The 225,842-nt window shown below is 72.1% G+C and carries 204 protein-coding genes, 3 tRNA genes and 4 pseudogenes (2 of these 211 cut by a window edge); 120 read left to right on the top strand and 91 right to left on the bottom strand.

Going from position 1 to position 225,842, the window contains the following annotated elements:
• Positions 1–150 carry the 3' end of a Zn-dependent alcohol dehydrogenase gene (locus ACZ7DE_RS16325; RefSeq protein ID WP_470761619.1) on the top strand. The gene continues 900 nt to the left of window position 1, outside the view, so only the last 150 of its 1,050 coding nucleotides appear in the window; the start codon falls outside the window, past its left edge; its stop codon occupies positions 148–150.
• Positions 151–230: 80 nt separating this feature from the next.
• Here ACZ7DE_RS16325 and ACZ7DE_RS16320 read toward each other — a convergent pair whose 3' ends face one another.
• Positions 231–1,283 (bottom strand): GlxA family transcriptional regulator, encoded by a 1,053-nt coding sequence (locus ACZ7DE_RS16320; RefSeq protein WP_470761617.1) that lies wholly within the window; start codon positions 1,281–1,283, stop codon positions 231–233.
• A gap of 71 nt (positions 1,284–1,354) precedes the next feature.
• Between ACZ7DE_RS16320 and ACZ7DE_RS16315 the strand changes: the two genes are divergently transcribed.
• Together ACZ7DE_RS16315 and ACZ7DE_RS16310 are read left to right on the top strand one after the other, a co-directional pair.
• Complete coding sequence (locus tag ACZ7DE_RS16315) at positions 1,355–2,794, top strand: MFS transporter (RefSeq protein WP_470761616.1); 1,440 nt, start codon at positions 1,355–1,357, stop codon at positions 2,792–2,794.
• A gap of 118 nt (positions 2,795–2,912) precedes the next feature.
• Positions 2,913–4,442 carry a multicopper oxidase family protein gene (locus ACZ7DE_RS16310; protein ID WP_470761614.1) on the top strand — a complete coding sequence of 510 codons (1,530 nt, stop codon included), beginning with the start codon at positions 2,913–2,915 and terminating at the stop codon, positions 4,440–4,442.
• 21 nt (positions 4,443–4,463) lie between these two features.
• Here ACZ7DE_RS16310 and ACZ7DE_RS16305 read toward each other — a convergent pair whose 3' ends face one another.
• The 5 genes from ACZ7DE_RS16305 to ACZ7DE_RS16285 form a co-directional block, all read right to left on the bottom strand.
• Complete coding sequence (locus tag ACZ7DE_RS16305) at positions 4,464–5,045, bottom strand: flavin reductase family protein (protein WP_470762047.1); 582 nt, start codon at positions 5,043–5,045, stop codon at positions 4,464–4,466.
• 112 nt (positions 5,046–5,157) lie between these two features.
• Positions 5,158–5,949: an enoyl-CoA hydratase/isomerase family protein gene (locus ACZ7DE_RS16300; protein ID WP_470762045.1), complete on the bottom strand. Its 792-nt coding sequence runs from the start codon at positions 5,947–5,949 to the stop codon at positions 5,158–5,160.
• A gap of 293 nt (positions 5,950–6,242) precedes the next feature.
• Positions 6,243–8,468 carry an acetate--CoA ligase family protein gene (locus ACZ7DE_RS16295; protein ID WP_470761611.1) on the bottom strand — a complete coding sequence of 742 codons (2,226 nt, stop codon included), beginning with the start codon at positions 8,466–8,468 and terminating at the stop codon, positions 6,243–6,245.
• A gap of 128 nt (positions 8,469–8,596) precedes the next feature.
• Positions 8,597–10,069 carry a flavin monoamine oxidase family protein gene (locus tag ACZ7DE_RS16290; RefSeq protein WP_470762043.1) on the bottom strand — a complete coding sequence of 491 codons (1,473 nt, stop codon included), beginning with the start codon at positions 10,067–10,069 and terminating at the stop codon, positions 8,597–8,599.
• A 195-nt stretch (positions 10,070–10,264) separates the two neighbouring features.
• A complete protein-coding gene (locus tag ACZ7DE_RS16285) occupies positions 10,265–11,455 on the bottom strand; it encodes a flavin-containing monooxygenase (protein WP_470761609.1) in 1,191 nt (396 codons plus the stop codon).
• Between the two features lie 236 nt (positions 11,456–11,691).
• Here ACZ7DE_RS16285 and ACZ7DE_RS16280 point away from each other — a divergent pair, with 236 nt between their 5' ends.
• From ACZ7DE_RS16280 to ACZ7DE_RS16265, 4 genes are read left to right on the top strand one after another with little or no spacing between them, the layout of a single operon-like run.
• Complete coding sequence (locus tag ACZ7DE_RS16280) at positions 11,692–12,138, top strand: DoxX family membrane protein (protein WP_470761607.1); 447 nt, start codon at positions 11,692–11,694, stop codon at positions 12,136–12,138.
• Positions 12,138–12,566, top strand: a complete 429-nt coding sequence (locus tag ACZ7DE_RS16275; RefSeq protein ID WP_470761606.1) for a Zn-ribbon domain-containing OB-fold protein — start codon at positions 12,138–12,140, stop codon at positions 12,564–12,566. The genes ACZ7DE_RS16280 and ACZ7DE_RS16275 overlap by 1 nt, the downstream gene beginning before the upstream one ends.
• 4 nt (positions 12,567–12,570) lie before the next feature.
• Positions 12,571–13,221, top strand: a complete 651-nt coding sequence (locus ACZ7DE_RS16270; protein WP_470761604.1) for a GNAT family N-acetyltransferase — start codon at positions 12,571–12,573, stop codon at positions 13,219–13,221.
• A 51-nt stretch (positions 13,222–13,272) separates the two neighbouring features.
• Complete coding sequence (locus tag ACZ7DE_RS16265) at positions 13,273–14,157, top strand: GNAT family N-acetyltransferase (protein WP_470761602.1); 885 nt, start codon at positions 13,273–13,275, stop codon at positions 14,155–14,157.
• A 37-nt stretch (positions 14,158–14,194) separates the two neighbouring features.
• Here ACZ7DE_RS16265 and ACZ7DE_RS16260 read toward each other — a convergent pair whose 3' ends face one another.
• The 3 genes from ACZ7DE_RS16260 to ACZ7DE_RS16250 all read right to left on the bottom strand — a co-directional run bounded on the left by ACZ7DE_RS16260 (position 14,195) and on the right by ACZ7DE_RS16250 (position 17,152).
• Positions 14,195–14,860: a pyridoxine/pyridoxamine 5'-phosphate oxidase gene (locus tag ACZ7DE_RS16260; RefSeq protein ID WP_470761600.1), complete on the bottom strand. Its 666-nt coding sequence runs from the start codon at positions 14,858–14,860 to the stop codon at positions 14,195–14,197.
• Between the two features lie 15 nt (positions 14,861–14,875).
• Complete coding sequence (locus ACZ7DE_RS16255) at positions 14,876–15,850, bottom strand: expansin EXLX1 family cellulose-binding protein (RefSeq protein ID WP_470761598.1); 975 nt, start codon at positions 15,848–15,850, stop codon at positions 14,876–14,878.
• Positions 15,851–15,973: 123 nt separating this feature from the next.
• Complete coding sequence (locus ACZ7DE_RS16250; protein WP_470761596.1) at positions 15,974–17,152, bottom strand: thiolase C-terminal domain-containing protein; 1,179 nt, start codon at positions 17,150–17,152, stop codon at positions 15,974–15,976.
• A gap of 79 nt (positions 17,153–17,231) precedes the next feature.
• Here ACZ7DE_RS16250 and ACZ7DE_RS16245 point away from each other — a divergent pair, with 79 nt between their 5' ends.
• Positions 17,232–18,428 (top strand): acyl-CoA dehydrogenase family protein, encoded by a 1,197-nt coding sequence (locus tag ACZ7DE_RS16245; RefSeq protein WP_470761595.1) that lies wholly within the window; start codon positions 17,232–17,234, stop codon positions 18,426–18,428.
• Positions 18,425–18,910, top strand: coding sequence for a nitroreductase/quinone reductase family protein (locus tag ACZ7DE_RS16240; RefSeq protein ID WP_470761593.1), 486 nt, complete (start codon positions 18,425–18,427; stop codon positions 18,908–18,910). Before ACZ7DE_RS16245 ends, ACZ7DE_RS16240 begins: the two co-directional genes overlap by 4 nt.
• Positions 18,911–18,925: 15 nt before the next feature.
• On the opposite strand, the gene ACZ7DE_RS16235 is transcribed toward ACZ7DE_RS16240, so the two are convergent.
• On the bottom strand, positions 18,926–19,555 hold the full coding sequence (locus ACZ7DE_RS16235) for a LysE family translocator (protein ID WP_470761591.1): 630 nt from the start codon (positions 19,553–19,555) through the stop codon (positions 18,926–18,928).
• Between the two features lie 82 nt (positions 19,556–19,637).
• Here ACZ7DE_RS16235 and ACZ7DE_RS16230 point away from each other — a divergent pair, with 82 nt between their 5' ends.
• Complete coding sequence (locus tag ACZ7DE_RS16230; protein WP_057601080.1) at positions 19,638–20,090, top strand: Lrp/AsnC family transcriptional regulator; 453 nt, start codon at positions 19,638–19,640, stop codon at positions 20,088–20,090.
• A 97-nt stretch (positions 20,091–20,187) separates the two neighbouring features.
• On the opposite strand, the gene ACZ7DE_RS16225 is transcribed toward ACZ7DE_RS16230, so the two are convergent.
• Positions 20,188–20,823, bottom strand: a complete 636-nt coding sequence (locus tag ACZ7DE_RS16225) for a TetR family transcriptional regulator (RefSeq protein WP_329417080.1) — start codon at positions 20,821–20,823, stop codon at positions 20,188–20,190.
• Between the two features lie 134 nt (positions 20,824–20,957).
• On the opposite strand from ACZ7DE_RS16225, the gene kbpA reads away from it, so the two are divergent.
• The 4 genes from kbpA (at position 20,958) to ACZ7DE_RS16205 (ending at position 26,188) form a co-directional block, all read left to right on the top strand.
• Positions 20,958–21,689 carry an AfsK-binding protein KbpA gene (kbpA, locus tag ACZ7DE_RS16220; protein ID WP_470761589.1) on the top strand — a complete coding sequence of 244 codons (732 nt, stop codon included), beginning with the start codon at positions 20,958–20,960 and terminating at the stop codon, positions 21,687–21,689.
• A 209-nt stretch (positions 21,690–21,898) separates the two neighbouring features.
• Entirely contained in the window at positions 21,899–24,289 is a 2,391-nt protein-coding gene (gene afsK, locus ACZ7DE_RS16215; protein WP_470761588.1) for a protein serine/threonine kinase AfsK, read from the top strand.
• Positions 24,290–24,451: 162 nt separating this feature from the next.
• Complete coding sequence (locus ACZ7DE_RS16210) at positions 24,452–24,985, top strand: hypothetical protein (protein WP_470761586.1); 534 nt, start codon at positions 24,452–24,454, stop codon at positions 24,983–24,985.
• A 318-nt stretch (positions 24,986–25,303) separates the two neighbouring features.
• Complete coding sequence (locus ACZ7DE_RS16205) at positions 25,304–26,188, top strand: molybdopterin-binding protein (protein WP_470761584.1); 885 nt, start codon at positions 25,304–25,306, stop codon at positions 26,186–26,188.
• 68 nt (positions 26,189–26,256) lie between these two features.
• Here the strand turns inward: ACZ7DE_RS16205 and ACZ7DE_RS16200 are convergent, their stop codons facing one another.
• From ACZ7DE_RS16200 to ACZ7DE_RS16190, 3 genes are read right to left on the bottom strand one after another with little or no spacing between them, the layout of a single operon-like run.
• Positions 26,257–27,030 (bottom strand): enoyl-CoA hydratase/isomerase family protein, encoded by a 774-nt coding sequence (locus tag ACZ7DE_RS16200; RefSeq protein ID WP_470761582.1) that lies wholly within the window; start codon positions 27,028–27,030, stop codon positions 26,257–26,259.
• Complete coding sequence (locus tag ACZ7DE_RS16195) at positions 27,027–27,440, bottom strand: Zn-ribbon domain-containing OB-fold protein (protein WP_470761580.1); 414 nt, start codon at positions 27,438–27,440, stop codon at positions 27,027–27,029. The genes ACZ7DE_RS16200 and ACZ7DE_RS16195 overlap by 4 nt, the downstream gene beginning before the upstream one ends.
• Before the next feature lie 22 nt (positions 27,441–27,462).
• Complete coding sequence (locus tag ACZ7DE_RS16190; protein WP_470761579.1) at positions 27,463–28,608, bottom strand: lipid-transfer protein; 1,146 nt, start codon at positions 28,606–28,608, stop codon at positions 27,463–27,465.
• Between the two features lie 95 nt (positions 28,609–28,703).
• Between ACZ7DE_RS16190 and ACZ7DE_RS16185 the strand changes: the two genes are divergently transcribed.
• Positions 28,704–30,311 (top strand): FadD3 family acyl-CoA ligase, encoded by a 1,608-nt coding sequence (locus ACZ7DE_RS16185; RefSeq protein ID WP_470761577.1) that lies wholly within the window; start codon positions 28,704–28,706, stop codon positions 30,309–30,311.
• Between the two features lie 219 nt (positions 30,312–30,530).
• Here ACZ7DE_RS16185 and ACZ7DE_RS16180 read toward each other — a convergent pair whose 3' ends face one another.
• Positions 30,531–30,728, bottom strand: a complete 198-nt coding sequence (locus ACZ7DE_RS16180) for a hypothetical protein (protein ID WP_470761575.1) — start codon at positions 30,726–30,728, stop codon at positions 30,531–30,533.
• Between the two features lie 249 nt (positions 30,729–30,977).
• Positions 30,978–33,974, bottom strand: a complete 2,997-nt coding sequence (gene afsR, locus ACZ7DE_RS16175; RefSeq protein ID WP_470761573.1) for an SARP-family global regulator AfsR — start codon at positions 33,972–33,974, stop codon at positions 30,978–30,980.
• A gap of 207 nt (positions 33,975–34,181) precedes the next feature.
• Here afsR and ACZ7DE_RS16170 point away from each other — a divergent pair, with 207 nt between their 5' ends.
• The 3 genes from ACZ7DE_RS16170 (at position 34,182) to ACZ7DE_RS16160 (ending at position 37,103) form a co-directional block, all read left to right on the top strand.
• Positions 34,182–35,420 carry an amidohydrolase family protein gene (locus ACZ7DE_RS16170; protein ID WP_470761570.1) on the top strand — a complete coding sequence of 413 codons (1,239 nt, stop codon included), beginning with the start codon at positions 34,182–34,184 and terminating at the stop codon, positions 35,418–35,420.
• Positions 35,405–36,364 carry an LLM class F420-dependent oxidoreductase gene (locus ACZ7DE_RS16165; protein WP_470761568.1) on the top strand — a complete coding sequence of 320 codons (960 nt, stop codon included), beginning with the start codon at positions 35,405–35,407 and terminating at the stop codon, positions 36,362–36,364. The genes ACZ7DE_RS16170 and ACZ7DE_RS16165 overlap by 16 nt, the downstream gene beginning before the upstream one ends.
• Before the next feature lie 76 nt (positions 36,365–36,440).
• Complete coding sequence (locus tag ACZ7DE_RS16160) at positions 36,441–37,103, top strand: response regulator transcription factor (protein ID WP_470761566.1); 663 nt, start codon at positions 36,441–36,443, stop codon at positions 37,101–37,103.
• A 6-nt stretch (positions 37,104–37,109) separates the two neighbouring features.
• Here ACZ7DE_RS16160 and ACZ7DE_RS16155 read toward each other — a convergent pair whose 3' ends face one another.
• Positions 37,110–37,904 carry a hypothetical protein gene (locus tag ACZ7DE_RS16155; RefSeq protein ID WP_470761564.1) on the bottom strand — a complete coding sequence of 265 codons (795 nt, stop codon included), beginning with the start codon at positions 37,902–37,904 and terminating at the stop codon, positions 37,110–37,112.
• Positions 37,905–37,959: 55 nt separating this feature from the next.
• On the bottom strand, positions 37,960–38,694 hold the full coding sequence (locus ACZ7DE_RS16150) for a hypothetical protein (RefSeq protein WP_470761562.1): 735 nt from the start codon (positions 38,692–38,694) through the stop codon (positions 37,960–37,962).
• A 210-nt stretch (positions 38,695–38,904) separates the two neighbouring features.
• Between ACZ7DE_RS16150 and ACZ7DE_RS16145 the strand changes: the two genes are divergently transcribed.
• From ACZ7DE_RS16145 to ACZ7DE_RS16130, 4 genes are all read left to right on the top strand, one after another.
• Complete coding sequence (locus ACZ7DE_RS16145) at positions 38,905–39,675, top strand: SDR family NAD(P)-dependent oxidoreductase (protein WP_470761560.1); 771 nt, start codon at positions 38,905–38,907, stop codon at positions 39,673–39,675.
• 108 nt (positions 39,676–39,783) lie between these two features.
• Positions 39,784–40,902: an LLM class flavin-dependent oxidoreductase gene (locus ACZ7DE_RS16140; RefSeq protein ID WP_470761559.1), complete on the top strand. Its 1,119-nt coding sequence runs from the start codon at positions 39,784–39,786 to the stop codon at positions 40,900–40,902.
• Positions 40,903–41,040: 138 nt separating this feature from the next.
• On the top strand, positions 41,041–42,771 hold the full coding sequence (locus ACZ7DE_RS16135; RefSeq protein WP_470761557.1) for an N-acyl-D-amino-acid deacylase family protein: 1,731 nt from the start codon (positions 41,041–41,043) through the stop codon (positions 42,769–42,771).
• Entirely contained in the window at positions 42,768–44,219 is a 1,452-nt protein-coding gene (locus ACZ7DE_RS16130; RefSeq protein ID WP_470761555.1) for an aldehyde dehydrogenase family protein, read from the top strand. Before ACZ7DE_RS16135 ends, ACZ7DE_RS16130 begins: the two co-directional genes overlap by 4 nt.
• 34 nt (positions 44,220–44,253) lie before the next feature.
• Here the strand turns inward: ACZ7DE_RS16130 and ACZ7DE_RS16125 are convergent, their stop codons facing one another.
• Positions 44,254–44,664, bottom strand: coding sequence for a nitroreductase/quinone reductase family protein (locus ACZ7DE_RS16125; RefSeq protein ID WP_470761554.1), 411 nt, complete (start codon positions 44,662–44,664; stop codon positions 44,254–44,256).
• 224 nt (positions 44,665–44,888) lie between these two features.
• On the opposite strand from ACZ7DE_RS16125, the gene ACZ7DE_RS16120 reads away from it, so the two are divergent.
• Positions 44,889–45,353 (top strand): protease inhibitor I42 family protein, encoded by a 465-nt coding sequence (locus ACZ7DE_RS16120; protein WP_470761552.1) that lies wholly within the window; start codon positions 44,889–44,891, stop codon positions 45,351–45,353.
• Here the strand turns inward: ACZ7DE_RS16120 and sigJ are convergent.
• On the bottom strand, positions 45,340–46,266 hold the full coding sequence (gene sigJ, locus ACZ7DE_RS16115) for an RNA polymerase sigma factor SigJ (protein ID WP_470761551.1): 927 nt from the start codon (positions 46,264–46,266) through the stop codon (positions 45,340–45,342). The genes ACZ7DE_RS16120 and sigJ overlap by 14 nt on opposite strands.
• Positions 46,267–46,369: 103 nt before the next feature.
• Between sigJ and ACZ7DE_RS16110 the strand changes: the two genes are divergently transcribed.
• The gene (locus ACZ7DE_RS16110; protein WP_470761549.1) at positions 46,370–46,744 is read left to right on the top strand and encodes a hypothetical protein; all 375 of its coding nucleotides are present in this window, start codon (positions 46,370–46,372) and stop codon (positions 46,742–46,744) included.
• Here ACZ7DE_RS16110 and ACZ7DE_RS16105 read toward each other — a convergent pair.
• Positions 46,741–47,292, bottom strand: coding sequence for a hypothetical protein (locus tag ACZ7DE_RS16105; protein ID WP_470761547.1), 552 nt, complete (start codon positions 47,290–47,292; stop codon positions 46,741–46,743). The genes ACZ7DE_RS16110 and ACZ7DE_RS16105 overlap by 4 nt on opposite strands.
• 170 nt (positions 47,293–47,462) lie before the next feature.
• On the opposite strand from ACZ7DE_RS16105, the gene ACZ7DE_RS16100 reads away from it, so the two are divergent.
• The gene (locus ACZ7DE_RS16100; protein WP_470761546.1) at positions 47,463–48,308 is read left to right on the top strand and encodes an LLM class F420-dependent oxidoreductase; all 846 of its coding nucleotides are present in this window, start codon (positions 47,463–47,465) and stop codon (positions 48,306–48,308) included.
• A 21-nt stretch (positions 48,309–48,329) separates the two neighbouring features.
• Here ACZ7DE_RS16100 and ACZ7DE_RS16095 read toward each other — a convergent pair whose 3' ends face one another.
• Positions 48,330–48,569, bottom strand: a complete 240-nt coding sequence (locus ACZ7DE_RS16095; RefSeq protein WP_470761545.1) for an acyl-CoA carboxylase epsilon subunit — start codon at positions 48,567–48,569, stop codon at positions 48,330–48,332.
• Positions 48,566–50,188, bottom strand: a complete 1,623-nt coding sequence (locus ACZ7DE_RS16090) for an acyl-CoA carboxylase subunit beta (protein WP_470761544.1) — start codon at positions 50,186–50,188, stop codon at positions 48,566–48,568. The genes ACZ7DE_RS16095 and ACZ7DE_RS16090 overlap by 4 nt, the downstream gene beginning before the upstream one ends.
• A 138-nt stretch (positions 50,189–50,326) precedes the next feature.
• Here ACZ7DE_RS16090 and ACZ7DE_RS16085 point away from each other — a divergent pair, with 138 nt between their 5' ends.
• A complete protein-coding gene (locus ACZ7DE_RS16085) occupies positions 50,327–51,328 on the top strand; it encodes an acyltransferase domain-containing protein (protein ID WP_470761542.1) in 1,002 nt (333 codons plus the stop codon).
• Here the strand turns inward: ACZ7DE_RS16085 and ACZ7DE_RS16080 are convergent.
• Positions 51,289–54,015, bottom strand: coding sequence for a multicopper oxidase family protein (locus ACZ7DE_RS16080; protein ID WP_470761541.1), 2,727 nt, complete (start codon positions 54,013–54,015; stop codon positions 51,289–51,291). The two genes, ACZ7DE_RS16085 and ACZ7DE_RS16080, sit on opposite strands and share 40 nt — an antisense overlap.
• A 123-nt stretch (positions 54,016–54,138) precedes the next feature.
• Between ACZ7DE_RS16080 and fabG the strand changes: the two genes are divergently transcribed.
• From fabG to ACZ7DE_RS16030, 10 genes are all read left to right on the top strand, one after another.
• On the top strand, positions 54,139–54,879 hold the full coding sequence (fabG, locus tag ACZ7DE_RS16075) for a 3-oxoacyl-ACP reductase FabG (protein WP_470761539.1): 741 nt from the start codon (positions 54,139–54,141) through the stop codon (positions 54,877–54,879).
• Complete coding sequence (locus tag ACZ7DE_RS16070; protein WP_470761537.1) at positions 54,876–56,348, top strand: peptide MFS transporter; 1,473 nt, start codon at positions 54,876–54,878, stop codon at positions 56,346–56,348. Before fabG ends, ACZ7DE_RS16070 begins: the two co-directional genes overlap by 4 nt.
• A 276-nt stretch (positions 56,349–56,624) precedes the next feature.
• Positions 56,625–56,945 (top strand): TcmI family type II polyketide cyclase, encoded by a 321-nt coding sequence (locus tag ACZ7DE_RS16065; RefSeq protein WP_470761535.1) that lies wholly within the window; start codon positions 56,625–56,627, stop codon positions 56,943–56,945.
• Between the two features lie 70 nt (positions 56,946–57,015).
• Entirely contained in the window at positions 57,016–57,441 is a 426-nt protein-coding gene (locus ACZ7DE_RS16060) for a cupin domain-containing protein (RefSeq protein ID WP_470761533.1), read from the top strand.
• Positions 57,438–58,703 carry a beta-ketoacyl-[acyl-carrier-protein] synthase family protein gene (locus ACZ7DE_RS16055; protein ID WP_470761531.1) on the top strand — a complete coding sequence of 422 codons (1,266 nt, stop codon included), beginning with the start codon at positions 57,438–57,440 and terminating at the stop codon, positions 58,701–58,703. Before ACZ7DE_RS16060 ends, ACZ7DE_RS16055 begins: the two co-directional genes overlap by 4 nt.
• A complete protein-coding gene (locus tag ACZ7DE_RS16050) occupies positions 58,700–59,932 on the top strand; it encodes a ketosynthase chain-length factor (protein WP_470761529.1) in 1,233 nt (410 codons plus the stop codon). The genes ACZ7DE_RS16055 and ACZ7DE_RS16050 overlap by 4 nt, the downstream gene beginning before the upstream one ends.
• A gap of 128 nt (positions 59,933–60,060) precedes the next feature.
• Positions 60,061–60,315: an acyl carrier protein gene (locus ACZ7DE_RS16045; RefSeq protein WP_470761528.1), complete on the top strand. Its 255-nt coding sequence runs from the start codon at positions 60,061–60,063 to the stop codon at positions 60,313–60,315.
• Between the two features lies 1 nt (position 60,316).
• Positions 60,317–60,778, top strand: coding sequence for an SRPBCC family protein (locus ACZ7DE_RS16040; RefSeq protein WP_470761526.1), 462 nt, complete (start codon positions 60,317–60,319; stop codon positions 60,776–60,778).
• Positions 60,775–61,158 carry an antibiotic biosynthesis monooxygenase family protein gene (locus ACZ7DE_RS16035; RefSeq protein ID WP_470761524.1) on the top strand — a complete coding sequence of 128 codons (384 nt, stop codon included), beginning with the start codon at positions 60,775–60,777 and terminating at the stop codon, positions 61,156–61,158. Before ACZ7DE_RS16040 ends, ACZ7DE_RS16035 begins: the two co-directional genes overlap by 4 nt.
• Positions 61,159–61,177: 19 nt before the next feature.
• Entirely contained in the window at positions 61,178–61,612 is a 435-nt protein-coding gene (locus ACZ7DE_RS16030) for an SCP2 sterol-binding domain-containing protein (RefSeq protein WP_470761522.1), read from the top strand.
• 82 nt (positions 61,613–61,694) lie between these two features.
• On the opposite strand, the gene ACZ7DE_RS16025 is transcribed toward ACZ7DE_RS16030, so the two are convergent.
• Both ACZ7DE_RS16025 and ACZ7DE_RS16020 read right to left on the bottom strand, forming a co-directional pair.
• Positions 61,695–62,435 (bottom strand): SchA/CurD-like domain-containing protein, encoded by a 741-nt coding sequence (locus tag ACZ7DE_RS16025; RefSeq protein ID WP_470761520.1) that lies wholly within the window; start codon positions 62,433–62,435, stop codon positions 61,695–61,697.
• Between the two features lie 30 nt (positions 62,436–62,465).
• Positions 62,466–62,912 (bottom strand): anthrone oxygenase family protein, encoded by a 447-nt coding sequence (locus ACZ7DE_RS16020; RefSeq protein WP_470761519.1) that lies wholly within the window; start codon positions 62,910–62,912, stop codon positions 62,466–62,468.
• 282 nt (positions 62,913–63,194) lie between these two features.
• Between ACZ7DE_RS16020 and ACZ7DE_RS16015 the strand changes: the two genes are divergently transcribed.
• From ACZ7DE_RS16015 to ACZ7DE_RS15995, 5 genes are all read left to right on the top strand, one after another.
• Positions 63,195–63,638 (top strand): anthrone oxygenase family protein, encoded by a 444-nt coding sequence (locus tag ACZ7DE_RS16015; RefSeq protein WP_470761517.1) that lies wholly within the window; start codon positions 63,195–63,197, stop codon positions 63,636–63,638.
• Between the two features lie 69 nt (positions 63,639–63,707).
• Entirely contained in the window at positions 63,708–64,760 is a 1,053-nt protein-coding gene (locus tag ACZ7DE_RS16010; RefSeq protein ID WP_470762041.1) for a methyltransferase, read from the top strand.
• 52 nt (positions 64,761–64,812) lie between these two features.
• A complete protein-coding gene (locus ACZ7DE_RS16005; RefSeq protein WP_470761516.1) occupies positions 64,813–65,562 on the top strand; it encodes an SDR family NAD(P)-dependent oxidoreductase in 750 nt (249 codons plus the stop codon).
• 1 nt (position 65,563) lies between these two features.
• The gene (locus ACZ7DE_RS16000) at positions 65,564–65,875 is read left to right on the top strand and encodes an antibiotic biosynthesis monooxygenase family protein (RefSeq protein ID WP_470761514.1); all 312 of its coding nucleotides are present in this window, start codon (positions 65,564–65,566) and stop codon (positions 65,873–65,875) included.
• Entirely contained in the window at positions 65,872–66,189 is a 318-nt protein-coding gene (locus ACZ7DE_RS15995) for an antibiotic biosynthesis monooxygenase family protein (protein ID WP_470761512.1), read from the top strand. Before ACZ7DE_RS16000 ends, ACZ7DE_RS15995 begins: the two co-directional genes overlap by 4 nt.
• A 364-nt stretch (positions 66,190–66,553) precedes the next feature.
• On the opposite strand, the gene ACZ7DE_RS15990 is transcribed toward ACZ7DE_RS15995, so the two are convergent.
• From ACZ7DE_RS15990 to ACZ7DE_RS15980, 3 genes are all read right to left on the bottom strand, one after another.
• A complete protein-coding gene (locus ACZ7DE_RS15990; protein WP_470761510.1) occupies positions 66,554–67,555 on the bottom strand; it encodes a beta-ketoacyl-ACP synthase 3 in 1,002 nt (333 codons plus the stop codon).
• Positions 67,552–68,640 carry a hypothetical protein gene (locus ACZ7DE_RS15985; protein ID WP_470761508.1) on the bottom strand — a complete coding sequence of 363 codons (1,089 nt, stop codon included), beginning with the start codon at positions 68,638–68,640 and terminating at the stop codon, positions 67,552–67,554. Before ACZ7DE_RS15985 ends, ACZ7DE_RS15990 begins: the two co-directional genes overlap by 4 nt.
• Before the next feature lie 125 nt (positions 68,641–68,765).
• Positions 68,766–69,287, bottom strand: a complete 522-nt coding sequence (locus ACZ7DE_RS15980; RefSeq protein ID WP_470761506.1) for a MarR family winged helix-turn-helix transcriptional regulator — start codon at positions 69,285–69,287, stop codon at positions 68,766–68,768.
• 130 nt (positions 69,288–69,417) lie between these two features.
• On the opposite strand from ACZ7DE_RS15980, the gene ACZ7DE_RS15975 reads away from it, so the two are divergent.
• Both ACZ7DE_RS15975 and asnB read left to right on the top strand, forming a co-directional pair.
• Positions 69,418–69,855 carry a DUF6069 family protein gene (locus ACZ7DE_RS15975; RefSeq protein WP_470761504.1) on the top strand — a complete coding sequence of 146 codons (438 nt, stop codon included), beginning with the start codon at positions 69,418–69,420 and terminating at the stop codon, positions 69,853–69,855.
• A gap of 91 nt (positions 69,856–69,946) precedes the next feature.
• Complete coding sequence (gene asnB / locus ACZ7DE_RS15970) at positions 69,947–71,830, top strand: asparagine synthase (glutamine-hydrolyzing) (RefSeq protein WP_470761502.1); 1,884 nt, start codon at positions 69,947–69,949, stop codon at positions 71,828–71,830.
• Positions 71,831–71,910: 80 nt separating this feature from the next.
• On the opposite strand, the gene ACZ7DE_RS15965 is transcribed toward asnB, so the two are convergent.
• Positions 71,911–73,734 (bottom strand): AfsR/SARP family transcriptional regulator, encoded by a 1,824-nt coding sequence (locus ACZ7DE_RS15965; protein WP_470761500.1) that lies wholly within the window; start codon positions 73,732–73,734, stop codon positions 71,911–71,913.
• Between the two features lie 259 nt (positions 73,735–73,993).
• On the opposite strand from ACZ7DE_RS15965, the gene ACZ7DE_RS15960 reads away from it, so the two are divergent.
• On the top strand, positions 73,994–75,673 hold the full coding sequence (locus tag ACZ7DE_RS15960) for an MDR family MFS transporter (RefSeq protein WP_470761498.1): 1,680 nt from the start codon (positions 73,994–73,996) through the stop codon (positions 75,671–75,673).
• A 5-nt stretch (positions 75,674–75,678) separates the two neighbouring features.
• On the opposite strand, the gene ACZ7DE_RS15955 is transcribed toward ACZ7DE_RS15960, so the two are convergent.
• Positions 75,679–75,990, bottom strand: a complete 312-nt coding sequence (locus tag ACZ7DE_RS15955) for a hypothetical protein (RefSeq protein ID WP_470761496.1) — start codon at positions 75,988–75,990, stop codon at positions 75,679–75,681.
• A 361-nt stretch (positions 75,991–76,351) separates the two neighbouring features.
• Here ACZ7DE_RS15955 and ACZ7DE_RS15950 point away from each other — a divergent pair, with 361 nt between their 5' ends.
• Both ACZ7DE_RS15950 and ACZ7DE_RS15945 read left to right on the top strand, forming a co-directional pair.
• Complete coding sequence (locus ACZ7DE_RS15950; protein ID WP_470761494.1) at positions 76,352–78,964, top strand: bifunctional FO biosynthesis protein CofGH; 2,613 nt, start codon at positions 76,352–76,354, stop codon at positions 78,962–78,964.
• Between the two features lie 120 nt (positions 78,965–79,084).
• A complete protein-coding gene (locus ACZ7DE_RS15945) occupies positions 79,085–79,672 on the top strand; it encodes a hypothetical protein (RefSeq protein ID WP_470761492.1) in 588 nt (195 codons plus the stop codon).
• Positions 79,673–79,756: 84 nt separating this feature from the next.
• Here the strand turns inward: ACZ7DE_RS15945 and ACZ7DE_RS15940 are convergent, their stop codons facing one another.
• A complete protein-coding gene (locus ACZ7DE_RS15940; protein WP_470761490.1) occupies positions 79,757–80,278 on the bottom strand; it encodes a DUF2165 domain-containing protein in 522 nt (173 codons plus the stop codon).
• A gap of 129 nt (positions 80,279–80,407) precedes the next feature.
• Here ACZ7DE_RS15940 and ACZ7DE_RS15935 point away from each other — a divergent pair, with 129 nt between their 5' ends.
• On the top strand, positions 80,408–81,544 hold the full coding sequence (locus ACZ7DE_RS15935; RefSeq protein ID WP_470761488.1) for an ADP-ribosylglycohydrolase family protein: 1,137 nt from the start codon (positions 80,408–80,410) through the stop codon (positions 81,542–81,544).
• Positions 81,545–81,550: 6 nt separating this feature from the next.
• On the opposite strand, the gene ACZ7DE_RS15930 is transcribed toward ACZ7DE_RS15935, so the two are convergent.
• Positions 81,551–83,119: a sodium:solute symporter family protein gene (locus ACZ7DE_RS15930; RefSeq protein WP_470761487.1), complete on the bottom strand. Its 1,569-nt coding sequence runs from the start codon at positions 83,117–83,119 to the stop codon at positions 81,551–81,553.
• A gap of 126 nt (positions 83,120–83,245) precedes the next feature.
• Positions 83,246–84,031 (bottom strand): SDR family oxidoreductase, encoded by a 786-nt coding sequence (locus ACZ7DE_RS15925; RefSeq protein WP_470761485.1) that lies wholly within the window; start codon positions 84,029–84,031, stop codon positions 83,246–83,248.
• Between the two features lie 77 nt (positions 84,032–84,108).
• Between ACZ7DE_RS15925 and ACZ7DE_RS15920 the strand changes: the two genes are divergently transcribed.
• Positions 84,109–84,948 (top strand): hypothetical protein, encoded by an 840-nt coding sequence (locus ACZ7DE_RS15920; protein ID WP_470761483.1) that lies wholly within the window; start codon positions 84,109–84,111, stop codon positions 84,946–84,948.
• Here the strand turns inward: ACZ7DE_RS15920 and ACZ7DE_RS15915 are convergent, their stop codons facing one another.
• Both ACZ7DE_RS15915 and ACZ7DE_RS15910 read right to left on the bottom strand, forming a co-directional pair.
• The gene (locus ACZ7DE_RS15915; RefSeq protein WP_470761481.1) at positions 84,949–86,955 is read right to left on the bottom strand and encodes an MFS transporter; all 2,007 of its coding nucleotides are present in this window, start codon (positions 86,953–86,955) and stop codon (positions 84,949–84,951) included.
• Positions 86,956–87,125: 170 nt separating this feature from the next.
• The gene (locus ACZ7DE_RS15910) at positions 87,126–89,756 is read right to left on the bottom strand and encodes a D-alanyl-D-alanine carboxypeptidase (protein WP_470761479.1); all 2,631 of its coding nucleotides are present in this window, start codon (positions 89,754–89,756) and stop codon (positions 87,126–87,128) included.
• 236 nt (positions 89,757–89,992) lie between these two features.
• Here ACZ7DE_RS15910 and ACZ7DE_RS15905 point away from each other — a divergent pair, with 236 nt between their 5' ends.
• The 3 genes from ACZ7DE_RS15905 to ACZ7DE_RS15895 all read left to right on the top strand — a co-directional run bounded on the left by ACZ7DE_RS15905 (position 89,993) and on the right by ACZ7DE_RS15895 (position 92,331).
• Positions 89,993–90,748, top strand: coding sequence for a GOLPH3/VPS74 family protein (locus ACZ7DE_RS15905; RefSeq protein WP_470761477.1), 756 nt, complete (start codon positions 89,993–89,995; stop codon positions 90,746–90,748).
• Between the two features lie 290 nt (positions 90,749–91,038).
• Positions 91,039–91,896 carry a helix-turn-helix domain-containing protein gene (locus tag ACZ7DE_RS15900; RefSeq protein ID WP_470761475.1) on the top strand — a complete coding sequence of 286 codons (858 nt, stop codon included), beginning with the start codon at positions 91,039–91,041 and terminating at the stop codon, positions 91,894–91,896.
• Between the two features lie 243 nt (positions 91,897–92,139).
• Positions 92,140–92,331, top strand: a complete 192-nt coding sequence (locus ACZ7DE_RS15895; RefSeq protein ID WP_069769566.1) for a DUF397 domain-containing protein — start codon at positions 92,140–92,142, stop codon at positions 92,329–92,331.
• Between the two features lie 177 nt (positions 92,332–92,508).
• Here ACZ7DE_RS15895 and ACZ7DE_RS15890 read toward each other — a convergent pair whose 3' ends face one another.
• The 3 genes from ACZ7DE_RS15890 to ACZ7DE_RS15880 form a co-directional block, all read right to left on the bottom strand.
• The gene (locus tag ACZ7DE_RS15890) at positions 92,509–93,384 is read right to left on the bottom strand and encodes a MerR family transcriptional regulator (RefSeq protein ID WP_470762040.1); all 876 of its coding nucleotides are present in this window, start codon (positions 93,382–93,384) and stop codon (positions 92,509–92,511) included.
• Positions 93,385–93,526: 142 nt separating this feature from the next.
• On the bottom strand, positions 93,527–94,030 hold the full coding sequence (locus ACZ7DE_RS15885) for a glutathione peroxidase (RefSeq protein ID WP_470761472.1): 504 nt from the start codon (positions 94,028–94,030) through the stop codon (positions 93,527–93,529).
• A gap of 10 nt (positions 94,031–94,040) precedes the next feature.
• Entirely contained in the window at positions 94,041–95,111 is a 1,071-nt protein-coding gene (locus ACZ7DE_RS15880; RefSeq protein ID WP_470761470.1) for an ArsR/SmtB family transcription factor, read from the bottom strand.
• 259 nt (positions 95,112–95,370) lie between these two features.
• On the opposite strand from ACZ7DE_RS15880, the gene ACZ7DE_RS15875 reads away from it, so the two are divergent.
• On the top strand, positions 95,371–96,588 hold the full coding sequence (locus ACZ7DE_RS15875; RefSeq protein WP_470761468.1) for an MFS transporter: 1,218 nt from the start codon (positions 95,371–95,373) through the stop codon (positions 96,586–96,588).
• On the opposite strand, the gene ACZ7DE_RS15870 is transcribed toward ACZ7DE_RS15875, so the two are convergent.
• Positions 96,560–97,003 carry a MarR family winged helix-turn-helix transcriptional regulator gene (locus ACZ7DE_RS15870; RefSeq protein ID WP_470762037.1) on the bottom strand — a complete coding sequence of 148 codons (444 nt, stop codon included), beginning with the start codon at positions 97,001–97,003 and terminating at the stop codon, positions 96,560–96,562. The two genes, ACZ7DE_RS15875 and ACZ7DE_RS15870, sit on opposite strands and share 29 nt — an antisense overlap.
• Positions 97,004–97,149: 146 nt before the next feature.
• Entirely contained in the window at positions 97,150–97,632 is a 483-nt protein-coding gene (locus ACZ7DE_RS15865; RefSeq protein ID WP_470761466.1) for a DUF4396 domain-containing protein, read from the bottom strand.
• Positions 97,633–97,880: 248 nt separating this feature from the next.
• On the opposite strand from ACZ7DE_RS15865, the pseudogene ACZ7DE_RS15860 reads away from it, so the two are divergent.
• From ACZ7DE_RS15860 to ACZ7DE_RS15845, 4 genes and pseudogenes are all read left to right on the top strand, one after another.
• A pseudogene (locus ACZ7DE_RS15860) lies at positions 97,881–98,258 on the top strand (BlaI/MecI/CopY family transcriptional regulator); the annotation flags it as partial.
• A gap of 330 nt (positions 98,259–98,588) precedes the next feature.
• A complete protein-coding gene (locus tag ACZ7DE_RS15855) occupies positions 98,589–99,911 on the top strand; it encodes a hemolysin family protein (RefSeq protein WP_470761464.1) in 1,323 nt (440 codons plus the stop codon).
• Entirely contained in the window at positions 99,908–100,927 is a 1,020-nt protein-coding gene (locus ACZ7DE_RS15850) for a hemolysin family protein (RefSeq protein WP_470761462.1), read from the top strand. Before ACZ7DE_RS15855 ends, ACZ7DE_RS15850 begins: the two co-directional genes overlap by 4 nt.
• Before the next feature lie 142 nt (positions 100,928–101,069).
• A complete protein-coding gene (locus tag ACZ7DE_RS15845) occupies positions 101,070–102,149 on the top strand; it encodes an acyltransferase family protein (protein WP_470762034.1) in 1,080 nt (359 codons plus the stop codon).
• A 52-nt stretch (positions 102,150–102,201) separates the two neighbouring features.
• Here ACZ7DE_RS15845 and ACZ7DE_RS15840 read toward each other — a convergent pair whose 3' ends face one another.
• Together ACZ7DE_RS15840 and ACZ7DE_RS15835 are read right to left on the bottom strand one after the other, a co-directional pair.
• A complete protein-coding gene (locus ACZ7DE_RS15840; RefSeq protein ID WP_470761460.1) occupies positions 102,202–103,218 on the bottom strand; it encodes a polysaccharide deacetylase family protein in 1,017 nt (338 codons plus the stop codon).
• A 116-nt stretch (positions 103,219–103,334) separates the two neighbouring features.
• Positions 103,335–104,309, bottom strand: coding sequence for a glycoside hydrolase family 11 protein (locus ACZ7DE_RS15835; RefSeq protein WP_470761458.1), 975 nt, complete (start codon positions 104,307–104,309; stop codon positions 103,335–103,337).
• A gap of 1,268 nt (positions 104,310–105,577) precedes the next feature.
• Here ACZ7DE_RS15835 and chvE point away from each other — a divergent pair.
• Positions 105,578–106,675: a multiple monosaccharide ABC transporter substrate-binding protein gene (gene chvE / locus ACZ7DE_RS15830; RefSeq protein WP_470761456.1), complete on the top strand. Its 1,098-nt coding sequence runs from the start codon at positions 105,578–105,580 to the stop codon at positions 106,673–106,675.
• 122 nt (positions 106,676–106,797) lie between these two features.
• Here the strand turns inward: chvE and ACZ7DE_RS15825 are convergent, their stop codons facing one another.
• Positions 106,798–107,148, bottom strand: a complete 351-nt coding sequence (locus ACZ7DE_RS15825; protein WP_470761454.1) for a hypothetical protein — start codon at positions 107,146–107,148, stop codon at positions 106,798–106,800.
• A gap of 107 nt (positions 107,149–107,255) precedes the next feature.
• On the opposite strand from ACZ7DE_RS15825, the pseudogene ACZ7DE_RS15820 reads away from it, so the two are divergent.
• The 6 genes and pseudogenes from ACZ7DE_RS15820 to ACZ7DE_RS15795 all read left to right on the top strand — a co-directional run.
• A pseudogene (locus tag ACZ7DE_RS15820) lies at positions 107,256–107,387 on the top strand (potassium-transporting ATPase subunit C); the annotation flags it as partial.
• A 101-nt stretch (positions 107,388–107,488) separates the two neighbouring features.
• On the top strand, positions 107,489–108,355 hold the full coding sequence (locus tag ACZ7DE_RS15815; RefSeq protein WP_470762032.1) for an AraC family transcriptional regulator: 867 nt from the start codon (positions 107,489–107,491) through the stop codon (positions 108,353–108,355).
• A 307-nt stretch (positions 108,356–108,662) separates the two neighbouring features.
• Complete coding sequence (locus tag ACZ7DE_RS15810) at positions 108,663–110,693, top strand: sensor histidine kinase (RefSeq protein ID WP_470761452.1); 2,031 nt, start codon at positions 108,663–108,665, stop codon at positions 110,691–110,693.
• On the top strand, positions 110,690–111,109 hold the full coding sequence (locus ACZ7DE_RS15805; RefSeq protein WP_470761450.1) for a roadblock/LC7 domain-containing protein: 420 nt from the start codon (positions 110,690–110,692) through the stop codon (positions 111,107–111,109). The genes ACZ7DE_RS15810 and ACZ7DE_RS15805 overlap by 4 nt, the downstream gene beginning before the upstream one ends.
• Before the next feature lie 258 nt (positions 111,110–111,367).
• Positions 111,368–112,162 carry a hypothetical protein gene (locus ACZ7DE_RS15800; RefSeq protein WP_470761448.1) on the top strand — a complete coding sequence of 265 codons (795 nt, stop codon included), beginning with the start codon at positions 111,368–111,370 and terminating at the stop codon, positions 112,160–112,162.
• A 363-nt stretch (positions 112,163–112,525) separates the two neighbouring features.
• On the top strand, positions 112,526–112,966 hold the full coding sequence (locus tag ACZ7DE_RS15795; RefSeq protein ID WP_470761446.1) for a VOC family protein: 441 nt from the start codon (positions 112,526–112,528) through the stop codon (positions 112,964–112,966).
• A 299-nt stretch (positions 112,967–113,265) separates the two neighbouring features.
• Here ACZ7DE_RS15795 and ACZ7DE_RS15790 read toward each other — a convergent pair.
• Positions 113,266–113,391, bottom strand: a pseudogene (locus tag ACZ7DE_RS15790) (Uma2 family endonuclease); the annotation flags it as partial.
• A gap of 143 nt (positions 113,392–113,534) precedes the next feature.
• Between ACZ7DE_RS15790 and ACZ7DE_RS15785 the strand changes: the two are divergent.
• Positions 113,535–114,383, top strand: a complete 849-nt coding sequence (locus tag ACZ7DE_RS15785; protein ID WP_470761444.1) for a hypothetical protein — start codon at positions 113,535–113,537, stop codon at positions 114,381–114,383.
• A gap of 182 nt (positions 114,384–114,565) precedes the next feature.
• Here the strand turns inward: ACZ7DE_RS15785 and ACZ7DE_RS15780 are convergent.
• The 3 genes from ACZ7DE_RS15780 to ACZ7DE_RS15770 all read right to left on the bottom strand — a co-directional run bounded on the left by ACZ7DE_RS15780 (position 114,566) and on the right by ACZ7DE_RS15770 (position 118,109).
• A tRNA-Arg gene (locus ACZ7DE_RS15780) sits at positions 114,566–114,638 on the bottom strand.
• Between the two features lie 284 nt (positions 114,639–114,922).
• Positions 114,923–116,575 (bottom strand): IclR family transcriptional regulator domain-containing protein, encoded by a 1,653-nt coding sequence (locus tag ACZ7DE_RS15775; RefSeq protein ID WP_470761442.1) that lies wholly within the window; start codon positions 116,573–116,575, stop codon positions 114,923–114,925.
• Between the two features lie 220 nt (positions 116,576–116,795).
• Positions 116,796–118,109 (bottom strand): M6 family metalloprotease domain-containing protein, encoded by a 1,314-nt coding sequence (locus ACZ7DE_RS15770; protein ID WP_470761440.1) that lies wholly within the window; start codon positions 118,107–118,109, stop codon positions 116,796–116,798.
• Between the two features lie 356 nt (positions 118,110–118,465).
• Here ACZ7DE_RS15770 and ACZ7DE_RS15765 point away from each other — a divergent pair, with 356 nt between their 5' ends.
• Together ACZ7DE_RS15765 and ACZ7DE_RS15760 are read left to right on the top strand one after the other, a co-directional pair.
• Positions 118,466–119,116: a TetR/AcrR family transcriptional regulator gene (locus tag ACZ7DE_RS15765; RefSeq protein WP_470761438.1), complete on the top strand. Its 651-nt coding sequence runs from the start codon at positions 118,466–118,468 to the stop codon at positions 119,114–119,116.
• A gap of 149 nt (positions 119,117–119,265) precedes the next feature.
• The gene (locus ACZ7DE_RS15760) at positions 119,266–120,807 is read left to right on the top strand and encodes an MFS transporter (protein ID WP_470761436.1); all 1,542 of its coding nucleotides are present in this window, start codon (positions 119,266–119,268) and stop codon (positions 120,805–120,807) included.
• 54 nt (positions 120,808–120,861) lie between these two features.
• Here the strand turns inward: ACZ7DE_RS15760 and ACZ7DE_RS15755 are convergent, their stop codons facing one another.
• Positions 120,862–121,368: a MarR family winged helix-turn-helix transcriptional regulator gene (locus ACZ7DE_RS15755; RefSeq protein ID WP_470761434.1), complete on the bottom strand. Its 507-nt coding sequence runs from the start codon at positions 121,366–121,368 to the stop codon at positions 120,862–120,864.
• Between the two features lie 164 nt (positions 121,369–121,532).
• Here ACZ7DE_RS15755 and ACZ7DE_RS15750 point away from each other — a divergent pair, with 164 nt between their 5' ends.
• Complete coding sequence (locus tag ACZ7DE_RS15750; RefSeq protein ID WP_470761432.1) at positions 121,533–122,342, top strand: dioxygenase family protein; 810 nt, start codon at positions 121,533–121,535, stop codon at positions 122,340–122,342.
• 12 nt (positions 122,343–122,354) lie between these two features.
• Here ACZ7DE_RS15750 and ACZ7DE_RS15745 read toward each other — a convergent pair whose 3' ends face one another.
• On the bottom strand, positions 122,355–122,894 hold the full coding sequence (locus ACZ7DE_RS15745) for a GNAT family N-acetyltransferase (protein ID WP_470761430.1): 540 nt from the start codon (positions 122,892–122,894) through the stop codon (positions 122,355–122,357).
• Between the two features lie 187 nt (positions 122,895–123,081).
• Here ACZ7DE_RS15745 and ACZ7DE_RS15740 point away from each other — a divergent pair, with 187 nt between their 5' ends.
• Positions 123,082–124,080: a sigma-70 family RNA polymerase sigma factor gene (locus tag ACZ7DE_RS15740; RefSeq protein ID WP_470761429.1), complete on the top strand. Its 999-nt coding sequence runs from the start codon at positions 123,082–123,084 to the stop codon at positions 124,078–124,080.
• Between the two features lie 1,046 nt (positions 124,081–125,126).
• A complete protein-coding gene (locus ACZ7DE_RS15735) occupies positions 125,127–125,813 on the top strand; it encodes a TetR family transcriptional regulator (RefSeq protein WP_470762031.1) in 687 nt (228 codons plus the stop codon).
• Positions 125,814–125,854: 41 nt separating this feature from the next.
• Here ACZ7DE_RS15735 and ACZ7DE_RS15730 read toward each other — a convergent pair whose 3' ends face one another.
• Entirely contained in the window at positions 125,855–126,895 is a 1,041-nt protein-coding gene (locus ACZ7DE_RS15730; protein WP_470761427.1) for a helix-turn-helix transcriptional regulator, read from the bottom strand.
• Positions 126,896–126,957: 62 nt separating this feature from the next.
• Between ACZ7DE_RS15730 and ACZ7DE_RS15725 the strand changes: the two genes are divergently transcribed.
• The 5 genes from ACZ7DE_RS15725 (at position 126,958) to ACZ7DE_RS15705 (ending at position 133,562) form a co-directional block, all read left to right on the top strand.
• Positions 126,958–128,499, top strand: coding sequence for an MFS transporter (locus tag ACZ7DE_RS15725; RefSeq protein WP_470761425.1), 1,542 nt, complete (start codon positions 126,958–126,960; stop codon positions 128,497–128,499).
• A gap of 454 nt (positions 128,500–128,953) precedes the next feature.
• Positions 128,954–129,715: a DeoR/GlpR family DNA-binding transcription regulator gene (locus ACZ7DE_RS15720; RefSeq protein WP_470761423.1), complete on the top strand. Its 762-nt coding sequence runs from the start codon at positions 128,954–128,956 to the stop codon at positions 129,713–129,715.
• Positions 129,716–129,741: 26 nt separating this feature from the next.
• Complete coding sequence (gene pfkB / locus ACZ7DE_RS15715) at positions 129,742–130,689, top strand: 1-phosphofructokinase (protein ID WP_470762029.1); 948 nt, start codon at positions 129,742–129,744, stop codon at positions 130,687–130,689.
• 304 nt (positions 130,690–130,993) lie between these two features.
• Positions 130,994–133,171: a PTS fructose transporter subunit IIABC gene (locus tag ACZ7DE_RS15710; RefSeq protein ID WP_470761421.1), complete on the top strand. Its 2,178-nt coding sequence runs from the start codon at positions 130,994–130,996 to the stop codon at positions 133,169–133,171.
• 109 nt (positions 133,172–133,280) lie between these two features.
• Positions 133,281–133,562: a hypothetical protein gene (locus ACZ7DE_RS15705; protein ID WP_470761419.1), complete on the top strand. Its 282-nt coding sequence runs from the start codon at positions 133,281–133,283 to the stop codon at positions 133,560–133,562.
• Between the two features lie 126 nt (positions 133,563–133,688).
• Here ACZ7DE_RS15705 and ACZ7DE_RS15700 read toward each other — a convergent pair whose 3' ends face one another.
• The 4 genes from ACZ7DE_RS15700 to ACZ7DE_RS15685 form a co-directional block, all read right to left on the bottom strand.
• Complete coding sequence (locus tag ACZ7DE_RS15700; protein ID WP_470761417.1) at positions 133,689–134,435, bottom strand: DUF6227 family protein; 747 nt, start codon at positions 134,433–134,435, stop codon at positions 133,689–133,691.
• Positions 134,436–134,658: 223 nt separating this feature from the next.
• On the bottom strand, positions 134,659–135,894 hold the full coding sequence (locus ACZ7DE_RS15695) for a L,D-transpeptidase (protein WP_470761415.1): 1,236 nt from the start codon (positions 135,892–135,894) through the stop codon (positions 134,659–134,661).
• A 198-nt stretch (positions 135,895–136,092) separates the two neighbouring features.
• Positions 136,093–137,121: a P1 family peptidase gene (locus ACZ7DE_RS15690; RefSeq protein ID WP_470761413.1), complete on the bottom strand. Its 1,029-nt coding sequence runs from the start codon at positions 137,119–137,121 to the stop codon at positions 136,093–136,095.
• A gap of 53 nt (positions 137,122–137,174) precedes the next feature.
• Positions 137,175–138,455 (bottom strand): low temperature requirement protein A, encoded by a 1,281-nt coding sequence (locus ACZ7DE_RS15685; RefSeq protein ID WP_470761411.1) that lies wholly within the window; start codon positions 138,453–138,455, stop codon positions 137,175–137,177.
• Between the two features lie 277 nt (positions 138,456–138,732).
• On the opposite strand from ACZ7DE_RS15685, the gene ACZ7DE_RS15680 reads away from it, so the two are divergent.
• Positions 138,733–138,915 (top strand): hypothetical protein, encoded by a 183-nt coding sequence (locus ACZ7DE_RS15680; protein ID WP_319303178.1) that lies wholly within the window; start codon positions 138,733–138,735, stop codon positions 138,913–138,915.
• A gap of 127 nt (positions 138,916–139,042) precedes the next feature.
• Here ACZ7DE_RS15680 and mscL read toward each other — a convergent pair whose 3' ends face one another.
• The 6 genes from mscL to ACZ7DE_RS15650 all read right to left on the bottom strand — a co-directional run bounded on the left by mscL (position 139,043) and on the right by ACZ7DE_RS15650 (position 144,920).
• Positions 139,043–139,507 carry a large conductance mechanosensitive channel protein MscL gene (gene mscL, locus ACZ7DE_RS15675; RefSeq protein WP_470761409.1) on the bottom strand — a complete coding sequence of 155 codons (465 nt, stop codon included), beginning with the start codon at positions 139,505–139,507 and terminating at the stop codon, positions 139,043–139,045.
• 108 nt (positions 139,508–139,615) lie between these two features.
• A complete protein-coding gene (locus ACZ7DE_RS15670; protein WP_470761407.1) occupies positions 139,616–140,230 on the bottom strand; it encodes an RcpC/CpaB family pilus assembly protein in 615 nt (204 codons plus the stop codon).
• A gap of 283 nt (positions 140,231–140,513) precedes the next feature.
• Positions 140,514–141,359, bottom strand: coding sequence for an S-methyl-5'-thioadenosine phosphorylase (locus tag ACZ7DE_RS15665; RefSeq protein WP_470761405.1), 846 nt, complete (start codon positions 141,357–141,359; stop codon positions 140,514–140,516).
• Positions 141,360–141,476: 117 nt separating this feature from the next.
• Positions 141,477–141,791 carry an FmdB family zinc ribbon protein gene (locus ACZ7DE_RS15660; RefSeq protein ID WP_470761403.1) on the bottom strand — a complete coding sequence of 105 codons (315 nt, stop codon included), beginning with the start codon at positions 141,789–141,791 and terminating at the stop codon, positions 141,477–141,479.
• Positions 141,792–141,858: 67 nt separating this feature from the next.
• Positions 141,859–143,151: an MFS transporter gene (locus ACZ7DE_RS15655; RefSeq protein WP_470761401.1), complete on the bottom strand. Its 1,293-nt coding sequence runs from the start codon at positions 143,149–143,151 to the stop codon at positions 141,859–141,861.
• A 269-nt stretch (positions 143,152–143,420) separates the two neighbouring features.
• Positions 143,421–144,920, bottom strand: a complete 1,500-nt coding sequence (locus tag ACZ7DE_RS15650) for a potassium/proton antiporter (protein ID WP_470762027.1) — start codon at positions 144,918–144,920, stop codon at positions 143,421–143,423.
• A 279-nt stretch (positions 144,921–145,199) separates the two neighbouring features.
• On the opposite strand from ACZ7DE_RS15650, the gene ACZ7DE_RS15645 reads away from it, so the two are divergent.
• Positions 145,200–147,992, top strand: coding sequence for a penicillin acylase family protein (locus tag ACZ7DE_RS15645; RefSeq protein ID WP_470761399.1), 2,793 nt, complete (start codon positions 145,200–145,202; stop codon positions 147,990–147,992).
• A 114-nt stretch (positions 147,993–148,106) separates the two neighbouring features.
• Here ACZ7DE_RS15645 and ACZ7DE_RS15640 read toward each other — a convergent pair whose 3' ends face one another.
• On the bottom strand, positions 148,107–148,721 hold the full coding sequence (locus ACZ7DE_RS15640; protein WP_470761397.1) for a 5-formyltetrahydrofolate cyclo-ligase: 615 nt from the start codon (positions 148,719–148,721) through the stop codon (positions 148,107–148,109).
• A 117-nt stretch (positions 148,722–148,838) separates the two neighbouring features.
• Between ACZ7DE_RS15640 and galU the strand changes: the two genes are divergently transcribed.
• From galU to ACZ7DE_RS15605, 7 genes are all read left to right on the top strand, one after another.
• Positions 148,839–149,741, top strand: a complete 903-nt coding sequence (galU, locus tag ACZ7DE_RS15635) for a UTP--glucose-1-phosphate uridylyltransferase GalU (RefSeq protein ID WP_470761395.1) — start codon at positions 148,839–148,841, stop codon at positions 149,739–149,741.
• A gap of 5 nt (positions 149,742–149,746) precedes the next feature.
• Positions 149,747–151,072: a molybdotransferase-like divisome protein Glp gene (gene glp, locus ACZ7DE_RS15630; protein ID WP_470761393.1), complete on the top strand. Its 1,326-nt coding sequence runs from the start codon at positions 149,747–149,749 to the stop codon at positions 151,070–151,072.
• 82 nt (positions 151,073–151,154) lie between these two features.
• A complete protein-coding gene (gene moaC / locus ACZ7DE_RS15625; RefSeq protein WP_470761391.1) occupies positions 151,155–151,634 on the top strand; it encodes a cyclic pyranopterin monophosphate synthase MoaC in 480 nt (159 codons plus the stop codon).
• Positions 151,631–152,140: a MogA/MoaB family molybdenum cofactor biosynthesis protein gene (locus tag ACZ7DE_RS15620; protein WP_470761389.1), complete on the top strand. Its 510-nt coding sequence runs from the start codon at positions 151,631–151,633 to the stop codon at positions 152,138–152,140. The genes moaC and ACZ7DE_RS15620 overlap by 4 nt, the downstream gene beginning before the upstream one ends.
• Positions 152,137–152,841, top strand: a complete 705-nt coding sequence (locus tag ACZ7DE_RS15615) for a GNAT family N-acetyltransferase (RefSeq protein ID WP_470762024.1) — start codon at positions 152,137–152,139, stop codon at positions 152,839–152,841. The genes ACZ7DE_RS15620 and ACZ7DE_RS15615 overlap by 4 nt, the downstream gene beginning before the upstream one ends.
• Before the next feature lie 171 nt (positions 152,842–153,012).
• A complete protein-coding gene (sepX, locus tag ACZ7DE_RS15610; protein ID WP_470761388.1) occupies positions 153,013–154,437 on the top strand; it encodes a divisome protein SepX/GlpR in 1,425 nt (474 codons plus the stop codon).
• An 80-nt stretch (positions 154,438–154,517) separates the two neighbouring features.
• Positions 154,518–154,591, top strand: a tRNA-Ala gene (locus tag ACZ7DE_RS15605).
• 340 nt (positions 154,592–154,931) lie between these two features.
• On the opposite strand, the gene ACZ7DE_RS15600 is transcribed toward ACZ7DE_RS15605, so the two are convergent.
• Positions 154,932–155,414 carry a GNAT family N-acetyltransferase gene (locus ACZ7DE_RS15600; RefSeq protein ID WP_470761386.1) on the bottom strand — a complete coding sequence of 161 codons (483 nt, stop codon included), beginning with the start codon at positions 155,412–155,414 and terminating at the stop codon, positions 154,932–154,934.
• Positions 155,415–155,511: 97 nt separating this feature from the next.
• Here ACZ7DE_RS15600 and ACZ7DE_RS15595 point away from each other — a divergent pair, with 97 nt between their 5' ends.
• The gene (locus tag ACZ7DE_RS15595; protein ID WP_470761384.1) at positions 155,512–156,315 is read left to right on the top strand and encodes an exodeoxyribonuclease III; all 804 of its coding nucleotides are present in this window, start codon (positions 155,512–155,514) and stop codon (positions 156,313–156,315) included.
• Here the strand turns inward: ACZ7DE_RS15595 and ACZ7DE_RS15590 are convergent.
• On the bottom strand, positions 156,312–156,980 hold the full coding sequence (locus ACZ7DE_RS15590) for a MerR family transcriptional regulator (RefSeq protein ID WP_470761382.1): 669 nt from the start codon (positions 156,978–156,980) through the stop codon (positions 156,312–156,314). The two genes, ACZ7DE_RS15595 and ACZ7DE_RS15590, sit on opposite strands and share 4 nt — an antisense overlap.
• 137 nt (positions 156,981–157,117) lie before the next feature.
• Here ACZ7DE_RS15590 and ACZ7DE_RS15585 point away from each other — a divergent pair, with 137 nt between their 5' ends.
• The 4 genes from ACZ7DE_RS15585 (at position 157,118) to ACZ7DE_RS15570 (ending at position 160,728) form a co-directional block, all read left to right on the top strand.
• A complete protein-coding gene (locus tag ACZ7DE_RS15585; RefSeq protein WP_470761380.1) occupies positions 157,118–158,653 on the top strand; it encodes a flavin-containing monooxygenase in 1,536 nt (511 codons plus the stop codon).
• Positions 158,650–159,537 (top strand): alpha/beta fold hydrolase, encoded by an 888-nt coding sequence (locus tag ACZ7DE_RS15580; RefSeq protein ID WP_470761378.1) that lies wholly within the window; start codon positions 158,650–158,652, stop codon positions 159,535–159,537. The genes ACZ7DE_RS15585 and ACZ7DE_RS15580 overlap by 4 nt, the downstream gene beginning before the upstream one ends.
• Complete coding sequence (locus ACZ7DE_RS15575) at positions 159,534–160,418, top strand: SDR family oxidoreductase (RefSeq protein ID WP_470761376.1); 885 nt, start codon at positions 159,534–159,536, stop codon at positions 160,416–160,418. The genes ACZ7DE_RS15580 and ACZ7DE_RS15575 overlap by 4 nt, the downstream gene beginning before the upstream one ends.
• A gap of 91 nt (positions 160,419–160,509) precedes the next feature.
• A complete protein-coding gene (locus ACZ7DE_RS15570) occupies positions 160,510–160,728 on the top strand; it encodes a hypothetical protein (protein WP_470761374.1) in 219 nt (72 codons plus the stop codon).
• A gap of 140 nt (positions 160,729–160,868) precedes the next feature.
• Here the strand turns inward: ACZ7DE_RS15570 and ACZ7DE_RS15565 are convergent, their stop codons facing one another.
• The gene (locus ACZ7DE_RS15565; RefSeq protein ID WP_470761372.1) at positions 160,869–164,255 is read right to left on the bottom strand and encodes a S41 family peptidase; all 3,387 of its coding nucleotides are present in this window, start codon (positions 164,253–164,255) and stop codon (positions 160,869–160,871) included.
• 171 nt (positions 164,256–164,426) lie between these two features.
• On the opposite strand from ACZ7DE_RS15565, the gene ACZ7DE_RS15560 reads away from it, so the two are divergent.
• The 5 genes from ACZ7DE_RS15560 (at position 164,427) to ACZ7DE_RS15540 (ending at position 169,765) form a co-directional block, all read left to right on the top strand.
• Entirely contained in the window at positions 164,427–165,029 is a 603-nt protein-coding gene (locus ACZ7DE_RS15560; RefSeq protein ID WP_470761371.1) for a TetR/AcrR family transcriptional regulator, read from the top strand.
• A gap of 136 nt (positions 165,030–165,165) precedes the next feature.
• On the top strand, positions 165,166–167,412 hold the full coding sequence (locus tag ACZ7DE_RS15555) for an MMPL family transporter (protein ID WP_470761369.1): 2,247 nt from the start codon (positions 165,166–165,168) through the stop codon (positions 167,410–167,412).
• A gap of 296 nt (positions 167,413–167,708) precedes the next feature.
• A complete protein-coding gene (locus ACZ7DE_RS15550; RefSeq protein WP_470761367.1) occupies positions 167,709–168,293 on the top strand; it encodes a lamin tail domain-containing protein in 585 nt (194 codons plus the stop codon).
• Between the two features lie 147 nt (positions 168,294–168,440).
• Entirely contained in the window at positions 168,441–168,923 is a 483-nt protein-coding gene (locus tag ACZ7DE_RS15545) for a YbaK/EbsC family protein (RefSeq protein WP_470761365.1), read from the top strand.
• A complete protein-coding gene (locus ACZ7DE_RS15540; RefSeq protein ID WP_470761363.1) occupies positions 168,920–169,765 on the top strand; it encodes an EamA family transporter in 846 nt (281 codons plus the stop codon). Before ACZ7DE_RS15545 ends, ACZ7DE_RS15540 begins: the two co-directional genes overlap by 4 nt.
• Positions 169,766–169,767: 2 nt before the next feature.
• Here the strand turns inward: ACZ7DE_RS15540 and ACZ7DE_RS15535 are convergent, their stop codons facing one another.
• The gene (locus ACZ7DE_RS15535) at positions 169,768–170,157 is read right to left on the bottom strand and encodes a VOC family protein (protein ID WP_470761361.1); all 390 of its coding nucleotides are present in this window, start codon (positions 170,155–170,157) and stop codon (positions 169,768–169,770) included.
• A 285-nt stretch (positions 170,158–170,442) separates the two neighbouring features.
• Here ACZ7DE_RS15535 and ACZ7DE_RS15530 point away from each other — a divergent pair, with 285 nt between their 5' ends.
• The gene (locus ACZ7DE_RS15530) at positions 170,443–170,715 is read left to right on the top strand and encodes a DUF1876 domain-containing protein (RefSeq protein WP_470762021.1); all 273 of its coding nucleotides are present in this window, start codon (positions 170,443–170,445) and stop codon (positions 170,713–170,715) included.
• Between the two features lie 3 nt (positions 170,716–170,718).
• Here ACZ7DE_RS15530 and ACZ7DE_RS15525 read toward each other — a convergent pair whose 3' ends face one another.
• From ACZ7DE_RS15525 to ACZ7DE_RS15500, 6 genes are all read right to left on the bottom strand, one after another.
• The gene (locus ACZ7DE_RS15525; protein ID WP_470761359.1) at positions 170,719–171,882 is read right to left on the bottom strand and encodes a serine hydrolase domain-containing protein; all 1,164 of its coding nucleotides are present in this window, start codon (positions 171,880–171,882) and stop codon (positions 170,719–170,721) included.
• 88 nt (positions 171,883–171,970) lie between these two features.
• The gene (locus ACZ7DE_RS15520; protein ID WP_470761357.1) at positions 171,971–172,453 is read right to left on the bottom strand and encodes an organic hydroperoxide resistance protein; all 483 of its coding nucleotides are present in this window, start codon (positions 172,451–172,453) and stop codon (positions 171,971–171,973) included.
• A 161-nt stretch (positions 172,454–172,614) separates the two neighbouring features.
• Positions 172,615–173,082: a MarR family winged helix-turn-helix transcriptional regulator gene (locus ACZ7DE_RS15515; RefSeq protein ID WP_470761355.1), complete on the bottom strand. Its 468-nt coding sequence runs from the start codon at positions 173,080–173,082 to the stop codon at positions 172,615–172,617.
• Positions 173,079–173,840, bottom strand: coding sequence for an energy-coupling factor ABC transporter ATP-binding protein (locus tag ACZ7DE_RS15510; RefSeq protein WP_470761354.1), 762 nt, complete (start codon positions 173,838–173,840; stop codon positions 173,079–173,081). The genes ACZ7DE_RS15515 and ACZ7DE_RS15510 overlap by 4 nt, the downstream gene beginning before the upstream one ends.
• On the bottom strand, positions 173,828–174,589 hold the full coding sequence (gene cbiQ, locus ACZ7DE_RS15505) for a cobalt ECF transporter T component CbiQ (RefSeq protein ID WP_470761353.1): 762 nt from the start codon (positions 174,587–174,589) through the stop codon (positions 173,828–173,830). Before cbiQ ends, ACZ7DE_RS15510 begins: the two co-directional genes overlap by 13 nt.
• 4 nt (positions 174,590–174,593) lie before the next feature.
• A complete protein-coding gene (locus tag ACZ7DE_RS15500; protein ID WP_470761351.1) occupies positions 174,594–175,652 on the bottom strand; it encodes an energy-coupling factor ABC transporter permease in 1,059 nt (352 codons plus the stop codon).
• A 214-nt stretch (positions 175,653–175,866) separates the two neighbouring features.
• On the opposite strand from ACZ7DE_RS15500, the gene ACZ7DE_RS15495 reads away from it, so the two are divergent.
• Positions 175,867–176,223, top strand: coding sequence for an SsgA family sporulation/cell division regulator (locus tag ACZ7DE_RS15495; RefSeq protein ID WP_470761349.1), 357 nt, complete (start codon positions 175,867–175,869; stop codon positions 176,221–176,223).
• 24 nt (positions 176,224–176,247) lie between these two features.
• On the opposite strand, the gene ACZ7DE_RS15490 is transcribed toward ACZ7DE_RS15495, so the two are convergent.
• From ACZ7DE_RS15490 to ACZ7DE_RS15480, 3 genes are all read right to left on the bottom strand, one after another.
• Positions 176,248–177,930: a penicillin-binding transpeptidase domain-containing protein gene (locus ACZ7DE_RS15490; RefSeq protein WP_470761348.1), complete on the bottom strand. Its 1,683-nt coding sequence runs from the start codon at positions 177,928–177,930 to the stop codon at positions 176,248–176,250.
• Positions 177,931–178,239: 309 nt separating this feature from the next.
• Positions 178,240–179,871 carry a penicillin-binding transpeptidase domain-containing protein gene (locus ACZ7DE_RS15485; protein ID WP_470761346.1) on the bottom strand — a complete coding sequence of 544 codons (1,632 nt, stop codon included), beginning with the start codon at positions 179,869–179,871 and terminating at the stop codon, positions 178,240–178,242.
• 119 nt (positions 179,872–179,990) lie between these two features.
• Complete coding sequence (locus ACZ7DE_RS15480) at positions 179,991–181,739, bottom strand: dolichyl-phosphate-mannose--protein mannosyltransferase (RefSeq protein WP_470761344.1); 1,749 nt, start codon at positions 181,737–181,739, stop codon at positions 179,991–179,993.
• A gap of 62 nt (positions 181,740–181,801) precedes the next feature.
• Between ACZ7DE_RS15480 and rsmI the strand changes: the two genes are divergently transcribed.
• The 13 genes from rsmI to ACZ7DE_RS15415 all read left to right on the top strand — a co-directional run bounded on the left by rsmI (position 181,802) and on the right by ACZ7DE_RS15415 (position 197,782).
• The gene (gene rsmI, locus ACZ7DE_RS15475) at positions 181,802–182,674 is read left to right on the top strand and encodes a 16S rRNA (cytidine(1402)-2'-O)-methyltransferase (protein ID WP_470761342.1); all 873 of its coding nucleotides are present in this window, start codon (positions 181,802–181,804) and stop codon (positions 182,672–182,674) included.
• Positions 182,675–183,063: 389 nt separating this feature from the next.
• Positions 183,064–183,474: a hypothetical protein gene (locus ACZ7DE_RS15470; RefSeq protein ID WP_470761340.1), complete on the top strand. Its 411-nt coding sequence runs from the start codon at positions 183,064–183,066 to the stop codon at positions 183,472–183,474.
• A gap of 51 nt (positions 183,475–183,525) precedes the next feature.
• On the top strand, positions 183,526–184,416 hold the full coding sequence (locus ACZ7DE_RS15465; RefSeq protein ID WP_470761338.1) for a TatD family hydrolase: 891 nt from the start codon (positions 183,526–183,528) through the stop codon (positions 184,414–184,416).
• A gap of 116 nt (positions 184,417–184,532) precedes the next feature.
• Positions 184,533–186,038 (top strand): ubiquitin-like domain-containing protein, encoded by a 1,506-nt coding sequence (locus tag ACZ7DE_RS15460; protein ID WP_470761336.1) that lies wholly within the window; start codon positions 184,533–184,535, stop codon positions 186,036–186,038.
• Positions 186,039–186,087: 49 nt separating this feature from the next.
• Positions 186,088–186,978 carry a 16S rRNA (adenine(1518)-N(6)/adenine(1519)-N(6))-dimethyltransferase RsmA gene (gene rsmA, locus ACZ7DE_RS15455; RefSeq protein ID WP_470761334.1) on the top strand — a complete coding sequence of 297 codons (891 nt, stop codon included), beginning with the start codon at positions 186,088–186,090 and terminating at the stop codon, positions 186,976–186,978.
• Positions 186,975–187,886: a 4-(cytidine 5'-diphospho)-2-C-methyl-D-erythritol kinase gene (locus ACZ7DE_RS15450; protein WP_470761332.1), complete on the top strand. Its 912-nt coding sequence runs from the start codon at positions 186,975–186,977 to the stop codon at positions 187,884–187,886. Before rsmA ends, ACZ7DE_RS15450 begins: the two co-directional genes overlap by 4 nt.
• A gap of 276 nt (positions 187,887–188,162) precedes the next feature.
• On the top strand, positions 188,163–189,476 hold the full coding sequence (locus ACZ7DE_RS15445) for an ankyrin repeat domain-containing protein (RefSeq protein ID WP_470761331.1): 1,314 nt from the start codon (positions 188,163–188,165) through the stop codon (positions 189,474–189,476).
• A 410-nt stretch (positions 189,477–189,886) separates the two neighbouring features.
• Positions 189,887–191,692, top strand: a complete 1,806-nt coding sequence (locus ACZ7DE_RS15440) for an ABC-F family ATP-binding cassette domain-containing protein (protein ID WP_470761329.1) — start codon at positions 189,887–189,889, stop codon at positions 191,690–191,692.
• Positions 191,693–191,883: 191 nt separating this feature from the next.
• Positions 191,884–193,677, top strand: a complete 1,794-nt coding sequence (locus ACZ7DE_RS15435) for an outer membrane protein assembly factor BamB family protein (RefSeq protein WP_470761327.1) — start codon at positions 191,884–191,886, stop codon at positions 193,675–193,677.
• 91 nt (positions 193,678–193,768) lie between these two features.
• The gene (locus ACZ7DE_RS15430) at positions 193,769–195,850 is read left to right on the top strand and encodes an outer membrane protein assembly factor BamB family protein (protein WP_470761326.1); all 2,082 of its coding nucleotides are present in this window, start codon (positions 193,769–193,771) and stop codon (positions 195,848–195,850) included.
• Positions 195,851–196,091: 241 nt separating this feature from the next.
• Positions 196,092–196,796 carry a helix-turn-helix transcriptional regulator gene (locus ACZ7DE_RS15425; RefSeq protein ID WP_470761324.1) on the top strand — a complete coding sequence of 235 codons (705 nt, stop codon included), beginning with the start codon at positions 196,092–196,094 and terminating at the stop codon, positions 196,794–196,796.
• 5 nt (positions 196,797–196,801) lie between these two features.
• The gene (locus tag ACZ7DE_RS15420) at positions 196,802–197,254 is read left to right on the top strand and encodes a hypothetical protein (protein WP_470761322.1); all 453 of its coding nucleotides are present in this window, start codon (positions 196,802–196,804) and stop codon (positions 197,252–197,254) included.
• 192 nt (positions 197,255–197,446) lie between these two features.
• Positions 197,447–197,782, top strand: coding sequence for a hypothetical protein (locus tag ACZ7DE_RS15415; protein ID WP_470761320.1), 336 nt, complete (start codon positions 197,447–197,449; stop codon positions 197,780–197,782).
• Between the two features lie 70 nt (positions 197,783–197,852).
• Here the strand turns inward: ACZ7DE_RS15415 and ACZ7DE_RS15410 are convergent, their stop codons facing one another.
• Together ACZ7DE_RS15410 and ACZ7DE_RS15405 are read right to left on the bottom strand one after the other, a co-directional pair.
• Positions 197,853–198,233 carry a hypothetical protein gene (locus ACZ7DE_RS15410; protein ID WP_470761318.1) on the bottom strand — a complete coding sequence of 127 codons (381 nt, stop codon included), beginning with the start codon at positions 198,231–198,233 and terminating at the stop codon, positions 197,853–197,855.
• A gap of 34 nt (positions 198,234–198,267) precedes the next feature.
• Positions 198,268–199,959, bottom strand: coding sequence for a sodium:solute symporter family protein (locus ACZ7DE_RS15405; RefSeq protein ID WP_470761316.1), 1,692 nt, complete (start codon positions 199,957–199,959; stop codon positions 198,268–198,270).
• A gap of 147 nt (positions 199,960–200,106) precedes the next feature.
• Here ACZ7DE_RS15405 and galT point away from each other — a divergent pair, with 147 nt between their 5' ends.
• From galT to galK, 3 genes are read left to right on the top strand one after another with little or no spacing between them, the layout of a single operon-like run.
• Complete coding sequence (gene galT / locus ACZ7DE_RS15400) at positions 200,107–201,168, top strand: galactose-1-phosphate uridylyltransferase (protein WP_470761315.1); 1,062 nt, start codon at positions 200,107–200,109, stop codon at positions 201,166–201,168.
• The gene (galE, locus tag ACZ7DE_RS15395) at positions 201,165–202,160 is read left to right on the top strand and encodes a UDP-glucose 4-epimerase GalE (protein WP_470761313.1); all 996 of its coding nucleotides are present in this window, start codon (positions 201,165–201,167) and stop codon (positions 202,158–202,160) included. The genes galT and galE overlap by 4 nt, the downstream gene beginning before the upstream one ends.
• A complete protein-coding gene (gene galK, locus ACZ7DE_RS15390) occupies positions 202,160–203,314 on the top strand; it encodes a galactokinase (protein WP_470761311.1) in 1,155 nt (384 codons plus the stop codon). The genes galE and galK overlap by 1 nt, the downstream gene beginning before the upstream one ends.
• Before the next feature lie 37 nt (positions 203,315–203,351).
• On the opposite strand, the gene ACZ7DE_RS15385 is transcribed toward galK, so the two are convergent.
• The gene (locus ACZ7DE_RS15385; protein ID WP_470761310.1) at positions 203,352–203,819 is read right to left on the bottom strand and encodes a GNAT family N-acetyltransferase; all 468 of its coding nucleotides are present in this window, start codon (positions 203,817–203,819) and stop codon (positions 203,352–203,354) included.
• Between the two features lie 268 nt (positions 203,820–204,087).
• Between ACZ7DE_RS15385 and ACZ7DE_RS15380 the strand changes: the two genes are divergently transcribed.
• Positions 204,088–204,861, top strand: a complete 774-nt coding sequence (locus tag ACZ7DE_RS15380) for a LuxR C-terminal-related transcriptional regulator (protein ID WP_470761308.1) — start codon at positions 204,088–204,090, stop codon at positions 204,859–204,861.
• Here the strand turns inward: ACZ7DE_RS15380 and ACZ7DE_RS15375 are convergent.
• On the bottom strand, positions 204,820–205,317 hold the full coding sequence (locus tag ACZ7DE_RS15375) for a MarR family winged helix-turn-helix transcriptional regulator (RefSeq protein ID WP_069768607.1): 498 nt from the start codon (positions 205,315–205,317) through the stop codon (positions 204,820–204,822). The genes ACZ7DE_RS15380 and ACZ7DE_RS15375 overlap by 42 nt on opposite strands.
• Positions 205,318–205,405: 88 nt before the next feature.
• Between ACZ7DE_RS15375 and ACZ7DE_RS15370 the strand changes: the two genes are divergently transcribed.
• From ACZ7DE_RS15370 to ACZ7DE_RS15360, 3 genes are all read left to right on the top strand, one after another.
• The gene (locus ACZ7DE_RS15370; RefSeq protein ID WP_470761306.1) at positions 205,406–206,203 is read left to right on the top strand and encodes a trans-aconitate 2-methyltransferase; all 798 of its coding nucleotides are present in this window, start codon (positions 205,406–205,408) and stop codon (positions 206,201–206,203) included.
• Between the two features lies 1 nt (position 206,204).
• The gene (locus ACZ7DE_RS15365) at positions 206,205–206,573 is read left to right on the top strand and encodes a VOC family protein (RefSeq protein WP_470761304.1); all 369 of its coding nucleotides are present in this window, start codon (positions 206,205–206,207) and stop codon (positions 206,571–206,573) included.
• 65 nt (positions 206,574–206,638) lie between these two features.
• A complete protein-coding gene (locus tag ACZ7DE_RS15360; RefSeq protein ID WP_069768604.1) occupies positions 206,639–206,812 on the top strand; it encodes a CsbD family protein in 174 nt (57 codons plus the stop codon).
• A gap of 163 nt (positions 206,813–206,975) precedes the next feature.
• Here ACZ7DE_RS15360 and ACZ7DE_RS15355 read toward each other — a convergent pair whose 3' ends face one another.
• Together ACZ7DE_RS15355 and ACZ7DE_RS15350 are read right to left on the bottom strand one after the other, a co-directional pair.
• Positions 206,976–207,662 carry a TetR family transcriptional regulator gene (locus ACZ7DE_RS15355; RefSeq protein WP_470761302.1) on the bottom strand — a complete coding sequence of 229 codons (687 nt, stop codon included), beginning with the start codon at positions 207,660–207,662 and terminating at the stop codon, positions 206,976–206,978.
• Entirely contained in the window at positions 207,659–208,669 is a 1,011-nt protein-coding gene (locus ACZ7DE_RS15350) for an acyl-CoA desaturase (RefSeq protein ID WP_470761300.1), read from the bottom strand. Before ACZ7DE_RS15350 ends, ACZ7DE_RS15355 begins: the two co-directional genes overlap by 4 nt.
• A 291-nt stretch (positions 208,670–208,960) precedes the next feature.
• Here ACZ7DE_RS15350 and ppc point away from each other — a divergent pair, with 291 nt between their 5' ends.
• The gene (gene ppc / locus ACZ7DE_RS15345; RefSeq protein ID WP_470761298.1) at positions 208,961–211,702 is read left to right on the top strand and encodes a phosphoenolpyruvate carboxylase; all 2,742 of its coding nucleotides are present in this window, start codon (positions 208,961–208,963) and stop codon (positions 211,700–211,702) included.
• 71 nt (positions 211,703–211,773) lie between these two features.
• Here the strand turns inward: ppc and ACZ7DE_RS15340 are convergent, their stop codons facing one another.
• The 8 genes and pseudogenes from ACZ7DE_RS15340 to ACZ7DE_RS15305 all read right to left on the bottom strand — a co-directional run bounded on the left by ACZ7DE_RS15340 (position 211,774) and on the right by ACZ7DE_RS15305 (position 218,385).
• On the bottom strand, positions 211,774–212,466 hold the full coding sequence (locus ACZ7DE_RS15340) for an LPXTG cell wall anchor domain-containing protein (RefSeq protein ID WP_470761297.1): 693 nt from the start codon (positions 212,464–212,466) through the stop codon (positions 211,774–211,776).
• 135 nt (positions 212,467–212,601) lie between these two features.
• Entirely contained in the window at positions 212,602–213,144 is a 543-nt protein-coding gene (locus ACZ7DE_RS15335) for a hypothetical protein (protein ID WP_470761296.1), read from the bottom strand.
• Between the two features lie 42 nt (positions 213,145–213,186).
• The gene (gene pth, locus ACZ7DE_RS15330) at positions 213,187–213,789 is read right to left on the bottom strand and encodes an aminoacyl-tRNA hydrolase (protein WP_470761295.1); all 603 of its coding nucleotides are present in this window, start codon (positions 213,787–213,789) and stop codon (positions 213,187–213,189) included.
• A gap of 179 nt (positions 213,790–213,968) precedes the next feature.
• Positions 213,969–214,565 (bottom strand): 50S ribosomal protein L25/general stress protein Ctc, encoded by a 597-nt coding sequence (locus ACZ7DE_RS15325; RefSeq protein ID WP_470761293.1) that lies wholly within the window; start codon positions 214,563–214,565, stop codon positions 213,969–213,971.
• Positions 214,566–214,758: 193 nt separating this feature from the next.
• Positions 214,759–215,733: a ribose-phosphate diphosphokinase gene (locus tag ACZ7DE_RS15320; protein ID WP_470761291.1), complete on the bottom strand. Its 975-nt coding sequence runs from the start codon at positions 215,731–215,733 to the stop codon at positions 214,759–214,761.
• 134 nt (positions 215,734–215,867) lie between these two features.
• Positions 215,868–217,316 carry a bifunctional UDP-N-acetylglucosamine diphosphorylase/glucosamine-1-phosphate N-acetyltransferase GlmU gene (gene glmU, locus ACZ7DE_RS15315; RefSeq protein WP_470761289.1) on the bottom strand — a complete coding sequence of 483 codons (1,449 nt, stop codon included), beginning with the start codon at positions 217,314–217,316 and terminating at the stop codon, positions 215,868–215,870.
• Between the two features lie 111 nt (positions 217,317–217,427).
• A tRNA-Gln gene (locus ACZ7DE_RS15310) sits at positions 217,428–217,502 on the bottom strand.
• A gap of 23 nt (positions 217,503–217,525) precedes the next feature.
• Positions 217,526–218,385, bottom strand: a pseudogene (locus tag ACZ7DE_RS15305) (hypothetical protein).
• A gap of 166 nt (positions 218,386–218,551) precedes the next feature.
• Here ACZ7DE_RS15305 and ACZ7DE_RS15300 point away from each other — a divergent pair.
• A complete protein-coding gene (locus tag ACZ7DE_RS15300; RefSeq protein WP_470761287.1) occupies positions 218,552–219,832 on the top strand; it encodes a sensor histidine kinase in 1,281 nt (426 codons plus the stop codon).
• 40 nt (positions 219,833–219,872) lie between these two features.
• Here ACZ7DE_RS15300 and ACZ7DE_RS15295 read toward each other — a convergent pair whose 3' ends face one another.
• Complete coding sequence (locus ACZ7DE_RS15295) at positions 219,873–220,367, bottom strand: SUKH-3 domain-containing protein (RefSeq protein WP_470761285.1); 495 nt, start codon at positions 220,365–220,367, stop codon at positions 219,873–219,875.
• Positions 220,368–220,432: 65 nt separating this feature from the next.
• Positions 220,433–221,014, bottom strand: a complete 582-nt coding sequence (locus ACZ7DE_RS15290; protein ID WP_470761283.1) for a YwqJ-related putative deaminase — start codon at positions 221,012–221,014, stop codon at positions 220,433–220,435.
• Between the two features lie 305 nt (positions 221,015–221,319).
• Between ACZ7DE_RS15290 and ACZ7DE_RS15285 the strand changes: the two genes are divergently transcribed.
• The 3 genes from ACZ7DE_RS15285 to ACZ7DE_RS15275 form a co-directional block, all read left to right on the top strand.
• Positions 221,320–222,354, top strand: coding sequence for an SMI1/KNR4 family protein (locus ACZ7DE_RS15285; protein WP_470762019.1), 1,035 nt, complete (start codon positions 221,320–221,322; stop codon positions 222,352–222,354).
• An 8-nt stretch (positions 222,355–222,362) separates the two neighbouring features.
• Positions 222,363–225,230: an SUKH-4 family immunity protein gene (locus ACZ7DE_RS15280; protein ID WP_470761281.1), complete on the top strand. Its 2,868-nt coding sequence runs from the start codon at positions 222,363–222,365 to the stop codon at positions 225,228–225,230.
• Between the two features lie 190 nt (positions 225,231–225,420).
• Positions 225,421–225,842, top strand: partial view of a DivIVA domain-containing protein gene (locus ACZ7DE_RS15275; RefSeq protein WP_470761278.1) — the 5' end (the start) only. It continues 463 nt past the right edge of the window; 422 of the gene's 885 nt are visible here — the first part of the coding sequence; the start codon lies at positions 225,421–225,423; the stop codon falls past the right edge of the window.

The following is a 225,842-nucleotide window of genomic DNA, read 5'->3' as shown; positions in this document are numbered from 1 at the left end:
CGGGACATCGTCCTGTACGCGGAGCTGTACCGCGAGGGGCGGCTGCTGCTCGACGAACTCGTCACGCAGACCTACCCGGTGGAGGACTTCGAGAAGGCGGCGGCGGACGCGGAGGCGGGACGGGTGGCGCGCGGGGTGCTGACGTTCTAGGGGCGGTGAGGTCACCGGCCGCGGGCGGCGGTCGAGGTCCGGGGGGACGGGGGCGGCGGTCGAGGTCCGGGCGGACGGGGTCAGCGCGGGACGCCGGCCGGGGCGTGGCCGCCGGTCTCGCCGGCCCCCGTCCCGCTGTTCCCGTCGCCGGTCCGGAAGGTGCGGCGGTACGCGGTGGGGGTGACCCCGAGGGCCGCCTGCAGGTGCTGGCGCATCGACTGGGCGGTGCCGAATCCGGCGTTGCGGGCGACCTGGTCGACGGACAGGTCGCTGGACTCCAGCAGGTGCCGGGCCCGCTCGACGCGCTGCTGGGTCAGCCACTGGCCGGGGCTGATCCCCACCTCCTCGCGGAAGCGGCGGGTGAACGTCCGTACCGACATGGCCTCTTGCTCGGCCATGTCGCGCAACTGGATGGGCTCGTGCAGGCGGCCCAGCGCCCAGGCGCGGGCGGCGGTGGTCGTCGCCTGCTGGGGGTCGGGCACGGGGCGTTCGATGTACTGCGCCTGGCCGCCGTCGCGGTGCGGCGGTACGACCGTGCGGCGGGCGACGTCGTTGGCGACGGCGGTGCCGTGGTCACGGCGCACCATGTGCAGGCACAGGTCGATCCCGGCGGCGACGCCGGCCGAGGTGAGCACGTCGCCGTCGTCGATGAACAGCACGTCCGGGTCGACGTCGATCCGCGGGAAGAGCCGCTGGAGGCGCTCGGCGTCGGCCCAGTGCGTGGTGGCCGGCCGTCCGTCCAGGAAGCCGGCGGCGGCCAGGACGTACACGCCGGTGCAGATGGAGGCGAGGCGGGTGCCGGGCCGGACGAGGGCGAGGGCGGCGGCGAGCTCGTCGGTCAGGACGCCCTGTTCGAAGACCGGGCCGAGCTCGTAGGAGGCCGGGACGATCACCGTGTCGGCGGTGGCCAGGGCCTCGGGGCCGTGGGCCACGTCGATGGCGAAGTCGGCGTCCGTCTCGACCGGGCCAGGCGGCCGGACGGAGCAGGTGACGACCTCGTACAGATGCCGGCCCTCGGCGTCCTTGGGGCGGCCGAAGATGCGGTGCGGGATGCCCAGCTCAAAGGGGAGCAGACCGTCGAGGGCGAGGACGGCGATGCGATGGGGGCGGAAGGATCGCTCGCTGTGAGGCATGGCCCGATCCTAACGAATGCTGACGTTCGGGCCAGTCGTTCGACCGCTCCGCGTGCCCGAAGCTCGGTGACGTGAGCCAGACAACCGAAGCGCCCGCAGCCGACGGGCAGCAGAACCAGAACCAGAACCAGCAGAACCAGAACCAGCAGGACGAGAAGCAGCAGGACAAGAAGCAGCAGGACGAGAAGCAGCAGAACGAGAAGCAGCAGCAGGGCCGGAAGAAGCCGCAGAAGGCGTCCCGCGGCCGCGTCCACCGCGCTTGGTTCGTCGCCGCCGTCGCCTTCGTCACGATCACCGGCGCGGCGGCGTTCCGCTCGCTCCCCGGCCTGCTCATCGACCCGCTGCACGACGAGTACGGCTGGTCGCGCGGCACGATCGGCGCGGCCGTGTCGGTCAACCTGGCGCTGTACGGCCTCACCGCGCCGTTCGCCGCGGCGCTCATGGACCGCTTCGGCATCCGCCGGGTGGTCGCCGTGGCCCTGAGCGTGATCTCGCTCGGCTCCCTCCTGACGGTGTGGATGACGGCGGCCTGGCAGCTGATGCTGTACTGGGGCCTGCTGGTGGGGCTCGGCTCGGGCTCGATGGCGCTCGCGTTCGCCGCGACCGTCACCAACCGCTGGTTCACCGAGCGCCGCGGTCTGGTCAGCGGCATCCTCACCGCGGCTTCCGCCTCCGGCCAGCTGATCTTCCTGCCCCTGCTGTCCTGGACGGTCACGCGCTACGACTGGCGTCCGGCGGCCGTGACGGTCGCGCTGGCCGCGCTCGCGGTCGTTCCCTTCGTCTGGCTGCTGCTGCGGGACCACCCGGCGGACGTGGGTCAGAAGCCGTACGGCGCACGGGAGTTCGTGCCGAAACCCGCGCCGGTGCAGGGCGCCGCACGCCGCACCCTGCGAGTCCTGTCCTCGGCGGTGCGCACCGGCCCGTTCTGGCTGCTGGCCGGCACCTTCGCGATCTGCGGCGCCTCGACGAACGGCCTGGTCCAGACCCACTTCGTGCCGGCCGCCCACGACCACGGCATGCCGGTCACGGCGGCCGCCTCGCTGCTCGCGGTCATCGGCGTCTTCGACGTGGTCGGCACGATCGCCTCCGGCTGGTTCACGGACCGCTTCGAGCCGCGCCGGCTGCTGGCGGTGTACTACGCGCTGCGCGGCGTCTCGCTGCTGTTCCTGCCGATGCTGCTGGCCCCCTCCGTCCACCCCCCGATGCTCTTCTTCATCGTCTTCTACGGCCTCGACTGGGTCGCCACCGTCCCGCCCACCCTCGCCCTGTGCCGCGAGCGGTACGGTGAGGACAGCGCCATCGTGTTCGGCTGGGTCCTGGCCTCCCACCAGGTGGGCGCGGCCCTGGTCGCCTTCCTGGGCGGCGCGGCCCGCGACACGTTCGGCTCGTACGACGTGGTCTGGTACGCCTCGGGCGCCCTGTGCGCCGCCGCGGCGCTGATGGCGCTGGTGATCCGGCGCGGGCCCGCGCTCCCGGCACCGGCGCCGGACCCGGCACCGGCGGCGGTGTGAAGGCGGTGGCCGGGTCGGGCAACCCGCCGTCGTTACTCCACGTACTGGGTGACCGCTTTCCGTAATGTGAGGTTTCTGGCCTTTTGCCCTGCTTGTCTGCTGCCTGTGGAGGCGCTTCATGACAGCTCTGTCCCGTCGAGGCGTACTGAGAAGCCTGCCGATCGCTGCCGGGGCAGTCGTGACCGCGGGGGCGGCGAGCTCCCCCGCGGTGACACCGCGGACGGGCGAGGACTCCTTTCCGCAGCCGGAGACCCGCAGCGCGGCGCCCGGCACGGGGCGGCTGACGACCCAACTCACGGTCCGGCTCACCGAGCAGGAACTCCCCGGGGTCGGCCGCGTGCGCACGCGCACCTACGAGGGAACGATCCCGGGGCCGACGCTGCGGGTGCACCCCGGGGAGTCCATGGAGATCACACACGTCAACGCGCTCGCGGCGAACGCCGGGCCGATGCGCCGGGGCAGGAACGTCCCGCATCACTTCAACACCTTCAACCTGCACGCCCACGGCATGCACGTGAACCCCTCGGGCGAGGCGGACAACGTCTTCCGCACCTTCGAGCCGGCCGACACGCCGGGGGCCACGACCAGGTACCGCAGCGTCATCGACGTCCCGGCGGATCATCCGGCCGGCACGTTCTGGTACCACCCCCACCATCACGGTTCCACCGCGACCCAGTTGCTGAACGGCATGGCGGGCGTGCTCGTCGTCGAGGGGGACGTCGACGAGGTGCCCGAGATCGCCGCCGCCAGGGAGGTCGTCGTCTGCATCAGCGAACTCAGGCTGTCCGGCGGACGGGTGCCGGACCTGAACTCGCACGGCGCCTATGACGGCATCCCGTCGACCTTCCTGGTCAACGGGGTGAAGAACCCCGTTTTGACCATCGCCCCGGGGGAGGTGCAGCGCTGGCGGTTGGTCAACGCCGGCGCGCTCACCGCTCACTTCCTGCGCCTGGGCGGGCAGACGATGCACCAGATCGCCTGTGACGGCATCACCTTCATGAAACCCGTCGCCACCACCGGGCTCACACTGCCCATGGGCGGACGGGCGGACCTGCTGGTCCGCGGCGGCCGGCCCGGCACCTACACGCTGACCGGTGGAGGCCCTTCCCGGAGCCTGCTGACGCTCGTCGTCACCGGTGCCGCCCGCTCGATGTCCCTGCCGGCCGCTCTGCCCGGCAGGCCCGTCAACCTGCCCGCGCCCACCCGCACCCGGGCGCTGACCTTCCGCAGCTACGAGAACGTGTTCTCAGGCGCCTTCCCGAACGCCTACCGCATCCTGGGCGACGGAGAGACCCCGGCCGCCGACCCGAAGGCAGGCCCCCGCGACCTCGCCTGGGGCCGCCTGGCGGACGGGTACGTCAACCAGCGCATCCGGCTGGGCGAGGTCGAGGAGTGGACCGTCGTCAACGACTCCCGCACCCACAGCCATCACCCCTTTCACCTGCACACCAACCACTTCCTCGTCACCGCGGTCGACAACCGCAGGCTGGCCACCCCGGTCTGGCACGACACCGTCGCCGTCCCGCCGCACGGCTCCGTCACCTTCCGGCTGCGCGCCAAGGACTTCACCGGCCGCTCCATGCTGCACTGCCACCAGCTCCAGCACGGCGACGAGGGCATGATGCAGATCGTCGAGTACGTGAACTGAGCGGCTGGCTCCGGCGGTCGATCAGAGGAACCGGCCCCGGTGGAACAGCAGGGGCGGTTCGTCCGCGCCCCCGCCCGTCCCCAGGGCGTTCACCCGGCCCACGACGATGAGGTGGTCGCCCCCCGTGTGGACGGCGTGGATCGCGCAGTCGATCCAGGCGAGGGCGCCGGCGAGACGGGGAGCCCCCGAGACCGGGGCCGCGTCGTGCTCGACGCCCGCGAACTTGTCGGTGCCGCTGGCCGCGAAGGCACGGCACAGGGGCCCCTGGCCGGCACTGAGGACGTTGACGCAGAAGACGCCCGCGCGGGCGATGCGCGGCCAGGTCGTGGAGGTGCGGCCGACCATGAAGGCGACCAGGGGCGGGTCGAGGGACAGCGAGGAGAAGGACTGGCAGGCGAAGCCCGCGGGGCCCTGCGGAGTCGGCGCCGTCACGACGGTCACGCCAGACGCGAAGCTCGAGAGCACCCGCCGGAACTCGCCCTGGTCCACCGGCGCCCGTTCGTCCTCGCGGACGCAGCGCAGCTCAGGGCGCGGCAGCGCCTCGACCGGGCCTTCCGCCCTGAGATAACGGACGGCCGCGGCCGCCATTCCCGCGTGTCCCATCATGCCCCCATTGAAGCTGACGGTATGTCAGATGGGAAGGGGCACGAGGTGAGGTGAGCTGCGTCCGCATCGCATCGGACTGCGGATTCTCCGGCCGGCCGGCGTCTGATCCCTACCGTCCACGGAACTTCGGCGCGCGTCGCTCCACGAAGCTCGCCACGCCCTCCGCCGCGTCCGTCGTCGTCATGTTGATCTCCTGGGCGGTGGCCTCGGCGGCGAAGGCCGTGGCGCGGTCCGACTCCAGGGAGGCGTTGACGAGTTGCTTGGTGAGGGCCAGGGCGCGGGTCGGGCCGGCGGCGAGACGGGCCGCCCACTCGCCGGCCGTCTTGTCCAGCTCCCCGTCCGGGAGCACCCGGTTGACCAGGCCCAGGCGTTCGGCGTCCGCCGCGGTGAGCGCGTCGCCGAAGAACATCAGCTCCTTGGCGCGCTGGGGGCCGACCAGGCGGGGGAGGAGATAGGCGCCGCCGCCGTCGGGGACCAGGCCGCGCCGGACGAACACCTCGATGAAGCGGGCCGATTCGGCGGCCAGGACCACATCGCAGGCCAGCGCGAGGTGCGCGCCCAGGCCGGCGGCCGTGCCGTTCACCGCGGCGATCACCGGTTTCTCGCAGTCGAGGACGGCGGCGACCAGGCGCTGGGCGCCCAGCCGCAGGGTGCGGGCGACGTCCCCGGGGATCCGCTCGCCGGGCGGGGAGCCGCCGCGCAGATCCGCCCCCGCGCAGAAGCCGCGACCCGTGCCGGTCAGGATCACCGCCCGCACGTCCGGGTCGGCGGAGGCCTCGTCGAGGAGCGCGATCAGACGGTCGCGCTGGTCCGGGGTGAGGGCGTTGAGGGCCTCGGGACGGTCCAGGGTGAGACGGGTGACGTGGTGGTCGGTGCGGTGGCGTATCGACGGCTCGGGCATGCTCATGCTCCGTTCTCACACGGTCGGGCCGTACGCGGGCGGGCTCGCCCCCCGGCTCGGCGTCGGCTCGGCGTCAGGATCGGCGTCGGGATCGGCCCGCGCCGAGCCGGCCGGCGGATCGACGGTCTTCGGCAGCGGATCGACCTTCTTCGGCTACGGCAGCCGGCCCTCGGCCGCCGGCGGGGGCGGCGGCGTCCGCTCGGCGCGGTCGCCGGTCCGCTCGGGCGGACCCGCCGCCCCTGCGGCGACGAGCGCTCTCATGCCGTCGGCGTCGCCCGGCCGCGCGGCGGCCCTCACCGGCACACCGCCAGCGCGTCCAGGGCCACCGCGCCCTGCCCCCAGGGCAGCACCACCAGCGGGTTGATGTCGAGTTCGGCGAGGTCGTCGCCCAGTTCCAGCGCCATGCGCTGGACGCGCAGGATCACCTCGACGAGGGCGTCCACGTCGGCCGGGGGGCGGCCGCGCACGCCGTCCAGCAGCGCTCTGCCGCGCAGTTCCGTCAGCATGTCGCGGGCCTGGTCCTCGCCGAACGGCGGGACGCGCACGGCCGCGTCCCGCAGGACCTCCACCAGGACCCCGCCCAGACCGACGGTGACCGTGGGGCCGAACAGGTCGTCGTGGGTCACGCCCACCACCATCTCCACGCCCCGTTCGACCATCTGGCACACCAGGACGCCGTCCAGCGCGACGCCCTCGTAGCGTGCGATGTCGGTCAGCTCGCGGTAGGCGTCGCGGACCTGGCTCGCCGAGGTCAGGCCGATCTTCACCAGGCCCAGCTCGGTCTTGTGGGCGATCTGCGCGCCGGACGCCTTCATCACCACCGGGTAGCCGACCAGGCCCGCCGCCCGCACGGCCGCCGCCGCGCTGGTCACCAGCTGCTCGCGCGGCACCCGGATGCCGTACGCGCGCAGCAGCTGCTTCGCCGCGTGCTCGCTCAGCTGCTGTCCGGGCCGCATCAGCAGCTGGGCCTTGCGGAAGGACGGGGACGGGGTGCGCGGCGCCTGGTCGAAGGGGGAGCGGTAGCCGGTCACGAAACGGTGGTGGTCGAGGTGGGCGCGGACGGCAGAGACGCAGTTGCCGAGGGTGCGGAAGGTGGCCACCCGGGAGGAGCCCAGCAGCACCTCGCGGTAGGCCGCCTCCGTGCCCACCGGGGACCCCCACACCACGCACACCAGTTTGTCCGTGTGCTCCGCCGCGTCCACCAGGTCCTGGACCAGACGGTCGCTGAGGGGAGGGAAGGGCCCGGTGACGGGACAGATCAGGACGCCCACCTCCGGGTCGTCGAGGATCGCGTCGATGATCTTCCGGCCGCGCTCGTCGCCGACCGGGTGGCCGCCGTTGTCCACCGGGTTGGCCACGTTCAGGTACGTGGGGATCCACTGGTGCAGTTCGGCCTGTTTGGCCCTCGACAGGGTCGGCAGGTCCAGGCCCGCCGCCGTGGCCAGGTCGGCCGCGTGGGCGCCGGTGCCGCCCGAGATGGAGTAGATCACCACGCCCGAGGCCCGCGGCGGACGTGCCCGCGCCAACAGGGCCGCGGTGTCCTGGAGTTCGTCCAGGCCGTCGACGCGGATCACCCCGTACTGGCGCATCGCCGCGTCGACGACCTCGTCCGCGCCGGTCAGCTTGCCGGTGTGGGAGGCGGCCGTGCGCGCGCCGGTGTCGGTGCGGCCCACCTTGACCGCGACCACCGGCACCCCGCGCCGGGCGGCCCGGTCGGCGGCGAGGAGGAAGGACCGGCCGTCCTTGAGGCCCTCGATGTAGCAGGCGATCGCGCCGACCTCCGGGAGTTCGGCGAAGTAGGAGAGGAAGTCCGCGGTCTCCAGGTCGGCCTCGTTGCCGGTCGGCGCCCAGTGCGAGAGACGCACGCCGAGCTCCTGCAGGGCGAAGACCGGGCGGCCCTGATGACCGGACTGGGTGATCAGCGCGATCGCGGGCCCGGTGAGGTCGTCGCGGAACCGCTCGAAGGCGTTGAGGTTGGTGTTGGGGCCGAGCAGACGTAGACCGGAGCGCTCCACGGCCGTCGCGAGACGCTCCTGCGCGGCCGCGCCCTCCTCGCCGGTCTCCGCGAAACCGGAGGCGAAGACGACCGCGAACTTCACCTTGGCCTGCGCCAGTTGCTCGATCACCGGCAGTGGGTCGGCGACCAGCAGCACGGCCAGGTCGACCTGCTCGGGCAGGTCGGCCACGGACGCGGCGCAGGGCAGTCCGAACACGCTCTCGCGGGTGGGGTGCACGGGATGCAGCCGCGCCCCCACCCGCTCCGCCCAGCTCACCAGTTGCCGGGTGACACCGGTGTTCGGGCGTCCTTCGGCGTCCGAGGCGCCGACGACCGCGACGGACCCGGGCCGGAAGAACCGGTCCAGATCGGGGACGTCCGCATAGAGCGGACGGCCGCTGACGTCGAGGCCGTCCGCCTCGGCCGGCCGGCCGTGGACTGCGGGCCCGGGCTGTTCGCCGCACGCGATGACCCGGGTCCGGCGGGAGTCGGTGGTGAGGGTGCCGTGGGTTGATCCAAGCATCGGTCCGCCCGCTCCTGTGTGACTGCCATGAGTGACCGTCAAGTAACTGACGCTCTGTCAGGTTACATAGCTGACGGTCCGTCAGGAATGGTCGTGCACACAGAAAGGAGCGGACCCGCACCGGCGCCCTACAGCGCCGCCAGCACCTCCGTCGCCACGCGCTCGCCCGAGCGCACCGCTCCGTCCATGAAGCCCATCCAGTGGACGGACGTCTCCGTCCCGGCCCAGTGGATCCCGCCGACGGGCTCGCGCAGGGCCGGACCGTACTGGGTCAGGACGCCGGGCGCGGCGATGGAGACCGGACCGCCGCGGGTGTAGGCCTCGTTGTTCCAGCGTTGCAGGACGAACGACGTGGGGGAGGCCGCTTTCGCGCCGAAGTACGTCACGTAGTCCTTCAGTACGGCCGCCCTGACCTCCGCCTCGCTCGCCGCGTCGTAGGCCCGCGCCTCGTCGGCCTCGATGAAGCCCATCAACGCGCCGTAGGAGGCGTCCGGCGGGGAGTTGTCGAAGGTGGAGCTGACCACGCCGGTGTCGCTGACGACCTGGCCGTTGAGGCCGTCGGCCCGCCAGAAGGGGGTGTCGTAGATCGCGATCGCCTTGCCGACCGAGGCCATCGGCAGGCGCTGGGTGAGCTGGTCGCGGGCGGCGGGGAGCAGCGGGTCGTACGAGATGCGGGCCGCGAGCGGCGGCGGCACGGCGACGACGACCTTCCTGGCGGTGACGGTGACCCCGTCGGCCGTCACCACGTACCGGGCGCCGGACCGGGCGATCGTGCGCACCGGGGCGTTCAGCACCACCCGGTCGCCGAGCGTGGCGGCGAGCCTGATCGGCACCTGCTGGGAGCCGCCGACGAAGCGGAGCTCCTGGGCGCCGCCCGCGGTCTCGGTGAGGCGCTCCAGGGTGCCGGGGGTCGAGGCGTTGCCGGCGGCGGCGATGTAGAAGAGCACGAACAGCAGCGAGAGTTCGCGGGGCTCGGCCGAGAAGATCGAGGTGCAGGCCACGTCGAGCAGGAACTTCGCGGAGGGGATCACGGCGTTGGCGCGCAGCCAGGTCTCGAAGGTCTGCCGGTCCCACTCCTCGGCCTTGGCGGCGGTCCAGGGCGCGTCGACCGGGACCGTCTTGGCCATGTCGTCCAGCGATGCCTGCACGATCGCCGCGTTGGCGAGGCCGGCCGCGTCGATCGGCGGGACCGAGCCGAGCAGGCCGTCGGTGGCGTACGGGGTCTTCTTGCCGTCCTTGTAGAGGAGGTTCTTGCCGGTGTTGTAGGTGGCGAAGGTGGCCACGCCCAGGGAGTCGGCGAGCGCCTTGATGCGGTCCTGGGTGGGGCCGATGAACTCGCCGCCGCCCTCGGTGACCCCGCCGTTCGCCAGGGGGAGGTTGACGACCCGGCCGCCCACGCGGCCGCGGGCCTCCAGGACGGCGACCGTGCGGCCGGCGGCGACCAGGTCGCGCGCCGCGGTGAGGCCGGCCAGACCGGCGCCGACGATCGCGACGTCCACCTCCCGTGCGGCCGCGGCGGCCGGGCCGGCGGCGGTCGCGGTGAGGGCGGTGGCCCCGGCGGCCACCGCGGCCGTACGGCCGAGCAGGGACCGGCGGGACATCCCGGGGGGCTGCTGTCTTTCACTTGCCACGTGCGTCCTCCGTCGAGCTTCGGGAGCGAGAGGTGGGTGGAGCCGAAAAGGTGAACAGGGCTCACATTCTGGCTCCGAGCCCGGGCGCACGACAACGTTCTCGTCACATCCGACACAGGTGTAACGAGCAGCGAAATCAAGGAAGTTACCGGTAGTTACAGATGGTCAACGGCGGGTGCGGCGCACGGCCTTCGCGATCTTCCGGGAGTCGATCGCCAACTCGCGGAGCGTGCCGCTGATGGGGGTGGTGAAACCGGTGAAGTAGAGGCCGGGGGCCTCCTTCGGGGAGCGGGCGCCGTGGGCGACGGGTCTGCCCTCGTCGTCGAGCACGCCGAGGTGGCCGACCAGTCCCTCCAGTGCGCGGACGTACCCGGTGGCCGCGACGACGGCGTCCGGGGAGATCCGGGAACCGTCCGCGAGCACGACCTTGCCGCCGTCCTCGAAGCCCTCCACGGCGGCCACGATCTCCACCCGGCCCTTGCGCACGGCGTCGATGAGACCGACGTCCTGCACCGGGATCGCGCCCCGCCTGGCCCGGGTGTAGAGCCCGGTGTCGGGGCGGGGCAGCCCGTGCGCGGACAGGTCGGGGACGCTCGCCCTCGCCATCAGCCGGCAGATCCGGTCGACGAGTCGCACCGGGAGGCGGCGGACGAGGATTCCGCTGTACTGGGCGGCCCAGCCGGCGGTCGAGCGGCGCACGATGTGCGGGACCGTGCGCACCGCCAGCCGCACCCGCCCGGCCCCGCTCTCCACCAGGTCGACGGCGATCTCGGCGCCGGTGTTGCCCACGCCGACGACGAGGACGTCCCGGCCGGCGTAGGGCGTGCCGTCGCGGTAGGCGCTCGCGTGGGTCAGCTCGCCGGCGAAGTCCTCGCGGCCGGGCCAGTCCGGCAGATGGGGGGTGTGGTTGTAGCCGGTGGCGACGACGACCGCCGAGCCGGTGAGTTCGCGCCCGCCCGTGGCGTGCAGCAGCCAGCCGGCGCCGTCGGCGGTGCGCTCGACGCGGAAGACCTCGACGCCGGTGACGATCTCGAGCTCGTGGACCTCCGCGTACTTCTCCAGGTACCGCACCACGTCGTCGCGGGCCGCCCACCGCCCGAACCGGCGCGGCATCCTCAGCCCCGGCAGGGCGGACAGCCGGCGGGTGGTGTGCAGGTGCAGCCGGTCGTAGTGGCGCCGCCAGGACGCCCCGACCGCGTCGGCCTTCTCCACGACGACCGCGCGTATGCCCTGGGCACGCAGCGCGTACGCGGTGGCGAGCCCGCCGGGGCCGCCGCCGATGACGTAGACGGGACGGTCGGCCGGGTTCGCGGTGGTGATCGCCTGGGTGGCCGGGCGCGGTGCGGAGTCTTCCATGAGCGCGAGCGTAATCACGTGGACCGTTGATGGGTCTCGGTCAAGACCGGAATTGGTTGCGGATCGATCACGTGTGGGGGAGGAGGGTGCGGATCCGGTGACGCAGGCCACTTCGGCGTGCGCGAAAGGCGAAGACAGGGGGCACTGCGCGGCGGGTGCGCGGCGGGCGTGCGGTGGTCCCGCGCGGCGAACGCGCGGGGTTCCCGGACCCCGTTATCTGACGTACCGTCAGATGCATGGATGCGATCTGGCTGGACGGGGCCGAGTGGATGGCGGTGCTGCGGATCGGGCTCGGGCTGTGGTGGCTGGAGAGCTGGCGGCACAAGGAGAAGAAGAGCTGGTTCGAGGGCTCCGGCATCGCATGGGCGGCGGACGTCGCGGCGAAGCACCGCTGGAACGCGGTCCGCTCCGGCTTCGCCGTGGTGGTGCGGCCGCGCCCGCGCGTCATGGCGTACGTGGTGGTCTACGCGGAGCTGGCGCTCGGCCTCGGTCTGGTGTTCGGCTTCCTCACCCCGATCGCCCTGGCCGGCGGCCTGCTGCTCAACCTCGTCTACCTCGTTCTCATGATCCACGACTGGGCCGAGCAGGGGCAGAACTCGATGATGGCGCTGATCTCGGCGGTGGGGCTGGGCGGGATGGCGTGGCAGACGTGGTCGCTCGACAGCGCGCTGGGGTGGTTCTGATGGGGTCGGCCGCCCGGCACGACCTGCCCGAGGCCGACGCCTTCACCCGTACGTACTGGGAGGCGGCCGCCGAGGGCCGCCTCCTGATCCGGCGCTGCGAAGTCTGTGCGCGGGCCCACCACTATCCGCGCGAGTTCTGCCCGCACTGCTGGAGCGAGGACGTGACCTGGGAGGACGCGAGCGGCCGGGCGACCCTCCACACCTGGTCCGTCGTCCACCGCAACGACCTGCCGCCCTTCGGGGAGCGCACACCGTACGTCGCCGCGATGGTCGACCTCGCCGAAGGGCCGCGGATGCCGACGGAGCTGGTGGGGGCGGCCGAGCCGCGCGTGGGGATGGCGCTGACGGTCGCCTTCCGGGACGGGGCGCCCGTGTTCCGGCCGTCGGCCGAAGGGCCGCCCGCGCCGGGCCGGACAGGTGTTCAATGATCGGATGACCGATATCCGTGAGCCCTCCTCGACGCCCGCCGGGACGCCCGCCGCGCAGCCGCCCGCCACGCCGCCCGTGACGTCCGCTTCGCCCGTCCTCGACGGCCACGGACTGCGGCTGCGCGTGTGGGAGCCGGAGTCCGCCGCCGACGTGGACGCCTGGCGGCGCGGACTCGTCGACCCGGAGTTCCTGCGCTGGAACACGCCGCTGCGGACGGTCTCGGACACCGCGAGCGCGCGGGCGTCCCTGGAGAACAAGCAGGCGGACGCCGCCGCCGGACGCGCGATGACGTTCTGCGTCACGGACGCGGCCGACGGAACGATCCTCGGACAGGTCGGCGTCAGCGCGATCGAACTCGTGCCGAGCTTCGCCAGGGTCGGCTACTGGGTCCTGCCGGAGGCGCGGGGCCGGCACGTCGCCACCCGCTCCCTGCTGCTCGCGGCGCGGTGGGCGTTCACCGAACTCGGCCTGCACCGGCTGGAACTGGGCCACGCCCTCGGCCACGGCGCCTCCTGCCGGGTCGGCGAGCGCTGCGGGTTCCGGTACGAGGGGACCCTGCGCGGGGCGATGTGGGAGGAGGGCCGCAGGGACGCCTTCCGCGACGTCCACCTGCACGCCCGGCTGGCGACGGACCCGGAGCCGGAGTTCCCGTGAGCGCGCGGTAATGGGCAGGCGGCGGGCGGCGCCCACGCGCGACGATGGGGCATGCGCCCTCACGACTGGCACCTCACCCACGACCTCGACGCCTTCCTCGCCCGTGCCGGCGAGTTCCTGGCCTCCCGCCCAGCCCTGCACACGGTTCCGCTGACCGTCGCCGACAGCCTGCGGCGCAGGGGGCCGCACGTGTACGGCGACGAGGACCCCCTCTTCGGCGTGCTGAGCGCGGACGGCGGGGGCGGCGCGGACGGCGGGGGCGGCGGGGTACGCGGGGTGTTCTTCCGGACGCCCCCGCACCGGATCCACCTCACGCCCCTGACGGAGGCGGAGGCCGACGGCCTCGCCGCGACCCTGGCGGCCGTGGGCCACCCGCTGCCCGGCGTCTCCGCCGACCGCGCCACCGCGGCCGCGTTCGCCGACGCCTGGCAGCGGCGGACGGGCCGGGCGTCCCGCCTGACCGAATCGCAACGCCTGTACCGACTGGAGGAGTTGACGCCTGCGGCGCCGGTCCCGGCGGGCCGGGCGCGTGTCGCCGCCGCGGCCGACCGCGACCTGCTCGCGCGCTGGTACGGGGAGTTCTGCGACGAGGCCGGCGCGCACCCCGTGCAGGACGCCGGCGCCTGGGCCGACTCCCGCATCGCCCATGGCGGGATCACCCTCTGGGAGACGCCCGACGGCGCCCCCGTCTCCATGGCGGGCGCCACCCCGGAGGTGGCCGGTCAGATCAGGGTGGCCCCCGTCTACACTCCTGCCGGGCTGCGCGGCCACGGCTACGCGGGCGCGGCGACCACCGAGGTGAGCCGCGTGGCCCGGGACTCGGGTGCGGCGCAGGTGCTTCTCTTCACCGACCTGGCGAACCCGACGAGCAACGGCCTCTACCAGCGCATCGGCTACCGCCCGGTGGCCGACTTCGCGGTGTACGCGTTCGCGTAGGCGCGGGCGGCGTCCACACGATCGTCGCCCGGTCGGCTCAGGGCCACAGCTGGTCCGTGGTCCAGGCGTTGCCCGAGCGGTAGTAGCGCAGGCGGGCGTGACGGCGGGCGCCGTCGCCCTGGAAGAACTCCGCCTCGTCGGGGCGCAGTCGGTACAGCGTCCAGGTCGGGGACTTGGCCGTGGGGTTCTGGCGGGCGTGTTCCCAGGCGGCCTCCGACGCGGCCGTCAACTCCTGCGTCGAGGCCAGGACCTCGCTCTGCCGTCCGGTCAGCGCGGCGGCCAGCGCGCCGGTCGAGCGGGCGTGCAGGTCGGCCTGGGCCTCCTCGGAGGGGGCGGACGTGACCGGGCCGCGGACCCTGACCTGGCGGCCGAGCACCGGCCAGTAGAAGGTGAGGGCCGCGTACGGGCGGGCGGCGAGCTGACGGCCCTTGCGGCTGGTGGCGTGGGTGGCGAAGGACCAGCCGTCCGCGTCGGCGCCGTGCAGCATCACGATGCGGGCGTCCGGCAGGCCCTCCGCGTCCGACGTCGACAGCGTCATCGTGTGCGGCTCGGTCTGCCCGGCCGCGACCGCCTGCGCGAACCACTCCGTGAAGAGGGTCAGGGGGTCGCCGGGGGCCGACGCCGGGTCGAAGGGCGGCAGCCGCGTCACCTCCGGGTCCCACACCCGCAGCGTCCTGAGCAGTTCATGAAGATCCTTGGCCATGCACCGAGTATCCGGTCAGTGCCGGGCGAACTGGACCCCGGTTGGCTGCACCGTCTCCGGACGGACGGCGATCCCCTCCACCGTCAGCTGCTCCCCGTGGACGTCGGTGAGCCTGATCGCGCCCCCGCACCCCCGGCCGTTCTCGGAGAGGAAGTAGTTGTAGTCGGTGCGCGCCAGCCGGATCCAGCCGCCGTCGGCGCGGACCTCCAGCCGGGCCAGCGGGTTGCGGTGGCCGATCGCCTGGATGCCGCACCAGTACCGCGTGGAGCCGGTCTTGTAGCGGAGCGAGATCGTCTCGGTCGTGGCCGGGCTCAGCAGGCTCCATGTGATCGGGATCCGGCCCGCGGAGAGCGGGGCGAGCTCGGCGAAGGCCTGCCGGCTGAGGTCGATCTGACCGGGCCGGCAGGGCGCCGGGCACTCGTTGGTGATCCGGACCGTGACGGACGCCCCGCCCGCGGCACGGACGGACACGTACGCGCCGCACGCCTTGGACGTCTCGTAGTCGGCGGTGTTCATCGCCGCGGTCATGACGTCGGAGGTCGGACCGTAGGAGCAGGCGCCGTTGCCGTCGCCGATGTCGTAGGAGGTGGCGACGCCCGTGTAGACGGTCCCGGGGCTGATGCGTCCGGCCAGGGGCCCCGTGGCGGACGACGCCCTGCGAGCGGGGGCGGCCGAGGGGCGCGCGGACGCGACGCTCCGGGCGGGCGAGGGAGACGCGGACGCGCCGGCCGTCGCACCGGGGGACGACCCCGAGGGGCTCGGCGACGCGGAGGGCTTCGGTGACGCGGAGGCCGCCGCCGTCGCGGTCGGTGAACCGCTCGTGCGGGCGCCGGCGACCGGCGCCGCGTCCTTCACGTCGTCGGCGCCGCCGCTGCCCGGGCGGAACGCCACGACCAGGGACACCACCAGCGCGACGGCGGCCACGGCGACGGCGGAGACGAGCGCGGTGTGCCGCCGGGGGTGGGAGCGGCGGTGCGAAGGGGAGGTCACAGCTGAGTCCTTCGGTCGGACGGGGCTCCGGGGGTGAGAGCGTCCACCTCGTCAGTCGCCGCGGAACGCTCGAAGGTTGCCGTCACCGAATACGGCCGCGGACCCGCCCGGGTTCACCGGGCTTCACCGGCCCAGGACCACCGTCCCCGACGAGCAGAACCAGCCGCCCGTCCCGGACACCACCCCGAGGCGCGGCACGTCCCCGTGTCGCGGGTCCCGTGGGCGCACCTGCCGGGCACCCGCCTCCCCCCGCAGTTGCCGTACCGCCTCCACCAGCAGGAACAGGCCCCGCATGCCCGGGTGTTGGGCGGACAGGCCGCCTCCGTCCGTGTTCACGGGCAGCTCACCTCCCGCCACCCGCAGCCGGCCCTTCTCCACGAACGCCCCGCCCTCGCCCTTCGCGCAGAAGCCCAGGTCCTCGAGGGTCACCAGCGTCATGTACGTGAACGCGTCGTAGATCTCGGCGAAGTCCATCTCGTCGGGGCGCAGGCCCGCGCGCTCGAACGCCAGCCGGCCGCTCACCGCCGCCGGGGAGACCGTGAAGTCGTCCCACTCGGACAGCGCGGCGTGCGAGACGTGCTCCCCCGTTCCCAGGATCCACACCGGTTCCGTTCTGCAGTCGCGTACGTACTCCTCGGCGGCCAGCAGCACGGCCGCGCCGCCGTCGGAGCGCAGGCAGCAGTGGAGTTTGGTGAACGGGTCGGCGATCATCGGGCCGGACAGGACGTCGTCGACCGTGACCGGGTCGCGGAACATCGCCTCGGGATTCAGCGCCGCGTTCGCCCTCGCCTGGACCGCGACCTCCGCCAACTGCTCGAGGGTCGTGCCGTACTGGTGCATGTGGCGGCGGGCTGCCATCGCGTACTTGGCGATCAGGGTGTGGCCGTAGGGGGCCTCGAACTGGAGCGGGCCGCGTGCGCCGAAGGCGAAGGTGCCGGTGCGGCGGCCCGCCCTGATGTCCGCCCGGGGCGTCGAGCCGTACGCCAGCAGGACCGCGTTCGCGTGTCCGGCGGCGATCGCGTCGGCCGCGTGCGCCGCCATCACCTCCCAGGTCGCGCCGCCCACCGAGGTGGAGTCGACCCAGGTGGGGTGCAGACCCAGGTAGTCGGCCACCTCCACCGGGGCGAGGGCGCCGAGCCCCGCGGACGCGAAGCCGTCCACCCTCGACCGGTCGAGCCCGGCGTCCGCCAGTGCCCGGCGGGCCGCCTGGGCGTGCAGGGCGTACGCGGTCGTGTCGTCCACCCGGCCGCAGTCGGAGAGCGCCACGCCGACGACGGCCGCCTTTCGGGTCCCCGCTGTCATGAGGGGCCACCTTCCTCTGTGCATCTCGTTCCCGGACTCCTAATATGACGGACCGTCAGATCCGGAGGAAGGGGCAGCCATGGACCCCGGCTTCACCGCCGAGCAGGACGACATCCGCCGCACCCTGCGGGAGCTGCTCCACAAACGCTGCGGCCCCGAGGAGCTCCGCGCCGCCCTCGCCGCCCCCGCCGGACACGACCCCGCCCTGTGGGCCGCCCTCGCCGAACAGCTCGGCCTGCCCGGACTCGCCCTCCCGGAGGAGTACGGCGGCGTCGGCTGCTCCCTCACGGACCTCGCCCTCGCCGCCGAGGAGACCGGCCGGGCCCTCGCCCCCACCCCGCTGCTCGCGACCGCCGTCCTCGCCGCGCCCCTGATCCTCGCCCTCGGCGCCGAGGCCCAGCGCGCCCGTCTGCTCCCCCGCATCGCCGACGGCGCCCTGACCGCGGCGCTCGCCGTCCCCGCGACCGCCCTCGCCACCGCCCTCGCCCTGACCGGGCCGGGCGGCGGTGACTGGTCCGGCGGGGGACGCGCGGGGGGCGTGCAGGCCCGGCGGGCCGACGGCGGCTGGCGGCTGTACGGGGAGGCCGTGCAGGTGCTCGACGGGCACAGCGCCGGCCTGCTGCTCGTCGCCGCGCACACCGGGGGGTTCGTACGGTCCCGGACCCTGCTGTTCCTGGTGGCGGGCGACGCCGCCGGGGTCGTACGGACGCGGCAGACCGCTCTCGACGCGACCAGGCCGCAGGCGCGGGTCCAACTGCGGCACGTCGAAGCCGAGTTGCTGGGCGGCGAGGACGTGGACGTCTCCCGCGCCCTCGCCCGCGCCGGCGACTTCGCCGCCGCCTTCCTCGCCTGCGAGGCCGTCGGGGCCGCCGACCGGGCGCTGGAGCGGACCGTCGAGTACCTCAAGCAACGGGAACAGTTCGGGCGGGTGATCGGGTCCTTCCAGGCGGTGCAGCACCGGCTGGCCGATGTGTACGTGGGCGTGCAGGCCGCCCGGTCCGCCGCGTACTTCGCCGCGTGGGCGACCGCGGCGCCGGGCGGCGGGGAGGCACGCGTGGGCGGGCTCGCGCTGGCCCAGGCGCTGGAGGCGCTGCGCCTCGCCGCCGCGGAGGGCGTCCAGCTGCACGGCGGGATCGGATTCACCTGGGAGCACGAGGCCCACCTGTACTTCAAGCGGGCCGCGGGCGACGAACTGCTGTTCGGGCCCGTGCACCGGCTGCGCGCCCACGCCGCCGAGCGGGCCGCCCTGTTCGAGCGGGCGGAGGTGACGGTGTGATCGGGGTCCGGATGGTGCAGAAGGTGTCCTCGACGCGCGGCTTCGCGAAGGTCGCCCCGCATGTGATCCCCGCGCTCGACCGGGCCGTCCACCGCCTCACCCGGGGAAAGGTGCTGCTCAGCGCGCAGATGCTGCCGGGGGTGATCCTGACCGCCACCGGTGCGAGGACCGGCGCCGCCCGCCGGACGCCGCTGGCCTGCATGCCCGGGCCCGACGGCCGGAGCTGGCTCCTCGTCGGCTCCAACTTCGGCCGCACCGGGCACCCCGCCTGGACCGCCAACCTCCTCGCCCACCCGGACGCCGAGATCAGCTGGAAGGGCGCCGACGTCCCGGTGACCGCCCGGCTCCTGACGGGGGAGGAGCGGGCCGCGGCGTGGAAGGAGCTGCTGGCCTTCTGGCCGCCGTACGCGACGTACCAGGCACGGGTGGAGCGGGAGATCCGGGTGTTCCGTCTCACCCCCAGGGCCCCCGATCCGGCCTGATCAGAACGAAAGACCCTAGAAGGCCCGCTGGATCAGCAGGAACGCCCCGATGCCCAGCATCGCCGCGCCCGAGGTGCGGGTCACCGCGCGGGCCGCCGCCGGACGGGCGCCCAGCAGCCTGCGGGCCAGGACGCCCACCGTCAGGTACACGGCGGCGCAGCACGCCATGTGCAGCAGCCCGAGGACGGTCGTCTGCGCGGCGACCGGGAGGCGGCCGTCCCCGTCCCTCGTGGTGAGGAACTGCGGCAGGACCGACAGGTAGAGGAGCAGGCCCTTGGGGTTCAGCCCGCTGATCGCCGCGCCGCGCAGGAACACCCGCGTCCCGCCCGTCCCGTCGGTGTCGAGCGCCTCCCCGGCCTCCGGCGTCCCCGGCCGCCGCAGCACTCCCCAGCCCAGCCACACCAGGTAGGCCGCCCCGGCCGCCGTCAGCGCGGTGAGCAGGGCGGGCGAGCCCGCGACCAGGACCGCGAGGCCGGCCGCCGCCAGCGCCGTGTGCAGGGCGTACCCGCTCACCAGGCCGCCGACCGCCGTGCCCACCGAGCGGCCGCGCAGCCCGGCGGAGATCACATACGCCCAGTCGGCGCCCGGCACGCAGACCAGCAGCAGGTCGACGGCGAGGAAGGAAAGCAGCATGGCCAAGTCCATGATGGGGACATTAGGCGCGATGCGGCCGAAAGTGTTCCCGATGTTTTCACGGAACGCGGATGCTTGGGGGAAGATCTCCCTCATGGATGACGTTGACCGGAAGATTCTTGCCGAGCTGCAGCAGGACGGACGGCTGACCGTGACCGAGCTGGCCGCGCGGGTCCGGCTGAGCGTCTCGCCGTGCCACCGGCGGCTGCGGGAACTGGAGCGCTCCGGGGCGATCAGCGGATACCGGGCGGTGGTGGAGCCGGCCGCCGTCGGGCTGACCTTCGAGGCGCTGGTCTTCGTCTCCATGCGGCAGGAGGACCGGGACACGGTCGCCGAGTTCGAGCGGGCGGTGGGCGAGGTGGAGCACGTGCTGGAGGCGCAGCGGCTGTTCGGGGAGCCCGACTACCTGCTGCGGGTGGCCACCGCCGACCTCGCGGCCTTCCAGCGGCTCTACGACGAGCGGCTCGCCACGCTGCCGGGCGTGCAGCGGCTGACGTCGACGCTGGTGATGAAGCACGTGGTGAAGGACCGGGCGTTGCCCGCATAGCGCGGCGGGCGGCGGCCCGACCCGACCAAGGACCGGGTGAACCGCCGCCCGACAGACAGGACTTGGTCGTAAGAACGGTGAGCCGGAGGCTGCTTCGCTACTTCGTCGGCTTCTTGCCGGTGATGCCCAGGTGCACCAGCAGCGCGAGGTTCGGCTTGAGCTCGGCCTGCTTGACGCCCCAGGTCTGGAAGCCCTTCTGATGGGAGGCGACCGCCGCGAGCATCGCGACGAGCGCGCCGGCCACCGCGGCCGGGTTCACGTCCTTGTCGACCCGGCCCTTGGACTGCAACTCCGCGACCGCGTCCGACAGGGAGTTGTTCACCGAGTTGAGGATCTTCATGCGGAGTTTGTAGAAACGCTTGTCGCCCTCTGCCGCGCCCAGGTCGACGACCCGGAGGATCGCGTCGTTCTTCCGCCAGAACTCCAGGAAGCCGTCCACGAGTTCCTGCGCCGTCTGCCAGCCGGCCTTGCCGACCCAGGAGCGCCCCGCGACCAGTTCGGTCAACTCGGCTCCCTCGGCGGCCATTTGCTCGGCGATCTCCAGGACGGCGCCCTCGACGTCCGGGAAGTACTGGTAGAAGGTCGCGGGTGAAGTGCCCGCCTTCCGGGCGACATCGATGACCTTGACGTCCCGGTACGGAGAGGAGCTGAGCATCTCGCTGAGGCAGTCGAGCAGCTTCTGCCGCGTCGCCTGCCCGCGCCGACCGGCAACGCGGCCGTCGACGGTACGCACTTGTCCTGTCATGTCGTCAGCTTACCGAGGGGTGATCGGAGCGCGATTCGGCCGACTGCAAATGGGGTGCGGAGGGGTCCGCAGGCGGCTGTGCCTGGTCTGCGGCTTGCGTGAAGCGCCGTTAGTTTGGCTCCATGGCCGAAAACAGGGCATCGGTGTACGCAGAGGGCGTCCCCTGCTGGGTGGACGCCCAGCTTCCCGACGTGGACGCGGGCAAACGGTTCTACGGTGAGCTCTTCGGGTGGACCTTCGAGGAGCGGCCGGAGGGCCTGGGGAACTCCGTGTGGGCCCGACTGGACGGTGAACCCGTCGCCGCGCTGGCCCACAAGACCGACGGCCGGATGCCCACCGTCTGGACCGTGTACTTCGCCACTCCGGACGCCGAGGCGACCTCCCGGCGGATCCGGGCGGCCGGCGGCCAGGTGGTGATGGCCCCGCTGCCGGTCGGGGAGCTCGGGGTCGCCGCCCTCGCCGCCGACCCCGAGGCCGCCGTCTTCGGCCTCTGGCAGCCCGACCGCCATCCGGGCTTCGGCGTCCGTCACCGGGCCGGCGCCTTCGCCTGGGCGCAGCTCTACGCCCGGGACACCGAGGCCGCCAACACGTTCTACGGGCACCTCTTCCACGAGGCCCTCTTCGGCCCCGGCGCCGCCCCCGACTTCGGCCGCGCCCCGGTCACCGACGTCTTCGCGGAGATGATGCCGCCGCACTTCCTCGTCCACTTCGGCGTCGAGGACTGCGCGGCGGCGCTGGGCGCGGTGAGCCGGCTCGGCGGGCGGGTGCAGGCGGGGCCGTTCACCGCGTCGTACGGCACGGTGGCCGTCGTCACCGACAATCAGGGGGCGTCGTTCGCGCTGCTTCAGCGCTGAGCGGCCGCCTCACCGGCGGGTTTGTCCGGCGGTGAGGATTTTTTGCCCGCATATGAAATGAGACACCCCGTTTGCCCCCGGGTTCGCAACCGGCCGCCCGGCCAGGAAGAATCGGGGTGCGTGCCGCCATGGCGGTGCGGTGGTGAGACGCTGCACGGGGCCGTGTACACAAGTGGGTGGCGCGGCTCGTACGGGGAGGTGGCAGGCAAGTGGTGGATCAGCTGACGCAGCACGATCCTCGGCGGATCGGGCCGTTCGAGGTGCTGGGACGGCTGGGTGCCGGCGGCATGGGGCTGGTCTACCTGGCACGCTCGGCCTCGGGCCGGCGCGTGGCGATCAAGACGGTCCGCACGGAGCTCGCCGAGGACCAGCTCTTCCGCGTGCGCTTCACGCGCGAGGTGGAGGCGGCCAGGGCGGTCTCCGGCTTCTACACGGCCGCGGTCGTCGACGCCGATCCGCGCGCCGCCGTGCCGTGGCTGGCCACCGCGTACGTTCCCGCGCCCTCCCTCGAAGAGATAGTGAACGAATGCGGGCCGATGCCGGCCCAGGCGGTGCGCTGGCTGGCGGCCGGCGTCGCGGAGGCCCTCCAGTCGATCCACGGCGCGGGGCTGGTCCACCGTGACCTCAAGCCGTCCAACGTGCTCGTGGTCGAGGACGGGCCCCGGGTGATCGACTTCGGCATCGCGTCCGGCGTCTCGAACACCCGTTTGACGATGACGAACGTGGCCGTCGGCACCCCCGCCTACATGTCGCCCGAGCAGGCGAAGGACTCGCGCAGCGTGACCGGCGCGAGCGATGTCTTCTCGCTCGGCTCGATGCTCGTCTTCGCCGCCACCGGCCACCCGCCCTTCCACGGCGCCAACCCGGTCGAGACGGTCTTCATGCTGCTGCGCGAGGGCCCGGACCTGGAGGGCCTGCCGGACGAGCTGCGTCCGCTCATCGAGTCCTGTATGCAGATGGAGGCCACGGCCCGTCCCAACCCGGCCGACCTCCAGGCGCAGCTGGCCCCCCACCTCTTCGGCTCCGGCTCCGACGACAGCGGTACGGCGTCGGCGTGGCTGCCCGAGAAGGCGGTCGCCCTCATCGAGACGCGCCGCGGCGGCCGTCCGTCCAAGCCGGCGCCCGCGAGCCCGCGCAGCGGCGGTCTCGGCGGTGGCGGCGGCGTGGGACTGGGCCGGGGCGCCGTACCGGCCGTGCCGCCTCCGCCGTCCCACGATCCGGTGGTTCTCGCCCGGCCGGCCCAGCCACCCGTGGCCGTCGGCGCCCCCGACACCGGTCCCGTCCGGCTGGCGGGCGGGGCCGTGCCGATCGGGCCCGGTCCGCGGGTCGCCGACGTCCGGGCCACGGCCGTGGCGAAGGCGCCGGTGGCCGAGCCCGGTCTGGTCGCCAGCTGGTCCCGCCCGCGCCCCGGCGTCAACGGCGCCGACACCGCCGTCCCGGCCGCCCAGGGGGCGCCCGCGGAGACCCCGGCGGGCTGGCGTCCCTGGCGTTTCCGCATGTCGAACGACGTGTGGGGGACTCCTTCGGTGGCCGGCGACCTGGTCTACGTCACCTCCTTCGAGGTGCACGCCCTGGACGTGGCCACCGGCCGCCGTCGCTTCAAGACCCGTGACGTGGCCTGGTCCATGGCGGTCGCGGACGGCCGCGTCCACGCCTCCGACGGTCCCACCCTGTTCGCGCTGGACGCCCGCGAGGGCGGCGACCTGTGGCGGCTGTCGACGGAGGCCTGGGTGTACTCGCTCAAGGCCGACCGGGGCACGGTCGTCACCGGCACGCGCGGCGGCGGCGTCCAGGCCTGGGAGGCCTCCAACGGGCAGAAGCTCTGGGAGATCTCCGGCTGCCAGACCGACTTCGAGTCCCCGGAGGCCGGCCCGACCCTGCACGAGGGCACGGTCTTCGTCTGGCAGGACGCCCGGCTGAGAGCCCTGGACGCCCGCACGGGCGACGAGCGCTGGTCCTACCCCATCGGCGACACGGCCTCCTGCGGCGGCGTCCCGGTCCGCGTCACCCCCGCCTCCGACGGCTACGTCTACCTCTCCGCCGGCACCCGCGTCCTCGCCGTCGACGTGGCGAGCGGCATGGTGCGCTGGCACTTCGAGGCCCCGGCGGTCTTCCTGTCGCCGCCCGCCTTCGTCCCCGGCCCGGCGGTCACCGGCGGCGGCGTCTACCTCGCCGACTACCTCGGCACGGTCTACGCCATCGACGCCACCGACGGCCGCGACCGCTGGCGCATCGCCACCGAGGCCCGCTCGTCCGTCGACCCCGTCCTGGTGGCCGCCGGCCATGTCCACGTCGGCAGCGGCAAGGGCCTGTACACCCTGGACGCGGTCACCGGCACGCCCAAGTGGCGCTTCCAGGCGGGCGGGGACATCGTGGGCGCCCCGGCGGTCGCGGAGGGCCGTATCCACTTCGGCTCGACCGACCATCTGCTGTACACGCTGAAGGCCGACGACGGCCGGCTGCGCTGGAAGCTGGCGACCGGCGGCGAGATCACCGGCTCCCCGGTGGTCCGCGACGGCGTGGTGTACGCGTGCAGCAAGGACCGCTGCGTGTACGCGCTGGACGCGGAGAAGGGGACGGGCACGGCGCGGACGGCGTGAGCCCCTGCGCCCGTCGCCCGTCGCCGCGGTGTGCGGGACGGCCGTCGTGCGGGTGCACGGAAGGGGATCCAGACGGCGGCCGCCACCCCAGACGCTACGCCGGGGACGGGCCGGTCGCCACGCAGTGACATGGCCGTGACAGCGGGCCCCTAGGCTGTCGGCATGGATCGACGGGGGCAGAAACTCAGGTTCGCGGCGGTGGCGGGATGCGTCGTACTGGCGCTGACCGGCTTTACGACCGGCAGGGGCCACGGGCACGGCAGCAGCCACGGCGACGGCGGCGGATGCAGCAGCTCCGGCCAGGACCACGACAGTTCGTCGTCGAGCGGGGGCGGCTCCGGGTCGCGCTACCGCGACTACGACGACGATGACGACTACACGGACGACACCAGCGGCGGCAGCGGCTCCTCGGGCTCGTCCACGACGCAGCAGGACGCGACGGTGCGGCTGATCGACTGCGCGACGCGGAGCGAGCCCTACGCGACGGTCGAGGTCACCAACCCGAACCCGACCGGCGCCTACTTCACCGTCACGGTCGACTTCCTCGACGCCGGTTCCACCCGGCTGGAGGAGCAGACCAAGGACGAGTACGTCGCCGGGAACGAGACGACGACGGTTCAGGTCGACCTGTCCGACCCGGGCGTCGCGGCGAAGGTCGACCACTGCAACCCGGAGCCGTACGCACCGGCCGGCTGACCCGGGCGGGTTGCGGCCGGAAGGCGCCGTCCCCGAGGCGGCCGGGGCCCGGGCGCGGCCCGCCGTTCCGGCTCACCGGGCCCTCGTCCGCGAGGGTCCGGTCGGCCGCTGACCTCCTGAAAGAACCGGGGGAAAGAACCACCCGCCCACCCACCCTCCCCGGCCGCGAAGCCCGCGTCACCCGTCCGGGTGACTGGCTTGCAGGCGCGGGATGCGGACGGTTACGTTCGCCGCGACAACCGCAGACAGATACGGCCCCCGGCCGGGACTGGCATCCCGAACGAGGGCCTGACCGATCAGGAAGAAAGCAGCTTCCCGATGGCTGACCCGCAGTCTAACGCGCCCCTGCGCGCCGACGCCGGAGCTCCGGCTTCCGGTGTGATCCACGTCCGCACCCGCCTCACGGCCGACTTCACGGTGATCTCCAACGCCCTCGCCCAGCGGCGAGGCAGCGCGGTCACGGTCGGCGTCGCGGCGTACATCTCCTCCCTGCCCGACGGCTCCCCCGTCACCATCACCGCCCTGTGCGCGCACTTCAGCGAGGGGGAGATCCTCATCTCGCGGGCGCTCGGGGAGCTCGAAGCGGCCGGATACCTGGAGCGCCGCCGCGAGCGCACGCCCACCGGGAAGATCCGTACGCGGACGTACTTCTACGACGTCCCCGGCGGCGCGCCGCATCCGGACGGCCCTCCTGAGCCGCCCAATCCGCCCCGGCCCCGGAAGCGGCCCGCCTCCGCGGCGGCGGTCCCGCCCGCGTCGGCCGTCGTGCGGGAAACCGTGCGGCCCCCCGGACAGGACGAGGCGGAGACACCGATCCCGCTCGCCGACGCCGACCCCCGAGCCGTCGCCGTGCTCGCCGCCCTGCGCCGGGTCGACCCTCGCCTCGTCCTGTCCGCGCAGGAAGCCGCCCGCCTCGCCCCGGCGGTCACCCGGTGGCTCGCGGCGGGACTCCTGCCCACGCACATCACGGACCACCTCACCGCCCGCCTCCCGGACCAGTTCCTGACCCGCCCGGCGGGCATCCTCGCCTACCGCCTCAAGGAGACTCCGCTGCCGGTACCGGCCGGAAGCGCGGAACCCCCCGTACGTCCGGCGGTCGTGCCCCTGCGCAACTGCGACGGCTGCGACCGGGCTTTCCGCACCCCGGAACCCGGCCGCTGCCGGGACTGCCGATCCCGGGACCAACTCCGCCCGACCGGCTGAGCCGTACGCGCTGCGCGGTGGCGGTGGGAATCGCCGGGGATACGGCGATGGCCGGGCTCCCGGGCGGGTCAGCGTATTCGGGGGTGGGCGGGGGATCGGCTCGCGAAGAGTTCCGCCTGTTTCCCGGTCGGCAGGTTGCCCAGCGAGATGAGGTGCGGCGCCTGCGCGAACCCCGTCGTGCGGGCCGTCTCCTTCGCCGCCCACAGTGCCCGCACGGTGCCCTGGACCCCGGCGGCGGGATATCCGGCGACGACGGCGGCGCAGGCGACGGCGGCCCGCAACGCGCCGCCCGTTTCTGTGAGTTCGGAGACCAGCCCGATCTCGTGGGCGCGGCGGGCGGAGATCCGCTCCGCCGTCCCCATGAGCATCATCCGGGCGACCTCGCCGTACGGCATGCGCTGCGCCAGGAGCACCGACTCGTAGGCGCTGACCATCCCGTACGTGGTGTGGGGGTCGAAGAACACGGCGTCGGCGCCGGCGACGACGAACTCGCACTCGCCGATCAGGTAGAACGCGCCTCCGCAGGCCATGCCCTCCACGGCAGCGACGACCGGCTTCCACAGGTCGTTCGCCTTGGGCCCGACGGTGAGCAGGGGATCGTCCTGCATGTAGGGGGAGTCGGGCTGCGGCACGACGGCGTCGCGGTCGAGCCCGGTGGAGAACGCCCGTCCGCCGGCGCCGGTGAGGACGACGGCCCGCACCCGGTCGTCGAACCGCAACCCCCGCCACACGCACCGCAGTTCGTCGGCCGTGTCGAGGTCGATGGCGTTGAGCCTGGCCGGCCGGTCGAGGGTGACGACGGCGACCCCGGTGTCCCCGTCGACGTCGAGGCGCACGCTCACGGCCGCTCCAGAACCCACTGCGGGAGTCCGTCGTCGAAGACGACCTGCACACGGGCGCCGATCCTGATCCGGTCGGGGGAGAGGGAGTTCAGGGCGGCCCCCGGCCCGCTGACCAGGTTCCCCACCATCCGTATCCGCGGCGTCTCGGCCAGCTCGACGACGATCACGTTGTAGGGGGCCTGTGCGGCGTACTCCGGCAGCAGGGGCGGGTGGGGGACGACGTAGGACCAGATCCGTCCGCGCCCGGAGGCCGGCCGCCACTCGCTCGAGAAGGACTGGCAGTGCGGGCAGCAGGGGCGGGGCGGGAAGCGGGGTTCGCCGCAGTCGGCGCAGGCCTGGACGCGGAGCTCGCCCCGGGCGGCGTACTGCCAGAAGGGGGCGCCGTCGGGGTCGGTGACGGGGGTGAGCATCGTGGGTCAACTCCTCGGGCTCTCAGTTGCGGAGCAGCAGGGCGGAGGTCGGGACGCCTTCGCCGGCGGTGACGAGACAGGTGCCGGCTCCGGGAACCTGGGCGGTGCTGGTCCCACGCAGCTGCTTGACGCCTTCGTTGACGAGGTTGAAGCCGTGGACGTAGGCCTCGCTGAGCCCGCCCCCGCCGGTGTTGAGGGGCAGCCGTCCGCCGGTCTCCAGGGCGCCGCCCTCGGTGAAGGCGCCCCCCTCCCCCCGCGCACAGAAGCCGTATCCCTCGAGGGAGAGCGGCACGAGGGCGGTGAACGCGTCGTAGATCTGGGCGACGTCGACGTCGGCGGGGGTGAAGTCGGCGTGTTTCCAAAGGTGTCGGGCGGCCGCCCAGGCGGGGCCGGTGAGCGGGTCGTCGTTCCAGTAGTTGACCATGCCGTGGTGCTGGGCGGGCAGGCCCTGGGCGGCGGAGTGCACGTAGACGGGCCGGCGCCGGCAGTCGCGGGCCCGCTCCCGGCTGACGACCACGCAGGCCAGCGCCCCGTCCGTCTCCAGGCAGTTGTCGTACAGGCAGAGGGGTTCGCTGATCCAGCGGGCGGTCATGTACATCTCGCGGGTGAGCGGACGTTCGTACATGATCGCCGCAGGGTTCTGGTTGGCCCGGTTGCGGCAGGCGAGGGCGACGTTGAACAGGTGGTCGCGGGTCGCGCCGTACTCGTGCATGTAGCGGCGGGCCAGCATGGCTATCTCGTCGGCGGGCCGCAGCAGCCCGAAGGGCCGGGTCCACTGGGCCGGGGTGGGCAGCTGGACGGCTGTGTTCGTCCACGGCCGGGGACCGCTGCCCCGCTTGCGCGAGCGCCAGGCCACCCCGACCGTCGCCTGTCCGGCGGCGATCGCCGCGGCGAGGTGCGCGACGGTGGCGCACGAACCCCCGCCGCCGAAGCCGACCTTGCTGAAGAAGGTGAGGTCGCCGAAGCCGACGGCCTTGGCCAGCTCGACCTCGTCCGTCTCTTCCATGGTGTAGGAGGCGAGCGCGTCGACCTCGCCCGGCGCGATCCCGGCGTCGTCCAGGGCGGCGAGGACGGCCCGGCAGGCGAGCGTCTTCTCGGACTCGGGGAGGTGCTTGGCGAACGGGGTCTGGCCGATGCCGACGATGGCGGTGGCGTCCTTGAGGGTCACGCTGCACGCACCTCCGCAATGCGATGTGGCGGCTGACAGTCCGTCAGGCTACAGCTAATCTGACGGGTAGTCAGCTACTGGCGGGGAGGCGCGTAATGCGCGGTGACGTGGAGTGGGGCAGCATCCCGGGCCTGGTGCGCGCGGCGGCCGAGCGGTACGCCGACACCGAAGCGGTGGTGGAGGGCCGCACCCGGATCTCGTACGCCGAACTCGGCGCCCGGGTGGAGCGCGCGGCGGCGGCCTGCGTGGCGGGCGGTCTCGAGGCGGGCGACCGGGTCGGCATCTGGGCCCCCAACTCGCTCGACTGGATGGTCGCGGCGCTCGGCGCGCTGTCGGCGGGGGCGGTGCTGGTGCCGGTCAACACCCGCTTCAAGGGCGCCGAGGCGGCCGACGTGCTGCGCAGGAGCGGGGCCCGGCTGCTGTTCGTGACGGGCACGTTCCTCGGCACCTCGTACGTGGCGTCGCTGCGGCGGGCGGCGGGGGAGGGGCCCGGCGCGGGGCCACTGGGAGGCCTGCCGGCGCTGGAGCAGGTGGTCGTGCTGTCGGACGACGCCCCGGCCGACTTCCGCACCTGGAAGGACTTCCTGGCGAGCGGGGAGGGGGTGGGGCGGGCGGAGGTCCGCGAGCGGGCGGACGCGGTGCGCGGGGACCATCCGTCGGACATCGTCTTCACCTCGGGCACGACGGGCCGCCCCAAGGGCGCGGTGATCACGCACGCGCAGACCCTGCGGGCGTACGGGATCTGGACCGACCTGGCGGGGCTGCGGCGAGGCGACCGCTATCTGATCGTGAACCCCTTCTTCCACACCTTCGGCTACAAAGCGGGGGTGATCGCCTGTCTGATGCGGGGCGCGACGATGATCCCGCAGTCGGTGTTCAACGTCGGCGCGGTGCTGGCGAACGTGGCCTCGGAGCGGGTGTCCGTGCTGCCGGGCCCCCCGACGCTGCACCAGTCCCTGCTGGACCACCCGTCACGCGCCGCCTACGACCTCTCCGCCCTGCGGCTGGTGGTGACGGGCGCCGCGGTGGTCCCGCTGCGCCTGGTGGAGCGGTTGCGGGGCGAGCTGGGGGTGGAGACGGTGCTGACGGCGTACGGCCTGTCGGAGGCGAGCGGCATCGTCACGATGTGCCGGCGGGGCGACGAGCCGGGCGTGATCGCCTCGACGTCGGGCCGGGCGATCCCGGGCACGGAGGTGAAGGTGGTGGACGACGGCGGCGCCGAGGCCGCCCCGGGCACACCGGGCGAAGTGCTCGTCCGCGGCTTCCACGTGATGCGCGGCTACTACGAGGACGCGCAGGCGACGGCGGAGGCGCTGACCCCGGACGGCTGGCTGCGCACCGGGGACGTGGGCGTCCTGGACGCGGCCGGCAACCTCCGCATCACCGACCGTCTCAAGGACATGTTCATCGTCGGCGGCTTCAACGCCTACCCGGCGGAGATAGAGCAGCTCCTGGGCCTGCACCCGGACGTGGCCGACGTCGCCGTGATCGGCGTCCCGGATCCTCGCCTGGGCGAGGTGGGCAGGGCGTACGTGGTCCGGCGGCCGGGCGCGGTGGCCACGGCCGACGACCTGATCGCCTGGGCCCGCCGCGAGATGGCCAACTACAAGGTGCCGCGGGCGGTCGAGTTCGTCACGGAACTGCCCCGCAACGCGAGCGGCAAGGTGGTGAAGGGGCAGCTGCGGGATCGGAAGCCCGCGTGACCGGTCGGCGGGCCGTGCCGATCCGGCCGGGCGCCGGCCCGGCGAACGGCGTGGGTCTCGTCCACGGCGGCGCGCCGGGGCCGGCTCGGCGTCTGCTTCACGGCGTTCGCCGGGCGTCCTCCGGCTCCCGTGCACGGCACGGGACGACATGACACGACTCGGCCGCGGCGGCCTCCCCTCCGCGCCGCCGCGGCCGATCCCCGTCCGGTGTGGCTTGTGTCAGGCCTTCTCGTCGGTCGCGTGGAAGTCGGCCGGCTTGTTCAACGGCTCGGTCGTGGCGTGGAAGTCCTTGGTGGTGATCTCCTCGCCCGCCGTCTCCGCGGCCGGCTTGGAGTCGGCGACGACCGCCGGGGTCTCGGCCTTCTCGCTCGTCGCGTGGAAGTCGGCGGGCTTGACGGTGCCGGTGTTGTCGGCCATGACGTGACTCCTAGAACGGAAGCGTGATGGATCGGAGTGGGGCGAGACCCGCCCGGCAGTTCCCCCGTGGATTGCCGGGCGGGTCTCTCAAGGCCGTTCACCTTAGGCGGTGCCCTGTGGCCTGATCCACAAGACCCCTCCGGTGGCGCGGCCTTCGCACCGAGCCGTCTGCCCCCCGACGCGACGGTCCGGCCCAACCGACAGTGCCGGACGGCGATAAACAAACGATGAACGCCCGCGCGCGGCGACTCACTTGACCGGTGCGGAGTCCAGCAGTCCTCGTACGTCCTCGGCCTCGGGAGACCGCAACGCCTCGAACGCCGACAGGGCCTCCTGCCAGCACACCTTCGCCCGGTCGAGCTGGCCGACGCCGTGCAGTCCGCGGCCGAGGGCGGTGAGGACGTTGGCGCGGCGCCATTCGCCGCCGATGCCGTGCAGGACGGCGAGGGCCTGTTCCGCGCAGGCCGCGGCGCGGGCCGGCCCCTGGTCGGCGAGATGGAGTTCGGCGAGCCGGAAGAGGGTCATGCCGTGCCACAGCTGCTGCCGGGCGTCCTGGAACATGCCGAGGGCGTCGGTGAGCGCCTCCAGCGCCAGCGTGATCTCCCCGGCGCTGGTCAGCGCCAGCCCCAGCGCGTACTTCCCGTTGGCGAGGCGCAGGGCCATGCCGGTGTCGTCGCGCTCGTAGATGGTGACGCCCTGGCGGGCCAGGGACACGGCGCTCTCGGTGCGGCCGGTCGCCAGGTGGACCCGGGAGAGGTTGCACAGCGCGCTGGCCTCGCCCGGTGTGTTCCGGTCGGCGCGGAAGGCGGCCAGCGCCTCGGTGAGGTGCTGCTCGGCCTCGTCGTGCCGACCGTTGTAGAGCGCGATGATGCCCTGCTGGTTGGGCGCCTGGGCGCAGACCACGGGGTCCCCGGCGGCGCGGCCCAGCTTCAGCGCCGCGCCCGCCTCGCGGTCCGACTCGGCGAACTGGCCCGAGACGCCCAGGATGTGGCTGTGCATCAGACGGGCGCGGCCCTCGGCGTAGGGGTCCCCGGTGCGCTGTGCGGCCGCGACCACGGCCGTGGCGGCCAGCACGTACTGGCGTGAGCTGATCCCCGACTCCCCGAGGTCGACGGCCGCGAAGAGCAGATCGGCGGCGCGCCGCAGCATGCCCGCCGTGCCGGCCTGCTGCACCGCCGCCAGCAGTCCGCTCGCCTCCGTGAACAGCCAGTCCAGCGCCCTGCCCCGGTCGGGGAACGCCAGCCCCGGGTAGCTGCCGCGGCTCAGGTGGTCCAGCACCCGTTCCCCGGGCCGCTCGATCGCGTAGACGCCCGTCGCGGTCGCCAGGTAGAAGTCCAGCAGCCGTGACATCGCCGCCTCGCGTTCGCCGGCCGTCTGCTCGTCGCGTTCCGCGCATGCACGCGCGTAGAGCCGTACGAGGTCGTGGAAGCGGTAGCGGCCGGGGGCCGCGGACTCCAGCAGGGAGGTGTCCACCAGGGACTCCAGCAGGTCCTCGGTGTCCTCGGGCGGCAGGTCCAGCACGGCGGCGGCCGCCGCGAGGGAGATGTCCGGGCCGTCCGCGAGGCCCAGCAGTCGGAACGCGCGGGCCTGGGGCGGCTCCAGCGCCCCGTAGCCGAGTTCGAACGTCGCCTTCACGGCGAGGTCGCCGGCCTGGAGCTCGTCCAGCCTGCGCCGCTCGTCCGCGAGCTTCGCCGCCAGCACCGACACCGTCCAGGTGCGGCGGGCCGCGAGGCGGGACGCCGCGATGCGGATCGCCAGCGGCAGGAAGCCGCAGGCCGCCACCACGTCCAGGGCGGCCTTGCGCTCCGACGCCACCCGTTCCTCGCCGACGATGCGGGTGAACAGGGCAAGCGCCTCCTCCGGGGACATCACGTCCAGGTCCACGAGGTGGGCGCCCGCCAGGTCGACCATCCGGACCCGGCTGGTCACCAGCGCGGCACAGCCCTCCGTGCCCGGCAGCAGCGGCCGCACCTGCGCGGCGTCCCTGGCGTTGTCGAGCAGGACCAGGACCCGGCGTCCGTCCAGCACGGAGCGGTAGAGCGCCGCCCGTTCCGCCAGGGAGTCGGGTATCGCCGAGTCGGCGGTGCCGAGCGCCCGCAGGAAGGAGCCCAGTACGGTCTCCGGTTCGGCCGCCCGCGCTCCCGCGCCCTGGAGGTCCACGTACAACTGTCCGTCGGGGAACGCGGACCGGGCCTGGTGCGCCACGTGCACGGCGAGGGTCGTCTTCCCCACGCCCCCGATGCCGGCCAGCGCGGACACGGCCATCACCCGGCCCGTCCCGCCGCCGCCCTCGGGCCCCGAGGCCGCCGCCAGCACCTCGCTGAGTTCCCGGACGAACGCCGAGCGGCCGGTGAAGTCCGGAACCGTCGCCGGGAGCTGGGCGGGCAGCACCTGCACCACCGTCGGCTGCTCCGCGGGCGCGGACGGCTCCGCCAGCTCCGGGTCGGCCTGCAGGATGCGGCGCTGCAGCTCCCGCAGTCCCGCCCGCGGATCCACCCCCAGCTCCTCCGCCAGCAGCCGCCGGGTGTCCGCGTACACGGCGAGCGCCTCCGCCTGCCGGCCGCTGCGGTACAGGGCCAGCATCAGCAGCTCGCGCAGCCGCTCGCGCAGCGGGTACGCCGCGGTGAGCGCCGTCAGCTCGGAGACGGCCTCGGCGTGGCAGCCCTGCTCCAGGTCCAGGTCGAGCCGGGATTCGAGGAGGCCGAGACGCCACTCCTCCAGCCGGACGCGCTGCGCCTCCGCGTAGGGGCCGGGCACGCCGGCCAGCGCCTCGCCGTCCCACAGGCCCAGCGCCCGGTTCAGCGCCTCCCGGGCCCGGCCCAGGTCGCCGGACGCCTTCGCCTTCTCGGCCTCCGCCGCGAGTTCCTGCGCCACCGCGAGGTCCAGGGCGCCCTCGCCCAGTCCGCGCACCGCGTACCCGCCCGACTCGCTCACCAGGACGCCGGGGTCCAACGCCTTGCGCAGCCGGGAGGCGTACGTCCGCACCGCCGCCAGCGCCTGCGAGGGAGGCTCCTCCCCCCACAGGGCGTCGATCAGTTCGGCGGCCGTCGCGGTGCGGCCCTCGCGCAGCAACAGGGCCGCCAGCAGGGCGCGCTGCTGGGGCGAGCCGGTGGCCAGCTGTTCCTCGCCGCGTCGGGCGCGCACCGGACCGAGCACGGCGAAGCGCAGCGCGGCCGGCTCCCCGGTGGAGCCGGGACGCCTCTGCTGCGGCACACGCGGGCCGCCGTGCTCTGCGCGGTCGTCCATCAGGGCTCCCCTTAGGCATACGAAGTACTGGCCCAGTTTGCCCTGTCCATGCCGGGATCGTCAGCCGCGCGAGACACCGATCACAAGGCTGTGCACGGGAGTCCACAGACCTCCCACACTCTGTGCGTACACATCCGGACACACCCGATCACCCCCAGCCCCCGCACGCTAGCTGACGGGTCGTCAGATCGGCGCTACCGTGCCCCCATGGACACCTCACCGACCGCGACACCGCTGCCGTTGATCATCTCCGTCGACGACCACACCGTGGAGCCGAGCACCGTCTGGCAGGACCGCCTGCCGAAGAGGTACCTCGACACCGGCCCGCGCACGGTCCGCGCCCCGCTGAAGGAGATGACCTTCCTCGGCGGCCGCTTCAAGCCCGTCATGGGCGAGCCCGGCGACGACGGCCCCGTCGGCGACTGGTGGGTCTACGAGGACCTGCGGCGCCCCCTCACCCGTCTCGACACCGCCGTCGGCTTCAGCCGGGACGAGATCAAGCTGGAGGTCATCACCTACGAGCAGATGCGCCCGGGCTCCTACGACGTCCCCTCCCGCCTCGCCGACATGGACGTCAACCACGTCCAGTCCGCCGTCTGCTTCCCCACCTTCCCCCGCTTCTGCGGGCAGACCTTCACCGAGGCCGCCGACCACGAGCTGGGCCTGCTCTGCGTGCGCGCCTACAACGACTGGATGGTGGAGGAGTGGTGCGGCCCGGACGCCCACGGCCGTCTGATCCCGCTCACCCTCATCCCGCTCTGGGACGCCGAGCTGGCCGCCGCCGAGGTCCGCCGCAACGCCGAGCGCGGGGTCCGCGCGGTCGCCTTCTCCGAGATACCCCCGCACCTCGGGCTGCCCTCCGTGCACACCGACTACTGGGACCCGTTCCTCGCCGCCTGCGACGAGACCGGCACGGTGGTCGCCATGCACATCGGCTCCAGCAGCCGGATGCCGTCCACCTCGCAGGACGCCCCGCCGGCCGTCGGCTCCACCATCACCTTCGCCAACTGCTGCTTCTCGATGGTCGACTGGCTGATGAGCGGCAAGTTCGAGCGCTTCCCGAACCTGAAGGTGATGTACGCGGAGGGCCAGATCGGCTGGATCCCCTACATCCTGGAACGCGCCGACGTGGTGTGGGAGGAGAACCGGGGGTGGGGCGGGGTCGCGGACAAGGTCCACCGTCCGCCGTCCGAGCTGTTCACCGACCACGTCTTCGGATGCTTCTTCGACGACGCCTTCGGGCTGCGCAACCTCGACTCCATCGGCGTCGGCAACGTCCTGTACGAGACCGACTATCCGCACTCCGACTCCACCTGGCCGAAGTCGCGGGAGGTCGGCGAGGCGCAGATGGGCCACCTGGCGCCGGACGTGGTGGAGCGGATCGTGCGGGGCAACGCGATCAAGCTGCTGGGGCTGACCGAGGACGGCCTGTGGAGCCCCAGGTGAGCCTCGCCTACGGCATCCAGCTCCCGGTCCAGTCCCAGTCCACGCTCTACGCCGAGCCCTGGGAGGCCGGGGCGGGACCCGCCGACCTCGTCGAGGTCGCCCGCGCCGCCGACCGGGCCGGCTTCGCCTACGTCGCCGCCTGCGACCACGTGGCGATCCCGCGCCGGCTGGCCGAGGCCATGAGCACCGTCTGGTACGACCCCGTGGCCACCCTCGCCCACCTCGCGGCCGTGACGACACGCGTCCGCCTGCTCAGCCATGTCGCCGTCGTCGGCCTGCGCCATCCCCTGGTGACGGCCAAGCAGTACGCCACCCTCGACCACCTCAGCGGGGGCCGGCTGATCCTCGGGGTGGGCGCGGGCCACGTACGGGAGGAGTTCGAGGCGCTGGGGGCGGACTTCGAGCGGCGCGGCGCGGTCCTGGACGAGACGATCGACGCCCTGCGCGCCGCGCTCGGACCGCAGGAGTTCCCCTCGCACCACGGGAAGTCGTACGACTTCGAGGGGCTCGGGCAGCGGCCCCGCCCCGCTCAGGCCCGCGTCCCCGTCTGGGTCGGCGGCTCCTCCCCGGCCGCCGTGCGCCGGGCCGCGCTCCGGGGCGACGGCTGGCTGCCCCAGGGCGACCCGAGGGACCGGCTGCCCGCGCAGATCGAACGGATCCGCCGGCTGCGCGCCGAGGCCGGAGTCGAGGGTCCCTGCACGGTCGGCGCGATCACCGAGCCCCTGTACGTCGGGACGCCCGGCTGGGACGTCGGCCGGCGAACCCTGGCCGGGCCCCCGCAGGCCCTCGCCGCGTCGCTCCGCGCCTACCGGGAGATGGGCGTCGACCAGATCCAGGTCCGCTTCCGCTGTCGCGACCGCACCGAACTCACCGACCAGATCGCCGCGTTCGGGTCCGAGGTGGCGCCCTTGCTCGACGGCACCCGTGAGGGTTTGACTCATTGAAGGTTTGAACACATCCCCGCCGAGCCGCGTATGTACGAACGTACGGACGTGACGGCCGGCGGAAGGACCCGAGAAAGTGCGATCCACCGAGCGTCCCTCCCGGCCCCTGGTCGTCGCCCTCGCCTGCTCCGGGGGCGACTGGCCGCACGACGACTGGCCGGCCCCGCACGATCCGTACGTGGGGAACGTGGTGCGGCTGTCCCCGCCGTTCCGCTTCCCCGACGACCTGGACGTGGCCGTCCTGCGCTGCGAGGACCCCTCGACCGTGCTCCGGGACCTCCGGGAGCTCGCGGCGAAGGGCGTCCCGGTGATCGTGGTCAGTCCCCGCCGGGACACCGACATCGTGGTGGAGGTGTTCCGGAGCGGGGCGGGATACCTCGTCGAGGACGACTGCTGCACCCACATGCTGTCCTCGGCGGTGATGGCGGCCACCGTCGGACACACCTCCCTCTCGCCCGCCGCGTGCGCCGCGCTGCGCGAGGGCGCCCGGCGGCTGCCCGCGGCAGGCGACGCCGTCGAGCGGCTGCGCGCCCTGCTCTCGCCGCGCGAACGACAGGTCATGGAGCTGCTGTCGACGGGACTGGGCGCCCAGGAGATCGGTCTGCGATTACGGCTGAGCGAGAAGACCGTGCGCAACAACCTCAGCAACATCTACGCCAAGCTGGACGCGCGGGGCAGCACGGACGCGGTCCTGCGGTGGCTGGGAGCCACACCGGCCGCGCCCGTGCTTCGCATGTGAGAACCCTCAGGGAGCCGGGACCTCGGTGAGGGGTATTTCCACGTCGGTCACGTTTCCGCCGCCTTCGCCGAATCCGGGCTCGATGCGCAGACTGTTCAGCGAGTTCTCGATTCCGTTGGCCTCGGCGCTCCCGCATTTCACGTTGCGCAACCAGAGCCGGCCGTCCGGAGTTCCGTTCTGCAGCAGCTGCGGATAGAAGACATGGACGCTCGTCGCGCCCTCGCTCGGCGAGAAGAACACCTTCTGGCCGTCCTGTGCCTCCTTGTACGTGGCGCGCAGGAATCCACTCACGTCGGTGCGCTTGGCCGACCACATGAAGAACCCGATGCTGTCCGGCTGGACGGTGTCGGAGCGGCTGAACGCGAGGCTGGTCGTCTTGTCGTCACGCGTGATGTTGATCTCGGACGTGCTGAACTTCGCGCCGATCTCGAAGAACGAGTTCCCCAGCTTCGTGTCGGCGCCGGCGGTGAAACCGTCCTCGAGCTGAATGGTTCTGGTGACGGACGTGCTCACGGCGAAGGTGCTCGTCGCCGCGGTCGTCGTTCCGCAGTTCTTCGTCACGGGCGAGACGCGCTGATTGGGCCCGAGGCTGTTCGCCTTGAACTGGACGTCGACGAACTCGCAGTTCTCCAGTTTGTCGGAGTCGGCGGAGCAGTCCGCGCTCACCTCGGAAGGGGTGGCCGCGCCCGCCTGGTTCATCAGCGGGACGATCACCGCGAGGGCCGCCACGGGGGCCAGGGCGAGAGTGATGCGCTTCTTGCGGCCGCGGTGGCTTCCGGCGCGGGGGGAGCTGGTGGTCATGGGTTCTCCTGAGGGTGGCATACGTCGTGAACTGCGCGCTTTCGCGGATTCCCGGTCAGCAGTCCTCCAGGACCGCCTCGGAGACGCCGTCCGCGACACCGGGCGCGCCCGCGGCGCCCGGCAGGATCGCGGGGCCCTCGACGACGTCCGGGGCCACGAAGTTCTGCTCCGGGGTGGCGTTGGTGGTGGTCGTCGCCGCGCGGGCGTCGATGCGCACCCGCCACTCCCCGGTCATGCGCTGCATCTTCGGCGTGAACTCCATGTGGAGCACCTTGCCGACCGGCACCTCCCGCTGTTCCGTGGCGCCGGCCGTGGCCGACTTCACGGTCATGTCCAGGGTGCCCTTGTGTTTCAGCCAGGAGCCGCTGAGGAATCCGAAGAGGCCGCCGCCGGCACCCTGCTGGGTCACCGTGTACTTGCCCTGTCCCTGGGCGGCGCTCGCCGACCAGGTGACGGACACCTTGGCCGGATCGGTGGCGTTCGGCTCGCAGTTCGGGAAATCGATGGACGACTTCTCGGTCGGGCCGTCGAAGGTCTCGAACTTCGTCTCGACGAAATCGCAGTTGTCGGCCTGGAAGCCGTCCGCGAAGCCGCCCCCGAAATCCTCCACCGACTGCTTCTTCCCGTTGAGCACCGCGGACCTCTGGCACATCGCGGTGATCTGCTCGGGCGTCTTCTCGTCGGCCGCGTTCGCCGACGGCAGCAGGGTGACGATGACCCCGCCGGTCGCCAGGGCCGCCCCGATCGCCGCGTACCGGACCTTCCTGTTCTTCAGTCTCCTCTTGGCCATGCCTGCGTGCGCTCCGTCCTTGGGGGTGGCTTTGCATTTCCGTGAAGGAGTATTGGAGTTCCCACAGCCTTTGGACAGAGTCAAATGTCCCTACCTGTAGGTCACTTGGCGTGTGCTTGTGCAATCCTGGCCGATCGGCGGCCGCTATCTGACGCATCGTCAGTTACGGCGGTACGATGCGGAGCTCCAGTGATGCGAAGGGGGTTCGGCATGGGCAAGCTCGACGGGCGCGTCGTCCTCGTCACCGGCGCCGCGCGAGGCCAGGGGGAGCAGGAGGCCCGGCTGTTCCGGGCGGAGGGCGCCGAGGTGGTCGTGGCCGACGTCCTGGACGAACAGGGTGAGGCCCTCGCCGAGGAGATCGGCGCGCTGTACGTGCACCTGGACGTGGGGCGGGAGGAGGCCTGGCAGTCGGCCGTGCGCGCCGCGCAGGAGGCCTACGGGCGGATCGACGGCCTCGTCAACAACGCCGGCATCCTGCGCTTCAACGCCCTCACCGACACGCCCCTCGACGAGTTCATGCAGGTCGTGCAGGTCAACCAGGTCGGCTGCTTCCTCGGCGTCAGGACGGTCGCGCCGGTGATGGCCGACGGGGGCACGATCGTCAACACGGCGTCGTACACCGCCGTGACCGGGATGGCGGCGGTGGGCGCGTACGCGGCGACCAAGCACGCCGTCCTCGGCCTCACCCGGGTCGCCGCCCTGGAGCTCGCGCCGCGCGGCATCCGGGTCAACGCGGTGTGCCCCGGCGCGATCGACACCGCGATGTCCAACCCCTCCCTGCTGGACCCGGACGCGGACCGGGAGGAGGCCGCCAAGGCCATCGACGGGCTGTACCGCAAGCTCGTGCCGCTGGGCCGGATCGGCCGCCCGGAGGAGGTGGCTCGCCTCGCGCTGTTCCTCACGTCCGACGACTCCTCCTACATCACCGGGCAGCCCTTCGTGATCGACGGAGGGTGGCTGGCGGGGGTCAGCGTCATCTGACCGGCCGTCGGCTCTTGACCCTCCGTGCGGGCGGTGCGACAGTCGGGCCAGCCAATCTGACGGATCGTCAGAAATTGTGGACATCAGAACCGGGGACGGTGAACCTCCTTGGAATTCGGGCTCTTTGTACAGGGATACGTGGGCAAACGCGCCGAGACCGACCCGCTCGCCGAGCACAAGGCGCTGATGGAGGAGACCGAGTACGTCATCCAGGCGGACAGGTCCGGCTTCAAGTACGCCTGGGCCTCCGAGCACCACTTCCTGGAGGAGTACTCGCACCTCTCCGCCAACGACGTCTACCTCGGCTACCTCGCCCACGCGACCGACCGCATCCACCTCGGCTCGGGCATCTTCAACCCGCTCGCCCAGGTCAACCATCCGGTGAAGGTCGCCGAGAAGGTCGCCATGCTCGACCACCTCACCGGCAACCGCTTCGAGTTCGGCTCCGGCCGCGGCGCCGGCTCCCACGAGATCCTCGGCTTCCTCCCCGGCATCACCGACATGAATTACACGAAGGAGATCTGGGAGGAGACCATCGCCGAGTTCCCCAAGATGTGGCTCCAGGACGAGTACGCCGGTTTCCAGGGCAAGCACTGGCAGCTGCCGCCGCGCAAGATCCTGCCGAAGCCGTACGGGAAGTCGCACCCGGCGATGTGGTACGCGGCCGGGTCGCCGCCGTCCTACGCGATGGCCGCGAAGAAGGGCCTCGGCGTGCTGGGCTTCAGCATCCAGAAGGTGTCCGACATGGAGTGGGTGCTGGAGCAGTACAAGACGGCCGTCGTGAACGCCGAGCCGATCGGGGACTTCGTCAACGACAACGTGATGGTGACGACGACGGCGATCTGCGCGCCCACCCACGACGAGGCGATCCGGATCGCCGTCGAGGGCGAGCTGCACTACCTGCCGTCGCTGGTGTTCCGCTACCACGACACCTTCCCGCGGCCCGAGGGCTTCCCCGTCTGGCCGGAGACGCTGCCCGAGTACAACGCCGAGTTCGTCGAACTCCTCGTCGAGGAGGAGCTGTTGATCTGCGGCGACCCGGACGAGGTGCTGCGGCAGTGCAAGCGGTGGGAGCAGGCGGGCGCCGACCAGCTCTCCTTCGGGCTGCCGGTGGGCGTGCCCCGGGAGGAGACGCTGCAGACGATCCGGCTGATCGGGGAGCACGTGATCCCGAAGATCGACACGGATCCCGTGCATCGCACGACGCGGTTCCGGCAGGGCGCGTGACGCTGTCGCGGACCTGAGGGCGCGCAGGCGCCGCGGGCGTGCGGACCGCCGCGCGACGGCGGGTCCGCCGCGGCCGGTCGCGCGGTTCCCCGCGCCCCAGAGCGGCGCCGCCCGCAACGGAGTTGAGGAGGAGCTCTCATGCTCGATCACGTGATCAATGGCGCGACCGTCGTCGACGGGACCGGTGCGCCCGCCTTCACCGCCGACGTCGGCATCCGGGGCGGGAGGATCGCCGTCGTCGGCAAGGTCACCGAGGAGTCCCGCACGTCCGAGGACGCCGCCGGCCTCGTCCTCGCGCCCGGATTCGTCGATCCGCACACGCACTACGACGCCCAGCTCTTCTGGGACCCGTACGCCACCCCGTCGCTGAACCACGGGGTGACCACGGTCGCGGCGGGCAACTGCGGTTTCACCCTCGCGCCGCTCAACCCGGCCCGCCCCGAGGACGCCGACTACACCCGCCGCATGATGTCCAAGGTGGAGGGCATGTCCCTGGTCGCGCTCGAGGAGGGCGCACCCTGGAACTGGCACGGGTTCGGGGAGTACCTGGACGCCCTCGAAGGGCGGATCGCCGTCAACGCGGGGTTCATGGTGGGGCACTGCGCGCTGCGGCGGTACGTGATGGGGCCGGACGCGGTGGGCGGGCAGCCCACCGAAGAGCAACTGGCGCGGATCGTGGGGCTGTTGCACGAGGCGATGGACGCCGGCGCCTGGGGCTTCTCCACCACCCAGTCCTCCACCCACTCCGACGGCGACGGCCGGCCGGTCGCCTCCCGGCACGCGCGGCCGGAGGAGCTGCTGGCGCTCGCCCGGGCCGTCGGCGAGCACGAGGGCACGCAGATCGAGGCGATCGTCGCCGGCTGCCTGGACCAGTTCAGCGACGCCGAGATCGACCTGTTCGTGGAGATGAGCGCCGCGGCGGGACGCCCCCTGAACTGGAACGTCCTCACGGTCGACGCGGCCGTCCCGGAGCGGGTGCCCCGGCAGCTCATGGCGAGCGAGCGGGCCCGCAAGGCGGGCGGCAGGGTCGTGGCGCTCACCATGCCGATCCTGACGCCGATGAACATGTCCCTGGGCACGTTCTGCGCGCTGAACCTCATTCCCGGATGGGGGCCGGTCCTCGGGCTTCCGGTCCCGGAGCGGATCGAGCGGCTGCGGGACGCGGGGGTGCGGGCCGAGATGCTCCGGAGCGCCGGATCGAAGGAGGCGGGCGTCTTCCGGCGGCTGACCAACTTCGGGCGGTACGTCATCGGGGACACCTACAGCGCGGCGAACGAGGGCCTCACCGGGCGCGTCGTACGGGACGTCGCCGCCGAGCGCGGCCTGGACCCGTTCGCCTGCCTGGTCGAGATCTGCGCGGCCGACGACCTGCGCACCGTCCTGTGGCCGATGCCCACCGACAACGACCCCGACTCGTGGGCCCTGCGGGCGGAGACCTGGAGCCACGAGGACGTCCTGCTCGGCGGCTCCGACGCGGGCGCGCACCTGGACCGCATGTGCGGGGCGCCGTACACCACCCGCTTCCTCGGCGACTGTCTGCGCGGCCGGCGGCTGGCCGGACTGGAGCAGGCGGTGAAGATGCTCACCGACGACCCGGCGCGGCTGTTCGGTCTGCGGGAACGCGGCCGGATCCAGGAGGGCTTCCATGCGGACCTGGTCCTGTTCGACCCGGAGCGCGTCGACGCGGGCAAGGCCACCCTGGTGCACGACCTGCCGGGCGACAGTCCGCGGCTGGACTCCCGGGCGATCGGGGTGCGCGCGGTGTGGGTCAACGGCGTGGCGGCCATCCGCGACGACGTGGTGACGGGCGCCGTGCCGGGACGGGTGCTGCGCTCGGGACGCGACACCGAGACGGTGAGCACCAGGTGACCGGCGGGCAGAAGCTCTTCGTCGGCGGGGCCTGGGAGGAACCCGACGGCGGCCACTACGAGGTCGTCGACCCGGCGACCGAGGGGACCGTCGGGTGGGCGCCGGAGGCCTCGTGCGACCAGGTGCGGGCGGCCTGCGCGGCGGCCCGCGAGGCCTTCGGGCCGTGGTCGCGCACCCCGCCGGAGGAGCGGGCGGCGGTGCTGGGCCGCGCGGCCGACCTCATCCGGGCCCGGCTGCTGCCGTACGCCGAACTGGCCCAGGCGGAGACCGGCGCCACCTCGGGGACCGCGCGGGGGATGCAGGTCGGGGTGGGCGCGGCCCGCTTCCGCCGCTACGCGCGCGTGGAGCCCGCCGAGTGGGCCGTCCCGCCGCAGATCAACGAGGCCGGACCGATGGGGAAGGCCGGGGTGATGGGCGCGCTGGCCGTCCGGCAGCCGGTCGGGGTCGTCGCCTGCGTCACCTCCTACAACAACCCGTGGGCGAACCCGGCGGGGAAGATCGCCCCCGCCCTGGCGATGGGCAACACGGTCGTGGTCAAACCGGCCCCGCAGGACCCGCTGTCCGTGTACCGCATGGCGGAGGCGCTGGAGGCGGCGGGAGTGCCGCGCGGGGTGGTGAACGTCGTCTCCGGGCGCGCGGTCGCGCTCGGCGAGACGGCGGTGTCGTCGCCGGACGTCGACATGGTGAGCTTCACCGGGTCGACCGCCGTCGGCCGGCGCATCGCCGAGGTGTGCGGGCGGGACATGAAACGCCAGTTGATGGAGCTGGGCGGGAAGGGCGCGGCGGTCGTCCTCGACGACGCGGACGTCGGCTCGGCGGTGGCGGGCATCGGCACGACGTTCTCCTTCTACAGCGGCCAGATCTGCACCGCGCCGACGCGGGTGCTGGCACAGCGCGGGGTGTACGACCGGCTGGTGGAGCAACTGGCCGCTTACGCCGGGCGGTTGAAGGTGGGCGATCCGAGGGAGGCGGACACGGTGGTCGGCCCGGTGATCTCCGCCGCGCACCGGGACCGGGTGGAGTCGTACGTCGAACTGGGGCGCAAGGAGGGCGCGGTGGTGGTGGCGGGCGGTGAACGTCCCTCGTCGGACCGGGGCTTCTACGTCGCGCCGACCCTGCTCGCCGACTGCACCAACGACATGCGGGTGGCGCGGGAGGAGATCTTCGGCCCGGTGGTCGTCGTCATCCCCTTCGACGAGGAGGAGGAGGGCGTCGCCCTGGCCAACGACTCCGACTACGGGCTCATCGACTACGTGTGGAGCGGCGACGTGGCTCGAGCCTTCCGGGTGGCCCGCCGGCTCCGGGCCGGCGGCGTCGGCGTCAACACCGTCGGCCGCAACATGGAGGCCCCGTTCGGAGGGTTCAGGAAGAGCGGCGTGGGACGCGACGTCGGCTCGTACGCGCTGCACGCGTACAGCGAGGTGCAGGCGATCGTCTGGCCGGGGTGATCCGGCCTCCGGGCCGCCGTCCGTCCCGCCCGCCTCAGCCGTCCAGCTCCACCCGGACGGTGAGCAGACCCGTCCCCAGTGCGCGCACCGCCGCGCTGTTGGCCCGGGGCAGGGTGCGCAGGCGGGCCACCGGGTCGTCCTCGGGCATCAGGTGGGCCGTGCCGGTGTGCCACCGCCCGCCCATCCGCACCCGCACCCGCGGATCGGCCTGGATGTTGCGGACGTACTGCGACCGCTCCCCGAACTCCGAGACCAGCCAGAACGTGTCGCCGATCCGGCGGCCGCCCAGCGGGGTGCGCCGCGGCAGGCCGGAGACGCGGCCGGTGGTCTCCAGGAGCGTGTGGAACGGCAGGCGGCGCATGAGCGGGTTGGCGACGTACCGCTGGAAGGCGGTCGTCGCACGGAAACGGAGGTCGCTGGGGCGGGACTCGGCGGGGCGGGACATCGTCCGCAAGGCTCCTTCACACGAGGCGCTGTTGCCTCCATGGTCTCCGACGCCTCGGGCGCGACGAGAGCGGGGGCCGCATCCGGCTCCGTCCCCTGCGGGAAGCCCGCGTCCGGTCGGCGCGGGGCGGCCGCCCTCGCGGGACCCGCCGGGGGGAGAACCGGTCGGGGGCGCGGTGCGTCTCAGCCTCCGGCAGTCAAGATCGAAACGGGGGAGTGGAGTCGATGGTCGGGCCGGAGAGGGGTGCGGGCGCCGCCGCGAGGGCGCTCTGCGCGGCGGCTCTGCTGGTGGCGGGCTGCGCGGGCTGCGCGTCGGGCGCCGGCGGGCCCACGAGCCACCCCACGCAGGACACCACCGTGACCGCCGAGGTCGGCGAACGCTTCACGCTGTCCGTGCCGGAGAACGCGTCCACCCGGGAACACTGGTTCGTGGTGGATCCGCAGCCGGACGCCTCGGTGCTCCGCACCGCCGACCGGCGCTACCAGGCGGCCGACGACGGGAAGTCGGTCGGCGGCGACGGCACCCTCGTCCTCACCTTCGAGGCCACGGGCAGGGGGAGCACCCGGATCGTGCTGCTGCACTGCACGTTCCCCACGGCCGGGACGACGGCGTGCGGGGGCGGCGGCAGCCCTTCGCCCACCCCGCCGGCCGAACCCGAGCGGATCACCTACCGGGTCACCGTGGGCTGAGCCCCTCCCCGGTCCACGGGCGGAGTTTCTCCGGGTTGCGGATCGCCCAGATCCGGGTGACCCGGCCGTCGGAGACGTCGAACGAGGCCACGGTCAGGGCGACGCCCGCCCGGTGGGCCACGAGGCCCGGGACTCCGTTGACCGACCGCTCCAGGAGTTCCAGCCCCGGAGCCCTGTCGGCGATGGCGATCATGTACTGGGCGATGTGCGCGCCGCCCCGGACCGGGCGCAGGACGCTGCCGACCAGGCCGCCGCCGTCGGCGGTCATCACGGCGTCCGGGTCGAGGAGGCCGACGAGGGTCGCGATGTCCTTGGTCTCCCACGCCTCTTTGACGTGTCTCACCACATCCGCACGGGCGGCCGCCGCGACCGGAGCGCGCGCGACGCCCACCCGCCGCCGGGCGGATGCCGCCAGTTGCTTGCAGGCCGCGGGCGTGCGGCCGAGAACGCCGGCGACCTCGGCGAACGGGTACCGGAAGACGTCGTGCAGGACGAACGCCACCCGCTCGGCGGGCGTCATCGACTCCAGGACGACGAGGAAGGCCATGGTCACCGACTCGTCCAGAACGATCTGGTCGACGGGGTCCGCGGGACCGGTGGGCCCGGCGCCGCCCGCGCGGTCCCGTTCGGTGCGGTCGGGCAGCGGCTCGGGCAGCCATGAGCCGACATAGCGTTCGCGGCGGGCCCGCGCCGAGCCGAGCAGGTCCAGGCAGATGCGGCTGGTCACCGTCGTCAGCCAGGCGCCGGGGGAGAGGATCTCCTCCTGCCGGCCGCGGGGCAGCGCGTACCAGCGTGCGTAGGCGTCCTGGACGGCGTCCTCGGCCTCGGTCAGTGAACCGAGCAACCGGTAGGCGACATTGAGCAGTTGGCGTCGCTCGCCGGATATGTCATCGGTGCCCCCGACCGCCCCCATCCCTGCGCCCCGTCCCCTCGCCTTACCTTTCGCGGGCCCGCGTCGTCGGGCTGGTGAGACCTTATCGATCCACCGCCCGAGGGCGGGAAACGGGGACTGTGACATGGCCACTCAGATGACGGCGAACGTACGGCGCGGCGCTTCGTTCCTGCAGATCGCGATCGCACTGCAGACCCTGACCATCCTCCTCCAGGCGGTCTCCGCCGGTCTGCTGCTGACCTCGCCCTACGGGGAGACCCTGCACGGCGTCGGAGCGCGGGTGATGTACGGGGCGTCGATGCTGTACGTGCTCGCGGCGGTGCTGGCGTGGAAGCCGGGCGGCGGCTCGCCCCGGCCCGTCCTGCACGCCTCGGGGTTCCTGGCACTCGCCTCGGTGCAGGTCGTCCTCGGCATCGCGCACGTCCCGTCGGGCCATCTCCCGATGGGGGTGCTGATGTTCGGCCTGAGCGTGCTGGCGCTGGCCCGGGCCGGGGTCTAGCAGATCTCCACGCGACGGGCGTCCGGGTCGTAGGCGGATCCCTCACCGTCGCAGGACCGGACGGCCATGTCGACCGGCGGGGTCACCTTCACGAGGGAGGTGACGCTCCGCACGGCCTCCTCCGGCAGGCGCCGTCCGCGCAGGAAGGCCGCGCCGCCGGCGTCCGGGCCCGCCGGGCGTTCGTAGTGGACGGAGAAGCCCGCCGCGGCGGGAGACGGCCCGTCGGCCGCGGTGCTCCGGCAGGCGGCGACGACGGCGAGGAGCAGTGGCACCACCGCGCGGCGCAGAGCGCGGCGGCCCCGCCGCTCCCCGCGGACCCGCCCGTGCCCGTCCGGGTGGGCCACGACGTCGAACGGGTCCTTCCCGTATGGGTTCTTCCGGAACGGGACCTTCCGGCGTACCGGGCCGGCGGCCGGGGCCTCGGCGACGGCGCGCGGTTCGTGGTCGTCGATGCGGTGGGGGGCGTCTAGACGGTGGGGGTCGTCGAGGCGGTGGGGGGCGTCGGACGGACGGCCGGATCCGCGTGGGAATCGGGGCTGATCAGCCACGCCGGCACGTTACCAAACCGAACAATCGGCCTGTCCGACGGTCGAACGCGCGCGGAGCATGATCGATGCCGACCAGTCGGTATGGACACCCGGGCCGTCTCCCGGTACAGATGAGGGCGTCACCCGCGACGACGCCGTCCACGAAGCCGTACGCAGCGAAAGGGCCGCCCATGCGCATCGCCGTCACGATCTTCCTCACCGACGAGACGATCACCCCCACCCGCCTCGCCCGTGAGCTGGAGCAGCGCGGGTTCGCCGGGCTCTATCTGCCCGAGCACACGCACATCCCGGTCGAACGCACCACGCCCTACCCCGCCGGCGGCGACCTGCCCCGCGAGTACGGCCGCACCCTCGATCCCTTCGTGGCCCTCGGGCAGGCGGCGGCGGTCACCGGGACGCTGGGTCTGGGCACCGGCATCACGCTCGTCGCCCAGCACGACCCGATCGACCTGGCCAAGCAGATCGCGACCGTGGACCACCTCTCGGGCGGCCGGCTCACCCTGGGCCTCGGCTACGGCTGGAACGTCGAGGAGGCCGCCGACCACGGCGTCGAGTGGCGCACGCGCCGCGAACTGGTCCGGGACCGGATGCGGCTGATGCAGGCCCTGTGGGCGGACGAACCCACGGCGTACGACGGCGAGTACGGGAGCGTGCGCGCCAGCACGGCCTACCCCAAGCCCGTGCAGAAGCCCCGCGGTCCGGTCACCGGCCCCCGCACCCTCGTCGGCGGGGCCGCCGGACCCAAACTGTTCTCCCACATCTGCGAGTACGCCGACGGCTGGCTGCCGATCGGCGGCCGCGGCCTGTCCGAGTCGCTCCCGGCGCTGCGCTCCGCCTGGGCGGACGCGGGCCGCGAGCCGTCCGCCCTCCAGGTCGTGCCGTACGCCGTCCACCCGTCCCCCGGCAAGCTCGCGCACTACGCGGAGCTCGGCATCGAGGAGGTCGTGGTGCAGCTCCCGCCCCAGGGGGAGACGGAGGTGCTGAGCGTCCTCGACGACCTGGCCCGCTACGTGTGACGCCGGCCGGCCCGGCGGGCCTCAGCCGAACGGCGACTGCCGCCAGTCGGGGCCCGGGGCGGCCGCCCAGGCGGGAGCCGCCGTGGTGAGCGGGCGGACCGCGTCCGGCCACGCGGCCCTCGGCGGGCCGGCCGGGGCGGCGGGCCCGGACGCGGCCGCGGTCAGCGCGGTGAGCACCACCAGCACGGCGGCCAGCTCCTCGGGACGTGGCGCGCCCCGCACCACGCGCACCACGGCGCCGGGCTCACGGGCCGCCGTCACTGCGGCTGGTTCCCGTGCTTGCGGCTCGGCAGCGGAGCGTGCTTCGCGCGGAGCATGGCGAGCGCGTCGATCAGCCGGGCCCGGGTCTCGGACGGGTCGATGACGCTGTCGACGAGCCCGCGCTCGGCCGCGTAGTAGGGGTGCATCAGTTCCGTGCGGTACTCCTTGACCAGCCGGGCGCGGGTGGCCTCCGGGTCGGCGGCCGCCGCGATCTCCCGCCGGAAGATCACCCCCGCCGCGCCCTCCGCCCCCATCACCGCGATCTCGTTGTGGGGCCAGGCCAACGACACGTCCGTCCCGATGGAACGGGAGTCCATGACGATGTACGCGCCGCCGTACGCCTTGCGCAGGATCACCTGGACCCGGGGCACGGTCGCGTTGCAGTAGGCGTACAGCAGTTTCGCGCCGTGCCGGATGATGCCGCCGTGCTCCTGGTCCACGCCGGGCAGGAAGCCGGGCACGTCGACCAGCGTCACCAGCGGGATGTTGAAGGCGTCGCAGGTCTGCACGAACCGCGCCGCCTTGTCCGAGGCGTCGATGTCCAGCACCCCGGCGAACACGGCGGGCTGGTTCGCGACGATCCCGACGACCTGGCCGTCGAGCCGGGCCAGGGCGCACACGATGTTGGCGGCCCAGTGCTCCTGCACCTCGAAGAAGTCGCCGTCGTCGACGATCTCCGCGATCACCGCCCGGATGTCGTACGAGCGGCCCGGGTCGGCGGGCACCAGGTCCAGCAGGGCGCCGGTGCGGCGGTCCGCCGGATCCGAGGCGGCCCCGGCGGGCGGCAGTTCGCGGTTGTTGGCCGGCAGCATCGACAGCAGGTGCCGCACGTCCTCCAGGCAGCTCGCCTCGTCGTCGTACGCGAAGTGCGCCACGCCCGAGAGCGACGCATGGGTGTCCGCCCCGCCCAGCCGCTCGTGCGAGACGACCTCGCCGGTCACCGCCTGCACCACGTCGGGGCCGGTGATGAACATCTGCGCCGTGCCGCGCACCATGAACACGAAGTCGGTCAGGGCGGGCGAGTAGGCGGCCCCGCCGGCGCAGGGGCCCAGGATCACGCTGATCTGCGGGATGACCCCGGAGTTGCGGACGTTGCGGGTGAAGATGCCGCCGTAGCCGGCCAGGGCCGTGACGCCCTCCTGGATCCGCGCCCCCGCGCCGTCGCACAGCCCGACCAGCGGCGCGCCGGCCGACTCCGCCAGGTCCATCAGCTTGTGGATCTTCTCCGCGTGGGCCTCGCCGAGGGCGCCGCCGAAGATGCGGAAGTCGTGGGCGTAGGCGAACACGATGCGCCCGTGCACCCGGCCCCAGCCGGTGACGACGCCGTCGGTGTGCGGCCGGCGGTGCTCCAGCCCGAAGCCGGTCGCGCGGTGCCGGCGCAGTTCCTCGGTCTCGGTGAACGTCCCCTCGTCGAAGAGGAGGGCGAGGCGTTCCCGCGCGGTCAGTTTGCCCTTCGCGTGCTGGGCCTCGGTCGCCCGCTCGCTGGGGCCCCGTCGCACCTTCTCGCGCAGATCGGCGAGTTCGGCGATCCGGTCGGCGACGTGGTCGGTGGGGAGGGCGGCGGGGCCGCTGTCCTGGACGGTCCTGATGCCCGCTGGCGATTCGTCGACAACGCTCATGCCGGGCAGCGTGCGCCCGGGCGCTCAAGACGGGCTCGACAGCGCCTCCAACCACGGATGGAGAACGGCTCCAACCGGCCGCGCCAGCCTTGCGTCATGTCATCTGGTCGTGAGTGTCATCAGCGTTCTGTCGTCCTGATGTTCCCGGGGACCGGCGCGCAGCACGCCCGTATGGCGGCCGGCCTGTACGGGCACGAACCGGTCTTCACCCGGGCCGTCGACTCCGTACTGGAGCTGCTCGGGCCGGACGGCCGGGCGGCCCGCGCCGACTGGCTGACGCGCGAGCCGGCGCCGCCGCTCGACGCCGACACCCGGGCCGCGCCCCTGCTGTTCGCCGTGGACTACGCCATGGGCCGGCTGGTCGAGAGCTGGGGCGTGCGGCCGGCCGCCTACCTCGGGCACAGCATGGGCGAGTGCGTCGCCGCGGTACTCGCCGGGGTGTTCTCCCTGTCCGACGCGGTGATGCTGCTGTGGGAGCGGGTCAGGACCCAGCGCGCCGTCCCGCCCGGCGGAATGCTCGCGGTCGCGGCCGGCGCGACGGAACTGTCGGGCTACCTGGGCGACGGCGTCGTCGTGGGCGCGGTCAACGCGCCCCGGCACACCGTGCTGTCCGGCCCCGAGCAGGCGTTGAGCGCGGTGGAGCGCCGGCTGTCCGCCGACGGCCGCACCAGCCGGCGGCTGGCCACCCGCACCCCGTACCACAGCCCGGCCCTGGAACCCGTGGCGCGGGAGACGGAGGTCCTGCTGCGCACGGTACGGCGGTCCGCGCCGGACCGGCCGCTCTACTCCGCCTACCTCGCCCGTCCGGTGCGCGAACACGACGTGCTCAGCACGGAGTTCTGGGCGGCGCAGCCGACCGCTCCGGTGCTGTTCTGGCCCACCCTGGACCGGGTGCTGGGCGACGGCGACCGGCTGCTCGTGGAGGCGGGGCCCGGACAGAGCCTGACCGTGCTGGCGCGCGGGCACCGGGCCGTGCGCTCGGGCCGCAGCGCCGTGCTGAGCACGCTGCCGCCGCGCGCCCTGGGCCCCGAGGAGGACCGGCGGGCCGTCCACGCGGCCCGTGAACGGCTCGCCGCCGAAGACCTCCTCGCGGCCCCGGGTCACTCGGGCGTGTTGCCGGTGGACGCCCCCGTCTCGTAGGGGCTGCTCACGCCGTCGTAGGACAGGTGCAGGACCATCCCGTCACGGGCGTGGTCCAGGTTGTGGCAGTGGTCCGCCCACACGCCCGGGTTGTCGGCGCGGAAGGCCACCTCGTACCGCTCGCCCGGGGCCACGTTCAGCGTGTCCGTCCACCACGGGCTGCCGTCCGCCCGTTCGCCGTTGCGGGACAGCACCAGCACACGGTGGCCGTGCAGATGCATCGGATGGTCGTCGAGGCTGCGGTTGAGGAACGTGACCCGCACCAGGTCGCCCTGCCGGACCAGCAGGGACGGGATGTCCGGGTACACGGCGTTGTTCACGGTCCACAGCATCATCGGCTCGCCGTCGTAGAAGCCGACGCTGTTGCCGAGGACCAGGCGGAAGTCCCGGTCGAAGTCACCGTCCGCGGCGAACGGCCGCGCGCCGGCGGCGGACCCGTAGTGCAGCGGGTCGAACAGCGGCCCGTCCGGGTCGGCGGCGGGTGCCTCGGCGGCCGGGTCGGGGCCCAGGATCAGCGAGGGAGACGGCCGGTTCCCGTGCGTGCCGTAGGCGCCGTCCTCGCCGCAGCCCTCGAATCCCTGGCTGCCGGCGCCCGCGTTGGCGTCGCCCGTCACGGTGAGCCGGACCGCCCCGGCCGGCTGGCGGAACGTCACGTCGTAGCGGCCGCCGCCCGCGATCCGCAGCAGCCGGCCGCGCAGGTCGGTGGGCGCCGACACCGCGTTGCCGTCGATCGCCGCGACCTGGAACGCGGTGCCGGTCAGCGCGTACGTGCGCAAGCAGTTGTCCGCGTTCACCAGGCGCAGCCGGACGGTCGTCCCCGCGGCGACGCGCTCGCGCCGCTCGCCGGTGTCGTCGCCGAAGGCCGTCCGCAGGATGCCGCCCAGTCCGTTGCGCCCGCTCAGAGCGCCGCCCGAACCGCGCACCGCCGAGCCGCCGCCGGGTGCACCGCCCACGGACCAGGCGTGGGCGACGACGGTGCGGTCGAGGCCGTACGCCGGCGCCGTGGACGTCGTCCCCTTCGCGGGCTCAGTCACCACCAGGGCGCCGAACAGACCGCGGGCCACCTCGGTGCTGGACTGCTGGTGGGCGTGGTACCAGAAGGTGCCCGCGCGGTTCGCCAGGAAGCGGTACACATGCCGGCCGCCCGGCGGCACCGCGTCCTGGGTGACGCCGGCCACCCCGTCCTCGGCATTGGGCACGTCGACCCCGTGCCAGTGCACGGTGACCCCTTCGGTCACGTCCTGGTTGACCAGTGTGACCTCCAGCAACTCACCCTGAACCGCACGTAGTTCGGGTCCCGGCACCGTCCCGTTGAAGGTGAGCGCGTGCACCTTCTCGCCGGACGCCAGCCGGACCGTCCGTCCGGAGGCGGTGAGCGTGAAGCGCCGGACGGCCGCGGCCGTGCGCGGTCCGGTCAGCTCCTCGACGGAGCGGGCCGGGGCGGCGCCGGGTCCGGGCCCGCCGCCGGTGTCGAAGGTGTGGTGGTGGGCGGTGGCCATCCGGTCCGGCAACCGGCTCTCCCGCGCCGCGACGCCGTACCCGCCGGCCACCAGCAGCGCTCCGCAGGTCACGACGGACAGCGAACGCACCAGCCGTCGCCCGCGCGAGGCCGGCCGCCACCCCGGCGCCCCGACGGCCGCCCGCCGACGCTGCTGCGCCAGCGACAGCCCGCTCGCCGCGAGGGCCAGCAGCGTCGACTCCAGCACGAGGAACGCGGTGTACGGCGGCGCCGGCGGATGCAACGTGAACAGGGCTCCCAGCACGGCCGCGACACTCCCCACCCGCACGGGCACGACCAGCCGGGCGTCGGCGGCGGCCGAACGCAGGGCCGGCGTGTCGCCGGGGGACGCGAGAGCGCCCTCGGCGCCGACGCGGGTGGTCGCACCGGCGGCCGGTTCCGCGCCGAGGCGCCCGCTCGTGTCCGTGGCCGTCCCCGCGGCCCCCGGAGCGCCGGCGGCCCCGCCCGCGGTCCCCGGTCCGACGGCGCTCTCGGCCGCGGCGGCCGTACGGGGCAGCGGGCCCGTGCCGTCGAGCGGGCCGGGGGCGGTCGGGTGGTCCTGGTGTGTCGTGGCGGCGGTGGCCGCGCCCCCGGTGGCGGTGGCGGTGTCGGGCGTGGCGTGCGCGGCGGGCAGCGGGCCCGTGCTGTGCAGCGGGCCGGGGGCGGGGGCGGTCGGGCGGGTCGGCTTCGGCACGGTTGCCGGGGCCCCGCCGGACCGCACGGCCCGGTCGGCCGGGGTGTCCGGCGACGCGCCGTCGGCCGTGTCCGGCCCGGTGCCGCCCGCCGCGGTTGCCGCGGAGCTCCGCGCGGCCCGCGCCTCGTCGGCCGTGGCTCCGGCCCCGCCGACCGGGTGCGCCGCCCGGCCCCACCCCGTCAGCCGCCAGTACGCCGGAACGCTCAGCCAGGCCACCGCCGCGCCCGCGACGACCTGGGGCGCGACCGCCAGCAGGACGAAGTCGTCGGCGCCCCACCAGTCGGTCTCGGCGGCCAGCGCGACACCGAGCGCGGCGCGGACGCTCAGGGTCAGCAGGGCCGTGCCGAGGAGAATGAGGCCCAGACGGGCCCGGCGCCGCACGGAGCGTGCGCTCGGACGGGTCGCCAGGCGGCGCGCGCCGCGCGCCGCGAACAGCCAGCAGACCGCGGCCAGCACCGCCCAGAGCAGGTTCTGTTCGAAGAGGTTCTCCACCATGGGGGCAGCCTGGCGGCCCCCCTTCGAGGCTCCCTCGAGGCCGCTCGCCGATCCTCGCCGTGGCCGCGGGCCCTCCGCGGCCACGGCGGCCTCGTGCCGCCGCACCGCCCCCGGGAGGCACCGATGCAGGAGAAGCGCTGTGTACTGGTGACCGGTGGATCGCGGGGCATCGGCCGCGCGATCGCCGTCCGGCTGGCCCGCTCGGGCCACGCCGTCGGATTCTGCTCCCGCGCCGCCGACGAGGCGGCCCTGGAGACCGCCCGGCTGGTCGCCGAGGCGGGCGCACCCGTCCATCACGTCGTCTGCGACGTCACCGACGCCGACGCGGTCCGCGCCTTCACCGAGGAGTGCGAGGAGAAGCTGGGCCCGCCGTACGGCGTGGTCAACTCCGCGGGCGTGCTGCGGGACCGCCCGATGGCGCTGATGTCCGCGCGGGACTGGCAGGCGGTCGTGGGCACCAGCCTGGACGGGGCGTTCCACGTCTCCCGCGCCGTGCTGCGCGGCCTGATCTCCCGGCGGGCGGGCGCGATCGTGAACGTCTCCTCGGTGATCGGCGTGTACGGCAACCCCGGGCAGACCAACTACGCCACGGCGAAGGCCGGCCTCAACGGCCTCACCCGGGCCCTGGCCAAGGAGGTCGCGCCGTACGGGGTGCGGGTCAACGCGGTCGCCCCCGGGTTCATCGACACCGACATGCTCGACGGCATGACGGACAAGGCCCGGGAGGCCGCCGTGGGCAAGATCGCCATGCGCCGTTTCGGGACCGCGGACTCCGTCGCCGAGCTGGTGGCGTTCCTGCTCTCCGACCAGGCGGACTACATCACCGGTCAGGTGGTGCAGATCGACGGCGGTATCTCCCTGTGAGCGGCCCGCCGGCCACCGCCCCCACCGTGGCCCGCCCCGCCGAACCCCCGGTGTGGACGCTGCTGCGCGAACGCTGGTTCAGCACCCTCTTCCTCACCGACATGTGGGAGCGCTTCAGCTTCTACGGCATGCAGGCCCTGCTCTTTCTCTACGCGACCGCACCCGAGGCGGACGGCGGCCTCGGGCTCTCCGACGGGTCGGCGGGTGCGCTGTTCGGGCTGTACGTCTCCGCGTCGTTCCTCGCCGCGATGCCCGGCGGCTGGCTCGGCGACCGGGTGCTCGGCACCCACCGGGCGATGCTCACCGGCGCGCTGGTCATCGCCGCCGGCCATCTGTGCATGACGATTCCGGCCCGAGCCGGGTTCTACGGCGGACTGGTCCTCGTGGCCTGCGGCACGGGCCTGCTCAAGCCCAACCTCCCGGTGATGTTCGACCAGATGAACCCGGGCGCGGACAGCGCGCGGCGCCGGGCCGCCTTCTCGCTCTTCTACATGAGCATCCAGGTCAGCGCGCTGCTGGGCCCGCTCGTCACCGGCACCCTCGGTGAACGCGTCGACTGGCATCTGGGCTTCGGGGCGGCCGCCGTCGGCATGCTGCTCGGCGTGCTCCAGTACGTGTGGGGCGCCTCCTCGCTGCGCGGCGCCCGTACCGGTCCGAGCCGCCCGCTGCCGCCCGCCGCGCTGCGCCGGTTCGTCCGCGGCGCGTGGGCGGCCCTGGCCGCCGCGGTGCTGGTGGCGGCCGGCGTGGTCGCGGCCGGCGGGGTCCCGCTGCGGCCGGTGCTGGCGCTGTGCGGGCTGGCCTCGCTGGTGCTGCCCGTCGTCGCCTTCCGCCGGCTGCTGCGCGCCGACGGACTGGACGGGGCCGCCCGCGAACGTCTGCGCGCCTACCGGACGGTCTTCGTGCCGTCGGTGCTGTTCTGGGCCATGTACGGCCAACTCGGCTCGGTCTTCAGCCTGTTCGCGCGCGAGCACACGGACCGCGAGATCGCCGGGTTCACCGTGCCCGCCAGCTGGTTCCAGTCCGCGCACCCGCTGTTCCTGCTGCTGCTGGCGCCGCTCTTCGCCTGGCTGTGGCTGCGGATCGGCAACCGCGCCGACACGGCCCGGAAGTTCTCCGCCGGGCTGCTGTGCGCGGCGGGAGGCTTCCTGGTGCTGGCGGCCGGCGCGCTGCTCGCCACGGACAGCCGCCCGGTGTCCGCGCTGTGGCTGCTGGGCGCCTTCCTGTGCATGACGTGCGGGGAGCTGGTGTTCGGACCGGTCGGGCTGAGCACCACGGCCGAGGCCGCCCCCGAAGGCCATCGCAGCCGCATGATGGGCCTCTTCTACCTGGGTGCCGCGCTCGGCGCCGGCGCGGGCGGCCAGCTGTCGCACCTCGTCGGGGTCCTGCCGCTGTGGGCCTACCTGTCGGGATTCGCCGCGACGGCCGTCGCCACGGCACTCGCCCTGGCTCGCAGAACGGTTCGAATCTGATGTCGAGTTGGTCTGGACGGACCCTCAAGGCGGCCGAACCACCATCGAATTCAGGCCGGACGAAGCCACCGCTCAGGCTCCGCCGCCCCTGAACCACCGTTCAGCTCCACCGCTCGTGTTCCACCGCCCGGCCGCACCGCTCAGTCGGCCGCGCACCGCTCAGCTCCACCGCTTGTGTTCCACCGCCCGGCCGCACCGCTCAGTCGGCCGCGCACCGCTCAGCTCCACCGGCCTTCGCTCAGGCCGAGTTCCCGTCCCCGTCCCAAGGGAGTCTCCATGGCTCATCGCACCCTCATCGTCGCGCGGATGGACCCCGCCGACGCGGAGAAGGTGGCCGCGCTCTTCGCCGAGTCCGACGCCACCGAACTGCCGCACATGATCGGCGTCCAGCGCCGCACGCTGTTCCAGTTCCACGGGCTGTACTTCCACCTCGTGGAGGCCGAGGACGCCATCGGCGACCGCCTCTACCAGGCCCGCAGCCACCCGCTGTACCAGGACATCAACGTCCGGCTCCAGCAGTACATGACGCCCTACGACCCCGCGTGGCGCGAACCGAAGGACTCCATGGCCGAGCCCTTCTACAGCTGGACGCCCTGATCCCACCGCTTCCGCCGCACCCATTCCCCGCCCAACCGGGATCCCCACTCCCCACACCTGTGGAGCAACCATGCAGACCACCGACCTCATCAAGGTCGCCCTCGACGACGTGGCACCCAACCGCAGGCGCGGGGGCGATCTGCGCGTGCTGCTCAGCCCCAAGACCTGCGGTGCGACCTCCGGCTTCATGGGCGTCGGCACGCTGGAGCCCGGCGAGTTCGTCTCCGAGCACTACCACCCGCACTCCGAGGAGTTCTTCCACACCGTCCGCGGCCGCATCCTGCTGCGCATCGAGGGCAGGGAACTCGTGCTGGAGGCCGGGGAGTCCTTCATGGTCCCCATCGGCGTCCGGCACCGCATCGAGAACCCGGGCGACGAGCAGGCCCACGTGGCCTTCTTCCTCAGCCCGCTCGCGCCCAGCCCCGAGCTCGGCCACGTCGACTGCGAGCCGCTGCCGGGCGAGGGGACGCTGCCCGAAGTGGGTGACGCCCGATGACCGGCCGCGCGGTGATCACCGGCATCGGCGTCGTGGCGCCGGGCAAGCCGGGCCGTGAGGAGTTCTGGGAGATGATCGTCAAGGGCCGCACGGCGACCCGGCGCATCACGCTCTTCGACCCCACGCCGTACCGCAGCCGGATCGGCGCCGAGGTCGACTGGGACCCCGAGCTGGCCGGACTGTCGTACCAGGAGATCCGGCGCACCGACCGGGCAGGCCAGTTCGCGCTGGCCGCCGCCCGCGAGGCGGTCGCCGACAGCGGCCTCGACCTGGCCGCGACGGACCCGCACCGCCGGGGCGTGAGCATCGGCAACGGCGTCGGCAACGCGATCTCCATGGAGCAGGAGTACCGCACGGTCAGCGACAACGGCCGCCGGTGGCTGGTCGACCCCGGCTACATGGTGCCGCACCTGTACTCCTACGTGATGTCCAGCTCCCTGGCCACCGAGGTGGCCTGGGCGGTCGGCGCCGAGGGGCCGTCCACCGTGGTCAGTTCGGGCTGCTGCGCCGGCATCGACGCCGTCGGGTACGCCGTCGACCTGATCCGGGAGGGCTCCGCCGAGGTGATGGTCGCCGGGGCCACGGACGCGCCGATCTATCCGATCACCGTGTCCTGCTTCGACACCCTGCGAGCCTCCTCCACCAGCAACGACGACCCCGAGCACGCCTGCCGCCCGTTCGACCTGCGGCGCAACGGCCTGGTGCTGGGCGAGGGCTCGGCCGTGTTCGTCGTCGAGGAGCTGGAGCACGCCCGCCGCCGCGGCGCCCGGATCTACTGCGAGGTGGCCGGGTACGCGGCCCGCGCCAACGGCTACCACATGACCGGACTGCGCCCCGACGGACGGGAGATGGGCGAGGCGATCACCGCCGCGCTCGACGAGGCCCGGATCAACCCGGACGAGGTCGACTACGCCAACGCCCACGGCTCGGGCACCCGTCAGAACGACCGGCACGAGACGGCCGCGTACAAGCGCAGCCTGGGCGACCACGCCTACCGGATCCCCGTCAGCTCCATCAAGTCGATGGTCGGGCACTCGCTCGGCTCGATCGGCTCCATCGAGATAGCGGCCAGCGCGCTCGCCATGGACCGGGGTCTGGTGCCGCCCACCGCCAACTACGAGGAACGCGACCCCGAGTGCGATCTGGACTATGTGCCGGGCACCGCGCGCGAGGCCGAACTGGACGTCGTGCTCAGCGTCGGCAGCGGCTTCGGCGGCTTCCAGAGCGCAGTGGTGCTGACCTCGCCGAGGAGGATCGCGTGAGCGCCGTACGCGACAGGGAGACCGCGCCCGTCATCACCGGAGTCGGGGTCGTCGCGCCCAACGGGCTGGACCGGGAGTCCTGGTGGCGGGCGACCCTGGAGGGCACCTCGGGGCTGAGCCGGATCAGCCGCTTCGACCCGGCCGGCTACCCGGTCAGCGTCGCCGGCGAGGCCACCGGCTTCGACCCGGCCGACCACGCCCCGGCCCGGCTGGTCGCCGAGACCGACGCCATGACCCAGTACGCGTTCGCCGCGGCCAACGAGGCCCTCGCCGACGCGGGCGTGGAAGAGGACTCGCTCGCCGACCTGGACATGGCGGCCATCACCGCCAACTCCTCCGGCGGTGTCGAGTTCGGCCAGCGCGAGCTGCAGAAGCTGTACTCCGAGGGACCCCAGGCCGTCGGCGCCTACATGTCCATCGCCTGGTTCTACGCGGCCACCACGGGACAGCTGTCCATCCGGCACGGGATGCGCGGGCCCTGCGGGGTGCTGTGCTCGGAGCAGGCCGGCGGCCTCGACGCGCTGGCCCAGGCCCGTCGCGTCCTCGCCAAGGGCACCCGGCTCGTCCTGTCCGGCGGCACGGACGCCTCGCTGTCGCCCTACGGGCTGGTCTGCCAGCTCTCCAACGGGCGGCTCAGCGAGGAGCCCCGGCCCGACCGCGCGTTCGTGCCGTTCGACCCGGAGGCGAGCGGATACGTGCCCGGGGAGGGCGGCGCGATCCTCGTCGTCGAGAGCGCGGCCGACGCCCGCGCCCGGGGCGCCGACCGCATCTACGCCGAGCTCGCGGGCTATGCCGCGACCACCGACCCGCGCCCCGGCTCGGGCCGCCCGCCGGGCATCCGGCGCGCGCTCGAACTCGCCCTACAGGACGCCGGGACGGCCCCCGAGGACATCGACGTCGTCTTCGCCGACGGCTACGGGGTGCCCGAGCTGGACCGCCAGGAGGCGGAGGCCGTCGCGGAGGTCTTCGGTCCGGCCGGCGTCCCGGTGAGCGTCCCCAAGACGATGACCGGCCGCCTCTACGCGGGCGGCGCCGCCCTCGACGTGGCCGCGGCCGTGCTGGCCCTGCGCGACCAGGTGATCCCGCCCTCGGTCAACGTCCGGCCCGACCCCGCCCACCAGCTCGACCTGGTCGTCGACCAGCCCCGCGAGACCGGCCTGCGCACGGCCCTGGTCCTCGCCCGGGGATACGGGGGCTTCAACGCGGCCGCGGTGCTGCGCGCGGCGTGACCCGCCGCCCGCACCCCGACCCCGCCCCGCTCCCCTTTCGTCCACGGCGCCCCACGGCGCCCGCACCCACCGCTCCGTACGCCGCAGTCGCACATGTCCCCAGCACGGCTGAAAACCAGGAGGAACGCATGAGCAGCATCAGCTTCGACGACCTGAAGGCGGTCATGGGCCGTTGCATCGGTGAGCTCGACGGACAGCAGATCACCGAGAGCGACCTCGGAACGTCCTTCACCGACCTCGGCTACGACTCGCTCGCGGTGCTGGAGATCGCCAGCCAGCTCCAGCGCGAGTACGGGCTGAAGATCCCGGACGAGGCCATCGAGTCGATGGAGTCCCCGCAGGCCGTGATCGACTACGTCAACACCAGCCTGGCGGCGGTCTGACATGCCCCGTACCGACAACGCGATCGTCGTCGACGCGCCCATGGACCTGGTGTGGGACATGACGAACGACGTCGAGTCCTGGCCGCGGCTGTTCTCCGAGTACGCGGCGGCCGAGATCCTGGAGCGCGACGGCGCGACCGTCCGGTTCCGGCTCACCCTCCACCCGGACGAGCAGGGCCAGGTCTGGAGCTGGGTCTCCGAGCGCACCCCGGACCCCGTCACCCGGACCGTGCGCGCCCGGCGGATCGAGACCGGCCCGTTCGAGTTCATGGACCTGTACTGGTCGTACACCCAGACCGACGCCGGCGTGGAGATGCGCTGGCAGCAGGAGTTCACGGTCCGTCAGGGGCTGCCCTTCGGGGACCCCGAGATGACGGAGCGGCTGAACACCAACACCCGCCGGGAGATGGCCCGGATCAAGGGCCTCGTGGAGGAGGCCGCACGGCAGGCGGTGCCGCGGTGAGTGCCGGGCTGCCGGCGGGGGCCGGGCTGCGGGTCCTGCTGGAGATCAGGATCGCCCCGGGCCGCGAGGCGGAGTTCGAGGAGCTGTGGCGCGGCCACGCCGAGCACGTCCGCCGGCTCCCCGACAACCACGGCCAGCACCTGTACCGCCTCACGGGCACGGACGGCTCCTACACCGTGCTGACCGACTGGACGGACGAGCCGTCCTTCCGCGCCTTCGAGCGCAGCGACGCCCAGCAGGCGTACCTCAGGCGGCTCTGGCCGATGCGCGAGGGCGGCGCGATGAGCCTGCTGGAACCGCTCCACGAACTGTCCAGCCACGAACTGTCCAGCCACGAACTGTCCAGCCACGAACTGTCCCGCCACGAAGTGTCCGGCTGAAAACGAACGGGAGGAACGCATGAGCACGCAAGCGGATCAGGTGACCGAGTTGATCGAGCTGGTCGAGACCGTGCCGGCCAAGGAACTGGAGGCGACGGTGGCCGGCCGCGAGGGAGGTCTGGACGCTGCCCTCTCGCTGATCTTCGACCTCCTCGTGTCGGAGTTCAACCCCGACAAGGCCAAGGGCCAGAAGGGCGTCTTCCAGTTCGACATCGCCTCCGGCGAGGGCCAGAAGCTGCACTACGTGCATGTCGAGGGCGGCGCCTGCCGTACCGACAAGGGCCTCCACGAGAGCCCGGACATCACCATCGGGATCAAGTTCCCGGACATGCTCGCCATGGGCGTCGGCAAGCTCCCCGGCGCGAAGGCGTTCCTGACCGGGAAGCTGAAGCTGCGCGGCAGCCCGCTGATGGGCACCAAGCTCGGCGAGTGGTTCGACCACCCCGAGGTCTGACGGTCGGCGCCTCCCGCCCGTCGGACACACGAAACCGCCGCCGGTCCCGTCCGGCGGCGGTTTGCGTATGTGGGAGGCGGCGTCAGCCCACCCCCAGCGCCGACATGTGGGCGATCATCAGCATCGCCTGCTCGTGCACCAGCGCCAGATACGCGTCCGGGTGCTCGGGCCGCGCGTCGCCGTCCAGGTACGGATCCAGCCACCGCTCGGCGTCCTGGCCGTGACAGCGGTCGGTGAGGTAGCCGACGACGTCGTACGGATGGCCGTCGTACTGCACGACCCGCACCAGGGTGTCCTCGTGCAGGAACAGCGCGGTGCGGATGATCGACGGATGTTCCGGCGCCAGGGTGAGCGAGGCCCTGCTGTTGACGGTCTTGCGGGAGGCGGTCAGCTCGGCGCCGGCGCCGGGCCGCAGCGGGTAGCGCAGGGCGACCGTGCCCAGGGCGGGCCGCTCGTCGGGGCTGTGCTGCTCCAGCACCGTCATCAGACTGCGGTGGAAGTGGTTGCGGAAGCCCTCGGGGGTCTCGGTGTCCCGCGGCTCGGTGAGATAGGGGCTGATCGCCCGCTCCGCCTCGCGCACCCCTTTCTGCTCGGACATGTGCTGGGCGACCCGGGCCGCGCCCACGCCGTCGTGGTGGATGACCCGGACCAGGACGTCGTCCTGGACGAACAGACCGGTCCCCAGCAGCATCCCCACCGCTTCCCCCGCCGCGTCCCTGATGACGGGGGAGTCGACCCGGGTGAAGTTGTGCGGTGAGAAGACCTCGGTGAGCTCATCCTCGTGACCGGGACGGACGCGGTAGGTGATGGCGTCCAGAGGCATGACGGTTCCTCCTGTCGGAACTCTCGGGACTCAACGGGTGCTGAGCACCGTGAAGGTGACGACGATCAGGGCCAGCGCGGCCAGCGCGGTGCGCAGCCGGTGCCAGGCCCGCCACAGCGGCCGCGGGTCCTGCCAGGGGCCGTCCGCGGCGAGCCTGGCCAGCGAGCGGTTGATCGGCACGTTGCCGAGGTGCGAGACCGCCTGAACCCCGATGAGCAGCACGGAGACCAGCGGAAACAGCACTCGGGCGGCCCCGTCGGCGAAGAAGGCCAGGGCGAACCCGCTCAGCGTGACCGCGTTGACCAGCAGCGGCATCAGCGGGTGGTACCCCTTGCCCAGCAGGGCGTGGGCCCGCAGATAGTCGGCGCGGTCCATGGCGGACATGGCGGGGCCCACACTGACCAGCACCGCCACGAAGACGCCCGTGACGGTCCCCGTTCCGATCAGTACGACCCCGCTCAGCACTTCTTCGAGCATCACGACTCCCGGTCCTGCGGCCCTTGACTGTGGTGTCCGCCACCGTGCCCCGGCCTGCTCGATTCGCTGTGGAGCGGTGCTCGACGGGCCCGCGCCCGCGCGAACTCCCCGCGCCGCGGCGCGTCCCCGCCGCGCCACCCCGCCGAGCGCCCGCCCGTGATCGTCAAGCGGTCTTCGAGTCCGCTTCGACCGCCGGCTCCGACAGTCGTCGCCAGGCGTTCGCCGCACCGGGCGGCGACAGGTCCGGAGGGCTGAGTCGTGGTCGAGCCGGTTCAGATACTGATGCCCGCAGCACTGTTCGCCGGCGGTCTCGCGGGCGGTGGCCTGGCCATATCCGTGCTCGCGGCGCCCCTGTTCACCACCCTGCCCACCGGGATGTACGTGCCCGTGCACAAGGGGCTCGTCACCCGCTTCGACCCGTTCATGCCGGTGTCGCTGCTCAGCTGCCTGCTGAGCGACCTGGCACTGACCGCCTTCGCGGACCGGACGGCGGTACGCCTGCTCGCGGCCCTCGCCGCGCTGCTCCTGGCCGCCGCCATGACGGTGTCGCTCACCCGCAACGTCCCGATCAACCGGTGGCTGTCCACGCTCGATCCGCAGCGGCTTCCCGCGGACTTCGACCGGCTCGACCCCCGGGAGCGGTGGATCCGCTGGAACCGGGTGCGCGGCTCGCTCGCCGTCGCGGCGCTGCTGACCAACGTCGCCGCGGCCGCCGTTCTCATCTGACCGCCGCCCACCTCTGACGACCACCGCTCGCCCTCGACGACCGTTCGACAAGGAGAAGGTGTGGACCCCATGACCGGAGTGGTCGGCCCGGCGATGACCGCCGCGCTGCCGCCCCACGTACAGCTGCTGCTGCTCACCGACGGCAAGCGCATCTCGCGGGTGCTGCACGTCGTCGCCGAACTCGACATCGCCGGCGTGCTCGCCGACGGCCCCCTCACGGTCGCCGACCTCGCCGAGCGGACCGGTACCCACGCGGACGCGCTGGGCCGCGTGCTGCGGGTCGCCGCCGCGTTCGGCGTCCTCGCCGAGGAACCGGACGGCCGCTACACGCTCACCGACATCGGCCAGGCCCTGCGCCCCGACGTGCCGGGCAGCCAGCGGGACATGGTCCTCTACAACGGCGACGAGATGCTGTGGCGCTCCTACGGCGAGCTGATGCACACCGTGCGCACCGGCCGCCCCGCGTTCGAGAAGGTCTACGGCCACGGCTTCTTCGAGCACCTGGAGCGCGATCCGCGCGCGGGCGCCCTGTTCGACCGGGCGATGACAGGGATGAGCCGGGCCACCTCCCGCATGCTGCTGGACTCCTACGACTTCGGACGCTTCCCCCGCCTCGCCGACGTCGGCGGCGGCCGGGGCCTGTTCCTCGCAGAGCTGCTCGCCCGTCACCCCGAGGTGCGCGGCACGCTCGTCGACCGGCCGGCGGTGGTCGGCGAGGCGCCCAAGCTGCTCGAGGAGGCCGGCGTCGCCGACCGCGTCGAGGTGGTGCCGGGCGACTTCTTCGGCGAGCTCCCGCCGGGCCACGACGCCTACGTGCTGAAGGCCGTTCTGCACGACTGGGACGACGAGCACGCGGCCGCGATCCTGCGCCGGATCCGCGAGGCCCTGCGCGACGTGCCCGAAGGGCGGCTGCTGATCTGCGAGTTCCTGGTCGGCCCGGCCAACGAGTGGGACCGCGGCAAGTTGCTCGACCTGGACATGCTCGTCCGGTTCGGCGGACGGGAGCGCGGCGAGGACCAGTGGCGCGCCCTCCTCGCGACGGCGGGCCTCGAGCTGGTGAACGAGCCGGTGGCGGGGCGCTGGGCGGTGCTGGAGTGCCGTCCGGTCCCCGACGGCCGGTGAACGGACCGATCCGATCCGACGCGGCATGCGCCGCACGAGCACGGAGGATGGCATGGAACTTCGACTGATCGGCAAGAACGCGCTGGTCACGGGCGGTAGCCGGGGGATCGGGCGGGCCATCGTGCTGGCCCTGGCCAAGGCCGGCGCCACCGTGGTGACCTGCTACCGGCAGGAGGGCGAGGCCGTCGACAGCCTGGCCCGTGAGCTGAAGGAGATCGGCGGCGAGCACGCCCTGGTGCGCGCGGACGTCGGCACCGCCGAGGGCGTGGAACGGGTCCTGGAGGAGTGCCGCAGCCGGTTCGAGACGCTGGACATCCTCGTCAACAACGCGGGCGTGATCAGCCAGATCCCGTTCGCGCAGCTGCCGTTCGAGGAGTGGGAGCGGGTGCTGACCACCAACCTCACCGGCCCGTTCATGGTCATCAGCAAGGCGCTGCCGCTGCTGCGCGAGGGGTCCTCCGTCATCAACATCGGCTCCCGGGGCGCCGTCGCCGGCATCCCGCTGCGCGGCCACTACACCGCCTCCAAGGCCGGTCTCGTGGGTCTCACCCGCTCGCTGTGCAAGGAGCTCGGCGGCAAGGGCATCCGCTTCAACGTGGTCGCGCCCGGCGTCATCGACACCTCCGAGCCCGACGAGCTGTCCGACGAGCAGCGGGCCCAGTACAACGAGCGCTACCTGCGCATGATGGCCCTGGGCCGCTTCGGCCGCCCGGACGAGATCGCCGGCGCCGTGCTGTTCCTGGCCAGCGACCTGTCCACGTACGTCAACGGCGAGACCCTGCACGTCGACGGAGGCGTCTGAGATGGCCGCGGAGACCGGGCCGTTCCGGGTGCTGCTGACCGTGCGGGTCAAGGCGGGCATGGCGGCCGACTTCGAGAAGGTCTGGGCGGAGGGCAGCGAGGAGGTCACCGCCCAGCCGGCGAACCTGGGGCACGCCCTCGCGCGCAGCGCCCAGGAGGACGACGTCTACTACGTGGTCAGCGACTGGACCGACCGGGAGGCGTTCCTCGCCTTCGAGAGCAGCCCCGGGCATGTCCGCCACCGGGAGAAGCTGCACCCGTACCGTGAGGGCGGCTCCCTGGCGCTGATGCACGTCCTGGAGACCGGGCGATGAGCACCGCGCCCGGCCGGGTCCGGGTGCTGCTCCATCTGCGGGCGGAACCCGAGCAGGTGCCGGAGGTCGAGGAGGCCTACCACCTCATCAGCAAGGAACTCGCCGGGACCCCGGGCCTGTTGGGCAACGAGCTGCTGCGCGACCTCACCGTCCCCGGGGGCTGGGCGGTCCTCAGCGCCTGGGAGAGCATGGCGGCCTTCCGCGCCTGGGAGGAGGGGTCGGCCCACCGGGGCACGACGTCCCCGCTGCGGGCCTTCCAGGACCGTGGACGTCCGAGCCCCTTCGCCCTGTTCGAGGTGACGGCCGAGTACTGACGACGAGGCGGAACGCGGTGCGAGCCGCGGGGAGCAACCGCTCCCCGCGGCTCCGTCGTGTGCGCCCGGCTCGAGTGGGTGACCGGCTCCGCCGTGCGCCCGGTCCTGGTCCGGGACCGCCCGTCGTGTGCGCCCGGCCCGTGTGTCTTCCCGGCCCGGTCCGTGCGACGTGTGCGCCGGGCCCGTTCGGTTCGGGGGACCGGTCCGCGCGAGGGTGGGGCGGGGACGCGGTGGGGACGCGGTGGACGGCGCCGGCGGGGGCGCGGTGGGCGTCCGGATCCGGGCCCGCGCCCCTGTCGTACGGCATGCGGAACGGGCGCCCGGACCGCCGACCGGCCGGGCGCCCGTTGTCGTGGGGCGTGGGTCAGGGGAGCCGTACGACCTGCCCCGCGTAGACCAGCCCGGCGCCGAAGCCGACCAGGAGGGCGAGGCCGCCGGAGGGGGCGCGGCCGGAGGAGAGGAGTTCCTCCATCGCGAGCGGGATGGAGGCGGCCGAACTGTTGCCGGCGCTGACGATGTCGCGGGCGACGGCGGTGCGCTCGGTCAGGCCCAGTTCGCCGACGAGATGGTCGGTGATGAGCATGTTCGCCTGGTGCGGGATGAACGCGTCGAGCTGGTCGGCGGTGACGCCCGCCAGCTCGAGGATCCGCTGGGTGGCGGGCACGAGTTCCTCGGTGGCCCACCGGTAGACCTTCCAGCCGGACATGGTGATGGCGGGCTTGTCGTCGGGCCGGTTGCCGTCGCCGTCGTGCCAGGGGGCGGTCATCTTCAGCGCCGCGTTGCGGGAGCCGTCGGCCCGCCAGACCACGGGGCCGATGCCCGGTTCGTCGGAGGGGCCGACGAGGACGGCGCCCGCGCCGTCGGCGAACAGGAAGGCGGTGTCGCGGTCCTGGTGGTCGAGGATGTCGGTCATCCGCTCGGCGCCGATGACCAGCACGTACTCCGAGCGGCCGAGCCGTACCAGGTCGGAGGCGAGGGCGACGGCGTGGCAGAAGCCGGCGCAGGCGGCCGAGACGTCGAAGGCCGCGGCCCGGTCGGCGCCCAGCCGGTGGGCGACCTCCACGGCGACGGCGGGCATCTGCTCCATCGAGGTGATGGTGGCCACGATGACCGTGCCGAGCTGGTCGGCCCCGATGCCGGCGGCGGCCAGGGCCTTCTCGGCGGCGGCCGTCGCCATGGCCGGCAGGGTCTCCTCGGGGGAGGCGTACCGACGGGAGCGGATGCCCGAGCGGCGTTCGATCCATTCCGGGTCGAGCCCGGTGCGCTCGGCGATCTCGGTGTTGGGGACCGACCGCTGGGGCCGGTGCACGCCGACCGCGAGGAGGCGGCTGTGACGCAGGACCTGGGTGTCCTGAATCGCTGTCATGACTGTCCTTCCGATACGGACGAGCGGACGGGGCGCGGGGCGGTGCGCGCGGCGGGGGTGCGGCCCCAACGGGTCGTGCCCCAGGGCTTGTACGTCGAGATGGCCGTCATGAGGACCAGTGACAACAGCGCGGCGAGGGCGGCACCGCTCATCGCCCAGCCGACGCCGTCCAGTTCGCCGCCGCGGACGGGGGCGTTCTCGTCGACGAGGGTGTTGGCCTTCAGGATCAGCTGGTGGATCACGGAGAAGCCCAGGACCATCACGCACATCGTGAGGAAGAACTTCGTGGCCACCCAGGTGCGCCGCAGCAGGCCCCACTTGGTGCCGGCGCTCACCACGATCCCGCTGATGAGCGCGAACATGCTGGTCATGCCGAGGAAGATCTCGTCGAGCATCGACATGGTGCGGTACATCGCGGCCTGCAGCTCGGCGTCGTGGGTGGTGGCGCCGGCCACCGACATGGCGAACATGCCGGTCACCAGGCCCAGCCAGCCCACCGAGATCGCCACGTGCGCGGTGAGGACCGCCTTGCGCAGCCGCGGCGAGATCGTCCGGCTGCGGTCGCGGACCGCGGACATCCAGTGGTTCACGGAGGGGACGTACATCAGGACGAGGCCGATGACGGACGGGATCAGGCTGGCGACGGCGAGGCTCGCCTGGAGCGGGCCGACCAGCGGCCGGCCGCCGAGCTGGGCGAGGCCGAGGCCGGTGAAGACCAGGCCGAGGGAGGTGAAGACGGTCAGCAGCACGCGCCCCCACTGGCGGCCGGCCCGCAGCATCTCGGCGAAGAAGCCGAACAGTGCGCAGAAGGCGATGGTCAGCGCCAGGTCCCCGGTGGTCGCGGCGCCGGCCACACCGGTCTCGACCTGGTGCTTGATCTCGAAGACGTTGCTGGCGATCGCGGCGAGGGTCGCCACGATCACCATGACGTAGGCCCAGCCGACGGCGGCCGGGGGGCGGACGGGCGGGGCGGCGGCGTCCCTGCGGCCAGGGGACTCGGGGGCCGTCGCTTCGATGCGGGGCGGGTGGCGGTCGCCTCGTGCCTTGGGGGCCTGCGCCCCTGTGGTCCGGTCGGTCGTGCTCACCGTCGCGCCTCCTTCGGAACCGGGCGCGAACCACCCCGCGGCCGCGAGGCTCCGACGCGCCGTCGATGCGGGGATCTGGCACCGTCAGCGTCGTCGGGCGGTCTCGAAGCTCACTCGAAGGGCGGTCAGCCGCCGGCCGCGTTGTCCAGCGAGTGCACGAACTTGGTGAGCAGCCGGGCGAACTCCACCTGCTCGACCGGGTCCCAGTGCTCCAGGACGGTGGCGTAGAAGTCCTGGCGCGTGCGGTGGGCGGCGTCCACCGCCTCGCGGCCGACCGGGGTGAGTTCGAGGCAGCTGCGCCGTCCGTCCTCCTGGGAGGCGACGCGGCGCACGTAGCCGGTGCGTACGGCGTCGGCGACGATCCGGCTGGCCCGGGACGGGTCGATGGCGAGGCGGTCCGCGACGAACCCCACGGTCACGTCCTTGTTGCCCTCGCCGTTGCCCTCGTCGACCGCGTCGACCACGGACAGCGTGCTGAAGTCGACCGGCTCGGGCATGCCCTGCACCACCGGTCGCGCCAGCGTGCGCCGGGACTGCCGCCGGCGGATCCGGATCAGCGCCCTTTCCACCGCCGTCAGTACGTCGGCCCGGGCGGGGGCGTGGTCCGGTGCCGTCACCGTGCTCTCTGTCGTCTCTGCAGCGCTCACGCATTCGAGGTTACCCGCACACATGTGGAACGGGCAGCGTTGGACCTGAGGCAATCATGTGCTAACGTCATACATGTGCTGGCGGCAGTGATTATCGGCCAGGCCGTCGCCCGTCTCCGAGGAGGTCCGGATGTCCGCAACCCCTGCCCGTCCCGCGTCGCGCGCCGCAAGTCCGGTGCGCACCCGTGCGTTCGCCGTGGTCGGCGCGGTCGTCGTCGACGCCCTGATCTGGCTCGTCGCCCATGGCCTGTTCGACCTGGACCTGCGGATCCCGGACGGCCCGGGCTCCACCTCCACCAGCGAGCTGCCGTTCCCCACGGTGGTCGTCGCGGTCGCGGTCGTCTCCCTGCTGGGCTGGGGCCTGCTCGCCCTGCTGGAGCGTTTCGCGCCCGGCCGCGCACGCACCGTCTGGACGGTCGTCGCCGTGGCGGTGGTCCTGCTGTCCCTGTTCGCCCCGCTGTTCTCCGAGGGCCTCTCCGCCGGCAACCGGGTCACCCTGGTCCTGCTGCACCTGGCGGTCGGCGCGATCCTCGTCCCCGCCTTCCGCCGGACCACCGGCCCGTCGTGACCTTGGGTCCATCACTCCTCCACGACGTTTCGAGCGCCCCGGACGACGGTTGCGGTCCACGCAACTCACCGGACACGGAAGGGGTTTCCCCATGTGCGGCATCGCAGGCTGGGTCGTCCGCGAGGGCGGGACGGTCCTAGAAGGACCCGGGCTCCCGGAGGGCATGGCACGGACGATGGCCTGCCGGGGCCCGGACGACCGGGGCGTGTGGCAGGACGGGCACGCGACGCTCGTCCACACGCGGCTGGCCGTCATCGACGTTCCCGGCGGCCACCAGCCGATGACGGCGGAGCGCCCCGACGCCCCGGCGGACGGGGAGCAGCCGCTCGCGGTCCTCGCCTACAACGGCGAGGTGTACAACTTCCGCGAGCTGCGCGCGGAGCTGACCGGCCGCGGGCACCGTTTCACCTCGCGCAGTGACACCGAAGTGGTGCTCCACGCCTATCTGGAGTGGGGCGAGCAGTGTGTGGAGCGCCTGGAGGGCATGTTCGCCTTCGCCGTCTGGGACCCGCGCCGCCGCACCCTGTTCCTGGCCCGGGACCGCTTCGGCATCAAGCCCCTCTACTACGCGCCCCTCGCCGACGGCCTCGTCTTCGCCTCCGAGCCCAAGACCCTGCTGGCCCACCCGGCGGTGGAGCCCACGGTCGACCTCGACGGCCTGCGCGTGCTGTTCTCCATGGCCCGCGCGCCCGGCGAGAGCGTCTACCGCGCGATCCGCGACCTGCCTCCGGGCCACACCCTCGTCTACGGCGAGAACGGCCCGGTCCTGCGTCGCTACTGGCAGCTCGAGGCCCGTCCGCACGAGCACGACCTCGACACCACGGTCCGCACCGTGCGGGAGCTGCTCGAGACCAGCGTGGCCCGCGAGCTGGTCTCCGACGTCCCGCTGAGCGTGCTGCTCTCCGGCGGTCTCGACTCCAGCACCGTCGCCGCGCTCGCCGCCCGCGCGCTCAGGGCCGAGAACGGCGGACGGGTGCGCACCACCACCGTCACCTACAGCGGCTACAGCGACAACTTCCAGCCGGACCTGGTGCGCAGCGCCCCCGACGCGCCGTACGCCCGCGCGGTCGCCGACCACATCGGCGCCGACCACCTGGAGATCGAGCTCACCACCGCGGATCTCATCGCCCCGGACGCCCGCCGCGCCGTGCTGCGCGCCCAGGACGTGCCCGCGCCGTTCGGCGACATGGACACCTCCACCTACCAGGCGTTCGCCGGAGTGCGCGGACACTCCAAGGTGGCCCTCACGGGCGAGAGCGCCGACGAGATCTTCGGCGGCTACAGCTGGGTGCACATCCCCGACCTGGCGTACGAGGAGCAGTTCCCGTGGGTCGCCTTCGAGCAGTGGCACCCCGGCACCCGCGAGGGCTTGGGCCAGGGGCTGCTCTCCCCGGCCTTCAAGTCCCGCCTGGACATGGGCGCCTACTACGCCGAACGGTACGCGCAGGCCATGGCCGGCATCCCCCGGCTGCCCGGCGAGGACGCCGAGGAGCGCCGCGCCCGCGAGATCTGCCACCTGCACCTGACGCACTGGCTGCCCCGGTTGCTGGAGCGCAACGACCGGCTCAGCATGATCTCCGGTCTGGAGGTGCGGGTGCCGTTCTGCGACCACCGCCTCGTGCAGTACGCGTACAACATCCCCTGGCAGATGAAGACCTTCGACGGCCGGGAGAAGAGCCTGTTGCGGGCCGCCGCCGCGGACCTGCTGCCCGCGCAGGTGCTGGAGCGGCCCAAGGCCCCCTTCCCGGTGAGCCAGGACGCCACCTACACCAAGGCGCTGCACGAGGAGTTCGCCGAGGTGCTGGCGGATCCCGCGGCGCCCGTGCGGCCGCTGCTGGACCTGGAGGGGGCCAGGGAGGTCGTCACCCCGCAGGGCGAGGCGGCCGCCCAGGACTGGCTGCACCGGATGAACGTGGAGATGGTCGTCCAGGTCAACGGCTGGCTCCGGGAGCGCGGCGGCGTCCTGGACCTGTGAGGGGATACAGGACAGCGCGCCGGGTGGCACGGGACCGGCCCGTCCCGTGCCACCCGGCGCGCCTGCCGAAGGCGGGACCGTCAGGCGTAGACGGGCGTCACCCGCAGGGCGGTCCGCAGCAGCCGGGGGATCCGGTACTGGAAGAAGCCCTCGGTGGGGGAGTCGCCGACGGACAACTCGACGTCAAGGAGGAACAGTTCGACCAGCTCCTCCAGCAGTTCCTCGGCCTCGATGGTGCTGCGCCCGAGGACGGAGGCGACCTCCTCCACCGTCACCACGTTCTGCGGCCGGGCGGCGAGCTTGCCGAGCGCCTCGCGCAGGCCGGGATTCAGGCAGCCGCTGCGGCGGACCAGATGGTCGCAGGGGTGGGTCCGCTGCGCCGCGGGCACCTGCTGCCGTTCGCGGTTCATCCAGTCGATGAGCCGCCACACCGTCCAGTGCGGTCGCAGGGCCAGCAGGTTGACCGCCTCGATCACCGGCCCCGGCAGGTAGTCGCACAGGGCGAGCAGCATCCGCAGCCCGGCTTCGTCGGCGAGCTGCGGCCCCCGCCCCAGCCCGGCGCGGCACAGGTCCAGTGCGTCCTCCCCGCGCAGTGGGCCCACGTCCACGCGCATCCGGATCCGGCTGCCGCTCAGCCGGCGCAGCCCGGCCACGAGGACGGCCGAACCGGCGTCCGCGGGCAGCAGATCGGTGATCTGGTGGCTCGCCGTCACATCGTCGACCACCAGCAGCACCCGGCGGCCCGCGGTCCAGGCGCGCAGCAGCCGGGCGCGTTCGGCCCGCCCCTCCGGCAGTTCGGCGCGCCGGTGCCCGGCGGCGGTGAGCACATCGGCGAGCACGTCCTCGACCGGCCGGGGAGCGGCCGGGTCGCCGAAGGAGACGTACAGGCGGCCGTCGGGGAAGACGTCCCCGAGCCGGTGGGCGACCGCCACGGCCACCGCGGTGCTGCCCGCGCCGGGCGGCCCCCCGACCGCCACGCACATCGGGCCCTGCGCGTCCGCGAATTCGGTCAGCGCCTTGCGGACCTGGGCGCACTCGGACTGCCTGCCGATCAGCGGGACGCCGGCGGGCAGGGTCACGGGCGGTTCGCCGCCCGGCGTCCTGTGCACGGTGACCGGGCCCTCGGGCAGGTCGAGACGGCTGTCCCCGGCCAGCAGCTGCTGGTGCAGCCGCTGGAGTTCCGAGCAGGGTTCCAGGCCGAGTTCCCGGGCCAGGACGCCGCGCAGCCGCTGGAACACCTCCAGCGCCTCCGGTCGCCGGCCCGCCCGGTGCAGGGAGAGCATCAGCTTGGCGTGCAGGCCCTCCCGGGTGGGGTTGTCGGCGGCCAGCGCGGTCAGTTCGCTGATCAGCTGGTGATGGCGGCCGAGCAGCAGATCGGCGTTGATGCGCTGCTCCAGGACCTCGTAGCGTCGCTCCTCCAGCCTGAGCGCGTCGATGCCGACGACCGGGCCGGGCGTGAGATCGCTGAGAGCGGGCCCCCGCCAGACGGCGAGGGCCCGCTGCAGCAGGTCGGCGCCGTCGGCCACGGAGCCCTTCTCGATGGCCGCTCTTCCGCGGTCGGCGAGCTCGCCGAACTCCTGGGTGTCCAGGGACCCGTGCGGTCCGGACAGCTGGTAGCCGCCGGGCGTGGTCACGAGCGCGTGACCGGTGGCGGGGGAGCCCGGCTGCTGGTCGGACAGCCCGGGCAGCTTGCGCAGCTGGTAGATGTACGTCTGGAGGGTGGTCGCGGCGCTGGACGGTGGGCGCTCCTCCCACAGTTCCTGGACGAGTTGGTAGAGCGGGACTGTGGTGTTGGTCCGCAGGGCCAGCAGTGCGAGTACCTGCCTGACCTTGGGTGCGGACGGCGTGACGTGCACGCCCCGATGGACGACTTGAAGCGTTCCGAGCAGCCCTATCTGGAGCACTGACCCTCCCGTTTCGCTTGCATCGTTCTCACGGCCTGATGCATTTCGTCGGTGCTGAATGCACTTCCTGGGTGCGTCGCCTACTTGACCCCCGCCCGCTTGACGACCGCTTGAGCTGTCCTGGATCGGCTCGAGCGCACGCGTCACCGGACGGATCCTGCTGTCTGCGCTCGGTTATTCGCGCAGGACATTTATATGCCGATGTCATACACTTGCGGAAGTCCGCCGTTCTGGTCCCGATCGATCCTGGAGGAGAACGATGACCGAAGCCGGTCCGGCACGTGCCCGGGAGGTGGCCGCGGGAGATCCGTCCCAGCGCCCGCTTCCACCCCGCTTCCCGCTTCTGCTCGCGGCTCTGCTGCTGACCAGCGCGATGTCGATGATCGACCAGTCGATCATCGCCACCGCGGGGCCGAGTCTCACCGGTGAGCTGGGCGCTCTTGATCTGTACGCCTGGACCTCCACGGCCTATATGCTCACGTTTAGCGTGTCCATGCCGATCTATGGAAAGCTGGGCGATCTCTTCGGCAGGCGCGCGGTCTACCTCTCGGCGATCGTGATCTTCCTGATCGGATCGTCGGCCTGTGGCGCCGCCGGATCGATGGAGCAGCTCATCGCCTTCCGCGCGCTCCAGGGCCTCGGCGGCGGCGGACTCCAGGTCAGCGCGTTCTCCGTCCTCGGCGACCTGATGCCGCCGCGCCAACGCGCGAAGTACCAGGGCTGGTTCGCCGGCGTCATGGTCATCGCCAACCTCGCCGGCCCGCTCGCCGGCGGCGTCCTGACCGACCAGCTCGGCTGGCGCTGGATCTTCTACGTCAACCTGCCGCTCGGTCTGATCGCCCTCGCCGGTCTCCGCGCCCTCCTCCCGGCCACCCCGCGCTCCGGCACCCGCCCGCGCATCGACCACCTGGGCACGGCGCTGCTCACCGCCCTCATCGCCTGTCTCGTCCTCGGCACGGACCAGGCCGGCCGGGAGGGCTGGGGGGACCCGCTGGTCCTCGCCCTCGGAGCAGGCGCCGTCGTGCTGGCCGTGCTGTGGCTGCGCCACGAGCGCTCCGCACCCGAGCCCGTCGTGCCCCTCGGTCTCTTCGGCGACCGCACGTTCACCATCTGCGTGGTGGTCGCCTTCGCCGTCAGCTTCGCCTTCTTCGGCTGCGTGACCTTCGTGCCCCTGCTCTTCCAGGCCGTCGAGGGCGTCAGCGCCACCGACACGGGTCTGCTCTTCCTGCCCGCGATGATCGGCATGGCCCTCGCCACCGTCGTGGCCGGTCAGATCATCGCCAAGACCGGCCGCTACAAGTGGTTCCCCGTGGTGAGCACCGCCCTGGCCGCGGGAGCCGCCGCCCTGATGGCGATGACCTCCGCGGACACCGGCACCGCCGCCGTGGCCGCGCTGCTCGCCGTGATGGGCGTGGGCGTCGGCCTCTCCTCCCAGGTCACCACCCTGGTCGCCCAGTCCACGGCGCCCCGCGGCCAGATCGGCGTCAGCACCTCCACGGTCGGCCTGGCACGCAACCTCGGCACGGCCTTCGGCGTCACGGTCTTCGGCTCGATCCTCAACGCCCGGCTGGCCGCGGAGGCCCCCGACCACCTGCCCGCGGCCACCGCCGACGCCATCGTCGCCGGCACCTGGGATCCCTCGGAGACCGGCGGCCTCGCCCCGGACACCCTCAACGGGATCGCCGAGGTGTACAGCGACGCGCTGTCCACGGTGTTCCTGTCGGCCGTTCCCGTGCTGCTGGCCGGATTCGTGCTGGCGCTGCTGCTGAAGGACGTGCGTCTCGAGAAGCCCGGCGGACCCGGTGGGCCCGGCGGACCCGGCGGACCCGGTGGGCCTGGCGGACCCGGTGGGCCTGGCGGTCTGGGCGGTCCTGGTGGTCCCGGCGCTTCCGGTGGCCCCGGCGACAGGGAGGGGCGGCCGCCCACGCGGAAGCAGTAGGACGGTCAGCGGGGCCGCCGCCGCCGGTCAGCCGCCGGGGCGGCGGTCCTCAACTGCTTCACCAGACCCCGCCACTGGGCGCGCTCCTGGGCGGACAGCACCGCTTCGTCCTCGGGGCCGCCGCCCCAGCCGCCCCCCGCCCGCGCCTCCTGGGCCCGCGCCTCCTGGGCCCGCGCCTCCTCCGCCCGGGCCTCCTGCGCCCGCGCCGAAGGCGTGAAGCCGTAGCACTCAGGAGGCGTCAGGGCCCCGAAGTACTGCCCCATGGCCGCCAGCCCGGCTCCGAACTCGCGCAACATCCACGTCAGTCGATGTCCCATCCTCGTCCCCTTCCGTCGGGGCGAGGCTAGGGAGATCCACTCGAAGCCCGGTGGAGCCGCGGGCGGACCGCGAGATCGGTGAAGATTCCACATTTCAGCAGGTGATGACCGATCGACCAGTGGGTCTCGAGTGCCGATGGGCAGGCTGTTCCGCGGGAGCCGCGCCTACGGCCTGGCGTGTCTCCCCGGCGTGGGCGGACCTCCGCTTTCCCCCGTGGCGCAGTGTCCGCCCACGCCCGCACGCCCCTCCTGGCCGGCCGTGCCCCGGCCCCCGCGTCCCATGACACCCTGTAACGATCTGCGGCCAGGGGCGGTCAGGCGTGCCCGTCGGCTCTGATCTGCCCGAACGTATGCTCAAAGGATGACGACTCCCGAGACCTCCGGCACCGGCCCCACCGACCGCCCCGGCGGCCGCGGCCCCACCGAGAACTCCATGCGTCGCGCCCTCAAACGGGCTCGGGACGGCGTCGCACTCGACGTCGCCGAGGCGGCCGTGCTGCTGCAGGCGCGGGGCGAGGCGCTGCGGGACCTCACCGCGTCGGCCGCCCGGGTGCGGGACGCCGGTCTGGAGGCGGCCGGCCGGCCCGGGGTCATCACCTACTCCAAGAGCGTCTTCATCCCCCTCACCCGGCTGTGCCGGGACAAGTGCCACTACTGCACCTTCGTGACCGTCCCCGGCAAGCTGCGCCGGGCCGGACACGGGATGTTCATGTCGCCCGACGAGGTGCTCGACGTCGCCCGCAAGGGCGCCGCTCTCGGCTGCAAGGAAGCCCTCATCACCCTCGGCGACAAGCCGGAGGAGCGGTGGCCCGAGGCCAGGGAGTGGCTCGACGCGCACGGCTACGACGACACCATCGCCTACGTCCGGGCCGTCTCCATCCGCATCCTGGAGGAGACGGGACTGCTCCCGCACCTCAACCCGGGCGTCATGTCCTGGACCGACTTCCAGCGGCTCAAGCCCGTCGCCCCCTCGATGGGCATGATGCTCGAGACGACGGCCACCCGCCTCTGGTCGGAGCCCGGCGGCCCGCACCACGGCTCCCCGGACAAGGAGCCCGCCGTCCGCCTGCGCGTCCTTGAGGACGCCGGCCGCTCCTCCGTCCCCTTCACCTCCGGGATCCTGATCGGCATCGGCGAGACGTACGAGGAGCGGGCCGAGTCCCTGTTCGCGCTGCGCAGGGTCTCCCGCGCCTACCACGGCGTCCAGGAGCTGATCATCCAGAACTTCCGCGCCAAGCCGGACACGGCGATGCGCGGCATGCCGGACGCCGAACTCGACGAGCTGGTCGCCACGGTCGCCGTGGCCCGCCTCCTCCTGGGGCCGGGCGCCTGTCTGCAGGCCCCGCCCAACCTGGTCGACAGCGAGTACGAGCGGCTGATCGGCGCCGGCATCGACGACTGGGGCGGGGTCTCCCCGCTCACCATCGACCACGTCAACCCCGAGCGGCCCTGGCCGCAGATCGAGGAACTGGCCGAGAGGTCCGCGGCGGCCGGCTTCGCGCTGCGGGAACGCCTGTGCGTGTACCCGGAGTTCGTGCGCCGGGGCGAGCCCTGGCTGGACCCGCGGCTGCTGCCGCACGTCCGCGCGCTGGCCGACCCGCAGACGGGGCTGGCCGTGCCGGACGCCGTCGTCGAGGGCCGCCCGTGGCAGGAGCCGGAGGAGGTGTTCGTCCCGTCCGGCCGTACGGACCTGCACCGCACCATCGACACGGACGGCCGGACGTCCGACCGCCGCGACGACTTCGACGAGGTGTACGGCGACTGGGGCGCCCTGCGCGAGGCCGCCGCCCCCGGCATGGCTCCGCAGCGCATCGACACCGACGTGCGCCAGGCCCTGCGCACGGCGGCCGACGACCCGACGAAGCTCACCGACGACGAGGCCCTGGCCCTCCTCCACGCGGACGGCCCGGCGCTGGACGCCCTCACGCGCATCGCGGACGACGTCCGCCGCTCGGCCGTCGGCGACGACGTCACCTACATCGTCACGCGGAACATCAACTTCACCAACGTCTGCTACACGGGCTGCCGTTTCTGCGCCTTCGCGCAGCGCCGCACCGACGCCGACGCCTACACGCTCTCGCTCGACCAGGTCGCTGACCGCGCCGAGCAGGCCTGGGAGGTGGGCGCGGTGGAGGTCTGCATGCAGGGCGGCATCCACCCGGACCTGCCCGGCACGGCGTACTTCGACATCGCCAAGGCGGTGAAGTCCCGCGTTCCCGGCATGCACGTGCACGCCTTCTCGCCGATGGAGGTGGTCAACGGCGCGACCCGCACCGGCCTGTCGATCCGCGAGTGGCTGACGGCGGCGAAGGAGGCGGGTCTCGACTCCATCCCCGGCACGGCCGCCGAGATCCTCGACGACGAGGTCCGCTGGGTCCTGACCAAGGGCAAACTGCCCACGGCCACCTGGATCGAGGTCGTCACGACGGCGCACGAGCTCGGCATCCGGTCGAGCTCGACCATGATGTACGGCCACGTCGACCAGCCCCGCCACTGGCTGGGGCATCTGCGGACCCTGGCCGGGATCCAGCAACGCACCGGCGGATTCACGGAGTTCGTCACGCTGCCGTTCATCCACACCAACGCGCCGGTGTATCTGGCGGGCATCTCCCGCCCCGGCCCGACCATGCGGGACAACCGGGCGGTCACGGCCATGGCCCGCCTCCTGCTGCACCCGTACATCCCCAACATCCAGACCAGTTGGGTGAAGCTGGGCACGGAGGGCGCGGCGGAGATGCTGCGCTCGGGGGCGAACGACCTGGGCGGCACGCTGATGGAGGAGACGATCTCGCGAATGGCGGGCTCGTCGTACGGCTCGTACAAGTCGGTGCGGGACCTGGTCGCCGTCGCGGAGGCGGCGGGCCGTCCGGCGAAGCCGCGTACGACGCTGTACGGCGAGGTGTCCGAGGAGCGGCGGCGGGCGGCGTCGGCGTCGGACGGGCACCTGCCGGAACTGCTGCCGGTGCTGGACTGAGGGCCGGGCCGAGAGGCTTGGGGGACAGCACCGACGGGACTGAGGGACAGCCCGACAGGATCCCCACAGTACGATGATCGGACCCCTCCTGGCCGAGGGGTCCCGTAGCTGAGGAGATGCGTGCCCGTGCCTGCCCGACGGCTTCCCTCCTGGGCCTGGGTCACCGGCCTGACCGCCGGCGCGATCGCCGCGGTCGTCGTCCTGACGACACAGGCCGAGAACGGCCCGCACCCCACGGCGTCGTCGGCGAAGAGCCCGAACGCCTCGTCGTCCGCGAGCGCGAAGCCGTCGGCCTCGCCCAAGCCGTCGGCGCCCCCCAGGGCGGCCGAGGTGCCCGACGGTTCGGGCACGGGCCGCCGGGTCGTCTACTCCCTGGGGCAGCACCGGGTCTGGCTGGTCGACGCGGACGACACGGCCCGCCGCACCTTCGCCGTCTGGCCCGGCACGGTCGACCCGGCCGTGGGCAGCTACACGGTGTCGCTGCGCCGGGACGCCGTCACGGGCTCCGACGGCGTGGCGATCGAGCACGTCATCTACTTCTCCGCCGCCTCGGGCGTGAACATCGCGTTCTCCAACGCCGTCGACGGCTCCTCCCCGCCCCCGCCCGCCGCCGGCACCCGGACCGGCGGCATCCGGATGGCGAAGGCGGACGGAACGGCGCTGTGGGCGTTCGGCGAGACGGGGACGAAGGTCAGGGTCGTCGAGTAGCCCCCGGCGGCCGCCCGCGGGCCCCGGAGCCCCGGGCGGCCGCCGAGGGCCGGACGGCTCCGGAGGCCCGGGCGGCTCAGGGGGTCATCCGCGGGGGCGGTCCTGCCCGGACGGCAGGTGGTTGACGACCAGCACGACGCCGGCGAACAGGAACGCCCGGGTGGCCGCGTCGAGTCCGTTCCAGTTCTTCGACTGCCACATCGCGAACCACTCCCCGCCGATCGCGATGAAGCCGGCGCCGAACAGCAACATCACCATGACCAGCCCGTACGTGGCCAGTTGGCGACCGCGTATGTCGTCCCGCCGGGCCCACCACCAGGTCCCGGCGGCCAACACCAGCCCGGCGACGGTCTCCCACACGATGATCGCGACGTAGGCGGCGTCCTGCAGCCCCTTGTTCGTCACCGCCCGCCACATCAGGTCGTCGTCCTCGAACGTGGTGTCCATCGCCAGCACATGCTGCACGAACTGCCGGTTCGTGCCGAAGTCGGTGATGTTCCCGAAGGCGACGAGAAGCATGTAGAGGGCGACCGTCCCGGTCAGGAGGGCGGCGGTGAGAGGAAGCACGCGTGAGGCGTGTGAGATACGTGAGGTGGGGGTGGTCATGCCGGTGTCCTTACCCCACCGAGTCTTCATCACCCCTCCACCGCGGAGCCCGTGCGCGGGGCGGGAACACCGTGGTGTTCGATTACAGTGACGAACGTCGTACGTACGGACGGTGCCCGGGAGGACTTGGTGGGTGCGACTGCCGGGCCCGTCTGGGGCCGCGCCGAACAACAGGACTTCCGCAGCCGGGTGCGCGGCACGCTGCTGGGGGCGGCCGTCGGCGACGCGCTGGGCGCGCCGGTCGACGGACTGGAGCTCGAGGAGATCCGGCGAGGACACGGGTCCGAGGGCGTCGTGGACCTGGCTCCCGCCTACGGGCGGCGCGGCGCGGTCACGCACCTCACCCAGCTGACCCTCTTCACCGTGGACGGGCTCATCCGCGCCCAGGTGCGCCGCGACACCGGCGTCTGGCATCCGCCGACCGATCTGCACCGGGCGTACCTGAGATGGGCGGCCACCCAGCGCGACTGGGGCCCCGACCTGCGCCGCAAGGAGGACGGCTGGCTGGCCCGGGAGGAGTGGCTCTACGTCCGCCGCGATCCGACCAGGACCCTGCTGCTCGGGCTCGGCGACGACGTGATGGGCACGCTCGACTCGCCCAAGAGCCCCGGCGCGGCCGGGCCGGAGGTCGTGCCCCGTTCGGTGCCCTTCGGGCTGCTCGTGGGCTGGGAGCCGCAGCTCGTCGCGCAGTTGGCCGTCGAGTGCGCGGCCCAGACCCACGGCCATCCCACGGCGTGTCTGTCGGCGGGCGCGTACGCGGTCACCGTGCACGCGCTGGCCCGCGGCGAGAGCCTGGACGGCGCGGTGCAGCGGGCGTTGGCCCTGTTGTCCGCGCGGCCGGGGCACGAGCCGGTGTCGGAGGCGCTGCAGCACGCGCTCGGCGCCGTACGGCAGGGGCTGCCGGGTCCGGCGAGGGTGGAGGAACTGGCGGGGGCGGGCACCGCCGAGGGCGTGCTGTCCGGCGCCCTCTACTGCGCGCTCGTCGCGGAGGACGTCCGGCACGGGCTGCGGCTCGCGGTGAACCACGGCGCGCCCTCGGCGTCGACCGCCGCCGTGGCCGGCGGCCTCCTCGGCGCGCTGCACGGCGAGACGGCCCTGCCGCCGGCCTGGCTGGCCGAGCTGGAGGGCCGTCCCACGATCCTGGAGCTGGCCGACGACTTCGCCATGGAGATGACGCAGGGGCCGGCGCTCCACAACGCCGCTGCGGCGTCGCCGGGCTGGCTGGCCCGGTATCCCCGCGGGGACGAGCGGGGAGCCGGGCCCTGACGGCTGTCAGTCCTTCACCGCCGTGGGGAGCTCGTCCCGGGGGCCGGGCAGGTCCGCGGCGGCCGAGGCGCCGCCGCCCCCGTCGGTGTTGATCCGCTCGATGATCGCGAGCCGTTCCGGGGTGTCCTCCGGCTTCACGAACCCGACGAGGACGTAGAGGACCAGCGACACGGCCAGCGGGATCGACACCTGGTACTGCAACGGCACTCCGCCGTCGACGTTCCAGTTGATCGGGTAGTTGACCAGCCAGAAGGCCAGCAGGCCCAGCGCCCAGCTGGTCAGCGCCGCCGTCGGACCGGAGCGGCGGAACGGGCGCAGCAGACCCAACATCATGGGGATCGCCATCGGGCCCATCAGACCGGCCACCCACTTGATGACGACCGTGATGATGTCCTTGAAGGCGGGGGAGTTGACCTGGGTGGCCGCCGCCATGGACAGCCCGAGGAAGACGACGGTCGTCACCCGCGCCGCGACCAGCCCCGACCGCTGGTTCCACTCCCGCGCCCTGGCCCAGATCACCGGCGCGCAGTCCCGGGTGAACACGGCGGCGATGGCGTTGGCGTCGGACGAGCACATGGCCATCGTGTGGGAGAAGAACCCGACGATGACGAGCCCCAGCAGGCCGTGCGGCAGGAGCTGTTCGGTCATCAGGGCGTAGGAGTCGGAGCCGTCCGGCTTGTTCGACGTCACCAGCAGCGGCGACATCCACATCGGGAAGAACAGCACCAGCGGCCAGACCAGCCACAGCGCCGCGGACAGCCGTGCCGAGCGCTCGGCCTCCTTCGGGGTGGCCGTGGCCATGTACCGCTGGGCCTGGTTGAGCATGCCGCCGTTGTACTCGAAGAGCTTGATGAACAGGAACGCGAGCAGGAACACCGTGCCGTACTGGGCGACCAGTGGCCTGTCGTGCCCCTGGAGCGCCGGCTGGTCCCAGGCGTCCAGGAACCCGATGCCCTTGTCGTTCAGCTTCAGCACGACGGCGACGAACATCGCGACGCCGGCCATCAACTGGATGACGAACTGGCCGAGTTCGGTCAGCGCGTCCGCCCACAGGCCGCCGATCGTGCAGTACACGGCGGTGATCGCGCCGGTGATGAGGATGCCCTGGTTGAGGGAGATGCCGGTGAAGACGGACAGCAGGGTCGCGATGGCGGCCCACTTCGCGCCGACGTCCACGATCTTCAGCAGCATCCCCGACCAGGCCAGCGCCTGCTGGGTCTTGAGGTCGTAGCGGTTCTTCAGGTACTCCAGCGGGGAAGCCACATGGAGCCGCGACCGCAGCCGGTTGATGCGCGGCGCGAACAGCTTCGAGCCGATCGCGATGCCGAGGGCGATGGGGAAGGACCAGGTGACGAACGAGGTGACGCCGTAGGTGTAGGCGATGCCCGCGTACCCGGTGAACATCACAGCGCTGTAGCCCGACATGTGGTGCGAGATGCCGGACAGCCACCAGGGCATCCTGCCGCCGGCGGTGAAGAAGTCGCTGACGTCGTCGACCCGTTTGTGCGACCAGACGCCGATGGCGACCATGACGCCGAAATAGCCGATGAGCACGGCCCAGTCGAGACCGTTCATGTGCGTCCTCCCAGGGTTCGGCCCGGCGCTCATCGTGGGCGCTGCTGCGTGAACACGACAAGTAACCGTCGGGTCAAAGGGAGGTAAAGGAATTCGGTATGGTGGTCCACGTTCACTCATGTGAACTCAGCGCATCAGCTCCCCGGCGTTGACCAGCAACGACTGTCCGGTGATCGCCCGCGCCCGGTCCGACGCCAGGAACACCGCGGCGTCCGCCACATCCCCGTCCGTGGCCAGCTCGGGCAGCGCCATACGCTCGGCGAGCCGCCCCAGGACCTCCTCCTCCGGCACCCCCTCGGTCTGTGCCGTGAACCGCACGTACGCCTGCACCGGCGGCCCCCACATCCATCCCGGCAGCACCGTGTTGACCCGGATCCGGTACGGACCGAGCTCGCGCGCGAGCGAGTACATGGCGCTGGTCAGCGCGCCCTTGGAGGCCGCGTACGCCGCCTGCCGCACCTGCGAGGGCGACGCCACCGCGGACTGCGTCCCGATGAACACCACCGACCCGCCGCCCGTCTTCAGCCCCGGCAGACACGCCCGGGTCATCCGCAGACTGCCCAGCAGGTTCACGTCGATCACCGACTGCCAGGTCGTGAAGTCGGCGTCCTCGATCCCGCCGAAGTACGAGTCCCAGGCCGCCACGTGCACCACGGCGTCGATCCCACCGAACCGCTCCCGCGCCAGCTCCGCCAGCGCCTCGCACTGGGCCTCGTCGGTGATGTCGGCCGCCCGGAACGCCGTGCGCGTCCCCGCGGGATCGATCTCGGCCGCGCTCTTCGCGAGGTTCGCCTCGGTCCGCGCCCCGAGCACGGCGTTCCCGCCGTCCCGCACGACCGCGGCGGCGACCTGGTGACCGAGTCCGGCGCCGACCCCCGAGACGACGACGGTCCGGCCGTTGAGCAGTGACATCGGGACCTCCCTGACCCTGGCGCATTGTCTGACGGAGCGTCAGAGTATGGGCCAGCCGCCGAGGAAGGGGAAGACGCGTGAGCGACGAGACCCGCAGCGAGACGTATGCCGAACTGGCCGCCGTAGGCCCCTACGGGGTCCGCCCCGGCCACGCCCTGATCACCATGGTCGAACCGCACCCCGGCCACGAGTACGCCTACAACCGCTGGTACGAGGACGACCACTACTACGCCGGCGCGATGGCCATGCCCTGGATGTACTCGGGCCGCCGCTGGGTCGCCACCCGGGAGCTCCAACTCCTGCGCTACCCCGAGAAGTCGGCGATCGCCCAGCCCGTCACCGCCGGCTGCTACCTGTCCACCTACTGGATCACCGACGGACGCTACGACGACCACATGAGGTGGACGGTCGCCATCAACAAGCGCCTCAACCGCGACGCCCGCGTCTACCAGGACCGCACCCACGTCTTCACCGCGTTCCAGGACCACGAGACGACGGTCTACCGGGACGGCGCCGCGGGCCCGAGGGACTTCCACGCCCTCGACCACCCCTACGCCGGTCTGGTGGTCGAGGTGATCGACACCGACTCGGCGGCCCAGCGCGCCGAACTCCTGGAGTGGCTGCGCGCCCGTCACCTTCCCCAGCGGGTGGCCGGCTCTCCCACGGCCATGGTGACCGTCTTCCGCCCCACCCCCCTGCCCGGCGACCGCATGACCTACGTCAAGCAGGTCGAGGGCGTCGACACCCGTCTGACCCTGCTGTGGTTCCTGGAGGCGGACCCGGGGGACTGCTGGGACCGGTACTTCACGGGCCTGGCCGAGACGGTGACGGAGTCGGGCCTCGGACGGGTGGAGCTGGTCGCGCCGTTCATCCCGACCGTGCCGGGCACCGACCGGTACGTGGACCGGCTCCGCTGATCACGGCTGGTCCTTCAGCTCGTCGGGACACGGCGTTCCCCGGGGCAGCTGGTAGGGCGCGGCCAGCCGGTAGGTGCCCGCCTTCGGCGCGATCAGCATCGTCCACCTGTCGCCCTCGGCGTCCTCCTCCGTCTCGAACAGGCATCCGTTGACGTTCTCGTACGTCTTCGGCTCCCCTTCGGACCGGTCCTTGGACTCCTGCGTCTCCTGCGGCGGCTTCAGGCTCTTGCCCTGCGCGTCGACGATGCTCAGCCACGGCGAGTACGGGATCCGGATCAGGATCCGCCCCGCCTTCCCCACGTCGATCGTCATCTCGCCCTGCTCGGCCCGCTGCACGACCGCGTGCGGCTCGGCCAGTGGAGCGGGATCGACGACCTTGAACAACTGCCAGTTGGCGTCGCCCCAGATCTGCTCCAGATACGGCAGCCCCCGCTGCACCAGCTCCCGCTCGCGCTCGCCCCCGTCCCCGTCCAGCGCCTCCTTGGGGACGACGACGAAGTGCACCGCCCACCGCTGGAGCCAGTCGTGGTAGTTCGCCGAGTTCAGGGTGTCGTCGTAGAAGAGGGGATTGCGCTCCATGTCGGCCTGCCGGTTCCAGCCGCGGGCGAGGTTGACGTACGGCGCGAGCGCGGACGCCTCGCGGTGCGAGCGCGCCGGGACCACCTCCACCCGCCCCTTCTCCGCGCCGACCCCCTGCAGCTCGTTGACCAGCGGGGCCAGCTCACGCGCCCAGGAGGCCGCCGGGGTCGTCCGGACCACGTCGTCGACCGACTTGAAGCCGATCCAGCCCACGAACACCAGGGACGACAGGACGATCACGTACCACTTGCGGCTGCGCGGTACGGCGAACGGCAGCGCCGCCATCAGCACCACGCCGGTGAACAGCATCGCCAGACGGGTGATGTTGGACCCGATCTGCGAGCTGATCAGCCACACCATCAGCACCCCGAGCCCGTACACGGCCGCCGTGATCCGCACCGTCTTCCAGTCGTGCGGGACGACGGCGAAGACGACCGCCGCGCACAGCAGCGGCAGGGACGCCGAGCCGAAGGACATCGGCTGGGTGCCGGAGAACGGGAACAGCCAGGCGGACAGGGCGACGACCGCCGTCGGGGCGAGCCCGAGCGCCCACGCGCCCGGCCGCCGCTTCTGCAGGAACATCGCGACGGCGACGATGCCGACGAAGAGCCCGGCCACCGGCGAGCCCATGGTGGCGAGCGCGGCGAGCGGCGCGGCGCACAGCGCCTTCGCCCACCGTTTGTAGCGCCAGCGGTGCGGCCAGCAGAACACGACGGCGACCGCGCCCAGCGCGAACATGTTGCCGAGCCCGAACGTCACGCGCCCGGAAGCCGCGTTGCACAGCAGCGCGAACACCCCGGCGAGCGCCGGCCACACCGGGTTCTTCACGGGGCGGCAGCGCAGCAGGATGAGCGTGAGAAGGCCCGCCGAGAGCGTGCCCGCGATCATCATCGTCGTCCGGACGCCGAGCACGGACATCAGGTACGGCGACACCATGCTGTACGAGACCGGGTGCATGCCGCCGTACCAGGCGAGGTTGTACGCGGAGTCGGGGTGCCGGCCGACGAACTCGGCCCAGGCGTCCTGTGCCGCGAGGTCGCCGCCACTGTTCGCGAACGTGAAGAACCAGACGAGGTGCAGGACGCCGGACAAGGCCGTCACGGAGAGCACCAGATGCCGGCGGAGCCGGTCGCCCAGCCGGTCGAGAGCGGATCGCACACGGGACGCCTCCCGCGACGGTTCCACGCGCTCGCTCTCCGTACGGTCCGGGACGGGGCCCTGCTCGACGTCTACCACCGGCTCTCCCGCCGGCTCTCCCACCGGGTCGGCCGCCGAGTCCGCCGGCGGGTCTGCGGCCCGGGCTTTCGCCGAAGCTGCCGCCGGGTCACGGTCGTGGTCTCCGGACTGGGGTGCGGGCAGGCTGGTCCGCCGGCCGACGTCCGGGCCCGGACCTGTGTCGTCGGCGCGTGTCGGCTCCGCAGTGGCCACCTGAAGGCACTCCCCGTGTCCCGTCTTCTTCTTTCGGCCGCGTCCCGTTCGCGTCCGCTTCACGGCTGCGCCCTTGCGACCGGCGACCTGTCCCGTTTCGCGACGCTAGCACGCACCCCGCCGGGCGGCTGCCCGACGGGGTACGGAGGGGTAAGGACGCGGCCCCGGCGTCAGCCGAGACGTGTCAGCTTGTCCGAGAAGCCCGGCTCGGTCAGGTCGGACTGCAGGGCGACCGGCACCTTCACGGCGCTGCTGGTGCCGTCCCCGACGGTGAGCGTGCCCACCGGGGTGCCGGCCTTCGCGGTGTGCGGCACCTCGGCGGCGGCGAAGGACAGCTTCACCGTCATCCCGGCCCAGCCGACCGCCGAGACGTCCTTGGTGATGACGACGGGCGTGTGGCCGCCCAGCTTGTCGTCCACGTACCCGACGACGTCGCCCTTCTTCAGGATCTTCGCCGAGGTGAGCGCCTCCTGGGCGGCGAGCAGCGCCGTCTTGCTGACCGTGTTGGCCGTCTCGAGGATCTTCGGCTTGTGCTGGCCGAGGATCGCGCCGACGAGGGTCACCGACTTCCCGTCGACCTGCCTGCGGGAGGCGAAGAGCAGGTTGCCGCCGGCCGCGTTGGTGCTGCCGGTCTTGATGCCGATCGCGCCGATCCTGAACGGCAGCTCGTTGTAGTTGTTCCAGTACTTGCCGGACGGGTCGGTCCAGCTGGCCGCGCTGGAGATGGCGACCAGGGCCGGGACCTTCACGAACGCGCGGCCGAGCTTCACCTGGTCCTCGGCCGTGGAGACGGTGCTCTCCTTCAGGCCCGAGGGGTCGGTGTACGTCGTGTTCGTCATCCCGAGTTCCTTGGCGGTGGCGTTCATCTTCTTCACGAACGCCGCCTCCGAGCCCGCGTCCCAGCGCGCGAGCAGCCGCGCGATGTTGTTGGCGGACGGGATGATGACGGCCGACAGGGCCTCCTTCTCGGTGAGCTTGTCGCCGGCCTTGACGGTGTTGAGCGTCGACTCGTCGAGCGTGACGTCGTAGCCGCCCTCCTTCTCGGCCGTCGCGTCGACCTCGATCTCCGGGCCTTCCTCGCCGGCCTTCATCGGGTGCTCTTTGAGGATGATGTACGCCGTCATGGTCTTGGCGACCGAGCCGATGGCCACGGGCGTCTGCTTGCCGAAGCTGCCCATGGTGCCGACGCCGTCGGCGTCGATCCAGCCCTGTCCCTCACCCGGCCACGGCAGCTGCGTCTTGCCGCCCTCGAAGGTGTAGGAGTCCTTCGCGGTGAGGGTGAGCCCGGTCGCCGGCAGCGGTCGCACGGCCTGCACGATCGCAAACACGACGATCAGCAGGAGGACCAGCGGCGTCCAGATCTTGACCCGGCGTCCGAGCGTGCGCAGCGGGGTCGGCGGGGGCGGCGGGGTGTTCGTCAGCTCGGCCAGCAGGTCCAGCGGCGGCTTGGGCGGCAGCGGCTGCTGGGTGGTCCGCTCGGGCCCGACCTGCGGGACGAGCGCGGTGACGTCGGCCTGCGCGGGCGTGGACGGCTTGACGGCGGGCTTGGGTGCGCGGGGCTCGTCGAGCGGCTTGAGCGCGACGAAGCGGCTGGTCCGCTCGGCCGGAGCCTCGTCCGCGGACTTCCCACCACGCTTGTCGTCGGCCTCGGAGGCGGTCTTGTCGTCGGCCTTGGAGTCGGTCTTGGGGTCGGTCTTCGGCCCGCTCCCGGCGTCTGTCTTCGGCGCGGGCTCGTCCTTGGCCTCGCCCTCGCTCTTCTCCTCGTCCGGCGAGGGCTTGGCGGGGCCGCCCAGCTTCAGCATGGTGGTCGGCTGGTCGACGGCGGGCTTGGGCCGGGGGGTCTTGAAGACGGCGGTGGGCTGATCGACGGGGGGCTCGGCCGCCTTGCCGTCGTCGGCCGTCACAGCCGCTCCGCCGGGCCGGTCGGACTCGCCTGCGCTGTCGGTCTTGCCGGACTGCCCGTCCGGGTCGGCCTTCCCGCCGGTGTCCGAGGCCCACTTGGGCGCGGGCCTGGAAGCGGGCCGGGCCTCGGACTTCGGCTCCTCGGACGCCGGCCCCTCGGGCTCCTCGGGCTCCTCGGCGTCCTCGACTTCCCCGGCGAGGCTCACGGAACGTTCCGCCGCGTCGGCGTCGGCGTCGGCGTCGTCCTCGCGCGCGTCCGCGTCGGTGTTCGCGTCCGCGTCGGTGTCCGCCGGGGCGTCCTCGGCCGAGTCGTCCTCCGCCGAGTCCTTCGCGGGCTCGTCCGCGGAGCCCTTCTCGTCGCTCTTGTCGTCCGCCGAGGCCACCCATTGGGCCACAGCCGCCCGCAGACGCTCGTCACCGCCCCCGGAAGCGGTCCCGGAGGTCTCCGAGGCGCTCTCGGCCTCCCCGGCGCCCTCGGGGGCGTCCTCGGGGTCGCTCGGGGCGCTCTTCCCGGCGTCCGTCACCGCCGCGGACCCCTCGGCGTCCTCCGAGTCCTCGGCAGCAGCCCCGCCTTCGGTGTCGCCTTCGGTGTCGGCGTCGACTTCGGCGGGGTCGTCGGTCGACTCGGCCTCGCCGGTCCCGCCCGGCTCGTCGGTCTCGTCGGTCTTCAGGTCTCGTACCGAGAAGACCCGCGTCGCCGTGTCGACTCCGCCGCGCGACGCGGACGACGCCGACGACGACTCGGACGACTCGGCCTCCCGCGCCACCGCGACCCGCGGGTCGCGGGCCTTGCTGGAATCGCGAGACTCACGCGCCTCGGGAACCGTGCCCGCGCTCCCCGACGTCGGTTCTGCCGACGACTCGCGCTGCTTCGACCTGTCGGGGGACTCGCCCGCCACCGATGCCTCCTCGTGTGCCGCACGCCGTCAGCGCGCCTGCCGAACCGTGAACCGCCCGCCTCGGACCGCCTCACGGCGCTGTCCGAACCATGTACCAGTGTCCTGTGTAGAGCGCTTGGCTCCTGCGGTAGACGAGAACGACATACCTACTGGTTCCACTACAAACAGGTCACGCACCCTCGACAGATGAATGTGAGAGGGGTCACCCTGTCATTCATCCACGCGGGGAGGCATGGATGGGCAGGAGCCGCAGAACGATTCCGGAAGAGCTTCTTCTGCTGGCGTTGGACCCGACCACGGGTACCACCGCACAGCCGCAGTCGCTCGACCTTGGTCTGGCCGGAGCACAGCTAGTGGAGCTGGCGCTGGCCGGGCGGATAGCCCCTGACGGGGATCGTATCGCCGTGGTGTCCCCACGGCCGACTGGAGATCCGACACTGGACTGCGCGTTGGAGTTGCTGCGAAGGCGTGGCGCTCCCGTGCGTGCCGTCCACTGGATCGGCGGGCCGCGACTCGGGCTTCGCCAGACCTACCTCTCGCATCTGGAACGGTGCGGCATGGTGCATGCCGTGGCGGGTCAGATGTGCGGGGTGCTGCCGACGACTCGCTACCAGGCGACGGACACCGACATCAGCCGGGAGATCAAGGCCCGGCTGGACTCCGCGATCCGCACCGGCGTGCCGCCGGACCCGCGGACCGCGGCGCTCGCCGCACTGGCGCACGCGGTCGGCCTCGGCAAGCACCTGTACCCGGGCAACGAGGGACGCTCGTCCCGCTCCCGGCTGCGGGACCTGATCAGACACGACCCCATGGGCGGTCTCGTGGCGCACGCCGTGATGGACGTCCAGAACGGCGCGGCCGCACAGCCGCGTCGCAACCAGGCACCCGCCGGCCGCCAGGCCGGACCGGGAGCAAGGCCCTCTCCGGAGCCCGCCCGTGGCGTTCCGGCGCAGCCGCACCGCGGTCCCATGGCGCGTGTCGTGGCCCACTGAGCCGCAGTTCCACGACACCGCACGTGCAGGACCGCACCACAGCACCAGTGCAGGACCGCACCACCGCAGGACGCAAGACCCGTTCGGGAGCCGCCGCGGCCCGCGCGGGGCGGTGCATCACCGCCCCGCGCGGACGCATGTCGTAGCCGGTGGGAGTGCTGATCCGAACTGGCGTGTAGGGGCCGCATAACCACCGTTTTCCAGCGGTGGAAAGCACCTTGGTGGCAGTCTGCTCAACAGCAGATACGCAAAGTGTCAGGTACAGACACGCAGCCGGAGGTGCACGTCCCGTGGCGTCCAACGTCAATCCCACCGTCAGGCGACGCCGGTTGGGCCAGGAGCTGCGCCGGCTCCGTGAGCTCAAGGGCATGACGGCCGAAGAGGTCGCCGAGCGCCTGCTGGTGTCCCAGTCGAAGATCAGCCGGTTGGAGAACGGCCGGCGCAGCATCAGTCAGCGTGACGTCCGCGACCTGTGCGGGGTGTACGAGGTCGAGGACCAGCGGATGGTCGACTCGCTGATGGAGATGGCCAAGGACTCCCGCCAGCAGGGCTGGTGGCACGCCTTCGGCGACGTCCCCTACAGCGTCTACATCGGTCTGGAGACGGACGCGGCGAGCCTGCGCGTGTACGACCCGCAGGTCGTGCCCGGGCTGCTGCAGACCCGTCAGTACGCGGAGGCGCTGATCTCGGGCGCCCTGCCGGAGACCGCGCACACGGAGATCGAGAAGCGCGTGCAGGTGCGCATGCGTCGGCAGGAACGTGTCTCCTCGGGGGAGAACCCCCTCCGGCTGTGGAGCGTGATGGACGAGTCGGCGCTCAGGAGGGTCGTCGGCGGCCGCGAACTGATGCGGGACCAACTGGAACACCTCGTCGAACAGTCCCAGTTGCCGCACGTCACGGTTCAGGTGATCCCGTTCGACATGGGCGCGCATCCGGGGCTCAACGGCCAGTACGCGATCCTCGAGTTCCCCGACACGGCCGACTCCAGCGTCGTCTACATCGAGGGCGTCACCAGCGACCTCTACCTGGAGAAGCCGAACGACGTGCAGAAGTACAGCGTGATGTACGAGCACCTGCGCGCCCAGGCCCTGAACGTGGAGCAGTCACGCCAGTTCATCGCCGACATCGCGAAGGGGTATGTGCGCTGAGGGCGTTCGGAATGACGGACGTCTGGGCGGGAAGTGCCGCATGGTACGCCCTCCCCCCGTCCCGATGGAAGTTTCCATTGGAATATGTCATCCGGTCGAGTGAATAGTCGCTTCGTCAGTCGATGTTGGCGAGTAGCGTCGATCACGCCATCGAGCAACAAGGTTGGCGTGAACGTGCCGCGGGGCCGCAGACGGGTCCGTGGTGCGAGGACAGCAACTCAACAACTGCACTCCGGAGCAAAAATGGCAATTCGTCAGGGCAGCGCGCACTCGTGGACCAAGTCCTCCTACTCCACGGGCAACGGTGCGTGCGTCGAGGTCAAGTCGCCGGCCGTACAGGCTCTGCTCGTCCGGGACTCCAAGGTCCAGGACGGTCCGAATCTGGTCTTCCCCGCCGACGCGTGGAGCGACTTCGTGGCATCGGTCAAGGCATAGGGCGGAGGACTTCCTGTCCCTGGGCCGGTTACCGGCCGCCGGTTGCCGACACAACCGCACAAGCACCACCCAAGGGCCCTCTCGTCCAGATCGCCGTCCTAGCCGAGAGGGCCCGGTCGTTTTCCCTGGCGGATTCCGGGGGGGGGGCTTCACGCCCGCCGGTCTCCGTGGGAAGCGCTAGGCCCGCTTCACGGGGAACGCCACGTCGCACACCGGGTCCTCGGCCCCGGCAGCGTCCCAGTCGGTGAAGTAGACCTCCCGGCAGGGGCCGTCGTACTCCCAGGCCTCCCGCTGCATCCACGCCTCCACCGCCTCGTACGCGGCGAGGATCTGCGGGTGCGCGACCTGGGCCTTGGCGATCCTCGTGTACGCGAGCCGCCGGGCGGGCTCCACCCGCACCTCCACGCGCCGGCCCCCGCCCTGTGCGGCCGCCCACGCCCGGGCCGCCGGCTCGTCGCCGACCGGCATGCACGTCTCGGCCGGTCCGTCGCTCTCCATGGACACGGCGGCGTAGTAGACGACGAACGGCGCGCCGGCGACTCCGCCGCACGCGCCTGCCGCCTCCTGCAGCCGCCCCAGCGAGGCGGGGATCCAGACGGGCAGCTCGTCCGCGAGCGTGTGCCGCTTCTCGGTGACGATCACCTGCTCGGGCACCTCGACCAGCTGGACCTCGAACTTCTCGTACATCTCGGAGCTCCTCCCCGACAGCCGTGCACGGAGGTAGGCGGCGAGGGTGCGCTGGGCGGCGAAGCGGGCCTCGACGTCGTCCCAGTAGGCGGCGAGGAGGTCCCCGGCCGCGAAACCGTCAGAGGTCTCCACCACCTGGGCGATCCGCGCGAGCGGCATGTCGAGCTGGCGCAGCATGGCCACCAGCCGGGCGCGTTCGACCTGCCCGGCGCGGTAGTAGCGGTAGCCGCTGGCCTCGTCGATGTGCGCCGGGGCGAGCAGCCCGAGCCGGTCGTACAGCCGCAGCGCCTTGGCCGAGAGGCGGGCGCGCGCGGCGAACGCGCCGATGGTGAGCAGCTCGCCGCCGTCGCTCTCGGCGGCCCGCACCGCGTCCACCCGCTCCCCCCCCGTCGTCCTCCGTCGTCGGGCGGCCTCTCCGCCCGACGCCGAGGAGGCTCCGCCCTGCCCCTGGGGCAAGGTCAAGCCGGCCCCCTGGGGCGAGGCCAAGCCGGACGGTCCGGACGTGTGCTCAGCCCAGCTGGCCCTCGATGGCGGCGACGACCTCGGCCGCCTCCGGCTCGGTCTGCGGCGAGAAGCGGGCGACGACGGAGCCGTCCCGGCCGATCAGGAACTTCTCGAAGTTCCAGCGGATGTCGCCCTCGTGGCCCTCGGCGTCCGCGAACCCGACGAGCCGCTGGTACAGCGGGTGCCGGTCGTCACCGTTGACCTCGACCTTCTCGGTCAGCGGGAAGCTCACACCGTAGGTCGCCGAGCAGAATTCGGCGATCTCCTCGGCGCTGCCGGGCTCCTGCCCGAGGAACTGGTTGCAGGGCACGCCGAGCACGGTGAAGCCCTGGGCGGCGTAACGCTCCTGCAGGCGCTCCAGGCCCGTGTACTGCGGCGTGAGGCCGCACTTGGAGGCCACGTTCACCACGAGCACAGCCTTGCCCGCGTACTGAGACAGGTCGGCGGGACCGCCCTTGAGGGCGTCGATCGGAACGTCGAGGGGAGAGGTACCGGCATCAGTAGTCATGCCCCGGATGCTAGCCCCGGCCCCCGCCCCGGACCTTTCCGGGGCCCGCCCCCGTTTCCGGTTCCGGCCCCCCGGAGACAGGCGTGGGCCTGCGCCGGGGCGGCCCGCCGGTCGCCTCCGACGCCTTCGCCAGGGTTTCTCCCGCGGGCGTCCGCGAGTACAGCACCGAGCGGCCCGCACGTCGGCGCTGGACCAGGCCGGCGTCCAGGAGGACCCGCAGGTGGCGGCCGACCGAGCCGAGGCCCTGACCGGTCAGGGCGACCAGCTGGGTGGTGCTCAGCGGGGCGGCGAGGAGCACCAGCACCGTGGCCCGGGCGGGACCCAGGAGCGCCCCCAGCGCGGCCGGGACGGCGCGGGCCCGGTCCCGGTGGTCCTCGGCGAGCGCCCCCGAGCACGGGTAGACCACGGCGTACCGCTCCCGCGCCTCCCAGGACACCCACCCGGCCTTCGGCGTGACCGGCACGAACACCAGCTCCGCGCCCGAGATCTCGCGGGGCGGGTACTCGTGCAGGTTGACCTGAAAGCGACTCTCGCCGAGCCAGCGCGTCCCCGGCCGCAGCGAGTCCAGCACGGCCGCCCAGCCGCCCCGGCCGACCTGCGCGGTCCGCGCCAGGACGTCGGCCTCCAGGACGCGCCGGCGCCGCTCCCAGTACGGCCGCACATCCGTCTCCCAGACGTGCTCCAGCAGCCCGGCCGCCCGCTCGGGCAGATCGTCCCGGTCGAGGGCGGCGGGGAGCGGGCCGGCCAGGGACGTCCGAAGGTGCGCCCGGGCGTCCGCCGGGTCGGCCGCCCGCACCCGGGCCACGCCCTCCTCGAAGCTCTCGCCGTCCCTCGGCGTGGGCGTGAGGAAGTCGGCGATCCAGCTCCGGCCCAGCCCGGCCCGCACCAGCAGCGCGGTCACCGGGTCGGCCGCCAGGAGGGCGCGGTAGCCGGGGAGGTGGGCGTGCAGCCAGTCGTGCTCGCCGGGATGCGCGCCCGTCCCCGCGTGCAGCAGTTTCAGGCTCGCGAAGGTCTCGGCGAGCGGCGAGAGCACGAACCTGCTGCGGGCCAGGGTGTCCGCGTTCACCTGCCACCAGCCCATGCGCTCACCCTCCCGCCCCCGACGACCGCCCGTCTCCACGCCTCACGATGCGCCTCGCCGCGCCAAACGGCCCCACGCCGCTTCCGGTTCCACGCTCTTCGCCCCGCCCTCTCCGCACCCTCCGCCCTCGCCCTCTTCGCCCGAGCCCCCTCCGCCCACGCCCCACGCCCGTGGGACCTCTCGTGCCGGTCGGGCGGTGACGTTTCGCGGGCCCGCGAAACAATAACCACCCTTGCCGGGGCCGCCGCAGACTCCGCCCATGACCGGCTTCTCCTACCGACGGCTCTTCCGCGTCCCCGAGTTCACTCCCCTCTTCCTCTCCGCCGCCGCCCACACCGCCGCCCAGACCGTGAGCGGGCTCGCCCTCGGCACGCTCGTCTACCGGGCCACCGACTCGCCGCTGCTGTCGGCGGTGAGCATGTTCGGGCCGTCGCTCGCGCAGGTGCTGGGCGCGACCGTCCTCCTGTCGGGGTCCGACCGGCTGCCCCCGAGGTCGGCGCTGACCGGCCTCGGTCTGGCCTTCGCGGGCGCGGCGGCCCTCATGGCGCTGCCGGGGCTGCCCGTGTGGGGCGTCTTCGCCGTCGTCCTCGTCCAGGGGCTGGTCGCCTCGCTCGGCGGCGGTGTCCGCTGGGGTCTGCTGAACGAGATACTCGGCGGATCCAAGGGCGGCTATCTGCCGGGGCGTTCGCTGTTCAACATGATGAGCGGGCTGATGCAGATCGCCGGATACGCCATCGGCGGCCTGCTCGTGACCGCCCTCTCCCCGCGCCCCGTCCTCCTGCTCGCCGCCGTGCTGTACGCGACCGCGGCCCTCGTCGCCCGTCTCGGGCTGACCGTCCGTCCGCCGCGGGCCTCCGGCCGGCTCTCGGCCGCGGCGACCCGGCACACGAACGCCGTCCTGTGGTCCTCCCGCCCCCGCCGCCTCACCTACCTGGGTCTGTGGCTGCCCAACGGTCTGGTCGTCGGCTGCGAGGCCCTCTTCGTGCCCTACGACCCCGAGGCGGCGGGCACGCTGTTCGCGTGCGCGGCACTGGGCATGCTGGCCGGGGACGTCCTCGTGGGCCGTCTTCTCCCGCCGGACCGGCGCGCCCGCCTGGCCACCCCGCTCCTGCTGCTGCTGGCCGCCCCCTACACCCTCTTCGCCCTGCGCCCCGCCCTTCCGCTCGCCGCGGCCTGCGCGGCTCTCGCCTCCGTCGGCTTCGGCGCGAGCCTGGTGCAGCAGGAGCGGCTGATGGCGCTCACCCCGCCCGAACTCAGCGGCCACGCGCTCGGGTTGCACTCTGCGGGCATGCTCACCCTGCAGGGCCTGAGCGCGGCGCTGGCGGGCTCCGCGGCCCAACTCACCTCACCCGCGACGGCGATGACCGTGATGGCGATCGCGTCGATCGCGGTGACGACGGCGTTGGGGTTCGCCGCGCGGACCCGCGCGGTCCCGGACCCACGCGGTTCTACTGCCCCTGAGCTTCGGGGTCGGTGAAGACCTCGGGAACCCTGTTGTCCTGCACGACGCGGGCGAGCAGCACGGCCAACCGGTCGCGCTCGTTCGCGGTCAGCCCGGAGGGCAGCTTCTCGACGCGGCGGCACGTCTCGTCGTAGAACTCGTGCGCCAGCCGGTCGCCTTCCTCGGTGAGGCCCACCCGCACGGCCCGCCCGTCCCGGGGATCGGCCTCGCGGCGGACCAGCCCGCGCCGGACCGTCCTGTCCACCAGCCCCGTCAGGCTCGACTTGGCGAGTCCGAGCATCTCGCCGAGCTCGCTCATGCCGTACGGCTGCGGCATCAGCACGCACAGCAGCTGCCCCTGTTGCGGAGTGATGCCGTAGGCGCGGCTCGACTCGGCGTACACGGCGTTCACGAGGAACGCCGACCGCACCAACGCGGTCACGACCCCCATCTGCTCACCTGCGGCCTTCCCCATGAAGGGAAGGGTAACGGCGGGTCACGTTCGTGCTCGACCCCCGGGGGCGGGACGGAATCACGCGGGGAAAGGCGTCGGGACGGCCCAGGGCGACCTGCGCGGGAAGGGCCCGTCACGTCCGTTCAGTGGTGGGCGTGGGCGACGGCGTGGCCCTTGCCGCGGCCGATCATCCACTTGTTGACCGGCGTGGTGATCAGGAAGGCGATCACGAACCCTCCCAGCAGGGCCGACCAGAAGAGGCCGTCCGACAACTGGGCCTCCATCGCGCCCGGCGTGAGGGCGACGATGGCGTTGTCGACCAGCTCCATCACGGCGATCGAGACGGTGTCCGCGGCCAGCGCCACCCTGATCGCGGCCCCGAGACCCAGGCCGGCCCGGCGCACCGCGAACAGGGTGAGGGAGTAGCCGAACAGGAAGGCCAGCGCGATCGCGGCGATCATGGTCGGCGCGTTGCCCCAGCCCAGCGCGGTGCCGATGACCATTCCCAGGATCTCGCCGATGGCGCACCCGGTCAGGCAGTGCAGTGTCGCCTGCACCGCCATCGCCCAGGAGGCGTTTCCGTGGCCCGCGTGGGCGGGATCGTGGTGGTGCTGCTCATGGTCCATGACGTCGTCTCCGTTCCCCGGCATTCGCCTCCTGTATACCCCCCAGGGGTATCCGAGGCAAGCGGCACGGCCGGCCGGGGCGGGGTGCCGGGCCGCGGGAGGCGGGGGCGGCAGCCCGAGGCCCTTCTGTGTGTCCGAGACGCCTCTACGTTTCTGTAGAGAAACGCGTTCCGGCGGAGCCCGGCGAACGGCCGGCGTCTATACGATGTCCGACCGGAAAACGGACGGCGGCGATGAGGGGACTGGGCGTGACGGAACGCGGGCGGTCCCGGCGGCGGGCGCGGGGCGAGCTGGAGGCGTCGGTCCTGTCGGCCCTGCGGGCGGCGGACGGCCCGGCGACGGCCGGATGGGTGCAGGAGCGGCTGGGCGGCGGACTCGCCTACACGACGGTGATGACGATCCTGACCCGGCTGCTCGCCAAGGGCATGGTCACCCGCGAACGCAGCGGCCGGTCCTTCACCTGGCTTCCCGTGTCGGACGAGGCGGGTCTGGCCGCCCACCGGATGCGCAGGGTCCTGGACGCCGAGCGCGACCGCGCGGCCGTCCTCGCCGGCTTCGTCGACGGCCTCGGCCCCGACGACGCACGGCTGCTGCGCGAACTGCTCGGGCAGCCCCGCGAAGACGACCGGTCCCGGGCCCGGGCACGAACGGAACCGCATCCGGAACCACAGCCGGAACATCCGGGTCCGGCACCGGAACCGGATCCGGCGCGGCTGCCGGGACCGCATCCGGCACCGCAGGCCGAACGTCGTGCGGACGGGCAGGACTGAGACTCGGTAGGGGTCCGCCCGTCCGGGAACACGGGCAGGACCGTCGTCGTTGCCAAGGTGAACGTTCCAGTGAAGGAGTCACCCATTGTCCGCCAGATCGACGGACTCCCCGGGGCACAGTCCCCGACCATCCCGCCGCATCTCTTCTGAGGACGGCACGCACGGCACACGGCGGGGTGGTGTTCGATGACGAGTGCCGTTCTCGGGCTGCTGGCCGTCCTGCTCCTGACCCTGGGCACCGGCTACTTCGTCGCCCAGGAGTTCGCGTACGTGTCCGCCGACCGTCTCGCCCTCGCCCGCCAGGCCGAGGCCGGAGACCGGCAGGCCGCCCGCGCCCTGAAGGTGCTGGAGCGGCTGTCGTTCATGCTGTCCGGCGCCCAGCTCGGCATCACCGTCACCGGCCTCGTCGTCGGCTTCGTCGCCGAACCGTCGGTGTCCGCGCTGCTCGACCCCGTCCTGACGGGCGTCGGCATCCCCGAAGGCGCCGTCGGCGGCATCTCCGTCGTGCTCGCCTTCGTACTGGCCACGGTCGTGCAGATGGTGATCGGCGAGCTGGCCCCCAAGAACCTCGCCATCGCCGTCCCCGAGCGGCTGGCGAAGTCGCTGGCCGGCTCCACGCTGGCGTATCTGAAGGTGGTGGGGCCCGTCGTGCACGTCTTCGACGGCGCGGCGAACCGGCTGCTGCGCGGGGCCGGCATCGAACCGGTCGAGGAGCTGCACCACGGCGCGACCCTGGAGGAACTCGGACATCTGATCGGCGAGTCCCACGAGCAGGGCCAGCTCCCCACGACGACCGCCGAACTCCTCGACCACGCCCTGGAGTTCTCCGAGCGCACGCTCGACGAGGTCATGGTGCCCCGCGCGGACTCCGTCTTCGTCCGCAAGGACGCGAACCTCGCCGAGGCGGTCGAGCTGATCGCCGTGCACGGTCACTCCAACTATCCCGTGCTCGGGGACCACCCCGACGACGTCGCCGGCGTGCTCGGCGTGCGGGAGCTGACCGCCCTGCCCGCCGACCGCTTCACCGACACCACGGCGGCCGCGGCCGCCCGCCGCCCCCTGCTGCTGCCGGACACGCTCCCGCTGCCGGACGCGGTGGAGCAGATGCGGGCCCGGGGCGACGAGTTCGCCGTCGTCCTGGACGAACACGGAGGGGTCGCCGGCATCGTCACCTACGAGGACATCGCCGAGGAACTGGTCGGCGACATCGCCGACGAGTCGGACCGCGTGACCGCGATCGCGGTCACGGACGGCGACGGCTGGCTGGTGGACGCCGGACGCCGGCTCGACGAGGTGGCCGACGCCACCGGCGTCGAACTGCCCGAGGAGGACGACTACGACACCGTGGCCGGCCTGGTCGTCGACCGGCTGGGCCGCTTCCCGACCATCGGGGACCGTCTCGTCGTCGACCTGCCCGGCGGCGGCCGCGCGCGGATCGACGTGCACACCCTCGACCGGCATGTCCCCGACCGCGTGCGGATCGCGCTGCTGGAAGGTGAGCGGTCATGAGCTTCCCGACGGCGCTCTTCGTCACCGTCCTGCTGCTGATCGGCAGCGGGTTCTTCGTCGCCGCCGAGTTCGCCCTGGTCGCGGCCAAACGCCACCGCGTGGAGAAGGCGGCCGCCGAGGGACGGCGCGGCGCGGGCGCGGCCCTCGCCGGGATGCGCGAGCTGTCGCTGATGCTGGCCGGCGCACAGCTGGGCATCACCGTGTGCACCCTCGGCCTCGGCTCGGTCTCCAAGCCCGCGATCTCCCACGAGCTCGACCCGCTGCTGCGCCACCTGGGCCTGCCCGACGCGCTCAGCTACGGCGTCGCGTTCGCCGTGGCGATGATCGTGGTCGTGTTCCTGCACATGGTCGTCGGCGAGATGGCCCCCAAGTCCTGGGCCATCGCCCACCCCGAACGCTCGGCGATGCTGCTCTCCCCGCCCTTCCGGGCGGTGGTGAAGGCGGTGCGTCCACTGATCAGGGTGCTCAACGCGATGAGCAACGCCCTGGTACGGCTGTGCCGGGTCACCCCGCGCAACGAGCTGACGTCCGTCCACAACCGCGAGCAGCTCACCCACCTCGTCGAGGAGTCCGAGCGGCTCGGACTGATCAGCAAGGACGACTCGGAGCTGATCACCAACTCGCTGACCGAGCCCCAGACGCCGGTCGCCGACCTGCGGATCCCCGCCGAGCTGATCACCTGGGTACGGGCGGAGGCCGGCATCGGGGAGATCCTCGCCGTCGCGGCCGCGCACGACCACAGCCGTCTGCTGGTGCGCGACGCGGAGACGGTCGTCGGCTCCGTCCACGCCCGTGACGCCCTGGTCGCCCGCGCCCGGGGACGCACGGCCACCGCCCGGGACCTCGCCCGGCCCGTGCCCGAGCTGGCCGCGCAGGACACGGTCGGCGAGGCCATCGAGCGGCTGCGCCGCCGCCGCGCCACCCTCGCCGTCGTACGCGACGACGACGGCCGGCTCACCGGGATGGTCACCCTGGACGACCTGCTGGCGCGGCTGCTGCACCCGCAGTCGGCGTGAGCCGCCGGAGGGTCGCACCGGGAGGTCGCATCGCAGGGGCACATCGGAGGGTCGCTTCGGGGGGTCGCGTCGGGAGGTTTGCCCTCGGCGAAGATGGTTAGCAGGGCGGAAAAAGGTCCCACGGCTCCAGAAAGGCACGGGCATCGCACAGGCCACGCAGACCGACCTCACGCGACGCGACGTCCCCCGGACGGACCTCGCGCGACGAGGCGTCACACAGAGAGACGCGTTCTTCGACAACGCGAAGTACCTGGCGATCGTCCTGGTCGCGGTCGGCCATGCCTGGGAGCCGCTGCGCGAGGGCAGTCGCACGGTCACCGCGCTGTACATGTTCGTCTACGCCTTCCACATGCCGGCGTTCATCGTCGTCTCCGGCTACTTCTCGCGCGGCTTCGACGGCAGCCCCCGGCACGTCAGGCGACTGATCACCGGCGTCGTCGTGCCGTACGTGGTCTTCGAGGTGGCGTACTCCCTGTTCACCCGGTGGACCGACGACGACCCGGGCCGCGAGATCAGCCTGCTGGACCCGCTCTACCTGACCTGGTTCCTCGCCGCCCTCTTCATCTGGCGGCTGACCGCGTCCCTCTGGCGACTCGTCCGGTGGCCGCTGCCGCTCGCGCTGGTCATCGCGATGCTCGCGACCCTCTCGCCCACCATCGGCAAGGACCTCGCCCTGCAGCGGGTCCTGCAGTTCCTGCCCTATTTCGTTCTCGGCCTGCTGCTGCGGCCGGAGCACTTCCGGCTGGTGCGCCGCCGTGCGGCACGCGCCCTGGCCGTGCCCGTCGTCGCGGCCGCCCTGGCCGTGGCGTACTGGGCGGTCCCGCGGATGGACTACGCCTGGTTCTTCCACGACGCCGCCGCCGTGCAACTCGGCGCACCCGCCTGGTCCGGCCCCGTGATGACGCTGGCGACCTTCGGCTGCTCGGCCGTCCTCGTGGCCTGTTTCCTCGCCTGGGTACCGGGACGCCGCACCTGGTTCACCGCGCTCGGCGCGGCCACGCTCTACGGCTATCTGCTCCACGGTTTCGTCAAGCAGTTCGCGGGACGCGCCCACTGGTACGACCACCACTGGATCCACCAGCCCGTCGGCGTCCTCACGGTGACCCTCGTCGCCGCCGTGACCGTGACCCTGCTGTGCACGCCCCCCGTACGGCGGGCCTTCCGCTGCGTGCTGGAGCCGAAGGCCGAGTGGGCGTTCCGGCGGACCGGCGCGGACGGCTAGGGACGCCGCGCCGTGCCGCTCCGCCGGAACGCCGTTTCGCGGAGCGGACGGGTCAGCTCGCGGTGCAGGAGACCGTGGGCCAGGTCCAGTTGCCGTTGGGCTGGACGGTGACGCCGAAGGTGTTGCCGCTGCCGTTGGGTTTGGCGGTCAGCACCTGGGCGCTGGGGTAACTGACGCTGGTGTTCCAGGTGGACAGAACCTTGGCGGGGGAGGGGATGTTCATGGTGACGGTCCAGTTGCTGGATCCGGTGACGGAGACGTTGAGGTTGTAGCGGTCGCTCCACTGCTGACCGGCGGAGAGACTCGCGGTGCACGCGCCGCCGCCACCGCCACCGCCACCGCCCCCGCCCCCGCCCCCGCCTCCACCGGAGCCGCCGCCGTCGGGGGCGACGGCTCGGCCGGTCTGCGGGGAGATCGTTCCGGCGCACAGGCCGCGACCGGCCAGCCCCTGCGCGATCCGCGGGATCGCGGCGAGCGTGTTGGCCGACCAGTCGTGCATGAGGATGACCTGGCCGTTGGTGAGCCGGGCCGCGGCCTGCACGATCGCGTCCGTGCTCGCGCCGTTCCAGTCCTGCGAGTCGACGTTCCAGATGATCTCGGTCAGACCGTACTTGGCCTCGACCGCCTTCACCGTCGAGTTGGTCTCGCCGTACGGCGGCCGGAACAGTTTCGGCGTCCCGCCGCCCGCGTTGGCGATGGCCTGCTGGGTCCGGGAGATCTCCGAGTCGATCTGCGCCTGGCTCTGCTGGGTCAGATGCGGGTGGGTGTAGCTGTGGTTGCCGACCCACATTCCGGCGGCGACCTGGGCCCGCACCAGGGACGGGTTGGCCGCCGCGTACTGACCCTCGTTGAACATGGTGGCCCGCAGCCCGTTCTGCTTGAGCGCGTTGAGCAGGGCCGACGTGTTGCCGGACGGGCCGTCGTCGAAGGTGAGCCCGACGTACCCGTTGCAGGCGGCGGCCTGTGCCGGGGCGGCGGCCTGGACGGTGAGGGTGCAGGCGGCGGCCGTCGCGACGACGACCAGCCTGGTCACCAGGGCGCGTAACGACAGGGGTGGTCTGGTGCTCATGGGGAGTGGTCCTCCAGCCTGAGGCGGGGGTGCGGGGTGCGGGGTGCGGGGTGCGGGTGCCGGGTGGGGTGCTTGGGTGCGTGGCGCGCGGGCGCGGGGGCGCGGGGGCGCGGGGGTCAGCTCGCGGTGCAGGAGACCGTGGGCCAGGTCCAGTTGCCGTTGGGCTGGACGGTGACGCCGAAGGTGTTGCCGCTGCCGTTGGGTTTGGCGGTCAGCACCTGGGCGCTGGGGTAACTGACGCTGGTGTTCCAGGTGGAGAGGACCTTCGCCGGGGAGGGCACGTTCATCGTGACGGTCCAGTTGCTGGATCCGGTGACGGAGACGTTGAGGTTGTACCGGTCGCTCCACTGCTGGCCCGCGGACAGGGTCGCCGTGCAGCCGCTGCTGCCGCCTCCGCCGGTGCCGCCGCCCGAACCGGTGCCGCCTACTGTGATGTTGGAGTTGCCGCTGCTCTGGTAACCCTCGGTCGCGAGGATCATGTAGTAGTTGAAGCTGCCGAGCGGCATCCCGGCGCGGGCCCAGGCGTCGAAGTGGTTGCCGGTGGTGATGGTGCCGCCCGTCCGCTTCGACTGCCGGACGCTCCAGTACTGGTCGAAGGTCCGAGTGCCCTCGACGGAAGGGGCGTTGTAGCGCGTCGTCCTGTAAATGTCGTACGTGCCGCCGTCGCTGGTCACGGTGCCCTTGTACGTTCCCGTGGGCCGGTACGTGCCCCAGTTGTCGACGATGTAGTACTCCACGAGCGGATTCGACGTCCACCCGTAGAGGGCCAGGTAGGCGTTCCCGGAGGGGTTGAAGGTGCCCGAGTAGGTCACGCTTCGCCGTCCGCCGTTGCTCCAGCCCTTGCCGGCGACGAAGTTCCCGGTGTTGCGCCAGGAGGTGCCGTAGCTGCCGCCCGAGCCCAGGTTCATGGAGACCGTGCCGGGCGAGTCGGTCCAGAACGAGTAGTAGTAACCGTTGTTGGTGCCGGTCTGGTTGGTGGTGACGACCGTGTCGGCGTGGGCGATGCCGGGCGACATCAGCGCGGCGACAGCGACCAGGACCGTGGTGCAGACACCGCTGAGGAACAGCCTGAAACGTGCGGGTGCGTTCATGAACGTGCTTCCTCCTCGTCCTCATGAAAGCCGACGGGGGCCGGCAGGCGATGCGGGCCCCCGGATTGACCGACAGTTTTGGTATGGCCCTGCCAACTGTCAATACTTTCGGCAATGATCTCGAAACATTCGCACGGGCGGGATGCCGGTGGTGGAATGAAAATCAGCAGCTAAGACGGGCGATATGGGAGAGTGGATCGTCAATGATGATCGAAACACCGAATTCCAAGATCAGTGCTCCGTGAGGTGAATTCCGAATGTTTCGAAGCCTTTCCGGTCCGATTGCTGAGACGAAGAGCGCACCCCGCCGCCCAGAGCCCCGGCCCCCGGCCCCCGGTCCTCGGCCCCGGCCTCCAGCCCCCGGCCCCCGGTCCTCGGCCCCGGCCTCCAGCCCCCGGCCCCCGGTCCTCGGCCCCGGCCTCCAGCCCCCGGCCTCCAGCCCTCGGCCCCGGCCTCCGGCCGCCGGGTTCCTGGGCCGTTGCCGTTCGTCCCATTGACACCTCACGCAACTCCTCTTACTGTCGCGCCAGCGTGCCGACCATGTGACGAAATTTCGAACGCTTGAAGGGCAAGTGCCTTGCGCGCCAACGGAATCAGCACACGGGTGGTCGGAACGCCGTGGCGCAACCCGGCGTACTTACAGGCGCACACCGACCACGGGGCCCCGAGACCTGACGGGATCCGGCTGCGGGGCCGAGTCGAAGCGAAGACCTGTGAGATCGGCGAGATCGGCGAGACCTGCGAGGTCGGCCAGACCGGCGCTCTGCGGCGCGACAATGGGGCACTTGGTCTCCGACTCGCGACATGTGCCCGGCGCCGTGACCCGCAGTCCGTCCAGCGGGACCTTCCGACGGTCCGCCGCCCATGAGACATGTGCAGCACACCGGCACCACCGCCGAACTCGGCGGCACCGTGCGGATCTTCGAGGCCGCCGAGCGGACCCGCCGCGGCACACCCCTCTCTCCGCTCTCTCCAGTCGCTCTGACTGAAGTCTGGTCCGTCCCACGGCGCCCGGCGCCCGTCCGCGCGTGCGGCCCCCTGCGGGATCCACCCGGGGCCCGCCCACGAGCGCCGGCACGGCACACCACCTTCGCTCGCGACGGCGACGCCCCGCGCCCGACCCGCTCCGGGCCGGCGCCCGACTCGCGTCCGTCCCGCTCTCGACCTGCTCGCCCGGCCGGTTCGTCCGGCCGAGCAGGCGCCGCCCCCTGCCGCTACGGGGTACGCCGTCATCCTCTCAACGACGAGAAGAACTAGGAACGATCACCATGCGCAACCGAAGAGCCGCTCTCGCCACCCTCGCCGGAGCCGCCTCCCTGGCTCTCACCCTGTCCGCCTGCGGCCAGACCACCAGGACCGGCACCGAGGCCCGCTCGGGGGACGAGACCATAGGCATCGCCATGCCGACCCAGGCTTCCGAGCGCTGGCTCACCGACGGCAAGAGCGTCGTCGACGACCTCAAGGCCAAGGGGTACAGGACCAAACTGGTCTACGGCCAGGACGACCCGAAGACCCAGGTCGCGCAGATCGAGAAGCTCGTCGAGGAGGGCGTCGACGCACTGATCATCGCCGCCATCGACAACAAGTCGCTGAACGGCGTCCTCCAGAAGGCCGCGGCCGCGAAGATCCCGGTGATCTCCTACGACCGGCTCATCCTCGGCACCCAGAACGTCGACTACTACGTCTCCTTCGACAACGAGCAGGTCGGCCGGCTCCAGGCCCTCTACATCATCGACAAGCTCGGCCTGGAGGACGGCAAGGGCCCGTACAACATCGAGCTGTTCGCCGGGTCCCCCGACGACAACAACACCAAGTTCTTCTTCGACGGCTCGATGCACCTGCTGCAGCAGTACCTGGACACGAAGCAACTGGTCGTGCAGTCCGGCCAGACCGCGCTGGACGAGGTCTCCACCCTGCGCTGGGACGGTCCGACCGCGAAGAAGCGCATGAACGCCCTCCTGTCCGAGTCGTACCGGAACAAGAAGGTCGACGCGGTGCTGTCGCCGTACGACGGCATCTCCATCGGCGTCCTGTCCGCGCTGAAGGCGGACGGCTACGGCTCCGGCAACAAGCCCCTCCCGATCATCACCGGCCAGGACGCGGAACTGGCCTCGGTGAAGTCGATCATCGCGGGCGAGCAGTCGCAGACCATCTACAAGGACATCCGCGAACTCGCCGCGATCGCCTCGGACATGGTCGACGACATACTCAACGACAAAACGCCGAAGGTGAACAACAGACGGTCCTACAAGAACGGCGTCAAGGCCGTGCCGGCCCACCTGCTCCAGCCGACGAGCGTCGACCGGACCAACTACGAGTACGTCCTGGTCGCGGGCGGCTACTACACGGACGCGGAACTCAAGTAGCGGCGCACACAAGCCGCTCACGCGGCGCCCGGCGAACACCGTGGCCGCGTCGACGGCCGGCGGTCGGCGGCTGACCGCCGGCGGGCAATCGGTGCCGGTGCCGCCGCCCGCCCGGTCCGCCCCTAGCCTGCTCTGGAGCGCGCCTTCTCGGCCTGACGGAAGTCGAGGTACGACATCGCCACGACCAGCAGTGGCACGAGGGTCCACAGCAACGCGAGGCGGAGACGGCCCTCGGTCAGCGCGCCGACCAGGACCACGGCGACGGCGCTTCCGACGAAGCCGAAGAACTGACGGTAGGAGCGGAACCCGCCCCCCGTCGCCGTGGCGGGATCGTCCTCTTCGGCGAACGCGGCCCGCACGGGGTGCCCGTCGCCCTCGCGCCGGGCCCGCTGCCACGCGAAGAACCAGCGGGCGACCGCGTAGAGAACGAAGACGCCCAGGAAGATCCACCACTCGGTGGCATCGTCGGGCAATGAACGCGCAAGTGTCATGAACACCGCGTTCCCCGCCTCCGGGGGAGCAGACGGTTCCGCATCGGGGCGCCCCCACGGGCGCAGCCGGACGCCTGCGATGCGCTCGGCTGTCCGTGACCCAGGTGGAGAAGCTGGTCGACGCCCACACCGAGAGCCGCACCCTCGGCTTCATCGGGGAGTCCCGGGTGAACGTCCTGGAGCTCGACATCGCCCTCGCCGAACTCCTGACGAAGAGCTGACGGCGCCGGCCGTCGTACCCGACCGGACCGGGCACAGGATGTCGGGTCCGGCAGGGTGGTTCCTTCCTAACGTGAGTGATCGAAAGGGAAGGGGGGCCGGGGTGCTGGAGCGGCTGAACCAGGCCATGGAGCACATTGAGCAGCACCTCGATCGGCAGATCGAGGGGGCCGACCTGGCGCGGATCGTGGTGACTTCGGAGTACCACTTCCGGCGGCTGTTCTCCGCGCTGGCGGGCGTCCCGCTGTCGCAGTACATCCGGCGCAGGCGGCTCACGCTCGCCGGCGCCGAGGTGCTGGCCGGGGACCGGACGCTGCTGGAGATCGCGGTGCGGTACGGCTACACGTCGGGGGAGGCGTTCGCGCGTGCGTTCCGTGTCATGCACGGCATCGGTCCCGGCGAGGCCAGGCGGTCCGGTGCGAGTCTGCAGTCCCAGTCACGGCTGTCCTTCCGCCTCACCGTCGAAGGGAGCAGCAGCATGCGATACCGGGTCGTGGAGAAGGACGAGTTCCGAGTGGTCGGCAGGAAGGTGCGCGTCCCCCTCGTGCACGAGGGGGTGAACCCCGCCATCGCCGACTTCGTCCGGGGCATCGGGCAGGAGACGCTGCAGCGCATGCGGAGTCTGTCCGACCAGGCGCCGCAGGGGATCGTAGGAGTGAGTGACAACCTCGACCCGAGTCGGGCGGAAGGAACCGAACTCGACTACTACCACGGGGTGGTGACCCGAGCGGCCGTGCCCGAGGACATGGACGCGCTCACCGTGCCGGCCGGGACGTGGGCCGTCTTCGACAGCTCCGGGCCGTTTCCGCAGGCACTGCAGTACCTGTGGCGGGACGTGTTCACGCAGTGGTTCCCGTCCAATCCGTACCGGAGCCGGCCGGGGCCGGAGATCCTGCGGACCCGGCTGTCGCAGGACGCCACGCAGGCGGACGCGGAGCTGTGGATCCCCGTGGAGCGGAACACGGCCTGAACGGCGGTGTGCGGCGACCCGGGCCGTCGCACACGACCCCGTCCTACGGTCACAGTCTCCTGGCCTGCGGTGTGAGGGCGGCGCAACTCAAGTACCCACGGGGTCTAACAGCTCGGAAACCGGCCGCCACGGCGGTGGGGCTAGCTTCGTGACTATGAGGGTGTGGACGCCACTTCGGACGTTGCCCGGCACGCTCGGCGCAGTCGCCAAGGGCCTTCTCGGCAGGGGCCGTTCAGAGCGTCGTCATGGTGGCCGCACGACTCCCGGCCGTCGGCCGCTGCCTGGCTGGCGCAGCATCAGAAGCCGTGTGGCGGTGGTCATCACGGTCCCGATCTGCCTGCTGCTGACGGTCGCCGGACTGGCCGTCTACGGTCGCGCCGAGGCCCTCGGCAACGCCCGGACGACCCGTGCCGAGGTCGGCCTCAGCCTGCGTGTCCAGGCGCTGGTACACCAGCTTCAACGTGAACGCGGCCTGACGAACGGCCTGTTAGGGGGTGAGGAGAGCTTCCGCACACCGCTCGCGGCCACGCGCACACGCGTGGACACGGCACTGCGCGCCATGCGACCCGAACGTGCCGTGGAGGAGGTCGTCCAGCGGCACCTGCGACGCCTGGCCGCCGTCCGCGCCACAGCCGACAAGGGCCCCGTCGGCACTCCCACCGGTGGCACGCCCACCGCCGGCACTCCCACCGGTGACACGGGCGCCGCCGACCGGGCCGCCACGCTTGCCTTCTACACCGCCGCCGTCGACGCCCTCAACGCCGTCGACCCGGTCGCGGAGACCGCGACACGCGCCGACGGTCGACTCAGCGACGGACTCACGGCGTTGCGGGAACTGGCCGCGGCCAAGGAGTCCGTCGCCCTCGAACGCGGCCTTCTCAACGGGGTGTTCGCCGACGGCGCATTCCACGGCCGCGAATACCTCACCTTCACCGAGGTGCGCGCCACGCGTGTCGCCGCCCTCGCCCGCTACCGGCAGGTCGCCACCGCGCCCCAGCGCGCCGCCCTGAAGAACGCCTTCGGCACGCAGGACGCCGAACGCGCCACCGCCTACGAGAAAAGGGCGGAAGGCGCTGCCGACGGCTCCGCGCTGCGCGTCGACGCCGGCGCCTGGTGGGACGCGATGACCGTGCTCGTCGACGATCTGTACGCCGTCCAGCAGTCGGTCGGCGGCGACGTGCGGGACCGGGCCGACCGACTCAGCCAGGACGCCGAGCTGGGCCTTGCCGCATATCTCGCCGCGGGAACGCTCATGGCCGCCCTCGTCGCGGGTCTCGCCGCCTTCGCCTCGCGTTCGCTCACGCGCCCGCTCGGCTCACTCGCCGAAGCCGCCCACGACGTGGCGCGGCGCCGGCTGCCCTCAACCGTCGCCCGTATCCAGCAGTTCCCGCAGGACCAGGCGGAGTTCCTCCTGCCCGAGGCCCCGGACCGCCCCGAGACCCGGACGCTGGGCGGCGCGGCGGAGATCGCCGAGGTCGCGGCCTCCCTGCACCACGTGGAACACACCGCTCTCCACCTGGCCGCCCAGCAGGCCGGCCTGCGCCGCAACACCACCGAATCGCTCGCCAACCTCGGCCGCCGCAACCAGAACCTCGTACGTCGTCAGCTCAGCCTCATCACCCGTCTGGAACGGCAGGAGCTCGACCCGGACGCCCTCGCCGAGCTCTTCGAGCTGGATCACCTCGCCACCCGGATGCGGCGCAACGCCGAGAGCCTGCTGGTCCTGGCCGGGCAGAACCCGCCCCGGCCCATGGCGGCGCCCGCCGACGGCCTGGAAGTCGTCCAGTCCGCCGTCGCCGAGGTGGAGCAGTACCGGAGGGTCCTGATCGCGACCGTGGAGCCGGTGCGGGTACGCGGGCACGCCGTCGCCGACGTCGCCCACCTCCTCGCCGAACTCATCGAGAACGGGCTGAACTTCTCGCCGCCGACCGAACCGGTCGAGGTGCACGGCTGGTACGACGGCGAGGACCGGACGTACAGCTTCGCGGTCGTCGACCACGGCATCGGCATGTCCGAAGCCGACAAGGAACGTGCCAACGCCCGCCTCTCCGACTCCGGCGAGGAAGCCCTTCTCGCCGCGCCCACCCGGTTCCTCGGCCACCTCGTCGTCGGCCGACTCGCCCACCGCCTCGGTGAGGGCGCGCAGGTCCAGCTCTTCGACACCCCTGGCGGCGGCTTGTCCGCACTTCTCGTCCTTCCCGATCGCCTGCTGGCGCCCGCGCAGGAAGGCCCCGCCACACCCCCGCCCGCCAGACCCGCCGTCTCCTCCCTGCTCAACGGCTTTCGAGCAGGTGTCGCCCGTGCCGAGGCCAGAAGCACCCAAGGAGTGTCATCGTGACCACCGCAGTCCAGAGTTTCGGCTGGCTCATCTCGGAGTTCGTACGCACCACCGACGGCGTCACCGACGCTGTCGCCGTCTCCTGCGACGGCCTGCTCATGGCCGCCTCGGACAGCCTCGGCCGAGATCGCGCCGACCACCTGGCCGCAGTCGTCTCCGGCATCACCAGCCTCGCCCAGAACGCGGCGACGGCACACGGCTTCCACGGCATGAAGCTCGTCATGATCGAAATGCTCGGGGGCTTCATGATGGTCGGCCGCATCCGCGACGGCAGTTGCCTCGGCGTTCTCGCCGCCGAGGGATGCGACGTCGGCCTGGTCGGCTATGAGATGGCCGTCCTCGCCGACCGCGTCGGCGAGTTGCTCACCCCGCAGCTGATCCGCGAACTGAACTCCACGCCTCTGGCCGCGGGATAGCCACAGCGCGCTGCGACTGCCCGGCCCCCGGGGCGGGTTGCCCACGACAGACCCTTGTGGCCGGTGACGCCGTCGCGGGCGACGCCGCGGGGTGACGCCGGTGAGGAACTTGTCGAGCAGGGGCAGCTCGCCGGCGCGGAAAGGCTTGCCCGGCAGGGCACTTCGCCGGTTCCGGCTAGGCTCCGCGTGAACTACGGCCTCGGCACGCCGGGGCTTCTTGCGCGGATGCTCTCAGCCGGGGCACCGGGGGGTGGGCGAATGATGAATGCTTCTGCTGCCGGAAGACGGCTCGTCGCGGCCGCGGGCGTCGTGTCGGTGCTGGCGCTGACGGGCGCGTGCGGCGGGGACGGCGCCGGGGACGACGCCGGGGGACGTGAGTCCGCGACCGCCGGGTCCGCCTCGCCGACGAACTCGGCGCCGCGGCAGTCAGCCGGATCTCCCGCCGCCGCGGCCGGGAAGACGCTCGACCAGAAGGGCCTCGACCGCCTGGCGCTCACCGAGCACGACGTCCCCGGCTACACCGTCAACACCGTCACGGGCAAGGGCAGCCCGGTGGACCACGACATGCTCACGACCTACCGCGCCGTCACACCCGCACCTTGCCGACCCGTCTACGCGGCCGCACAACTGGGCAGCCTGCACGACTTCACGGCCCGGGTCAGCCAGGACGTCGTGTCCGCCTCCGACGATCTCGGGCAGCACGCCAGTGTCGGCCTGACGTCCTACACCCTTGCCGACGCCCGCACGGCGATGACCGAACTGCGCGCAGCGCTTCCGAAGTGCACCACCGCCGAGCTGCGCCCGTCCGCCGCCCACCCCGGTGCAGGCCTGAGCTATTCCGACACCCAGCCCCGGTCCCTCTCCGGATACGGCGACGAGACACTCGCCTTCGACACCACCCAGGTCGTCAACAGCGGGGGACCAGGCCTCCCCGCCACCGTCCTGGTCGTCCGCCAGGGCTCCACCATCGCCACCTTCCTGTCCCTGAACCCCTTCCAGCCCCCGACCATCCCCCAGGACGTCATCGACGCCCAGCTGAAGAAACTCGCCTGATCTGGTCGGGCGGGGGAGGAGCAGGGGAGGGGCGGGCGGATGACGTACGCGCCACGGTCCACGGCACACCGCCGACCAGGCATTCCGCCCTGCACACCCGTAGCACCACGCGCGCGACACGCCCCCGGACGAGGACGAAAGGCCGGCCCGGAAGGGCCAGGGGCAGCTGCCACGACGTGGGCCTCGTGGAAGCCGTTCTCATCGTGCCGGCGGTGGGTTGGCGCATCCGGAGGAACCTCACCCGAGGCGCGATCCAGATTTTCGGGGTGCGGCGGTCTGCGGATGTCGAGAACGTGCCACCGGCTCCGTCCCAGGGACACCAGCGGCCACCACCGGCCGCACGAGGAAGAAGGAGAAACCGGCATGGCGATTCAGCGGATGGACAACGTCGGCATCGTCGTCGAGGACATGGACGCCGCCGTCGCGTTCTTCGTGGAACTCGGTATGGAGCTGGAGGGCAGGGGGGAGGTCGAGGGCCCCTTCGCGGACCAGTGCACCGGACTCGACGGCGTCCGCTGTGACATCGCGATGCTCCGGACCCCGGACGGTCACAGCAGGCTCGAGCTGGCGAAGTACCGCAGCCCCGAGGTGATCTGCGCCGGGCCCCGCAACCGGCCGCACAACGTTCTGGGCACGCACCGCGTGATGTTCGCCGTCGACGACATCGAGGACACCGTTGCCCGCCTGCGCCCTCACGGCGCCGAACTCGTCGGCGAGATCGCCCGGTTCGAGGACAGCTATCTGCTCTGCTACCTCCGCGGCCCGGCGGGCATCATCGTCGGACTGGCCGAGCAACTGCGCTGACCCGCGTCGTGCGGGACATGCAGCGCCAGGCCATGAGCCACATGGACTTGCATGTCAAAGGCCACCCAGGAACGTTCCTGGGTGGCCTTTGACATGTGCCCCCGACGGGATTCGAACCTGCGACACCCGCTTCAGGAGTGGGATCGCGTCGTTGCCGGGTGGTGCCGGCGCTGCCGCGCGGCGCAGTTTCCCCTGACCGGCACGGCACGACGAGCCACTTGATCCTGCTCATGCCGCCCTGCGTCGGACCGTCCGCCCCCGCATCGCTCACGCGCGGTTGGCTGCCGAACAGCTCCTGGTCAGACCTGCCCGAGGTCGATCTCCACCGGGAACGGGGCCACTACCTTGAGGACGCCGGTGAACAGGCCTCCGTCCCGGTAGGTCTTCGTCGCGGGGTCGAGAACGTAGGTGTACACGAGAGACACTGATCCCTGTCATCACCGAACGCGACGGGGCTGTCACATGCCTGTGACATGGGGCCGACGGTTCCGGGACGCATGACCCAATAGCGTTGTTCTCGCTGGTCAGAGAGGCCGGCGCGTCAGAAGCCAAACCGCCAGGAGCCGTCATGCGCACCGCACTCCGTACCACCCTCGCCCTCCTCGCTCTCGTGGGTACGGCCACCGCTTCTGTCGTGACAGCCACTGCCGCCGGCGCCGCCACCGCGTCCTCCACGAGCAGCACCTGCGTTGCCACCAAGACCATCCCCTCCGCCTTCGGTGGCTGGAAGGTCAAGCTGGTCAACAGCGCCGACAGCGGCGCGTCCGCCAAGCTCCTCGACGAGAAGGGCCACGTCGTCTCGACTGTGGACCAGAGCAGGACCGTCGACTCGGCCAATGGTCTGCGGATCACCGGAGTGCTCAGCGCCAAGCCCGTCTTCGGGCAGCGCAGCGAGGGTGGGTCCACCCCCTGGAAGTCCACCGCCTTCCCGGTGCTGTCCGCCGACTGCACGCAGAGCGGCAAGCTCGTGCGCACCCTGCGTCTCGACTCCCGTACGGCCGCGCAGATCTTCAAGGTCTCCGCCAGCCACTACCAGGCCCGCGTGTACCAGAGCGGCAAGCTGGTGCGGTTCATCGACGCGCACGGTCGCGCCGGCGCCGCCCTGTTCGGCAGCCGCACGCTCGTGCTGAACCCCGACGGCACGACCGTCACCTGGACCGGGGCCAAGACCGCCGCCAACCCGCGTCTCGGCCGCTACAAGCTTGCCAACGGTGCCATGGTGAAGCTCGTCAAGCGCGCGGGTGTCTACGGGGCGCAGCTGACCACCGGCCACGGCACGTTCTCCGTCGAATACGCCAAGGGTCGCCCGTCCGTCCAGCAGGACGACGTCACCCTGGTCGTCCTGGGCGCCGACGGCACCCTCAGCGGCTACGTCTACGGCAAGACCCAGAAGCCCCCGGTCTACCTGGGCGCCTGAGGCACCAGCGGCCCCTGACTTGTCCCTCTGGGCAGGTCAGGGGCCGTTTCCGCCGGCGAGTTCCTTGGCGGGACCGTCAGCGGATGCGTAGTTGATCAGCGGCGTGACCTGCCGCCCGCGTTGATGTCCGAAGTGCATGTCAAAGGCCACCTAGGAACGTTCCTAGGTGGCCTTTTGCGTTGTGCCCCCGGCAGGATTCGAACCTGCGACACCCGCTTTAGGAGAGCGGTGCTCTATCCCCTGAGCTACGAAGGCAGGGATGTTTGGGGGAGGGGTGGAAAACCGCCCTTATCGGGTGGATCTCGGCCCTGGAGAGGTCCCAGACATCCGCAGGGTGCATCACCTGCGTGGTGCACCGCGCACAGTCTAGCGGTTGTCGGCGGCGCGCCGAGGGAGACCTGGCGGCGGGCTCGTCGATTGCGTCGATCTTGGTGTGGTTCAGGCTGGTTGGGGATGGGGGCGTCTCGGGCGTCTCGGCGTTGGCGTCGGTGTTGGCCTGTGGGGGGACGGTCCATATGGGGGGTGTGTCGGGGGGCAGGTCAGGTCAGGGGGACCTGGGTGTAGCGGGCTGCTGTGTGGAGGTCCGTCTCGATGTGGGCGGCGGTTGATCTCAGGCCGGGGAGGATGTCGTGGAGGCATTCCTCCGTCGTGCGGCGGGCCACGTGGGTGGCTGCGTTCAGGGCGGCGATCACCCGGCCCGTCCGGTCGCGGATCGGGACCGCGATCGCACGCACGCCCTGCTCCAACTCCTCGTCCACCAACGCGTACGCGGCCGTGGGCGAGGGGGTTTGCAGGAGGACCTGGCCTGCCGAGGTCTTTGCGGCTGGGAGCCGGGTGCCGACCGCGACGTCCACGCTCATGACATGGCTCGCGGTCGCCCGGGCCGTGTACTGGATCTCGTCGCCCGGCTCGGTGAGGACCGCGAGGGACGTCGTCTCCTGGATCCGGTCCGTCAGGGTCCTCATGTGCGGGGTGGCGATCCGGGGGAGGGACGTGCGCGACAGGGGTGGGAAGCCGAGGGCCAGGACCCGGGGGGTGAGCGCGAAGGTCCGGTTGCGGGTCGGGGTCAGCAGGCCCAGGTGCTCGTACGTGATCAGGGCGCGGCGGGCCGTCGCCCTTGCCAGGCCGGTCGCCTTCGCGACCTCCGTGAGGGTCAGCTCGGCACGGCCCTCGCCGAACGCCGTCAGGACGGTCAGGCCGCGAGCGAGGGACTCGATGAACTCTCGGCCCAGTTCCTGCTTCGACGCGCCCGTCCAGATCGCCAGACCCGCGCGGGGCGGGCCGGGCTCCGGGAGCTGCGCGTGGCGCAGGTCGTCCTCCATCGTCGCCACGGCTGTCCGCAGGCGGGGGAGCAGCGTTGCGCGCAGATCGGCCGCCGTGTGCCGGCTCGTGTGGCTGACGACGTTCGCCACGCACGCGATGCGGGCGGTGCGCGGGTCCCTCACGGGGACGGAGACCGCCACCAGGCCGGGTTCGATCAGTTGGTCGTCCAGGGCGTAGTGCGCGGCGGCCGCCTGCGCCGTCCTCGCCGCGAAGTCGTCGACCGCGGATGCGCCCGAGGTCTCCGGGACGGCCGGGAAGTCACGGTTGTGCGGGTCCGCCGTCCGGCGGGTGCGCCAGTTCTGCCACTCCTCGTCCGTCCACTCCGTCGCGAACAGCGGGCCCGGCGCGGTGCGTTCGGCCGGGAGCAGGTCGCCGATGCGGAAGCTCAGGGACATCGCGCGCCGGCGGGTCGCCTGGTGGATGAAGCGGACGCCGTCGCGGTCGGCGACCGCCAGGGACACGGACTCGTCGAGTTCGTCGGCCAGGGCGTCGGCGCGGCCCGACAGCAGCGCGGGCAGGCGCAGGGCGGCCAGGTAGGCGTTGCCCAGCTCCATGACACGGGGGGTGAGGATGGCGTCCCGGCCGTCCAGGCGGACGTATCCCATGCGGGCGAGCGTGGCGACGATCCGGTCCACGGTGGAGCGGGCCAGACCCGTGGCGCGCTCGAGCGCGCTGAGACTCAGCACGCCGTTCGCCTCGGTGAGCCGGTGCAGCACGGTGATGCCGCGCATCAGCGGGGCGACGGCCTCGGCGGGGGCGACGGCCTCGGCGGGGGCGATGGGCTCGGCGGGCGCTGCGGCCCTGGAGGGGGCCACGGCCTCGTTGGGGGTGCTGGTGGTATCGCTGGAGGTGGGGTCGGACAGTGGCATGGGTGGTGTGTGCTCCCCGTGGAGGGTCTTCGGGACACCGTAACGGGGGCGACGGAGATATGCAGATCATCGGGTACGCGGCCGGGACGTCGGCGCGAGGGGGCGCGGGGGCGCGGGCTCCGGGGCGGGTGCCGTCCCGTGGCTTCTGCCGTCGGGGCCGGGCCCTCCGGTGGTGTGCCGACCGGTGGCGTGTGCCGTACTGGGGTACGTACTCGGGCTGCTAGCCCCGAGTCACCCGGACCCGGTAGTCGCCCCGAGGGTCCGCCTTCGTCACCGAGATGCGGATGCCGCGCTTGCGGTCCTTGAACGTCTGGCCCGGGGCGAAGGGGGCGTCGGAGAGTTCCGCGTGGACGTTCGGGCTGCGCGTGCAGCCGCCGCTGTCGGTGCGCGCGTCGTAGACGGTCACCGGGCCCATGCCGGTGTCGACGGCGGCGTCCACCTTGTAGACGAGGACGCCCGGACGGCACACGGTCTCGTCGTTCCCGCCGCGGGCGCGCAGTTCGACGGCGTACCCGGTGCGGTCGCTGATCGGGACGAAGACCAGCTTCGGACCGCCGGCGCGCGAGAGGGGCGTCAGCGGGTACTCCGTCGTGCCCGGGGCGGTGGCGCAGGCGATCTGGGCGGCGTCCAGCCAGCCCAGTTTCCACTTGTGCCAGCCGAGCAGGTCGTTGTTGGCCCCCCAGTCCTCGCTCATGATGTCCCAGTGGCCGACGGCGCCCCCGCCCTCCTGGGTATAGAGGTCGGGCAGGCCGAAGACGTGGCCGTTCTCGTGCGGGAGGACCCGGTAGCCGGTGCGGTCGTAGGAGCCCGAGCCGTCGTCCTGGCGGGAGTAGACGAAGGACGCGTTCGCCACCGAGACCCCGTCGGCGACCGGCGCCTCCGTGTTGCCGGCGAACGTCACCGACAGGACCGTGTCCAGCGCGGAGGGGCCCGCGTTCGGCGTGACCAGCACGTTCAGTAGGTCGTACGCGCGGAAGTCCACCGTCGGGTCGGCGGCGGCCACGATGTCCTGGACGAGCTCGCGGTAGCCGGGATCGAAGGGTGCGCCGCGCTCTATGCCGTACGCGCGAAAGGTCTTGGGCATGCGCAGCCAGTGCCGGATCGGGGTCGCGGCACGGTAGTCGAGGCGGCCGTAGGACGCCGTGCGAAACCACTCCTCGGTCTGCGGGAAGAACTCGCGGTAGCGGCTCAGCGCGCTGCCACGGCCGGGCGCGTCCGAGAAGTCGATCATCAGGGTGAGTGCGCGGACCGTGCCGGTGGAGCGGGAGTAGCCGCCCTGGGTGGGCAGGCCTTCGGACATCTGGACGGCCGTGCCACCGGTGATCATGCAGGGGGCGAGGGCGGAGGAGCGGGCCAGTGCGACGGGGCCCGCGCCGGCTGTCGTCGAGCCGGGGCCGTGAGCGAGACGTCCCGTGCCGGCCGACGTGCTGACCGCCAGGGTCAGGGCGGTGACGGAGGCGAGGGCGGCGACGCGCCGCGGGCGTATCCGGCGGCTGAGAGGGTCCCGGGCGGTGCGCACGGGCTGCGGCAGCATGCAGGGGCCTTTCGCTCCAGGCAGCCACCGGTCACCGGCTGCACCCTTTCGAACACCCTCTGTCGGGTCGCACGCACACGCGCGCTGGAGGAGACCGATCGTGGATTACCGGCTGGTATGAGGCGAGGCCGGGCAGGCCACCAGGGGCGACCCGTTCTGGTGGGGTCCGGGGGAGGGTGGAGGCGGTACGGAGGCAATGCGCAGGGCAGAGGTGTGTGACTCAGGTCACATCAAGAAACTTCCGGATCCGGGAAATAACCGGGGACGCCTTCCCCGTTTAGCCATGTGTCCGAGTGAAACGGGGACTCGCTCCCCGGATCGCGTCTCAGCCTCAGAACCTCAGTCAGGAGTGCGCCGTGCAGACCGCGACCGCCACCCCCGCAGAGCGCAAGGCGTCCCGGCCCCGTGCCGACGCGCTGCGCAACCGGGAGCGGATCGTCACCGCCGCCCGCGAGATGTTCACCGAGTTCGGCCCCGACGTGCCGCTCGACGAGATCGCTCGCCGGGCCGGCGTCGGCAACGCCACGGTGTACCGCAACTTCCCCGACCGCGACGCGCTGATCCGTGAGGTCGTCTGCTCGGTACTGGACCGTACGGTCCGGCACGGACAGATCGCCCTCGACGAGACCGGCGACGCCTTCGGGGCGCTGGAGCGCTTCGTGCACGCCGCCGCCGACGAGCGGATCAGCGCGCTGTGCCCGATGATCTCCAGCACCTTCGACGAGCACCACCCCGAACTCGAGGCCGCCCGCGAACGGGTCGAGCGGATCATCGAGGAGGTCATGGACCGTGCGAAGACGGCCGGGCAGCTCAGGCCCGACGTCGGCGTGGGCGACGTGATGATCGTGGTGGCCCAGCTCAGCCGGCCCCCGGCGGGCACCGCCTGCCTGAGCGCCGACCGCTTCATCCACCGCCACCTACAGCTGTTCCTGGACGGGCTGCGGGCTCCGGCCCCCTCCGTGCTCCCGGGCGCCGCCGTGACCATGGAGGACCTGCGCCAGTCCTGAGCGGCTGGTCCTTGAGCGATTAGTTCGCAGAACCGCAGCAGTCATCACCTACGTTGCCCGACCGGCCGTCAGCGGCGACGGGCCGTCCCTTCACTCATCAAGCTTTCTCGTCATTCTTTCCGTCACGAAGTACCGAAGCGGGTATTCCCATGTCTGAAACAGCCCAGAAGGCCCCGGCCCCCGGCAGGTCGGGCGCCCCGGACGCCAACCGCTGGAAAGCGCTGGCCTTCATCGCCCTCGCCCAGCTGATGGTCGTCCTCGACGCGACCATCGTGAACATCGCGATGCCCTCCGCCCAGCAGGACCTGGGCATCTCCGACGGCAACCGGCAGTGGATCGTCACCGCCTACGCCCTCGCCTTCGGCGGTCTGCTGCTCTTCGGCGGCCGGATAGCCGACCTGTGGGGCCGCAAGCGCGCCTTCGTCGTCGGCCTCGGCGGCTTCGCCGCGGCCTCCGCGCTCGGCGGCGCGGCCGTCAACGAGGCCATGATGTTCGGGGCCCGCGCCCTGCAGGGCGCGTTCGGCGCGCTGCTCGCGCCCGCCGCGCTCTCCCTGCTCGCCGTGATGTTCACGGACGCCAAGGAGCGCGCCAAGGCGTTCGGCATCTACGGTGCGATCGCCGGCGGCGGCGGCGCCGTGGGCCTGATCCTCGGCGGCTTCCTCACCGAGTACCTGGACTGGCGCTGGACGTTCTTCGTGAACATCCCGTTCGCCATCGTCGCCGCGGCGGGCGCCTACTTCGTCATCCGTGAGCCCGAGGGCGGCCGCAACCGCTCCGCTCTCGACATCCCGGGCGTCATCCTCTCCACGCTCGGCCTGGTCTCCCTGGTGTACGGCTTCACCCGCGCCGAGTCCGAGGGCTGGAGCGACTCCGTGACCATCGGCATGTTCGTCGCGTCGGCCGTCCTGCTGGCCGCCTTCGTGATCGTCGAGTCCAAGGTCAAGGCCCCGCTGCTGCCCCTGCGCGTGATCACCGAGCGCAACCGCGGCGGCATCTACCTCTCCCTCGGTCTCGCGATCATCGCGATGTTCGGTCTGTTCCTCTTCCTGACCTACTACCTGCAGATCGTGAAGGGCTACTCGCCGGTCAAGACCGGTTTCGCCTTCCTCCCGATGATCGCGGGCATGATCACCGGCTCCACCCAGATCGGCACCCGGCTCATGACGCGGGTCGCCCCCCGTCTGCTGATGGGCCCGGGCTTCCTGGTCGCCGCGCTCGGCATGCTGATCCTGACCCGTCTGGAGATCGGCTCCTCGTACGCGGCCGTGCTGCTGCCGGCGATGCTGCTGCTCGGCCTCGGCATGGGCACGGCGTTCATGCCGGCGATGTCCCTGGCCACCCAGGGCGTCGAGCCCCGGGACGCCGGCGTCGCCTCCGCGATGGTCAACACCTCGCAGCAGGTGGGCGGCGCCATCGGCACCGCCCTGCTGAACACGATCGCCGCGTCCGCGACGACGTCGTACATCAAGGACCACATGGCCGGCGCCGCCACCAGGCCGCAGCAGCAGCTGGTGCAGCTGGAAGGCATGGTGCAGGGCTACACCACCGCCATCTGGTTCGCCGTCGGCATCCTGGTCGTGGCCGCCACGATCGCCCTGACCTTCGTCAACGCCGGCAAGCCGGACATGGGCGCGGTCGCGGGCTCGGGGGCGCAGGACGCCGAGGACGCCGTGCCGGTGATGGTCCACTGACCCGCGCGGCCCCGGCCCGCTAGGGCGTCCGCGGCGGCTTCCGCCGGACCCGCCTCAGCGGAGCCAGGGCAGGTCGGCACCCGCTTCGTTCGGCTGGAGTCCCTCGGCGACGATCTGCATGATCTCGCCGAGGGACTTCTGCTGTTCCGGGCTGAGCCGGTCGAACACGGCGTTGCGCACGACGGCGACGTGGCCCGGCGCGGCGCGCTTGAGGACCTCCAGGCCCGGGTCGGTCAGCACGGCGAACTGGCCGCGCTTGTCGGAGGGGCAGTCCTCGCGGCGCACCCACCCGTTCTTCTCCAGGCGGGCGATGGCGTGCGAGAGGCGGGAGCGGGTGATCTTCGCGTGCATGGCCAGTTCGGTCATGCGCAGCCGTCGTTGCGGGGACTCGGCGAGCTTGACCAGGAGGCCGTAGTAGATGTGCGGCATGCCCGCGTCGCGCTGGAGCTGGCGGTCCATGTGGTCTTCGAGGAGGGTGGTGGCGTGCACGTAGGAGCGCCAGATGAGCTGCTCCTCGGCGGTGAGCCAGCGGGGCTCTTCGGATGCGGATGCCGTCGTCATGTACTCCACTGTAAACGTCCGCTCTTTGAACTTTAAACAAGCTTGGAATATGCTTGGCCGGGTCGACGTTTTAGATTTCAATCAACGGTGCCGAGTGCCGGGAACGAACCGGGCGTCCCGCACCTTCGGACCAGGGGCCGAGGTCCCGGAAGGAGTGACCCGTCATGTCCGCCACCGTCCAGGAGCCCTCCCGCCCCCTGGAGCGCATGCCCGCGCTCTACCTCAGTCACGGCGCGCCGCCGCTCGCGGACGACCCGATCTGGCCCGGCGAACTCGCCGCCTGGTCCGCCGACCTGCCCCGCCCCAAGGCGATCCTCATGGTCTCCGCCCACTGGGAGGAGGCCCCGCTGGCCCTCGGCGCCGTCGACCCCGTCCCCCTCGTCTACGACTTCTGGGGCTTCCCCGAGCACTACTACAGGGTGAAGTACGACGCCCCCGGCGCACCCGAGCTCGCCGAGAGCGTGCGCAAGCTCCTGCGCGCCGCCGGCACCCCCGTGCAGGACATCCCGGACCGCGGCCTCGACCACGGCGCCTATGTCCCCCTCGTCGAGATGTTCCCGACCGCGGACATCCCGGTCCTGCAGATCTCCATGCCGACCCTCGATCCCGCGAAGCTCATGGACGTCGGCCGCAAGCTCGCGCCCCTGCGCGACGAGGGCGTCCTGATCGTCGGCTCCGGGTTCTTCACCCACAACCTGGCCGCGCTGCGGCACACGGGCGGCGGGGTGCCCACCTGGTCGTCCGAGTTCGACGACTGGGGGCGGCGCGCACTGGAGGCGGGCGACTGGGACCAGCTGCTGGACTTCCTCCACAAGGCCCCGGCCGGACGGTACGCCCACCCGCGCACCGAGCACTTCGCCCCGCTCTTCGTCACCATGGGCGCGGCGGAGGTGACCGGCGAGCTCGACGCGCAGAAGTCCGTGATCGACGGGTTCTGGATGGGGCTGGCGAAGCGGTCGGTGCAGTTCGGCTGACCGCCGCCGGTCCTACAGCTCCTTCTCGAACCAGGCCACGTCCCAGTAGCGGCCGAACTTGCGGCCCACCTCGCGGTACGTGCCGACATGCCGGAAACCGAAGCGTTCGTGCAGCCGCGCGGACGCTTCGTTGGGCTGCGCGATGCCCGCGTACGCGCGGTGCACGTCCTCGCCCGCCAGCGCCTCGAAGAGCGCCTTGTACAGGAGCGTGCCGATGCCGCGCCGGCCGGCGTGCGGGGCGACGTAGACCGTCACCTCCACGGAGGTGGCGTAGGCCGGCTTTGGCCGGTAGGGGCTGGATGTGGCGTAACCCAGGATTTCCTCTGAGGTCCCCAGGATGTCCTGTGAGTCCGCTTCTGTGGCAACCATCAGGCGGTACGGGCCGTCTTCAGGGTGGGAGAGCAGCCAAGGACGTCGCTCTTCCGGAGTAAAGGCCACCGTGTCGAATGTGATGGGCGTCTCACGTACGTAGTGGTTGTAGAGGCTCGTGAGAGCTTCGAGGTCGGCCTCGACTCCTGGCCTGACCTGCACCTCTGTACCTTCCGATGCCATCACGCCCCCTGGGTGGTCCGACAGGGTACTGCATGATCAGAAAATTCGGGGTGCGGGTTGGGAATTCTGTCCTGATTCCAGTCGTTGTTTCCATCGGATGCAGGGCACCCGAGGAGAGTTCGAAGGTTCCGACAGTGCCGGGCGTCTGAAGGGTCACCCGCTGAACCACCATCGCAAGGGAGCACGCATGGCAACCCGTGCCGTCGCCCGCCGCAAGTCCGCCACCGGCGAGACGAGCGACGCGGCCCGCAGTGTTCGCGCCCATGGCGGCGAGATCGCCGACCGCGACCTGGTCGGCATGTACCTCGACGAGATCGCGCGTACACCGCTGCTCGACGCCGCCAAGGAGGTCGAGTTGTCCCAGATCATCGAGGCGGGTGTGTTCGCGCAACAGGTCCTCGACGGCGACGAGCAGTCCAGGGCGGACGCCTCTCGTGAGGAGCTCGAGGCCCTGGTCGCCGACAGCGAGCGGGCCAAGGACGTCTTCATCCGTTCCAACCTCCGCCTGGTCGTCGCGGTCGCCCGCCGCTATCCCCGCAGCGGTCTGCCCCTGCTCGACCTGATCCAGGAGGGCAACGCGGGCCTGGTGCGCGCGGTCGAGAAGTTCGACTACCGCAAGGGCTTCAAGTTCTCCACGTACGCGACCTGGTGGATCCGCCAGGCCATCACCCGCTCGATAGCGGACCAGTCACGCACGATCCGCCTGCCCGTCCACCTGGTGGAGGAGCTCGGCCGGATCCGGCGCGTGCAGCGCGAGTTCAACCGCGAGAACGGGCGCGACCCGGAGCCCGCCGAGATCGCGGCCGAGCTCGGCTCCACCCCGGAGCGCGTCACGGACGTCCTGGACTGGGCCCGCGACCCGGTCTCGCTGAACATGTCGGTCGACGACGAGGGCGAGACCCAGTTCGGCGACCTGCTGGAGGACACCTCCGCGGTCTCCCCGGAGCAGTCGGTGCTGACCCTGCTGCGCAGTGAGGAGCTGGACGGCCTGATCGACCGCCTGGACCCGCGCACGGCCTCCATCATCAAGATGCGCTACGGCATCGACGACGGGCGTGAGCGCACCCTGACCGAGGTCGGCAAGGAGCACGGTCTGACGAGGGAACGCATCCGTCAGATCGAGAAGCACGCGTTGCTGGAACTGAAGAAGCTGGCCCGCGACACGGGCTTCGAGGCGGCGGCGTAAAGGAACGCTCCGCGGCCGAGCGGCGTTCACGACGAAGGCTCAGCGGCCGCGTGGTGTGTGCGCAGGCTCAGCGGCCGCGTGGTGTCGGGCGTGGTGTCGGCGTGGTGTCGCGGACATTGCGCGACCGAGCTGGGCGGCCGCGTGGCTCGACCGGGCGGGGAGTGCGGCCCGGCCGGGCTGCGTGAAGCTCGGCCGGGCCGCGTGAAGCCATGTCGGGCCGCGTGCAGCTCGGGGGAGCCGCGTGAGAGTGCTGCCGCCTGGCTGGGCCGGGCGGCGTGCGCCGGAGAGGGCCTCTGCTTCAGGGTCTCGGGCCTCAGGGCGTCGCCATCAGGCGTCGACATCGGAGGGTCGGCGGCCTCAGGGCTGCGGCCACTGGGCCTCGGGCGCTTCGTGGTGCTGGGTTTCCGCCCGCGTGCGCCGGTGGAGGAGGGCCGCGCAAACATGGCGCGGGAACGCCGCTTAATCAGAAGGAGTGAGGGCAAAAGACTTCTGGGCACGGGAGTTCGGATCGGCCGGACCCCGCAGCCCTCTCCGAGATCTCTGCCCCACAAAGAGCCAAGTCCCGTCGCACTCCCCCCGGCGCCGGGACTGTCCCAGAGCCGGGCTTCGGCGCCTCCCCCCCAGGCGCCGGGGCCCGGCTCTTTTTCGTCCGGGGCGGCCGTCGGGAGCCCGCCATGGGGGCGGGGCGGCGGGATGAGCCATCGGGACGGGCCATCGGGGCGGCGGGGTGGGGCAGTGAGGTGGGGGAGCGGGACCGGCCAGCGAGGCGGAGCAGCGAGATTGGGCAGCGGCGGGGCGGGGTGGCAGCAGACCGCGCAGTTTGCCGGTCGGGGCAAAAGGTCGGGATTGCGGGCGCACATGTCCCGCCCGGCGCAGGACTGCGCGTGCGGGCACGCTGGGAAGGCGGGGCACCCCGTACCTGAACCACGGGGTGGCCCGCCCGAATGGCAGATTGTGCCACATGGGCATAGCCTGCCGAGGTGATCAGCTCCACCTCCCCCTCCTCCCCGGCTTCGCTGACCGAGCGGCGCAAAGCGGCGACGCGAATGGAGATCGCCCGGGCCGCGGCCGGTCTGTTCGTCAGCCGGGGATTGAAAGCCACCCGCGCCGAGGACATCGCCCAGGCGGCGGGAATCGCCCCGCGCACGTTCTACCGGTACTTCGCGACCAAGGAAGAGGCCGTCGCCCCCCTCTACTCGGCGGGCGCCGAGCGATGGGCGGAGGCGGTGCGCGAGGCTCCGGCCGAACTGTCGGTGCCGGAGGCCCTCGAACACGCCGTGCGGCACACCCTCGTACCCGGCCGGGCGGTGTCGTCGGCGTCCTGGGAGTGGGTCCGCACCCTGATCCGGCTGGCCGCGGCGAGTCCGGCTCTGGGCAAGGTCTGGGCCGAGGTCTGTCACACCTCGGAGTTCACGTTGACGGAGGTGCTGGAGCGGCGGGCGAGGGCCGTTGCGGCGATCGATCCGGCGCCTGGTCCCGCGATCGATCCGGCGGCCGGTCCTGCGGGTCGGGCGGCCGCCCTCTCTGACGCCCCGGAGGCCGAGGCCGCCGCCTCCCCGCACGAGCGCTTCACCGCGGCGGTGGCCTGCGCCGCGGTCCGGGTCGCGGTCGAGAGTTGGGCGGTGACCGACACCTCTCCCACCGGTCCGCAGGGACCGGCGGAGCTGGCGCTGCGCAACCTGCGCGCCCTACGGGACTTCAGCTGGGACGCGAGCCGGACGGGCGAGGCGTAGAACCCAACGCACCGCCCTCGCCCCGGGCGCTGGAGTCCGTCTTATCCCGCCTCGCCTCCCGCCCGGCCCAACCGGCCTGCCAACTCCCTTACACAGGAGACCAGTTCGCTCGGCTCCCGGACCGAGAACTCACAGCCCAGCATCGCGAGCCGCACCGCCACCCACTCCACCGGGTCACTGGTCGACCCACGCAGCCGGCACCCGCTCCCGCGCACCTCGTCCCTGCCGCCGTCGTCATCGCCGCCGTCGCCGTCGCCCTCACCGTCCTCCTGGTGCTCGGTGACCGGCGTTCCCAGCCAGGCCGGGAGCCGGGCCGCGACGAACTCCGCCGGCGCCTCGAACGTGACGTCGTACTCGTACTCTCGGGCGTCCGGCCGGCGTTGGATGGAGCGGCGCAGGTATTCGGCCGCGTTCCCCGTCGGCAGCTCCCGCGGAGCGAAACGCGCGCCGGTCGCGAAGGGGTCGCGGACCCGGTCGACCCGGAACGTCCGCCAGTCCTGGCGATCGAGGTCGTACGCCACGAGATACCAGCGCCGGCCTGTCGACACGAGCCGGTAGGGCTCGGTCAGGCGGCGCGACTCCGTGCCGTCCTTCGCGCGATAGGCGAACCGCAGCCGCTCGTGGCCGGCCACCGTCGACGCCATGACCGTCAGCGTCTCGGGGGCGATGCTCGCACCGTCTCCGCTGGTCAGGGGTGTGGTGGCGGCCTGGAGGGTGGAGACGCGGTGGCGCAGGCGGGCCGGCAACACCTGTTCCAGCTTGGCCAGGGCCCGTACGGAGGCCTCGTCGACGCCCTCCAGGGCGTGGCCGGCGCCTGCCCGCAGTCCGACGGCGATCGCGACGGCCTCCTCGTCGTCGAGGACGAGCGGCGGCATCGCCTTGCCCGCGACCAGCCGGTATCCGCCGTCCGAGCCCATGGTCGCCTGCACGGGATAGCCCAGCTCGCGCAGCCGGTCGATGTCCCTCCGGACCGTGCGGCGGGACACCCCGAGCCGGTCGGCAAGCTCGCCGCCGGGCCATTCGCGGGGCGTCTGGAGGAGGGAGAGGAGTTGCAGCAGCCGAGCCGGAGTGTCCGTCGTCATGTCTTCGAGGATGCCGCAGAAGTAGGACACGACCTGACCTATTGCGGTCCTACTGTCACACCATGACCTCCACGGAGACCTCCACCGAGACCCCGCCCACCCCTGAGACGACCCCTGGCGACCGACGTCGCTGGTTCGCGCTCGCCATCGTGATGACCGCGGCCTTCATGGACCTCGTCGACGTCACGATCGTCAACATCGCCATCCCCTCCATCAGGGAGGAAGCGGGCGCCTCCTGGAGCCAGATCCAGTGGATCACCGCCGGTTACGCGCTCGCCTTCGCCGCCGGACTCATCACCGGCGGGCGGCTCGGCGACATCCACGGCCGCAAGCGGCTGTTCCTCCTCGGCATCGGCGGCTTCACCCTGGCCTCCGCGCTGTGCGGCTTCGCCGCGAACCCGGAGATGCTGGTCGCCTCGCGCATCCTGCAGGGCGCCATGGCGGCGATGATGGTTCCGCAGGTGCTCTCGATCGTGCACGCCACCTTCCCGGCGCACGAGCGGGGGAAGGTGTTCGGCCTCTTCGGCGCGATCGTGGGACTGGGCGCCGTCTCCGGCCCGCTGCTCGGCGCGCTGCTGACGGAGTGGAACCTGTTCGGGCTGGAGTGGCGGCCCATCTTCCTGATCAACCTGCCGGTCGGCATCGCGGGACTGATCCTCGGCAGTCGTTTCATCACCGAGTCCAAGGCGCCGAAGGCACTGAAGCTGGACCTCGTCGGCGTCGTCCTGGTCACCCTCGGTCTGCTCATGCTGCTCTACCCGCTCACCCGCGGCCGTGAGCTGGGCTGGCCGGTGTGGGGGTACGTGTCGATGGCCGGCGCGCTGGGCGTGTTCGGTGCGCTGGTCGCGTACGAGCGGCGCAAGGGTGCGCGGGACGGCTCGCCGCTGATCGAGCTCTCCCTCTTCCGTGTGCGGAGTTTCGCGGCGGGCGTCGCCGTGCAGACCGTCTTCGGGATCGCCCTCGGCGTGTTCTTCCTGGTCTGGACGCTGTACATGCAGACGGGCCTGGGCTGGAGCCCCATGAAGGCCGGTCTGACCGGGGTCCCGTTCTCGATCGCCGTCTCGACGGCCGCCGGAATGTCCGTCCAGAAGCTGACCCCGCGCTTCGGGCGCAAGGTGCTGCAGGCGGGCGCCCTGACCATGGCCGTCGGCGTGCTCCTCTACATCTGGGAGTCCGAGCGCTACGGCCTGGACATCGCTCCCTGGCAGATGGCGCTGCCGCTGGTCGTCATGGGCGCCGGGATGGGACTGATCTTCGCTCCGCTGACGGACACGGTGCTGTCGGAGGTGCCGCGCGAGCACGCAGGTTCGGCGTCCGGGCTGATCAACACCGTCCAGCAGATGGGCAACGCGCTCGGCCTCGGTTTGGTCGCGGTCGTCTTCTTCGGTGAGATCGGCGACCGGCTGACCCCGTCCGAGGTGGGCCCGGCCTTCGCGAACGCCTTCCAGCACGCCCTGGGCTGGGTGGCGCTGGTGATGTTCGCGATCTTCCTGCTGATGTTCGCCCTGCCGAAGCGGCCGGCCCAGCACGTGGAAGGCGCGGCGGACTCCTCGGAGGCGGTTCCCTCCGAGGGTGGGGAGCGGGAGCGCGAGTTCGCGGCCTGAGCCGCCTGAGCCGCCTGAACCGATCCACAGCAGGGAGAGGCCCGTCACCGCAGCGGTGGCGGGCCCTCTGCGTTCGCCGGCGCAGGGCCTGAACCGAGCGCCCGGCCCGACTGCCTGGCTCACGCACTGGCTCGAATGCCCGGCTCGACTGCCCGGCTCAGGCACCTCGCTCGAATGCCCGGCTCGACTGCCCGGCGCACGCGCCTGACTCGAATGCCCGGCTCAAGCGCCCCGTCCCGAGCGCCCGTCCTGAGCGACTCGCCCCGAGCGCCCGCCCCGACTGCTCGAACCACCGGTCCAAGAGCCCGCCCTGAGCGCCCGCCCTCCCGCCTCGAAGTCCGTTCATGCCCGAATCAAGCCCGAACCTGTTTACTTTCTGGAAATCCGGGCGTAGCCTCCGAGGCGAAACCACAAGTTCGGGCATAAAGCTGGCATCGGCCGGAGGGGAACGGACATGTACGCACCGGAGCGGCAGCAGGAGATCCTGCGGCTCGCCCGTGACGGCGGACGAGTGGACGTCCTGTCGCTGGCCGAGGAGTTCCAGGTCACGGCGGAGACGATCCGCCGCGATCTGAAGGCCCTCGACCGGGCCGGCCTGGTGCGCCGCGTCCATGGCGGTGCCATACCGGCCGGACGCCTCGATTTCGAACCGGACCTCGCCGAACGCGAGGGCACCTCCGCCGACGAGAAGGACCGCATCGCCAAGGCGGCCCTCACCGAACTGCCGTCCGGCGGCACGATGATCCTCGACGCCGGCACGACGGTCGCCCGCCTGGCCGCCGCCCTCCCGCTGGAGGCCGAGCTCACCGTCGTCACCCACAGCCTGCCCATCGCGGCACGCCTCGCGGACCACCCCGGCATGCAGCTCCATCTCGTCGGGGGGCGCGTACGGCACCGCACGCGCGCCGCGGTCGACGCCTGGGCGCTGCGGGCGTACGGCGAGATCCGTGCCGACGTCCTGTTCGTCGCCGCCAACGGTTTCTCCGCCGAGCACGGGCTGACCACCCCGGACCTCGCGGAGGCCGCGGTCAAGCGGGCGGCCGTCGCCGCCGCCCGGCGGGTCGTCCTGCTCGCCGACTCCTCCAAGCACGGCCAGGAGCACTTCGCCCGCTTCGGCGACCTGGGCGACGTGGACCTGCTGATCACCGACAGCGGCCTGAGCCCCGACGACGCGGCCGCGATCGAGCGCGGCGGCACGGAAGTAGTACGAGCATGAGCGGCACCGGCATGAGCGCCACGGGCGTGATCCTCACCGTCACCCCCAATCCGTCCCTGGACCGCACCTACGAGGTGCCCTCCCTGGACCGCGGCGAGGTCATCCGCGCCACCGGAGAGCGGATGGATCCGGGCGGCAAGGGTGTGAACGTCTCGCGCGCCGTGGCGGCCGCCGGGCGGCGCACGGTCGCCGTCCTGCCCCTGGGGGGTGCGCCGGGCGCCCTCGTGGCCGACCTGTTGGACGCGCAGGGCATCGAGGTCGCGCCGGTCCCGGTCGCCGGAGCCACCCGCTCGAACATCGCGCTCGCCGAGTCCGACGGCGTCCTCACGAAGATCAACGCGCCCGGCCCCGAGCTCTCCGCCGAAGAGCAGGAACTCCTGTTGGAGACGGTGCGCGAGCAGTCGCGCGACGCCGACTGGATCGCCTGCTGCGGCAGCCTGCCCCGTGGGCTCGTACCGTCCTGGTACGCCGAGGTGGTCGCCCGTGCGCACGCAGGGGGCGCGCGGATCGCCCTGGACACGTCGGGGCGCGCGCTCCTCGAAGCCCTGCGCGAGCGGCCCGACGTGGTGAAGCCGAACGCCGAGGAGCTCGCGGAGGCCGTCGGACGCCCCCTGGCGACCGTCGGCGACGCGGTGAAGGCGGCCGAGGAGCTGCGCGAGATGGGCGCCCGCGCCGTGCTCGCGAGTCTGGGCGCCGACGGTCAGCTGCTGGTCGAGGACACGGGCACCTGGTTCGCGAGCGCGCGCGTCGACGTCGTACGCAGCAACGTGGGCGCGGGCGACTCCTCCCTCGCGGGCTTCCTCATCGCCGGCGGCAGTGGTCCGGCGGCGCTCGCCTCCGCCGTCGCGCACGGTGCGGCCGCCGTCCAGCTGCCGGGCAGCGTCATGCCCACCCCGGGCGACCTGGACCCGGCGGCGGTGACGGTGACGGCCGAGGTGCCGGTGGACCGCGAACTGAAGGAGCCGGTGTCATGACGACGGCTCCCGCACGCCCCACGGCGCCCTCCGGGTCGGCCCGGAATCGGCGAGACACCCCGTTACTCGCCGCCATCCACGGGCAGCAGGGCATCCTGAGCCGCCCTGCTGACCGCGGGGAGCAGGATCCGAACCGTCCTGCGGCCCCACGGAGGCGGGGTTTCCCCGACCCCGCCTCCGCCCCCCTCCCCGTCTCCACCCCCCTCCCCGTCTCCACCCCACTCCCCGTCCCCACCCCACTCCCCGTCCCCACCCGCGCCCACCACCCCACGCCCCGGGCGATACGCGTGCGAAGGAGCCCGCGATGAGCGACATGATCACCGCGGACCTGGTCGATCTCGACCTGTCCGCCCCAACGAAGGAAGCGGCGGCGCGATCCCTCGCCGAGCGCATGGTGGCCCTGGGCCGGGTGACCGACCTGGACGGCTTCCTCGCCGACGTGGCCGCCCGCGAAGCCCAGATGCCCACCGGCCTGGACGGCGGCATCGGCATCCCGCACTGCCGCAGCGCCCATGTCACCGAGCCGACGCTCGCCTTCGGGCGCAGCGCCGCCGGCGTCGACTTCGGCGCGGCGGACGGTCCCGCCGACCTGATCTTCCTCATCGCCGCCCCCGCCGGCGCGGACGACGCCCATCTGACGATCCTGTCGTCGCTGGCCCGTCAGCTGATGAACGCCGAGTTCACCGACGCGCTGCGGTCGGCCGGAGACGCGGCCGCGGCGGCGGCGCTGATCCGCGGCGACCAGCCCTCTGCCGCCGAGGCCCCGGCCACCGCAGCCACGTCCGCCGGAGCCCCGTCCGCCGGAGCCCCGTCCGCCGTCGCCCCGTCCGCCGGGGACGAGGGCGGCTCCACGGACTCCGTGTCGGCGTCGGCGGCGGCCTCCGCCGACGCCGACACGGCCACCGCCCCTGTACCGGCCCAGGCTTCGGCCCCCGCCTCCGAGTCGGGCGCCCCCGACTCCGGCGCCCCCGAACGTCCCTTCCGGATCGTCGCCGTCACCTCCTGCCCGACCGGCATCGCCCACACCTACATGGCGGCCGAGTCCCTGGAGAACGCGGGCCGCGAGGCGGGCGTCGAGCTGGTCGTCGAGACGCAGGGCTCGGCCGGTTTCACCCGGCTCGACCCGGCCGTCATCGCCGCCGCGGACGGCGTGATCTTCGCCCACGACGTGCCCGTACGGGAGAAGGACCGGTTCGCCGGGAAGCCCACGGTCGACGTCGGCGTGAAGGCCGGCATCAGCAAGGCCGCCGAGCTGATCGCCGATGTGCGCGGCAAGGCCGAGCGCGGCGAGGTCACCGCGGGCGCCAAGGGCGGCACGCCCGTCGAGCGGGCCGGCGAGTCCGGCGACAGCTACGGCACCAAGCTGCGCAAGTGGCTGATGACCGGCGTCAGTTACATGGTCCCGTTCGTCGCCGCGGGCGGTCTGCTGCTCGCCCTCGGCTTCGCGATCGGCGGCTGGGAGATCAACAAGGCGCCCTCGGTCATGGAGCACTTCTCCTGGACCCAGGTCGACAGCTGGGGCGCCCTGCTGTTCCAGATCGGCGGGGTCGCCTTCGGCTTCCTCATCCCGGTCCTCGCCGGCTACATCGCCTACGGCATGGCGGACCGCCCCGGTCTCGTCCCCGGCTTCGTCGGCGGCATGATCGCGTCCAACATCGCCGCAGGCTTCCTCGGCGGTCTGGTCGCCGGTCTGCTGGCGGGCGGCATCGTCCTCGCGATCCAGCGGATCAAGATCCCGCCGGTGCTGCGCGGCATCATGCCGGTGGTGGTCATCCCGCTGATCTCCTCGCTGGTCGTCGGCTTCCTGATGTTCGTCGTGGTCGGCAAGCCGATCGCCGAGGCCCAGAAGGGCATGACGGACTGGCTGTCCGGCCTGTCCGGCACCAACGCCGTCCTGCTGGGCGTGCTGCTCGGCCTGATGATGTGCTTCGACCTCGGCGGCCCGGTCAACAAGGTCGCGTACGCGTTCGCCACCGCCGGCATCGCCGTCCAGGACCCCAGCGACTCGGCGATGAAGGTCATGGCCGCCGTGATGGCCGCGGGCATGGTCCCGCCGCTGGGCATGGCGCTCGCGACCGTCGTCCGCAAGAAACTCTTCACCCCGACCGAGCGCGAGAACGGCAAGGCCGCCTGGGTACTGGGCGCCTCCTTCATCTCCGAGGGCGCGATCCCGTTCGCCGCGGCCGACCCGCTGCGCGTCATTCCGGCCTCGATGGCGGGCGGCGCGGTCACCGGAGCCCTGTCGATGCTCTTCGGCGCCACGCTCCGCGCTCCGCACGGCGGCATCTTCGTGGTCCCGCTGATCGGCAACCCGTTCCTGTACCTGGTCGCCATCGCGGCGGGCGTGTGCGTGACGACGGCCGTGGTCGTCGTCCTCAAGGGCCTGCGCAAGCCGGTCCCCGGCGCCACGGAGCCCGGGACGGCGGAAGACGCCGCCGGGACGGCCTCGGCGGCGGGAGCGAAGCAGCCGGTGGCCGCGTAACGCCCGTCAGCGTCCATGGGCGGCTGCGTAAATCTGACGATCTGCGTGGCCTGCGAGATACGTCACGGTCCGGGGCCAAAGTCCCGGACCGTGGTGTGTACTGGGCGATATGCCCGTGCATCTCACGCCCGCCCAGCTGACGGCCCTGACCGTTCTCGCCGTTGCGTCCGTCGCCTGGCTGCTCGTCCTGACGCGGGTCCTGCGCCGTATGCGCGCACGCGCCGAGGCTCACGCCACGCTTCGCGCCGTCCCGGTCCTCCCGGTTCTTCCCGTCCTCCCCGCTCTGCCGAGCCAGCAGCGGACCGGCCCCCACCGGGAGACCGTCGAGCTGACCGTGGCGGAGGAGGACGCCTTCGCGGGCCTCGTGCGCAGGCTCGGCGGCAGCCGCTGATCACGCGCCGGGGCGCGGCTCACGAGACCTGTGCCGTCAGGCGCCGGGCGCGGCTCACGACACCTGTGCAGTCACGCGCCGGGGCGCGGTTCGGGAGACCTGTGCCGTCGGGCGCCGGGGCGCGGGTCAGGAGACCTGGGCCGCGCGGCGCTCCATCGCGTCCCGGGCGGCCGCCTCGGACGCGTACACCTCGCACATGTGCCGCCCGTCGGGTGTCGCGGTGTGCTCGACCTCCCACAGCGAGATCTCCTGGCCGTCGCGCAGCAGGAACGCGTGCTCGTAGAGCGTGTAGCCAAGGCCGATCCGGCCCGCGCGGCAGGGGCGCCCGAAGGCCTGCGTGATCTGGTGCGCGAACGCCGACTTCAGCAGCGCCGTCGTGTCCGCGTCCGGCCGGTCGGGATTCTCCGCGCGGCGCAGCAGACGGCGCGCGTGGTCCGCCGAGTCGTCCGGCACATAGGCATGGCGGGGCGCCGGGACCGGCGACAGCTGCACCAGCACCGGCAGTTCGAAGTCCGGCGCCTCCGACGGCAGCGGCAGCCGGGCCGTGGCGGCCCGCAGCTCCTCCTCGTCGACGTACACCTCGTGCTGCGGCTCGCTGCCCGGCGCGGTGTTGTGCACGAGCTCCCACAGCGTGAGCGCACAGCCGTCGGCCAGCAGCCAGGTGTGCCGGTAGGTCTCCCGGTGCAGGCCGGCGCTGTGGTGCGCGGAGTGCAGGGAGCTGTCGTGCGCCAGCGCGCAGTCCAGCCGCCGAAGGGCCTCGTCGGGCAGCTCGAACGAGTTCAGGGCGCGACCGAGCAGTCGCGCGAGGTGCTCCTCCGGAGACTCGGGCGACTCGGCTGGTTCGTACGCTGTCGTCTCGTACGGAACGCTCAAGGTTTCTCCCGGCGTTGCTGCATGTCACCTTGTGGGTGCATACCGTAGCCCCTCGGTCGGACATCATGTCCGGGAACCGAGAAAACGTACGTCGGGGAAAACGCCCGGGCCGCGCGGATGGTTCCCGCGCGGCCCGACGCACCCTCAGAAACCGCCGGTCAGAAGGTGATCCCGGCGCTCCGGGCGCCCGTGGCGGTCTTGGTGATCTTGGCGATTTCGGCGGTCACCCGGTGCCCCCGGCGGTCCACTCGGCCCACGACATGTTCCAGCCGTTGAGCCCGTTGTCCGGGGCCACCTTCTTGTCGGGGGAGTTCTTCACGACGACCACGTCGCCGATCAGCGAGTTGTCGTAGAACCACTTGGCGGGGGTGTCGCCCTGGGCGCCCTGTACGTCCGCGAGTCCGACGCAGCCATGGCTGGTCCCGGTGCGACCGAAGGGCGGATTGCCCTTGTTGTACCAGAAGTTGCCGTGGATGAAGGTACCGGACGTGGTGAGGCGCATCGCGTGCGGCACGTCCGGGATGTCGTACTCCGAGCCGAGGTTGACCGACTGGCTGTTCATGCGGGTCTGCGTGAACTTCTCGGAGATCACCATCTGGCCGTTGTACGTGGTGTGCGCGGGGTCGCCCGAAGAGATCGGGACCGACTTCAGGGTCTGGCCGTCCCGAATCACCGTCATGGTCTGCGTGTTCACGTCGACCGTGGACACCTGCGAGCGCCCGACGGTGAAGGTGACCGTCTTCTTCTGCACCCCGTAGACGCCGTTCGCGCCCTCGATCCCGTCCAGGTCGATCTTCATCGTGACCTTGGAGCCGGCCTTCCAGTACTCCTCGGGCCGGAAGTCGAGCCGCTGCGCCCCGAACCAGTGACCGACCACCTGCTGTCCGCTGCTGGAGGTGACCGTGATGTGCGACTGCACGGCCTTCCTGTCGTCGATGGCCTTGTCGAAGGTGAACGACACCGGCATCCCGACACCGACCGTCGTGCCGTTGTCCGGCGTGTACGAGCCGATGAAGCTGTTGGCCGAGGAGACCGTGGTGAAGATGGAGTTGGCCGCGGCCGTCTTGCCGTTCGCGTCCTTCGCGGTCGCCGATATCTGGTACTTCGTCCCGCGCTCCAGCTGCTCCTTCGGCTTCCAGGTGCTGCCGTCGGCCGACACCGAGCCCTCGACGGTCTGCCCGGAGCCGGCCACCGTCATCTTCACCTCGGTGAGCCGGCCGTCACTCACCTTCACACCGGTCTGGTTGATCGACGCGCTCGTCGAGCCGTCCTTCGCCGAGATGACGATCTTGGCGACGGACGTCTTGACGGTGCTCCCACCGCCCTTGCCGCCGCCGCCCTTCGCGTCGCCGCCATCGGCGTTGGCGCTGCCCCCGCAGGCGGTCAGGGCCAGGGCGCCGACCACCAGGGCCGCACAGGCCCCCATTGCGCGCCGCACTGCTTTGTCCGCCGTTGTCACGGGCTGCTCCAGCTTCGTGTGAGGTTGAGTGATCCGCTCCAGTACGTGGGAGAGGAGGGCCCCGGCGCCCGGTGAGGTTCCGCACGGCCCCCCGTTGGCACCGTCACGTGACAGAACCCGGACAATGCCCGGGCTCACCCTGACCCCGTACGCGTCCTCACCGGCGTGCCCGGCCTCACCCTGACCCCGTACGCGTCCTCACCGGCCCCCGTACAGCTCCTCGTACGAGGGCCAGGCGCCGCCCGGGCCGTCCACCGGCTCGGCGGCGCGTACGGCACGGACGATCGCCCGGGTCACCACGTCCGCGCCCGCCGCGAGGACGTCGTTCAGGGCCAGCGGGTTGTCGGGGGCGAGCGGTCGGGAGCCGGTCGCCAACGCGAAGACGGTGTCACCGTCGTTGAGCATGTGCACCGGTCGCACGGCCCGCGCGATCCCGTCGTGCGCCGTGCCGGCCAGCTTCTGCGCCTGCGCCTTCGACAGGTCGGCGTCGGTGGCGACCACCGCGAGCGTGGTGTTCAGCGGGGGAGGGACGTTCTTCGCCGCACTCTCGGCGAGCCGCCGGCTCGCCGCCTCGTGCACCGGCGCCTGCGGGTACGTCACACGTCCCTGGAACAACTCCCCGTACAACGCGCCCGTCTCCGGATCCAGCACCGATCCCACGGCGTTGGCCACCACCAGCGCGGCCACCGTGATCCCCGAGTCGAGGACGGCGGCGGCGGTGCCCACGCCGCCCTTGAGCGGCCCGACCACCGCTCCCGTCCCCGCGCCGACGCATCCTTCCCGCACCCGCGCCCCGGGCTCGCTCGCCGCGGCCGCCGTCACCGCCGCCCGGCCGGTCGCCGCGTCCGGGCGGGCCCGGAAGTCGCCGCCACGACCCAGGTCGAAGACGCAGGCGGCGGGCACCACCGGCACGACATGCGTCGGGTCGGGGCCGACGCGGACCCCGCGCCCCTGTTCCTCCAGCCAGGCCATCACCCCGGACGCGGCGTCGAGCCCGTACGCGCTGCCGCCCGTCAGCACGATCGCCTCGACCTTCTGCACCAGGTTGCGCGGATCGAGGGCGTCGGTCTCCTTCGTGCCGGGACCGCCGCCGCGTACGTCCACCGCGGCCACGGCGCCGCCCTCGGGCGCGAGGACGACCGTGGCTCCGGTGAGCCAACCGTCGCCGGTCCGGGTGGCATGGCCCACCCGCACGCCGGCGACGTCCGTCAGAGCGTCAACTGTCATGGGAGCCAGTCTTGCCCAGCCCGTCCCGCGCCCGTGGCCGGAGTGCCCTCGCGTCACTCCGCGGAACGCGCACCCGGCTGCCGGCTCTCCCGAGCGTCCCGCCCCTTCCGCGCCTCGCGGGCGACCATGCGCGCCGTGAGGGTCGACCCGGTGGCCACCGCCAGCGCCGACACCAGGCCCGCCGCGAGGACCGCCCACTCGCCCAGGAAGGTGCAGCAGATCACCAGCAGCGCGGTGACGGGCAGCACCGACTGCTGGGCCAGGCCCACCTTGAAGTGCCGTGAGTGGAGCACCCAGACCGTCAGCAGGTACAGCGCCGTCGGCAGGGTGACGGCCACCGACGCGGCGAGCGTGGAGAGATGGGCCTTGCCGACGGTCTGCTCGACCGCCACCTCCAGGCCCGCACCGATCGCGGCGGCCGAGGCGAAGACGACGTAGTGCCCGTAACCCCAAAGGAACGCCTGCCGGTTGGAGCGCAGATGCCCGTGGATGGGCACCACGAAGTAGATCCACCAGGCCGCGAAGACGATCAGCAGGCCGCCCACCGCGATCGGCAGCAGCTCGCCCAGCGCGTCGTTCTCGTCGATGCCGGACTTCACGGCGACCGTGGCCGCAGCGATCGTCTCGCCCAGCACGATGATCGTGAACAGGCCATAGCGCTCCGCGATGTGGTGCGGGTGCCAGGACGTCGCATATCCGCGCTCCGCGTAGGGCGGCACGCACATCTCCAGCAGCGCCATCCCCAGGAACAGCCAGGCCCTGCCGCCCTCGGGCAGGATCAACAGCCCCAGCCAGCCCACCTGGCACAGCAGCACGCCCCCGGCGTAGCGCAGCGCCGTCGTCCGCTCCGGGCCCTCGGTCGACAGCGCCACGCGCAACCACTGCGAGGACATGGCGACCCGCATGATCGCGTAGCCCAGCCAGACGGCCAGGAACTCGTGGTCCTCGAAGGCCCGTGACACCCCGGCGGCGAGCACCAGGACCCCGGAGATCTGTACCAGCGTGACGACCCGGTAGAGAGCGTCGTCGTTGTCGTACGCCGAGGCGAACCAGGTGAAGTTCATCCAGGCCCACCAGATGGCGAAGAAGACCATCGCGTAGTTCAGGACGCCCTCGCCCGCGTGCGACTCCGCCACCGCGTGCACCAGTTGGACGCCCGCCTGGGCGATGGCCACGACGAAGCACAGGTCGAAGAAGAGCTCGAGCGGCGAGGCGACCCGGTGCGCCTCGTCCCGCCCGCGCGCGGTGAGCCTGCGCAGCGGATGTCTGTGGGCGGAGGCCGGGGAGGTCGTGCCGGGGAGAGGAGCCGGCGGCGGGGGCGTGCTGGACGTCATGGTCCCAGCACAGCAGATGACCGCCGGAAAATCCTGGCCGGAAGCCGCACGTCCGCGGCCCTGGCAGGCCGGCCCCCGGAATGCGCGCGGCTGCCGGGAGGGGGCGCTGACCTGTCCGTGGGATCGGCGGAAGGGGTCCCGGCTCTCATACGGGCCATGACTCGTGCGGCCACTCGGGCGGCCACACGTGAGGCCATTCGCAGGGTCACTCGGGCGGCCATGACCAGGGCCGCTCGCGCGGCGGCCCGGGTGGTCGCCGGGGCCGTACCCTGGACGCATGAGCACCCCCGCCGCCCCCGAGCCGCGTGACCCGAAGGCCGCGCTGATCTTCGACGACCCGCTGGACCGGCAGTCCTCGGACGACACCGACCGCGGGTGGGGCGAGCGTCCGGCGACCGGTGGCGACAGCGCCGCCGACCTGAAGCGCTTCCTCGACGAGAAGCCGCCCCACCACATCTGAACCCTCGGGATCCGCCCGATCCGGGACGTCCGGCGGGCTCGGCGGGTCCGCCACATCCGCCAGGTCCCGCGGGCTCGGCGAGCCCAGCACAGCCGCCAGGTTCCGCGGAACGGCCTGACAAGCGCCGTTACCGCTCGCCGCGCTCCATGCCCCGCTGGGCCACCAGCGCGTCGCGGATCTCCTTGAGCACCTCCAGCTCGGTCACCTCCATGACCTCCTGCGTGCCCTCCCTGGCCTTCCTGCGTGCCTCCACCCTCGCCAGGTACTTCGACATGGGCAGCACCATCAGGAAGTAGACGACCGCCGCGGTGATCACGAAGGTGAGGGTCGCGCCGAGGACGGAGCCCCAGAGGATCCGGACGCCCGTCGCGGCGTCGCCCGTACCGGTGCAGCGGCCCTTGATGCAGGAGCTGTAACTGTCCAGGTTCTTGGTGCCGATCGCTCCGATGACCGGGTTGATGATCCCCTTCACCATCGAATTGACGATGTTCGTGAAGGCCGCGCCGATCACCACCGCGACTGCCAGATCGACGACGTTCCCACGCATCAGGAAGGCCTTGAAGCCCTGCCAGACGCTCGCCTTGTCGCTCACCTCGGGGACACTCCTCGCATGTACAGGTTGTGGAACAAACAGCTCCGCAACCTACGTCACCACCGGGCGGGCGTGTCCAACCCGGCAGTTCGAACGAGCGGCCCGACCTCACCACAACGTCACCGCCAGCCGAGCCGTCGCGCTCGCGCCCGCCAGGCGCGCCGCCGTCGACCGGGGCACCGACAGGACGACCAGCGCGCCCCCCTCCGCTGCGCCGGAGGCCGTGGCAGAGGCGTCCACGGGGTCGGGCACCTTCGTCACTAGCGCCCCGCGCGCGACCACACGGACCCCGCCGCCCACCCCGCCCGCCGCCGTCTGCTCGGCGGCGATGACGTCGACCCGGTCGCCCGGGCGCAGCAGCCGGACGGTGGCGGCGTCGGCGATCCGCACCGGGGCGGTCACCTTCTCGGCGGTACGAGGGGCGGGCAGCGGGGCGTGCGCGGACGGCTGCGCGCGGGAGTGCATGCTCCCGGCCGCATCCGGATGCCCGCGCGCCGGGCCGCTGTCGCGGGGGCCCGCCACCACGAGCGCCGCGGCGGTGACGGCGAGGCCGATCGCCACGGCACGCCTGCGGCTCCGGACCAGCCGGCCGAGTCGATACCGGCTGTGGCCCACGCGCACCGGGTCGAAGGGCGGCACCGCGCAGGTCGCGGGGGCCTCAGGCCCGGGCGGGCAGGGCGCGGACGGGAAGGCGAGGGGAGAGGAGGGAGGAAGAGCGGACACGGGATCACCACCAGCGAGGAGGGACGGGCTTGCAGAGCCACGATGAGCCCTCGCGCCGCCTCCCGCCGGAGCCGGTGGACCACCCACGGTTTGTGGACAACTCCCCCACCCGAACGAGAAGTTCCACCCCCGCCGACCCGCCCACCAGCCCGCCGGACATCCATCAACCGACCAGTTGGCCGGCCCGTCGGCCCACTCGCCCGCCGGCCCGGCCGTCGGCCCGCCCACTCGCCCGCCGGCCCGGCCGTCGGCCCGCCCACTCGCCGGCCAGTCGGCCCGCCCGCTACGGCAGCTCGAACCCCGGGTTCAGTCCGCCCAGCGCGTTCGTGCACGGGCAGTCCCGGTCAGCGTTCTCGGGCAGCGCGGCCACCGTGTCGAACAGCACGTCCCGCAGCCGGTCCACGTTGGCCGCGAACACCTGCAACACCTCTTCGTGCGAGACGCCCTCACCGCTCTCGGCGCCCGCGTCCAGATCGGTGACCAGGTTCAACGACGTGTAACAGAGCTCGAGTTCACGGGCGAGCGCGGCCTCCGGATGGCCCGTCATGCCCACCGCCGACCAGCCCTGCGCCTGGTGCCACAACGATTCCGCGCGGGTCGAGAACCTCGGCCCCTCGATCACGGCCAGCGTTCCGCCGTCCACCGGCTCCCACTGCCGTCCGCGCGCCGCCTTCAGGGCCGCCGCGCGTCCGGCGGGGCAATAGGGGTCGGCCAGGGACACGTGCACCACGTTGGGCATCGTGCCGTCGGGCAGGGGCAGCCCGTCGAAGTAGGTCCCGATCCGCGACTTCGTCCGGTCGACCAGCTGATCGGGCACGAGCAGCGTGCCGGGCCCGTACTCGGGACGCAGACCGCCCACCGCGCACGGGCCGAGGATCTGACGTGCCCCGACCGACCGCAGGGCCCACAGATTGGCCCGGTAGTTGATCCGGTGGGGCGGCAGATGGTGTCCGCGCCCGTGCCGGGGCAGGAAGGCGACCCGTCGGCCGGCTGCCTCGCCGAGGAAGAGGGAGTCGCTGGGCGGCCCGTAGGGGGTGTCGACCTGGATCTCGGTCACGTCGTCGAGGAACGAGTAGAAACCGGAGCCGCCGATCACGCCGATCTCTGCGTTCGCTGCCTTGTTCGCCATGTCCGGCACCCTAGGCCAGTCCCGGGCCGCCGAAAACGCCGGGCGTCAGGCCGCCGGGAACGCCCAGGACCCCGTCGTCGGGCGACGACAGGGTCCCGTGAGACGGAGTCCGGATCCTTATGCGGCGGAGCTGCTGCCGGCCGAGGTGCCGGTGCTCGAGGACTTCGAGTCCGACGAGGACGACGTGGTCGAGCTCGGCTTCGAGTCGGTGGTCGACGACTTCGACGACGACGCCGGCGAGCTGCTCGACGAGGAGCCGCGGCTGTCGTTGCGGTAGAAGCCGGAGCCCTTGAAGACGATGCCGACCGCGGAGAACACCTTCTTCAGGCGGCCACCGCAGCTCGGGCACTCGGTCAGGGCGTCGTCGGTGAACTTCTGCACCGCCTCGAGGCCCTCGCCGCACTCGGTGCACTGGTACTGGTAGGTCGGCACTGTCTTCCTCCTGGCACTCTCACTCAGTGAGTGCTAACGACGGTCTATCTTGACGCATTCCCGGGGATCAGTCCACTGTCACCGGCACGCGGTGACCGACGCCACGTGCGACCGTACGCGCGCGGGTGCGGGGCGACAGGCGCGAACGCAGCGCCAGCAGGACCGCCAGGGCCAGCACGGTGCCGCCCATGGGGACCAGGAAGCCGGCCCCGCCCCAGAAGCGGTCCTCCAGCTGTCCGGCGACGGTGACCGCGGCGGCCTGGCCGAGCGCCACCGCGCCCGTCAGCCAGGTGAACGCCTCGGTGCGGGCCCCCGCCGGGACCAGGCCCTCGACGAGCGTGTAGCCGGTGATCAGCGCGGGCGCGATGCACATGCCGACCAGCAGGCCCAGGCCCGCCAGCAGCAGCACCGAGTGCGCGGCCCACAGGCCGGAGGCGACGAGCGCGAGCGCCGCGTAGGCGACGGCCAGGCGCCGCTGCGGGGCGGCCTTCCAGGCGATGGCGCCGCAGACCAGACCGGAGAGCATGTTGCCCGCGGCGAAGGTCCCGTACAGGACGCCGTTCAGGCCGGGCTCCCCGATCGACTCGGTGAACGCGGCCAGGGAGACCTGCATGCCGCCGAACACGGAGCCGATGCCCAGGAAGGTCACGATCAGCACGCGCACACCGGGCACGCGGAGGGCGGAGGCGTGTTCCACGCGCGCGTGCCCGGCGGCGGCGACCCGGGGCTGGGTGCTCTTCTGCGCGGCGAAGAGCAGTCCGCCCAGCAGGGTCAGCGAGGCTTCGGTGACCAGGCCGGCAGCCGGGTTCACGGCCGTGCACAGGGCCGTCGCGAGCAGCGGGCCGACGACGAAGGTGAGCTCGTCGGTGACGGACTCGAAGGCCGCCGCGGTGGTCAGCAGGGGTGAGCCCTTCAGTGTCACGCCCCAGCGGGCCCGCACCATGGGGCCGACCTGGGGCACCGAGGCGCCCGTGGGCACGGCGGCCGCGAACAGCGCCCACAGCGGGGCGTGGGCGAGGGCGAGCGCCGTCAGGGCGAGGCCGGACACGGTGTGCACGAGCACTCCGGGAATTAGCACCGCGCGCTGCCCGTATCGGTCGGCGAGCCGCCCGCTGTAGGGCGCGCACAGCGCCATGGAGACGCCGGTGACGGCCGCGGCGGCGCCGGCCGCGCCGTACGAGCCGGTGGTGTGCTGGACCAGCAGCACGATGGAGATGGTGAGCATCGCGAAGGGCTGGCGGGCCGCGAAGCCGGGCAGCAGGAACGTCCAGGCGCCGCGGGTGCGCAGCAGTTGCCCGTATCCCGGGCGGGCGGGGGCCGACGAGTCCTTCGACGGCTCGGTGGTGACCGTGGATGCCACGGCCCGTGCCTTTCTGCCGCCTGGTAGCGCGCCCGTGCGGGGGGCGCCGAGAGCTGTCCTCTTGCGCGTGCTGCGGTAGATGCCGGAGTCCGCTCCAGGAGGTGTCCGGCCGCCATACGGTCGCGCCAGCTCTGCGTCAGGCAGAGTTGGTTCGATCAAAGTGCGCCTTCATCGTACAGGGATCAAGGCCGGTGGGACCTGTGAAAAGGAGCACCACAACCCGCGGCAGCCTCTGAATGAAGGGGGTGTGAACGGTGTGAAACGCGCACTTAACGCTCGCCGCCGCCCGTGCCCAGCCATCCGGCGAGCTTGCCGCCGTGTCCGACGGCGCGCAGCCGCTTCTCGGCCGCGTCGCGGACCGGGTCGGTGGCCACGACGAGGAGTTCGTCGCCGCGCCGCAGAACGGTCGAGGGTAGCGGCACGAACGATTTTCCGTCGCGCACGACGAGGGTGACGGCGGCCCCGGCCGGCAGCCGCAGTTCGTTGACCTCGACGCCGTGCATCTTCGACCCCTCCGGGATCGCGACCGACAGCAGGTGCCCGCGCAGCCGCTCCAGGGGCGCCGACTCGACGCCGAGGTCGGCGGCCTCGGGGTCGCCGCCCAGTCGCAGCGTGCGCGCCAGCCAGGGCAGCGTCGGCCCCTGGACCAGGGTGTAGACGACGACCAGGACGAAGACGATGTTGAAGATCCGGCGGCTGCCCGTCACGCCGCTCACCATGGGGATGGTCGCCAGGATGATGGGCACGGCTCCGCGCAGGCCGGCCCAGGACATCAGGGTCTGTTCCTGCCAGGGCACGCGGAACGGCGTCAGACACAGCACGACGCTGAGCGGGCGGGCCACCATGGTCAGCACCAGGCCGATGACGAGGGCGGGCAGCACGTCGTCGCCCAGCTCGTGCGGGGTGACCAGCAGGCCGAGCAGCACGAACATGCCGATCTGGGCGATCCAGCCGAGGCCGTCGGCGAACCCGCGCGTGGCGGGCCAGTGCGGCAGTTTCGCGTTGCCCATGACCATCGAGGCGAGGTAGACGCCCAGGAAGCCGCTGCCGTGCGCCAGCGAGCCCGCCGCGTAGGCGGTGACGGCGATGGCCATGACGGCGATCGGGTAGAGGCCGGAGGCGGGCAGGGCCACGTGCCGCAGGCCCCAGGAGCCCAGCCAGCCGACCGCGAGACCGATGGCTGCGCCGATGGCCAGTTCCAGCGCTATCTCGCCCAGCAGCACGTACCAGTGTTCGACGGGGCCGGCCGTGGAGAACGCGACGACCAGGATGACCACCGGGGCGTCGTTGAAGCCGGACTCGGCCTCCAGGGTGCCCGTCACGCGCGAGGGCAGGGGGATCTTGCGCAGGACGGAGAAGACCGCCGCCGCGTCCGTCGAGGACACCACCGCACCGATGATCAGCGCCTGCCGCCACTCCAGCCCCGTCACGTAGTGCGCGGCCGCGGCGGTGACGCCGACGCTCACCGCGACTCCGGCCAGCGCCAGCGCCGTGGCGGAGGGCAGGACCGGTTCGATCTCCTTCCACTTCGTGCCGAGCCCGCCCTCGGCGAGGATCACGACCAGGGCGGCGTAGCCGATGACCTGGGTCAGTTCGGCGTTGTCGAAGTGGATGTCGCCGATGCCGTCCTGGCCCATGGCGATGCCGATGCCCAGGTAGACGAGCAGGCTGGGGAGCCCGCTGCGCGAGGAGATCCGGACCGCTGCGACGGCGACGAGCAGGACGAGCGAGCAGACGAGCAGGAGCTGGTTGAGGTGGTGGACAGTCAGCGGCGGTTCCCTTCACTGGCGCGCGCGCCGTGCGCGCGGGCGCTCGTGTGCATCGGATACATCGGACACGAAGCTGTGCGACCCCGGGCCCAACTACTTCGTTACCTTACCTAACTCTTGACGATTTCTTGACACTCGACGAGTCAAGATCGAACGTCCTTCCGCGCGGGTACCCGACTCCGCGTCAAGTGGCGCGAGGCCCTGCGCCTATGGTTGCTCCAGCGCTCATTCAAAAGGACAGCCAGCCCTGCCGCTCGCGTTAGGACAGCAAGGACAGCGATGCCCCCCAACACCACCGCCACATCGGGTGACAAGCCCGTCAAGTCCGGCAGGAAGAAGGGGCGCAAAGCCCGTTTGGTCGTGCTTGTGCTGGTGCTGGCCATCATCGGTGGCATCGCCTACGGGGCCTACTGGTCCATCAGCACCGTCCGCGCGTCCTTCCCGCAGACCAAGGGTTCGATCACGCTGGAGGGCCTGTCCGGGCCCGTCGACGTGAAGCGGGACGGCTACGGCATCCCGCAGATCTACGCGGACTCCGACGCGGACCTGTTCATGGCCCAGGGCTACGTCCAGGCCCAGGACCGGTTCTACGAGATGGACGTACGCCGGCACATGACCTCCGGGCGGCTGTCGGAGATGTTCGGCAAGGGCCAGGTCGACAACGACGAGTTCCTGCGCACCCTGGGCTGGGACCGTGTCGCCCAGAAGGAGTACGACACCAAGCTGTCGGCCGACACCAAGAAGTACCTGCAGGCCTACGCCAAGGGGGTCAACGCCTACCTCAAGGGCAAGGACGCGGCGGACATCTCCCTGGAGTACGCGGCCCTGGGATTCACCAACGACTACAAGCCCGCCGAGTGGACCCCCGTCGACTCGGTCGCGTGGCTGAAGGCGATGGCCTGGGACCTGCGCGGCAACATGCAGGACGAGATCGACCGCGCCCTGATGACCAGCCGTCTCGGCCCGCAGCAGATCGCCGACCTCTACCCGGAGTACCCCTACGACCGCAACAAGCCGATCGTCCAGGAAGGCCGGTACGACGAGCTGACCAAGACGTTCGAGCAGAGCGACGGCGACAGTGTCGGCGGCAGCGGCTCGGGCTCGGGCTCCGGTGACTCGTCCGGCGGCGGGAACGGCAGCGGCACCGGGAACGGCAGCGGCTCGGCCCTGCAGAGCCAGCTCTCCGGCCTGTACGACGTTCTGGACGACCTGCCCACGGCCGTCGGGGTGAACGGCAACGGCATCGGCTCCAACTCCTGGGTCGTCGCCGGGACGCACACCATCACCGGCAAGCCGTTGCTGGCCAACGACCCGCATCTGTCGGCCTCGCTGCCGTCCGTCTGGTACCAGATGGGCCTGCACTGCCGCAGCGTCTCCAGCAAGTGCCAGTACGACGTCTCCGGCTACACCTTTGCGGGCATGCCCGGTGTGATAATCGGCCACAATGCGGACATCTCCTGGGGCATGACGAACTCCGGCGTGGACGTCACCGACCTCTACCTGGAGAAGCTCTCCGGCGACGACGGCTACCAGTACGACGGCAAGGTCAGGCCGTTCGTCAGGCGCGACGAGACCATCAAGGTCGCGGGCGGCGCCGCCAAGCCGATCGTCGTCCGCCAGACCCAGGACGGGATGCCGCTGCTCTCCGACCGCGACGACGAGCTCGTCAAGGTCGGCAAAAAGGCCGGCGTCGACAGCGCGGCGCCCGACCGGGGCGACGGGTACGCCGTCGCCCTGAAGTGGACCGCCCTGGAACCGGGCACCTCCATGGACGCCGTCTTCGCCCTCGACAAGGCGAAGGACTGGGACGGCTTCCGCAAGGCGGCCGAGCTCTTCGACGTGCCCTCGCAGAACCTGGTCTACGCCGACACCGCGAACCACATCGGCTACCAGCTGCCCGGCAAGATCCCCACCCGCGCCAAGGGCGTGGACGGCTCGATCCCCACGCCGGGCTGGGACTCGAAGTACCAGTGGAAGAAGTACATCCCGTTCGACGAGCTGCCCTACGAGTTCGACCCCGCGCGCGGCTACATCGTCACCGCCAACCAGGCCGTGGTCGACAAGGACAAGTACCCGTACACGCTCACCACGGACTGGGGCTACGGCGCGCGCAGCCAGCGGATCACCGACCTGATCAAGGGCAAGATCAAGGGCGGCGGCAAGATCTCCACCGACGACATGCGCCAGATGCAGCTGGACAACGACAGCCAGATCGCCCGGCTGCTCGTGCCCATCCTGCTCAAGCTCAACCTGGACGACCCGGACGTGCGCGAGGCGCAGGACCTGCTGCAGGGCTGGGACTACACCCAGGACGCCGACTCCGCGGCGGCCGCCTACTTCAACGCCGTCTGGCGCAACATCCTCAAGCTGGCCTTCGGCAACAAGCTGCCCAAGGAACTGCGTGTGGAGGGCCAGTGCCTGTGGGTCGACCCGGTCAACACCACCGGCCCGGTCGACGACACCGACAAGGTCCGCGAGTGCGGCCAGCGCGACGCCGACCAGGCGCAGCCGGACGGCGGCGACCGCTGGTTCGAGGTCGTGCGCAACCTCCTGGAGAAGACGGACAGCGAGTGGTGGACGACGCCCGACTCGGGCAACCGCACCGGCGCCGACCACAACCGGGACAAGCTGTTCGAGCGGGCCATGATCGACGCCCGCTGGGAGCTGACCGCCAAGCTGGGCAAGGACATCGACACCTGGAGCTGGGGCCGGCTGCACCGCCTGTTCCTGAAGAACCAGACCCTGGGCACCAGCGGTCCCGGATTCCTGAAGTACATCCTCAACCGCGGCCCCTGGAAGCTCGGCGGCGGCGAGGCGACGGTCGACGCGACCGGCTGGAACGCGGCCGGCGGCTACGAGGTGGTGTGGGTGCCGTCGATGCGGATGGTGGTCAACCTCGCGGACCTGGACAAGTCGAAGTGGATCAACCTCACCGGCGCCTCGGGCCACGCCTTCAGTGCCCACTACACCGACCAGACGGGCAAGTGGGTCAACGGTGAGCTGCTCGACTGGTCCTTCTCGAAGAAGGCGGTCGAGGACAGCACCAGCGACACCCTGCTCCTCAAGCCCTGAGCCGGCGATGAAGGGGGCCCTCCACGCGCGCGTGGAGGGCCCCCTCGCGTCTCCCCCTGTGTGCGGCACCCGACCGTGTCACCCGTGCGCCCCGTCCGGCCTCCGCCCCGGGGTTCAGGTGAAGCGGCGTACTCCCGAAGGCGTCACCACCGCCTGTACCGGCTGGTCGTGCGCCTCCTCGGGGAGGCGCTCGACCACCTCCGAGTCGTACAGGAGCACCACCAGGCAGGGGCGGGCCCCGAGGGCCGCCAGCCGGGCCAGCACGCGGTCGTACGAGCCGCCGCCGCGGCCCAGCCGCATACCGCGCGCGTCGACCGCGAGGCCGGGCAGCAGCACCACGTCGGCCTCCGCCACGGCGTCCGGGCCGAGGTGCTCGCCGACCGGCTCCAGCAGAGCGGTCTTCCCGCCGTGCCGGACCCGTGCGAGGGAACCCTCGCCGGTGTACGCACCCCAGTCCAGGTCGTTGTCGGGCAGCAGCGCGGGGAGCAGGACGCGCACGCCCCGCGCGCGCAGCGCGTCCAGCAGGGCCAGGGTGCCGGGTTCGTTGCCCACGGAGACGTACGCCGCCACCGTGCGCGCGTCCGCCAGTTCGGGAAGCTCCATGGCGTGCTCGGCCAGTGCGGCGGCCGCCGAGCGCAGGTCATCCGTCGTCAATCTGTTCCTCATGGCGAGGAACCCTCGCCGCAACATCCGTTTGTCAGGCTCTGGTCCGCCTTCTAGGTGGCTCATACGTCACTCCCGCACCATTCGTGCATTGCTCTCACACACAGCTCTTATGCGCCCATACGATCATGAATCGATCAGAGCCACAGATTCGTCCCAAAGCCAGCGGATAAGGTTGCCGACATGACTCAGTCGCACCCCAGGATCAGCAAGGCTGTCATCCCCGCGGCAGGCCTCGGCACCCGGTTCCTGCCGGCGACCAAGGCGACTCCCAAGGAGATGCTGCCGGTCGTGGACAAGCCCGCGATCCAGTACGTGGTCGAGGAGGCCGTCTCCGCGGGCCTCGACGACGTCCTCATGGTCACCGGCCGCAACAAGCGGCCTCTGGAGGACCACTTCGACCGCAACTACGAGCTCGAGTCGGCCCTGCAGAAGAAGGGCGACGCCGCCCGGCTCGCCAAGGTCCAGCAGTCCAGCGACCTCGCGACCATGCACTACGTCCGGCAGGGCGACCCCAAGGGCCTCGGCCACGCCGTCCTGTGCGCGGCCCCGCACGTCGGACAGGAGCCGTTCGCCGTCCTGCTGGGCGACGACCTGATCGACCCCCGTGACCCGCTGCTCCAGCGGATGATCGAGGTCCAGGAGCGGCACGGCGGCAGCGTCGTCGCGCTCATGGAGGTCGCCCCGGAGCAGATCCACCTCTACGGCTGCGCGGCCGTCGAGGCCACCGTGGACGCCGACGTCGTCAAGGTGACCGGTCTCGTGGAGAAGCCGGACCCGGCGGACGCCCCGTCGAACTACGCGATCATCGGCCGCTACGTGCTCGACCCGAGCGTGTTCGGCGTGCTGCGCCAGACCGAGCCCGGGCGTGGCGGCGAGATCCAGCTCACCGACGCCCTCCAGCAGCTCGCGCAGGACGAGAAGGTCGGCGGCCCCGTCCACGGCGTCGTCTTCAAGGGCCGCCGCTATGACACCGGCGACCGCGGCGACTATCTGCGTGCCATTGTCAGACTCGCGTGCGAACGTGAGGATCTGGGTCCGGACTTCCGGTCCTGGCTTCGCAGTTACGTCACCGAGGAGATGTAGCCACCTTGAGCACCGCCGCGCCCCGTCCCACCGCCCAGGACCGCCTCTGGTCGGTGGACGAGCACCTGGAGGACATCCTCGCCACGGTCCGCCCGCTGGAGCCGATCGAGCTGCAACTGCCCGACGCCCAGGGCTGTGTCCTCGTCGAGGACGTCACGGTGCCGGTCTCGCTGCCGCCCTTCGACAACAGTTCCATGGACGGGTACGCGGTACGGGTCGCGGACGTCGCGGGCGCGAGCGAGGAGTTCCCGGCCGCTCTGGACGTCGTCGGGGACGTCGCGGCGGGGCAGTCCGCCGGCCTGCTGCACGTGGGGCCCGGTCAGGCCGCCCGGATCATGACCGGCGCCCCGCTGCCGCCCGGCGCCGAGGCCGTCGTCCCCGTGGAGTGGACCGACGGGGGTCTCGGCGAGGGCCCGGTCAGCGGGATGCGCGCCCGCAGCCTCGCCCCCGAGCAGGCTTCCGGGCACGTGCGCGTGTACCGGTCCGCCGAGGCACGCGCGCACGTGCGCGCCGAGGGCAGCGACGTGAAGGCGGGGGAGCGCGCCCTCGACGCCGGAACCGTCCTCGGGCCGCCCCAGATCGCCCTGCTCGCCGCGATCGGCCGCGGTGCCGTACGGGTGCGCCCGCGCCCGCGCGTGGTCGTGATGTCCACCGGCAGCGAGCTGGTCCAGCCGGGCGCGGAGCTGGGCAGCGGCCAGATCTACGACTCCAACAGCTTCGCCCTCACCGCGGCCGCCCGGGACGCGGGCGCCATCGCCTACCGGGTCGGCGCGGTCGCCGACGACGCCGAGACCCTCCGCGCCACCATCGAGGACCAGCTCGTGCGCGCCGACCTCGTCGTCACCACCGGCGGCGTCAGCGTCGGGGCGTACGACGTCGTCAAGGAGGCGCTGGAGCACGTGGGCGACGAGGACGAGGAGGGCGGCGGCGTCGAGTTCCGCAAACTCGCCATGCAGCCCGGCAAGCCCCAGGGCTTCGGCTCGGTCGGCCCCGACCACACCCCCCTGCTCGCCCTGCCCGGCAACCCGGTGTCGTCGTACGTGTCCTTCGAACTGTTCGTCCGGCCCGCCATCCGCACCCTCATGGGGCTGGCGGACGTCCACCGGCCCACCACGCGCGCGAGGCTGACCGCCGACAAGGCGCTGACCTCGCCGAAGGGCCGCAGACAGTTCCTGCGCGCGGTCTGCGCCGACGGCTCCGTGCGCCCGGTCGGCGGCGCAGGCTCCCACCTGGTCGCGGCCCTCGCGCACGCCGACGCGCTGATCGTCGTCCCCGAGGACGTGGAGTCCGTCGAGCCCGGCGCCGAGGTCGAGGTCGTCCTGCTCGGCTGAGCGCTCCTGGTTGGGGGTACCGTGTCGCGCACAACAGGCCCTGCGCCGCACCGCGCGGGCCCGGACCGGGAGCGCCACCAGCATGAGTACGCAGGACCGACTGACGCACATCGACGACGCGGGCGCGGCGCGCATGGTCGACGTGTCCGGCAAGGACGTCACCGCCCGCACCGCGCGTGCCAGCGGGCGGGTGCTCGTCTCGCCCCGCGTGATCGAACTGCTGCGGGGCGAGGGCGTGCCCAAGGGCGACGCGCTGGCCACCGCGCGGATCGCGGGCATCATGGGCGCCAAGCGCACCCCGGACCTGATCCCGCTGTGCCACCCGCTCGCCGTCTCCGGTGTGAAACTGGACCTGTCGGTCGCGGACGACGCCGTGGAGATCACCGCCACGGTGAAGACGACGGACCGCACGGGCGTCGAGATGGAGGCCCTCACCGCTGTGTCCGTCGCCGCGCTCACCGTGATCGACATGGTCAAGGCGGTCGACAAGAAAGCGGTGATCACGGACGTGCGCGTAGAGGAGAAGACGGGCGGCAAGTCGGGCGACTGGAGCCGGGCATGAGCGCGGCGCCGTACCGGGCACTCGTCGTGACCGCCTCCAACCGGGCCGCCGCCGGCGTCTACGAGGACAGGGGCGGCCCGCTGATCGCCGACGGTCTGCGCGGCTTCGGCTTCACCGTGGACGGCCCGCAGGTCGTTCCGGACGGCGATCCCGTGGAGGCCGCGCTGCACGCCGCCGTCGAGGCCGGGTACGACGCCGTCGTCACCACCGGCGGCACGGGAATCTCGCCCACCGACCGCACGCCCGAGGCGACCCGCGCGGTGATCGACCGCGAGGTGCCGGGCATCGCCGAGGCCATCCGGGCGTACGGCCGGGAGAAGGTGCCCACCTCGGCGCTCTCCCGGGGCCTGGCCGGAGTGGCGGGCGGCACCCTGATCGTCAACCTGCCCGGTTCCACCGGCGGGGTGAGGGACGGCCTCGCCGTCCTGGAGCCCCTGCTGATCCATGCCGTCGACCAGATCCGCGGCGGCGACCACCGCAGACCCAGCCACGGGGGTGCCAGCTGAACACCCCATCCTGGCCCGTCGAACTGACGGAGGGCGACATCGTCCTGCGGCCCATAAAGCTGCGCGACCAGCGGGCCTGGCGCGAGGTCAACCGGCGCAACCGGGACTGGCTGCGCCCCTGGGAGGCGACCATCCCGCCGCCCGCGCCCAGCGGGCCGATCGCGCACCGGCCGACCTACCGTCAGATGGTCCGGCATCTGCGGACCGAGGCGAACGCGGGGCGGATGCTGCCGTTCGTCATCGAGTACCAGGGGCGGCTCGTCGGGCAGTTGACGGTCGCCGGAATCACCTGGGGGTCGATGTGCTCGGGGCACGTCGGCTACTGGGTGGACGAGTCGGTGGCCGGTCGCGGGGTGATGCCGACGGCCGTCGCGCTCGTGGTGGACCACTGTTTCCGGACCGTCGGACTGCACCGCATCGAGGTCTGCATTCGCCCCGAGAACGGCCCCAGCCGCCGGGTCGTGGAGAAACTCGGATTCCGGGAGGAAGGGCTGCGGCCGCGCTATCTCCACATCGACGGCGCGTGGCGCGACCACCTCGTGTTCGCGCTCACGTCGGAGGAGGTCCCGGAGGGCCTGTTGAGCCGGTGGCGGCGCACCCGCTCCCGAAGTGCGCCGCGCGGTCAGCAGAGCGCCCCTCGGAGCGCCCCCCAGAACACCTCGGGGAATGCCGGTGGGAATCACCGGGACCCGGGAAATTGAATAAGTGTTCGATAATGATCGAGTGGTGACCGTCTGGGGCCCGTAATTCGTGCCCCAGGCGGCCTGTTGATCGCATCGGTCACAAAAAAAGTTCGAAATATCAGCCAGATCGTGCGACACACCGGCTCAATTGGCGGATGGCCTCACGTAAACCCCTCTACGGTGTGAGACGTGAGCAGCAGCGGCCTCATCTACGCAGTCATCGTCGGGGCCTGGGCCGCCTACTTGGTGCCCATGTGGCTCCGTAGGCAGGACGAGCTGAACGAGGCTCGTCCCACGGAACGCTTCAGCACCGCCATCCGGCTGCTGTCCGGACGGGCGGGCATGGAGCGCCGGTACGCCAAGGACCTGCGGGCGCGCTCCACCGAGGAGGAGCCCGACGCCGACGCTCCGGACGCCGTCACCGACTCGGTGGACGTCCGGGCCTTCGCCATGCCTCCGACGCGCCCGCAGGTGAAGGCGCAGGTGCAGGAACGGGGCTCGGAGCGCAGGCAGGAGCGCGGCCACGAACGAGGGCCCGCCCGCTCCGAAGCGCCACGTGAACCGGTGCGCGAGCCGGCGGCCGACCCCGGGCGGGAGCCGCGCGAACAGAGCGTCAAGTCCCCGCGCGACCACGCGTCCGCGCCCTCCGCGGCCTCGCCCGTCCCTTCGGGTTCCTCGACGGCCTCCGCGTCCGCGGCCTCCGCGCCTGCGCGCGACGGGGGCGCCGCACCGGCGGGCCGACGCGTGCCGGCCGCGCGGCACATGTCTGCCGCGCAGGCGTCCGCCGCGCAGGCGTCCGCCGCGCGCGCCCAGCGCTCGAAGGCGCTCGCGCGCCGCCGGCGCACCACGGTGATGCTCTTCCTCGCCTTCACGCTCGGGGCGATCGTCGCGGCGGTCGGCGGGCTCGCCTTCCTCTGGGCGCCCGCCGTGCCCGCCGTCCTGCTCAGCGCGTACATCGCCTATCTGCGCTCCCAGGAGCGCCGCCGCTTCGCCTACCAGATGGACCGCCGGCGTGCCGAGGTCGCCGCCCAGCGGCTGCGCGAGCGTCAGCCGCGCCGCAGGGCGCCCGCCCCGGCGGCCGCGTCGTCCCTCGACCCCGACCCCGGCGCCGACGCCGAGGAGCCGCACGAGGCCCCCGAACCGGAGACCGACCCGGGCCTGCTGGCGCTGGCAGCGGACCGCAGGGCGCTCGTCGAGCAGACCGACCACGCGGAGTGGGTCGACCAGCAGCGCGAGCGGCAGCGCCGCCCGGGCCACGGCGAGAGCTGGGACCCGGTCCCGGTCCCGCTGCCCACGTACGTGACCGCACCGGTCGCCCCGCGCGCCACGTCCGACGTGGACCTCGCGGGGCCCGACGCCTGGAGCTCGGCCCGGTCGAGTTCCGTCGCGCCGGAGCAGGAGGCGGCGGACGCCGGGGACACCCCGACCGGAGCGGCGGACCGCGCACCGGGCGGTACGGCCGAGGACCGGACGGCGGACGACCGGACGGCGGAGGGCGGCGAGCGCAGCGACGCGCGGCGCGCGGCCTCTGCCCGGCGCTCGCGCGAACGGGGCCGCACTCCGCTGTTCGACCAGTACGAGGACGGCGAGCGCCCCCGGGCCGCCAACGAATGAGGGGCCCCGCCCCCCGCCCGGCCTCGGGGAACGGATTTCCAAGCACGCCGATGGGGGTGCTAGAGTTTCACTCGTTGCAAGGGCCTGTGGCGCAGTCCGGTAGCGCACCTCGTTCGCATCGAGGGGGCCAGGGGTTCAAATCCCCTCAGGTCCACGCAGCATAGAGCCCCCGTCGGGAAGCCGACGGGGGCTCTATCGTGTGCGCCGGAGTGCGCGGCGTGCCGTGGGCAGGCCGCCGGCGCTGGCGGCACCGGCAGGGCGTCCACCGTGGCGACGGTCAGTGGCTCGGCGTCCGCCGACCGGCAAAAGAACTTCCGGGGAGGACGCACCCGTCGTCCTCCGCGACCGTCCCTACCGCCAACTGGACGGCAGCCGGGGGTAGTCGGGCGGCCCGGGTGGCCGTGTGGAATGCGGCGTGCTCGAAGGCGTGGGCCCGAGCCGTGCCGACCGCCCGCAACGGGCCGTCCCCGAGCCGGGGCTGTGGCAGTGGCCGTTCAGGAGCCGAGGGGCTTGGCGAAGCATCTGCTCGACTCGTACTCGCGGTAGTAGCCGAACTTCCCGCACGGCTCGTAGCCGCTGGAGGTGTACAGGGCGATGGCCTCCGGCTGCTCGGTGCCGGTCTCCAGGACCATCCGGGTGCGTCCGGCGGCCCGGGCGTCCTCCTCCAGGGCGGTCAGGATCCGCCGCGCCAGCCCCCGCCCGCGCATCTCGCGGACGACGAACATGCGCTTCAGCTCGGCGTCGCCGTCCTGGTTGCCCTCGCCGTTCTCGTCCTGGCTGCGCCAACCGCCCGTGGCCACGGGCCGGTCCCGCTCGTCGTACGCGATGAAGTACACCCCGCGCGGCGGCCGGAAGTCGGACGGTTCGAGGACCGTGGCGTCGCCGCCGTCGCCGTAGCGCTCGTGGTACTCGGCCTGGACCTCGTCGTTGAGCTTGACGGCGTCGGGGTGGTCGAAGGGAACGCTGCGTATATTCATGCCGCCTACAGTAGTTCTATGCACAGTCATGGAGAAGTCGGGGTGCGGGCCCGGTCCAGTGTGCCGGTAGCCGAAGCCCGGCCGGTATCGTGCCCGGGTGCTGACCGTGACCTCCGTGAACGTGAATGGGCTGCGCGCCGCCGCGAAGAAGGGCTTCGTGGAGTGGCTCGCCGACACCTCCGCCGACGTGCTGTGCCTGCAGGAGGTGCGGGCCGAGCCGGAGCAGCTGCCGGAGACCGTTCGGGCCCCCGAGGGCTGGTTCGTCACCCACGCCCCGGCCGCCGCCAAGGGGCGCGCCGGTGTCTCCCTCTACACCCGCCGCGAGCCTGACGCCGTCCGCGTCGGCTTCGGCTCCGCCGAGTTCGACGGCAGCGGCCGTTACGTCGAGGCCGACCTGCCCGGTGTGACGATCGCCTCCCTCTACCTGCCCTCCGGCGAGGTCGGCACCGACCGCCAGGACGAGAAGGTCCGCTTCACGGGCGAGTTCCTCGCCCACCTCAAGGGGTTGCGCGAACGCGCCGCCGCCGACGGCCGCGAGGTCCTGGTCTGCGGCGACTGGAACATCGCCCACCAGCAGGCCGACCTGAAGAACTGGCGCGCCAACCAGAAGAACTCGGGGTTCCTGCCGGAGGAGCGCGCATGGCTGAGCCGGGTCTTCGCGCCGGAGGACGGCGGCTACGTGGACGTCATGCGGTCGCTGCACCCGGACGTGGAGGGTCCCTACACCTGGTGGTCGTACCGGGGGCGGGCTTTCGACAACGATTCGGGGTGGCGCATCGACTACCAGGTCTCGACGCCGGGGCTCGCGGGCAAGGCCGTCAAGGGGCTGGTGGAGCGTGCGGCCACGCATGGCGAGCGCTGGTCGGACCACGCGCCGGTGACCGTCGTCTACGACCTCTAGGCCCCGCCGCCGGGTCCGCCCTGTGTCTCCTTCCGCAGGCGCCGGTCCAGTGCCAGGGAGACTTCCGCCTCCACCACGCTTCGGGCCAGCGGGCGCAGGCGCGGCAGGTCCTTCGCGGTGGCGTGGCGCAGGATCAGGTCGGTGAAGAGCTCGGCGAGGGCGTCGGCGTGTTCGCGGACGCGGACGCCCGCGGCGAGGACCTCGGCGAGCGGGATTCCCTCGCCGACGAGGGCGGAGGACACGTCCAGCAGTCGTCTGCTGATGTGGACGATCTCGTCGCCGTCCGTGCCCAGGTAGCCGAGGTCGAGGGCGGCGGCCAGGTTCTCGGGGGTGACCTGTCCCTCGAAGCGGGCGGCGAGTTCCTCCGGCGTGAGGCGGACCGGCTCCTCCTCGGTGGGGCCGCCGACGCCGATCAGCTCGGCCACGTCGCTGCCCTGGTCCAGGGCGTCCGCCAGCTCCGCGATGCCGGTCAGGGTGTGGCCGCGTTCCAGGAGGGCGGAGATCGTGCGCAGCCGGGCCAGGTGATGGTCGTCGTACCAGGCGATGCGGCCCTCGCGGCGGGGTGGTGCGAGCAGTTTGCGCTCGCGGTAGAAGCGCAGCGTGCGCACTGTGATGCCGGCCTTTTCGGCCAGCTCCTCCGTTCGGTACTCGCGCTTCTCCATCACGGACGCAGCCTATGTTGTACCGCCGGTAACTTTCCTTCTCCCGGCCCCTACCCATCGGTACGTACCTGCTCTACCCTCCCATTGCGCCAGTGTTCACTGGCAGAGTCGCGAGAGTCGCACGGCTGGGAGGTGTCGGGATGACCGAACACGTACGGGTGGCGGTGATCGGGTCCGGCTTCGGAGGGCTGGGCGCCGCCGTGCGGCTGCGCCGCGAGGGGATCACGGACTTCGTGATCCTGGAGCGGGCGAGCAGCGTGGGCGGGACCTGGCGGGACAACAGCTACCCGGGGTGCGCCTGTGACGTGCCGTCCCACCTCTACTCCTTCTCCTTCGCGCCCAACCCCGACTGGCCGCGCACCTTCTCCGGCCAGGAGCACATCCGCGCCTACCTGGAGCACGTCACGGACGTCTTCGGGCTGCGGCCGCACCTGCGGCTCGACTCCGAGGTGCTGCGGATGACCTGGGACGCGCAGGAGCTGCGCTGGGACGTCGAGACGAGCGGCGGGCGCTACTTCGCCGACGTCGTCGTGTCCGCGACCGGGCCGCTGTCCGACCCGAGGATCCCGGAGATCCCCGGCCTGGAGTCGTTCCCGGGCAAGGTCTTCCACTCGGCCCGCTGGGACCACGATCACGACCTCACCGGCAAGCGGGTCGCCATGGTCGGAACCGGGGCCTCGGCCATCCAGATCGTGCCGGCCATCCAGCCGGACGTCTCCAGGCTGACCCTCTTCCAGCGCACCCCGCCCTGGGTGATGCCCCGCGTCGACCGGGCCGTCAGCGGCGCGGAGCGGGCCCTGCACCGCGCCCTGCCCTTCACCGCGCAGCTGCGGCGCGGGCTGCTGTGGGGCATCCGCGAGCTGCAGGTGCAGGCCTTCACCAAGCATCCGAACGAACTCGGCTTCGTCGAGCAGCTCGCCAAGCGGAACATGGCCCGTGCCGTCAAGGACCCGGCCCTGCGCGCCAAGCTCACCCCGGACTACCGCATCGGCTGCAAGCGGATCCTGCTGTCCAGCACCTACTATCCGGCCCTCACGCAGCCCAACGTGGACGTCGTGACGAGCGGCCTGAGCGAGGTCCGCGGGTCCACCCTGGTCGCCGCCGACGGCAGTGAGGCGGAGGCCGACGTGATCGTCTTCGGCACCGGGTTCCACGTCACCGACATGCCGATCGCCGACCGGGTCGTGGGCGCCGACGGGCGGACGCTCGCGGAGAGCTGGAAGGGCGGCATGCAGGCCCTGCGGGGCGCGTCCGCCGCCGGCTTCCCCAACTGGATGACGATCATCGGCCCCAACACGGGCCTCGGGAACTCCTCCATGATCCTGATGATCGAGTCCCAGCTGAACTACATGGCCGACTATCTGCGCCAGCTCGACGTCCTGACGGTCCCCCCGGGCCCTCGAGGCACCGGGGGAAGCCGCGCGGCCCTGGACGCCCGGCCGAGCGCCGTGCACGCCTGGAACCGCCGGGTGCAGGACCGGATGAAGCGCACGGTGTGGAGCACGGGCGGCTGCACCAGCTGGTACCTGGACGCCAACGGCCGCAACACCACCGTCTGGCCGGGCACCACCGCCGAGTTCCGGCGCGCGACGCGCCGCGTGGACCTCGCGGAGTACGAGGTGCTGCGCGCGCCCGCTCGCGCGCAGGCCGCCGAGGAGAAGGAGGTGACGGCGTGACCTCGTCCCGTGAGCTCACCGCCGTCTCCGCCGACGGCACCCGTCTGCACGTGGAGATCCACGGCCCCGACTCGGGGGCCGGGACCGCGCCCGTCGTCGTCCTCGCCCACGGCTGGACCTGTTCGACGGCGTTCTGGGCGGCGCAGATCCGCGACCTCGCCGTCGACCACCGCGTCGTCGCGTACGACCAGCGCGGCCACGGACGCACCCCGGCGAGCCCGGTGTGCAGCACGGACGTCCTCGCCGACGACCTGGAAGCCGTCCTGGACGCGACGCTCGCGCCCGGGGAGAAGGCCGTGATCGTCGGTCACTCCATGGGCGGCATGACCGTGCTGGCGGCGGCCGGGCGGGCCGGCTTCAAGGAGCACGCGGCCGCCGTCCTGCTGTGCAGCACCGGCGCCTCGCGGCTGGTCGCCGAGTCCACCGTCGTCCCCCTGCGGCCAGGCCGGCTGCGGACCTGGCTGACCCGGCACGTCCTCGGCTCGAGAGCGCCCCTCGGGCCGGTCACGCCGGTCGCGATGCGGATCCTGAAGTACGCCACGATGGGCGCCGGGGCGGCCCCGCACATGGTGCGGACGTGCGCCCACATCGTGCACGCCTGCCCGCGCCGGGTGCGGCACGCCTGGTCGCGCGTGCTGCATCTGCTCGATCTCGACCACGGCGTGGGGGAGTTGAGCGTGCCGACGGCGGTGCTGGTCGGCACCGGCGACCGGATGACCCCGCCGGTGCACGCCCACCGGATCGCCGCGGCGCTGCCGCACTCCCTCGGCGTCACCGAACTGCCCGGCGTCGGCCACATGACGCCGGTCGAGGCGCCCGACCTGGTCACCTCCCGGATCCGGGAACTCGCCACCACGTACACGCAGTTGAAGGAGGGCGCATGAGCAGGGTCGATCTCGAGGGACAGGTCGCCGTCGTCACCGGGGCGGCGCGCGGCGTCGGGGAGCTGCTCGCGCGCAAGCTCTCCGCGCGCGGCGCGAAGGTCGCACTGGTCGGCCTGGAGCCGGACGCGCTCAAGCAGGTGTCCGAGCGGCTGCACAGCGACAGCGACCACTGGTACGCCGACGTCACCGACCACGAGGCGATGGCCCGGGTGGCGGCCGAGGTGAAGGAGCGCTTCGGCAAGGTGGACATCGTCGTGGCCAACGCCGGTGTGGCCAACGGCGGTCCGTTCGCCGACTCCGATCCGGACTCCTGGCGCAGGGTCATCGAGGTCAACCTGATCGGCTCGGCGGTCACGGCCCGCGCCTTCCTGCCGCTGCTGAAGGAGAGCCGCGGCTATCTGCTGCAGATCGCCTCGCTCGCCGCGATCACCCCGGCGCCGATGATGACCGCGTACTGCGCGTCCAAGTCGGGTGTGGAGGCGTTCGCGCACAGTCTGCGCGCCGAGGTCGCCCACCAGGGCGTCCGGGTCGGCGTCGGATACCTGTCCTGGACCGACACCGACATGGTGCGCGGGGCCGACCAGGACGAGGTGATGCGGGAGTTGAGGCAGCGGCTGCCGTGGCCGTCGAACAAGACGTACCCGCTGGGCCCGGCGGTCGACCGGATCGTGGCCGGCATCGAGCGGCGCTCGCCGCACGTGTACGGACAGGGCTGGCTGCGGGGCATGCAGGGGATGCGCGGATATCTGCCCGGACTCATCGCGACCGTCGGCCGGCGCGAGATGAAGCGGTACGCGCCCCGGCTGCAGGGGATGCGGACGGGGCTGGTGGGAGCGGGCGGCTCCGCCGACGAACAGGCGAGGGCTACGCAGCGTAGTTGATCGACATGCGCGCCGTGACCGCCCGTGTGAGTCTGGTCGAGGCCCCACCACGGGGCCCCAACCCCCTCATCTCCCACAGGAGTGAACCCACATGGGTATGAAGGACAAGTTCCAGGACCAGACCGAGCAGTGGCAGCAGCAGGCCAAGCAGAAGGCCCAGCAGGCCAAGGAGCAGGTCCAGTCGCGCGGTAAGCAGCGTCCGGGCGAGGACGCGGAGCGCATGCGCCCGGAGCGCGAGGAGGCGGAGCGCCGTAACCCGCAGGAGCGGGACCGCGAGCGCGAGCGCGTCGGCTTCGACGACGAGATCTGACGCACCGCTCCCGGCGACGGTGAACGGTTGACAGGGGCGCCCCGGGCCCGGGGCGCCCCTCCCGTCGTCCTCCCGCCTGTCTCTCGAACTCCCCTCGTCCTCCTGTCTCTCGTCCTCCCGCCTCCCGTTCCTCGCCTCCGTCACGTCGTGCGGGGCGGCAGCTTCGGGCGGAACCGGTCGGGGACGTCGGTGTAGTCGGGCGGAGTCGCAGGGGGTTGGGCACTGAGCAGGTCCAGTGCCAGCTGTACCGCGTCGTCGAGTTGGGCGTGGCGGCCCTCGGCCCAGTCGAGAGGGGTGCGCAGGATCTCCAGGTCGGGGGTGACGCCCCGGTTCTCCACCGACCAGCCGTACGCGTCGAACCAGGCCGCGTTCATCGGGACGGTGATGACGGTGCCGTCGCCGAGCCGGTGCCGGCCGGTCATGCCGACCACGCCGCCCCAGGTGCGCTGACCGACGACGGGGCCGAGTTTCAGCAGCTTGAAGGCGGCCGTGATCATGTCGCCGTCGGAGGAGGTCGCCTCGTCCGCCAGTGCCACCACCGGTCCCCGCGGGGCGTTCGAGGCGTACGACACCGGCTGCGCGTCGCGGGTGAGGTCCCAGCCCAGGATCGTCCGCGTCAGCTTCTCCACCACGAGTTCGCTGATGTGGCCGCCGGCGTTGCCGCGCACGTCCACGATCAGCGCGGGCCGCGACACCTCCATGCGCAGGTCGCGGTTGAACTGGGCCCAGCCCGAGCCGCCCATGTCCGGGATGTGCAGGTAGCCGCATCGGCCGTGGCTCAACTCCCGTACCACGGCTCGCCGTTTGGCCACCCAGTCCTGGTAGCGCAGGGGCCGTTCGTCGATGAGCGGGACGACGGCGACCCGGCGTGGCCGGCCCGCCTCGCCCTGCGCCGGGGCGAGCGTGAGCTCCACCGTCGTGCCGCCCGCGCCGGCCAGGAGCGGGTACGGGCCGGTCACCGGGTCCACGGCCCGGCCGTCCACGTGGGTGAGCACCGCGCCCTCCCGGATCCCGGTGCCTGCCAGCGGCGAACGCGCCTTGGAGTCGGAGGAGTCGCCGGGCAGGATCCGTCGCACGGTCCAACCGGCCTCCCGGCGCTCGAAGTTGGCGCCGAGCAGCCCCTGCAGGCGCTGGTAGTGCGGCGGCCCCTCGTTGCGGCGGGCGGCGGTGACGTAGGCGTGGGACGTGCCCAGCTCGCCCAGCACCTCGCGCAGCAGGTCCGCGAACTCGTCGGGGGAGGCGACCCGTTCGACCAGCGGGCGGTACTGGTTCAGCACCGCGTCCCAGTCGATCCCGCACATCCCGGGGTCCCAGAAGTAGGCGCGGATCAGCCGCCCGGCCTCCTCGTACGACTGCCGCCACTCGGCGCCCGGGTCCACCTCGTGCATGATGCGCCGCAGGTCGATCCAGACCGTGGAGTCCAGGTCCCCTGACTCGCTGGACGGCACCGCCCGCAGCTCGCCCTCGTCGACGACGACCAGCCGGGTGCCGTCCCCGCTGACGGCGAACCAGTCGAGGTCGCCGACGAGTTCGGACTTCTTCGCCTTGCTGATGTTGAAGTGCTCCAGGGTGGGCCGCCCGCTCGTGTCGTCCGGGTTCGCGAACGTCTCGCCGAGCGCCCCCGAGATCGGCCAGCGCAGCCACACCAGTCCGCCGCCCGCCACCGGGTACAGCGCCGAGTACTTGGAGGCGGTGACGGGGAAGGGGGTGACCCGGTTCGCCAGTCCCTCGGTCTCCACGGTCACGGTCCCGTCGGCGCCGTTGTCGTCGTCCTCGACCGGGTCCAGTCCGCCGGCGGCCGGACGGCCCTCCGGGGTGAGCGCGAAGGGCGAGGGGGTGGCGGAGGACAGGGGGACGAGGTAGGGGCGGCAGCCCAGCGGGAAGGAAAGGTCGCCGGTGTGCACGTCGTAGACCGGGTCGAAGCCGCGCCAGGACAGGAAGGCCAGGTAGCGGCCGTCCCTGGTGAACACCGGGTTCTCGTCCTCGAACCGGCCGTTGGTCACGTCGATGACCGCCCCGTCCTTCATACGGGCCATCTTGATCTGCCGCAGGGAGCGTCCGATGCCCGGATGCGACCAGGTCAGCCAGTTCCCGTCGGGTGAGAAGGCCAGGTCGCGGACGGGCCCGTTGTCCGACACGACCAGCTCGGTGACCTCGCCGTCGAAGCCGTCGGAGGCGCCGAGGCCGCCGGAGCCCTCGGAGCCGCCGGAGCCCTCGGAGCCGCCGGAGCCCTCGGAGCCCTCGGAGCCGTCGGGCCCCTCGGCCTTCTCGGCCTTCTCCGTCTCCTCGGCGGCGGCCGCGGTTCCTGACAGGTTGACGAGGAGCAGGCGCCCGTCGTGGGAGGCGACGGCGAGTCGTTCGCCCCGCGGGTCGGCGACCATCTCCAGCACCCGTCCGAGCCTGCCGGAGGCGACCCGCCGGGGTGGGCGCTCGCCCGTGGCGCGCGGCAGGCAGGCGATCTCGACGGCGTCCTCGCCCTCCGCGTCCGTCACGTAGGCGACCTCTCCGCCCGGGCCGAGCATCTCCGGCAGCCGCACCCGTACCCCCGGGGTGTCGGTGATGGTGCGGGCGGGGCCGTCGCGGTGGGTCAACCAGTACAGGCTGCCGCGGACGACGACGGCGCTCGCCCGGCCGGTCTCGTCGACGGAGATGCCGTCCACGTGCTGGGCGGCCGGGATCTGGTAGTGCCGGCGTCCGGGCCGCGGCCCGCTCAGCCGCACGTCCACACGGCGCGGCTCGGAGCCGGCGGCGAGATCGTCGACGATCCACAGATCGCCGGCGCACTGGTACACCACGCGGCTGCCGTCACTGGAGGCGTGCCGGGCGTAGAAGGCGTCGTGGTCGGTGTGCCGGCGCAGGTCGGAGCCGTCGTGCGCGCAGGAGTAGAGGTTGCCGACGCCCTCGTGGTCGGAGAGGAACGCGATCCGGCCGCCGACGACGAGGGGGGAGTCGAGGTGTCCGCCGAGGCCTTCCAGGAGGCGCTGTCCGTGCAGCCACAGACGGCCTGTGGCGCCGCCCCGGTAGCGTTTCCAGGCGGCCGGTTCGTGCGGTGGGGTGCCGGTGAGCAGCAGGGTCCGCCGTTCGCCGTCGATGTCGGCGACCTGGAGGTCGCTGACCGGGCCCCAGGGGAGTTTGCGGCCGGGGGCGCCGTCGGTGGAGACCTTGTAGGCCCAGGTGAAATAGGAGAAGGGCTCGCCGTGGGAGGCGACGGCGAGGATGTCGGAGTTGCCGTCGGCGTCCGGGGGCGTCCAGCCGCAGACCCGGGTGTCGGAGCTGCCCCAGTAGGTCAGCCGCCGTCCGGGTCCGCCCTCGACGGGGACCAGATGGATCTCCGGGACGACGCTGCGCCAGCTCGTGTACGCGATGAGGCGGCCGTCGGGGGAGAACCGGGGGTGTCCGGCCTTCGTGCGGTCGACGGTGAGCCGCCAGGCGCGGCCCGGGTCGGCCAGCGGGGCCAGCCAGAGGTCGTCCTCGGCCACGAAGCACAACAGGTCACCGCTGAGGTGGGGCAGACGCAGATAGCTCACCTCCCCATGCTTTTCCGGGGGATGGAGCGGAGCAACTTATGACATGTGTGCGGATCCGGACTCCCGTGAGCCAGGACACGTACGAAACGGTTTCGTTTCGCAGTGAAGTGCGCTACATTCATGCTGTACGCATACGGAATTACGTCGGTTCGGAGCGGGAAGGAGAGCGGGATGTCCGAGGTCGCAACGGCGCGTCGCAGCCGCATCACCCCCGAGCGCGAGGCAGAGCTGTACGAGGCCGTGCTCGACCTGCTCCGTGAGGTCGGTTACGACGCCGTCACCATGGACGCCGTCGCCGCGCGCACCCGTTCCAGCAAGGCCACGCTCTACCGCCAATGGGGCGGCAAGGCCGAACTGGTGGCGAAGGCGGTCCGGCACGACAAGCCGAGCAGCTCGGCCGCCGCGGTCGACACCGGATCGCTCCGGGGCGACCTGCACGCCCTCACGATGCTTTCGGACGACTGCAAGATGGAGCAGAACTCCGCCCTGATGCGGGGTCTGGCCATGGCGGTCCACGCCAACCCCGACCTGCTGAAGGCCTTCAGGGAGCATCTCGTCGAGCCGGAGATGGCCGAGTTCCGCCGGGTGCTGCAGCGGGCGGTCGACCGGGGTGAGATCCGTCCGGACAACCCGGCGATGGACTACATGCCGCACATGATGATCGGCGCGTTCGCCGCCCGCAACATGCTCGACGAGCAGCCGCCGACGCAGGCGTTCCTGCTGTCGTACATCGACGCCGTGGTCCTCCCCGCCCTCGGCGTTCCCACCACCTGACCGTCCCCACGGTCCGCCCAACCTGACGTCACCGCTCACGTCGTCGGGCCGATCAGCCCTGCCCCGCGCGGGGTTGGTCAACCCTGCCCTGGGGCTTTTGCCCCTACACACACGACCTGACCGGGAGTACGCCTCCGTGGCCACGTTCCTTTACAAACTCGGCCGGTTCGCCTTCAGGCGACGCGGCTTCGTCGCCCTGATGTGGGTCGCGCTGCTGACGCTCGCCGGAGTCGGCGCCGCCACCGCGCCCGCGCCCGGCACCACCTCCTTCTCCATACCGGGCGTCGAGGCGCAGAAGGCCTTCGACCTGCTGGAACAGCGTTTCCCCGGGGCCAGCGCCGACGGCGCGACCGGGCGCATCGTCTTCAAGGCCCCCGAGGGGCAGAAGATGACGGACGCCGCCAACAAGGCGGTCGTCGCGAAGACCGTCACGTCTTTGAGCGCGGGCTCCGAGGTCGTGTCCGTCGCCGACCCGTTCACGACGCACGCGGTGAGCAGGGACGGCACGGTCGCCTACGCGTCGGTCAAGTACGAGGCTCCCGGCATGGAGCTGAAGGACGCGACCCGTGACGCCCTGGAGAAGGCCGCGGGCGACGCCCGGACCGCCGGGCTGACCGTCGAGGTCGGCGGTGACGCGCTGCAGGCCGGCGCCGAACCGGGGGCGGCCGGCGAGGTCATCGGTCTCGCCATCGCCGCGGTGGTCCTCGTCGTCACCCTGGGCTCGCTGGTCGCGGCCGGACTGCCGCTGCTGACGGCGATCATCGGCGTCGGCATCGGCGTCTCCACCATCACCGCCCTCGCCAAGACGCTCGACCTCGGCGACACCACCTCCACGCTCGCCCTGATGATCGGCCTCGCGGTCGGCATCGACTACGCGCTGTTCATCGTCTCCCGCTACCGCAGCGAGCTGGCCGAGGGCCGCGACCGCGAGGAAGCGGTCGGACGCGCCACCGGCACCGCGGGCTCGGCGGTGGTCTTCGCGGGACTCACCGTCGTGATCGCCCTGGCGGGCCTCTCCGTCGTCAGCGTGCCGATGCTGACCAAGATGGGCCTCGCCGCGGCCGGCACGGTCGTGGTCGCCGTCCTCATCGCGCTGACCATGATCCCCGCGCTGCTCGGCTTCGCCGGCAGGAGGGTCAAGGCGACGGGCGAGAAGCGCAGGCCGCGCCGCGCCGAGGCCCGCGCCTCCCACCCGGCCGCCGCGCCCGCCCGTCCGGCCAAGCCCGGCCTGGGCGTCCGCTGGGCGAGCTTCGTCATCCGCCGGCCGGCCGCCGTGCTGCTGCTCGGCGTGGTCGGGCTGGGCGCGATCGCCGTCCCGGCCGGTCAACTGGAACTGGGCCTGCCCGACGACGGCTCGCAGCCGACGTCCACCACGCAGCGCCGGGCCTACGACCTGCTGTCGGAGGGCTTCGGTCCCGGTTTCAACGGCCCGCTGATGATCGTGGTCGACGCCGAGAACAGCGACGACCCGCAGGCGGCCGCGAGCGCGGTGACCGACGGGATCAAGAACCTCAAGGACGTCGCGACGGTGACCCCGGCCGCCTTCAACAAGGCCGGCGACACCGCGACGATCACCGTGATCCCGGACTCCAAGCCCTCCTCGGCACAGACCGAGGACCTGGTGCACACGATCCGCGACCAGGGTGCCGAGGTCAGGGCCGACACCGGCGCGCAGGTCCTCGTCACCGGCACCACCGCGATGAACATCGACTTCTCGCAGAAGCTCAACGACGCCCTCATCCCGTATCTGGCACTGGTCGTCGGCCTGGCGTTCCTGCTCCTGATCGTGGTGTTCCGCTCCATCCTGGTCCCGCTGAAGGCGGCTCTCGGCTTCCTGCTCAGCGTGCTCGCCGCGCTCGGCGCCGTCGTCGCGGTCTTCCAGTGGGGCTGGCTCGGCGGCCTGATCGGCGTCGAGGAGACCGGGCCGGTCATGTCGATGATGCCGATCTTCATGGTGGGCGTGGTCTTCGGCCTCGCGATGGACTACGAGGTGTTCCTCGTGACCCGGATGCGCGAGGCGTACGTCCACGGCGAGAGCCCGAGCCAGGCCGTGGTGACCGGCTTCCGGCACAGCGCCAAGGTGGTGGCCGCCGCCGCGGTGATCATGATGGCCGTCTTCGGCGGCTTCATCAGCTCCAGCGAGTCGATGATCAAGATGATCGGCTTCGGCCTCGCGATCGCGGTGTTCTTCGACGCGTTCATCGTGCGCATGGCCATCGTGCCGGCCGTGCTGGCCCTGCTCGGCAGGAAGGCCTGGTGGCTTCCGAAGTGGCTGGACCGCGCCCTGCCCAACGTGGACGTCGAGGGCGAGGGTCTGAAGACCCAGGACGCCGACGCCAAGGACGTGGATCCGGACGACGACCGGGAACTCGTGCGCGCCTGACGCGCGACGCCGCCTGAACCGCCGGCGAGGGCTCCGTGGGGACGGGGCGCCCTCGCCGGCTTCTTTTCCTCTGTGACCCACTTTCGGGTGAGGCGCCGGGGCGGCGGGGGCCCACAGGCCCGCTACGGCAACGATGCGGAGCGTTCAGTACATATATGGACATGGAAGCCTACTGTCACCGGAATGTGGACGGTTCGTAACGCGGGGTGGCATTCAGGCACAAGAGCCGCGACCGGTGATCGAATCTTGGTCATGCGGCCGATCGGGCCGCGACCCGCACCACGCAAGGAGACCTTGTGTCCGCTAACTCTGTTTCCGCTCGCTGTCTCGCCGCCGCCGCGATCGCCGCGGCCGTCGTCGGGACGGTGGCGCTGCCGGCCTCCGCCGCCGACCACCCGCGCCACGACCGGCCGAAGGTGGAGATCAGTGCCGTGCAGTACGACGCACCGGGCCGAAACGACCGCTCCGCCCGCTCCCTGAACAAGGAATGGGTCGAGCTGACCAACACCACCCGTCACACCGTCAACCTGGACGGGTGGACCCTCTCGGACGAGCGCGGCGACACCTACACCTTCCGCCACTACCGGCTGGCCCCCCGCGCCACCGTCCGCATCCACACCGGTGAGGGCCGCGACACCCGCACCGACCTGTTCCAGGACCGCTACCGCGAGGTGTGGGACAACGACTCCGACACCGCCACCCTGCGCAACGACCGCGACCGCTTCGTCGACGACGAGTCCTGGGGCCACGACCGTCACCACGGCGACCGTCACCACGGCGACCGTCACCACGGCGACCGTCACCACGGTGACCGTCACCACGGTGACCGTCACCACGGTGACCGCCACCACGGCGACCGCCACCACGGCGGCCGCGACTGACGCCCGCACCCCGGCCGGCCTGACCTGACGGCCACGCGCCCGACCCCGCGAGAGGGGTCGGGCGCTTCGGCGTTCGGCCGCGCGGGCCGCCGCGTGAGCGCCGGAATCCACTCGCCCGCCCACCGCACCGACCGCTACCGTGCCCGCATGACCTCGCCTGCCGCCCACCCCCGTTTCGCCGAAGCCCTCAGCGCCCTCGGGCTGGACGTTCCCACGCGCGGCTTTCCCGAGGCGACCCGGACCGCCGCCGAGGCCGCCGCCGCCATCGGGTGCGAGCTGAGCCAGATCTGCAAGTCGCTGATCTTCACGGCGGACGGGGCGGCCGTGCTGGTGCTGATGGACGGGGCCTCCCGCGTCGACGTCGAGCTGGTGCGCGAGGAACTCGGCGCCGAGAAGGTGACGAGGGCCGCCGCCGACGTCGTACGCGAGACGACCGGGTACGCGATCGGGGGCGTGCCGCCCTTCGGACACCGCACGCGCACCCGGGTGCTCGCAGACCGCGGTCTGCTCGCGCACGACGTGGTGTGGGCGGCCGCCGGCAACCCGCACGTCGTGTTCCCCATGTCGCCGAAGGACCTGGTCGAGCACGCCGGCGCGACCCTCGTGGACGTGCGCGAGCGCACCGCGTGACCCCGCTGGTCACCGCGGCCGTCCTGATCGCCGCGGTCACCCACGCCGGCTGGAACGCCATCGCCCACCGGATCACCGACAAACTGGTGGGGTTCACGCTCATCTCCGGCGGCGGCATGCTCATCGGCCTCGCGCTCACGCCGTTCACCGCGCTCCCGGCGGCGGGCGCGTGGCCGTACCTGCTGCTCTCCGCGCTGATCCACATCGCGTACTACGCGCTGCTCATGCGGTCGTTCCGGCTCGGCGACTTCGGCCAGGCCTACCCCATCGCGCGCGGCTCCGCGCCCCTGGTCGTCACCGTCCTCGCCGCCGTCTTCGCCCACGAGGTGCCGGACGGCTGGGCGGCCGCCGGGATCGCGCTGTCGTGCGCGGGACTGACCGGCGTCGCCCTGTGGGGGCTGCGCGGGCGACGGCCCGACTGGGCGGCGATCGGGGCGGCGCTGGCGACCGGGCTGACGATCGCCTCGTACACCGTCGTCGACGGGCTCGGCGTCCGCGCCTCGGGATCGTCGCTGGGCTACATCGCCTGGCTGATGGCCGTGCAGGGCATGGTCATCCCGGCGTACGCCGCCTACAGGTGGCGCGGCCGGACGGTCGCCGTCCTGCGCCCGCTCGCCGCCCTGGGCCTCCTCGGCTCCGCGCTGTCCGTCCTCGCCTACGCCCTGGTCCTGTGGGCCCAGACCCGCGCGGAACTGGCCCCGATCGCCGCTCTGCGCGAGTCGTCGGTCGTCGTCGGAGCGGTGATCGGGGCGGTGTTCTTCAAGGAGCGGTTCGGTGCGGCCCGCGTCGTCGCCGCCGGACTTCTCGTCGTCGGGATCGGCCTGATGCTGCGGGCCGGTTGACGCTACGGGCGGGCGTACGGCCGGGTGATGATCTCCATGTTGTGGCCGTCCGGGTCGACGAAGTACGCGCCCCTTCCTCCGAAGAGCCGGTTGATCCGGCCGGGTTCGCTGTGCCGGGGGTCGGCGTAGTACGTCACGCCGAGGGTGTCCAGGCGGGCGAGCACGGCGTCGAAGCGGTCCTCCGGCACGAGGAACGCGTAGTGCTGGGACTGGATCGGCTCGTCCCGCTTCTCGTAGTAGTCGAGCGTGACGCCGTTGCCGAGGTCGACGGGGAGGAAGGGGCCGAAGGGGGCCCCGACCGTGAGGCCGAGGACCGCCGCGAGGAAGTCGGCCGACAGGCGGCGGTCGCGGGCGTAGACCGCGTGGTGGTCGAGCTGGACGGACGTGGTCATGTGAGGGGGTTCTCCGTGTCCTGGATGGATGGTGTCCGGGGTGTCGCAAGACGACGGAGAAGAACGGCGGGCCCCTCGCCCGCCCCGCGCTCACGCCGGGGCCGGGAGCCTCACTCGTGCGTGGCCCATGGCCGACCCGGCAGTCACCCGGGCGACATTAGCGGCCGGTGCGGACCTCGGCAACGAGGATTTCCCGTGACGCCGTCACGTCCCGAGTGGGTGCGCCCGCCCGTTCTCGGGAGCACCCTGGAAGCAGGAGTTCCGGAGGTGATCGTCATGGCCACTATGCACACCGCTGTCGGCTGGCACGTCGAGCTGGAGTTCGAGGAGGACGACCGGCACACGCGCGCGGTCGCGCTGGTACGTCTGCCCGACGGGACCGAGGTGAGAGCCCAGGGGCACGCCAGCCGGCACAACGTGGACGCCAACCAGCCCCGGGTCGGGGAGGAGATCGCGGGCGCCCGCGCCCTCAACGAGATCGCCATGCGGCTGCTGACCAAGGCGCACGGGGAGATCGACGACGCCTCGGGGCGGACGTCGCACTCGATCAACGTGTAGGCGTCACGCCGCCGTCGCCGTCCGCAGTGCCCGCAACAGCGCCTGGGCGCGCGGGTCCGCCGTCACGCTCGTACGGAAGCCGTTGGTGACGTAGCCGAAGGCGATCCCCGACCCGGGGTCGGCCAGGCCGAGCGCACCGCCGCGGCCCGGGTGGCCGAAGGAGGCGGGGGACAGCAGCGGGGACGCGGCGCCGTGCAGCATGTGCCCGAGACCGAACCGCGTGTTCACCACGAGCACCCGGTCCGCGCCGGAGGACTGCTCGCCGCGCGCGAGCCGGACCGTCTCCGGCCGCAGCAGCCGGACCCCGCCCTCCACCTCGCCGATCAGCGAGGCGTAGAAGCGGGCCAGGCCGTCGGCGGTGGCGATGCCGTTGGAGGCGGGCAGGGCCGCGGCCCGGTAGGCGGGGTCGTTCTCGTCGGGCATCGGGGTGATCGCGGCGAAGGCGCGGCGGGTGAGGGAGGCCGGATCGGCGTAGGCGGCGGTGACGGCGGGCTTGGGCCGGGTCCTCAACGCTCCGACCTGCGCCGGCGCGTCGACCTGTCCCACCCGGCCCACCCGCGCGCGCTGCTCCGCCGGCAGTCCGAGCCACAGGTCGGCCGCGACGGGCCCGGCGATCTCGTCGGCGATCCACTCCCCGACGGGCCGTCCGGTGATCCGCCGCACCAGCTCGCCGGTCAGCCAGCTGTACGTCTGCGCGTGGTAGCCGTGGTCCGTGCCGGGCTCCCAGACCGGCGCCTGCGCCGCGACCGCCGCCGCACCGAGGTCGGGGTCGCCGGCCTCGGCGGGCGTCAGCGGACGGTCCAGCACGGGCACGCCCGCGCGGTGCGCGAGCAGATGCCGTACCAGCGTGCGTTCCTTGCCGGCCGCCTTGTACTCCGGCCAGTACGTCCCCACGGGCGCGTCCAGATCCAGCTCGCCGCGCTGGTGCAGCAGCAGGAGGCCGGCGGCGACGACGCCCTTGGTGGCCGACCGCACGACCTGGGCGGTGCCGCGCTCCCAGGGGGCCGTGCCGTCCACGTCGCGCGTGCCGCCCCACAGGTCGACGACCTTGCGCCCGTCGCGGTAGACGGCCACGGCCGCGCCCCGGTCACCGAGTGTGTCGAAATTCCGGACGAACGCCTCCCGGACCGGCTCGAAGCCCTCGGCCACCGCACCGTTCACGTCCACGTCCGCACGTCCTTTCGACCTTCGCTCGGCAAACCGCCTTGGACGACAAGGAGAACACCCCTGTCGCCCCTGCGATTCCTGTGTCCCGCTAGCCGAGAAGGATCGTCACGTCGATGTTGCCGCGCGTCGCGTTCGAGTAGGGGCAGACCTGGTGCGCCGCGTCGACCAGCTTCGAGGCGAGGTCCGGGTCGAGGACGGGGAGCGAGACGCTGAGGGCGACCGCGAGCCCGTACCCCTTGCTCCGGTTCGGGCCGATCCCGACCTTCGCCGCCACCGTCGACCCGGTGAGGTCGTAGCCCGCCCGGTTGCCGACGAGGATCAGCGCGTTGTGGAAGCAGGAGCTGTAGCCGGCCGCGAAGAGCTGCTCCGGGTTGGTGCCGTTGCCGTCGCCGCCGAGCTGCGGAGGCATTGCCACCTTCAGCTCGATCTGGCCGTCCTGACTGGTCACGTACCCGTCGCGCCCCCCGTGCGCGGTCGCCTCGGCGACGTACATGATCTTCGTCGGACGAGTGTCGACGGTGTCGGCGGAAGCGACGGTTTCGTCGGTGTCGACGGCGGCGCCTTCGGTCACTGCGGGACCTCCCCCAGGTTCTTCCCGGATTACATCGTGCACAAGGTACCGGCCGGTATGGACGCACCGGTCGACCAGGGGGTGGTAACCATGGGTAACTCGAGCCCGCCGGGCCGACCGGACGACGCAGGAACGGCAGGGGGGTTCAGCGGGTCGGGCGGCTATCGCGCGCGGTCCGCCGCCCCCTGCGCCCGGTCCGCGAGGCCCCACAGCTCCTCGCGCAGCCGCGCCACCTCGGACGTCTCCAGGCCCGTCGAGGCGAGCAGAGTGGACGGCACGCGTCGGGCGCGCCCCTTGAGATCCTCGCCGCGCCCGGTGCACGCGACCAGCACCGAGCGCTCGTCGCGCGCGGAGCGCTCCCGGCGCACCAGGCCCGCCGACTCCAGCCGCTTGAGCAGCGGTGAGATCGTGCCGTAGTCCAGTCGCAGGGCCGAAGCGAGCTCCTTGACGGTCGTCTCGCCGCGCTCCCACAGCACGAGCAGCACGAGGTACTGGGGGTAGGTCAGGCCCAGTTCGTCCAGCAGCGGCCGGTACGCGGCCGTCACCGCGCGCTGGGCCGCGTAGAGCGCGAAGCACAGCTGCTCGTCGAGGAGCAGCGAGCCGTCGGCGGTGGGTCCGTCGTTCGTCACGCGCCCATTGTCGCGGAGCGCGGGTCGAAGCCGAAGGGCAGCTCCAGGCGATGCGCGCGCATGAGGGCGTCGTCGGCGAGCAGATCCCCGGTGCGGCCGTCCGCCGCGATCACGCCCTCGCTGAGGATCAGGGCGCGCGGGCACAGCTCCAGGGCGTACGGCAGGTCGTGCGTGACCATGAGGACCGTGACGTCCAACGACCGCAGGATGTCGGCGAGTTCGCGGCGCGAGGCGGGGTCGAGGTTGGAGGACGGCTCGTCCAGGACGAGGATCTCGGGTTCCATCGCGAGCACCGTCGCGACCGCCACGCGCCGCCGCTGGCCGAAGGAGAGGTGGTGCGGCGGACGGTCCTTGAACTCCGCCATGCCGACCTGCGCGAGGGCGTGGTCGACGCGCGCCTCCAGCTCCGCGCCCTTCAGCCCGGCCGCCGCCGGTCCGAACGCCACGTCCTCGCGGACGGTCGGCATGAACAGCTGGTCGTCCGGGTCCTGGAAGACGATGCCGACCCTGCGCCGGATCTCGGCCATGTGCCGCTTGCCGACCGGCAGCCCGGCCACCGTCACCGTGCCGGCGCCGCCGGTCAGGATGCCGTTGAGGTGCAGCACCAGGGTCGTCTTCCCGGCGCCGTTCGGTCCGAGCAGCGCGACGCGCTCCCCGCGCGCGACGGAGAAGTCCACGCCGAACAGGGCCTGGTGGCCGTCGGGATAGGCGAAGGCGAGGCCGGAGACCTGCAGGGAAACGTCAGTCACAGGGCCCATCCCAACACGCAGACGACGAGGGCGGCGAACGGCAGGGTCAGCGCGTACGACCACTGCGCCCGGGTCGCGGTCACCTCGTCGATCACCGGCATCGAACCGGCGTACCCGCGGCTGACCATGGCCAGGTGCACGCGCTCCCCGCGCTCGTAGGAGCGGATGAACAGCGCGCCGGCCGACTTGGCCAGCACTCCCCAGTGCCGCACGCCCCGCGCCTCGAAGCCGCGCGACTCCCGGGCGATCCGCATGCGCCGCATCTCGTCCGTGATGACGTCGCCGTAGCGGATCATGAAGGAGGCGATCTGCACGAGCAGCGGGGGCAGCTTCAGGCGTTGCAGGCCCAGCAGGAGCTCGCGCAGCTCCGTGGTGGACGCCAGCAGCACGGAGGCGGCGACGCCCAGGGTGCCCTTCGCGAGGACGTTCCAGGCACCCCACAGGCCGTTGACGCTGAGGGACAGTCCGAGGACGTCCACCCGCTCGCCCTCCGCGACGAACGGCATCAGCACGGCGAACGCGACGAACGGCACCTCGATCAGCAGCCGCTTCAGCAGGAAACCGGCCGGCACGCGCGCGCGGTGCGCGACGACGGCGAGCAGGACGGCGTACAGGCCGAACGCCCACATCGCCTCCCGTGGCGTCGACACCACGACCACCACGAAGGCGAAGGCGGCGGCGAGTTTGGCGTGCGGCGGCAGGGCGTGCACGGGCGAGTGGCCGTGCCGGTAGAGCCGGTGCGCGTGTCCCGCTCCCATGGCGTCAGACGCCGCTCGTGGACGCCGGGGAGGCGTCCTGGGTGCGGCGCCTGCGGACCGCCCAGAACACCGCGCTGCCCGCGACGACGGTCCCGCCGACGCCGATCACGCCCGCCAGACCGCCGGAGAGCCGGGCGTTCGTGACGTCCTTGACGCCGTAGTCGGCGAGCGGGGAGTCGGCGCTCGTGTGCTTCTCGGCCTTCTTGTCGATGCCCTGGTCGGCGGCGACCTTCTCCAGGCCGTCGGGGCTCGCGGAGGCGTAGAAGCTGACGAAGCCGGCCAGGACGAGGGAGGTGACCAGGCCGGTCGCCCACAGCGTGCGCCGCGAGGCGCGGACCGCCACGGGCGCCGTGCGGGTCCCCTCAGGGGCAGGGGCGTCGACGAGTTCGCCGTTCACCCGCAGCCGCAGCCTCTGGCGCAGATCGCGCGCACCGTAAACGAGATCCGGCCGGACGGCGACGACGGCGCCCACGGTCAGCGCGGTGATCGTGGCCTCGCCGACGCCGATCAGCACGTGCACGCCGATCATCGCGGTGGCCACCTTGCCGATCGCCACGTCGGTGGTGCCGCCGATCCAGTAGATGAGGGTGAAGGCCACGGCGGCGGCGGGCACGGACAGCACGGCGGCGACGAAGGAGGCCGCCGTGATGGACCGGCGGCCGCGGGGCAGCACCTTCACCAGGCCGCGGAAGACGGCGTAGGACACGACCGTCGTCACGATCGCCATGTCGGTGATGTTCACGCCGAGGGCGGTGAGTCCGCCGTCGGCGAAGAGGATGCCCTGCATCAGCAGGACCACGGACACGCACAGGACGCCTGTGCAGGGGCCGACGAGGATCGCGGCGAGGGCGCCGCCGAGCAGATGGCCGCTGGTCCCCGCCGCGACGGGGAAGTTCAGCATCTGCACGGCGAAGATGAACGCCGCGACCAGACCGGCCAGCGGCGCGGTCCGGTCGTCGAGCTCGCGGCGCGCGCCGCGCAGGCTCACCGCGATGGCGCCGGCGGCGACGACGCCGGTCACGGCGGAGGTCGGGGCGTTGATGAATCCGTCGGGTACGTGCACCCGTCGATGATAGTGGCTTAATGCGAACGGTTCGCAAGAGCGAGGAGCTTGTCCGTCGGGCGGACGTGGAGGCGCCCCCGGGGATGCCGTGCGCGTGTATCGCACATGTGAGATACGCCTGCGCGAGGAAGCGCATTCCGCAAAATATGCGACATTGGAAGGGGAGTGGACGCACAGCTTCCGCACGGGTCACTCTGGGTGAGAGGGCGGTTCGATGTCTGTAGTCGAGCAATACGCGCGAGCCCGCATCGTCACGGACGCCGACAGGGTCGAGGACGAACGCACCGCCGTTCCCGTCGTCCTGCGCTACGACCCGGAGGAGGATCCGCGATCGGTGCGGGTCGGACTGCCCGACCGGCACGAGTGGACGTTCTCCCGCAACCTCCTCGAACAGGGCCTGCGCGCGCCGACCGGCACCGGCGAGGTCCGGGTGTGGCCGTGCGGGCGGGTCCAGGCCGTCGTCGAGTTCCACTCCTCGCAGGGCGTCTCGGTCGTGCAGTTCGAGTCGAAGACGCTGATGCGCTTCCTGCGCCGCACCTACACGGCCACGGCCCGGCCCGTCAGCCACTAGGCCCGCCGACCGCTGGGCCAAAGCTCAGCCGGCGCCCAGCCGGAGCAGGGACGCCACGATCGGGCCGGCCGTGTCGCCGCCGTGGCCGCCCGCCTGGACGACGCCCGCGGCCGCCAGGTCGCCGCGGTAGGCGGTGAACCAGCCGTTGGGCTTGTCCTGGTTGTCGACCTCCGCGGAGCCCGTCTTGGCGCCGTAGTCGGGGCCCAGGCCGGACATCGCCTCGGCGGCGGTGCCGGCCGCGGCGGTGTAGTTCATCAGCTCGCGCAGCTGCGACAGGGTGGCCGGCGACATCGTCCGCGAGGCCTTCGCCAGGGTGCGGCCGTCCACCGACGGGGCGACCAGATACGGCTGGTGGAAGGCGCCCGACTTCACGGTGGCGGCGACCGACGCCATGTTCAGCGGGTTCATCCGGACCCCGCCCTGCCCGATGAGCGAGGCCGCCATCTGGGCCGCCGACTGCACCGGCACCGAACCGTCGAAGGACGGCACGCCGATCGACCAGTTGTTCATCGACAGGCCGAAGACCTGCTGGGCCTGCTTGGTCAGGCTGTCGTTGCTCAGCTCGGGGGCCTGGCTGATGAAGGCGGTGTTGCAGGAGCGGGCGAAGCTCGCCTTGAACGAGCCGCCCTTGATCTGGAAGTCGTCGTCGTTGTGGAACTTCCAGCCGCCGTAGCTGAACGTCTTCGGGCAGGGGTGGGTCTTGTCCGCCGTTGCCAGACCCTTCTCGATGAGCAGCGACGACGTGATGACCTTCATCGTGGAGCCCGGCGCGAGCGAGCCGTTGAACGCGGTGTTGAAGCCGGGGCTGGCGTTGGCCACCGCGAGGATCTCGCCCGTGGAGGGGCGCAACACGACCACCGACGAACGGGCCTTCTTCGCCACCTGCTGCTCGGCGGCGGCCTGGAGGGCCGGGCTCAGCGTCGTCTTCACCGTGCCCGGGGTGCCCTTGCTGAGCTCCAGCAGCGTCTTGTCGGAGGCCTTCTTCGCCTTCGACGCCTTGCCGCGGACCACCCGGAGCTCCACGCCCGCCTTGCCGCCCGCCTTCTTGCCGTACTTCTCCCGCAGCCCGTCCAGCACCGTGCCCAGGGAGGGGTACTTGGCGGCGGTGAGCTCACCGCCGTCCCGGTCGACGGCCTTGACCGGCGGGGTGCCCGACTCGCCGGTGACGAGCCTGTCGCCGTCCTGCAGGTCCGGGTGGACGACGGACGCGTGCCAGCCGACCTGCGCCTTGCCGTTCTTCGGGTTGCGCACCACGGTGAGCGCGCTGTCGTACGTCAGCGGCTTGCTGACGCCCTTGTACGTCACCGTGCCCTTCACGGAGAACGGGACTCTGACGCCGTCCGCCTTGCCCGCGGTGAGGGCGACGCCCGTGACGCGGGCGTCCTTGGCGTAGCCGGTGAGGAGGGCGGTGGCGGCCGCGGAGTCGTCCGTGGCGGCCGCGGCCCGGGCCACCTCGCCCTGCTGCCAGGCCGTCAGGAACCGGGTGGCCAGGGCCTTCGCCTCGGCCGCCGACGGCGGGTCGGCCCTGACCCGGGGCACCTGCTTGCCGTTGGCCGCGGCGGCCGAACCGTCGTCGGCCGCCGCTCCGCCGCCGTACAGCGCGTAGACGCCGAACCCGGCGCCCCCCACCACGACGGCGATCATGCCGGCGGCCACGGCGGGACGCCGCTTGCTGCGCCGTTCTTCGACACGCCTTCTCTTGCCCACTGCCAGATCCTCCGGATCCCCAGGGGCTCTCCCCCCAGCCCCGCTGCCCTCGTTGCCCTCATTGACCCCAACGACGGCTACCACCCTAGAGTCCCGTCCGCGGGAGTGACGTCACGTGTGACGTCAGCCACCCCTGAAGCGCTCCCTGAAGCCCGGCCCCGGTGGACGCCTTGGAGCGTCCCTGAGCGCCACGCCGGAGCTCCCTGGGGCGCTCCGCGAGTCACACCGCGGGGCCGAGCCCCGAGGCCCACCCCCCGAGGTCCACGTCTGAGTGCCCCGTCGTGCCGTCCTGAAGCCGCCCGGGGCGGTTCAGCCCGCCCGCAGCACCTCCGCCACGATCGGGCCGGACGCGTCGACGCCGTGACCGCCGTCCTGGGTCATGGCGGCCGCCGCCACGTCGTCGCGGTAACCGGTGAACCAACTGTCGGACCTGGTCTGCCCGTCGACCTCGGCGGAGCCGGTCTTCGCGCCGATCCTGCCGCTCAGCCGGCCCATCACGTCGGCCGCGGTGCCGCTGGTCGCGGTGCGGTTCATCATGGACTTCAGCTGCTGCACGGTGCTCGACGACAGCCCGCGCGCGTGCGCCGGTTCGCGGCCGTCGAGGCTGAGCGGCACGAGCACCGGCTGCCGGAACGCCCCGGTCATCGCGGTGGCCGTCACCGACGCCATGTTCAGCGGGTTCATCTGGACCTGGCCCTGGCCGATCAGGCCGGCCGCGGTGTCCGGGCCGGTGGAGACCGGGACGGAGCCGTCGAAGGAGGGGATGCCGGTCTTCCAGTCGAGGCCGATCCCGAAGCGGTCCCGTGCCTCCACGGTCAGCGAGTCGTCCTTGACGTCGTCCGCGAACTTCACGAACGCCGTGTTGCAGGAACGCGCGAAGCTCTCGGAGAGGGTCGCGTTCTCGTTCGCCTTCATGTTCTCGAGGTTGTGGAAGGTCTGGCTGTCCGAGACGGCCGACGCCGGGCAGGGCGCGGGCCCGTCGGCGGTGGTGAGCCCGTTGTCGATGAGGGTGGCCGCACTGACGATCTTCATGGTCGAGCCGGGCGCGACCTCGCCGAGGAACGCGGCGTTCCAGCCGTCGGTGCGGTTGTTGGCGACCGCCAGCACCTCGCCGGTGCTCGGCTTGAGCGCCACCACCGACGCCTGGGGGTACTTGCCCACCGCCTTCTCCGCGGCCGCCTGCACGCCCGCGCTGAGGGTGGTGGGCAGCTTGCCCGGCCTGCCCTCGGCCAGCGTCACCAGAGGTGTGTCGGCGGTGTCCGGGGTGGCGTGCCGGATCGCCAGCTCGACGCCGGCCGTGCCGCCCGCCTTGTCGCCGTACTTCTCGCGCAGCTCGTCCAGGATCGGCCCCAGGGAGGGGTAACGGTCCTTGGTCAGCACCTTGCCGTCGCGGTCCACCGCCTCGATCGGCGGCGCCGACGACTCGCCGGTGACCAGCGTGTCGTCCATGTCCTTGAGCTGCGGATGGACGACCGAGGGCGCCCAGTCCACCAGCGCCCTGCCGGTGGTCACGCCCCGCACGACCGTCAGCCGGCTCGCGTAGGAGAGCGGCTTGGACTTCCCCTCGTACGACACCGTGGCCTTCACCGTGAAGGGCACGCCGGCGCCGGCCGTCCGACCCGGTGTGATCTTCACGCCGGTGATGTGCGCGGCGCCGTAGGAGGCCAGCAGCGGCTCGGCCTTGGCCGCGTTGTTGGTGAGGTCGGCCGCCGCCGCGGCCTGCCCCTTCGTCCAGGCAGCGAAGAACGCGGCACTGGTGTCCTTCACCTCGGACCCGCTCGGCGGCCCGCTCTTCACGGTCGCCGGGCCGGTGCTCCCCGACCCGGCGAGCCCGCCCCCGCCACCCAGCGCGTTCACGATGTTGAAGGCCCCGTAGCCGGCCCCGCCCACCATCACGGCGAACACGGAACCGACCAAGGCCGCCTTGGCCCCCCTGCGCATCTGCGGACCCCTCCCCGTCAGCGCTTTCCCGTCCCGCGTTTCTGAACGCGTTCAGAAAGCTCGTCTGGGCTCACAGTAAGCGGAAAGGGCGACGGATGGGGCGCGAGTTTCCGCAATCGTTAGACCCACGTATCCAGCCACATACGTGAACGCCAGTTGTCGATCGGGATGGCCTGACCCGTGTACAAGGGCCAGAAGTAGATGAAGTTCCAGGCGATGAGCAGGACGAGGACGCCTGCTCCTGTCGCTCCCGCGACGCGCCGGGTGTCGCTGGAGCCCGGTGGGCCGACGAGCGCGCCGATCATCATCGCCACCGCCAGACACAGGAACGGCAGGAAGACGACCGCGTAGAAGAGGAAGATCGTGCGTTCCTGGTACAGGAACCACGGGAGATAGCCGGCCGCGATGCCGCAGGCGATCGCGCCCGCCCGCCAGTCCCGGCGGAACAGCCAGCGCCACAGCACGAACAGGATCGCGAAGCAGGCCGCCCACCACAGCAGGGGCGTGCCGATCGCGAGGACCTCGCGGGCGCACTTCTCGCCCGCGTCGGTCGGACAGCCGTCCTTGCCCGGCGCGGGGGACTCGTAGAAGTACGACACCGGACGGCCCAGGACGAGCCAGCTCCACGGGTTCGACTGGTACCGGTGCGGCGAGGTGAGGTGGGTGTGGAACTCGAACACCTCGTGCTCGTAGTGCCACAGGCTGCGCAGCCAGTCCGGGAGGAACGTCCACGCGCCGCCCTTGCCGTCGGTGGCCGCCCAGTTGCGGTAGTAGCCGCCCGAGCCGTCGGCGGCGGAACGGATCCAGCCCGTCCACGACACCAGGTACGTGACCAGCGCGACCGGGACGGTGGCCAGGAACGCGAAGCCCGTGTCGCGCCGGAGCACCGCCAGATACGGGTTCCGCGCGCCGGCCACCCTGCGCGAACCGACGTCCCACAGGACGGACATCAGGCAGAACGCGACCATGATGTAGAGGCCGTTCCACTTGGTGCCGATGGCCAGGCCCAGGAAGAGACCCGCGCCCCAGCGCCAGGGACGCCATCCGATGCGAGCGGTCTCGGCGACGAGCGCGTTCGGGCGGTGGCGGCCGTCCTCGTCCGGCGCCAGCGCGGCGGCGAGTCTCGCGCGGGCCCAGTCCCGGTCGGCGACCAGACAGCCGAACGCGGCCAGCACGAAGAACATCAGCACCCCGTCGAGCAGCGCCGTGCGGCTCATCACGAAGTGCAGCCCGTCCACGGCCATCAGGGCGCCGGCGAGGCAGCCCAGGAACGTGGAGCGGAAGATGCGGCGGCCGATCCGGCACAGCAGCAGGACGGAGAGCGTGCCCAGCACGGCGGTCATGAACCGCCAGCCGAACGGATCGAAGCCGAAGATCAGTTCGCCCAGCCCGATCACGTACTTGCCGATGGGCGGATGCACCACGTACGCCGCGTCCGTCGGGATCGGGACATGGCCGCCCGAGGACAGGATCAGATCGTTGGCGTTCTTGTCCCAGTTGACCTCGAACCCGCGGTGGACGAGCGCCCACGCGTCCTTGGCGTAGTACGTCTCGTCGAATATCACCGCCTTGGGACTGCCCAGGTTCCAGAACCGCAGCACGCCCGCCAGCAGTGTGACCAGCAGCGGGCCGCCCCAGGGCGACCAGCGCACGAGCCGGTCCGCCCAGCCGTGCGGGACGCCGAGCGACTGCCACAACCGCGGGCCGGGCTGCGCGTACGGCGGCACCAGCCGCTCCCGGACGTCGGCGGAGGGCTCCGCCGTGTAGCCGAAGCGGCGCAGCCGGTGCTGCCACGACGGCCGCTGGTCGTGCGGCGTCGAGCCCTGCCGGTAGTCCGTGGAGTCCATGGAGGACGCGGTACTGGTCACCGCGCCATCGTAGGGAACAGGTCTGTGGGAGTCCCGTGTCTGTCCCCTGCGAGGATGGAAACGTGACAGCTACCCCCCGGACCGCCCCCGGACTCCTCGTTCTCGCCGGCACGCCGATCGGCGACGTCGCGGACGCCCCGCCGCGCCTCGCCGAGGAACTGACCGGCGCCGACGTCATCGCCGCCGAGGACACCCGCCGACTGCGGCGGCTGACCCAGGCGCTGGGGGTGACGCCCAAGGGCCGGGTGGTGTCCTACTTCGAGGGCAACGAGTCCGCCCGCACGCCCGAGCTGGTCGAGGAGCTCGCCAACGGCGCACGGGTGCTGCTGGTCACCGACGCCGGAATGCCCTCGGTCTCCGACCCCGGGTACCGGCTGGTCGCCGCGGCCGTGGAGCGGGACGTCCGGGTCACCGCCGTCCCCGGCCCGTCCGCGGTGCTCACCGCGCTGGCCCTGTCCGGGCTGCCCGTCGACCGGTTCTGCTTCGAGGGGTTCCTGCCCAGGAAGGCGGGGGAGCGGCTGTCGCGGCTGCGGGAGGTCGCCGAGGAACGCCGCACGCTCGTCTACTTCGAGGCGCCTCACCGGCTCGACGACACCCTGGCCGCGATGGCCGAGGTCTTCGGCGCGGACCGGCGCGCCGCGGTCTGCCGTGAGCTGACCAAGACGTACGAGGAGGTGCGGCGCGGCCCGCTCGGCGAGCTGGCGGAGTGGGCGGCGCAGGGGGTGCGCGGCGAGATCACCGTCGTCGTCACCGGCGCGCCCGAGCGCGGGCCCGAGGAACTCGACGCGGCGGAGCTGGTGCGACGGGTGCGGGTGCGCGAGGAGGCGGGCGAGCGGCGCAAGGAGGCCATCGCCGCGGTGGCGGCGGAGGCCGGCCTGCCCAAGCGCGAGGTGTTCGACGCGGTGGTGGCGGCGAAGAACTCAGGGGCCCTGTGACGGTCGCCGCGCGCTCTCCGTGACGGCTGATGCGTTGTTCGGTGACGGTTGCCCCGGGTTCCGGGACGGCCGGCGCGGGGCTCTGTGGCGGCTGTTACCCAGGTGCTGTGAACGGGCTCACACCCCCTCTGAGCAGGGCGCATGTCGTCTGAGCGTGCGCCCCATGCGGGGGCAAAGGGCTGTCGTCGAAGGCAAAGCCCAGACCCCTCGCCGAGGACCCTTCGGCAAGGAAAGCCCAAATCGCCTCCAACAGTGCACAGGGCTGATGCCCTCACGCCGGTCGAGGAGTCCACTGGTGACAGGGACGCACCCGTCCCTCGCTCCCAAGGGCGTTCCGGGGGGAACTCCCGCGCCGGGAGCGCGTGTTCCAGTGGACAGCAGGAGCCGGCATGAGTGAGATCACAGGGCAGACCGGCCTCAGGGACGGCGCGAGCGCCGTCGTCAACGAGTCGTACTCCTTCGCCTGCATGCGCTGCGGGCACGGCTGGGAGCAGTCGTACGAAATCGAGCACCACACGGACGGCGACGGGCACGAGTTCGTCCTCTATGTGGCCGACGGCCGGGTCGTGCCGTCGCCGCTGAGCCGGCCCGCCTGCCAGAACTGCGACGGGCACGTCGTGCGCATCATGCGGGCCGGACAGGTCTCCTCGGTGCGGGACGCGGCCCGGCCGCGCAAGGCGCCCCCGGCGGGACCGGTGGAGGCGCCGAGGCCGGCGGCCGAGGAGCAGTCCGGGCAGCACGCGGACCACCACTGGCACCTCTCCGATCTGCTGCACCCCTTCCAGCGCAGGGCCAGCTAGCCGACCCGGTCGCCGGCCGGGGGCCGCGCCTCCCTTCCGTAGGATCGGGGCATGTCTTCGAACGCCGGCAGGAACGCCGACACCAGCGCCGCGCCGCCGCTTCCGGCCCCCCTGGGGGTGCCGGTCGCCGACTCCCACACCCACCTCGACATGCAGTCGGGCAACGTGGAGGAGGCCCTCGCGAAAGCCGCGTCGGTCGGTGTGACGACGGTCGTCCAGGTCGGCTGCGACGTACGGGGCTCGCGGTGGGCGGCCGAGACGGCGGCGGCGTACGACAGCGTCCACGCCGCCGTCGCCCTGCACCCCAACGAGGCGCCGCGGATCGTGCACGGCGACCCCGACGGGTGGTCCCGGCAGGGCGCGCGCGAGCCCGGGGGTGCTGCGGCGCTCGACGAGGCGCTCGCCGAGATCGACCGCCTGGCCGCGCTCCCGCACGTCAAGGGCGTCGGCGAGACCGGACTCGACTACTTCCGCACCGGCCCCGAGGGCAAGGAAGCCCAGGAAAGCTCGTTCCGCGCCCATGTCGAGATCGCCAAGCGGCACGGAAAGGCGCTGGTCATCCACGACCGCGAGGCCCACGCCGACGTCCTGCGCGTGCTGAAGGAGGAGGGCGCCCCCGAGCGCACCGTCTTCCACTGCTACTCCGGAGACGCCGAGATGGCGGAGATCTGCGCCCGCGCCGGGTACTTCATGTCCTTCGCCGGCAACGTCACCTTCAAGAACGCCCAGAACCTCCGCGACGCCGTCGCCGTGGCCCCGCTGGAGCTGCTCCTGGTGGAGACCGACGCCCCGTTCCTGACCCCGGCGCCCTACCGCGGACGGCCCAACGCCCCGTATCTCATCCCGGTCACGGTGCGTGCCCTGGCCGCCGTGCGGGGCATCGACGAGGACGCCCTGGCCACCGCACTCGCCGCGAACACGGCACGCGCGTTCGGCTACTGACGGCGAGCGGACCGAGTCGAACACAACTCTCAGTAGCCGTGCCACTTTGGAGAGTGACCGTCCCTCCGCTAGGTTCTGGGGGCCCGATCCGGAGCCCACCCCTGGAGCGTGTCGGCGTGAGCAACTCGCAGCCCCTCGAGTACGAGCCGTACGGCGGCGGGTCGTACGTCGACCTGCACGACGCCGAGACGGTCGCGTACGGCGTGTACGCGGCGCCCGGGACCTACGACGACACCTACCGGCCCGCGTACGAGGCCCACGAGCCGGACGGTCCGTACGGGCCGGACGGACCCTACGCGCCACGCGAGCAGGACGGGGCACAGGGGCCCTACCCGCCACACGGGCCCCACGCGCCGTACGCCGCCCACGAGCCCTACGGCTCCCGGTCCGGGCCGCCCGAGGCGCTCCGGCTCGCCGAGACGGTTCAGCTCGCCCCCACGGTCCAGCTGCCCGCGCCCGCCCCGTCGGCGCAACAGGACCCGGGCCGGCGGGCCGCGCGCCGACGCAGATCGCGCTCCGCCGAGCGGCCGGAGTCCTCCATGCGCCGACTGCTCCCGCAGGCGCTCGTCGTCGCGTTCCTGGCCGGCGGCACCACCGCGTTCGTCGCCGAGGACAAGGCGGTCGAGCTGACCGTCGACGGCAAGCCCCGCACCCTGCACACCTTCGCCGACGACGTGACCGAACTCCTCGCGGAGGAAGGCGTGCACGTGGGAGCGCACGACATGGTGGCGCCCGCCCCCGGCACGCCGCTCGCCAGCGGTGACGAGGTCGCGGTCCGCTACGGGCGTCCCGTCCGGCTCACCCTGGACGGCCGACGGCACCAGATGTGGACGACCGCCCACACGGTCGAGGAGGCGCTTCGGCAGCTGGGGGTGCGCGCCGAGGGTGCGTACATGTCCGTCTCGCGCTACCAGCGCATCGGACGCGCGGGACTCGTCCTGGACGTGCGCACCGAACGCTCGGTCACCGTGATGGCGGACGGCCGGGCCCGCACCATCCGCACCAACGCGGCCACCGTGCGCGAGGCGGTGGAGGCCGCCGGGATCACCCTGCGCGGACAGGACACCACGTCCGTGCCGCCCGGAAGTTTCCCGCGCGACGGACAGACCGTCACCGTGCTGCGGATCACCGGCTCCCAGGAGGTGCGCGAGGAGCAGATCCCGTTCGCCGTGCGCCGCACCGACGACCCCTCGCTGTTCAAGGGCGTGCAAGTGGTGGAGCGGACCGGACAGCCCGGCCTGCGCCGGGTCACCTACTCCCTGCGCACCGTCAACGGGGTGCGCCAGAAGCCGCGGCGGATCCGCGACGAGGTCGTGCGCGGACCGCGCACCCAGGTGGTCAAGGTCGGCACGAAGCCGCTGCCGGCCTCCGTGCGGGGGGCCGACGGACTGGACTGGCAGAGCCTGGCGGCCTGCGAGTCGGGCGGCCGGCCGGACGCCGTCGACCCCTCCGGCACCTACGGCGGGCTCTACCAGTTCGACACCCGCACCTGGCAGAGCCTCGGCGGCAGCGGGCGGCCCCAGGACGCGCCCGCGGCGGAGCAGACGTTTCGCGCGAAGAAGCTGTACGTGCGCCGCGGGGCCACTCCCTGGCCGCACTGCGGGACGCGGCTGCAGGGGTGAGGCCCGGCGGGCGGGCGGGAGGGCCGGCCGGCCCCCGTACCCTTGTCCCGTGAGTACCAGCCCCACCCCCGACGCCCTCCTGGGCCCCGCCGACATCCGTGAGCTGGCGGCGGTCCTCGGCGTGCGTCCCACCAAACAACGCGGCCAGAACTTCGTGATCGACGCGAACACGGTCCGCCGCATCGTCCGCACCGCGGAGGTCCGGTCCGACGACGTGGTCGTCGAGGTCGGCCCGGGGCTCGGCTCCCTCACCCTCGCGCTGCTGGAGGCCGCCGACCGGGTCACCGCCGTCGAGATCGACGACGTCCTGGCCGGGGCGCTGCCCGCGACGATCGCGGCCCGCATGCCGCAGCGCGCAGAGCGCTTCGCGCTGGTGCACTCCGACGCCATGCACGTGACCGGGCTGCCGGGCCCCGCCCCGACCGCGCTGGTCGCGAACCTGCCGTACAACGTGGCCGTCCCCGTGCTGCTGCACATGCTGGAGACCTTCCCGAGCATCGAGCGGACCCTCGTCATGGTCCAGTCCGAGGTCGCCGACCGGCTCGCCGCCGGACCCGGGTCGAAGGTGTACGGCGTGCCGTCCGTCAAGGCCAACTGGTACGCCGAGGTGAAGCGGGCCGGCGCGATCGGCCGCAAGGTGTTCTGGCCCGCGCCGAACGTGGACAGCGGGCTGGTGTCCCTGGTGCGGCGGGCCGAGCCGGTCAGGACCACGGCGTCGCGGACCGAGGTGTTCGCCGTCGTCGACGCCGCTTTCGCCCAGCGCCGCAAGACCTTGCGGGCCGCGCTCGCCGGCTGGGCGGGCTCGGCGGCCGCCGCCGAGGCGGCCCTGGTCGCCGCCGGCGTCTCCCCGCAGGCCCGCGGCGAGGCCCTCACGGTCGAGGAGTTCGCCAGGATCGCCGAGAACAAGGCGCCGGGCCCGACCGAGGAGCCCTCCGCGTGAGCGCCCGTGTGACCGTGCGGGTGCCCGCCAAGGTCAACGTGCAGCTCGCGGTGGGCGCCGCCCGCGCGGACGGTTTTCACGACCTGGCCAACGTCTTCCTGGCGGTCGGTCTGTACGACGAGGTCACCGTGACCCCGGCCGATTCCCTGCGGATCACCTGCGAGGGCCCCGACGCGGGACAGGTGCCGCTTGACCGCACGAACCTGGCCGCGCGGGCCGCACTCGCGCTGGCCGAGCGCCACGGCCGCGACGCCGGCGTGCACATCCACATCGCCAAGGACATCCCCGTCGCCGGGGGCATGGCGGGCGGCAGCGCGGACGGCGCCGGCGCGCTGCTGGCCTGCGACGTGCTGTGGGGCACGGGCGCGTCCCGCGCGGAACTCCTCGACATCTGCGCCGAGTTGGGCAGCGACGTGCCGTTCAGCCTGGTCGGCGGGGCGGCCCTGGGCACCGGGCGCGGCGAGAAGCTGACGGCCCTGGAGGTCGGCGGCGCCTTCCACTGGGTGTTCGCGATGGCCGAGCGGGGGCTGTCGACGCCGGCGGTGTTCCGGGAGTTCGACCGGCTCACGGAAGGGCTGGACGTCCCCGAGCCGGTCGCCTCGCGCGAACTCCTCGACGCCCTCGCCAAGGGCGACGCCGACGCCCTGGCAGCCACCGTCTCCAACGGCCTCCAGCCCGCGGCCCTGTCCCTCTTCCCCGAGCTGGCGGACACGCTCGCCGCGGGGCGCGCGGCCGGGGCGCTCGCGACCCTCGTCTCGGGCTCGGGCCCGACCACCGCGTTCCTGGCCCGCGACGCCGGGTCCGCCGAGAAGATCGCGCAGGCCCTGCGCACCTCGGGCACGTGCAGAAGCGTGCGCGTGGCGCCGGGGCCGGCGCCGGGCGCGACGGTCGTCGGGGGCGCGCGGTAGTCGGAGCACTGCTGGTCGGGGCGTGCGCCGCCCCGGCCGGGGGGCGTGCCGGTCGGGAACGGCTGGCGCTCGGGGGTGCGCGACGGTCCGGCCGCACCTCTCGTCGGGCCGGCGGATGTCCGGCTGCACCTCTCGCCCGGCCGGCGGACGTCCGGCTGCCGTCGACCGTGCCGTGGAAGTCGGGCTGCGGAAAAATACGGCTGCCGTGAGCGGCCCGTGCCCTCTAAGCTCCCCCGGCCGGTCGCGCCGTGAGACCGGCAGGGGGAGGACGTGCGTATGGGGTCGACGGAACTCGTCGCGGCCGTTCGGCGGGGCGACGCCGATGCGGTCCGGGAACTGCTGGACGGCGGGGCGGACCCGGAGGCCTGCGACCCGGCCGACGGTCTCCCGCTGCTCTGCGTGGCCGTCGCGGCGTACGACGAAGAGGTCGCCGAGCTGCTGGTCGGTGCCGGCGCCGACGCGCTGCGTCCGCTGCCCGGCGGCGACACCCCGCTGCTGCGGGCGGTCGACGGCGGCTCGACGGAGATGACCGCTGCCGTGCTGTCCGTGCCGCTCCCACCCGAGACGCGCGCCGAACTGCTGGCCCGGGCCCGGCACTGGACCGAGACCGACCTGGAGGCCGAGCTGCGCCGCAGGACGGGCGCCACGGGGCCGGCCGAGCGCACGCGGGTCGAGGTGCCATACGTCTCCTGCTACTACGAGCAGATCACCCTCGGTGGCATGACCGTGCGCGACGGTCATGCCGGGGTGCTCATCCAGCTGGAGGAGCGCTTCGGGGTGGGCGCGCCGTTCGACGAGGTGCTCGCGCGGGCGCTCGTCCGGCCGGACCGGGACCACGCGGTGTGGAGCGAAGCGGTGATCCGGCTGTCCTGGCGGCGGCACGAGCCGACCTGGGCGGATGCAGCCGACCTGCGCGACCACCCGGACCGCCTGCGCCGCCTCTTCGCCGCGGACCTGCTGCGGCTGATGGCCCTTTGCGGCCCGAACGACGGGTACCGGCCGCCCGCGTGGCGTGACTTCTCACTGTTCTTCCCGTGGGCCTCGAAGGAGGAGGACCCGGAGGTGCTGGCGCTCGTGCTGGACGCGGTGATCGGTGAGAACGCGGAGCAGGCCGAGGAGGTCGAGGCCCTGGGGCTGTCGTACGCGACGCATCCCGATCCCCGGGTGCGCTGCGTGGTGCCCTCCACCCTGTACTGCGGGGACGAGGGGGGCGCGCAGGCCCGTCGTTCGACGCGTCTCGAAGCCCTGTACAAGCTGGCGCGCGATCCGGATCCCGACGTGCGCGAGAGTGCGGCCTACCAACTGACGCACTGCCGCGGGGAGGCGCCCGGCATCGTCGACGTGTTCGCCGGGCTCCTCGACGACGAACTGAGGGTGACCCGGGTGCACGCCGCCCGCGGGCTCGCGCTGCGCGGTGATCCGCGCTGCCTGGAGGCCGAGCGCCGCCTGCTCCCCCTGGATCCCGACGGATGGCCGGACGGCGACCTCGTGCGGGCGATGTGGAGATACAAGGAGGCAACGCCCGAGCCCGAGGCCACACCCGAGCCCAAGGCCACACCCGAGCCCGAGCCCGGGCCCGAGCCCGGCTGAGTGGCTCGGCCGTCCTGGTCCGGGGCCGGCCCCGGGAGTGCCGGGAAGCGCGTGGCTCTTCGTGCGGACGGGCGGCCGCCGCGCAGGCTCGGACGGGTCGCGAGCCGGACTCGCGCGCGGTGTCGTCCGCCCGGCGTGCGCAACCAGCAGCTGTCCGCCGTGACCAGCCGCCTGCGCCGTGAGCCGCAGCCCGCACACCCCGATCCCGGGAGCGCGAGCGGATCGCGTACGCGCCGCCTTTGAACAGCGCGCACCACGATGGCGCGCTCCTGCCGGACAACGCGCGCCCCGGGGGCTGCCGCCCGGACCGGGTCGCTCGGCCCGCGCCCGCGTTGCCGGGTGGCCTGACGTGCCACGCACCGCGCCGGACTACCCTGGAGGGTCGATCGATCCCCCCGGGCAGGAGAGAAATGGCCGTCAATCTGGTCAATGTCGAGAACGTCAGCAAGGTGTACGGCACCCGTACCCTCCTCGACGGCATCTCGCTCGGCGTGTCCGAAGGGGACCGGATCGGCGTCGTCGGCCGCAACGGCGACGGCAAGACCACGCTGATCCGCATGCTCGCCAAGCTGGAGGACGCCGACACCGGCCGGGTCACGCACTCCGGCGGGCTGCGCATGGGCGTGCTCACGCAGCACGACTCCCTGGACCCGGCCGCGACGGTCCGGCACGAGGTCATCCGCGACCTCGCCGACCACGAGTGGGCCGGCAACGCCAAGATCCGGGACGTGCTGACGGGACTGTTCGGGGGGCTCGACCTGCCCGGCTTCCCGCAGGGCCTGGACACCGTCATCGGCCCGCTCTCCGGCGGTGAGCGCCGCCGTATCGCGCTGGCCAAGCTGCTGATCGACGAACAGGACCTGATCGTCCTGGACGAGCCCACGAACCACCTCGACGTCGAGGGCATCTCCTGGCTCGCCCGGCACCTGCGCGAGCGCCGCTCCGCGCTCGTCTGCGTCACCCACGACCGCTGGTTCCTCGACCAGGTCTGCACGCGCATGTGGGACGTCCAGCGCGGCGACGTCCACGAGTACGAGGGCGGCTACTCCGACTACGTCTTCGCGCGCGCCGAGCGCGAGCGCATCGCCGCGACCGAGGAGACCAAGCGGCAGAACCTGGTCCGCAAGGAACTGGCCTGGCTGCGGCGCGGCGCCCCCGCGCGGACGTCGAAGCCGCGGTTCCGCGTCGAGGCCGCCAACGAGCTGATCAAGGACGTGCCGCCGCCCCGCGACAGCAGCGAGCTGATGAAGTTCGCCTCCTCGCGGCTGGGCCGGACGGTCTTCGACCTGGAGGACGTCACCGTCCAGGCCGGACCCAAGGTGCTGCTCAAGCACATCACCTGGCACCTCGGCCCCGGCGACCGCATCGGCCTGGTCGGCGTCAACGGCGCCGGCAAGACCTCCCTGCTGCGCGCCCTGGCCGAGGCCGCGCGCACCGAGGGCGAGGCGCAGCCCGTGGCCGGCAGGATCGCCGTCGGCAAGACGGTCAAGCTCGCCTACCTCAGCCAGGAGGTCGGCGAGCTCGACCCGAACCTGCGCGTCCTGGAGGCCGTGCAGCGGGTGCGCGAGCGCGTCGACCTCGGCAAGGGACGGGAGATGACGGCGGGGCAGCTGTGCGAGACGTTCGGCTTCAACAAGGACAAGCAGTGGACGCCGGTCGGCGACCTGTCCGGCGGTGAGCGCCGCCGTCTGCAGATCCTGCGCCTGCTGATGGACGAGCCCAACGTCCTCTTCCTCGACGAGCCGACCAACGACCTCGACATCGAGACCCTCACCCAGCTGGAGGACCTCCTCGACGGCTGGCCCGGCTCGATGATCGTCATCTCCCACGACCGCTTCTTCGTCGAGCGCACCACGGACCGGGTCTTCGCGCTCCTCGGGGACGCCGCCCTGCGGATGCTCCCGCGCGGCATCGACGAGTACATCGAGCGCCGGCAGCGCATGGAGGAGGCCGCGGCCGCCTCCGCCCCGGCGGTCGCGCAGAAGCCCGCGCCGGAGAAGAGCGCCGCCGACCAGCGCGCCGCCAAGAAGGAACTGCAGAAGATCGAGCGGCAGTTGGACAAGGTCTCCGAGAAGGAGGCCAAGTTGCACGGCCAGATCGCCGACAACGCCACCGACTTCGAGAAGGTCGCCGGACTGGACGCACAGCTGCGGGAGTTGGCCGGCGAGCGCGAGGAACTGGAGATGCGCTGGCTGGAACTCGCCGAGGACGCGTGAAGGGTGCGTGAAGGCGCATAACGACGGCATCACGGGCCGGTCCTCCCTTGGGAACAGGGGCGGACGCGGCCCGTTGGGCTGTCGGGGCCGGGTGATAGAAAGAGCCGTCTGTGTAGTGCTGAAGACGGCTCCGGGTGGTCACTGACCTGGGGGCGTGGCTAAAAAACAGTGACACAAGGGGGAACACGCTGATGGCTCAGCCGCCCAATCAGCCGCCGCAGCAGGGTGGTTTCGGAGCGCCGCAGGACCAGCCGCCGCAGCCGGCGGCCGGACAGACGCCACCGGCGCCGCAGGGCGGCTTCGGCGCACCGCAGATGCCGCCGCAGCCACCCCAGGGCCCGCCCGCCCAGCCCTCGCCGCAGCCCGGCTACGGCTACCCGCAGCAGCAGGGACCGTACGGGCCGCCCCAGCAGCCGGGCCCCTACGGTCAGCCCGGGCCCTACGCCCAGCCCGGCCCGTACGCTCAGCCGAGCGGCCCCTACGGCCAGCAGCCCGGCTACGGCTACCCGCAGCAGCCCCAGTTCCCCGGCGCGCCCGGCACCCCGCCCGGCGGCCGCAACCCCTTCAAGGGGCGGCCCGCCCTGGTGGTCGGGGCGGCGGTGGCGGCGCTGCTGGTGATCGGCGGGACGGTGTTCGCGGTCACCAACGGCGACGACAAGGGCGGCAAGAAGCCGGTCGCCGGGCCGAGCGACGACGACAAGGCCCCGACGAGCGCGGCGCCGGTCAACCCCGGCGACGGCGACGGCGACGGCGGCAAGGACACCGAGGACTTCAACGCCGGCCGCAAGGCGGGCGAGGCGAAGGTGCTCTGGTACAAGGAGGCGCCCGACGCGCCCGCCTCCGGCGCCGACGCCCCCGGCATGTGGATCACCGCCAAGGCGGCCGTGAAGGCGGCGTACAAGCAGCTCGTCGCGTACAACGTCGGCGACGGCAGGCCGACCTGGGACGCCATCGCGCTGCCGCAGAAGATCTGCGCGGTCACCCCGCAGAAGACGGCGGACGACAAGATCGTCGTGGCGTACATGAGCGGCACCAGCGACCGCGCCAAGTGCAACCAGCTCCAGCAGATCGACCTGAACACCGGAGCCAAGGGCTGGAAGGGCGTGGTCGCGGACGGCGCGCTGTTCGACAGCGCGATCAGCATCGAGCTGTCGCTGGCCGGCAACACGCTGATGGTGGGCCGCTCGCAGTCCGGGACGGCGTACGACGTCCGCACCGGCAAGAAGCTGTACGACAAGCAGAAGTACGGCGAGGCGTGTTTCCCGACCGCGTTCGCGGGCGGGACCCGGCTGATCGCGGTGGCGTCCTGCGACGCGACCGACCCCACCGAGCACGACGAGATCCAGGAGCTGGACCCGGCGACCGGCAAGGTCAGGTGGACCCAGAAGTTCGACAAGGGGTGGAGCGTCGCGAAGACGTACTCCGTCGACCCGCTGGTCGTCTACAGCACCAACGAGGACAAGAAGACCTGGAACATCTCGACGTTCAAGCCGGACGGCTCCTACCGTTCGCAGGTCGGCTTCGACGAGGACTTCGCCCCCGCCTGCGACTCCGGCTTCCTGCAGCGCAACCTCACGGGCTGCGCGGGCACGGCCTCCGACGCGAACACCCTCTACCTGCCCACCGAGGCGAAGAGCGGTCCCAACGAGATCGTGGCGATCGACCTCTCCACCGGCAAGGAGAAGTGGCGGGTGAAGTCCCCGACCGACGAGGCGATGATGCCGGTGAAGGTCGAGGGCGGCAATCTCGTCGCGTACGTCGAGCCGTCGTACGACGCGGCCGGCCGAGTGGTGGGCATCCCGACGGCCGGGTCCGCCCACACGCCCGGGACGCTGCTGCAACTGCCCGCGAGCACCGTCGACATCGAGGACAGCTTCTTCTCGCGGGACATCGACTGGGTCGGCGGGCGCTTCTACATCTCCACCACCAGGCTGACGGGCAACGACGACACGAAGGAGAAGCTGATGCTCGCCTACGGCAAGTAGCGCGACCTGCCGCCTTCCCGGCCCCCCCCGTCACCGCCGTTCCCGCCCGTCCTCCCGAGCTTTCCGAGCGTTCTTCCGAGGTACCCACACCATGACCCAGCCGCCGCCCCCGCCGCCGAACCAGCCCCCGCAGCAGCCGTCGCAGCCGCCGCAGGGCGGGTTCGGCCCGCCCCCGCCCCCGCCGCCGCAGGACGCGGCGCCCAAGGACGCCGTCCCGCAGGACGCCGCTCCCCAGGAGGCCGCCCCGCAGGACGCCCCGCCGCAGCCTCCCGCCCCGGACCTGACCAAGGCCCCGCAGCCGGGCTACGGCTACCCCCAGGCCCCAGCCCAGGCCCCGGCCCAGGCCCCGGCCCAGACGCCGGCCGCCCAGCCGCCCGCCGCGCCCCAGCCGCCGCAGACGCCGCCGCCCGCGGCGCCGGCCGGGCCCCCGCAGCCGCAGCCGGGTTACGGCTACCCGCAGGCGCCGGCTCCGGCCGCCGCCCCCGGTTACGGCTACCCCGCCCAGCCGGGCGCCCCGGCCCCGGGGCCGTCCGCGTACGGCCAGCCCCAGCAGCCGGGCCCCTACGGCCAGCCGGGCACGGCGTACGGCCAGCAGCCGGGCTACGGCTACCCGGGTCAGCCGGGCCAGCCGGGCTATCCGGGTCAGCCTGGCTACGGCTACCCCGGTCAGCCGACCGTTCCCATGCAGCCGCAGGTCGGCGGCTCGACGGGGTCCGGCCGGAAGATCAACGCGCAGGTGGCGATCATCGTGGCCGCGGTCGTGGCGATCGCGCTGATCGTCGGCGGCGGCGTCTGGTACGCGAACTCCCAGGACGGCGGCAAGAAGGAGGAGGCGAGCTCCGGCGGCGCGAACGGCGGCGGAGGCGACAAGGGCGGCACCGGCGGCACGGGCGGCGGTGGCACGGCGTCGGGCGGCAGCGAGAAGGTGCCGGCCGACCCCGCCTCGGACGTCCTCTTCAAGCTTCCGATGCCCGTGGTCAAGAAGGACGACAGCGTCGGCGTCAAGGGCTCCTGGGTGACGGACAAGGCGTACGTGAAGACGGGCGTCAACGAGATCGTCGGCTACGACCTGGACAAGGGCACCAAGCTCTGGTCGGTGCCGCTGCCCGGCCCGGTGTGCGAGGCCAGCAGGTTCGCCACCGCCGACCACCGCACGGCGGTCACCTTCCAGGCGAGCACCGCCGAGACGGCCGGCTGCGACCAGGTCGCGGCGATCGACCTCGCCGCGGGCAAGCAGCTATGGAGGAAGAGCGTCAAGTCCGGTGACTACGCGGTCAGCTTCAACAACGTCACGGTCAGCGCGAACACGGTCGCCCTCGGCAGCACCAATGGCGGCGCCGCCTTCGACATCGCCACCGGCAAGGCGCTGTGGTCGCCGAAGCCGGCCGACACCTGCTACGACGCCGGCTACGGCGGCGGCCCGAAGCTGGTGGCGGTCCGCAAGTGCGGCGCGTACGACAACCCCGAGCTGCACATCCAGACCATCGACCCGGTCTCCGGAAAGGTGATCTCCGAGTACAAGCTGGCCACGGGCATCGACTACGCGTCCGTCGTGTCGACCGACCCGCTGGTCGTGGCCGCCGACGTCGGCGACAGCGCCGGTGACGGCAGCGGTATCTCGGACTTCTTCTCCATCGACAACAAGACCGGCAAGCTGCGCACCCGCATCTCGGTGCCGGGCGCCGAGTACGCGGCCGACTGCGAGGGCATCACCCGCGTCGAGGCCTGCATCGGACTGGCCGTCGGCAACGACCGGATCTACGTCCCGACCGAGGAGCACGAGGGCGGCGGCGCGTACAGCCGGACGAACGAGGTCATCGCCTTCGACCTGGCCACCGGAAAGCAGACCGGCCAGCGCGCGGACGCCGGCGACGGCTACACGATCTACCCGCTGCGCATGGACGGCAAGAACCTGATCGCCTACAAGCGGCCTCCGTACGACAAGGGCGGACAGGTCGTCAGCATCGACGGCGGTTCCTTCAAGGAGACCAAGCTGCTGGAGAACCCGGCCACGGACGCGGTGCACGACCTGGAGACCGGCCTGTCGCCGGAGTACTCCGAGGTCCTGTTCGCCAAGGGACGTCTGTTCATGTCGGAGGTGTACGTCGACGACGGCGCGCTGTCGGCCGGCGAACCGGAGTACCTGGCGGTCGCGTTCGGCGCGGGCAGTTGATCGTCTCAATCGCCGTCACGGCCCCGTCCCTGCTCAGGGGCGGGGCCGTGCACTTATCGCGCATGACCCTCGAATGTGAGGAATTTCGGCGATCCGGGGCACTTCTCACCGGTAGGGGGAGCGCAACGTCGAACAAGCGTGTAGCTTCCGGGGGCATGAAGAGCGGGGTGCCGGGGGGTGCCCTTTGTTGGTCCGTGTGGATCCGTGTGGGCATCCATGGGGGGACTGGGGGGTTTGCTCGATGGGAGTGCGGCTGATGGTGGTCGACGACCACCGCCTGCTCGCCGAGGCGCTGGCCTCGGCGCTGAAACTGCGCGGGCACCGGGTGCTCGCCGCGGCGGCGCCGGCCGCGGGCGCGGCGGAGCTGGTGATCACCCGTGCTCCGGAGGTGTGCCTGCTGGGCACGGCGACGCCGGCCGAGCCGGGCATGTTCGACCCGGTCGTGCGCATCAAGCGGGAGCGTCCGCAGGTGGCGGTGCTGGTCCTCGGCCCGGTGCCGAACCCGCGCGGCATCGCCGCGGCCTTCGCGGCCGGCGCCTCCGGCTACGTGCGTCATGACGAGCGCATAGAGGGCGTGGAGCGGGCCATCATGAAGGCCAGGGCGGGCGAGGCGGCGGTGGCTCCGCAGTTGCTGCAGGGCGCGTTCAGCGAGTTGCTGAACCCGGCGGCCCAACCGGACGACGAGGGCCAGCGTCTGCTGCAGATGCTCACCCCGCGCGAGGTCGAGGTCCTGGTCCGCGTCGCCGACGGCGAGGACACGCGTGTGATCGCCGCGGGCATGGGCATCGCCCCGTCCACGGCCCGCACCCACGTCCAGCGCGTCCTGATGAAACTCGGTGTGGGCTCCCGCCTGGAGGCGGCGGCCCTGGCCGCCCGCACGGGCCTGCTGGACCGCGCGGGCCCCCTGCCCCACACGTCCGGGTTCACGACGGCGGACGCCGAGTAGACCGCATGGGGGCACGCGCGGTCGTCCGGCGAGGAGCCCGCCACGGCGCGCTCCTCGGGGCGTGGCCCGCCGGAATCGCCGGGACGCTGTGCCTGGTGACGGCGTTCGTCTTCCTGACCGGCGGCCTGTACGCAACCGCGCGGGCGCTCACGGTCGCGGCCGGACTCGCCGTGCTGGGCGGCATGGCGGTCGGCGTCACCCTGGGCACGGCCACCGGCCTCGCCCTGGCGCTCGCCCCCCGCCGGCTGCTCGAACGCCCGCTGCTGCGGGGCCTGCTGGCGGCGCTCACCTCGGGACTGCCGGTGGCCCTGCTCTCCGTCGCCGCCCTGACCGCGGACGGCCACCCCCTGGCGGGCCACCCGCCGTCGACCCTCTTCCTCACCTGTTCGGTCACTCTGACGATCGCTCTGACGACGGCGGCCCGAAGCGGCGAGATCGCCGGGTACGCCGCCCGCTGACCGGGCCGGCGCCGGGCACGCCGGGCCGATTTCCCTCCCCCCGGAGCCCCGCGGAGCCGCCGTCGGCGGCGAACGAGGGCGAAGACACACGCGGCGCCAAAGGTGCGAAACGGGTAATCACAACATACTGTCTGTAACCGTACCGTTTCGCTGCGTAGCGAAACATGTCACTCAGCCGGAAAAGGGAATGTAATGCGCAAGCTTCACAAGACCGCTCTCGTGGCTGCCATGCTCGGAGGCCTCTGCCTGGCCGGGGCCGGAACCGCCTCCGCCGGCGACTACGGCACGGGCTCGAACGGGGACCCCAGGCTCTGCGTTCAGGAAGCCGAGCAGGGCGACACGAACTTCCAGGTGGGCCTCATCAACCTCAACGACGTGCCTCTTCTGGGCAGCCTGACGAAGCAGAACGTGAACCAGCAGAGCTGCGTCAACGGGGACGACAGCGCCACCTTCACCGGCGCCGGCACGGAGTCGACCTCGAACGGCAACGGGCTGCTCAACGGTCTCCTGGGCGGGATCGGCGGCTGACCGTCCGACACCGACGGCGCCGGAATCCACACCCACGGATCCCGGCGCCGTCCGGCGTCGCCCCCCGGCGCTACTCCGCCCGGGGTCCCTCCTTCTCCACCGCCTCCGGCGGCAGCGCCGGGGTGACCGGGGCCGCGGGCCTCAGCTTCAGCCAGGCCAGGAAGAACAGGCCGAGGGCCAGCATGCCCAGGCCGGTCCACAGGTTGATGTTGATCCCCTGGGCCTTGTCGATCTCCGCGTCGCCGTCCGTGAGGCCGGCGATCGTCACGATGACGCCGTAGAGGACGAACAGGCCGCCGATGATGCGGCGCAGGTCGAAGATGCGGGCCGCGGTCGCGGACTTCTGCTCCAGCTCGGTGACCTCGCGCTGGACGTCGGCCTCGGAGTACCCCGCCCGCCGCAGCCGTTCCGCGGCCTCGGCGCGCTCGGACGGTTCGAATTGCTCTGACATGGCGTTTCCATCCTCCCGCGGTTGTCGCGAGGGCTCAGAACGAGAACGGGATGTAGCAGGCGGCGGCCAGGATCACCGCGCCCCAGCCCAACAGCGCGGGCCTGCGGTACCAGGCGTCGTCGCCCGCGGCCGGCGGTTCGGCCATGCCGGGCGAGACAGTGCCGTAGACCAGGCCCTGGAGCTCCTCGTCCGGCTTGGGGGCGGTGAACAGCGACACCGCGACCATCACCACCGCGCCCGCCACGAAGCCCGCGATGGCCGAGACGAAGTTCGCGCCCTGGTCGGTGGGGATGCCGATGACGTCCTGCTTGTAGAGGACGAAGTAGTTGACCATCGCGGCCGTGGTGCCCGCCAGCAGGCCCCAGAAGCCGGACTTCTTCGAGGCCCGCTTCCAGAACATGCCGACGATGAAGACCACGAACATCGGCACGTTGAAGAAGCTGAACAGGGTCTGCAGGTAGCTCATGATGTTCGAGAAGGACGAGGCGAGGAACGCCGTGCCCACCGACGCGGCCACGCCGATCGCCGTGATCAGGCGGCCGAACCGGACGTAGTAGGCGTCCTCCCGCCCCCGCACCACGTACTTCGCCCAGATGTCGGTGGTGAAGACGGTGTTGAACGAGGAGACGTTCGCCGCCATGCCCGCCATGAACGCCGCCAGCAGGCCCGTCACCGCGATGCCCAGCACGCCGTTCGGCAGCAGCTCCTGCATGAGGTACGGGATCGCGTCGTTGTACTGCAGGTCGGAGTCGCTGGTGCCGATCCCGGGCACCAGCACCGCCGCCACCAGGCCCGGGATCATCACCAGGAAGACGATGAAGACCTTCGGGTAGGCCGCGATGAGCGGGGTGCGCTGGGCCGCGGAGAGGTTCTTGGCCGACAGGGCGCGCTGCACCTCGGCGAAGTTCGTCGTCCAGTAGCCGAAGGACAGCACGAAGCCCAGGCCCAGCACGATCGTCAGCCAGTTCGCGCCGAGCGGGTTGGCGCTGCCGATGCCCGTGCCGCCCCAGGCGGTGACGAAGTCGTCCCCGTGGGTCGCGGTCAGCTGGTCGGACAGGCCGCCCCAGCCGCCCACCTTCTTCAGGCCCAGCACCGACAGCGGGATGAGGGCCGCCAGGATCACGAAGAACTGGAGCACCTCGTTGTAGATCGCCGAGGACAGGCCGCCCAGGGTGATGTACGCGAGGACGAAGAAGCCCGCGACGACGATCGCCACCCACTGCGGCCACCCCAGCAGGGCCTCGACGACGATCGCCAGCGCGTACAGGTTCACCCCGGAGATCAGGATGGCCGCGAAGGCGAACAAGGCCGAGCTCAGCAGGTGCGCCCCCTTGTCGAAGCGCAGGAGCAGGAACTCCGGGACCGAGCGGACCTTGCTGCCGTAGTAGAACGGCATCATCACCAGGCCCAGGAACACCATCGCCGGGATGGCGCCGATCCAGTACCAGTGGACGGTGTACGCCCCGTACTGCGCACTGTTCGCGGCCATGCCCAGGATCTCGGTGGCGGCCAGGTTGGCCGAGATGAACGCGAGGCCCGTGATCCAGGCGGGCAGCGAGCGGCCGGAGAGGAAGAAGTCGAGGCTGGTCTTCACCGATCTGCGGGCGGCGAAGCCGATGCCCAGGACCACGACGAAGTAGATGCCGAGGATCGTGTAGTCGAGCCAGTTCGTCGGGAGGCGCAGCTCCGCCGCCAGCCCTGCCGCCGAATGTGTGGGGGTTCGCATGCCCTGCTCACTTCTTTTGGTGTTCTTTGTTTGGTTGTGATGGTGACTCGCGTGGGGTTTTATGCTTTTATGTGTTCGGTTCTGTTGGAAGCCCGCTAGGTGTACGGATCCAGGTCCGAGGACCTGGAGCTACGGAGGAGAGTCGCGGTGAAGAAGACCTCGACCCGCTTGGCCGACGGTCGTGAGCTGATCTACTACGACCAGCGGGACGACTCGGTGCGTGACGCGGTGGACAGGCGTCCCCTGGACCCCACGGTCACCACTTCGGAGGTACGGCGGGACCCGCTGCTCGGCGACTCCATCGCCGTCGCCTCGCACCGGCAGGGGCGCACCTATCACCCGCCGGCCGACGAGTGCCCGCTCTGCCCGTCGCAGGGCGACCGGCTCAGCGAGATCCCGGACTCGTCCTACGACGCCGTCGTCTTCGAGAACCGCTTCCCCTCCCTGGCCGGCGACTCCGGGCGCTGCGAGGTGGTCTGCTTCACCTCCGACCACAACGCGTCCTTCGCCGACCTCACCGAGGAACAGGCGGGACTGGTCCTCGAGGCGTGGACGGACCGCACGTCCGAGCTGTCGCATCTGCCCTCCGTGGAACAGGTGTTCTGCTTCGAGAACCGCGGCGCCGAGATCGGCGTGACCCTGGGTCACCCGCACGGGCAGATCTACGCCTACCCCTTCACCACCCCCCGCACCGCCCTGATGCTGCGTTCGGTCGCCGCGCACAAGGAGGCGACGGGCGGGGAGAACCTCTTCGACGCCGTCCTGGAGCGTGAACTCGCCGACGAGCGGGTCGTCCTGGAGGGTGAACACTGGGTCGCGTTCGTGCCGTACGCGGCGCACTGGCCCTACGAGGTGCACCTCTACCCCAAGGGCCGGGTCCCCGACCTGCTCGGCCTCGACGAGGGCGCGCGCACAGAGTTTCCCAAGGTTTACCTGGAACTCTTGAGGCGCTTCGACCGGATCTTCGGCGAAGGTGAACCGCCCACGCCGTACATCTCCGCCTGGCACCAGGCGCCGTTCGGCGCGCTGGAGGAGTTCGAGGGCGTCAACCGCGACGACTTCGCGCTGCACCTCGAGCTTTTCACCATCCGCCGCACTTCCGGCAAGCTGAAGTTCCTCGCGGGCTCCGAATCGGGCATGAACGTCTTCATCAACGACGTGCCGCCGGAGTTCGCGGCCCGGCGACTGCGAGAGGTAGCGAGTTCATGAGCGGCACCACCGGCACGAGCGGCAAGTATCTGGTCACGGGCGGCGCGGGTTACGTCGGCGGCGTCGTCGCCCAGCACCTGCTGGAGGCCGGCCACGAGGTCGTCGTCCTCGACAACCTCTCCACCGGCTTCCGCGAGGGCGTCCCGGCCGGCGCCGAGTTCGTCGAGGGCGACATCCGCGACGCCGCCAAGCACCTGGACGCCTCCTTCGACGCGGTGCTCCACTTCGCCGCGTTCTCCCAGGTCGGCGAGTCCGTCGTCAAGCCCGAGAAGTACTGGGACAACAACGTCGGCGGCACCATGGCCCTGCTCGGCGCCATGCGCGAGGCCGGCGTGCGCAAGCTGGTCTTCTCGTCCACCGCGGCCACCTACGGGGAGCCGGAGCAGGTGCCGATCGTCGAGAGCGCGCCGACGAGGCCCACCAACCCCTACGGCGCCTCCAAGCTCGCCGTCGACCACATGATCACCGGCGAGGCCGCCGCCCACGGGCTCGGCGCGGTGTCCCTGCGGTACTTCAACGTCGCCGGCGCCTACGGCGGGCAGGGCGAGCGCCACGACCCCGAGTCGCACCTGATCCCGCTGGTCCTGCAGGTCGCGCAGGGCCGCCGCGACGCCGTCTCGGTCTTCGGCGACGACTACCCCACCCCCGACGGCACCTGCGTGCGCGACTACATCCACGTCGCCGACCTGGCCGAGGCGCACCTGCTGGCCGTCGCCGCCGCCAAGCCCGGCGAGCACCTCATCTGCAACCTCGGCAACGGCAACGGCTTCTCCGTCCGTGAGGTCATCGAGACCGTCCGCAAGGTCACCGGGCACCCGATCCCCGAGGTCGCGGCCCCCCGCAGGGGCGGCGACCCGGCCGTTCTGGTCGCCTCGGCGGCCACCGCCCGCGAGCAGCTGGGCTGGAAGCCGTCCCGCGCGGATCTCGCGGGTATCGTCGCGGACGCGTGGGAGTTCGCGCAGCACATCGCAAGCAGCGCAGGGGAGCGGTAATGGGGGCACAGCAGGTCCGGGACGCCTTCGTCGAGCTGTACGGCACGCAACCCGACGGGGTCTGGGCGGCGCCCGGCCGCGTCAACCTCATCGGCGAGCACACCGACTACAACGACGGCTTCGTCATGCCCTTCGCGCTGCCGCACACCGCGCTCGCGGCCGTCTCCCGGCGCGAGGACGGCCGGCTGCGCCTGCACTCGTCCGACATCGAGGGCGGCGTCGTCGAGCTGACGGTGGACTCCCTCGCCCCCGGGTCGGACGACGGCTGGACCGCCTACCCCGCCGGCGTCGTCTGGGCGCTGCGCGAGGCCGGCCATCCGGTCACCGGCGCGGACGTCCAGCTCGCCTCGACGGTGCCGACCGGCGCGGGCCTGTCCTCGTCGGCGGCCCTGGAGGTCGTCGTCGCGCTCGCCCTGAACGACCTGTTCGAACTCGGGCTGCCCGGCTGGAAACTGGCCCGTCTGTGCCAGCGCGCGGAGAACGTCTACGTCGGCGCGCCCACCGGCATCATGGACCAGACCGCCTCCGCCTGCTGCGAGAGCGGCCACGCGCTGTTCCTCGACACCCGCGACCTCTCCCAGAAGCAGATCCCCCTCGACCTCGAGGCGGAGGGCATGCGGCTGCTGGTCGTGGACACCCAGGTCAAGCACGCGCACAGCGGCGGCGAGTACGGCAAGCGCCGGGCCGGCTGCGAGAAGGGCGCGGCCCTGCTCGGCGTCGACGCGCTGCGGGACGTCCCGTTCGCCGGCCTGGACGCGGCGCTGGCCCGTCTAGGCGACGAGGAGGAGGTCCGCCGTCTGGTGCGGCACGTGGTCACGGAGGACGAGCGCGTCGAACGCGTGGTGCGACTGCTGGAGTCGGGCGACACCCGGGCCGTCGGCCCGGTCCTCACCGAGGGGCACGCCTCCCTGCGGGACGACTTCCGGGTCTCCTGCCCGGAGCTGGACCTGGTCGTCGACACCGCCGTCGCCGCCGGCGCGCTCGGCGCGCGGATGACCGGCGGCGGCTTCGGCGGCTCGGCGATCGTCCTGGCCGAGGCCACCGACGTCGACACCCTCACCAAGGCCGTCGAGGAGGCCTTCGCCGCCGCCGGCCTCACGGCCCCGCGGGTGTTCGAGGCGGTGCCGTCGGCGGGGGCGCGGCGGGTGAGCTGAGCGGTTCCCGGTACCGGGGCGGGGCGGTCCTCCCGCCTCACCCCGGTTCGTGCGTCAGCCGCTTGGTCAGGGTGTACTCCGTGATGCCGGGCGGGTAGTCCTCGATCACGCACACGACCTCGTAGCCCTGGCGACGGTAGAAGTCCGGCGCCTGGAAGTCCCAGGTCTCCAGGCGCACGCGGTCGCAGCCCCGTTCGTCGCGGGCGACGCGTTCCGCCTCGGCGAGGAGCCGGGAGCCCAGTCCCGCGCCGCGCAGACGGGCGTCCACCCACAGGTGGGCGACGTGCAGCCAGGTGGTCCAGGTGTGGCCCACCAGACCACCGGCCAGTTCACCCCCCGGCCCGCTGGCCCACACGTGCAGGGGGGACTCGCGTTCGTCCGGGGTGCCGCGCAGGGCGCGCAGGACCGGGGAGGCCTCCGTGTTGGCGGCCAGGAGCCGGGAACGGAGAAGATCGCGCCGAGTCCTGTCGACTTCTGTCTCAAGACGAAACATGCGGCACACCATAAACGCGCCGGCCTACCAGTTCTGCAAATTGTCTTCCCCTGTCAGCCCACAGCCCTACCCTGTGAACAGAACCGGTGGGGGCCGGTGCTGATCAGGGGGCGAGACAGCCGGGTACGACGCCCGCGGTGGGGGTAGCAGTCTCTGCACGGCGGCGGCCGTGCGGTCTGGCGCCCCCTCCGGGCGTCGTGTCCGCGCCGGTCGTCGTTCTCCGTCTCCGGACCTTTGGGGTATCCCCTGCTCTGTCAAGGAGCTTGGGGAAGGGGGTTTCGTGGTTCGCATCCGTGTACTGGTCGTCGACGACCACCGTATCTTCGCCGAGTCGCTCGCCGCGGCTCTGGCGGCCGAGCCGGACGTCGACGTGTCCGCGGCCGGCAGCGGCCCGGCGGCACTGCGCAGCCTGGATCGCGCGGCCGCCGAAGGGCGCCGGTACGACGTGCTGCTCGTCGACGCCGACCTGGGCGGCAGCCTGCCCGGCATACGGCCCGCCGTGCCCGTGCAGGAGGTGGGGGAGGACGGGCTCGTCGACGGGATATCGCTGGTCGCGGGCGTGCGTGGCGCACAGCCCCAGGTCCGGATCGTCGTGCTCGCCGAGAAGGACGACCCGCGCCGCGCGGCCCTCGCCCTGCAGGCCGGGGCGTCCGGCTGGGTGGCGAAGGACTGCTCGCTGTCGCGTCTGCTGACGGTCATCCGCGGGGTGCTGCGCGAGGAGACCCATCTGCCGCCCGCCCTGCTCACCGGCGTCCTGCGGGAGTTGACGGCCGCCCGCAAGCACCGCACCGAGAGCGAACGGCTGGTGGAGTCCCTCACGCCGAGGGAGCGCGAAGTGCTGCGGTGCATGGTGGCGGGCCTGGGGCGCAAGGCCGTCGCCGAGCGCCTCTTCCTGTCCCCGCACACCGTCCGCACCCACATGCAGAACGTCCTCGGCAAGCTGGGCGTGCACTCCACGCTCGCCGCGGTCGCCCTCGCGCGTCGCGCGGGGGTCGGACCGGTCGATCTGCCCTCAGCCGGGGATGTTGTCGAACGGGGCGGTCAACTGGCGTAGCAGGCCCGCCAGTTCACCGCGCTGGGCCTGGGAGAGCTCGGCCAGGATCGCCCGCTCCTGGTCGAGCAGTCCGGCGAGCGCCTGGTCGGCGCGGTCCTTGCCGTCGTCCGTGAGCCGGACCAGCACACCGCGCCGGTCGCTGGGGTCCGGCAGCCGCTCCACCAGGCCCTTCTTCGCGAGCCGGTCGATGCGGTTCGTCATCGTGCCCGAGGTCACCAGCGTCTGCGTCAGCAGCTGCCCCGGCGAGAGCTGATACGGGGCTCCCGCGCGCCTGAGCGCCGTCAGGACGTCGAACTCCCACGGCTCCAGCTGGTGCTCGGAGAACGCCAGCCGGCGTGCCCGGTCCAGGTGCCGGGCCAGTCTGCTCACCCGGCTGAGTACTTCCAGCGGCTCCACGTCGAGGTCCGGGCGCTCCCGGCGCCACGCTGCGACCAGCCGATCGACCTCGTCCTCCATGACGATCAGTGTAGTGGTTGTGTCGACATGAAGTCTCTTGACATCAAGTCTCTTGACATCGAGATAAAGCCCCGGGGAGAGTGACGGCATGACGACGAACCCCTCCTGGGACCCCGCCCAGTACCTGCGCCACGCCGGCCACCGCGCCCGCCCCTTCGCCGACCTCCTCGCCCGGGTCCCCGACCTGCCCGGCGATCCGCCCCGCATCGCCGACCTCGGCTGCGGCCCCGGCAACGTCACCGTCCTCCTCGCCGACCGCTGGCCCACCGCCCGGATCACCGGCTACGACAACTCGCCCGAGATGCTCGCCGACGCCGCTGCGCACGCGGGCCCGCGCCTGGACTTCGCGCACACCGACCTCGCCGAGTGGACTCCCGGGGAGACCTACGACCTCCTCGTGTCGAACGCCGCCCTGCACTGGGTCCCCGGCCACCTCGACGCCTTCGCCGGCTGGCTCGACGGCCTCGCCGTCGGCGGCGCCTTCGCCTTCCAGGTCCCGCACAACATCGACGCGCCCCTGCACGCCCTGATGCGAGACCTGGGCGGCAGCGCCCGATGGAAGAGCCGCCTCGGCGGCGTCCTGCGCCACGAGACTTCCGTCCACGCGCCCGGCGTCTACCTCGACCGGCTGGCCCGCCTCGGCTGCGAGACCGACGTGTGGACCACCACCTACCACCACGTCCTGCAGGGCGAGGACCCCGTCCTCGACTGGGTCAGGGGCACCGGCCTGCGCCCCGCCCTCGACGCCCTCGCCGACGACCCCGAGGCCCGCGACGCCTTCGTCGCCGAATACCGCGACCTGCTGCGCGAGGCCTACCCGAGCGCGCCGTACGGCACCGTCCTGCCCTTCCGCCGCCTGTTCGCCGTCGCCAGGAAGGAGGGCTGAGGTGCTCGCAGCCGTCGACCACGTCCAGCTCGCCGCCCCGCCCGGCTCGGAGGACCTCCTGCGCGCCTTCTACGCCGACGCCCTCGGCATGACCGAGATCCCCAAGCCGCCCGCGCTCGCGGCGAACGGAGGATGCTGGTTCCAGGCCGGGCCCGTCCAGCTCCACCTGGGGACCGAGAGCGGCTTCCGGCCGTCGAGCAAGGCCCACCCCGGGCTGCGGGTCACCGGCATCGAGGCGTTCGCGGCCCGGCTGGCGGGCCACGGCGTGCGGGTCGCCTGGGACGACGCCCTGCCCGGTCACCGCCGCTTCTACGCCCAGGACCCGGTCGGCAACCGGCTGGAGTTCCTGGAACCCCTCGGCGGGGTTTGAAAGACCCGGGCCGGGTCACTCGCTGTGGTGAGACAACCCGCAGACCTGACTGGGAGTGATGGACAGTGGCAGGCGAGCAGAAGTCCAAGGCGAAGATGGAGCAGGCCAAGGGCAAGGCCAAGGAGACGGTCGGCCGTGCCGTGGGCAACGAGAGGCTCGAGGCCGAGGGCCGCGCCGACCAGGCGAAGGGCGACGCCCGCCAGGCGAAGGAGAAGACGAAGGACGTCTTCAAGCACTGAGCGTCCGCACGTGAACAGGGGCGCCGGCGCCGCCCCTGACGCAGACAGGCCCCCCGTCCCAGGGACGGGGGGCCTGCGCACGTCGTGGCGCCCGGCGCTCTCGGTGCCCGATCGGCACGGTGCCCGATCGGCACGGCGGCCGATCAGCTCTTGCGGTGCCAGATCAGCTCTTGCGGTGCCCGATCAGCCGGGGCTTGGCCTCCAGGCCGTCCAGGCCGTGCCAGGACAGGTTCACCAGGTGGGCGGCCACCTCCGCCTTCTTCGGGCGGCGCACGTCCAGCCACCACTGGCCGGTCAGGGCGACCATGCCGACCAGGGCCTGCGCGTACAGGGGGGCCAGCTTCGGATCGAAGCCGCGGTTCTTGAACTCGCGGCCCAGGATGTCCTCCACCTGTGTGGCGATGTCGGAGATCAACGAGGCGAAGGACCCCGTCGACTGGGGGATGGGGGAGTCGCGGACCAGGATCCGGAAGCCGTCCGTGTACTCCTCGATGTAGTCCAGGAGTGCGAAGGCCGCCTGTTCGAGGAGCTCGCGCGGGTGGCCCGCCGTCAACGACGACGTGACCATGTCCAGCAGTCGGCGCATCTCCCGGTCCACCACGACCGCGTACAGCCCCTCCTTGCCGCCGAAGTGCTCGTACACCACCGGCTTGGACACCCCGGCCTTCGCCGCGATCTCCTCCACCGACGTGCCCTCGAACCCCTTCGCCGCGAACAGGGTGCGACCGATCTCCAGCAACTGCTGTCGGCGCTCCGCCCCCGTCATACGGGTACGACGAGTGCGCCGCGGCTTCGCTTCACCGCTGGGACTGGAGGTACTGCTGGGATCGGTCGCCACGCCGTCAATCATGCCGCCTCAGCGGTCGCCTTCCCCTGCCGGGAGCCGCCCTCACCGGTCTCACGACGCGAATCGATACGTGAGCGTGACGGCCAGCGCACGTCGTACGCCCACCCGAGCATCTCGAACCACCGGATGAACCGCGCCGAGGAGTCCACCTGGCCCCGCATCACCCCGTGCCGCGCCGACGTCGGGTCGGCGTGGTGCAGGTTGTGCCAGGACTCGCCGCAGGACAGGACCGCCAGCCACCACACGTTGCCCGACCGGTCCCGGGACTTGAACGGCCGCTTGCCCACCGCGTGACAGATCGAGTTGATCGACCACGTCACGTGGTGCAGCAGGGCCACGCGCACCAGCGAGCCCCAGAAGAACGCCGTGAACGCGCCCCACCAGGACATCGTCACCAGCCCGCCCACCAGCGGCGGGATCGCCAGCGACAGCACCGTGAAGAAGATGAACTGCCGCGAGATCGCACGGATCGCCGGGTCCTTGATCAGATCCGGCGCGTACTTGTCCTGCGGGGTCTGCTCCTCGTCGAACATCCATGCGATGTGGGCCCACCACAGGCCCTTCATCAGTGCCGGCACCGACTCCCCGAACCGCCACGGCGAATGCGGGTCGCCCTCAGCGTCGGAGAACTTGTGGTGCTTGCGGTGATCGGCCACCCACCGGACCAGCGGACCCTCCACCGCCATCGACCCCATGACCGCCAACGCGATCCGAAGCGGCCGCTTCGCCTTGAACGAACCGTGCGTGAAGTACCGGTGGAAACCGATCGTGATGCCGTGGCAGCCGAGGAAGTACATGAAGACCATCAGCCCCATGTCCAGCCAGCTCACCCCCCATCCCCAGGCCAGCGGCACCGCCGCCAGCACCGCGAGGAACGGAACGACGATGAAGAGCAGCAGCGTGATCTGCTCGATCGAACGCTTCTGCTCGCCACCCAGGGTGGCGGAGGGCGTGGTGGAGCCGTCGGGCGCCTTCGAAGGGTCTTCGATCACGTTGGAGCCTGTGGTCATGCGCGTCCCCTGGGGGGTCTTGGAATGGGGGTGGGTGCCGTACCGCCGGAACCCATGGCGTTTTCCTACGGTCCCGTAACCTACGGCCTCGTAAGTATGGCAGCGCACTGCCCAGCGGCAAGAGCCCGCCAACCTGCGCGTCTCCGAGGACACCTATCCTTGGAGACGGTCGGACAGCGCGGTCCGCTCTGATTTCTTCCCGGATGGTCCGGCCCGTATGCGGCGCCTGCCGCCAGGCCGACATCCGAGTTCCCTCCCGGACGAGCTTCAACACTGCAAGGAGCCGCACCTGTGAGCAGTGCCGACGACCTTGGCCAGGCCACCACGACGACCAGCACCGAGCTGCGCGCCGACATCCGCCGTTTGGGCGACCTCCTCGGCGAGACCCTCGTCCGGCAGGAGGGCCCCGAGCTCCTCGACCTGGTCGAAAAGGTCCGCCGCCTCACCCGAGAGGACGGCGAAGCCGCCGCCGAGCTGCTGCGTGGCATCGAACTGGAGACCGCGGCCAAGCTGGTCCGCGCCTTCTCCACCTACTTCCACCTGGCCAACGTCACCGAACAGGTACACCGCGGCCGCGAACTGCGCGAGCGCCGCGCCGCGGAAGGCGGCCTCCTCGCCCGCACCGCCGACCGCCTCAAGGACGCCGACCCCGAACACGTCCAGCAGACGGTCCGCAACCTCAACGTGCGCCCCGTCTTCACGGCGCACCCCACCGAAGCCGCGCGCCGGTCGGTACTCAACAAGCTCCGGCGCATCGCCGCACTCCTCGAGACCCCCGTCATCGAGTCCGACCGCCGCCGCTACGACACCCGCCTCGCCGAGAACATCGACCTGGTCTGGCAGACGGACGAACTGCGCGTCGTACGCCCCGAGCCCACCGACGAGGCCCGCAACGCCATCTACTACCTCGACGAACTCCACGCGGGCGCCGTGGGCGACGTCCTCGAGGACCTGACGGCGGAACTGGAGCGCGTCGGCGTGAAGCTCCCCGACGACACGCGCCCCCTCACCTTCGGCACCTGGATCGGCGGCGACCGCGACGGCAACCCCAACGTCACCCCCGCCGTGACCTGGGACGTCCTCATCCTCCAGCACGAACACGGCATCAACGACGCCCTGGAGACCATCGACGAACTCCGCGGCTTCCTGTCGAACTCCATCCGCTACACCGGCGCCACCGAGGAACTCCTCGAATCCCTCAAGAACGATCTCGAACGCCTGCCCGAGATCAGCCCCCGCTACAAGCGCCTCAACGCCGAAGAGCCCTACCGCCTCAAGGCCACCTGCATCCGGCAGAAGCTCGAGAACACCAAGCAGCGCCTCGCCAAGGGCACCCCCCACGCCCCCGGCCGCGACTACCTCGGCACCAGCGAACTGCTCCAGGACCTCACCCTCATCCAGACCTCGCTGCGCGAACACCGCGGCGGCCTCTTCGCCGACGGCCGCATGAACCGCACCATCCGCACCCTCGCCGCCTTCGGCCTCCAGCTCGCCACCATGGACGTCCGCGAACACGCCGACGCCCACCACCACGCCCTCGGCCAGCTCTTCGACCGCCTCGGCGAGGAATCCTGGCGCTACGCCGACATGCCCCGCGAGTACCGCACCAAGCTCCTCGCCAAGGAACTCAGGTCACGCCGGCCGCTCGCCCCCACCCCGGCCCCCGTCGACGCCGCCGGCGAGAAGACCCTCGGCGTCTTCCTCACCGTCAAGCGCGCCCTGGAAGTCTTCGGGTCCGAGGTCATCGAGTCCTACATCATCTCCATGTGCCAGGGCGCCGACGACGTGTTCGCCGCCGCCGTCCTCGCCCGCGAGGCCGGGCTCGTCGACCTCCACGCCGGCTGGGCCAAGATCGGCATCGTCCCCCTGCTGGAGACCACCGACGAGCTCAAGGCCGCCGACACCATCCTGGAGGACATGCTCTCCGACCCGTCGTACCGCCGACTGGTGGCACTGCGCGGAGACGTCCAGGAAGTCATGCTCGGCTACTCCGACTCCTCCAAGTTCGGCGGCATCACCACCAGCCAGTGGGAGATCCACCGCGCCCAGCGCCGGCTGCGCGACGTCGCCCACCGCTACGGCGTCCGCCTGCGCCTCTTCCACGGCCGCGGCGGCACCGTCGGCCGCGGTGGCGGCCCCTCCCACAACGCCATCCTCGCCCAGCCCTGGGGCACCCTCGAAGGCGAGATCAAGGTCACCGAACAGGGCGAGGTCATCTCCGACAAGTACCTCATCCCCTCCCTGGCCAGAGAGAACCTGGAACTGACGGTCGCCGCGACCCTGCAGGCCTCCGCCCTGCACACCGCGCCCCGCCAGTCCGACGAGGCCCTCGCCCGCTGGGACGCCGCCATGGACGTCGTCTCGGACGCCGCCCACGCCGCCTACCGCACCCTCGTCGAGGACCCGGACCTGCCGACGTACTTCCTCGCGTCGACGCCGGTGGACCAGCTCGCCGACCTGCACCTGGGCTCCCGGCCCTCCCGCCGCCCCGGCTCCGGCGTCTCACTCGACGGCCTGCGCGCCATCCCCTGGGTCTTCGGCTGGACCCAGTCCCGCCAGATCGTCCCCGGCTGGTACGGCGTCGGCTCCGGCCTCAAGGCCCTGCGCGAGGCGGGCCTGGACACCGTGCTCGACGAGATGCACGAACAGTGGCACTTCTTCCGCAACTTCATCTCCAACGTCGAGATGACCCTCGCCAAGACCGACCTGCGCATCGCCCAGCACTACGTCGACACCCTCGTCCCCGACGAGCTCCGCCACGTCTTCGACACCATCAAGGCCGAACACGCCCTCACCGTCGCCGAAGTCCTCAAGGTCACCGGCGAACGGGAACTCCTCGACGCCACACCCGCCCTCAAGCAGACCTTCTCCATCCGCGACGCCTACCTGGACCCCATCTCCTACCTCCAGGTGACCCTGCTCAAGCGCCAGCGCGACGCCGCGGCCGCCGGCGCCGAACCCGACCCGCTGCTCGCCCGAGCCCTCCTCCTCACCGTCAACGGTGTGGCGGCGGGCCTGCGCAACACCGGCTGACCGGCAGCCGACACGAGCGTGCCCCCGAGCGTCGTACCTGCTCGGGGGCACCCTCATGTTCCGTGCGGACGTCAGGCCCGGCGCCGCCGCACCACCAGGTAACCGCCCGCGCCGACCAGCACGGCCGCGACGCCCGCCAGCGCGCCCACCGGAGCCCCGTTGCCCGTCTCGGCGAGGCCGCCGCCACCGCCCTGCGGTCCGGGAGCCGAGGACGGAGTCGACCCCGCCGAACCCGACGGCTCCGCCGACACCGAGGAACCGGGCGACGCGGACGCGGACGCCGAGGGGGACGACGACGCCGAACCCGACGGAGACGACGACGGAGACGACGTGGAGCCGCCACCGCCCTCCTCGTCCTCGCACTCCGTCCAGAACACCTTGTGCTTCGCGGCCCCCTTCTCGCCCTCGAAGTTCCAGAACAGCTTGTAGTGCCCGTCCGCCAGCGACAGGTCCTCGGTACGGCCGTGACCCTTGCCGTCCAGGGTGATCGAGCCGGTCTTCACCGTCTCGCCCTTGGAGTCGGCGTCCGGCGCCCAGGCCTCGATGTGCCAGTCCACCTTCGCCAGACCGTCGAAGTGGAAGGCGTCCAGATAGAACGAGCAGACGTGCGGCTCGTTGCGCTCGTCGAACTCGCCCGTCGTCGACTTGTGGATCTTCACATCGCCGTTGTCCCCCGGCGGGGCGGCATGTGCGGCGACAGGCGCGGCGAACACCGCGACAGCAGCGACGGCGGACAAGGCGCCGACACGGGAAAAGGTGCGCATGGGGCAATCCATCTTCGAGTGACGAAAGGGAAGATGTGGAGGGGGCGGCTCAGCTTCCTGCCGACACTGATCCGCGGTCAATCACAAACGGGCAACATATAGCCCCCCGCAGTAAAAAGCAGACGCCAAACACTCTCAGATCGTCACGAAAGCCGCCGTCAACAACGCCACCCCCGACCCCGCCAACACCCACCCCGCCCGCACCCGCCCCAGACCACCCGCAACCACCACCGACGCCAGCAACAACGCCCCACCCAACGGCACCCACGCGTACAACACCCCGGCAGGACCCGACCGCACCGCCTCCTCGCCACCCGGCTTGAGGACCACCGCGTAGGTCTCCCCCTTCCGCACCGCCACCGAGTTCTCCATCACCACCCGCGCACGAGCCCTCGACCCCGCCGACAACGGCGCATACGACCCCGCACACATCTCCTCACCACACCGCGTCACCGCGACCGTGCCCTGCTCCCGGCCCTTCGTCAGCATCACGTGCTGCGCCACACCCCAGGACCCCCACACCCCCGCGATCAGGATCAGCACCGCGACCGCACCCATCGCCGCGAACCGCCCCCACCGCAACGCCACCACCGACACCTGCCCACCGGCAACCCCCCTACGGGAGGAACCCGGACGACGATGAGAACGGACGGCGGTGGCAGGCATGGCCGGGATCATTGGCCATGCCCGAACGACACGTCAACCTCGGCGGGCGACAAGTCACGAGTTGTACGTGCTCTGCGCCCGCTCCAACCCCTCCAACACCAACGCCTCCACCGCATCCGCCGCCCGGTCCACGAAGTAACCCAGCTCCTTGCGCTCCGCCGACGCGAAATCCTTCAGCACGAAATCCGCCACCTGCATCCGCCCCGGCGGCCGCCCGATCCCGAACCGCACCCGGTGATACTCCGCACCCATCGCCTTCGTCATCGACTTCAGACCGTTGTGCCCGTTGTCCCCGCCCCCCAGCTTCAACCGCAGCACGCCATAGTCGATGTCCAACTCGTCGTGCACCGCCACGATGTTCGCCACCGGCACCTTGTAGAAGTCCCGCAACGCGTTCACCGGACCACCCGACACGTTCATGAACGACATCGGCTTCGCCAGCACCACCCGCCGACTCCCCACCCCCGGCGGACCGATCCGCCCCTCGACGACCTGCGCCTGCGCCTTCCCCGCCCGCTTGAACCGGCCCCCGATCCGCTCGGCCAGCAGGTCCGCCACCATGAAACCGACGTTGTGCCGGTTCATCGCGTACTCCGGACCCGGATTGCCGAGGCCCACGATCAGCCAGGGCGCATTGGCATCGGTCGTCACGTGCATGTCTCCTTGGATACGCGCCAGCCGCCGCCCCCGGAGGGAACGGCGGCTGACGCCAACACTGCTGTGGGCAATCGCTCCGCACGGCGGGACAGGGTGCAACAGAGCGCAACAGAGGGGCACTCACCGCAGCGCCGGACGCCGGCACACCGACATCACGACAACGGCGGCCCCACCGCCGGTCAGGCCTCCGCGGACTCTTCGCCCTCGGCGGACTCGCCCTCCGGGGCCTCCTCCGCCTGCGCGGCCAGAACCTGCAGGACGACCGTCTCGCCGTCCACACCCAGCTTGGTGCCCTTCGGCAGCGGGATGTCCTTGGCGAGAACCGAGTCACCGGCCGACAGACCCTCGACGGAGACCGTCACCGACTCCGGGATGTGAGTGGCCTCGGCCTCGACCGGCAGCGCGTTCAGCACGTGCTCGAGCAGGTTGCCGCCCGGCGCCAGCTCACCCTCGGTGTGCACGAAGATCTCGACGTTGACCTTCTCGCCACGCTTGACCAGCTGCAGGTCGACGTGCTCCAGGAAACCCTTGATCGGGTCACGCTGCACCGACTTCGGGATCGCCAGCTCGTTGGTCTTGCCGTCGATGTCCAGCGCGATCAGCACGTTCGGCGTACGCAGCGCCAGCAGCAGCTCGTGACCCGGAAGCGTCAGGTGCAGCGGGTCGGAACCGTGACCGTACAGAACGCCGGGAACCTTGTTGTCACGACGGATACGGCGGGCCGCACCCTTGCCGAACTCGCTGCGGGTCTCGGCGGAGATCTTGACCTCGGACATGATCACTCCTCGTAGAACTGGGAAACGGTGGTCACCCGGCCACGAACGGCCTGCTACGAAGAGCGCGTCGATAACGGACAGCCGCATCCCCGAACCATCAGGAACGGAAACGGCCTCCCTCGCCGAGCAACTTGAGCAGTCTACTCGGCCAGGGAGGCCACAGAAAAATCGATCAACCCAGGAGGCGGACGACCTACTGCTCGTCGAACAGGCTCGTCACCGAACCGTCCTCGAACACCTCACGCACCGCACTCGCGATCGTCGGCGCGATCGACAGCACCGTGATCTTGTCCAGCTCCAGCTCACCCGGAGTCGGAAGCGTGTTCGTGAAGATGAACTCACTCACCTTCGAGTTCTTCAGACGATCCGCCGCCGGACCCGACAGCACACCGTGCGTCGCCGTCACGATGACATCCTCCGCACCGTGCGCGAACAACGCGTCCGCAGCCGCACAGATCGTGCCACCCGTGTCGATCATGTCGTCCACCAGCACACAGACCCGGCCCTTGACCTCGCCCACGACCTCATGGACCGTCACCTGGTTCGCCACGTCCTTGTCACGCCGCTTGTGCACGATGGCCAGCGGCGCGCCCAGCCGGTCACACCAGCGGTCCGCGACCCGCACCCGGCCCGCGTCCGGCGAGACCACCGTCAGCTTCTTGCGGTCCACCTTGCTGCCCACATAGTCCGCGAGCAGAGGAAGAGCGAAGAGATGGTCCACCGGGCCGTCGAAGAAGCCCTGGATCTGGTCCGTGTGCAGATCCACCGTCAGGATCCGGTCCGCACCCGCCGTCTTCATCATGTCCGCGATCAGACGCGCCGAGATCGGCTCACGCCCACGGTGCTTCTTGTCCTGACGGGCATACCCGTAGAACGGCACGATCACGGTGATCGAACGCGCCGACGCACGCTTCAACGCGTCGATCATGATCAACTGCTCCATGATCCACTTGTTGATCGGAGCCGTGTGGCTCTGGATCAGGAAGCAGTCCGCACCGCGCGCCGACTCCTGATAACGCACATAGATCTCACCATTGGCGAAATCGAAGGCCTTCGTCGGGACGACCCCGACACCCAGCTGGTGGGCGACCTCCTCGGCAAGCTCGGGGTGGGCGCGGCCGGAGAAGAACATCATCTTCTTCTCGCCGGTCGTCTTGATCCCGGTCACAGCACTGTCTCCTCAGAGGTGTCTCAGCTGGACGTCGAGAGACCTCGCCACTGGGCGCGACGCGGCCGTCTCAGCTGGTGGGGTGCGAATGTGCACTTATCACGGTACGCCGAGTCCGACGTACCTGTTTCCGGTCAGCTTTCGCTTTCGCCCTGACGAGAGGCCGCCTCAGCCGCCTTCGCCGCCGCACTGCCCGGACGCTTACGAGCCACCCAACCCTCGATATTCCGCTGCTGACCACGGGCCACGGCCAACGAACCGGGCGGCACATCCTTCGTGATCACGGACCCGGCAGCGGTGTACGCACCGTCCCCGACCGTGACAGGCGCCACAAACATGTTGTCCGAACCCGTCCGGCAGTGCGACCCGACGGTCGTGTGATGCTTGTCCTGCCCGTCGTAGTTCACGAACACACTGGCAGCACCGATGTTCGAATACTCGCCGATCGTCGCGTCACCGACGTAAGACAGGTGCGGAATCTTCGAACCCTCGCCGATCGAGGCGTTCTTCGTCTCCACGTAGGTGCCGATCTTGCCCTTCGCCCCCAGACGGGTACCGGGACGAAGGTACGCGAACGGCCCCACCGACGCGTTCGCGCCGATCTGGGAGCTGTACGACACCGTGTTGTCGACCCGCGCCCCCGCACCGACCTTCGTGTCCGTCAGCCGGCTGTTCGGACCGACCTCCGCACCCTCACCGAGATGCGTCGAGCCCAGCAACTGCGTGCCCGGCAGGACCACCGCGTCCTGCTCGAACGTCACCGTCACGTCGACCCACGTGGACGCCGGATCCATGACCGTCACACCCGACAGCATCGCCGCGGTCAGCAGCCGGTCGTTCAGGATGCGACGCGCCTCACTGAGCTGCACCCGGTTGTTGATGCCGGCGATCTCACGGTGATCGGCAGCCACCGACGCACCGACACGGTGACCCGCCTCACGAAGAATCCCCAGCACGTCCGTCAGGTACTCCTCACCCTGACTGTTGTCCGTCCGGACCTTCTTCAACGCCTCCGCCAGAAGCTGCCCGTCGAACGCGAACACCCCGGAGTTGATCTCCCGGATCGCCCGCACCGCCTCCGACGCGTCCTTGTGCTCGACGATCCCCGTCACCGCACCCGAAGCCTCGTCCCGCACGATCCGCCCGTACCCGGTCGCATCCGGCACCTCGGCCGTCAGCACCGTGACCGCGTTCCCGTCCGCCCGATGGGTCGCCGCCAGCTCGGCCAGCGTCGCACCCGTCAACAACGGGGTGTCACCGCAGACGACCACCACGGTCCCGTCCACACCGCCGCCGAGCTGCTCCAGCCCCATCCGGACGGCGTGCCCGGTGCCGTTCTGCTCCTCCTGCACGGCGGTGCGCACGGCGGCGTCGACCTCGGAGAGGTGCGCGGTGACCTTCTCGCGGGCATGCCCGACGACGACGACCAGGTTCTCCGGGTCCAGCTCGCGGGCGGCGGCCAGCACGTGACCCACGAGGCTGCGGCCGCAGATCTCGTGGAGAACCTTCGGTATGGCCGACTTCATACGGGTGCCCTCACCCGCTGCGAGTACGACGACGGCTGCCGGGCGAATGGCGCTCACGGAGTTGCCCTTCGGCTGTGGAGAGGTGGGACATCCGAAGGATACCGGGGCGTTTCTCGGGCGACATGAGAGTGGGTCCCGACCTGCCTAGGTCAGGACCCGAACCGAGCATGGCTCCCCCGCCAGGACTCGAACCCGGACATATGGCACCAAAAGCCACAGTGCTGCCAATTACACCACAGGGGAATATTCTCGACTAAACCGGACATTTACTCCGGTCGTCGAGTGGCGCTTCCTACTATGCCGCACCACCAGCCTTCGATGCGACGGTAAAGATCGGCCCCCTGTCGCACTTTGATGCCGAGGCAGCCTCGGTGGGCGTCTCCCGTGTTCTTGCGCACGGTCCTCGGGTTGTGGTTCTTGAGGACGGTCTTGCCGAAAGCCGACGTGTCGACGCCGACCAGGTCGGACCAGTACTGCTCGGCTGTGAGGACGTCCGCGGACTCGTGAATCATGACGCGGCAGTGCAGTCGGTCTCGACTCACCTCCAGCAGGTCCAGCCAGGCCAGCAAGACGTTGATCACTCCCGGGTCGCTGTTGACGAACTCCACGCACTCCCGGCGGGCGTGGGGCTTGTCCTTGGTGCCCTCGGCCCAATAAAGGGCAACGCCGGCGAGGAACAGTTCGCGATCCGACAGTGTCCCGATGGCTTTCGCCGCCTCCTGCTTCGTGGCCTCACGTGCCTGCTCGCGGGAAGCCTGTAGGCGTGCCAATCCCGCGTTCATGCGCTCCCGCCCTTCCTCCGGGGTGCACTTGGGCTGGGGGTGGGCGAGATCGCGTACCCAGAGTGAGATCGAACTCTTCGAGCACCCTAGCTCTGCCTGGATCTCGTTGTACTCCAGCCCTGAAGCCGCAGCTCCCTCGCCCTGGCCCGCAGGTCGTCCTTCGCCCTTGAGCGCTTCGTCCACGCAGGCGGCGGCTCACCCTTCACCAGTCGGTTGAGGGTGTCGTTGTTGTAGATCTTCAGCTCGTCGCGGATCTGCCGTCGGCTGAGGCCCTCGCGCCGTAGGGCGACCGCCCGTTCACGGAGGGCCTCGAAGTCCGCGTACTTGCCATCGGAATGTGCCATGTGCATACCGTCCGAGCGGAATGCTCGGTTCCGGGGTCGAACGGGCGTGGTTCAGCAGTTCGAGGGATACCGGTGGGTTTCGATGTTGTTCGGTTACGGTGTGTGGTGTGGGTCAGTCGGAGAAAGTCGCCGGAAAAGGCGGGGGCTGCGCCCGTAGGGTGGAGTCATGACCACGACGGGGGAAGCGGACACGGCGGCCCGGGGAGGGCCGTTGTGGTGGAGCAGACGGCGTAGCGCGGCGTTCGACTGGAGCCTGGGGCTCGTGTCCGCCGTGGAGTGTGCGGTGGAGGGGGTTCCGTTCGCGCGGGACGCCGGGATTCCGGTGGCGGCGGGGGTGGTGTTCGGGGCGCTGGCCGGGTCGGTGTTGGTGGTGCGGCGGAAGTGGCCGATCGCGGTGGTGTTGGTGGCGATCGCGATCACGCCGGCCCAGATGGGTTTTCTGATGGGGATCGTGGGGCTGTACACGCTGGCCGCGTCGGAGCTGCCTCGGCGGATCATCGCCTCGTTGGCGGGGATGCAGTTGGTGGGGACGTTGATCGTGACGTTCGTGCAGGTGCGGCAGAGCATGGCGCGGGGGACGTTGACGATGGGGGACTGGTTCGTCCCGTTCGCGGCGATCACGACGTCGTTGGGGTTGACGGCGCCGCCGTTGTTGCTGGGGATGTATGTGGGGGCGCGGCGTCGGTTGATGGAGAGTCTGCGGGAGCGGGCGGACAGTCTTGAGCGGGAGTTGCAGTTGCTCGCCGAGCGGGCGGAGGAGCGTGCGGAGTGGGCGCGGGGCGAGGAGCGGACGCGGATCGCGCGGGAGATGCACGACGTGGTGGCTCATCGGGTGAGTTTGATGGTGGTGCATGCGGCGGCGTTGCAGGCGGTGGCGCGGAAGGATCCGGAGAAGGCCGTGCGGAACGCGGTGTTGGTGGGGGACATGGGGCGGCAGGCGTTGACCGAGTTGCGGGAGATGCTCGGGGTGTTGCGCAGTGGTGGTTCGGGGGTGCGGGCTGCGTCGGTGCCGTTGGTTGCGGTGGCTTCGGCGGTGGTGGAGGAGGGTGAGGGGCCGTGTCTGGAGGAGTTGGAGGAGTTGGTGGGGCAGTCGGCGGCTGCGGGGATGGTGGTGGAGTTGTCGGTGGAGGGTGATGTGCGGTCGTATGCGCCGGAGATCGAGCAGACGGCGTATCGGGTGGTGCAGGAGGCGTTGACGAACGCTCACAAGCATGCGGCGGGGGCGAAGACGCATGTGCGGTTGGCGCATCGGGTGGCGGAGATCGCGATGCAGGTGGAGAACGGTGCGCCGCCTGAGGTGGGGGCGGCGTCGGCGGCGGGGTTGCCGTCGGGGGGCAATGGTTTGGTGGGGATGAGGGAGCGGGTGACGGCGTTGGGCGGGGTGTTCGTGTCGGGGCCGACGGAGGCGGGGGGTTTTCGGGTGTCGGCGGTGATTCCGGCGTCGTAGTGCCGGGTGAGGGGTCTGTGGTGCTGGTGTGGCTGGGGGATCAGCCTGCGGTGAGGCGGATGGGTTCGATGCCGGCGGTGAGGGTGCCGAGGGCGTGGTCGATGTCGGGGCCGAGGTACCAGTCGCCGGTGTGGTCGAGGGCGTAGACGCGGCCTTCGGCGTCGATGGCGAGGAGGGAGTCGGTGTCGGTTTCGGTGCCGAGGGGGGCGACGTCGGTGTCGAGGGCGCGGCCGAGGTCGGCGAGGGTGCGGGCGAGGTGGAGGCCGTGGAGGGGGTCGAGGTGGAGGGTGGTGGGGGCGATCTGGCGGCCGGGGCCGGTGGGGGTGATGGTGAGTCCGCCGAATTCGGCCCAGGCTTCGACGGCGGCGGGGAAGACGGCGTGGCGGTGGCCGGCGGGTGAGGTGTGTCCGCGCAGGGTGTCGGCCCAGATTTCGGCTTGTTTGATGTCCCAGCGTCCGGGTTGCCAGCCGGCGGCGCGCAGGGCGGCGTCGACGGGTACGGGGAAGCGGGTGGAGGAGGTGCGGTCGGGGTGCATCTGCCCTTCGTTCGTCGTGCTGGTGGTGCGTGGCCGGGTGTGGGGGGTGGCCGGGGGTGTTCGGGTCAGTCGCCGGTCGTGGGGTCGACGATGCGGACGCCGAAGTGGTCGCTGAGGGCGGTGCAGGCGCGGCAGGGGTTGGCGAAGCTGCCGTGGAGGGGGTCGCCGTCCTCGCGGATGCGGCGGGTGGTGAGTTTGGCTTGTTTGAGGGTTTTGCGGGCTTCGCCGTTGCTCATGGGGCGGCGTGCGGCGCGTCGGCTGCGGGCGGCGTCGGCGGTGGCGATGTGGCGGGAGATGAGGAGTGCTTCGGCGCAGCGGCCGGTGAAGCGGTCGCGTTGGGCGCTGGTGAGGGTGTCGAGGAAGTCCTGGACGAGGGGGTGCAGGGGTGGGGGGCGGTCGCCGCGGGCGGCGGTGCCGGTGAGGGTGGTGCCGCGGACGGAGAGGGCGGCGGCGACGGTGGGGAGTATGCCGTCGCGGCGGTGGCGGAGGGTGGGGGTGTGGGGGGTTTCGGTGGCGGACCAGCCGATGCGGGGGTCGCCGGTGCCGGTGTGCGGTTCGGCGGTGGGGGTGGTGTGGTGGTCGCCCGTGGTGCGGTGATGCAGGTCGTCGGACCTGCCGGTGTGTGACCCCGTCTGTGTCGCATTCATGATCGTTTTCCCCTCCGTGCATCCCCCGGAAGGTCACAGGGTGCCAAATGGCGTGGCGGGTGCGGAAGCTGGGGCGGTGCGACACGCCCGGGTTTGGGCGGGCTGTCACGGCGGGGTGACGGCTGGTCACGGAAGTGGAGGGCCGGTGACCGCTGTCGTCGTACCGCATAGGCTGTCGGCACCGTGAGCGCGCGGTTGACGCGCGTCGGAGCTTGTTGGAGACAGTCGATACGGGCGTGGTGGGCGGGTCCGGAAGCGGAACCGGCCGCTGCGGGCCGTACAGAGTGCCGCAGGGGGCAACCGCCATGACGACAGGTCGGCTCGGGCTGGGGGCACCTCCCGGCCGCCAGGCTGGGGGACAGGCCACGCCGCCGAACGCGGCCTATGCCGGGCAGGTCGTGCATTTCCCGGATCCGGTCCGGGCGGCACGGCACCCCAGGGGTGTGCGGGTGGACGAGCGGGGCTACCCGGACTTCTCGCCGTATGCGCGTGCGGTCGCGGAGATCGCGGATCCGCCGGAGGGTTTCGGCGTGGACGAGTTGCGGTTGACGGACTACGTGTCGGCGAACGCGGCGTTGGCGGCTTCGGGGCACGAGCTGTGGGACACGGTGTCCGCGGTGGCGACTCCGCATGGCTGGACGTGGCATCACGTGGTGGGTTCGCGGCGGCTGGAGCTGGTCCCGGTCGAGGTGAAGGCGTTGTTGCGGCATCACGGTGGGGTGTCGACGGCGGTGGTGGACCAGTCGAAGCGGGGGACGCGGCCGTTGCAGGAGACGCGTCCTGCGCATTTCGGGCTGCCGAAGTCGGGTGTGGCGGTGACGGAGCAGCAGGTGCAGGGGGTCGAGGAGGATCTGGGGTATCGGCTGCCGGGGGCGTATCGGTCGTTCGTGAAGGCGGCGGGCGGTTGTGCGCCGGTGGGCGCGGCGCTGGACGCGGAGTTGGGGCTGCTGGTGGACCAGCCGTTCTTCACGGTGCGGGACGAGGCGGCGGTCAATGACCTGGTGTATGTGAACAAGTGTCTGCGTGATCATCTGACGAAGGACTTTCTGGGCGTCGCTTTCGTGCAGGGCGGGCTGCTGGCCGTGAAGGTGCGGGGTGAGCGGGCCGGTTCGGTGTGGTTCTGTGCGTATGACGACGTGCGGGACGTGGATCCGGGGTGGTCGCCGGCGGAACGGATGGAGCGGTTGCTGTTGCCGTGCGGTGAGGACTTCGACGTCTTTCTGTCGCGGTTGGCCGGTAATCCGCCGGAGTTGGAGACGGTGGCGAATCTGATGGTGGACGGCGGGTTCGCGCGGGCGGTTCCGGTGTCGTCCGTGTCGTCCGTGGGTGCGGGGGAGTGAGCTGAGCGATGGTGACGTTCGCGCAGGCGCAGGAGCGCGCCGAAGAGTGGATCAACGGGGATGTGCCGGCGTATCAGCACCGTGAGGTGCGGGTGCGGGAGTTCGAGCTCGGGTTCGTGGTGTGGGCCGAGGACCGTGCGGAGGGGCCGCGTTCGGACGGGGGTGCGCAGCGGCTGGTGATCGCCCGGGACAGCGGGGAGGCCACGTTGTGGCCGGCGGTGCCGGTGGGTGAGGTGATCCGTCGGTACGAGGAGGAGTACGGCCGTCCCGACGCGCCCGAGGATGCGGCGCCGGCGCCTGCGGCGCGGGTGGATCTGAATCAGACGTCGTTCTTGTTGTCGCCGCCGGAGTGGTTGCAGGAGGCGGCGGACAAGCTGGGCATCGCGGACCGGCGGGACGCGGGTGCGGGTGACGGCGGGGCCGGTTCGGCTGCGGGCTCGGGTTCCGGTTCGGGTTCGGGTGCGGGAGCCTCCGTCGGCGCCGGCGGCCCGGTGGCCGTGCCCGGCGGTGATCCTGCGCTTCCGCGGACGCAGGGCGGGGTGCCCGGGAGCGGGCTGCCCGAGACGCAGGGCGGGGTTCCCGCGGGTGCGGGCGCGGCCTCTGCGGCCGCCGCTCCGGCGGGGCCGGCCGCTCCCGCGGGCGCGACACCGTGGGCGGGGACGGACACCAACGCGGACGCGGGCGACGATCGTTCCGTTCCGCTGCCCGCGACCGTGTTCGCGCCTCCGCTGAGCGGTTCCGACGACGAGGCGGGGCCGCCTTCGGCGGCGCCGGACGCGAAGACGGCGCTGATGTCCGGCGGCAGCCGGCTCCCGCCCACCGCGGTCGCGCCCGCGCTCGACCCTTCGGGCCCGGGTGGCCCCGGTGGTGCGGGTGGTGCCGGCGGCCAGGGCGGCCCCGGTGGTGCTTCGGGCGGGCCTGGGGCGCAGGGCGCGCCGGGTGCGCCGTCCGGTCCGGCTGGTTCGTCGTACGGCTATCCGCAGGGGGCCGGTGCGCCCGGGGGACCGGGGACTCCGCCGCCGGGCGCGGGTGCCGTCCATCCTCCCGCCGCTCCGGGTGGGCCGGGTGGGCCGGGCGGACCGGCGCGAGGGCTCGCGCCGAACGCCGGTGACATCGCCGACGCCGCGACCAGCAAGGCCGCGCCGCCGCCGCGTCGTGCCCGTGGCGGAGGGGCGACGCCGCCGCCTCCGCCCGGCGCGCCGGGAGCGCCGGGTGCCCGTCCGGGCGGTACGCCGCCGCCCGCGTCCTCCGGCCCGGGTGCGCCGGGCACTCCGGCGGGCGGTTACGTTCCCACGCAGCTGGTGTCGGCCCTGGGCCCCGACGGGCCCGGGGGACCGGGTGCACCTGGCGGACCCGCCGGTCCCGGCGCGCCGCAGCCGCCCGGGCCGCCCGGTGCGCCGAACCCGCCCGCCGGGCCGAACCCGCCCGGGGGCACGCCTCCCGGCGGCGTACACCACGCCGCGACCATGCTCGCCGACCCCGGTCGGATGGGCCCGGGTGCGGGGGCGCCGCAGCCGCCGGGCGCCCCGGGTGTGCCCGGCGCCCCGGCTGCCCCAGGTGCACCGCAGCCTCCCGGCGCTCCCGGCGGTCCGGGCCCGCACGGCTCGGCGGGGGGCGGGCAGGGCGCCGCCCACCAGGCTCGGACGGTGCTGGCCGGGCCCTCGCAGGGCGGTCCTGGTGCGCCTCCGCCGCCGCACGCCCCGGGTGCGCCCGGCGCGCCCGCGTTCCCGGGCGCCCCAGGTGGTCCGGGCATGGCCCAGGGTGCCCCCGGCATGGCTCCGGGGGGTCCGGGGATGGCTCCGGGGGGTCCTCAGCCGCCGATGCCGCCGGGTGCGATGCCGCCGCCGGGCGGGCCGGTGCCCGGGCAGCCGCAGGCGTACGGGTATCCGCAGCAGCAGGGGCTGCCGATCGTCGGCCCGGGTTATCAGGCGGTGCTGCGCTACCGCGCGCAGGACGGTTCCGAGCAGCAGCTGATCCGGCGTTCGGCGCCGGGGACGCCGCATCCGGAGTGGCAGATCTTCCACGAGCTGCGGGCGATGAACGTGCCGCCGGACCAGGTGCTGGAGCTGCACACGGAGCTGGAGTCGTGCGAGCTGCCGGGGGCGTACTGCGCGCGGATGATCCGGGAGCAGTGGCCGCAGGCGAGGATCACGAGCATCGCGCCGTACGGCACGGATCACTCGAGCCGGCAGCAGGGCATGCAGCAGTTGCTGGCGCACCAGGGCGAGTTGCACCAGGTGGCGGACGGGCCGGCGCGTCCGGGGCCCGTTCGTGCGCCGTTGCCGCCGGTGCAGCCCGTGCCGCCGGTTCCGCCGGAGGCGGTCGGGCAGGAGCTGGCGGCGGTGTTCGGGCCGGCCGTGTTCCGGTTCGAGCAGGCGGCGGTGTCGCGGCAGGGTGTGCCGCCGGTGGTGGCGCACACGCTGGTGGTGGCCGGTCTGCCGGCGGACATGGGGCCGTTCTTCTGGGCGCAGGCGCAGCCGGGGCGGCCGGTGCCGACGCTGGCGGAGCTGGCGGCCGAGCGGGGTGTGCAGCCGGCCCCGGACGCGGGTTCGTACCTGGTCATGGGCAGTGACTTCGGCAAGGCGATCTGCGTGCAGTACGGGACGGCGAACATCGTGGCCGTGCCGGTGGAGGCGGGGCCGGGCGGGGCGTCCGTGCCGCCGCAGTTCGTGAACACGGGGCTGCCGGAGTTCGCGCGTTGTCTGGCGTTGCTCGGGCGGATGTGGCGGCTCAGGTTCGGTCTGAACCAGGAGCAGGCGGGGCGCTGGACCGTCGACTTCCAGGCGCAGTTGGCCGCGCTCGACCCGGCGGCGCTGGGTTCGCCGGAGAGCTGGTGGTCGGTGCTGCTGGAGCAGATGTGGGACGGGCTGCTGTGAGGCGTATGTCCCGCTGACATCTGTGTGTGGAGGGCCGGGCCGGGTCGTGTGACCGGGTCCGGCCCTTTTTCGTGTCCGGGATCGCCCGTGACCGCATTCGGAGTGTCGCGTTATGAACACTTATGCCCGATACATCAAGATATGACCGAAATAATCATTTCGCGTCTGTCTGGTGGAGAGGGGCTAAAGGATGAGCAGTGCACGGGTGCCGTCACCTGGGTTCGCAACCGTTCTCGGACGGGGCTACCGGCCCAAGGAGGTCGAGGCGTACACCGCCGCGCTCTCCGCCGAACGCGACGCCGCCTGGGACCGGGTCGCCCGGCTCACCAGGCTCGTCAAGGAGATGTCGGTGGAGGCCGAGCAGCTGCGTGAGGAGGTGAAAGGGCTCGCGCGGCAGGACTACGACGCCCTCGGAGAGCGTGCACGGCATCTTTTCGAGCTCGTGGAGAAGGAGGCGGCGGACCTGGTCGAGAACGCCCGGCGCGAAGCACAGGAGGAGGTCGCGCAGGCCCAGGCGCGCGCTGTCATGGTGCGCCGGACCGCGCAGGAACAGGCGGACGCGACCCGCGCGGAGGCCGAGGAACACGTCCGGCGGCGGCAGGACGCCGCCAA

The organism is Streptomyces sp. NPDC037083, assembly GCF_055606485.1.
This window is presented reverse-complemented; position numbering and strand designations above follow the sequence as displayed.

Excerpts from the sequence above, each read along its gene's own strand:
- ACZ7DE_RS15600 (WP_470761386.1), bottom strand. The coding sequence starts at position 155,414 with ATGAATATACGCAGCGTTCCCTTCGACCACCCCGACGCCGTCAAGCTC.
- ACZ7DE_RS15690 (WP_470761413.1), bottom strand. The coding sequence starts at position 137,121 with ATGACAGTTGACGCTCTGACGGACGTCGCCGGCGTGCGGGTGGGCCAT.
- ACZ7DE_RS16145 (WP_470761560.1), top strand. The coding sequence starts at position 38,905 with ATGGGCAAGCTCGACGGGCGCGTCGTCCTCGTCACCGGCGCCGCGCGA.
- ACZ7DE_RS16305 (WP_470762047.1), bottom strand. The coding sequence starts at position 5,045 with ATGGGACACGCGGGAATGGCGGCCGCGGCCGTCCGTTATCTCAGGGCG.
- ACZ7DE_RS15880 (WP_470761470.1), bottom strand. The coding sequence starts at position 95,111 with ATGGGCTGGTGGCAGGTGAACGCGGACACCCTGGCCCGCAGCAGGTTC.
- ACZ7DE_RS16260 (WP_470761600.1), bottom strand. The coding sequence starts at position 14,860 with ATGGCCAAGGATCTTCATGAACTGCTCAGGACGCTGCGGGTGTGGGAC.
- ACZ7DE_RS15960 (WP_470761498.1), top strand. The coding sequence starts at position 73,994 with ATGACCGAAGCCGGTCCGGCACGTGCCCGGGAGGTGGCCGCGGGAGAT.
- kbpA (WP_470761589.1), top strand. The coding sequence starts at position 20,958 with ATGGCCGAAAACAGGGCATCGGTGTACGCAGAGGGCGTCCCCTGCTGG.
- ACZ7DE_RS16010 (WP_470762041.1), top strand. The coding sequence starts at position 63,708 with ATGACCGGAGTGGTCGGCCCGGCGATGACCGCCGCGCTGCCGCCCCAC.
- ACZ7DE_RS15510 (WP_470761354.1), bottom strand. The coding sequence starts at position 173,840 with ATGGGCCCTGTGACTGACGTTTCCCTGCAGGTCTCCGGCCTCGCCTTC.
- chvE (WP_470761456.1), top strand. The coding sequence starts at position 105,578 with ATGCGCAACCGAAGAGCCGCTCTCGCCACCCTCGCCGGAGCCGCCTCC.
- ACZ7DE_RS15355 (WP_470761302.1), bottom strand. The coding sequence starts at position 207,662 with ATGATTGACGGCGTGGCGACCGATCCCAGCAGTACCTCCAGTCCCAGC.
- ACZ7DE_RS15620 (WP_470761389.1), top strand. The coding sequence starts at position 151,631 with ATGAGCGCGGCGCCGTACCGGGCACTCGTCGTGACCGCCTCCAACCGG.
- ACZ7DE_RS15300 (WP_470761287.1), top strand. The coding sequence starts at position 218,552 with ATGACCACGACGGGGGAAGCGGACACGGCGGCCCGGGGAGGGCCGTTG.
- ACZ7DE_RS15340 (WP_470761297.1), bottom strand. The coding sequence starts at position 212,466 with ATGCGCACCTTTTCCCGTGTCGGCGCCTTGTCCGCCGTCGCTGCTGTC.
- afsR (WP_470761573.1), bottom strand. The coding sequence starts at position 33,974 with ATGGACGACCGCGCAGAGCACGGCGGCCCGCGTGTGCCGCAGCAGAGG.
- ACZ7DE_RS15850 (WP_470761462.1), top strand. The coding sequence starts at position 99,908 with ATGAGCTTCCCGACGGCGCTCTTCGTCACCGTCCTGCTGCTGATCGGC.
- ACZ7DE_RS15995 (WP_470761512.1), top strand. The coding sequence starts at position 65,872 with ATGAGCACCGCGCCCGGCCGGGTCCGGGTGCTGCTCCATCTGCGGGCG.
- ACZ7DE_RS16120 (WP_470761552.1), top strand. The coding sequence starts at position 44,889 with ATGGTCGGGCCGGAGAGGGGTGCGGGCGCCGCCGCGAGGGCGCTCTGC.
- ACZ7DE_RS15420 (WP_470761322.1), top strand. The coding sequence starts at position 196,802 with ATGGGGGCACGCGCGGTCGTCCGGCGAGGAGCCCGCCACGGCGCGCTC.
- ACZ7DE_RS16125 (WP_470761554.1), bottom strand. The coding sequence starts at position 44,664 with ATGTCCCGCCCCGCCGAGTCCCGCCCCAGCGACCTCCGTTTCCGTGCG.
- ACZ7DE_RS15575 (WP_470761376.1), top strand. The coding sequence starts at position 159,534 with ATGAGCAGGGTCGATCTCGAGGGACAGGTCGCCGTCGTCACCGGGGCG.
- ACZ7DE_RS15740 (WP_470761429.1), top strand. The coding sequence starts at position 123,082 with ATGGCAACCCGTGCCGTCGCCCGCCGCAAGTCCGCCACCGGCGAGACG.
- ACZ7DE_RS15895 (WP_069769566.1), top strand. The coding sequence starts at position 92,140 with ATGGCAATTCGTCAGGGCAGCGCGCACTCGTGGACCAAGTCCTCCTAC.
- ACZ7DE_RS16295 (WP_470761611.1), bottom strand. The coding sequence starts at position 8,468 with ATGCTTGGATCAACCCACGGCACCCTCACCACCGACTCCCGCCGGACC.
- ACZ7DE_RS16320 (WP_470761617.1), bottom strand. The coding sequence starts at position 1,283 with ATGCCTCACAGCGAGCGATCCTTCCGCCCCCATCGCATCGCCGTCCTC.
- ACZ7DE_RS15375 (WP_069768607.1), bottom strand. The coding sequence starts at position 205,317 with ATGGAGGACGAGGTCGATCGGCTGGTCGCAGCGTGGCGCCGGGAGCGC.
- ACZ7DE_RS15720 (WP_470761423.1), top strand. The coding sequence starts at position 128,954 with ATGTACGCACCGGAGCGGCAGCAGGAGATCCTGCGGCTCGCCCGTGAC.
- ACZ7DE_RS15665 (WP_470761405.1), bottom strand. The coding sequence starts at position 141,359 with ATGGCGAACAAGGCAGCGAACGCAGAGATCGGCGTGATCGGCGGCTCC.
- ACZ7DE_RS15280 (WP_470761281.1), top strand. The coding sequence starts at position 222,363 with ATGGTGACGTTCGCGCAGGCGCAGGAGCGCGCCGAAGAGTGGATCAAC.
- ACZ7DE_RS15975 (WP_470761504.1), top strand. The coding sequence starts at position 69,418 with ATGTCCGCAACCCCTGCCCGTCCCGCGTCGCGCGCCGCAAGTCCGGTG.
- ACZ7DE_RS16245 (WP_470761595.1), top strand. The coding sequence starts at position 17,232 with ATGGACCCCGGCTTCACCGCCGAGCAGGACGACATCCGCCGCACCCTG.
- ACZ7DE_RS16275 (WP_470761606.1), top strand. The coding sequence starts at position 12,138 with ATGGGGTCGGCCGCCCGGCACGACCTGCCCGAGGCCGACGCCTTCACC.
- ACZ7DE_RS16270 (WP_470761604.1), top strand. The coding sequence starts at position 12,571 with ATGACCGATATCCGTGAGCCCTCCTCGACGCCCGCCGGGACGCCCGCC.
- ACZ7DE_RS15350 (WP_470761300.1), bottom strand. The coding sequence starts at position 208,669 with ATGACCACAGGCTCCAACGTGATCGAAGACCCTTCGAAGGCGCCCGAC.
- ACZ7DE_RS16135 (WP_470761557.1), top strand. The coding sequence starts at position 41,041 with ATGCTCGATCACGTGATCAATGGCGCGACCGTCGTCGACGGGACCGGT.
- ACZ7DE_RS15905 (WP_470761477.1), top strand. The coding sequence starts at position 89,993 with ATGGGCAGGAGCCGCAGAACGATTCCGGAAGAGCTTCTTCTGCTGGCG.
- ACZ7DE_RS16285 (WP_470761609.1), bottom strand. The coding sequence starts at position 11,455 with ATGGAAGACTCCGCACCGCGCCCGGCCACCCAGGCGATCACCACCGCG.
- ACZ7DE_RS15545 (WP_470761365.1), top strand. The coding sequence starts at position 168,441 with ATGACCTCGCCTGCCGCCCACCCCCGTTTCGCCGAAGCCCTCAGCGCC.
- asnB (WP_470761502.1), top strand. The coding sequence starts at position 69,947 with ATGTGCGGCATCGCAGGCTGGGTCGTCCGCGAGGGCGGGACGGTCCTA.
- ACZ7DE_RS15745 (WP_470761430.1), bottom strand. The coding sequence starts at position 122,894 with ATGGCATCGGAAGGTACAGAGGTGCAGGTCAGGCCAGGAGTCGAGGCC.
- ACZ7DE_RS15705 (WP_470761419.1), top strand. The coding sequence starts at position 133,281 with ATGCCCGTGCATCTCACGCCCGCCCAGCTGACGGCCCTGACCGTTCTC.
- ACZ7DE_RS16155 (WP_470761564.1), bottom strand. The coding sequence starts at position 37,904 with ATGACCACCAGCTCCCCCCGCGCCGGAAGCCACCGCGGCCGCAAGAAG.
- ACZ7DE_RS15535 (WP_470761361.1), bottom strand. The coding sequence starts at position 170,157 with ATGACCACGTCCGTCCAGCTCGACCACCACGCGGTCTACGCCCGCGAC.
- ACZ7DE_RS16230 (WP_057601080.1), top strand. The coding sequence starts at position 19,638 with ATGGATGACGTTGACCGGAAGATTCTTGCCGAGCTGCAGCAGGACGGA.
- ACZ7DE_RS15680 (WP_319303178.1), top strand. The coding sequence starts at position 138,733 with ATGAGCACCCCCGCCGCCCCCGAGCCGCGTGACCCGAAGGCCGCGCTG.
- ACZ7DE_RS15840 (WP_470761460.1), bottom strand. The coding sequence starts at position 103,218 with ATGAGCACCAGACCACCCCTGTCGTTACGCGCCCTGGTGACCAGGCTG.
- ACZ7DE_RS16185 (WP_470761577.1), top strand. The coding sequence starts at position 28,704 with ATGCGCGGTGACGTGGAGTGGGGCAGCATCCCGGGCCTGGTGCGCGCG.
- ACZ7DE_RS16265 (WP_470761602.1), top strand. The coding sequence starts at position 13,273 with ATGCGCCCTCACGACTGGCACCTCACCCACGACCTCGACGCCTTCCTC.
- galK (WP_470761311.1), top strand. The coding sequence starts at position 202,160 with ATGGGGGCACAGCAGGTCCGGGACGCCTTCGTCGAGCTGTACGGCACG.
- galU (WP_470761395.1), top strand. The coding sequence starts at position 148,839 with ATGACTCAGTCGCACCCCAGGATCAGCAAGGCTGTCATCCCCGCGGCA.
- ACZ7DE_RS15735 (WP_470762031.1), top strand. The coding sequence starts at position 125,127 with ATGGAGATCGCCCGGGCCGCGGCCGGTCTGTTCGTCAGCCGGGGATTG.
- ACZ7DE_RS16000 (WP_470761514.1), top strand. The coding sequence starts at position 65,564 with ATGGCCGCGGAGACCGGGCCGTTCCGGGTGCTGCTGACCGTGCGGGTC.
- ACZ7DE_RS15930 (WP_470761487.1), bottom strand. The coding sequence starts at position 83,119 with ATGAACGGTCTCGACTGGGCCGTGCTCATCGGCTATTTCGGCGTCATG.
- ACZ7DE_RS16180 (WP_470761575.1), bottom strand. The coding sequence starts at position 30,728 with ATGGCCGACAACACCGGCACCGTCAAGCCCGCCGACTTCCACGCGACG.
- ACZ7DE_RS15800 (WP_470761448.1), top strand. The coding sequence starts at position 111,368 with ATGATGAATGCTTCTGCTGCCGGAAGACGGCTCGTCGCGGCCGCGGGC.
- pth (WP_470761295.1), bottom strand. The coding sequence starts at position 213,789 with ATGCACGTGACGACCGATGCCAATGCGCCCTGGCTGATCGTGGGCCTC.
- ACZ7DE_RS15955 (WP_470761496.1), bottom strand. The coding sequence starts at position 75,990 with ATGGGACATCGACTGACGTGGATGTTGCGCGAGTTCGGAGCCGGGCTG.
- cbiQ (WP_470761353.1), bottom strand. The coding sequence starts at position 174,589 with ATGGGAGCGGGACACGCGCACCGGCTCTACCGGCACGGCCACTCGCCC.
- ACZ7DE_RS15295 (WP_470761285.1), bottom strand. The coding sequence starts at position 220,367 with ATGCACCCCGACCGCACCTCCTCCACCCGCTTCCCCGTACCCGTCGAC.
- ACZ7DE_RS15925 (WP_470761485.1), bottom strand. The coding sequence starts at position 84,031 with ATGTCACTGCTCAACGGCCGGACCGTCGTCGTCTCGGGGGTCGGCGCC.
- galE (WP_470761313.1), top strand. The coding sequence starts at position 201,165 with ATGAGCGGCACCACCGGCACGAGCGGCAAGTATCTGGTCACGGGCGGC.
- ACZ7DE_RS15870 (WP_470762037.1), bottom strand. The coding sequence starts at position 97,003 with ATGGGGGTCGTGACCGCGTTGGTGCGGTCGGCGTTCCTCGTGAACGCC.
- ACZ7DE_RS15795 (WP_470761446.1), top strand. The coding sequence starts at position 112,526 with ATGGCGATTCAGCGGATGGACAACGTCGGCATCGTCGTCGAGGACATG.
- ACZ7DE_RS15685 (WP_470761411.1), bottom strand. The coding sequence starts at position 138,455 with ATGACGTCCAGCACGCCCCCGCCGCCGGCTCCTCTCCCCGGCACGACC.
- fabG (WP_470761539.1), top strand. The coding sequence starts at position 54,139 with ATGCAGGAGAAGCGCTGTGTACTGGTGACCGGTGGATCGCGGGGCATC.
- ACZ7DE_RS15725 (WP_470761425.1), top strand. The coding sequence starts at position 126,958 with ATGACCTCCACGGAGACCTCCACCGAGACCCCGCCCACCCCTGAGACG.
- ACZ7DE_RS15750 (WP_470761432.1), top strand. The coding sequence starts at position 121,533 with ATGTCCGCCACCGTCCAGGAGCCCTCCCGCCCCCTGGAGCGCATGCCC.
- ACZ7DE_RS16025 (WP_470761520.1), bottom strand. The coding sequence starts at position 62,435 with ATGCCTCTGGACGCCATCACCTACCGCGTCCGTCCCGGTCACGAGGAT.
- ACZ7DE_RS15405 (WP_470761316.1), bottom strand. The coding sequence starts at position 199,959 with ATGCGAACCCCCACACATTCGGCGGCAGGGCTGGCGGCGGAGCTGCGC.
- ACZ7DE_RS16280 (WP_470761607.1), top strand. The coding sequence starts at position 11,692 with ATGGATGCGATCTGGCTGGACGGGGCCGAGTGGATGGCGGTGCTGCGG.
- ACZ7DE_RS15855 (WP_470761464.1), top strand. The coding sequence starts at position 98,589 with ATGACGAGTGCCGTTCTCGGGCTGCTGGCCGTCCTGCTCCTGACCCTG.
- ACZ7DE_RS15755 (WP_470761434.1), bottom strand. The coding sequence starts at position 121,368 with ATGACGACGGCATCCGCATCCGAAGAGCCCCGCTGGCTCACCGCCGAG.
- ACZ7DE_RS16170 (WP_470761570.1), top strand. The coding sequence starts at position 34,182 with ATGGACACCTCACCGACCGCGACACCGCTGCCGTTGATCATCTCCGTC.
- ACZ7DE_RS15285 (WP_470762019.1), top strand. The coding sequence starts at position 221,320 with ATGACGACAGGTCGGCTCGGGCTGGGGGCACCTCCCGGCCGCCAGGCT.
- ACZ7DE_RS15875 (WP_470761468.1), top strand. The coding sequence starts at position 95,371 with ATGACCGGCTTCTCCTACCGACGGCTCTTCCGCGTCCCCGAGTTCACT.
- ACZ7DE_RS16300 (WP_470762045.1), bottom strand. The coding sequence starts at position 5,949 with ATGCCCGAGCCGTCGATACGCCACCGCACCGACCACCACGTCACCCGT.
- ACZ7DE_RS16290 (WP_470762043.1), bottom strand. The coding sequence starts at position 10,069 with ATGTCCCGCCGGTCCCTGCTCGGCCGTACGGCCGCGGTGGCCGCCGGG.
- ACZ7DE_RS16310 (WP_470761614.1), top strand. The coding sequence starts at position 2,913 with ATGACAGCTCTGTCCCGTCGAGGCGTACTGAGAAGCCTGCCGATCGCT.
- ACZ7DE_RS15325 (WP_470761293.1), bottom strand. The coding sequence starts at position 214,565 with ATGTCCGAGGTCAAGATCTCCGCCGAGACCCGCAGCGAGTTCGGCAAG.
- ACZ7DE_RS16205 (WP_470761584.1), top strand. The coding sequence starts at position 25,304 with ATGGCTGACCCGCAGTCTAACGCGCCCCTGCGCGCCGACGCCGGAGCT.
- ACZ7DE_RS15335 (WP_470761296.1), bottom strand. The coding sequence starts at position 213,144 with ATGATCCCGGCCATGCCTGCCACCGCCGTCCGTTCTCATCGTCGTCCG.
- ACZ7DE_RS16235 (WP_470761591.1), bottom strand. The coding sequence starts at position 19,555 with ATGGACTTGGCCATGCTGCTTTCCTTCCTCGCCGTCGACCTGCTGCTG.
- ACZ7DE_RS15585 (WP_470761380.1), top strand. The coding sequence starts at position 157,118 with ATGACCGAACACGTACGGGTGGCGGTGATCGGGTCCGGCTTCGGAGGG.
- ACZ7DE_RS16150 (WP_470761562.1), bottom strand. The coding sequence starts at position 38,694 with ATGGCCAAGAGGAGACTGAAGAACAGGAAGGTCCGGTACGCGGCGATC.
- ACZ7DE_RS16060 (WP_470761533.1), top strand. The coding sequence starts at position 57,016 with ATGCAGACCACCGACCTCATCAAGGTCGCCCTCGACGACGTGGCACCC.
- ACZ7DE_RS15730 (WP_470761427.1), bottom strand. The coding sequence starts at position 126,895 with ATGACGACGGACACTCCGGCTCGGCTGCTGCAACTCCTCTCCCTCCTC.
- ACZ7DE_RS16030 (WP_470761522.1), top strand. The coding sequence starts at position 61,178 with ATGAGCACGCAAGCGGATCAGGTGACCGAGTTGATCGAGCTGGTCGAG.
- ACZ7DE_RS16020 (WP_470761519.1), bottom strand. The coding sequence starts at position 62,912 with ATGCTCGAAGAAGTGCTGAGCGGGGTCGTACTGATCGGAACGGGGACC.
- ACZ7DE_RS15940 (WP_470761490.1), bottom strand. The coding sequence starts at position 80,278 with ATGACCACCCCCACCTCACGTATCTCACACGCCTCACGCGTGCTTCCT.
- sigJ (WP_470761551.1), bottom strand. The coding sequence starts at position 46,266 with ATGGGGGCGGTCGGGGGCACCGATGACATATCCGGCGAGCGACGCCAA.
- ACZ7DE_RS15470 (WP_470761340.1), top strand. The coding sequence starts at position 183,064 with ATGAGTGAGATCACAGGGCAGACCGGCCTCAGGGACGGCGCGAGCGCC.
- ACZ7DE_RS16250 (WP_470761596.1), bottom strand. The coding sequence starts at position 17,152 with ATGACAGCGGGGACCCGAAAGGCGGCCGTCGTCGGCGTGGCGCTCTCC.
- ACZ7DE_RS15560 (WP_470761371.1), top strand. The coding sequence starts at position 164,427 with ATGTCCGAGGTCGCAACGGCGCGTCGCAGCCGCATCACCCCCGAGCGC.
- ACZ7DE_RS15465 (WP_470761338.1), top strand. The coding sequence starts at position 183,526 with ATGTCTTCGAACGCCGGCAGGAACGCCGACACCAGCGCCGCGCCGCCG.
- ACZ7DE_RS15530 (WP_470762021.1), top strand. The coding sequence starts at position 170,443 with ATGCACACCGCTGTCGGCTGGCACGTCGAGCTGGAGTTCGAGGAGGAC.
- ACZ7DE_RS15430 (WP_470761326.1), top strand. The coding sequence starts at position 193,769 with ATGACCCAGCCGCCGCCCCCGCCGCCGAACCAGCCCCCGCAGCAGCCG.
- ACZ7DE_RS15785 (WP_470761444.1), top strand. The coding sequence starts at position 113,535 with ATGCGCACCGCACTCCGTACCACCCTCGCCCTCCTCGCTCTCGTGGGT.
- ACZ7DE_RS16065 (WP_470761535.1), top strand. The coding sequence starts at position 56,625 with ATGGCTCATCGCACCCTCATCGTCGCGCGGATGGACCCCGCCGACGCG.
- ACZ7DE_RS15290 (WP_470761283.1), bottom strand. The coding sequence starts at position 221,014 with ATGAATGCGACACAGACGGGGTCACACACCGGCAGGTCCGACGACCTG.
- ACZ7DE_RS15495 (WP_470761349.1), top strand. The coding sequence starts at position 175,867 with ATGTCTGTAGTCGAGCAATACGCGCGAGCCCGCATCGTCACGGACGCC.
- ACZ7DE_RS15950 (WP_470761494.1), top strand. The coding sequence starts at position 76,352 with ATGACGACTCCCGAGACCTCCGGCACCGGCCCCACCGACCGCCCCGGC.
- ACZ7DE_RS15570 (WP_470761374.1), top strand. The coding sequence starts at position 160,510 with ATGGGTATGAAGGACAAGTTCCAGGACCAGACCGAGCAGTGGCAGCAG.
- ACZ7DE_RS16045 (WP_470761528.1), top strand. The coding sequence starts at position 60,061 with ATGAGCAGCATCAGCTTCGACGACCTGAAGGCGGTCATGGGCCGTTGC.
- ACZ7DE_RS15990 (WP_470761510.1), bottom strand. The coding sequence starts at position 67,555 with ATGACAGCGATTCAGGACACCCAGGTCCTGCGTCACAGCCGCCTCCTC.
- ACZ7DE_RS15385 (WP_470761310.1), bottom strand. The coding sequence starts at position 203,819 with ATGGTGTGCCGCATGTTTCGTCTTGAGACAGAAGTCGACAGGACTCGG.
- ACZ7DE_RS16040 (WP_470761526.1), top strand. The coding sequence starts at position 60,317 with ATGCCCCGTACCGACAACGCGATCGTCGTCGACGCGCCCATGGACCTG.
- ACZ7DE_RS16195 (WP_470761580.1), bottom strand. The coding sequence starts at position 27,440 with ATGCTCACCCCCGTCACCGACCCCGACGGCGCCCCCTTCTGGCAGTAC.
- ACZ7DE_RS15415 (WP_470761320.1), top strand. The coding sequence starts at position 197,447 with ATGCGCAAGCTTCACAAGACCGCTCTCGTGGCTGCCATGCTCGGAGGC.
- ACZ7DE_RS15760 (WP_470761436.1), top strand. The coding sequence starts at position 119,266 with ATGTCTGAAACAGCCCAGAAGGCCCCGGCCCCCGGCAGGTCGGGCGCC.
- ACZ7DE_RS16005 (WP_470761516.1), top strand. The coding sequence starts at position 64,813 with ATGGAACTTCGACTGATCGGCAAGAACGCGCTGGTCACGGGCGGTAGC.
- ACZ7DE_RS16090 (WP_470761544.1), bottom strand. The coding sequence starts at position 50,188 with ATGAGCGTTGTCGACGAATCGCCAGCGGGCATCAGGACCGTCCAGGAC.
- ACZ7DE_RS15445 (WP_470761331.1), top strand. The coding sequence starts at position 188,163 with ATGGGGTCGACGGAACTCGTCGCGGCCGTTCGGCGGGGCGACGCCGAT.
- ACZ7DE_RS16015 (WP_470761517.1), top strand. The coding sequence starts at position 63,195 with ATGCCCGCAGCACTGTTCGCCGGCGGTCTCGCGGGCGGTGGCCTGGCC.
- ACZ7DE_RS15775 (WP_470761442.1), bottom strand. The coding sequence starts at position 116,575 with ATGCCACTGTCCGACCCCACCTCCAGCGATACCACCAGCACCCCCAAC.
- ACZ7DE_RS15435 (WP_470761327.1), top strand. The coding sequence starts at position 191,884 with ATGGCTCAGCCGCCCAATCAGCCGCCGCAGCAGGGTGGTTTCGGAGCG.
- ACZ7DE_RS16210 (WP_470761586.1), top strand. The coding sequence starts at position 24,452 with ATGGATCGACGGGGGCAGAAACTCAGGTTCGCGGCGGTGGCGGGATGC.
- ACZ7DE_RS15370 (WP_470761306.1), top strand. The coding sequence starts at position 205,406 with ATGACGACGAACCCCTCCTGGGACCCCGCCCAGTACCTGCGCCACGCC.
- ACZ7DE_RS15485 (WP_470761346.1), bottom strand. The coding sequence starts at position 179,871 with ATGCGCAGGGGGGCCAAGGCGGCCTTGGTCGGTTCCGTGTTCGCCGTG.
- ACZ7DE_RS15425 (WP_470761324.1), top strand. The coding sequence starts at position 196,092 with ATGGGAGTGCGGCTGATGGTGGTCGACGACCACCGCCTGCTCGCCGAG.
- ACZ7DE_RS15645 (WP_470761399.1), top strand. The coding sequence starts at position 145,200 with ATGCCCCCCAACACCACCGCCACATCGGGTGACAAGCCCGTCAAGTCC.
- ACZ7DE_RS15835 (WP_470761458.1), bottom strand. The coding sequence starts at position 104,309 with ATGAACGCACCCGCACGTTTCAGGCTGTTCCTCAGCGGTGTCTGCACC.
- ACZ7DE_RS15710 (WP_470761421.1), top strand. The coding sequence starts at position 130,994 with ATGAGCGACATGATCACCGCGGACCTGGTCGATCTCGACCTGTCCGCC.
- ACZ7DE_RS16080 (WP_470761541.1), bottom strand. The coding sequence starts at position 54,015 with ATGGTGGAGAACCTCTTCGAACAGAACCTGCTCTGGGCGGTGCTGGCC.
- ACZ7DE_RS15885 (WP_470761472.1), bottom strand. The coding sequence starts at position 94,030 with ATGACTACTGATGCCGGTACCTCTCCCCTCGACGTTCCGATCGACGCC.
- ACZ7DE_RS15440 (WP_470761329.1), top strand. The coding sequence starts at position 189,887 with ATGGCCGTCAATCTGGTCAATGTCGAGAACGTCAGCAAGGTGTACGGC.
- moaC (WP_470761391.1), top strand. The coding sequence starts at position 151,155 with ATGAGTACGCAGGACCGACTGACGCACATCGACGACGCGGGCGCGGCG.
- ACZ7DE_RS15640 (WP_470761397.1), bottom strand. The coding sequence starts at position 148,721 with ATGAGCCACCTAGAAGGCGGACCAGAGCCTGACAAACGGATGTTGCGG.
- ACZ7DE_RS16100 (WP_470761546.1), top strand. The coding sequence starts at position 47,463 with ATGCGCATCGCCGTCACGATCTTCCTCACCGACGAGACGATCACCCCC.
- ACZ7DE_RS16085 (WP_470761542.1), top strand. The coding sequence starts at position 50,327 with ATGTTCCCGGGGACCGGCGCGCAGCACGCCCGTATGGCGGCCGGCCTG.
- ACZ7DE_RS16110 (WP_470761549.1), top strand. The coding sequence starts at position 46,370 with ATGGCCACTCAGATGACGGCGAACGTACGGCGCGGCGCTTCGTTCCTG.
- ACZ7DE_RS15410 (WP_470761318.1), bottom strand. The coding sequence starts at position 198,233 with ATGTCAGAGCAATTCGAACCGTCCGAGCGCGCCGAGGCCGCGGAACGG.
- ACZ7DE_RS15770 (WP_470761440.1), bottom strand. The coding sequence starts at position 118,109 with ATGCTGCCGCAGCCCGTGCGCACCGCCCGGGACCCTCTCAGCCGCCGG.
- ACZ7DE_RS16055 (WP_470761531.1), top strand. The coding sequence starts at position 57,438 with ATGACCGGCCGCGCGGTGATCACCGGCATCGGCGTCGTGGCGCCGGGC.
- ACZ7DE_RS15865 (WP_470761466.1), bottom strand. The coding sequence starts at position 97,632 with ATGGACCATGAGCAGCACCACCACGATCCCGCCCACGCGGGCCACGGA.